Annotated in this window: 217 protein-coding genes, 1 other RNA gene, 1 pseudogene and 1 riboswitch (1 of these 220 running past the window's edge); of the genes and pseudogenes, 125 read left to right on the plus strand and 94 right to left on the minus strand. The window is 60.6% G+C overall.

Features of this window, described 5'->3' with window-relative positions:
• Positions 1-269, plus strand: a 269-nt coding sequence (locus tag E4O97_RS10805; RefSeq protein WP_248130667.1) for a hypothetical protein, incomplete at its 5' end; no start/stop codon positions are given.
• Here E4O97_RS10805 and E4O97_RS10810 read toward each other — a convergent pair.
• Positions 266-730 (minus strand): TIGR02444 family protein, encoded by a 465-nt coding sequence (locus E4O97_RS10810; protein ID WP_216090469.1) that lies wholly within the window; start codon positions 728-730, stop codon positions 266-268. The genes E4O97_RS10805 and E4O97_RS10810 overlap by 4 nt on opposite strands.
• Before the next feature lie 50 nt (positions 731-780).
• Between E4O97_RS10810 and E4O97_RS10815 the strand changes: the two genes are divergently transcribed.
• The 5 genes from E4O97_RS10815 to E4O97_RS10835 all read left to right on the plus strand — a co-directional run bounded on the left by E4O97_RS10815 (position 781) and on the right by E4O97_RS10835 (position 6477).
• Positions 781-2691: an ATP-binding cassette domain-containing protein gene (locus tag E4O97_RS10815; RefSeq protein ID WP_078822612.1), complete on the plus strand. Its 1911-nt coding sequence runs from the start codon at positions 781-783 to the stop codon at positions 2689-2691.
• Positions 2691-3263: a mechanosensitive ion channel family protein gene (locus E4O97_RS10820; protein ID WP_005792426.1), complete on the plus strand. Its 573-nt coding sequence runs from the start codon at positions 2691-2693 to the stop codon at positions 3261-3263. Before E4O97_RS10815 ends, E4O97_RS10820 begins: the two co-directional genes overlap by 1 nt.
• An 88-nt stretch (positions 3264-3351) precedes the next feature.
• A complete protein-coding gene (locus tag E4O97_RS10825; protein ID WP_248161358.1) occupies positions 3352-3984 on the plus strand; it encodes a LysE family transporter in 633 nt (210 codons plus the stop codon).
• Positions 3985-4124: 140 nt separating this feature from the next.
• Positions 4125-6020, plus strand: a complete 1896-nt coding sequence (locus tag E4O97_RS10830; RefSeq protein ID WP_223017770.1) for an FTR1 family protein — start codon at positions 4125-4127, stop codon at positions 6018-6020.
• 1 nt (position 6021) lies between these two features.
• A complete protein-coding gene (locus E4O97_RS10835) occupies positions 6022-6477 on the plus strand; it encodes a YaiI/YqxD family protein (RefSeq protein ID WP_078822610.1) in 456 nt (151 codons plus the stop codon).
• 44 nt (positions 6478-6521) lie between these two features.
• Here E4O97_RS10835 and elbB read toward each other — a convergent pair whose 3' ends face one another.
• Positions 6522-7187 (minus strand): isoprenoid biosynthesis glyoxalase ElbB, encoded by a 666-nt coding sequence (gene elbB / locus E4O97_RS10840; protein ID WP_005792422.1) that lies wholly within the window; start codon positions 7185-7187, stop codon positions 6522-6524.
• A gap of 115 nt (positions 7188-7302) precedes the next feature.
• Here elbB and E4O97_RS10845 point away from each other — a divergent pair, with 115 nt between their 5' ends.
• On the plus strand, positions 7303-8538 hold the full coding sequence (locus E4O97_RS10845; RefSeq protein ID WP_032878799.1) for a sterol desaturase family protein: 1236 nt from the start codon (positions 7303-7305) through the stop codon (positions 8536-8538).
• Here the strand turns inward: E4O97_RS10845 and E4O97_RS10850 are convergent.
• The gene (locus E4O97_RS10850) at positions 8519-9154 is read right to left on the minus strand and encodes a DedA family protein (RefSeq protein ID WP_032881179.1); all 636 of its coding nucleotides are present in this window, start codon (positions 9152-9154) and stop codon (positions 8519-8521) included. The genes E4O97_RS10845 and E4O97_RS10850 overlap by 20 nt on opposite strands.
• 208 nt (positions 9155-9362) lie before the next feature.
• Between E4O97_RS10850 and hemB the strand changes: the two genes are divergently transcribed.
• Together hemB and ppk1 are read left to right on the plus strand one after the other, a co-directional pair.
• A complete protein-coding gene (hemB, locus tag E4O97_RS10855; protein WP_216090465.1) occupies positions 9363-10376 on the plus strand; it encodes a porphobilinogen synthase in 1014 nt (337 codons plus the stop codon).
• 18 nt (positions 10377-10394) lie between these two features.
• Positions 10395-12617 (plus strand): polyphosphate kinase 1, encoded by a 2223-nt coding sequence (gene ppk1, locus E4O97_RS10860; RefSeq protein WP_005792418.1) that lies wholly within the window; start codon positions 10395-10397, stop codon positions 12615-12617.
• Between the two features lie 73 nt (positions 12618-12690).
• Here the strand turns inward: ppk1 and ppx are convergent, their stop codons facing one another.
• Positions 12691-14193, minus strand: a complete 1503-nt coding sequence (gene ppx, locus E4O97_RS10865) for an exopolyphosphatase (protein ID WP_005792416.1) — start codon at positions 14191-14193, stop codon at positions 12691-12693.
• 479 nt (positions 14194-14672) lie between these two features.
• Between ppx and E4O97_RS10870 the strand changes: the two genes are divergently transcribed.
• The 4 genes from E4O97_RS10870 (at position 14673) to E4O97_RS10885 (ending at position 19181) form a co-directional block, all read left to right on the plus strand.
• Complete coding sequence (locus E4O97_RS10870; protein WP_078822608.1) at positions 14673-15320, plus strand: DUF1120 domain-containing protein; 648 nt, start codon at positions 14673-14675, stop codon at positions 15318-15320.
• 121 nt (positions 15321-15441) lie between these two features.
• A complete protein-coding gene (locus tag E4O97_RS10875) occupies positions 15442-16128 on the plus strand; it encodes a fimbria/pilus chaperone family protein (RefSeq protein ID WP_256584575.1) in 687 nt (228 codons plus the stop codon).
• Between the two features lie 103 nt (positions 16129-16231).
• Positions 16232-18637, plus strand: a complete 2406-nt coding sequence (locus tag E4O97_RS10880; RefSeq protein WP_248161359.1) for a fimbria/pilus outer membrane usher protein — start codon at positions 16232-16234, stop codon at positions 18635-18637.
• Positions 18603-19181, plus strand: coding sequence for a hypothetical protein (locus E4O97_RS10885; RefSeq protein WP_216090463.1), 579 nt, complete (start codon positions 18603-18605; stop codon positions 19179-19181). Before E4O97_RS10880 ends, E4O97_RS10885 begins: the two co-directional genes overlap by 35 nt.
• Here the strand turns inward: E4O97_RS10885 and E4O97_RS10890 are convergent.
• Genes E4O97_RS10890 through E4O97_RS10905 form a run of 4 tightly spaced genes read right to left on the minus strand, consistent with a single transcriptional unit; the run spans position 19153 to position 21992 of the window.
• Positions 19153-19890: an amino acid ABC transporter ATP-binding protein gene (locus E4O97_RS10890; RefSeq protein ID WP_032878805.1), complete on the minus strand. Its 738-nt coding sequence runs from the start codon at positions 19888-19890 to the stop codon at positions 19153-19155. The genes E4O97_RS10885 and E4O97_RS10890 overlap by 29 nt on opposite strands.
• Positions 19877-20527, minus strand: a complete 651-nt coding sequence (locus E4O97_RS10895; RefSeq protein ID WP_032878807.1) for an amino acid ABC transporter permease — start codon at positions 20525-20527, stop codon at positions 19877-19879. Before E4O97_RS10895 ends, E4O97_RS10890 begins: the two co-directional genes overlap by 14 nt.
• Positions 20524-21192 (minus strand): amino acid ABC transporter permease, encoded by a 669-nt coding sequence (locus E4O97_RS10900; protein ID WP_005792409.1) that lies wholly within the window; start codon positions 21190-21192, stop codon positions 20524-20526. Before E4O97_RS10900 ends, E4O97_RS10895 begins: the two co-directional genes overlap by 4 nt.
• Positions 21193-21206: 14 nt before the next feature.
• Positions 21207-21992 carry a transporter substrate-binding domain-containing protein gene (locus tag E4O97_RS10905; protein WP_103734179.1) on the minus strand — a complete coding sequence of 262 codons (786 nt, stop codon included), beginning with the start codon at positions 21990-21992 and terminating at the stop codon, positions 21207-21209.
• A gap of 255 nt (positions 21993-22247) precedes the next feature.
• Between E4O97_RS10905 and E4O97_RS10910 the strand changes: the two genes are divergently transcribed.
• From E4O97_RS10910 to E4O97_RS10935, 6 genes are all read left to right on the plus strand, one after another.
• A complete protein-coding gene (locus E4O97_RS10910; protein WP_032878811.1) occupies positions 22248-22943 on the plus strand; it encodes an FCD domain-containing protein in 696 nt (231 codons plus the stop codon).
• A gap of 120 nt (positions 22944-23063) precedes the next feature.
• A complete protein-coding gene (trxA, locus tag E4O97_RS10915; protein ID WP_032881181.1) occupies positions 23064-23393 on the plus strand; it encodes a thioredoxin TrxA in 330 nt (109 codons plus the stop codon).
• Between the two features lie 234 nt (positions 23394-23627).
• A complete protein-coding gene (gene rho, locus E4O97_RS10920; protein WP_003176825.1) occupies positions 23628-24887 on the plus strand; it encodes a transcription termination factor Rho in 1260 nt (419 codons plus the stop codon).
• Between the two features lie 156 nt (positions 24888-25043).
• A complete protein-coding gene (locus tag E4O97_RS10925; protein WP_032878812.1) occupies positions 25044-27026 on the plus strand; it encodes an acyltransferase family protein in 1983 nt (660 codons plus the stop codon).
• A 59-nt stretch (positions 27027-27085) separates the two neighbouring features.
• Complete coding sequence (gene ubiD / locus E4O97_RS10930) at positions 27086-28552, plus strand: 4-hydroxy-3-polyprenylbenzoate decarboxylase (protein WP_003195329.1); 1467 nt, start codon at positions 27086-27088, stop codon at positions 28550-28552.
• Positions 28552-29520, plus strand: coding sequence for a CDP-6-deoxy-delta-3,4-glucoseen reductase (locus E4O97_RS10935; RefSeq protein WP_078822604.1), 969 nt, complete (start codon positions 28552-28554; stop codon positions 29518-29520). The genes ubiD and E4O97_RS10935 overlap by 1 nt, the downstream gene beginning before the upstream one ends.
• A gap of 121 nt (positions 29521-29641) precedes the next feature.
• On the opposite strand, the gene E4O97_RS10940 is transcribed toward E4O97_RS10935, so the two are convergent.
• Entirely contained in the window at positions 29642-30124 is a 483-nt protein-coding gene (locus E4O97_RS10940; protein WP_005792403.1) for a hypothetical protein, read from the minus strand.
• Positions 30125-30450: 326 nt separating this feature from the next.
• Between E4O97_RS10940 and E4O97_RS10945 the strand changes: the two genes are divergently transcribed.
• Both E4O97_RS10945 and E4O97_RS10950 read left to right on the plus strand, forming a co-directional pair.
• Positions 30451-32838 (plus strand): TonB-dependent receptor, encoded by a 2388-nt coding sequence (locus E4O97_RS10945; RefSeq protein ID WP_248161360.1) that lies wholly within the window; start codon positions 30451-30453, stop codon positions 32836-32838.
• Positions 32839-32865: 27 nt separating this feature from the next.
• Positions 32866-33519 carry a gamma-glutamylcyclotransferase gene (locus E4O97_RS10950; protein WP_032878816.1) on the plus strand — a complete coding sequence of 218 codons (654 nt, stop codon included), beginning with the start codon at positions 32866-32868 and terminating at the stop codon, positions 33517-33519.
• Here the strand turns inward: E4O97_RS10950 and glpT are convergent.
• Positions 33516-34853, minus strand: coding sequence for a glycerol-3-phosphate transporter (gene glpT, locus E4O97_RS10955; protein WP_032878817.1), 1338 nt, complete (start codon positions 34851-34853; stop codon positions 33516-33518). The genes E4O97_RS10950 and glpT overlap by 4 nt on opposite strands.
• A 292-nt stretch (positions 34854-35145) precedes the next feature.
• The gene (locus E4O97_RS10960) at positions 35146-36123 is read right to left on the minus strand and encodes an NADPH:quinone oxidoreductase family protein (RefSeq protein WP_248161362.1); all 978 of its coding nucleotides are present in this window, start codon (positions 36121-36123) and stop codon (positions 35146-35148) included.
• Between the two features lie 150 nt (positions 36124-36273).
• Here E4O97_RS10960 and E4O97_RS10965 point away from each other — a divergent pair, with 150 nt between their 5' ends.
• Positions 36274-36681 (plus strand): flagellar basal body-associated protein FliL, encoded by a 408-nt coding sequence (locus E4O97_RS10965; RefSeq protein WP_216090459.1) that lies wholly within the window; start codon positions 36274-36276, stop codon positions 36679-36681.
• Between the two features lie 41 nt (positions 36682-36722).
• Here the strand turns inward: E4O97_RS10965 and E4O97_RS10970 are convergent, their stop codons facing one another.
• The 4 genes from E4O97_RS10970 to E4O97_RS10985 all read right to left on the minus strand — a co-directional run bounded on the left by E4O97_RS10970 (position 36723) and on the right by E4O97_RS10985 (position 42038).
• Entirely contained in the window at positions 36723-37841 is a 1119-nt protein-coding gene (locus E4O97_RS10970; protein WP_103734187.1) for an ABC transporter permease, read from the minus strand.
• Positions 37841-40558: a ribosome-associated ATPase/putative transporter RbbA gene (rbbA, locus tag E4O97_RS10975; protein WP_216090457.1), complete on the minus strand. Its 2718-nt coding sequence runs from the start codon at positions 40556-40558 to the stop codon at positions 37841-37843. Before rbbA ends, E4O97_RS10970 begins: the two co-directional genes overlap by 1 nt.
• Complete coding sequence (locus E4O97_RS10980) at positions 40555-41520, minus strand: biotin/lipoyl-binding protein (protein WP_032878823.1); 966 nt, start codon at positions 41518-41520, stop codon at positions 40555-40557. The genes rbbA and E4O97_RS10980 overlap by 4 nt, the downstream gene beginning before the upstream one ends.
• Before the next feature lie 68 nt (positions 41521-41588).
• The gene (locus E4O97_RS10985; protein WP_032878824.1) at positions 41589-42038 is read right to left on the minus strand and encodes an EVE domain-containing protein; all 450 of its coding nucleotides are present in this window, start codon (positions 42036-42038) and stop codon (positions 41589-41591) included.
• Between the two features lie 194 nt (positions 42039-42232).
• Between E4O97_RS10985 and E4O97_RS10990 the strand changes: the two genes are divergently transcribed.
• The gene (locus E4O97_RS10990) at positions 42233-42379 is read left to right on the plus strand and encodes a hypothetical protein (RefSeq protein ID WP_005792392.1); all 147 of its coding nucleotides are present in this window, start codon (positions 42233-42235) and stop codon (positions 42377-42379) included.
• 7 nt (positions 42380-42386) lie between these two features.
• On the opposite strand, the gene E4O97_RS10995 is transcribed toward E4O97_RS10990, so the two are convergent.
• The 4 genes from E4O97_RS10995 to E4O97_RS11010 all read right to left on the minus strand — a co-directional run bounded on the left by E4O97_RS10995 (position 42387) and on the right by E4O97_RS11010 (position 43807).
• On the minus strand, positions 42387-43016 hold the full coding sequence (locus E4O97_RS10995; protein WP_032878825.1) for a 5-formyltetrahydrofolate cyclo-ligase: 630 nt from the start codon (positions 43014-43016) through the stop codon (positions 42387-42389).
• A 58-nt stretch (positions 43017-43074) separates the two neighbouring features.
• Positions 43075-43253, minus strand: a non-coding RNA gene (ssrS, locus tag E4O97_RS11000) — 6S RNA.
• A gap of 30 nt (positions 43254-43283) precedes the next feature.
• A complete protein-coding gene (locus E4O97_RS11005) occupies positions 43284-43601 on the minus strand; it encodes a cell division protein ZapA (RefSeq protein WP_005792389.1) in 318 nt (105 codons plus the stop codon).
• Positions 43598-43807, minus strand: coding sequence for a TIGR02449 family protein (locus E4O97_RS11010; RefSeq protein WP_003177365.1), 210 nt, complete (start codon positions 43805-43807; stop codon positions 43598-43600). Before E4O97_RS11010 ends, E4O97_RS11005 begins: the two co-directional genes overlap by 4 nt.
• A gap of 138 nt (positions 43808-43945) precedes the next feature.
• On the opposite strand from E4O97_RS11010, the gene E4O97_RS11015 reads away from it, so the two are divergent.
• The 8 genes from E4O97_RS11015 to gcvH all read left to right on the plus strand — a co-directional run bounded on the left by E4O97_RS11015 (position 43946) and on the right by gcvH (position 52929).
• Complete coding sequence (locus E4O97_RS11015; protein ID WP_078822597.1) at positions 43946-44503, plus strand: YecA family protein; 558 nt, start codon at positions 43946-43948, stop codon at positions 44501-44503.
• A gap of 20 nt (positions 44504-44523) precedes the next feature.
• The gene (gene pepP / locus E4O97_RS11020; protein WP_032878828.1) at positions 44524-45846 is read left to right on the plus strand and encodes a Xaa-Pro aminopeptidase; all 1323 of its coding nucleotides are present in this window, start codon (positions 44524-44526) and stop codon (positions 45844-45846) included.
• The gene (gene ubiH / locus E4O97_RS11025) at positions 45843-47030 is read left to right on the plus strand and encodes a 2-octaprenyl-6-methoxyphenyl hydroxylase (RefSeq protein WP_078822596.1); all 1188 of its coding nucleotides are present in this window, start codon (positions 45843-45845) and stop codon (positions 47028-47030) included. Before pepP ends, ubiH begins: the two co-directional genes overlap by 4 nt.
• Positions 47031-47091: 61 nt before the next feature.
• The gene (locus E4O97_RS11030) at positions 47092-48309 is read left to right on the plus strand and encodes a 2-octaprenyl-3-methyl-6-methoxy-1,4-benzoquinol hydroxylase (RefSeq protein WP_248161436.1); all 1218 of its coding nucleotides are present in this window, start codon (positions 47092-47094) and stop codon (positions 48307-48309) included.
• Between the two features lie 160 nt (positions 48310-48469).
• On the plus strand, positions 48470-49474 hold the full coding sequence (locus E4O97_RS11035) for an extracellular solute-binding protein (protein WP_078822595.1): 1005 nt from the start codon (positions 48470-48472) through the stop codon (positions 49472-49474).
• A 162-nt stretch (positions 49475-49636) separates the two neighbouring features.
• Complete coding sequence (locus tag E4O97_RS11040; protein ID WP_078822594.1) at positions 49637-51253, plus strand: iron ABC transporter permease; 1617 nt, start codon at positions 49637-49639, stop codon at positions 51251-51253.
• Positions 51254-51409: 156 nt separating this feature from the next.
• On the plus strand, positions 51410-52492 hold the full coding sequence (gcvT, locus tag E4O97_RS11045; protein ID WP_248161364.1) for a glycine cleavage system aminomethyltransferase GcvT: 1083 nt from the start codon (positions 51410-51412) through the stop codon (positions 52490-52492).
• A gap of 53 nt (positions 52493-52545) precedes the next feature.
• On the plus strand, positions 52546-52929 hold the full coding sequence (gene gcvH, locus E4O97_RS11050) for a glycine cleavage system protein GcvH (RefSeq protein ID WP_032878840.1): 384 nt from the start codon (positions 52546-52548) through the stop codon (positions 52927-52929).
• A gap of 143 nt (positions 52930-53072) precedes the next feature.
• On the opposite strand, the gene E4O97_RS11055 is transcribed toward gcvH, so the two are convergent.
• The 6 genes from E4O97_RS11055 to E4O97_RS11080 all read right to left on the minus strand — a co-directional run bounded on the left by E4O97_RS11055 (position 53073) and on the right by E4O97_RS11080 (position 58332).
• A complete protein-coding gene (locus tag E4O97_RS11055) occupies positions 53073-54215 on the minus strand; it encodes a DegT/DnrJ/EryC1/StrS aminotransferase family protein (protein WP_032878841.1) in 1143 nt (380 codons plus the stop codon).
• Between the two features lie 164 nt (positions 54216-54379).
• Positions 54380-54694 carry a DUF2388 domain-containing protein gene (locus E4O97_RS11060; protein ID WP_003176799.1) on the minus strand — a complete coding sequence of 105 codons (315 nt, stop codon included), beginning with the start codon at positions 54692-54694 and terminating at the stop codon, positions 54380-54382.
• A gap of 68 nt (positions 54695-54762) precedes the next feature.
• Positions 54763-55209, minus strand: coding sequence for an NfeD family protein (locus E4O97_RS11065; protein WP_005792377.1), 447 nt, complete (start codon positions 55207-55209; stop codon positions 54763-54765).
• A gap of 10 nt (positions 55210-55219) precedes the next feature.
• The gene (locus E4O97_RS11070) at positions 55220-56140 is read right to left on the minus strand and encodes an SPFH domain-containing protein (RefSeq protein WP_003195285.1); all 921 of its coding nucleotides are present in this window, start codon (positions 56138-56140) and stop codon (positions 55220-55222) included.
• A 76-nt stretch (positions 56141-56216) separates the two neighbouring features.
• Entirely contained in the window at positions 56217-57911 is a 1695-nt protein-coding gene (locus E4O97_RS11075) for a GspE/PulE family protein (RefSeq protein ID WP_078822593.1), read from the minus strand.
• An 82-nt stretch (positions 57912-57993) separates the two neighbouring features.
• Positions 57994-58332 (minus strand): hypothetical protein, encoded by a 339-nt coding sequence (locus E4O97_RS11080; protein ID WP_032878844.1) that lies wholly within the window; start codon positions 58330-58332, stop codon positions 57994-57996.
• A 127-nt stretch (positions 58333-58459) separates the two neighbouring features.
• Here E4O97_RS11080 and E4O97_RS11085 point away from each other — a divergent pair, with 127 nt between their 5' ends.
• A complete protein-coding gene (locus E4O97_RS11085; RefSeq protein WP_005792372.1) occupies positions 58460-58930 on the plus strand; it encodes an Lrp/AsnC family transcriptional regulator in 471 nt (156 codons plus the stop codon).
• Positions 58931-59000: 70 nt separating this feature from the next.
• Here the strand turns inward: E4O97_RS11085 and E4O97_RS11090 are convergent, their stop codons facing one another.
• Positions 59001-60368: a CYTH domain-containing protein gene (locus tag E4O97_RS11090; protein WP_005792371.1), complete on the minus strand. Its 1368-nt coding sequence runs from the start codon at positions 60366-60368 to the stop codon at positions 59001-59003.
• 158 nt (positions 60369-60526) lie between these two features.
• On the opposite strand from E4O97_RS11090, the gene argE reads away from it, so the two are divergent.
• Together argE and argA are read left to right on the plus strand one after the other, a co-directional pair.
• Positions 60527-61675 (plus strand): acetylornithine deacetylase, encoded by a 1149-nt coding sequence (gene argE, locus E4O97_RS11095; RefSeq protein WP_005792369.1) that lies wholly within the window; start codon positions 60527-60529, stop codon positions 61673-61675.
• 133 nt (positions 61676-61808) lie between these two features.
• Entirely contained in the window at positions 61809-63107 is a 1299-nt protein-coding gene (gene argA / locus E4O97_RS11100) for an amino-acid N-acetyltransferase (RefSeq protein ID WP_005792368.1), read from the plus strand.
• Positions 63108-63220: 113 nt separating this feature from the next.
• Here the strand turns inward: argA and tauA are convergent, their stop codons facing one another.
• Positions 63221-64207 carry a taurine ABC transporter substrate-binding protein gene (gene tauA / locus E4O97_RS11105; RefSeq protein WP_216090452.1) on the minus strand — a complete coding sequence of 329 codons (987 nt, stop codon included), beginning with the start codon at positions 64205-64207 and terminating at the stop codon, positions 63221-63223.
• Positions 64208-64577: 370 nt separating this feature from the next.
• On the opposite strand from tauA, the gene E4O97_RS11110 reads away from it, so the two are divergent.
• From E4O97_RS11110 to E4O97_RS11145, 8 genes are all read left to right on the plus strand, one after another.
• Positions 64578-65918, plus strand: coding sequence for an OprD family porin (locus tag E4O97_RS11110; protein WP_032878849.1), 1341 nt, complete (start codon positions 64578-64580; stop codon positions 65916-65918).
• A 273-nt stretch (positions 65919-66191) separates the two neighbouring features.
• Complete coding sequence (locus tag E4O97_RS11115; protein ID WP_003195267.1) at positions 66192-66830, plus strand: peroxiredoxin; 639 nt, start codon at positions 66192-66194, stop codon at positions 66828-66830.
• A gap of 317 nt (positions 66831-67147) precedes the next feature.
• Positions 67148-67741: an NADPH-dependent FMN reductase gene (gene ssuE, locus E4O97_RS11120; RefSeq protein WP_078822590.1), complete on the plus strand. Its 594-nt coding sequence runs from the start codon at positions 67148-67150 to the stop codon at positions 67739-67741.
• A 96-nt stretch (positions 67742-67837) separates the two neighbouring features.
• Positions 67838-68806: a sulfonate ABC transporter substrate-binding protein gene (locus E4O97_RS11125; protein WP_032878852.1), complete on the plus strand. Its 969-nt coding sequence runs from the start codon at positions 67838-67840 to the stop codon at positions 68804-68806.
• A 25-nt stretch (positions 68807-68831) separates the two neighbouring features.
• Positions 68832-69980 carry an FMNH2-dependent alkanesulfonate monooxygenase gene (gene ssuD, locus E4O97_RS11130; protein WP_005792361.1) on the plus strand — a complete coding sequence of 383 codons (1149 nt, stop codon included), beginning with the start codon at positions 68832-68834 and terminating at the stop codon, positions 69978-69980.
• A gap of 9 nt (positions 69981-69989) precedes the next feature.
• Positions 69990-70775, plus strand: a complete 786-nt coding sequence (gene ssuC, locus E4O97_RS11135) for an aliphatic sulfonate ABC transporter permease SsuC (RefSeq protein WP_032878854.1) — start codon at positions 69990-69992, stop codon at positions 70773-70775.
• Positions 70772-71578 (plus strand): aliphatic sulfonates ABC transporter ATP-binding protein, encoded by an 807-nt coding sequence (gene ssuB / locus E4O97_RS11140; RefSeq protein WP_248161366.1) that lies wholly within the window; start codon positions 70772-70774, stop codon positions 71576-71578. Before ssuC ends, ssuB begins: the two co-directional genes overlap by 4 nt.
• Positions 71579-71597: 19 nt before the next feature.
• Entirely contained in the window at positions 71598-71813 is a 216-nt protein-coding gene (locus tag E4O97_RS11145) for a TOBE domain-containing protein (RefSeq protein WP_003176783.1), read from the plus strand.
• Positions 71814-71878: 65 nt separating this feature from the next.
• Here E4O97_RS11145 and E4O97_RS11150 read toward each other — a convergent pair whose 3' ends face one another.
• Together E4O97_RS11150 and E4O97_RS11155 are read right to left on the minus strand one after the other, a co-directional pair.
• A complete protein-coding gene (locus E4O97_RS11150; protein WP_216090449.1) occupies positions 71879-72541 on the minus strand; it encodes a TetR/AcrR family transcriptional regulator in 663 nt (220 codons plus the stop codon).
• Positions 72542-72764: 223 nt separating this feature from the next.
• Positions 72765-74141: a glutamine synthetase family protein gene (locus tag E4O97_RS11155; protein ID WP_003213894.1), complete on the minus strand. Its 1377-nt coding sequence runs from the start codon at positions 74139-74141 to the stop codon at positions 72765-72767.
• Between the two features lie 597 nt (positions 74142-74738).
• Here E4O97_RS11155 and E4O97_RS11160 point away from each other — a divergent pair.
• From E4O97_RS11160 to E4O97_RS11190, 7 genes are all read left to right on the plus strand, one after another.
• Positions 74739-76097, plus strand: coding sequence for a glutamine synthetase family protein (locus tag E4O97_RS11160; RefSeq protein WP_003195249.1), 1359 nt, complete (start codon positions 74739-74741; stop codon positions 76095-76097).
• Positions 76098-76155: 58 nt separating this feature from the next.
• A complete protein-coding gene (locus E4O97_RS11165) occupies positions 76156-77520 on the plus strand; it encodes an aspartate aminotransferase family protein (protein ID WP_216090448.1) in 1365 nt (454 codons plus the stop codon).
• 149 nt (positions 77521-77669) lie between these two features.
• Entirely contained in the window at positions 77670-78764 is a 1095-nt protein-coding gene (locus E4O97_RS11170; protein WP_032803992.1) for a polyamine ABC transporter substrate-binding protein, read from the plus strand.
• 149 nt (positions 78765-78913) lie between these two features.
• Positions 78914-80008 (plus strand): polyamine ABC transporter substrate-binding protein, encoded by a 1095-nt coding sequence (locus E4O97_RS11175; protein WP_005792355.1) that lies wholly within the window; start codon positions 78914-78916, stop codon positions 80006-80008.
• A gap of 65 nt (positions 80009-80073) precedes the next feature.
• The gene (gene potA, locus E4O97_RS11180) at positions 80074-81216 is read left to right on the plus strand and encodes a polyamine ABC transporter ATP-binding protein (protein WP_003195240.1); all 1143 of its coding nucleotides are present in this window, start codon (positions 80074-80076) and stop codon (positions 81214-81216) included.
• A 35-nt stretch (positions 81217-81251) separates the two neighbouring features.
• Positions 81252-82133 carry an ABC transporter permease subunit gene (locus E4O97_RS11185; protein WP_231989070.1) on the plus strand — a complete coding sequence of 294 codons (882 nt, stop codon included), beginning with the start codon at positions 81252-81254 and terminating at the stop codon, positions 82131-82133.
• Positions 82130-83014 carry an ABC transporter permease subunit gene (locus E4O97_RS11190; protein ID WP_003195236.1) on the plus strand — a complete coding sequence of 295 codons (885 nt, stop codon included), beginning with the start codon at positions 82130-82132 and terminating at the stop codon, positions 83012-83014. The genes E4O97_RS11185 and E4O97_RS11190 overlap by 4 nt, the downstream gene beginning before the upstream one ends.
• A 67-nt stretch (positions 83015-83081) precedes the next feature.
• Here the strand turns inward: E4O97_RS11190 and E4O97_RS11195 are convergent, their stop codons facing one another.
• The gene (locus tag E4O97_RS11195; RefSeq protein WP_032878860.1) at positions 83082-83723 is read right to left on the minus strand and encodes an HD domain-containing protein; all 642 of its coding nucleotides are present in this window, start codon (positions 83721-83723) and stop codon (positions 83082-83084) included.
• A 240-nt stretch (positions 83724-83963) separates the two neighbouring features.
• Between E4O97_RS11195 and E4O97_RS11200 the strand changes: the two genes are divergently transcribed.
• Complete coding sequence (locus tag E4O97_RS11200; protein WP_103734203.1) at positions 83964-84929, plus strand: GlxA family transcriptional regulator; 966 nt, start codon at positions 83964-83966, stop codon at positions 84927-84929.
• Between the two features lie 10 nt (positions 84930-84939).
• On the opposite strand, the gene E4O97_RS11205 is transcribed toward E4O97_RS11200, so the two are convergent.
• Positions 84940-87294 (minus strand): penicillin acylase family protein, encoded by a 2355-nt coding sequence (locus E4O97_RS11205; protein ID WP_248130649.1) that lies wholly within the window; start codon positions 87292-87294, stop codon positions 84940-84942.
• Positions 87295-87320: 26 nt separating this feature from the next.
• Positions 87321-87896, minus strand: coding sequence for a DUF6436 domain-containing protein (locus tag E4O97_RS11210; RefSeq protein WP_103734205.1), 576 nt, complete (start codon positions 87894-87896; stop codon positions 87321-87323).
• Between the two features lie 99 nt (positions 87897-87995).
• On the opposite strand from E4O97_RS11210, the gene E4O97_RS11215 reads away from it, so the two are divergent.
• Entirely contained in the window at positions 87996-88937 is a 942-nt protein-coding gene (locus E4O97_RS11215) for an alpha/beta hydrolase (protein ID WP_248130670.1), read from the plus strand.
• A gap of 101 nt (positions 88938-89038) precedes the next feature.
• On the opposite strand, the gene E4O97_RS11220 is transcribed toward E4O97_RS11215, so the two are convergent.
• A complete protein-coding gene (locus tag E4O97_RS11220) occupies positions 89039-89791 on the minus strand; it encodes a DUF2059 domain-containing protein (protein ID WP_032878866.1) in 753 nt (250 codons plus the stop codon).
• 132 nt (positions 89792-89923) lie between these two features.
• Between E4O97_RS11220 and E4O97_RS11225 the strand changes: the two genes are divergently transcribed.
• On the plus strand, positions 89924-90556 hold the full coding sequence (locus E4O97_RS11225; protein ID WP_005792345.1) for a 2OG-Fe(II) oxygenase: 633 nt from the start codon (positions 89924-89926) through the stop codon (positions 90554-90556).
• A 133-nt stretch (positions 90557-90689) separates the two neighbouring features.
• On the opposite strand, the gene E4O97_RS11230 is transcribed toward E4O97_RS11225, so the two are convergent.
• Positions 90690-91184, minus strand: coding sequence for a transporter substrate-binding domain-containing protein (locus E4O97_RS11230; RefSeq protein WP_103734206.1), 495 nt, complete (start codon positions 91182-91184; stop codon positions 90690-90692).
• Between the two features lie 134 nt (positions 91185-91318).
• On the opposite strand from E4O97_RS11230, the gene E4O97_RS11235 reads away from it, so the two are divergent.
• On the plus strand, positions 91319-91759 hold the full coding sequence (locus E4O97_RS11235; protein WP_248136120.1) for a DUF4399 domain-containing protein: 441 nt from the start codon (positions 91319-91321) through the stop codon (positions 91757-91759).
• Between the two features lie 64 nt (positions 91760-91823).
• On the opposite strand, the gene serA is transcribed toward E4O97_RS11235, so the two are convergent.
• A complete protein-coding gene (serA, locus tag E4O97_RS11240; protein WP_005792342.1) occupies positions 91824-93053 on the minus strand; it encodes a phosphoglycerate dehydrogenase in 1230 nt (409 codons plus the stop codon).
• A gap of 205 nt (positions 93054-93258) precedes the next feature.
• Here serA and E4O97_RS11245 point away from each other — a divergent pair, with 205 nt between their 5' ends.
• The 4 genes from E4O97_RS11245 to E4O97_RS11260 all read left to right on the plus strand — a co-directional run bounded on the left by E4O97_RS11245 (position 93259) and on the right by E4O97_RS11260 (position 97545).
• Entirely contained in the window at positions 93259-94653 is a 1395-nt protein-coding gene (locus E4O97_RS11245) for an FAD-binding oxidoreductase (RefSeq protein ID WP_005792341.1), read from the plus strand.
• 22 nt (positions 94654-94675) lie between these two features.
• Positions 94676-95341 (plus strand): fumarylacetoacetate hydrolase family protein, encoded by a 666-nt coding sequence (locus E4O97_RS11250; RefSeq protein ID WP_032878871.1) that lies wholly within the window; start codon positions 94676-94678, stop codon positions 95339-95341.
• A 250-nt stretch (positions 95342-95591) separates the two neighbouring features.
• Complete coding sequence (locus tag E4O97_RS11255) at positions 95592-96515, plus strand: SdiA-regulated domain-containing protein (protein WP_248161368.1); 924 nt, start codon at positions 95592-95594, stop codon at positions 96513-96515.
• A 121-nt stretch (positions 96516-96636) separates the two neighbouring features.
• On the plus strand, positions 96637-97545 hold the full coding sequence (locus E4O97_RS11260) for an SdiA-regulated domain-containing protein (protein WP_032878873.1): 909 nt from the start codon (positions 96637-96639) through the stop codon (positions 97543-97545).
• Here E4O97_RS11260 and E4O97_RS11265 read toward each other — a convergent pair whose 3' ends face one another.
• Together E4O97_RS11265 and rpiA are read right to left on the minus strand one after the other, a co-directional pair.
• On the minus strand, positions 97546-99492 hold the full coding sequence (locus E4O97_RS11265; RefSeq protein ID WP_216090445.1) for an autotransporter domain-containing protein: 1947 nt from the start codon (positions 99490-99492) through the stop codon (positions 97546-97548).
• Between the two features lie 317 nt (positions 99493-99809).
• Complete coding sequence (gene rpiA, locus E4O97_RS11270) at positions 99810-100481, minus strand: ribose-5-phosphate isomerase RpiA (RefSeq protein WP_032878877.1); 672 nt, start codon at positions 100479-100481, stop codon at positions 99810-99812.
• Positions 100482-100619: 138 nt separating this feature from the next.
• Here rpiA and ilvA point away from each other — a divergent pair, with 138 nt between their 5' ends.
• Complete coding sequence (ilvA, locus tag E4O97_RS11275; protein ID WP_032878878.1) at positions 100620-102134, plus strand: threonine ammonia-lyase, biosynthetic; 1515 nt, start codon at positions 100620-100622, stop codon at positions 102132-102134.
• A 40-nt stretch (positions 102135-102174) separates the two neighbouring features.
• Positions 102175-102588 (plus strand): DUF2269 family protein, encoded by a 414-nt coding sequence (locus E4O97_RS11280; RefSeq protein ID WP_078822576.1) that lies wholly within the window; start codon positions 102175-102177, stop codon positions 102586-102588.
• Between the two features lie 94 nt (positions 102589-102682).
• Here E4O97_RS11280 and E4O97_RS11285 read toward each other — a convergent pair whose 3' ends face one another.
• Positions 102683-103339 (minus strand): HAD family hydrolase, encoded by a 657-nt coding sequence (locus E4O97_RS11285; protein ID WP_032878883.1) that lies wholly within the window; start codon positions 103337-103339, stop codon positions 102683-102685.
• 143 nt (positions 103340-103482) lie between these two features.
• Between E4O97_RS11285 and E4O97_RS11290 the strand changes: the two genes are divergently transcribed.
• Complete coding sequence (locus tag E4O97_RS11290; protein WP_003176750.1) at positions 103483-103962, plus strand: RNA pyrophosphohydrolase; 480 nt, start codon at positions 103483-103485, stop codon at positions 103960-103962.
• A gap of 22 nt (positions 103963-103984) precedes the next feature.
• A complete protein-coding gene (gene ptsP / locus E4O97_RS11295; protein ID WP_005792331.1) occupies positions 103985-106264 on the plus strand; it encodes a phosphoenolpyruvate--protein phosphotransferase in 2280 nt (759 codons plus the stop codon).
• A gap of 98 nt (positions 106265-106362) precedes the next feature.
• Here ptsP and E4O97_RS11300 read toward each other — a convergent pair whose 3' ends face one another.
• On the minus strand, positions 106363-107109 hold the full coding sequence (locus tag E4O97_RS11300; protein ID WP_248161370.1) for an NRDE family protein: 747 nt from the start codon (positions 107107-107109) through the stop codon (positions 106363-106365).
• 216 nt (positions 107110-107325) lie between these two features.
• Between E4O97_RS11300 and lgt the strand changes: the two genes are divergently transcribed.
• On the plus strand, positions 107326-108138 hold the full coding sequence (lgt, locus tag E4O97_RS11305) for a prolipoprotein diacylglyceryl transferase (protein WP_005792329.1): 813 nt from the start codon (positions 107326-107328) through the stop codon (positions 108136-108138).
• Positions 108139-108189: 51 nt separating this feature from the next.
• Positions 108190-109023 carry a thymidylate synthase gene (locus tag E4O97_RS11310; protein WP_005792328.1) on the plus strand — a complete coding sequence of 278 codons (834 nt, stop codon included), beginning with the start codon at positions 108190-108192 and terminating at the stop codon, positions 109021-109023.
• Between the two features lie 132 nt (positions 109024-109155).
• Here E4O97_RS11310 and cadR read toward each other — a convergent pair whose 3' ends face one another.
• A complete protein-coding gene (cadR, locus tag E4O97_RS11315) occupies positions 109156-109596 on the minus strand; it encodes a Cd(II)/Pb(II)-responsive transcriptional regulator (RefSeq protein ID WP_005792326.1) in 441 nt (146 codons plus the stop codon).
• Between the two features lie 85 nt (positions 109597-109681).
• Between cadR and E4O97_RS11320 the strand changes: the two genes are divergently transcribed.
• The 7 genes from E4O97_RS11320 (at position 109682) to E4O97_RS11350 (ending at position 118869) form a co-directional block, all read left to right on the plus strand.
• A complete protein-coding gene (locus E4O97_RS11320) occupies positions 109682-111988 on the plus strand; it encodes a heavy metal translocating P-type ATPase (protein ID WP_248161372.1) in 2307 nt (768 codons plus the stop codon).
• 16 nt (positions 111989-112004) lie between these two features.
• Positions 112005-112868 (plus strand): LysR family transcriptional regulator, encoded by an 864-nt coding sequence (locus tag E4O97_RS11325; RefSeq protein WP_248161373.1) that lies wholly within the window; start codon positions 112005-112007, stop codon positions 112866-112868.
• Positions 112869-113115: 247 nt separating this feature from the next.
• Positions 113116-114180 (plus strand): putative 2-aminoethylphosphonate ABC transporter ATP-binding protein, encoded by a 1065-nt coding sequence (locus E4O97_RS11330; protein ID WP_078822573.1) that lies wholly within the window; start codon positions 113116-113118, stop codon positions 114178-114180.
• A 1-nt stretch (position 114181) separates the two neighbouring features.
• Positions 114182-115894 carry a putative 2-aminoethylphosphonate ABC transporter permease subunit gene (locus E4O97_RS11335; RefSeq protein WP_032878889.1) on the plus strand — a complete coding sequence of 571 codons (1713 nt, stop codon included), beginning with the start codon at positions 114182-114184 and terminating at the stop codon, positions 115892-115894.
• Positions 115895-115917: 23 nt separating this feature from the next.
• Entirely contained in the window at positions 115918-116940 is a 1023-nt protein-coding gene (locus E4O97_RS11340; RefSeq protein WP_228309091.1) for a putative 2-aminoethylphosphonate ABC transporter substrate-binding protein, read from the plus strand.
• A gap of 125 nt (positions 116941-117065) precedes the next feature.
• On the plus strand, positions 117066-118199 hold the full coding sequence (locus E4O97_RS11345) for a TIGR03364 family FAD-dependent oxidoreductase (RefSeq protein ID WP_248161374.1): 1134 nt from the start codon (positions 117066-117068) through the stop codon (positions 118197-118199).
• 154 nt (positions 118200-118353) lie between these two features.
• The gene (locus E4O97_RS11350) at positions 118354-118869 is read left to right on the plus strand and encodes a hypothetical protein (protein ID WP_248161375.1); all 516 of its coding nucleotides are present in this window, start codon (positions 118354-118356) and stop codon (positions 118867-118869) included.
• 14 nt (positions 118870-118883) lie between these two features.
• Here the strand turns inward: E4O97_RS11350 and E4O97_RS11355 are convergent, their stop codons facing one another.
• Together E4O97_RS11355 and E4O97_RS11360 are read right to left on the minus strand one after the other, a co-directional pair.
• Complete coding sequence (locus E4O97_RS11355) at positions 118884-120251, minus strand: DUF3482 domain-containing protein (protein ID WP_032878894.1); 1368 nt, start codon at positions 120249-120251, stop codon at positions 118884-118886.
• The gene (locus E4O97_RS11360; RefSeq protein WP_078822569.1) at positions 120244-121623 is read right to left on the minus strand and encodes a DUF2868 domain-containing protein; all 1380 of its coding nucleotides are present in this window, start codon (positions 121621-121623) and stop codon (positions 120244-120246) included. Before E4O97_RS11360 ends, E4O97_RS11355 begins: the two co-directional genes overlap by 8 nt.
• Positions 121624-121692: 69 nt before the next feature.
• Between E4O97_RS11360 and E4O97_RS11365 the strand changes: the two genes are divergently transcribed.
• The gene (locus tag E4O97_RS11365; RefSeq protein ID WP_005792310.1) at positions 121693-122205 is read left to right on the plus strand and encodes a dihydrofolate reductase; all 513 of its coding nucleotides are present in this window, start codon (positions 121693-121695) and stop codon (positions 122203-122205) included.
• 85 nt (positions 122206-122290) lie between these two features.
• Here the strand turns inward: E4O97_RS11365 and E4O97_RS11370 are convergent, their stop codons facing one another.
• Positions 122291-123682, minus strand: coding sequence for an L-cystine transporter (locus E4O97_RS11370; RefSeq protein WP_216090440.1), 1392 nt, complete (start codon positions 123680-123682; stop codon positions 122291-122293).
• A 242-nt stretch (positions 123683-123924) separates the two neighbouring features.
• Here E4O97_RS11370 and E4O97_RS11375 point away from each other — a divergent pair, with 242 nt between their 5' ends.
• On the plus strand, positions 123925-124986 hold the full coding sequence (locus tag E4O97_RS11375; RefSeq protein WP_032878898.1) for a hypothetical protein: 1062 nt from the start codon (positions 123925-123927) through the stop codon (positions 124984-124986).
• 189 nt (positions 124987-125175) lie between these two features.
• Here the strand turns inward: E4O97_RS11375 and ilvD are convergent, their stop codons facing one another.
• From ilvD to E4O97_RS11390, 3 genes are all read right to left on the minus strand, one after another.
• The gene (ilvD, locus tag E4O97_RS11380) at positions 125176-127017 is read right to left on the minus strand and encodes a dihydroxy-acid dehydratase (RefSeq protein ID WP_005792304.1); all 1842 of its coding nucleotides are present in this window, start codon (positions 127015-127017) and stop codon (positions 125176-125178) included.
• 238 nt (positions 127018-127255) lie between these two features.
• Positions 127256-128446 carry an MFS transporter gene (locus E4O97_RS11385; protein ID WP_216090439.1) on the minus strand — a complete coding sequence of 397 codons (1191 nt, stop codon included), beginning with the start codon at positions 128444-128446 and terminating at the stop codon, positions 127256-127258.
• A gap of 142 nt (positions 128447-128588) precedes the next feature.
• Positions 128589-129785 (minus strand): class I SAM-dependent rRNA methyltransferase, encoded by a 1197-nt coding sequence (locus E4O97_RS11390; RefSeq protein ID WP_005792302.1) that lies wholly within the window; start codon positions 129783-129785, stop codon positions 128589-128591.
• A 278-nt stretch (positions 129786-130063) separates the two neighbouring features.
• On the opposite strand from E4O97_RS11390, the gene E4O97_RS11395 reads away from it, so the two are divergent.
• Positions 130064-130876 carry an HDOD domain-containing protein gene (locus E4O97_RS11395; RefSeq protein ID WP_216092206.1) on the plus strand — a complete coding sequence of 271 codons (813 nt, stop codon included), beginning with the start codon at positions 130064-130066 and terminating at the stop codon, positions 130874-130876.
• A 21-nt stretch (positions 130877-130897) separates the two neighbouring features.
• Positions 130898-131710 carry a bifunctional DNA-formamidopyrimidine glycosylase/DNA-(apurinic or apyrimidinic site) lyase gene (mutM, locus tag E4O97_RS11400; protein WP_005792299.1) on the plus strand — a complete coding sequence of 271 codons (813 nt, stop codon included), beginning with the start codon at positions 130898-130900 and terminating at the stop codon, positions 131708-131710.
• A gap of 123 nt (positions 131711-131833) precedes the next feature.
• On the opposite strand, the gene E4O97_RS11405 is transcribed toward mutM, so the two are convergent.
• From E4O97_RS11405 to E4O97_RS11425, 5 genes are all read right to left on the minus strand, one after another.
• A complete protein-coding gene (locus E4O97_RS11405; RefSeq protein ID WP_003195146.1) occupies positions 131834-132085 on the minus strand; it encodes a YfhL family 4Fe-4S dicluster ferredoxin in 252 nt (83 codons plus the stop codon).
• 102 nt (positions 132086-132187) lie between these two features.
• Positions 132188-132667: a pantetheine-phosphate adenylyltransferase gene (coaD, locus tag E4O97_RS11410; protein ID WP_003195136.1), complete on the minus strand. Its 480-nt coding sequence runs from the start codon at positions 132665-132667 to the stop codon at positions 132188-132190.
• 103 nt (positions 132668-132770) lie between these two features.
• Positions 132771-134366 carry a GMC family oxidoreductase gene (locus E4O97_RS11415; RefSeq protein ID WP_148853840.1) on the minus strand — a complete coding sequence of 532 codons (1596 nt, stop codon included), beginning with the start codon at positions 134364-134366 and terminating at the stop codon, positions 132771-132773.
• A gap of 37 nt (positions 134367-134403) precedes the next feature.
• Positions 134404-134949: a hypothetical protein gene (locus E4O97_RS11420; RefSeq protein ID WP_005792296.1), complete on the minus strand. Its 546-nt coding sequence runs from the start codon at positions 134947-134949 to the stop codon at positions 134404-134406.
• 29 nt (positions 134950-134978) lie between these two features.
• A complete protein-coding gene (locus E4O97_RS11425) occupies positions 134979-136406 on the minus strand; it encodes a coniferyl aldehyde dehydrogenase (RefSeq protein WP_078822565.1) in 1428 nt (475 codons plus the stop codon).
• Between the two features lie 146 nt (positions 136407-136552).
• On the opposite strand from E4O97_RS11425, the gene E4O97_RS11430 reads away from it, so the two are divergent.
• Positions 136553-137224 (plus strand): TetR/AcrR family transcriptional regulator, encoded by a 672-nt coding sequence (locus tag E4O97_RS11430; protein WP_216090438.1) that lies wholly within the window; start codon positions 136553-136555, stop codon positions 137222-137224.
• A gap of 33 nt (positions 137225-137257) precedes the next feature.
• On the plus strand, positions 137258-138112 hold the full coding sequence (locus E4O97_RS11435; RefSeq protein ID WP_148853842.1) for a sulfurtransferase: 855 nt from the start codon (positions 137258-137260) through the stop codon (positions 138110-138112).
• Between the two features lie 135 nt (positions 138113-138247).
• Here E4O97_RS11435 and E4O97_RS11440 read toward each other — a convergent pair whose 3' ends face one another.
• The 4 genes from E4O97_RS11440 to E4O97_RS11455 are packed head-to-tail and all read right to left on the minus strand — an operon-like array spanning position 138248 to position 142750.
• Complete coding sequence (locus E4O97_RS11440) at positions 138248-139243, minus strand: hydrolase (protein WP_216090437.1); 996 nt, start codon at positions 139241-139243, stop codon at positions 138248-138250.
• A 51-nt stretch (positions 139244-139294) separates the two neighbouring features.
• Positions 139295-139912: a 16S rRNA (guanine(966)-N(2))-methyltransferase RsmD gene (rsmD, locus tag E4O97_RS11445; RefSeq protein WP_216090436.1), complete on the minus strand. Its 618-nt coding sequence runs from the start codon at positions 139910-139912 to the stop codon at positions 139295-139297.
• Positions 139912-141402 carry a pitrilysin family protein gene (locus tag E4O97_RS11450; RefSeq protein ID WP_078822563.1) on the minus strand — a complete coding sequence of 497 codons (1491 nt, stop codon included), beginning with the start codon at positions 141400-141402 and terminating at the stop codon, positions 139912-139914. Before E4O97_RS11450 ends, rsmD begins: the two co-directional genes overlap by 1 nt.
• Positions 141395-142750, minus strand: coding sequence for a pitrilysin family protein (locus E4O97_RS11455; RefSeq protein WP_005792289.1), 1356 nt, complete (start codon positions 142748-142750; stop codon positions 141395-141397). Before E4O97_RS11455 ends, E4O97_RS11450 begins: the two co-directional genes overlap by 8 nt.
• 338 nt (positions 142751-143088) lie before the next feature.
• On the opposite strand from E4O97_RS11455, the gene ftsY reads away from it, so the two are divergent.
• From ftsY to rpoH, 4 genes are all read left to right on the plus strand, one after another.
• A complete protein-coding gene (gene ftsY / locus E4O97_RS11460; RefSeq protein ID WP_005792288.1) occupies positions 143089-144483 on the plus strand; it encodes a signal recognition particle-docking protein FtsY in 1395 nt (464 codons plus the stop codon).
• Positions 144480-145151, plus strand: a complete 672-nt coding sequence (gene ftsE, locus E4O97_RS11465) for a cell division ATP-binding protein FtsE (protein ID WP_003213784.1) — start codon at positions 144480-144482, stop codon at positions 145149-145151. The genes ftsY and ftsE overlap by 4 nt, the downstream gene beginning before the upstream one ends.
• Entirely contained in the window at positions 145148-146170 is a 1023-nt protein-coding gene (gene ftsX, locus E4O97_RS11470; RefSeq protein ID WP_032878914.1) for a permease-like cell division protein FtsX, read from the plus strand. The genes ftsE and ftsX overlap by 4 nt, the downstream gene beginning before the upstream one ends.
• Positions 146171-146300: 130 nt before the next feature.
• Positions 146301-147155, plus strand: coding sequence for an RNA polymerase sigma factor RpoH (gene rpoH, locus E4O97_RS11475; RefSeq protein WP_003176698.1), 855 nt, complete (start codon positions 146301-146303; stop codon positions 147153-147155).
• Between the two features lie 131 nt (positions 147156-147286).
• On the opposite strand, the gene mtgA is transcribed toward rpoH, so the two are convergent.
• Positions 147287-148009 carry a monofunctional biosynthetic peptidoglycan transglycosylase gene (gene mtgA / locus E4O97_RS11480; RefSeq protein ID WP_248161376.1) on the minus strand — a complete coding sequence of 241 codons (723 nt, stop codon included), beginning with the start codon at positions 148007-148009 and terminating at the stop codon, positions 147287-147289.
• 74 nt (positions 148010-148083) lie between these two features.
• Here mtgA and E4O97_RS11485 point away from each other — a divergent pair, with 74 nt between their 5' ends.
• The 4 genes from E4O97_RS11485 (at position 148084) to trmB (ending at position 150322) form a co-directional block, all read left to right on the plus strand.
• Positions 148084-148458 (plus strand): DUF423 domain-containing protein, encoded by a 375-nt coding sequence (locus E4O97_RS11485; RefSeq protein ID WP_032878916.1) that lies wholly within the window; start codon positions 148084-148086, stop codon positions 148456-148458.
• 79 nt (positions 148459-148537) lie between these two features.
• Positions 148538-148738: a sulfur carrier protein ThiS gene (gene thiS / locus E4O97_RS11490; RefSeq protein ID WP_032878918.1), complete on the plus strand. Its 201-nt coding sequence runs from the start codon at positions 148538-148540 to the stop codon at positions 148736-148738.
• A gap of 54 nt (positions 148739-148792) precedes the next feature.
• On the plus strand, positions 148793-149587 hold the full coding sequence (locus E4O97_RS11495; RefSeq protein WP_032878919.1) for a thiazole synthase: 795 nt from the start codon (positions 148793-148795) through the stop codon (positions 149585-149587).
• A 9-nt stretch (positions 149588-149596) separates the two neighbouring features.
• Complete coding sequence (gene trmB, locus E4O97_RS11500) at positions 149597-150322, plus strand: tRNA (guanosine(46)-N7)-methyltransferase TrmB (RefSeq protein ID WP_032878921.1); 726 nt, start codon at positions 149597-149599, stop codon at positions 150320-150322.
• Positions 150323-150463: 141 nt separating this feature from the next.
• On the opposite strand, the gene E4O97_RS11505 is transcribed toward trmB, so the two are convergent.
• The 9 genes from E4O97_RS11505 to E4O97_RS11545 form a co-directional block, all read right to left on the minus strand.
• Positions 150464-150787, minus strand: a complete 324-nt coding sequence (locus E4O97_RS11505) for a DUF3392 domain-containing protein (protein WP_043046299.1) — start codon at positions 150785-150787, stop codon at positions 150464-150466.
• A 19-nt stretch (positions 150788-150806) separates the two neighbouring features.
• Positions 150807-152009, minus strand: a complete 1203-nt coding sequence (hemW, locus tag E4O97_RS11510) for a radical SAM family heme chaperone HemW (protein WP_248129941.1) — start codon at positions 152007-152009, stop codon at positions 150807-150809.
• On the minus strand, positions 152006-152602 hold the full coding sequence (gene rdgB / locus E4O97_RS11515) for an RdgB/HAM1 family non-canonical purine NTP pyrophosphatase (RefSeq protein WP_078822558.1): 597 nt from the start codon (positions 152600-152602) through the stop codon (positions 152006-152008). The genes hemW and rdgB overlap by 4 nt, the downstream gene beginning before the upstream one ends.
• The gene (locus E4O97_RS11520; protein WP_078822557.1) at positions 152599-153033 is read right to left on the minus strand and encodes a DUF4426 domain-containing protein; all 435 of its coding nucleotides are present in this window, start codon (positions 153031-153033) and stop codon (positions 152599-152601) included. The genes rdgB and E4O97_RS11520 overlap by 4 nt, the downstream gene beginning before the upstream one ends.
• 21 nt (positions 153034-153054) lie before the next feature.
• Entirely contained in the window at positions 153055-153675 is a 621-nt protein-coding gene (metW, locus tag E4O97_RS11525; RefSeq protein ID WP_248161377.1) for a methionine biosynthesis protein MetW, read from the minus strand.
• A gap of 7 nt (positions 153676-153682) precedes the next feature.
• Positions 153683-154822 (minus strand): homoserine O-acetyltransferase, encoded by a 1140-nt coding sequence (locus tag E4O97_RS11530; protein WP_005792271.1) that lies wholly within the window; start codon positions 154820-154822, stop codon positions 153683-153685.
• Positions 154823-155043: 221 nt separating this feature from the next.
• Positions 155044-155631, minus strand: coding sequence for a YggT family protein (locus tag E4O97_RS11535; RefSeq protein WP_003195087.1), 588 nt, complete (start codon positions 155629-155631; stop codon positions 155044-155046).
• A gap of 25 nt (positions 155632-155656) precedes the next feature.
• Entirely contained in the window at positions 155657-156475 is an 819-nt protein-coding gene (proC, locus tag E4O97_RS11540; RefSeq protein ID WP_216090434.1) for a pyrroline-5-carboxylate reductase, read from the minus strand.
• A 25-nt stretch (positions 156476-156500) separates the two neighbouring features.
• A complete protein-coding gene (locus E4O97_RS11545) occupies positions 156501-157196 on the minus strand; it encodes a YggS family pyridoxal phosphate-dependent enzyme (RefSeq protein WP_005792267.1) in 696 nt (231 codons plus the stop codon).
• Between the two features lie 57 nt (positions 157197-157253).
• On the opposite strand from E4O97_RS11545, the gene E4O97_RS11550 reads away from it, so the two are divergent.
• Complete coding sequence (locus tag E4O97_RS11550; protein ID WP_032878931.1) at positions 157254-158288, plus strand: type IV pilus twitching motility protein PilT; 1035 nt, start codon at positions 157254-157256, stop codon at positions 158286-158288.
• Between the two features lie 147 nt (positions 158289-158435).
• Here the strand turns inward: E4O97_RS11550 and E4O97_RS11555 are convergent, their stop codons facing one another.
• Positions 158436-159074, minus strand: coding sequence for a C40 family peptidase (locus E4O97_RS11555; RefSeq protein WP_005792265.1), 639 nt, complete (start codon positions 159072-159074; stop codon positions 158436-158438).
• Between the two features lie 249 nt (positions 159075-159323).
• Here E4O97_RS11555 and E4O97_RS11560 point away from each other — a divergent pair, with 249 nt between their 5' ends.
• Positions 159324-159752 (plus strand): TM2 domain-containing protein, encoded by a 429-nt coding sequence (locus E4O97_RS11560; protein ID WP_032878933.1) that lies wholly within the window; start codon positions 159324-159326, stop codon positions 159750-159752.
• 82 nt (positions 159753-159834) lie between these two features.
• On the opposite strand, the gene E4O97_RS11565 is transcribed toward E4O97_RS11560, so the two are convergent.
• From E4O97_RS11565 to gshB, 7 genes are all read right to left on the minus strand, one after another.
• Complete coding sequence (locus tag E4O97_RS11565; protein WP_148854564.1) at positions 159835-161106, minus strand: dihydroorotase; 1272 nt, start codon at positions 161104-161106, stop codon at positions 159835-159837.
• Positions 161103-162107, minus strand: coding sequence for an aspartate carbamoyltransferase catalytic subunit (locus E4O97_RS11570; RefSeq protein ID WP_032878936.1), 1005 nt, complete (start codon positions 162105-162107; stop codon positions 161103-161105). Before E4O97_RS11570 ends, E4O97_RS11565 begins: the two co-directional genes overlap by 4 nt.
• A gap of 24 nt (positions 162108-162131) precedes the next feature.
• Positions 162132-162638 carry a bifunctional pyr operon transcriptional regulator/uracil phosphoribosyltransferase PyrR gene (gene pyrR, locus E4O97_RS11575; protein ID WP_005792260.1) on the minus strand — a complete coding sequence of 169 codons (507 nt, stop codon included), beginning with the start codon at positions 162636-162638 and terminating at the stop codon, positions 162132-162134.
• Between the two features lie 132 nt (positions 162639-162770).
• Positions 162771-163208, minus strand: a complete 438-nt coding sequence (ruvX, locus tag E4O97_RS11580; protein ID WP_005792259.1) for a Holliday junction resolvase RuvX — start codon at positions 163206-163208, stop codon at positions 162771-162773.
• Positions 163208-163777, minus strand: coding sequence for a YqgE/AlgH family protein (locus E4O97_RS11585; RefSeq protein WP_005792257.1), 570 nt, complete (start codon positions 163775-163777; stop codon positions 163208-163210). Before E4O97_RS11585 ends, ruvX begins: the two co-directional genes overlap by 1 nt.
• Before the next feature lie 50 nt (positions 163778-163827).
• The gene (locus E4O97_RS11590; RefSeq protein ID WP_032878937.1) at positions 163828-164733 is read right to left on the minus strand and encodes an energy transducer TonB; all 906 of its coding nucleotides are present in this window, start codon (positions 164731-164733) and stop codon (positions 163828-163830) included.
• A gap of 77 nt (positions 164734-164810) precedes the next feature.
• Positions 164811-165764: a glutathione synthase gene (gene gshB, locus E4O97_RS11595; RefSeq protein ID WP_005792255.1), complete on the minus strand. Its 954-nt coding sequence runs from the start codon at positions 165762-165764 to the stop codon at positions 164811-164813.
• A 239-nt stretch (positions 165765-166003) separates the two neighbouring features.
• Here gshB and pilG point away from each other — a divergent pair, with 239 nt between their 5' ends.
• The 6 genes from pilG (at position 166004) to E4O97_RS11625 (ending at position 175851) form a co-directional block, all read left to right on the plus strand.
• Positions 166004-166411 carry a twitching motility response regulator PilG gene (pilG, locus tag E4O97_RS11600; RefSeq protein WP_005792254.1) on the plus strand — a complete coding sequence of 136 codons (408 nt, stop codon included), beginning with the start codon at positions 166004-166006 and terminating at the stop codon, positions 166409-166411.
• A gap of 46 nt (positions 166412-166457) precedes the next feature.
• A complete protein-coding gene (pilH, locus tag E4O97_RS11605) occupies positions 166458-166823 on the plus strand; it encodes a twitching motility response regulator PilH (protein ID WP_003234583.1) in 366 nt (121 codons plus the stop codon).
• A 12-nt stretch (positions 166824-166835) separates the two neighbouring features.
• Positions 166836-167360, plus strand: a complete 525-nt coding sequence (locus E4O97_RS11610; protein ID WP_032878938.1) for a chemotaxis protein CheW — start codon at positions 166836-166838, stop codon at positions 167358-167360.
• Positions 167357-169408, plus strand: coding sequence for a methyl-accepting chemotaxis protein (locus tag E4O97_RS11615; RefSeq protein WP_248161379.1), 2052 nt, complete (start codon positions 167357-167359; stop codon positions 169406-169408). The genes E4O97_RS11610 and E4O97_RS11615 overlap by 4 nt, the downstream gene beginning before the upstream one ends.
• Before the next feature lie 175 nt (positions 169409-169583).
• A complete protein-coding gene (locus tag E4O97_RS11620) occupies positions 169584-175403 on the plus strand; it encodes an Hpt domain-containing protein (protein WP_248161381.1) in 5820 nt (1939 codons plus the stop codon).
• On the plus strand, positions 175396-175851 hold the full coding sequence (locus tag E4O97_RS11625) for a chemotaxis protein CheW (protein WP_078822552.1): 456 nt from the start codon (positions 175396-175398) through the stop codon (positions 175849-175851). Before E4O97_RS11620 ends, E4O97_RS11625 begins: the two co-directional genes overlap by 8 nt.
• Positions 175852-175987: 136 nt before the next feature.
• On the opposite strand, the gene E4O97_RS11630 is transcribed toward E4O97_RS11625, so the two are convergent.
• On the minus strand, positions 175988-176275 hold the full coding sequence (locus E4O97_RS11630; RefSeq protein WP_103734238.1) for a HigA family addiction module antitoxin: 288 nt from the start codon (positions 176273-176275) through the stop codon (positions 175988-175990).
• Positions 176276-176708: 433 nt separating this feature from the next.
• Between E4O97_RS11630 and E4O97_RS11635 the strand changes: the two genes are divergently transcribed.
• From E4O97_RS11635 to madM, 10 genes are all read left to right on the plus strand, one after another.
• Positions 176709-176963 carry a DUF6124 family protein gene (locus E4O97_RS11635; protein WP_103734239.1) on the plus strand — a complete coding sequence of 85 codons (255 nt, stop codon included), beginning with the start codon at positions 176709-176711 and terminating at the stop codon, positions 176961-176963.
• Positions 176964-177215: 252 nt separating this feature from the next.
• Positions 177216-178886: a malonate decarboxylase subunit alpha gene (gene mdcA / locus E4O97_RS11640; RefSeq protein WP_216090430.1), complete on the plus strand. Its 1671-nt coding sequence runs from the start codon at positions 177216-177218 to the stop codon at positions 178884-178886.
• A complete protein-coding gene (locus tag E4O97_RS11645) occupies positions 178887-179720 on the plus strand; it encodes a triphosphoribosyl-dephospho-CoA synthase (protein WP_248161383.1) in 834 nt (277 codons plus the stop codon).
• The gene (locus E4O97_RS11650) at positions 179720-180019 is read left to right on the plus strand and encodes a malonate decarboxylase subunit delta (protein WP_025857695.1); all 300 of its coding nucleotides are present in this window, start codon (positions 179720-179722) and stop codon (positions 180017-180019) included. The genes E4O97_RS11645 and E4O97_RS11650 overlap by 1 nt, the downstream gene beginning before the upstream one ends.
• Complete coding sequence (locus E4O97_RS11655) at positions 180012-180854, plus strand: biotin-independent malonate decarboxylase subunit beta (protein ID WP_248161384.1); 843 nt, start codon at positions 180012-180014, stop codon at positions 180852-180854. The genes E4O97_RS11650 and E4O97_RS11655 overlap by 8 nt, the downstream gene beginning before the upstream one ends.
• Entirely contained in the window at positions 180851-181621 is a 771-nt protein-coding gene (gene mdcE / locus E4O97_RS11660) for a biotin-independent malonate decarboxylase subunit gamma (protein ID WP_248130629.1), read from the plus strand. Before E4O97_RS11655 ends, mdcE begins: the two co-directional genes overlap by 4 nt.
• Positions 181615-182211: a malonate decarboxylase holo-ACP synthase gene (locus E4O97_RS11665; protein ID WP_248161385.1), complete on the plus strand. Its 597-nt coding sequence runs from the start codon at positions 181615-181617 to the stop codon at positions 182209-182211. The genes mdcE and E4O97_RS11665 overlap by 7 nt, the downstream gene beginning before the upstream one ends.
• On the plus strand, positions 182208-183107 hold the full coding sequence (gene mdcH / locus E4O97_RS11670; RefSeq protein ID WP_032878955.1) for a malonate decarboxylase subunit epsilon: 900 nt from the start codon (positions 182208-182210) through the stop codon (positions 183105-183107). The genes E4O97_RS11665 and mdcH overlap by 4 nt, the downstream gene beginning before the upstream one ends.
• A gap of 67 nt (positions 183108-183174) precedes the next feature.
• Entirely contained in the window at positions 183175-183567 is a 393-nt protein-coding gene (madL, locus tag E4O97_RS11675) for a malonate transporter subunit MadL (protein ID WP_032878957.1), read from the plus strand.
• Positions 183568-183572: 5 nt separating this feature from the next.
• Positions 183573-184337 (plus strand): malonate transporter subunit MadM, encoded by a 765-nt coding sequence (gene madM / locus E4O97_RS11680; protein ID WP_032881185.1) that lies wholly within the window; start codon positions 183573-183575, stop codon positions 184335-184337.
• A gap of 44 nt (positions 184338-184381) precedes the next feature.
• On the opposite strand, the gene E4O97_RS11685 is transcribed toward madM, so the two are convergent.
• Complete coding sequence (locus E4O97_RS11685) at positions 184382-185296, minus strand: LysR substrate-binding domain-containing protein (protein WP_032878959.1); 915 nt, start codon at positions 185294-185296, stop codon at positions 184382-184384.
• A 144-nt stretch (positions 185297-185440) separates the two neighbouring features.
• Here E4O97_RS11685 and E4O97_RS11690 point away from each other — a divergent pair, with 144 nt between their 5' ends.
• Positions 185441-186058 carry a hemolysin III family protein gene (locus tag E4O97_RS11690; protein WP_005792233.1) on the plus strand — a complete coding sequence of 206 codons (618 nt, stop codon included), beginning with the start codon at positions 185441-185443 and terminating at the stop codon, positions 186056-186058.
• A gap of 24 nt (positions 186059-186082) precedes the next feature.
• On the opposite strand, the gene E4O97_RS11695 is transcribed toward E4O97_RS11690, so the two are convergent.
• On the minus strand, positions 186083-186985 hold the full coding sequence (locus E4O97_RS11695) for a LysR family transcriptional regulator (protein WP_032878961.1): 903 nt from the start codon (positions 186983-186985) through the stop codon (positions 186083-186085).
• Positions 186986-187093: 108 nt separating this feature from the next.
• On the opposite strand from E4O97_RS11695, the gene E4O97_RS11700 reads away from it, so the two are divergent.
• Genes E4O97_RS11700 through E4O97_RS11710 form a run of 3 tightly spaced genes read left to right on the plus strand, consistent with a single transcriptional unit; the run spans position 187094 to position 189623 of the window.
• A complete protein-coding gene (locus E4O97_RS11700; protein WP_228309071.1) occupies positions 187094-188335 on the plus strand; it encodes a D-amino acid dehydrogenase in 1242 nt (413 codons plus the stop codon).
• A gap of 10 nt (positions 188336-188345) precedes the next feature.
• Positions 188346-188696, plus strand: a complete 351-nt coding sequence (locus E4O97_RS11705) for a RidA family protein (protein WP_248161386.1) — start codon at positions 188346-188348, stop codon at positions 188694-188696.
• A gap of 24 nt (positions 188697-188720) precedes the next feature.
• Positions 188721-189623 (plus strand): transporter substrate-binding domain-containing protein, encoded by a 903-nt coding sequence (locus E4O97_RS11710; protein WP_078822546.1) that lies wholly within the window; start codon positions 188721-188723, stop codon positions 189621-189623.
• Between the two features lie 9 nt (positions 189624-189632).
• On the opposite strand, the gene E4O97_RS11715 is transcribed toward E4O97_RS11710, so the two are convergent.
• Positions 189633-190352, minus strand: coding sequence for a 16S rRNA (uracil(1498)-N(3))-methyltransferase (locus tag E4O97_RS11715; RefSeq protein ID WP_032878968.1), 720 nt, complete (start codon positions 190350-190352; stop codon positions 189633-189635).
• Between the two features lie 70 nt (positions 190353-190422).
• The gene (locus E4O97_RS11720) at positions 190423-191829 is read right to left on the minus strand and encodes an adenosylmethionine--8-amino-7-oxononanoate transaminase (RefSeq protein WP_216090424.1); all 1407 of its coding nucleotides are present in this window, start codon (positions 191827-191829) and stop codon (positions 190423-190425) included.
• Positions 191830-192101: 272 nt separating this feature from the next.
• Between E4O97_RS11720 and E4O97_RS11725 the strand changes: the two genes are divergently transcribed.
• Both E4O97_RS11725 and E4O97_RS11730 read left to right on the plus strand, forming a co-directional pair.
• A complete protein-coding gene (locus tag E4O97_RS11725) occupies positions 192102-192653 on the plus strand; it encodes a cytochrome b (protein ID WP_032878972.1) in 552 nt (183 codons plus the stop codon).
• Between the two features lie 32 nt (positions 192654-192685).
• A complete protein-coding gene (locus E4O97_RS11730) occupies positions 192686-193285 on the plus strand; it encodes a YceI family protein (RefSeq protein ID WP_014720298.1) in 600 nt (199 codons plus the stop codon).
• 185 nt (positions 193286-193470) lie between these two features.
• On the opposite strand, the gene E4O97_RS11735 is transcribed toward E4O97_RS11730, so the two are convergent.
• From E4O97_RS11735 to ahcY, 5 genes are all read right to left on the minus strand, one after another.
• The gene (locus tag E4O97_RS11735; protein WP_032878973.1) at positions 193471-195354 is read right to left on the minus strand and encodes a DEAD/DEAH box helicase; all 1884 of its coding nucleotides are present in this window, start codon (positions 195352-195354) and stop codon (positions 193471-193473) included.
• A 222-nt stretch (positions 195355-195576) separates the two neighbouring features.
• Positions 195577-196380: a transporter substrate-binding domain-containing protein gene (locus tag E4O97_RS11740; protein ID WP_032878974.1), complete on the minus strand. Its 804-nt coding sequence runs from the start codon at positions 196378-196380 to the stop codon at positions 195577-195579.
• 63 nt (positions 196381-196443) lie between these two features.
• Positions 196444-197526, minus strand: coding sequence for a hypothetical protein (locus E4O97_RS11745; protein WP_032878976.1), 1083 nt, complete (start codon positions 197524-197526; stop codon positions 196444-196446).
• 75 nt (positions 197527-197601) lie between these two features.
• Positions 197602-198447, minus strand: a complete 846-nt coding sequence (gene metF, locus E4O97_RS11750; RefSeq protein WP_005792219.1) for a methylenetetrahydrofolate reductase [NAD(P)H] — start codon at positions 198445-198447, stop codon at positions 197602-197604.
• A gap of 179 nt (positions 198448-198626) precedes the next feature.
• Entirely contained in the window at positions 198627-200036 is a 1410-nt protein-coding gene (gene ahcY / locus E4O97_RS11755; RefSeq protein WP_005792218.1) for an adenosylhomocysteinase, read from the minus strand.
• Positions 200037-200057: 21 nt separating this feature from the next.
• Positions 200058-200164: riboswitch (S-adenosyl-L-homocysteine riboswitch) on the minus strand.
• Between the two features lie 198 nt (positions 200165-200362).
• Here ahcY and E4O97_RS11760 point away from each other — a divergent pair.
• The 3 genes from E4O97_RS11760 to E4O97_RS11770 all read left to right on the plus strand — a co-directional run bounded on the left by E4O97_RS11760 (position 200363) and on the right by E4O97_RS11770 (position 203746).
• Positions 200363-200767 carry a hotdog domain-containing protein gene (locus E4O97_RS11760; RefSeq protein WP_032878978.1) on the plus strand — a complete coding sequence of 135 codons (405 nt, stop codon included), beginning with the start codon at positions 200363-200365 and terminating at the stop codon, positions 200765-200767.
• Positions 200768-200867: 100 nt separating this feature from the next.
• Positions 200868-202787: a patatin-like phospholipase family protein gene (locus E4O97_RS11765; protein ID WP_078822543.1), complete on the plus strand. Its 1920-nt coding sequence runs from the start codon at positions 200868-200870 to the stop codon at positions 202785-202787.
• A gap of 71 nt (positions 202788-202858) precedes the next feature.
• Positions 202859-203746: a formate/nitrite transporter family protein gene (locus E4O97_RS11770; protein WP_005792214.1), complete on the plus strand. Its 888-nt coding sequence runs from the start codon at positions 202859-202861 to the stop codon at positions 203744-203746.
• Here E4O97_RS11770 and E4O97_RS11775 read toward each other — a convergent pair.
• Positions 203740-204999, minus strand: a complete 1260-nt coding sequence (locus E4O97_RS11775; protein ID WP_248161387.1) for a sodium:proton antiporter — start codon at positions 204997-204999, stop codon at positions 203740-203742. The genes E4O97_RS11770 and E4O97_RS11775 overlap by 7 nt on opposite strands.
• 125 nt (positions 205000-205124) lie before the next feature.
• Here E4O97_RS11775 and E4O97_RS11780 point away from each other — a divergent pair.
• Both E4O97_RS11780 and E4O97_RS11785 read left to right on the plus strand, forming a co-directional pair.
• Positions 205125-205460 (plus strand): annotated as a pseudogene (locus E4O97_RS11780) (EamA family transporter); the annotation flags it as partial.
• 31 nt (positions 205461-205491) lie between these two features.
• Positions 205492-205878 carry an MAPEG family protein gene (locus tag E4O97_RS11785; protein WP_032878985.1) on the plus strand — a complete coding sequence of 129 codons (387 nt, stop codon included), beginning with the start codon at positions 205492-205494 and terminating at the stop codon, positions 205876-205878.
• Positions 205879-205958: 80 nt separating this feature from the next.
• Here the strand turns inward: E4O97_RS11785 and E4O97_RS11790 are convergent, their stop codons facing one another.
• Positions 205959-207152 (minus strand): MltA domain-containing protein, encoded by a 1194-nt coding sequence (locus E4O97_RS11790; protein WP_248161388.1) that lies wholly within the window; start codon positions 207150-207152, stop codon positions 205959-205961.
• Positions 207153-207280: 128 nt separating this feature from the next.
• Between E4O97_RS11790 and E4O97_RS11795 the strand changes: the two genes are divergently transcribed.
• Positions 207281-207730, plus strand: a complete 450-nt coding sequence (locus E4O97_RS11795; protein ID WP_032878990.1) for a cytochrome c — start codon at positions 207281-207283, stop codon at positions 207728-207730.
• 6 nt (positions 207731-207736) lie between these two features.
• On the opposite strand, the gene E4O97_RS11800 is transcribed toward E4O97_RS11795, so the two are convergent.
• The 4 genes from E4O97_RS11800 to E4O97_RS11815 all read right to left on the minus strand — a co-directional run bounded on the left by E4O97_RS11800 (position 207737) and on the right by E4O97_RS11815 (position 212154).
• Positions 207737-208132, minus strand: a complete 396-nt coding sequence (locus E4O97_RS11800; protein WP_078822540.1) for a DUF1090 domain-containing protein — start codon at positions 208130-208132, stop codon at positions 207737-207739.
• A 41-nt stretch (positions 208133-208173) separates the two neighbouring features.
• Positions 208174-209838: an NAD-dependent DNA ligase LigB gene (ligB, locus tag E4O97_RS11805; protein WP_248161389.1), complete on the minus strand. Its 1665-nt coding sequence runs from the start codon at positions 209836-209838 to the stop codon at positions 208174-208176.
• Positions 209839-209948: 110 nt separating this feature from the next.
• Positions 209949-211139 (minus strand): methionine adenosyltransferase, encoded by a 1191-nt coding sequence (gene metK, locus E4O97_RS11810; protein ID WP_032878996.1) that lies wholly within the window; start codon positions 211137-211139, stop codon positions 209949-209951.
• Between the two features lie 19 nt (positions 211140-211158).
• The gene (locus E4O97_RS11815) at positions 211159-212154 is read right to left on the minus strand and encodes a metalloregulator ArsR/SmtB family transcription factor (RefSeq protein ID WP_078822538.1); all 996 of its coding nucleotides are present in this window, start codon (positions 212152-212154) and stop codon (positions 211159-211161) included.
• Between the two features lie 260 nt (positions 212155-212414).
• On the opposite strand from E4O97_RS11815, the gene tkt reads away from it, so the two are divergent.
• The 6 genes from tkt to fba all read left to right on the plus strand — a co-directional run bounded on the left by tkt (position 212415) and on the right by fba (position 218631).
• Positions 212415-214412: a transketolase gene (gene tkt, locus E4O97_RS11820; RefSeq protein ID WP_005792201.1), complete on the plus strand. Its 1998-nt coding sequence runs from the start codon at positions 212415-212417 to the stop codon at positions 214410-214412.
• A gap of 138 nt (positions 214413-214550) precedes the next feature.
• On the plus strand, positions 214551-215606 hold the full coding sequence (gene epd / locus E4O97_RS11825; RefSeq protein WP_248161391.1) for an erythrose-4-phosphate dehydrogenase: 1056 nt from the start codon (positions 214551-214553) through the stop codon (positions 215604-215606).
• Between the two features lie 17 nt (positions 215607-215623).
• Positions 215624-216787: a phosphoglycerate kinase gene (locus E4O97_RS11830; protein ID WP_032879003.1), complete on the plus strand. Its 1164-nt coding sequence runs from the start codon at positions 215624-215626 to the stop codon at positions 216785-216787.
• Between the two features lie 31 nt (positions 216788-216818).
• Positions 216819-217046 carry a hypothetical protein gene (locus E4O97_RS11835; protein ID WP_248161392.1) on the plus strand — a complete coding sequence of 76 codons (228 nt, stop codon included), beginning with the start codon at positions 216819-216821 and terminating at the stop codon, positions 217044-217046.
• Between the two features lie 60 nt (positions 217047-217106).
• Entirely contained in the window at positions 217107-217442 is a 336-nt protein-coding gene (locus E4O97_RS11840; RefSeq protein ID WP_248161393.1) for an MliC family protein, read from the plus strand.
• A 124-nt stretch (positions 217443-217566) separates the two neighbouring features.
• The gene (gene fba / locus E4O97_RS11845) at positions 217567-218631 is read left to right on the plus strand and encodes a class II fructose-bisphosphate aldolase (protein ID WP_003177554.1); all 1065 of its coding nucleotides are present in this window, start codon (positions 217567-217569) and stop codon (positions 218629-218631) included.
• Positions 218632-218767: 136 nt separating this feature from the next.
• On the opposite strand, the gene E4O97_RS11850 is transcribed toward fba, so the two are convergent.
• The gene (locus tag E4O97_RS11850) at positions 218768-219043 is read right to left on the minus strand and encodes a hypothetical protein (protein WP_216090417.1); all 276 of its coding nucleotides are present in this window, start codon (positions 219041-219043) and stop codon (positions 218768-218770) included.
• Positions 219044-219137: 94 nt separating this feature from the next.
• On the opposite strand from E4O97_RS11850, the gene E4O97_RS11855 reads away from it, so the two are divergent.
• A complete protein-coding gene (locus E4O97_RS11855) occupies positions 219138-219698 on the plus strand; it encodes a DUF3757 domain-containing protein (protein WP_248161394.1) in 561 nt (186 codons plus the stop codon).
• A 104-nt stretch (positions 219699-219802) separates the two neighbouring features.
• Here E4O97_RS11855 and E4O97_RS11860 read toward each other — a convergent pair whose 3' ends face one another.
• Positions 219803-220096 (minus strand): fructose-bisphosphate aldolase, encoded by a 294-nt coding sequence (locus E4O97_RS11860; protein WP_216090416.1) that lies wholly within the window; start codon positions 220094-220096, stop codon positions 219803-219805.
• Positions 220097-220588: 492 nt separating this feature from the next.
• Complete coding sequence (locus E4O97_RS11865) at positions 220589-221254, minus strand: polysaccharide lyase family 7 protein (protein WP_216090415.1); 666 nt, start codon at positions 221252-221254, stop codon at positions 220589-220591.
• Between the two features lie 310 nt (positions 221255-221564).
• Between E4O97_RS11865 and E4O97_RS11870 the strand changes: the two genes are divergently transcribed.
• The 3 genes from E4O97_RS11870 to E4O97_RS11880 are packed head-to-tail and all read left to right on the plus strand — an operon-like array spanning position 221565 to position 224527.
• Entirely contained in the window at positions 221565-223670 is a 2106-nt protein-coding gene (locus E4O97_RS11870; protein ID WP_248161395.1) for an EAL domain-containing protein, read from the plus strand.
• 42 nt (positions 223671-223712) lie between these two features.
• Positions 223713-224213, plus strand: coding sequence for a M48 family metallopeptidase (locus E4O97_RS11875; protein ID WP_032879017.1), 501 nt, complete (start codon positions 223713-223715; stop codon positions 224211-224213).
• A gap of 17 nt (positions 224214-224230) precedes the next feature.
• A complete protein-coding gene (locus tag E4O97_RS11880) occupies positions 224231-224527 on the plus strand; it encodes a winged helix-turn-helix domain-containing protein (RefSeq protein WP_057710268.1) in 297 nt (98 codons plus the stop codon).
• 97 nt (positions 224528-224624) lie between these two features.
• Here E4O97_RS11880 and E4O97_RS11885 read toward each other — a convergent pair whose 3' ends face one another.
• Positions 224625-225077 carry a GNAT family N-acetyltransferase gene (locus E4O97_RS11885; RefSeq protein ID WP_078822536.1) on the minus strand — a complete coding sequence of 151 codons (453 nt, stop codon included), beginning with the start codon at positions 225075-225077 and terminating at the stop codon, positions 224625-224627.
• 197 nt (positions 225078-225274) lie between these two features.
• Between E4O97_RS11885 and E4O97_RS11890 the strand changes: the two genes are divergently transcribed.
• Entirely contained in the window at positions 225275-226012 is a 738-nt protein-coding gene (locus tag E4O97_RS11890; RefSeq protein WP_032879022.1) for a transporter substrate-binding domain-containing protein, read from the plus strand.
• 109 nt (positions 226013-226121) lie between these two features.
• On the opposite strand, the gene yccS is transcribed toward E4O97_RS11890, so the two are convergent.
• Positions 226122-228293 carry the 3' portion of a YccS family putative transporter gene (gene yccS / locus E4O97_RS11895; RefSeq protein WP_078822535.1) on the minus strand. Its footprint extends 12 nt past the window's final position, so the window shows 2172 of its 2184 coding nt (coding positions 13-2184); its start codon lies beyond the right edge, outside the window — the gene reads right to left on this strand; its stop codon occupies positions 226122-226124.

The raw sequence follows: 228293 nt of genomic DNA on the forward strand, positions 1-228293 counted from the left end.
CCAAGCCAGCCGCTAAAACTGCAGCCGCGAAACCAGCAGCCAAGCCAGCCGCCAAACCTGCTGCCGTCAAACCAGCAGCCAAGCCAGCCGCCAAACCTGCAGCCGCGAAACCAGCAGCCAAGCCAGCCGCTAAACCTGCTGCTGCCAAACCAGCAGTCGCCAAGCCAGCCACTCCAGCGGCACCGGCAGCATCCACCGCTCCAACCGCATCGGCCAGCACCACGCCTGCACCGGTAGCGCCAAGCACCACCCCAGCCAGCGCTTCCTAAGCGTCGGTGGCCGCGACGCGCAGCGCCTGCAGCGCGTCGTGGTCAAGGTTGGCGGCTTCGGTCGCCAGGCCTTCAAGCCATTCGTACTGACCCACCACCTCATTGATCGGCCATGCCTGCGCCAAGGTTTCCAGGCGCGCCAGCAGTGTTCGTTCAGCCTCCAGCTCCAGGGCTTTGACCCGCTCGCGCAACGATGCCAGCTGCGTATCCTGCTGCGCCAGGGCTCGCCATTGCACGCGCAGGTATCGCAACGGTTCGACAACCTGCACCCGCCACGGACGGGCAAGCTGTTGCAGCGCCTGCACCCGCTCAGGTGTATGTGCCACACCGCGCCGCTCCAGCCAGGCACCACACAGCAGCAGGCATACATCCGCGCCTTGTTCCTGCAAACGCAGGCAAGCGGCCTCTACACCCGAGCGAGCGTAGGTAGAAAGGGCAAAGCTCCACAGGTCAGCGCACATATTCACACCCAAGCCAGCGGCCAACGAAGCTGGTAGACTCCGCCGCCATTATGATCCGACTTCAAAGCCTAACATTACAGCGTGGCCCGCAACGTCTTCTCGAAGACGCCGAGCTGACCCTGCACGCCGGTCACAAAGCCGGCCTGATCGGTGCCAATGGCGCCGGCAAATCCACGTTGTTCGCCTTGCTGCTCGGTGAGCTGACCCCGGATTCCGGGGACTGCCTGCTGCCGGCCGACTGGCGCATCGCCCATATGCGCCAGGAGATCGACACCCTGGACCGCATCGCGATCGACTACGTGCTCGATGGCGACCTGCGCCTGCGCCAGGTGCAACACGACCTCGCCGAAGCCGAAAAAGCCCAGGACGGTGCCGCCCAGGCCCGCCTGCACGCCGAGCTGGACAGTGCCGACGGCTACACCGCCGACGCCCGTGCCCGCAAAATGCTCGCTGGCCTTGGCTTTACCAACGAACAGATGGACCGCCCGGTCGCCGACTTCTCCGGCGGCTGGCGCATGCGCCTGAATCTGGCCCAGGCACTGATGTGCCCCTCCGACCTGTTACTGCTCGACGAACCGACCAACCACCTGGACCTCGATGCGATCCTGTGGCTGGAAGATTTCCTCAAGAGCTACCAGGGCACCTTGCTGCTGATTTCCCACGACCGGGATTTCCTCGACGCCGTGGTCGACAACATCGCCCACGTCGAGCAGAAGAAAATCACCCTCTACCGTGGCGGCTACACCGCGTTCGAACGCGCACGCGCCGAACGCCTGGCCCAGCAGCAACAGGCCTTTGAAAAGCAACAGGCGCAACGTGCGCACATGGAAAGCTACATTGCCCGCTTCAAGGCCCAGGCCACCAAGGCCCGTCAGGCCCAGAGCCGCATCAAGGCGCTGGAGCGCATGGAAGAACTGTCGGCGGCCCACGTCGATTCGCCGTTCGATTTCGTGTTCCGTGAGTCGGTGAAGATCTCAAGCCCCCTGCTCGATCTGTCGGACGCTCGCTTGGGCTACGGCGACAAGACCATCCTGGAGAAGGTCAAGCTGCAGCTCACGCCGGGCGCACGCATTGGTTTGCTCGGCCCCAACGGCGCGGGCAAGTCGACGCTGATCAAGAACCTGTCGGGTGAGCTTGAGCCACTGGCTGGCCGCCTGACCCGTGGCGAGAACACGGTGGTGGGCTACTTCGCCCAGCACCAACTGGATTCGCTCGACGCCAAGGCCAGCCCGCTGTTGCACCTGCAACGCCTGGCGCCCACCGAGCGCGAGCAAACCCTGCGCGACTTCCTCGGCGGTTTCGACTTCCGGGGGGCGCGTATCGACGAGCCAGTGCTGAATTTCTCCGGGGGCGAAAAAGCCCGACTGGCCCTGGCCCTGATCGCCTGGGACCGTCCAAACCTGCTGCTGCTCGACGAACCGACCAACCACCTGGACCTGGAGATGCGCCTGGCACTGACCATGGCCCTGCAGGAGTTCAGCGGTGCGGTACTGGTGGTGTCTCACGATCGCCACCTGCTCAAGAGCACCACCGACAACTTCCTGCTGGTGGCCGACGGCAAGGTCGAAGAATTCGACGGCGACCTGGACGACTACGCACGCTGGCTGACCGATTACCGCCTGCGCAATGCGCCGGCCAGCAACACCCCGGTCAACCCGGACAAGACCGACAAGAAAGCCCAGCGCCAGGCCGCCGCCGCGCTGCGCCAGCAGCTGGCGCCGCACAAGCGTGAGGCCGACAAGCTGGAAGCCGAGCTGGGCAAGGTGCACGAGCGCCTGGCCAAGATCGAAACCAGCCTGGGTGATAGCTCCGTGTACGAGGCGGCGCGCAAGGATGAGCTGCGTGACCTGCTGGCCGAACAGGCCAAGCTCAAGGTGCGCGAAGGGCAATTGGAGGAAACCTGGATGGAGGCCCTCGAACTGCTCGAAACCTTGCAAGCGGAGCTGGAGGCGCTGTCCTGATGGAAGCGTTGCAACTGCCGGTACCGGCGCAATGGGTCGAGCCCGTATGGATCGGCGTGCAAATCCTGCTGATCCTGCTGGCCGGCTACCTGGCCCAGCGCTTCGTCGCCAAGGGCCTGACGCGCCTGGGTGAGCGTTACCCGTTCCCGCCGCAACTGCTGATGCCCCTGCGCGGCGGCTTGCGCTGGCTGATCATGGGCAGTGCGCTGATCTTTGTGCTGGGGCGCCTGGGGGTGTCTGCCACGGTGTTGTGGACGGCGCTGTCAGGGTTTGTCGCGGTAGCGGCAGTGGCGTTCTTCGCCATGTGGTCGGTGCTGTCCAACCTGTTGTGCGCAATTCTGATCTTCACCGTCGGGCCGTTCCGCCTTGGGGATATTGTCGAGTTGGTGGACACCGTCGACAAACCCGGCGTGAAGGGCCGGGTCGTGGCGATCAACCTGCTTTACACCACATTGATCGAAGTAGAAGAAGCCGGGACCAGCAGCGCGATGGTGCAAGTGCCTAACAGCTTGTTCTTTCAGCGCTCGGTGCGCCGTTGGCCTGGCACCCATGTATTTCCGGGCGACCGCTAGCGTCTACATCTTGTAAAAAGCTATAGCCAGCCTCCGGTCGGTAGAGTTAGCTTAAGGCACAATCGCTGACTCCCTTCTGAGGTGCGCAATGGCTCTCGACACATGGCTGGCCTTTTTCCTGGCCAGTTGGATCATCTCCCTTTCTCCTGGCGCCGGTGCTATCGCCTCGATGTCCAGCGGCCTGCAATACGGTTTTGTCCGTGGCTACTGGAACGCCATTGGCCTGCAACTGGGCCTGGCGATGCAGATTGCCGTGGTCGCGGGTGGCCTGGGGGCCATTCTGGCGGCGTCGTCTACCGCGTTCTATGCGATCAAATGGTTTGGCGTGGCCTACCTGGTGTACCTGGCCATCAAGCAATGGCGCGCCCTGCCCATGGACATGACCGATGATGCCGCCGTGCGCCCGATCGGGAAGCCGATGGCGATGATGTTCCGCGGCTTTTTGGTCAACGCCAGCAACCCCAAGGCCTTGGTGTTCATGCTGGCGGTGTTGCCGCAATTCGTGAACCCGCAGGCGCCGCTGTTGATTCAGTACCTGATCCTCGGTGCGACCATGATCAGCGTCGATATGATCGTGATGGCGGGTTACACGGGGTTGGCGTCGAAAGTCTTGCGTCTGTTGCGTACGCCTAAACAACAGAGGCGCGTAAACCGCACATTCGCCGGCTTGTTTGTTGGCGCTGCCGGCTTCCTCGCCAGCCTGCATCGCGCTACTGCGTAATTGCCGAAACCGAATCGAAATGTGGAAGGGGCAAGCTCCCTCCCACATTGGATTTAGGGGTGATATGAAATAACACCTTGAGTCGAATTCATTAAAGCTCAACAATAGTGTTACTTCGTATTTCCACTTGAGATTCATTCATGACTGCCCCTTTCCGCTTTCTTGCGTGGCTGCTGTTGCCGGCGCTGATGTCGTGCAGCTTCAATCTCTTGGCCGCGACCGCCGAAGGCGCGCCACAGGCCCTGCATTTGCTGGATTACATCGGCGCCGACTACCCGCCTACGGTAGAGGCAGGCAAGGTGGTAGACGACTCGGAATACCGCGAGCAGGTGGAGTTTCTCGGAGTGCTGCAGGGTTTGGTGGCTGATCTGCCCGACAAACCCGAGCGCGCTGAGTTGATAAGCGGCGTTAATGAATTGCTGGCGGCGGTCACCGCCCATCAGGACGGCGCGAGCGTGGCCCGCCAGGCTCGTCAGTTGGGCGCCAAGCTGGCCGTGGCGTATGAAGTCAGCCAAGCACCGGCCATCACGCCGGACCCGACACGCGGCGCGCCGCTTTATGCCCAGCATTGTTCGGTGTGCCACGGCACTGTCGGCGCCGGTGATGGTCCGGCTGGCATGGGCATGACGCCGCCCCCCGCTAACCTGCGTGACGCCACGCGCCTGGATCGCTTGAGCCTGTATGCGATCTACAACACCCTCGGTCTGGGTGTCGAAGGCACTGATATGCCGTCGTTCGCTGACCAACTGGACGATCGCCAGCGCTGGGACCTGGCGACCTATATCGCCGGTTTCACCGCCGACCCGGCTGCCGCCAAAAGCGAGCAGGCGTTCAACCTCGCCGACCTGGCGCGCCAGACCCCCAATGAAGTGCTCGCCGCTGACGGCCCTGGCGCTGCGGCGACGTTCCGCGCCCAGCGTGCTCAGCCGCCACAGGTTCAACGTGGTCCCGCGCAGTTGCTCGACTACACGGCCGCCACGCTGGACAAGAGCCTCGCGGCTTTCCGCAACGGCGACCACGAGCAGGCCTATGATTTGTCCGTCGCTGCCTACCTGGAAGGCTTCGAGCTGGTGGAAAGCTCCCTGGATAACGTCGACGCCAATGTGCGCAAAGACACCGAGAAGGCCCTGATGGCCTATCGGCAATCGTTGCAGGATGGTTTGCCTATGGAGCAGGTGCAGCAGCGTCTGGACGTTGCCAAAGGCAAACTCACTGAATCCGCCGGCTTGCTGGGCGGCGATGGCCTGAGCTGGTCATTGAGCTATATCTCTGGCCTGCTGATCCTGTTGCGCGAAGGCCTGGAAGCGATTCTGGTGCTGGCGGCGATCCTCGCCTTCCTGCGTAACACCGGCCAGCAGTCGGCGGTTCGCAGCGTCAACGTCGGTTGGGGCCTGGCGCTGTTGGCAGGCTTGGCTACGTGGGCCTTGGCGGCGTATGTGATTGACGTCAGCGGGGCCCAGCGAGAACTGCTCGAAGGCTGCACGGCGCTGTTCGCCAGCGTGATGGTGCTATGGCTCGGCGTGTGGATGCACGACCGGCGTCACGCGGCGGCCTGGCAGGATTACATCAAGAGCAGCCTGGTGGGCGGCGGCGGCCGTTTCGGTTTTGCCGTGCTGGCGTTCTTCTCGGTTTATCGCGAGCTGTTCGAAGTGATCCTGTTCTACGAAACCCTGTGGCTGCAGGCCGGCCCTGCCGGGCACAACGCGGTGCTGGCCGGTGGTGCCACTGCGCTGGTGCTGCTGGTGGGCCTGGCCTGGGTGATCCTGCGTGGCTCGGCGAAGTTGCCGTTGGCGCTGTTCTTCGGCATCAACGCTGCGTTGCTGTGCGCACTGTCGGTGGTGTTCGCCGGGCACGGTGTCAAGGCCTTGCAGGAGGCGGGCATCTTCGGCACGCGGCCGGTGGCGTTTTTTGACTTCGACTGGCTGGGCATCCATGCCGATGCGTATTCGTTGGGCGCGCAGGCTGTGGCGATCCTGGCGATTGTGGTGCTGTATGGCCGCAGCCGGCTGACCGAGAAGCGCCGGGCGGCGGCGTAGCATGCGGGTATGGATCGACGCCGACGCCTGCCCTCGGGCGGCCAAGGACCAGGTAGTGAAGTTTGCCCTCAAGCGCCAGTTCGAGGTGGTGCTGGTGGCCGGGCAGAGCCAGATCAAGCCGAGCTTTTCCTGTGTGAAGCTGATCGTGGTGCCCAGTGGCCCCGACGCGGCCGATGATTACCTGGTTGAGCACGCCGTACCCGGCGAACTGGTGATTTGCAGTGACGTGCCCTTGGCCGATCGGCTGGTGAAGAAGGGCGTCACGGCCCTCGATCCGCGAGGTAAGGAGTTCAGCCCTGCGAACATGAGTGAGCGCCTGGCGGTGCGCAACCTGTTCACCGACCTGCGTGAGCAAGGTCAGATGGGCGGCGGACCACCGCCCCATGGCGAGAAGGATAAGCAGGCGTTTGCCAATGCCCTGGACCGAATCCTTACACGTCTTATGCGCCCAGCCTGACCTGTGGCGAGGGAGCAAGCTCCCTCGCCACAGGCGCCTACCCGTCAGTCGTTCTCGTGGGTCAACTCCAGCACCCGATCCACCAACTTGTTGATCCCTGACGCCACTTCACTGATGTTCTTGCCGAGCATATACGCCGGCGTACTGACCAGCTTGCGCGCCTTGTCCTCGACGATATCTTCCACCGTGCATTCGTGGTGCGTGGCGCCCATCTTGTCCAGGGCAGCCGCTGTGTCGGCATCGTTACCGATGGTGCAGGTCACGCCAGGGCCGTAGATCTTCGCGGCCAGGGCCGGAGAGATGCAGATCAACCCCACCGGCTTGCCTGCTTCGGCAAACGCTTCAGCCAGTTCCAGCACCTGCGGGTTGACGCTGCAGCCGGCGCCCTCCACGGCGAAGTTCGACAGGTTCTTCGCTGCGCCAAACCCGCCCGGCACGATCAGGGCGTCGAAGTCGGCGGCATTGGCTTGGCCAATATCCTTCACTGCGCCCCGGGCGATACGCGCAGACTCCACCAGCACATTGCGCGACTCGGGCATTTCTTCGCCGGTGAGATGGTTGATCACGTGCAATTGCGCAATATCGGGTGCAAAGCATTCCACTTGAGCGCCGCGCTGGTCCAGGCGCAGCAACGTGATCACGCTCTCGTGAATCTCTGCGCCGTCGTATACGCCACAGCCGGAAAGGATCACTGCAATCTTTTTGCTCATGGGCATTTCTCCTGATTCATGGCGTTAAATGTCTACTAATTTGTAACCTGTTGCCAATGGGATCTCACGTCGCTGCACCTAATCTTGATGTAACAAAAATAGACCGGACTAGCCCATGGACTTTGTGCCTTACGCAGTACCGTTTTTTATCGCCCTGATCGTCGTGGAGCTGCTGGCCGACCGTTGGCGCGGTGCACGCAACTACCGAGTAGCGGACGCCATCAACAGCCTCAGCACCGGTGTGCTGTCCACCACGACCGGTTTGCTGACCAAGGGCGTGGGCCTGTTGACCTACGCGTTCGCCCTCAAGCACCTGGCGCTCATCGAGTTGTCGGCCCAGAGTGCCTGGACCTGGGTGTTCGCCTTTGTGTTCTATGACTTCTGTTATTACTGGCTGCATCGCATGGGCCATGAGCGCAATATCCTGTGGGCCGCGCATTCGGTGCATCACCAGAGCGAGGACTACAACCTCACCACCGCCTTGCGCCAGACCAGCACCGGTTTTCTGCTGAGCTGGATCTTCTACCTGCCTCTGGCTGTGGTCGGCGTGCCGCTGGTGGTGTTTATCAGCGTGGCTTCGCTCAACCTGTTGTATCAATTCTGGGTCCATACCCGCCACGTTCCCAAGCTGGGCTGGTTTGAGTGGTTCTTCGTGACGCCGTCCAATCATCGGGCCCACCACGCACAGAATGCTCTCTACATGGATCGTAACTACGGCGGGGTGTTCATTATTTGGGACCGGCTGTTCGGTACTTTTCAAGAGGAAGACGACAACGAGCCGGTGATCTTTGGGGTAACCACACCCCTGGCCAGTTGGAACCCGCTGTGGGCCAACCTGCAGTTTTATGCGCAATTATGGAGTGACGCCCGGCGCACCGAGAGCTGGTGGGACAAGTTGCGCATCTGGTTCATGCGCACCGGCTGGCGCCCGGCGGACGTCAAAGCCAAATACCCGATAGCCAAGCCGGACCTGAGCCAGTTTCGCAAGTTCGAAGTGCCTTTGGATGCGCGGCAGCAGGTCTACATCGCCTTGCAATTTGCTGCTTATGTGGGCTTTGGCAGTTATCTGATGAATTTCGGTGAGGGCCTGCCTACGGCGGCGTTGGTGCTCGGCTGGGGCGCGATGGCCCTGGGCCTGTTTACGTTGGGGGTGGCACTGGAGAATCGCCCATGGGCGTTGAAGGCCGAGCTGGCGCGCCTGGCGCTGAACCTGCCGTTGGTATGGCTGGCGCCGCTGGTCGGCTTGTGGCCTGCCAGCCCTCTCGCCTGGCTGGGCCTGGCGAGCTACAGCCTGCTCAGCGTGATTGGTCTCTACTGTTGCAGAGGCCGTTTTACTCGGTTGGCGTCTTAGGCGTTTCGACCGAGGCTTGCTCGACAGCCTGTCGCGCCTTGGCCTCGGCACACGCTTGGCGGGCGATGCGAGCATTCTTGAAGCGACGTCGCAGCCACAGGCCAAAACCCAGCACCAGCAAGGCGCCCAGTACCCATAGCTCGTACTTCTTGACGCTGCCGAGCATACCTTCCAGCACCGCACCGAAATGATAGGCCGCAGCCCCCAGTGCAGCGGCCCAGATCGCCGCACCAATACCGTTGAGGATCAGGTAGCGCATCGGCGGGTAACCGGACAGGCCGATCGCCACGGGCATCACCGTGCGCAACCCGTAGACAAAGCGAAAGCTCAGTACCCAGATATCCGGGTGCTTGCGGATATGCTCCAGTGCCTTGTCGCCCATCAACTGCCAGCGCGGCTTGCGTGCCAGCAGCTTGCGGCCGTGCTTGCGCCCCATGTAGTACCAAAGCTGGTCGCCGGCATAGCTGCCAAAAAAGGCAACGACCACCACCAGGTTGATATCCATGTAGCCACGAAACGCCAGGAAGCCTGCGAGTACGAGGATGGTCTCGCCTTCGAAAAATGTGCCGAGAAAGAGGGCAAAGTAGCCGAAGTCATGCAGAAATTGTTGAAGCATGGTCTGGGGTGCTGGCGAAATGAACGCGCAGCCTACGCCTTCACGAAGATTCATGAAAGTATCGAGATGTGTCACGAAGTGAACAATTCCTACATAAATGACGAATGCGACTACAGGTCGCATCGATAAGCACAACTGTCATTCCTTCGTCATAATGGCCGCTTATAACTGCAACGCTCGCCCGTAAACGCGGGCTCAGGAGTCTGTCGTGAGCTTTACCCCTGCCAATCGCCTGTTCCCCGCCACTCGTCTGCGTCGCAATCGTCGTGATGATTTTTCTCGCCGCCTGGTACGTGAAAATGTACTGACGACGAACGATCTCATCCTGCCGGTCTTTGTGCTCGACGGTGAAAATCGTCGGGAAGCAGTCGCCTCGATGCCGGGTGTGGAGCGTTTGACCATTGATCAGTTGCTGATTGAGGCGGCCGGTTGGGTCGAACTGGGGATCCCGGCACTGGCGCTGTTTCCGGTGACCCCACCGCAGCTCAAGTCTCTGGACGCCGCCGAAGCCTGGAACCCGCAAGGGATCGCGCAGCGCGCCACCCGTGCCCTGCGCGAGCGCTTCCCGGAGCTTGGGGTGATCACTGACGTGGCGTTGGACCCGTTCACCACGCACGGCCAGGATGGCATTCTTGACGAAGAGGGTTATGTTCAGAACGACAGCACCGTCGATGCACTGGTCAAGCAGGCTTTGTCGCACGCAGCGGCGGGCGCCCAGGTGGTTGCGCCGTCGGACATGATGGACGGGCGTATCCAGGCGATTCGCGAAGCCCTTGAGCTGGCCGGTCACGTCAATGTACGAATCATGGCCTACTCGGCCAAATACGCCAGCGCCTATTACGGCCCCTTTCGCGATGCGGTGGGGTCGGCGCTGAACCTGGGCAAGGCCAACAAGGCTTCGTACCAGATGGACCCGGCCAATAGCCAGGAAGCGCTGCACGAAGTGGCGGCCGACCTGGCCGAAGGCGCAGATATGGTGATGGTCAAGCCCGGGATGCCGTACCTGGACATCCTTTATCGGGTCAAAGAGGAATTCAAAGTGCCGACCTTTGTCTATCAGGTCAGCGGTGAATACGCCATGCATATGGCGGCGATCCAGAATGGTTGGTTGAGTGAAGGGGTGATCCTCGAATCCCTGACTGCCTTTAAACGTGCCGGCGCTGATGGCATTCTGACCTACTTCGCCGCCCGCGCTGCCCAATTGCTTAGAGAGCAACAATAGCCCTCACAGGAACACTCGATGAATACCGAAGGACTCTCCGAAGTTGCCGTAAAAGACGCTCACCCGGTGGTTGAACAAGTTTCCCAGACCCCGCCGGAGCTGGAGCCTGCCCCGCCAGCGGTGGTTGCCGAAGCACCTGCGCCGGCACCGGTGGCCGTGGTCACCAACCTGGATGACAGCAGCCTGTACATCCATCGCGAGTTGTCACAACTGCAATTCAACATCCGCGTGCTGGAGCAGGCGCTGGATGAGTCCTACCCGTTGCTGGAGCGGCTGAAATTCCTGCTGATCTTCTCCAGCAACCTGGATGAGTTCTTCGAGATTCGCGTTGCCGGCCTCAAGAAGCAGATCACCTTCGCCCGTGAACAAGCCGGGGCCGACGGCCTGCAACCGCACCAGGCGTTGGCGCGCATCAGTGAGCTGGTACATGGTCATGTGGACCGCCAGTACGCAATCCTCAACGACATCCTGCTGCCGGAACTGGAAAAGCATCAGGTCCGCTTCATTCGTCGTCGTCACTGGACCGCCAAGATCAAGACCTGGGTGCGCCGTTACTTCCGGGACGAGATTTCGCCGATCATTACCCCCATCGGCCTGGACCCTACGCACCCGTTCCCACTGCTGGTGAACAAGAGCCTCAACTTCATCGTCGAGCTTGAAGGTATCGATGCCTTCGGTCGCGATTCGGGTCTGGCGATTATCCCGGCCCCGCGTCTGTTGCCACGCATCATCAAGGTACCGGAAGAGGTAGGGGGCGCTGGCGACAACTATGTATTCCTGTCGTCGATGATCCATGCTCACGCCGATGACCTGTTCCAGGGCATGAAGGTCAAGGGCTGCTACCAGTTCCGCTTGACCCGTAACGCCGACCTGGCACTGGATTCCGAAGACGTCGAAGACTTGGCTCGCGCCCTGCGTGGCGAGCTGTTCTCGCGGCGTTATGGCGATGCGGTGCGTCTGGAAGTGGCGGATACCTGCCCTAAACACCTGTCGGACTACCTGCTCAAGCAGTTCAACCTCGCCGAATCCGAGTTGTATCAGGTCAACGGCCCGGTGAACCTGACGCGCCTGTTCAGCATTACCGGCCTGGACAGCCATCCGGAGCTGCAATACAAGCCGTTCACGCCACAGATCCCGAAACTGCTGCAAAACAGCGAGAACATCTTCAGTGTTGTGAGCAAGCAGGACATTCTATTGCTGCACCCCTTCGAGTCGTTCACCCCAGTGGTCGACCTGCTGCGCCAGGCCGCCAAGGACCCGCATGTTCTGGCCGTGCGCCAGACCCTCTACCGCAGTGGCGCCAACTCGGAAATCGTCGATGCGTTGGTGGATGCTGCGCGTAACGGCAAGGAAGTCACCGCGGTGATCGAGTTGCGTGCGCGTTTCGACGAAGAGTCCAACCTGCAACTGGCCAGCCGTCTGCAAGCGGCCGGTGCGGTGGTGATCTACGGCGTGGTCGGCTTCAAGACCCACGCCAAGATGATGCTGATCCTGCGCCGTGAAGCCGGTGAGATCGTGCGCTACGCCCACTTGGGTACCGGCAACTATCACGCCGGCAACGCCAAGCTCTACACCGACTACAGCTTGCTGACGTCCGACGACGCGCTGTGCGAAGACGTCGGTAAGTTGTTCAGCCAGTTGATCGGCATGGGCAAGACCCTGCGCATGAAGAAACTGCTGCACGCCCCATTCACGCTCAAGAAGGGCATGCTCGACATGATTGCCCGCGAGACCCAGTTTGCCCTCGACGGCAAACCGGCGCACATCATCGCCAAGTTCAACTCGCTGACCGATCCGAAGATCATCCGCGCGCTGTACAAGGCCAGCCAGTCGGGCGTGCGCATTGATTTGGTGGTGCGTGGCATGTGCTGCCTGCGCCCGGGTATTGTCGGCGTGTCGCATAACATCCACGTGCGCTCGATCATCGGCCGCTTCCTGGAGCACACCCGCGTGTTCTACTTCCTCAACGGCGGTGAAGAGCAGATGTTCCTCTCCAGCGCCGACTGGATGGAACGCAACCTCGATAAACGTGTGGAGACCTGCTTCCCGGTAGAAGGCAAGAAGCTGATCATGCGGGTCAAGAAGGAGCTGGAAAGCTACCTTACCGACAACACCCACAGCTGGAGCCTGCAGTCGGACGGGCGTTATGTACGCAACACCCCGACCGGCAACCAGAACCCGCGCAGCGCGCAGGCGACGTTGCTGGAGAAGTTGGGTAGCCCGATTCTTGCGGTGAACTAAAACCCAGCACCAGCAAGGTCTAAAAAATGTGGGAGGGGGCTTGCTCCCTCCCACATTTGTTTTGCAGTGTGCTTTAGCGCAGGTTCAGGCTGAACCCCACCCGCGTCAGCCATTCCGCTTCCTGGGCGAAGTCCGCCTGGGTCAGCTGGTTTTCATCCAGCCAGCCCTTGGGGAAGATCACTTCCAGGCTGTCATCAGCAGCGCGCAGTTTTACCTGGGGCATTTCCTGGGTGCCACGAATGTGGTGGAACAGGATTGCAAAGCGCAACAGCGCGCACAGGCGAATCAGCTTGATGCCGTCTTTGCCGAATTCGGCAAATTTGTCCTTGGGAATATTGCGGCGATGGCCGCGCACCAGCAGCGCGAGCATCTGTTGGTCTTCGCGGGAGAACCCAGCCAGGTCCGAGTGCTCGATCAGGTAGGCGCCGTGCTTGTGGTAATGGTAGTGGGCGATGTCCAGGCCCACTTCATGCACCTTGGCGGCCCAGCCCAGCAGCTCGCGCCAGACGCCGTCTTCCAGGTCCCAATCGGCGGCCACCTGGTCGAAAGCGTGCAAGGCTTTACGCTCCACGCGGGCGGCTTGTTCCAGATCGACGTGGTAGCGCTCCATCAGCGAGCTGAGGGTGCGCTCGCGCACGTCTTCGTGGTGATGACGGCCCAGCAGGTCATAGAGCACGCCTTCGCGCAGGGCGCCGTCACAGTGGTCCATGCGTTGCAGTTCGAGGGCGTCGAAGATGGCTTCGAGAATCGCCAGGCCCGCAGGGAAAATGGCGCGTCGATCAGGTTTGATGCCGTCGAAGTCGATTTTCTCCGCATCCCCCAGCTTGAACAGCTTGCGCTTGAGCCACGCCAGACCTTCGGCATTCACCTCGCCAGTGCCATGGCCGCCAGCCTTCAAGGCCAGGCCGATGGCGCGGATGGTGCCGGACGAGCCGATGGCTTCATCCCAGGTCAGGCGGTGCAGGGCATGTTCAATGCTCATGATCTCCAGCCGCGCCGCCGTGTAAGCCTGGGCATAGCGCGCCGGCGTGATCTTGCCGTCCTTGAAGTAACGTTGAGTGAAACTCACGCATCCCATCTGCAGGCTTTCACGCAGCAGTGGCTCGAAACGCTGGCCGATGATGAACTCGGTACTGCCGCCACCAATGTCCGCCACCAGGCGTTTGCCGGGCGTGTCGGCCAGTGTGTGGGACACACCGAGGTAGATCAGGCGCGCCTCTTCACGGCCAGAGATAACTTCCACCGGGTGCCCGAGGATTTCCTCGGCACGATGGATAAACTCATTGCGGTTTCGGGCTTCGCGCAACGCGTTGGTGCCGACGATGCGTACGGCGCCAGGCGGCATGCCATTGATCAATTGCGCAAATCGCTTGAGGCAGTCGAGCCCGCGCTGCATGGATTCTTCATTGAGCTTGCGCTCGTCGTCGATCCCGGCGGCCAGTTGCACTTTTTCGCCGAGCCGCTCAAGGATGCGGATCTCACCGTTCTGGGCCTTGGCCACGACCATGTGAAAGCTGTTGGAGCCCAGGTCGATGGCGGCGATCAAGGACAGATTCTTGGCTTGGGATTGCGGCATGGTTTGGGGATCTCGGTCGATAACCTTGCCATCGTGCCACGATCGACCGCTGGAGCCAACGCGTTGTGCTTCGGTAATTTTCCCGATGTGGTCTGTAGGAAAATTTTGGAAAGTTCAGGGCTGGTTCGCAAGTTTCCAGCAAACAAACTTTCCGACGATGTAAGACGTTTTAACCGGATGCAGTTGTAAGTATTTAGATAATTTCTCCTACAGTGAGTGGGACTAGATGTTGTTCTATATCTTGCTCAAGACTACAAGGTCGATAGGTTAAAGTGATTTTTATGCTGGCTGGAGCCTACAATAAATACCGTGCTGTCTGATTTTTTATCCGGGCATCTACGCGCCAGACTGTCACTCGGCAATTCTGCCGGGGTGTTATTTATTTATAGTTTTTGTATCAGGGACAATAAGCTGTTGGGCGACGGAGTCGCCAAAACCAAAATAAAGAGCGCCTGCTAACTTCAAGTGACAGGACGAACATGAAAAAAATAATTGGATTGACTTTCGGCATCGCATGTCTGGCTGCGACCCTGCAGGTTCAGGCAAACACGAGCGCCCAGTTAGTCGTCAGGGGGACGATCACGCCTGCGGCGTGCAACCTCAGCCTGGCGGGCAGTGGCATCATCGACTACGGCACTATTCGCTCCGGCGAATTGTCTCGCACGGCATTCAACCCCCGTGAAGAGAGGACCACGTCTCTGGTTATCAACTGCGGCACTACGCCTGCCAGGTTCGGGCTCACCTTTACCGATCTGCAAGCGGGGAGCAAGGTGGCAGGCATCTTGGGGGCGGGCTTTTCCGAAGCGCAGAATTTCGGTCTGGGGATGGCAGCGTCCCGGCGCACTGGTGGCTATTCGGTCACCCTCAGGGACCTCCGCTCTACCGGAACAACGTTGTTTCCGATCATGCGCACCGGGCTCGGTGCCTGGCAGAACAGCGACGGCAGGGTTGCCCAATCGCCCAGCCAGTACTCCTGGCGTAATAGCGTGACCGTCACCCCTGCCGCTATTAGCCAGCTGACCGCCACGGTGGCGGTGAAAGCAGTGATCAACAAGGCCCAGGACTTGGACCTGAGCCGCGACATCTCCATAGATGGGCGCGCCACGCTTGTATTGAGTTACATCTAAACAACCGAAAGCAGCCGATCAAGAAAGCCAACCCTTTCTTGTTGGCTGTTTTTCTTTGGGCGTTGGATGGCCAAACGTCAACTTCATAAGTTGTGGGGAATATTGAGTGCGTGTTTTTTTAATAAGTCTTACGTGGCTATGGAGTGTGTTTTTCAGTGTGGTTGCTACGGCGGACGGGATGTTGCCGGAAACAACTGTGGTCGTGCTTTACGAAGAAGTTGGCGAAGCCTCGATCAATATCAAGAACACCGATGCAGGGCCGGCGTTGCTTCATTCTGTTATTGAAAACGTGCCTGAAGATCTGGAGCCGCTACTGATTGTCACGCCTCCCATTACCCGTGTGGAAGCGGGGGATACGCAACTGGTGCGTTTCATCAGCACGTTGAAGCAGCCGCTCAAGACCCAACGGCTCAAGCGCGTATCTTTTGAGGGCATTCCCCAGGCGCGTGCCGCGGACGGTGCGACCATCGGTATCACTCTTCGGCAGAATCTGCCGTTGATCCTGCATCCCAAAGACTTGCCACGCCACCAAACGCCGTGGGAGCTGCTGAGGTGGGAACGGGTCGCAGAGCGACTCACCGTCCACAACGACAGCGCTTACGTCGTACGCCTGGCGCCGCATGTGCAGCTGCTTCCACAAGGCGTTCAAGCCACACTGCCGCGCACCTATGTCTTGCCGGGTGAGGCATTGGCGTTGAAGGTTGACGGTGCTTTGAGCGATGTGGCGCAGGTTGAGATTCAACCCGCCACGGTCTATGGATTTTCGGTAGATAGCTACCGTGCACCGGTCAACACAGATGCGCGTTGATCGGTTCATGATCGTTTCTTCGGCGCGCGGTATTGCTGGCCCGTTCCGGCCCTGCAAATCCAGATTGTTCATTGGGCTCACGGCGCTATGGGGTTTGCCTGGCATGACGGCTGCGCTGGAGCTTGGTGAGGGATTTGACCTGGCTGCGCTGACGACCCACGGCATAGACCCCCAGGTCTCTGATTACTTTCGCAGTGCGGCGCGCTTTCGTGAAGGTATTCAAGTGGTGGGATTGCGCGTCAATGGCAACCCCCTTGGGCTGGTTGATGCTCGGTTCGATTCGCAGGGAGGGCTGTGTTTCACTCCCGGATTGCTGGAGAAGGCGGGGTTGGTAAAGCCTCGGGAGATCATTCGAGAAGGCGCCACGCCCGATCAGGCGTGTCATGACTTCCTCGGTGCGTTCCCGGCGACCATGGTGCGCTTGCGCCCCGGTACTGACGAAGTGGCGCTGGTGGTGCCGACCCAGGCTTTGCGTGAACCCGAATGGGAGAGCGGGCGTTCTTCCCGGGGCGGCGCGGCCGCGTTGTTCAACTATGACGTACTGGGTTATGACAGCCACTCGCGTAGCGGCCCGACCCGGTTCGTGTCGGCCTATACCGAAGCGGGCTTCAACCTGGATGACTGGATTGTTCGCAGTCGCCAGTTCTATGTGTCCGACAACGGCCATACCCGTACCGAGCACCTGCATGCCTATGCCCAACGGGATATCGCCGCGTTGCAGTCGACCTTCCAGGTGGGCCAGCTCTCCAGTAATAACCCGCTGTTTGGCGGGATCCAGCTGTCCGGCTTGCAGTTCTCCCCTGATGGGCAGTCCAGGGCCCCGGCGGGCGGCAATAATGCGGTGGTCGAAGGCTTGGCCCAAAGCCAGTCGCGAGTTGAAGTGCGCCAGTCCGGGGTGTTGATCCACAGTACATTGGTGCCCGAAGGGCCGTTTCGGTTGACGGGGGTACCGCTGCTCAATGGCACCAGTGACCTTGATGTCAGTGTGATTGACGTGCGTGGCGCCAGGCGCAGTTTTGTCGTGCCGGCGGCTTCGTTGGCGGGTGCTGCCCCATCGGCGCCGGGCTATTACTTTTCGATTGGCCAGCTGCGCAAAACTGCAGGTGAAGAGGGGCCATCACCGGTGGTCGCCATGGGCAGTGGCACCTGGGGGCTGGGGCGCGATGCGTCTGCGGGTTTTGGCTTGTTGAGTACCGATGACTATTGGGCCGCAGGTGGCACTCTGAGCAGTGTATTTTTCCAGCGGGTCTCTGTGAGCGCACGACATAACCTGTCCCGAGACAGCCACAACGCGGTGTCCGGGTCACGCAGCAGCGTCTCCGTGAGTAGCCCACTGGTTGCCGATCTAGATGTCAACTTAAGTGCAACCACCCAGACGCGCGGTTATCGCGAGGTCACTGAGGCAGGTCGGTCGCTCAGGGGCGATGAGCTGAACTCGCACTTCAAGAACCAATACACCGCGGGCATGAGCTGGGCCGACCCCACACTGGGCATATTTTCGCTGAACTACACTCGCAGTGCTCAATTTGGCGGGCAGACGAGCGAGCACGTATTCGCCTCCTGGAATAAGTCGTTCGGTCGCGTCGATGTCGCATTTATCGCGGACTCGCAAGTGGGCGGTACGCGGGCCCGCCGAGACGCCCCACTGGATGGCAGCCGGCGTGACAGTGCCTTGGATCACGACTTGTCCTTGCGGTTGCAGGTCAGCGTGCCGCTGGGCGGGGATCGGCGTGTGAGCAGCTTCACGAGCCGCCGTGGGGACCACTTCACTGCGGGTACCGCGCTCAGCGAAAGGGTCAACGAGTATGTGAATTACGAAGTCGGCATCGAGCGTGACATGCGGGCCCGGGAGCAGTCAGTGCGCGGGCGGGTGGACCTGTTGCCGCACTATACCCAAGTGGGCCTGGGCGTCAGCCGCGATTCCCTGGGCACCAGCTATACCGGGCAGTTGCGGGGCGGTGCAGTGGCGCATGAAGGCGGGGTGACCTTGTCGCCTTATAGCGTGCAAGACACGTTCGGCATCGTCTCGGTCGGCGATATCGGCTCCGCAAAAATCCAGACGCCGCAAGGCCCTGTCTGGACCGACTTCAAAGGCCAAGCGGTGATCGCGGGCTTGCCGGCCTACACCAACAGCCGAGTCGAAGTGCAGACTCAATCCTTGCCCAAACGAGTGGACCTGAAAAACGGCACCCAAGTGCTTACGGCGGGCCGAGGTTCGTTCAATACCGTGGATTTTGACGTAGTGAAAGTACGCCGAATGCTGGTGACTGCGAGCGATCAGCACGGCCGACCGTTACCTCAGGGCGCCTCGGTATTGGGCAAGGGCAACCGCTTTCTCACCAGCGTAGTAGGCGAGGGCATGATTTTCCTCAACGACGTTACGGAGTCGCAAAGCTTGCGGGTTTCATTGCCGGACTCTTCCACTTGCCTACTGCACATTGACCCTGAGGCCAAGCCTGACAATGACAAATTTTATGAAGCCGCATCGGCGGTATGCCGAGGTGATTAAAAAGGCCCTGAGCCCGCCCTTGGCGCTGTTTTGCACACTGCTGGCGCCGCTTGATGCGATGGCTGAAAACTGCCACCTGTCGCTGGGCCAGCCGCGTATCGACTATGGCCAGATACGCAGGGATGGCCTGGTTGAAACCACTACCGTGGTACTGGCAACCCGCTCGTTGAGTGTCAATGTACTCTGCGCCGAGCCTGCGGCCATGGCGTTGCGTTTTGTTGGCGCGGCAGCCGATGGGCAGGGATTTCGGTTCGGTCGCGAGGGGCATTTGCGGCTGAGTATCAAGCATGCCCAGGTAGATGGGCGTACCGTCGGGTGGTCGGCCGCCCACGTGCCAGGTGAGGCGGACGGAGGCCAGTTGTTGCCCGGCCAGGTTTTGGTGGCTCGAGCAGCAGGGATGCCGGTGGTAGGGCGGCGACTCACCGCCCAGGTCGATATCGATACCCAATTGCCCTTCGATGCCTTGTCGGTGCGCAGGGAGACGCACCTGGAGGCACGGGGCATTTTTGAACTGGTCAGCCCGGCTGTTCAACCGAGCCAATGAAGTTGGCGAGCTCTACGGTACCAGGGTTGGCAAACAACACCTTCGGGTCGCCGGTTTCATGCACTTTGCCTTGGTGCATGAACACCACTTTGTCGCCAACTTCCCGGGCAAAGCGCATTTCATGGGTGACCATGATCAGCGTCATGCCGTCCTGGGCCAGTTGACGCACCACGCTGAGCACCTCATTGACCAACTCCGGGTCCAGGGCCGAGGTAATCTCATCGCACAACAGCACCTTGGGTGACATGGCCAGCGCGCGGGCAATGGCGACCCGTTGCTGCTGACCACCGGACAGCCGATCGGGGAAGGCGTCGAACTTCTCGCCCAGCCCAACGCGTTCGAGCATTTGCCTGGCCAACTGTACCGCTTTGGCCTTGGGCACTTTTTGCACCACTTGCGGTGCCAGCATCACGTTTTCGCCGACGCTCAGGTGCGGGAACAGGTTGAACTGCTGGAACACCATGCCGACTTTCTGCCTCAGGCTGCGCAGGTCGGCGCGGGCGGCATCAAGGTATTCGCCATCGACTTCGATCACACCGTCATTGATCGACTCCAGGCCATTGAGGGTACGCAGCAAGGTGGACTTGCCCGAGCCGCTGCGGCCGATGATCGCCACAACCTGGCCTTCTTCCACCGTCAGGTCGATGCCCTTGAGGACGTGATGATCGCCGTAATACTTATGCAGGGCGGAAATTCTAAGCAGAGGCATGCAGTCTCCTTTCCAGGTAGCGCGCACTGAGGGACAAGGGGTAGCAGAGCAGGAAATAACCGAGGGCCACCAAGCCGTAGACCATAAACGGCTCGAAGGTGGCGTTGGCGAGCATGCCGCCGGTCTTGGTCAGTTCGGTGAAGCCGATGATCGAGGTCACGGCGGTGCCTTTGACCACCTGCACCGAGAAACCCACCGTTGGCGCGACGGCAATGCGCAGCGCTTGGGGCAGGATCACAAAACGCAGTTGCTCAAAAGGGTTCAGGGCCAGACTGGCCGAGGCTTCCCATTGGCCATGGGCGATGGAGTCCACGCAACCGCGCCAGATTTCGGCCAGGTAAGCGCTGGTGAACAGGGTCAATGCGATTGCAGCTGCCAGCCAGGGCGATATGTCCACGCCAAGCAGGGCAACGCCGAAAAACACCAGGAACAACTGCATCAGCAAGGGCGTGCCCTGGAACAGTTCGATATAGGTGCGGGCAATATTGCGTGGGAAAGCTTTGCGGCTGATGCGCATCGTCATCACCAGCAGGCCGATCAGGCCACCGCCCACAAATGCTACCAGTGACAGCAGCAGGGTCCACTGCAGGCCAGTGAGCAGGTTGCGCACGATGTCCCAGAGGGTGAACTCACTCATCGACTGTTCCTCATCACAAACCGCCGGCCGATCCAGTTGAGCAGTTGGCGAATCATCAGCGCCATGCACAGGTACACCAGGGTGGTCAGGGCATAGGTTTCAAAGGCGCGGAAATTACGCGACTGGATAAAGTTGGCGGCAAAGCTCAATTCTTCGGTGGCGATCTGCGAACACACCGCCGAACCGAGCATCACAATGATGATCTGGCTGCTCAGGGCCGGCCACACCTTGCCCAGCGCCGGTAGCAGTACCACGTGACGGAACGCTTCGAAGCGCGTCATCGCCAGCGCGGCGGCGGCTTCCAATTGCCCGCGCGGGATGGCCTGGATCCCGGCGCGGATGATCTCGGTGGAGTACGCCCCCAGGTTGATCACCATTGCCAGCACAGCGGCTTGCCACTCGGTGATTTTCAACCCCAGGGACGGCAGGCCGAAGAAAATAAAGAACAACTGCACCAGAAACGGCGTGTTGCGGATCAATTCGACATACACACCAAAGATCCATGCAAACGGCTGGATCTTCCAGGCCCGCACCACTGCACCGACGGTGCCCAGTGCAACCCCAAGGAGGGCGCCGATGGCCGTCAGTTCAAGGGTAAACAACGCGCCGCGCAGCAGCAGGTCGGTATTGGCCAGCACCGGCACAAAGTCGAATTGATAGGCCATCGTTCAACTCCGCTTCAGAGGTCAGCAGGCAGCGGTTCTTTGAGCCACTGCAGCGCGTTTTTTTCCAGGCTGCCGTCCGCCTTGGCCGCAACCAGGATCTGGTTGACCTTCTCCAGCAGCGCCGGCTCGTTCTTGTTCACGCCTACGTACACCGGCGAATCCTTGAGCTTGACCTTCAGCGCGGGGACGCGTTTGGGGTTGCGCTCGCTGATTGCGACCATGACCACGTTGCCGCTGGCGATCAGGTCGACCTGGCCGGCCAGGTAAGCGGCGATGGTTGAGTTGTTGTCCTCAAAGCGCTTGATCGTGGCTTCCTTGGGCGCCACGGCGGTCAGTTCGATATCTTCGATGGCGCCGCGGGTTACGCTGATGGTCTTGCCCTTGAGGTCGTCGATCGTGCTGATTGCCGCCTCGGGTGGGCCGAACACCGCGAGGTAGAACGGCGCGTAAGCCTTGGAGAAATCAATGACCTTTTCGCGTTCGGGGTTTTTGCCCAGGCTGGAGATCACAAGGTCCACCTTGCCGGTGGTAAGGAACGGAATGCGGTTGGTGCTGTTGACCGGGGTCAGTTCCAGCTTGACCTTGAGCTGGTCGGCCAGCAGCTTGGCGGTGTCGATGTCCAGGCCACGTGGCTGCATGTTGGGGCCGACCGAACCAAACGGCGGGAAGTCCTGGGGCACGGCGACCTTGAGGGTGCCACGGGCGACGATATCGTCCAGACCATTAGCCTGGGCAGGTGCCTGGCTCAGCATCAGGCTGGCAAACAGGGCAGTGAGCAGGGCGCTGTAGCGCTTGGTCATGGCAACTCTCCGAAAAAGGCGAAGGAATTTTCTGAGTTTGCTCAGTGCACAGCCCATGCCAGCTCTCTCGGAATGGTCTGTAAGGCACGGATTCGTTGAAGTGTCATGGTCTTACTGGTCTGAACAGTTGCGAGATTTTTCGCACCCTTTTCGAGCGCCGTAAAAAACGCACGGGCCCCTTTGGGGCGTGGCTTGCCGACAGACTTCAATAGCTTTACAACTAGCTCTTCAGCTGACGGGAACCTTGAGTTTTTTATGAATTCCATTGCCCAAGCCGTACCGGAAGCGGCCTTGCAAGCCATCCGCAAACTGATCAAGGAGCAGGGCTTTGGGCCGGGCGAGGCATTGCCTTCGCAACGCGATTTGGCGATGCGGTTGGGCGTGAGCCGGGCGTCGTTGCGCGAGGCCTTATCGTCCTTGAGCGCATTGGGTGTGGTCAGTGTACAGCCGGGCAAGGGCGTGTTCGTGCTGGCGCCGGACCCGCCATCCGAGCTCGCCTGGCCGTTTGCGGCGCAGGCCACACCGCTGGACATCTTCCAGCTGCGTTACGCGCTTGAAGGGTTCGCTGCGGGTTTGGCGGCAGTCACATTGACCACGAACGAGCTCGACAGCCTGGAAGACAATGTCGAGGCGATGCGCAAGGTCCTCAAAGCGGGTGACTTCGAAGCCGCCGCCCGGCTGGACTTTGAATTTCACCAGCGCATCCTGTTGGCCAGCGGCAACCAGGCCATGGTGAGTATTCTCAGTGCCAGCGCCGAGGTGTTTCTGGAGAGCCAGAAACTACCGTTCATCCGGCCGGAGCGAGCCATGGAGACCTGGCAGGAGCATCGCAAAATCCTGCGCGCCTTGGCCCGGCGCAGCAGTGCGGCAGCGCAGAAAACCATGCAGGAACACGTTCGCAATGCGGCGTTGCGAACAGGCATCGTGTTTGTGACTGCCGTGACGCCATGAGTTGGCTATATCCCCACTCATGCAACGCCATAGCAAGACTCAATCAGAGGCGGCTTCCTGAACGAGGGAAGGGCAGCTATGATGGGCAACGTTTTTTTTGCTTACAATCCGGAGACATCCATGAGCAACGATCTTATCAAGCACGTCACCGACGCGACCTTTGAGGCCGAAGTACTCAAGGCTGCTGGCCCGGTGCTGGTTGACTACTGGGCTGAATGGTGCGGCCCTTGCAAAATGATCGCTCCGGTTCTGGACGACATTGCAACTACCTACGAAGGCAAACTGACCATTGCCAAACTGAACATCGACGAAAACCAGGAAACCCCGGCCAAGCACGGCGTGCGTGGTATTCCGACCCTGATGCTGTTCAAGAACGGCAACGTCGAGGCCACCAAGGTTGGCGCGCTGTCCAAGTCGCAACTGGCTGCATTCCTCGACGCGAACATCTAAGCGTCGTCAAAAAAGCCCCGAAAATCTCGGGGCTTTTTCGTAAAGCAGGGCTAGACGCTCCGAAACTCAGGTGGTACATTCGGCCCCGCACTGGTTTCTCCACTGCCCCCTGCAAGCCGTCGCCGACGCATTCCTTTTCGATTAGTACGCGATCCTGTCGCCTTCTCTGCGGCGCGGCCTCATTAAGCCAAAAGCTTAATTTCCCCCCTCCATAAATGATTACGTCATTCCTATATGAATCTGACTGAACTCAAGCAAAAGCCGATTACCGACCTGCTCCAACTGGCCGAAGAAATGGGCATAGAAAATATGGCCCGTTCGCGCAAGCAGGACGTGATTTTCTCCCTGCTCAAGAAGCACGCGAAAAGCGGCGAGGAAATCTCCGGTGATGGCGTGCTGGAGATTCTCCAGGACGGCTTCGGCTTCCTCCGCTCCGCAGACGCTTCCTATCTCGCCGGCCCAGACGATATCTATGTCTCGCCGAGCCAGATCCGTCGCTTCAACTTGCGCACCGGTGACACCATCGTTGGCAAGATCCGTCCTCCGAAGGAGGGCGAGCGGTATTTCGCCCTGCTCAAGGTCGACACGATCAACTTCGATCGCCCCGAGAACGCGAAAAACAAGATTCTCTTCGAGAACCTGACCCCGCTGTTCCCGACCGTGCGCATGAAGATGGAAGCCGGTAACGGTTCCACCGAAGACTTGACCGGTCGTGTGATCGACCTGTGCGCCCCGATCGGCAAAGGCCAGCGTGGCCTGATCGTCGCACCGCCGAAAGCCGGTAAAACGATCATGCTGCAGAACATTGCAGCGAACATCGCCCGTAACAATCCTGAAGTTCACCTGATCGTACTGTTGATCGATGAGCGTCCGGAAGAAGTGACCGAGATGCAGCGCACCGTGCGCGGCGAAGTGGTTGCCTCGACGTTCGATGAGCCGCCAACCCGCCACGTGCAGGTAGCCGAAATGGTGATCGAAAAGGCCAAGCGCCTGGTCGAACACAAGAAGGACGTGGTGATCCTGCTCGACTCCATCACCCGTCTGGCCCGTGCCTACAACACTGTGATCCCGAGCTCCGGCAAGGTATTGACCGGTGGTGTCGATGCCCACGCCCTGGAGAAACCGAAACGTTTCTTCGGCGCCGCGCGCAACATCGAAGAAGGCGGCTCGCTGACCATTATCGCCACCGCGCTGGTTGAAACCGGCTCGAAGATGGACGAAGTGATCTACGAAGAGTTCAAGGGTACCGGCAACATGGAGCTGCCCCTGGACCGTCGCATTGCTGAAAAGCGTGTGTTCCCGGCGATCAACATCAACCGCTCCGGCACTCGCCGCGAAGAGTTGCTGACCGCTGACGACGAGCTGCAGCGTATGTGGATCCTGCGCAAGCTGCTGCATCCGATGGACGAAGTGGCTGCCATCGAGTTTCTGATCGACAAGCTGAAAACCACCAAGACCAACGACGAGTTCTTCCTGTCGATGAAACGCAAGTAATACAGCGTTTCAGGTCCAAAAAAATGGCGCCCTTAATGGGGCGCCATTTTTTTTGCGTCGAGATTCTGCGATTTTTGTGGCATAAGTATCCGTTAAGTAACAAAAATTGACGCGTGACTTCGCTCATCCCTTTCGTCGCAGACTGACCACATTCTTATGACCACCCTTGCTTACCGCAGAGACATCGATGGCCTGCGTGCCATCGCTGTCCTTGCAGTCGTGTTGTTCCACTTTGGTGTCCCTGGCATTACTGGCGGTTTTGTTGGCGTTGACGTCTTCTTCGTCATCTCGGGCTTTCTAATCACGTCAATTATCTGGCGAGAGCGTCAAGCTGGACGCTTCAGTTTCATCGACTTCTGGGCTCGCCGTGCCCGACGTATCTTGCCCGCGCTGTTTGTGATGATCGCCGCGACACTGGCAGTGGGTTGGTTTCTGTTGGCGCCCAAGGACTATGAAGAGTTGGGGCGGTCTGCGCATTATCAGGTGACCTTTACCTCGAACCTGTTGTTCTCGCGCCAGCACGGCTATTTCGATGCCTCATCGGACATCAAGCCCTTGCTGCATACCTGGTCATTGGCGGTAGAAGAGCAGTTCTATATTTTCTTCCCATTGCTGCTGACCTTGCTTTCCAGCCGTTTGAAGCACTGGCGCCTGGCATTGTTCGCGGTGCTGCTGGCGTCGTTTGGCATGAGCGTCTGGGCGGTTCAGCATGAGCCACAGAAAGCTTTCTTCCTGTTGCATCTGCGGGCCTGGGAGCTACTGGCCGGTGCGATGCTGGCGGTGCAGCCCAAGCGTGAATGGCGCGCCTCGCCGGCCTTGGCGCAAGGAATCAGCCTGGCTTCCCTGGCATTGATCCTCATCGCTGTATTGGGTTACGACGCGAAAACGCCGTTCCCAGGCGCGACTGCGTTGTTGCCTGTGCTGGGTGTGGTCGGGTTGATCTGGGCCAACGGCCAGCAACAGACTTGGGTCGCTCGCCTGTTGGGCACGCGGATCATGGTGGGTATCGGGCTGATCTCTTATTCCTGGTACCTCTGGCACTGGCCGGTATTCGTGTACGCCAACTACGCCGCGGTGGATGGCTTGAGCGCGCTGGAACTGGCGGGGCTGATGCTGCTTTCGCTGGTGCTGGGCTATCTGTCCTGGCGCTTCGTGGAAACGCCGTTCCGGGAAAAACGTTTGCTGGCTTCGCGTAAGGCGATTCTGGCGTCAGCCATGGTCGGCATTCTGGGGCTGGGCTTCACTGGCCTTGCGATACGCGAAGCTGACGGCGTGCCTTCGCGCTTGTCCGAGCAGGCGTTGCGCTTTGCCCAAGCCAAGAAGTGGAGCCCGGACCTGCTGGCGTGCATGGCCGACAAAGATACGCCCGATGAACGCTTGTTCTGCCATTTCGGCCCCAAAGACCAATCGGTTTCAGCGTTGGTATGGGGTGACAGTCACGCTACCGCGCTGATACCGGCACTCAAAGAGGGCGCTGATCGTCACGATATCAGCCTGGTCGAAGCCAGTTTTGCCGGCTGTATTCCCCTCGATGGCCTGGAGAATATTGCCCGCTGCGCGCATTTCAACCGTCGCGTCGAGAAGGCCATGGCTGAGCAGACATTCAGCGATGTGGTGTTGGCCGCCCGCTGGAGCCTGTATGTGTATGGGCAAATGTCGGGTGACAAGGAGCATGCGCTCAAAGACCCCGGCACTGGCCAGTATGTGCGTGCCGTCGCCGAGCAACGCTTCGCCCAAGGCTTGCGTGAACGCATCCAGGGTTTGCGTGCTGCCGGCCATAAGGTCTGGCTGGTCAAGGAAGTGCCGCTGCAGGAAATCATCGTGCCTTACCGTCTCAGCCGGTTGGCGATGATGAACCGGCCCGTGAGTGGTGAAGGGCTGGCCGTGGCCGAGCATGTGAAGCGCCAGGCGTTCATCACGCAATTGTTTGACGAACTGGCGGCTGCCGACAGTGGTGTCGCGGTGCTGGACCCTGCGCCCCTGCTGTGCGGCGCCGATGGTTTGTGCCGGGTCGAACTCAATGGTCGCGCGCTGTATACCGACGATAACCATCTGTCAGACGTGGGGGCGCGACACATTGAAGCCTTCCTTGAGCCATTGTTCAGTTCGTTGCAATCACGCAGCTTGACGGCCAATTAAGCTGCCAGCCGCCCTCAGAGCAGGTAGGATGTACGCCTATTTTACGGGTGGCATGGTTAATGAAATTCAAGGATCTTCGGGATTTCGTGCAGCAACTTGAGCAGCGCGGAGAGTTGAAACGTATCCAGATGCCGATTTCTCCGGTACTGGAAATGACTGAGATTTGCGACCGCACCTTGCGCAACAAGGGCCCGGCGCTGCTGTTCGAAAACCCGACCGGCTTTGATATCCCGGTGCTGGGCAACCTGTTCGGTACGCCCGAGCGCGTAGCCTTCGGCATGGGTGCCGAGTCGGTCAGCGAGCTGCGCGAGATCGGCAAGTTGCTGGCGTTTCTCAAGGAGCCCGAGCCGCCCAAGGGCTTGAAGGACGCCTGGTCGAAGCTGCCGATCTTCCGCAAGATCATTGCCATGGCGCCCAAGGTGGTCAAGGACGCGGTGTGCCAGGAAGTGGTCATCGAAGGCGATGATGTCGATTTGGCCATGCTCCCGGTCCAGACGTGCTGGCCGGGCGATGTCGGCCCGCTGATCACGTGGGGCCTGACTGTCACCAAAGGCCCGAACAAGGATCGCCAGAACCTCGGCATCTACCGTCAGCAAGTCATTGGCCGCAACAAGGTGATCATGCGTTGGCTGAGCCACCGTGGCGGCGCACTCGACTTCAGAGAGTGGTGTGAAAAACACCCGGGCAAGCCGTTCCCGGTGTCCGTGGCCCTGGGGGCCGACCCGGCGACCATTCTCGGCGCCGTGACACCTGTGCCCGATAGCTTGTCCGAATACGCCTTCGCCGGCCTGTTGCGCGGTAATCGCACCGAATTGGTCAAGTGCCGCGGTAACGACTTGCAGGTGCCGGCTACCGCCGAAATTATCCTCGAGGGCGTGATTCACCCGGGTGAGATGGCCGATGAAGGCCCTTACGGCGACCACACCGGCTATTACAACGAAGTCGACAGCTTCCCGGTGTTCACCGTCGAGCGCATCACCCATCGGGTCAAACCGATCTACCACAGTACCTACACGGGGCGTCCACCCGATGAGCCGGCGATTCTCGGAGTGGCGCTCAACGAAGTGTTCGTACCGATCCTGCAGAAGCAATTTCCGGAAATCACCGACTTCTACCTGCCGCCCGAGGGCTGTTCGTACCGCATGGCCATCGTGACCATGAAGAAGTCGTATCCGGGCCATGCCAAGCGCGTCATGTTGGGTGTGTGGTCGTTTTTGCGACAGTTCATGTACACCAAGTTCGTTATCGTGACCGACGACGACATCAATGCGCGGGACTGGAACGATGTGATCTGGGCCATCACCACGCGCATGGACCCCAAGCGCGATACCGTGATGATCGATAACACGCCGATCGACTACCTCGACTTTGCCTCGCCGGTATCGGGCCTGGGTTCGAAAATGGGCCTGGATGCCACCCACAAGTGGCCGGGTGAGACCACTCGCGAGTGGGGCCGGGTGATCGTCAAGGATGAAGCCGTCACCGCGCGTGTCGATGCGATCTGGAAAGAATTGGGAATAGATTGATGCGTGTAACCCTGCAACCTTCCGGCGCTGTACTGGAGCTGGTCCCTGGCGAACGAATCCTCGAAGGTGCACGCCGCCTGGGGTACGAATGCCCCCAGGCCTGCCGCAATGGCGTGTGCCATGTGTGTGCGGCGTTGCTGGTGGAGGGCCGGGTAAGCCAAGCTGGTGAAGTGCGCGACCATGGCGAGTTCTATACCTGCATCGCCGAGCCGCTGGAAGACTGCATTGTGTTGTGGGATGGCGTACTCGCGCCAGGAGAGTTGCCGTTGCGCAAATTGTCATGCCAATTGATCGAGTGCGTGGAAGTCGGCGGCGATGTCTGGCGTGTGCGCCTGCGCGCCCCGGCCGGTAAAGCGGTGCGTTACCACGCCGGGCAATACTTGATGCTCGAACGGGAGAACGGCGAGAAGTCGGCGTTTTCCCTGGCTTCTGCACCCCATGCCGGGCGTGAGTTGGAGCTGCATGTGCTGGTGCGCGAGGACAGTGCGCGCAACCTTATCAAACAATTGCAGCGCAACCAGATGGCCCGTGTGGAACTGCCGTTCGGTGACACCCACCTGGCCGAGTTGCCGGACGGACCGCTGGTGCTGATGGCCGCCGGTACCGGTATGGCGCAGATGCACAGTCTGATCGAGCACTGCCGCGCTTCGGGCTTCAAGCACCCGGTGCACCTGTACTGGGGCGTACGGCGCCCGGAAGATTTCTACCAGATCGAGCACTGGGATCAGTGGCTGCAACTGCCCAATCTGTTCCTGCACAAAGTGGTCAGCGACCTCTGTGGCTGGGAAGGGCGCTGCGGTTTGCTGCACGAGGTGGTGTGCGAGGACATTGCCGATCTCAATAGCGTGCATGTCTACGCCAGTGGTTCGCCAGCAATGATCTACGGCACCCTGGATGCATTGGTCGACGCCGGTATGGATGCGCACCGTATGCGCGCTGACGTGTTTGCCTACGCCCCACGGCCCTGAAGTGTTGCGCTGAATAATGTGGGAGCTGGCTTGCCTGCGATAGCGGTGGGTCAGTGTCTCATTTGCCGACTGGCGCACCGCTATCGCAGGCAAGCCAGCTCCCACAGGGGACAGTGTCGTGTCAGAAGCGTAAGCCAGTCGTCACCATCGCTGCATTGAACCCCAGCAATACCAGCTCTGCCGCGACCGGCCCGTAATGGGTACCCACGGACGGAATGATCACTGGCGCTACGCCAAAACGATTCAACGGGATCTTGTCGCGATACTCGCCGCGATAGCCCTGGATCAACCCACCGGTCAACTTCGCATACACCGGGTAGTCGGCCATGTCATAGCGCTTGCCCGCATAGGCGTAGTACGAGCGTTGGCGGAACGAGTTGCGAAAGGTCACCCCGCCATACACCAGGCCCGACGCCTCATTGCGCTCCAGGCCGATCAGGTCCTGTTTGTTGTTGTGTTGCGGGTCGGGTGCAAAGTGCCGGGTGTAGACGCTTGTCTGGGCGTACCAGAAGCCTTTGTCGTCAGTCGCCGTTGGCGTTTCGCTAGCCAGTGCAGTGGTGGCCTGGGCAAGCAATAACAGGCCAGGCAATCGGAATTTTTTCATGGCGACCTCGGTAGTCGATTTGATGAACGGCTAAGTGGGTCGTTACAGGCGCGCCAGTTTGACGGCTTGGCACGCGCCCAGGCTGAACCGGGGCTGAAATTACCGGGATTAGACGCGTGGATCCTGACGAATGGGCGAGCGTGCTTATGCTTTTGCTTATTCTTTTAAGGTATTTATTCTGGATGATGAATATCTTTAAGCTATATAGCAACGGACTACCGACTTCACCGACCATAACCAGATACTGACCGCCACCGCCCGCCAGCCGGATCGATCGTACGAACTTCGCGTATTGCAGTTCTATTTTTGATTCAAAGGGGAGCGGTATGGGGAGCTACAGAAAACACGCGCTATACACGGCGATTTTGTCGGCCAATTTGCTGACCGTTGTGGGATTCAATCCAGTTCTGGCAGACGAAACTTCTGCGGTTGATGCACCTAAACTCGACACTGTGATCGTCACCGGCACCCGCGCCCAAGAGCGCACCGCCAGTGCATCGCTGTCGCCAATCGACGTAATCTCCGGTGAAAACCTGCGCAGTACCGGCTCCGATGAGCTGGGTGCCGTATTGGCGCGGCTGATACCGTCGATCAACTTCCCCCGGCCAAGCCTGGTGGACGGGGCCGAACTGGTGCGTCCGGCGCAGTTGCGCGGTTTGTCGCCGGACCAGGTGTTGGTACTGGTCAACGGCAAGCGTCGACATACCAGTGCCTTCGTCAACCTGGGCGGTGCGGTTGGGCGCGGTTCGGCCCCGGCAGACTTGAATGCTATCCCGCTGTCGGCGGTGGACCATATCGAGGTGCTGCGCGACGGCGCTTCTGCCCGTTACGGCTCCGATGCGATCGCCGGGGTGATCAACGTGATCCTCAAGCACGCCGACCATGGCGGCTCGGTGTCCAGCAAGTTTGGCGAGTACAAAAAGGGTGACGGCATCCAGCGTAATGTCAGTGGTAATACGGGCCTGGCATTGGGCGACAATGGCTTTATCAACCTGTCTGCCGAAGGCGCCGACAACGATTACACCAACCGCGCCGGTAACGACTACCGCCCCGGCAGTATTGGCTCCACCACCTACGGCCAGCGTGTGTTCCGCCAAGGTGAGCCGGCCACCAATGAAGGCAAATTCCAGTTCAACTCGGAATATTCCTTCAGTGATGCAGCCGAGTTCTACACCTTCGGTGGCTACAGCAAGCGCCGCGGTGAGACGGCGGCCTTCTACCGTGCGAGCAACGCATCCAACAACATCAAGGCGCTAAACCCCAACGGCTACCTGCCACTGATCAAAGGCAACCTGGAAGACACCTCGCTGGTGGTGGGCCTGCGCGGCCTGCTGGCCTACGACTGGCATTACGACTTGTCGGCCAACTACGGCAAGAATCAGTACGAACTGGGCACCGAAACCATCAACACCTCCCTGGGCCTGGCAACGCCGCGCAAGTTCAACAACGGCACCCTGAGCAACGATCAAAAGCAAGTCAGCCTGGACCTGTCCCGTGAGTTCGATGTGGGCTTTCTTCCGTATCCGGTCTCCGTGGCGTTCGGCGGTGAATACCTGCATCAGGGCTATGAAATCGAGGCGGGCGAGCCAGCGTCCTATTACCAGACCGGCAGTTCCGGCCTGGGAGGCTTCCGTGATGCCGACGCCGGCACCAGCACACGCCATAATTGGGCGCAGTACCTGGACCTGGAAACCAACTTCACCGAAAAACTCAGCGCCTCGGCCGCCGTGCGCCATGAGGATTACAGTGACTTTGGCTCCAACGTCAGCGGCTCGCTGTCGGCCCGCTACGACTTCACCCCCCAGGTGGCCTTGCGCGGCAGCATCTCCAACGGTTTCCGTGCGCCGTCCCTGGCCCAGCAGAATTTTGCCTACACCTCATCGCAGTTGATCGGCAGCACCATCCAGGAAGCCGGCACCTTCCCGGCCAACAGCCAGGTGGCGCGGCTGCTCGGTGCCGAAGACCTCAAGGCGGAAAAGTCGCGCAACTACAGCCTCGGCCTGGTGCTGGAGCCGGCCGATGACCTGACCGTCACGCTCGATGTGTACCGCATCGACATCCGCGACCGCATCAGCCTGTCGTCTAACCTCAATCTCAACCCGGCCACGGTGGCTTACCTGCAAGCCAATGGCGTCGGCAATATCAACTACACCACGGCCCGGTACTTCACCAACGCCACGGACACCAGCACCGATGGGGTCGACCTGGTGGCCAATTATCGCTACCAGTTCGATAACGGCATTCGCTGGAACAGTACCGTGGGCTACAACTACAACCACACCAAAGTCACCGACGTGAAAGCCAACCCCGCGATTCTCGATAGTCTGGGGGCCAATCTGGTGAGGGTGGACCGTCGCGAGCGTATCGGTTTGCTGGGCGATACCACGCCCCAGCACAAGCTGAGCCTGGGCAACGACTTCACCTTCGGTAATTGGGCGCTGCACACTAACCTGGTGCGCTATGGTGAGTTCACCAGTTATCAGGCGGACAAGGTCAACGACCAGACCTTCAAAGCCGCCTGGGTGCTGGACCTGTCGGCGGATTACAAGCTCAAGAACTGGACCTTTACCCTGGGCGGCGACAACGTCACCGATAAGTACCCGGAGAAGGTTAACGCCTTCGCCAGCAGCGGCGGCAATCTCGCCTACAGCACTTTTTCGCCGTACGGTTACAGCGGCGCGTTCTATTACGGTAAAGTCGCTTACAACTGGTAACACACAGGAGGCGCACCGCTTTTCGCCATGACCGCCATTGAAACCGATCTTCTGCAATTGGCTTACCCTCCGCGGCTCGATCTGGGGCCGCAACTCACTCACGAACAATTGATGAGCTCGATGCAAGCCACCATGGCTCGGCACAAGGGTGGGCCGGTGTGGCTGTTTGCGTATGGTTCGCTGATCTGGCGCCCTGAGTGCTCGTCGACCGAGCGGGTGCGGGCTCGGGTTCACGGTTATCACCGGGGCCTGTATTTGTGGTCCCACGAACATCGGGGTACGCCGGAGTTGCCGGGGTTGGTGTTCGGGCTGGATCGCGGAGGTTCCTGCAGCGGGTTTGCCTACCGCTTGCCGGAGGACCAGTTGGAAGCCTCGCTATACGCCCTTTGGCAGCGCGAGATGCCTTACCCCTCGTACCGGCCGCACTGGCTCAGTTGCCGATTGGAAGATGGCAGCACCGTGCAGGCGTTGGGGTTTGTTCTGGAGCGGCACTTGCCCAGCTATGCCGGCAACTTGCCCGATATTGTGCTTAATCATGTGCTGCAAAGCGCTTGCGGGCGTTACGGCACCACTCGCGATTATGTCGAGCAGACCGTGAACGCCCTGCGTAGCCACGCCATGCCAGATAAAAACCTGGAGGCGCGGCTCAAGCGTTGTGCCAAAGATTGCTCTGCCGATTAACGCGCCGAGCTGACGCTGTTGGTGTGCCACAGCGTGGGGATCAGGAACGCGATCGCCAGTACACAGGCACCAATCAGCAGTACGAACCCACCGTCCCAGCCGAAATGGTCAACCGTGTAGCCCATGGCCGCACTGGCTGCTACCGAACCGCCCAGGTAACCGAACAAGCCGGTGAAACCCGCGGCAGTGCCGGCGGCTTTTTTCGGTGCCAGCTCCAGCGCCTGCAGGCCGATCAGCATGACCGGGCCGTAGATCAGGAAGCCGATCGAGAACAGCGCAATCATGTCGATCATCGGGTTGCCCGGCGGGTTGAGCCAGTAAACCAGGGTCGCCACGGTGACCAGCGCCATGAACACGATGCCGGTCAGGCCGCGATTGCCACGGAAGATTTTGTCCGACATCCAGCCGCACAGCAGCGTGCCCGGGATGCCTGCCCACTCGTAGAAGAAATACGCCCAGGACGACTTGTCGACCGTGAAGTGTTTGGCTTCTTTCAAATAGGTCGGCGCCCAGTCCAGGACGCCGTAGCGCAGCAGATAGACAAACACGTTGGCGAAGGCGATGTACCACAGCATTTTGTTGCGCAGCACGTACTTGACGAAGATTTCCTTGGCGCTGAATTCGTCTTCGTGGCTGGCGTCGTAGCCTTCCGGGTAATCGTTCTTGTACTTCTCGATAGGCGGCAAGCCCACCGATTGCGGGGTGTCGCGCATGGTGATGAAGGCAAACGCCGCGACCGCCAGGGCCACGGTGGCCGGCACGTAGAAGGCAGCATGCCAGTCGTTGAACCACGCCATGCCCAGCAGGAACAGCGGGCCGATCAAGCCACCGCCGACGTTATGCGCCACGTTCCACACGGACACCACGCCGCCGCGTTCTTTCTGCGACCACCAGTGCACCATTGTCCGCCCACTCGGCGGCCACCCCATGCCCTGAGCCCAGCCGTTGATGAACAGCAAAATGAACATCATGGTCACGCTGGACGTTGCCCAAGGTGCGAAACCGAAAATGAACATCACCCCCGCTGAAACCAGCAGGCCGAACGGCAGGAAGTAACGTGGGTTGGAGCGGTCGGACACCAGCCCCATGAGGAACTTGGATAAACCGTAGGCAATCGCAATCGCCGACATCGCCAGGCCCAGTTCACCACGGGTGTAACCCTCGTCGATCAAGTAGGGCATGGCCAGGGAGAAGTTTTTGCGCAGCAGATAGTAGCCAGCGTAACCGAAGAAAATACCCGCGAAGATCTGCCAGCGCAGCCGTCGGTAGGTACTGTCTATTTTTTCTTCAGGCAGAGGCGCCTGGTGTGCGGCAGGTCGAAAGAAAGCAAACATTCAAGAGCTCCAAATTTCTTGTTTTGACTGCGGATGCGAATGTTACAGTTTCGTTACCGAAAATAGCATCGCCTCTTATCTGCAAACACAGGAAACGAGAGCAATTGCATGTTCTTTTACGAACATGTCGTAAATAGATAAGTTGTGGTCGTAATCCGTTCTCTTGAACACCGAGGATCAAAATGTGGGAGGGGGCTTGCTCCCGATAGCGGTGGTTCAGTCACTCATGTACTCACTGACCGACTCCTATCGGGGGCAAGCCCCCTCCCACAAGGACCGCATTTCAGATCAATCAGCGTGTCTGGACGACGACCTTACCCACTGCCTTGCGCTGCCCCAGGTCATTAATCGCCTGGGCAGCCTGCTCCAGCGGATACACCTGCGACACCAACGGCTTCAACTTGCCCTCGGCATACCACGTGAACAACTGCTGAAAATTCGCCGCGTTATCCTGCGGCTGGCGCTGGGCAAACGAGCCCCAGAACACCCCAACTACCGCCGCGCCCTTGAGCAATGCCAGGTTCACCGGCAATTCGGGAATGCGCCCGCTGGCAAACCCCACTACCAGCAGGCGGCCGTTCCAGGCGATGGCGCGGACGGCCTGGTCAAACAGGTCGCCGCCCACCGGGTCGTAGATCACATCCGCGCCATTGCCGTCGGTGAGGCGTTTGATCTCGTCCTTGAGGCTGGTTTCGCTGTAGTTGATCAACTCATCAGCCCCGGCCGCCTTGGCCACCGCGAGTTTGTCGGCGCTGCTGGCGGCGGCGATCACGCGTGCGCCCATGGCCTTGCCGATTTCCACCGCGGCCAGGCCCACACCGCCGGAGGCGCCTAGCACCAGCAGGGTCTCACCGGGTTGCAGGTTGGCGCGCTGTTTAAGCGCGTGCATCGAGGTGCCGTAGGTCATGCTGAAGGCGGCGGCGATGTTGAAGTCCATGCTCGGCGGAATCGGCAGCACGTTATAGCCAGGCACCGCGACCTGCTCGGCAAAGCTGCCCCAACCGGTCAACGCCATTACGCGGTCACCGACCTTCAAGTGGCTGATTTTCTCACCCACCTCGCTGACCACGCCCGCCGCTTCGCCACCGGGTGAGAATGGAAAGGGCGGCTTGAACTGGTACTTGCCCTCGATGATCAGGGTATCCGGGAAGTTCACCCCGGCCGCGTGCACGTCCAGCAGGATTTCGTTCTTCTTGATCGCAGGGCTGGCGATCTCTTCCAGCACCAGGGTTTCGGCGGGGCCGAAGGCTTTGCACAGCACAGCTTTCATCGGACTATTCCTTTTGGCATCGTGGCCGATAAGTGTAGGAGGGTGCGCCCGTGGGTCAACGAGCATACCCGCGCCTGATAAGCCCCCATAAGCTTGTGCTCAGCCTTGCTAGCGTTATGCTACCGGGCAAACGAATTCGAGGAATGAACTGTGAAAGCGTGGATCCTGTTGATGCTGGCCCTGACGTTGCCGATGGCTGTCCAGGCCGAAGAGGCCAAGGAAGGCGAGGCGCCGAAGGTCAGCTATATCAGCCTGACGCCGCCATTCGTAGGCAACTATGGCCTGGATGGCACGGCGAAGCTCAAGGTATACAAAGCCGACATCGCCCTGCGCGTGACCGGCACCGAAGCCGCCGCGGCGGTCAAAGCCAACGATCCGTTGATCCGCAACCAGCTGGTGGGGCTGTTTACCCAGCAGACCAGCGAGGCCATGAGTACGGTCGAAGGCAAGGAAAAGCTGCGTCAGGAAGCCCTGAAACAAACCCAGCAAGTGATGAATGACGAGACCGGCAAGCCGATGGTGGAAGATTTGCTCTTCAACAATCTGATCATCCAGTAAAACCGGCGCTTAGCGCTATTCGCGAGGTCCTGCCAGGCGTCTCAGGAAGCCAGGCTCTTGCGAAACCGCGCCAACGCCACCGCAAAAAATACCAAGCCAATTCCCGTCAGGGCCAGCAAGTCTGGCCAGACCACGCTCAACCCCGCGTCCCTGAATAGAATCGCGGCACTCAAGCTTACAAAATGCGTCGATGGCGAGCCCTGCATCACCCACTGCAACCATTCGGGCATGCTATCCAGCGGCGTACTGCCGCCAGAGAGCAACAGCATGGGAATGATCACCGGGATCGCCAGCAGGCCGAACTGCGGCGTCGAGCGGGCGAGAGTGGCGAGGAAGATCCCCAACGCAGTACTCGCAAATAAATACAGCGCCGTCACCAGCAGGAACAGGCCCAATGACCCGGCCAGCGGCACGCCGAGCAAGCCTTTGACCACCAGTTCCAGGGACAGCCACGTACACAACACCACCACCAGCATGTTGCTCCAGATTTTTGCCAGCATGATCTCCAGCGCGGTCAGGGGCAGCACCAGCAGGTGGTCGAGGGTGCCGTGCTCGCGTTCGCGCAGCAGGGCGGTGCCGGTCAGCACGATGGCGAGGATGGTGATGTTGTTGACGATCTGGATCACCGCCAGGAACCAGCCACCTTCCAGGTTGGTATTGAACAACGCCCGGGTGGTCAGCAGGGCCGGAGCTTTGCCGGCAGCGTCGGCCTGGCCGCTGTAAGTCAGCAGTTCGCGTTGGAAAATCCGCCCGATGTAACCCGCGCCCATGAATGCCTGGCTCATCGCCGTAGCATCAACGTTCACCTGCACCCCTGGCTGGCGCCCCGCCAACAGGTCGGCCTGGAAATTCGCCGGTACATTGACGACGAAGGTGTATTGGCCGCTGTCCATGACCCTGTCCAGCTGGTCGTAGGCCAGTGGCGCCGGCGCCTGGAATTCCGGTGGTTGCAGGGCCTCGGCCATTTGCCGCGAGAGCGCGCTGTGATCTTCATCGACAAAGGCCACGCTGGCGTTGTGCACGCCAATCACTGAACCGGCAGCGGGCATGTAGATCGCCACGGTGAAGGCGTAGGCCAGAAACAGCAGCAACACGCTGTCGTGGCGCAGGCTGGTGAGTTCCTTGAGCCCCAGGCGCAGGATATGGGCGAGCTTGTGCATCAGGCCTCCTGCTTCTTGAGCATCACCAGGCTCAGCCCGGTAAAACCGACGAAAAATCCGAACAAGGCCAGGCATTGTGGCCACAACTGGCGCAGGTCCAGGGCCTTGGTGAAGGTGCCCACCGCAATATCCAGAAAGTGCCCGGCCGGAAACAGCATGCCCATCAGCGCTGCCGCACCTTCCAGGGACGAGCGCGGCACGATCAGCCCGGAAAACTGGATGGTCGGCAGGCTGGTGATGATCATGGTGCCGAGGATCGCCGCGATCTGGGTGCGGGTGAACGCCGAGATCAGCAGGCCCATGCTCGTGGTCGCCAGCACGTACAACAGGCCACCGAAAGCCAGGGTCAGGCCGCTGCCTTTGAACGGTACACCGAACAACCAGCGGTTCATCGCCACCAACAGTGCCAGGTTGACCAGGCTGACGACCAGATAGGGCGCCTGTTTACCCAACAGGAACTCCAGGCGCGTCAGTGGTGTGGCATAGAAGTTGGTGATCGACCCCAGCTCCTTCTCGCGCACAATGCCGAGGGCGGTGAGCATGGCCGGAATGAACGCCAGGATCAGCGCCATCACGCCAGGGCCAATGGCATTCACGCTGACCACGTCCTGGTTGTAGCGAAAGCGTGTTTCAAGCTTGACGGCGGCCCGGTTGTTCAAGGGTAAGCTACTGAGTTCAGCCAGTTGCGCAAGGTTGCCCTGGTGCACGGCCTCCACGTAGTTGCGGCTTGTTTCAGCGCGAAACGGCATGCCGCCGTCGAGCCAGGCCGCGACGGTGGGCTGGCGGCCGGCGTAGAGGTCACGGCCAAAGCCGGGTGGGATCTCCAGGGCCAGCTTGATTTCCGAACGTTGCAGGCGCCGGTGCAATTCGTTGGCGTCGCGAATGGGTGCTTGCTCGGCGAAATAGCGCGAACTGCGAAATGCCTCTAGATAGGCGCGGCTTTGCGGGGTCTGGTCCTGGTCGTAGACGGCGAAGGCGAGGTTTTCCACGTCCAGGGAAATCCCGTAGCCGAAGATCACCATCATGAACATCGCCCCGAGCAGGGCGAAGGCCATGCGTACCTTGTCGCGCAGCAGCTCCTTGCCTTCGCGGCTGGCCACGGCTAACCACCGCGCCAGGCTGAAGCCGTGTTTGCTCGCGGGCGGCGCGTGGGCATCGTTGACCGTTGCACGGGGCGCGCTGGATTCGGGTTCGCCCTGGGCCTGCTCCAGGCAGGTGACGAAAGCCGCCTCCAGGGTATCGCCGTGGAACTGCTGTTGCAGCGCCTCGGGCGTGTCGCAGGCCAACACCTTGCCGGCATGCATCAAGGAGATGCGGTCGCAGCGCTGGGCTTCGTTCATAAAGTGGGTGGACAGGAAGATGGTCACGCCTTGTTGGCGCGACAACTCGATCAGCAACCGCCAGAAATCATCCCGTGCCGCCGGGTCGACACCCGAGGTGGGCTCATCGAGGATCAGCACTTCCGGGCGATGCAGCACCGCAACCGCCAAGGACAAACGCTGGCGCAGGCCAAGGGGTAACTCGCCGGAGGGCTGTTCGGCCACTTCACCCAGGTCGAAACGTTGGATCAGTTCATCAATGCGCGGACCGCTGTCGGCCTTGGGCAAGTCGAACAGTTGCGCATGCAGCACCAGGTTCTGGCGCACGCTCAGTTCGCCATACAGCGAGAAGCTCTGCGACATGAAACCTACGCGCTTGCGGGTCGCCAGGTCCTTGGCGTCCACCGGCTTGCCCAGCAGGATTGCACTGCCCTCGGTGGCCGGCATCAGCCCGGTCAGCACTTTCATGGTGGTGGTCTTGCCGCAACCGTTGGAACCGAGGAAGCCGAAGATCTCGCCGCGGCCAATGGCAAAGCTGACGTTGTTCACCGCGGTGAAATCGCCAAAGCGCAGGGTCAGGTCGTGGGCTTGGATAGCGATATCGGCGTTGCCGCCTGTGCGCGGTGGAATTACCAGCGGCTGGCTGTCGTGAGCACTGTCGCCCTGGAAGTGGGTGAAGGCCTCATCCAGCTTGCCGCTGGGCGTTATCGCCGCCAGTTCGCGGCTCAGTCCATCGGCGATCAACCTGCCACGGTCGAGCATCAGGCAATGCTCGAATTGCTCGGCCTCTTCCATGTAGGCGGTGGCCACCAGCAGTGTCAGTTGCGGGCGCTCACTGCGTACGCTATCTACCAGCTCCCAGAAACGCCGGCGGGACAGCGGGTCGACGCCGGTGGTGGGCTCGTCGAGGATCAACAGGTCCGGATCATGGATCAGCGCGCAGCACAGGCCGAGCTTCTGTTTCATACCGCCGGAGAGCTTGCCTGCCGGGCGCTCGGCAAAGCGTGCGAGGTCGGTGGCGAGCAGCAGGTTGTGCATGCGCTGGTCGCAATCGGTTTTCGACAGGCCGAACAAGGTGGCGAAGAAACGGATGTTCTCGCTGATGGACAGCTCGGGGTACAGATTGCCGCCCAGGCCCTGGGGCATAAAGGCAATGCGCGCGTACAGGCTATTGCGGTGGCGACGGTCTTGGATGGAACCGCCGAGCACCTGCAACTGGCCCTCCTGCAGCTTTTTAACCCCGGCGATCAGACCCAGCAGGCTCGACTTGCCGGCGCCGTCCGGACCTATCAACCCGCAGCGGGTACCGGCTGGCAAGCTGAAGGCAACGTCGAGCAGTGCCTGTTGCTTGCCGTAGCGGTGGTTGATCCCCGTGGCGTGCAGCGCCAGGCCGCTCATTGCAGGTTGGCCGGCCAGTCGACATCGGCCGTGCGTACATAGCCCGCGCCGGGCATGCCCGGTTTGGCTTGTGGCACGGCGCTGGGCTGAGTCAGGCGCAATTTGACGCGGAACACCAGTTTTTGCCGCTCATCGCGGGTTTCGACTTCCTTGGGAGTGAACTGGGATTTGGCCGCGACAAAACTGATTTTGGCCGGCAGCGCTTGCTGGGGCAGGGCGTCGAGCAGGATGCGTGCTTCACTGCCGACGGTCAGGCGGCCGGTGACGGAGGCGGGCAGGTAGAGATTCATGTACTGGTCATTGGGGTCAATCAGCAGCAACACGCGCCCACCCGCGCCGAGCACTTCGCCCGGCTCGGCCAGGCGCAATTGGATGATGCCGTCGATGGGCGCACGCAGGCTGCTGTCGTCGATTTCGCTGGTGAGTTGGGCCACCTGGGCCTGGGCTGCGCCGATGGCGGCCTTCACCGCGTTGACCTGGGCTTGGGCGGCGATCACTGCCGCGTTACCGGTGTTCTGGCGCGCCTGCTGCTGGTCGATCAATTGGCTGCTGGCGAAGCCGCGCCGGTACAGCTCTTGGGTGCGCTTGAGTTCCTGGCTGGCCAGCAGTTGCTCGCTTTGGCGCAACTGCACGTTGGCTTCAGCAGAGGCGAAGTTTTCCCTGGCGCGTAACACCTCTGCTTCGGCCTGGGCGCGCTGGGCTTGCAGGGTGCGGGTGTCCATGCGTGCCAGCAACTGGCCCTTGAGCACTTTGTCGCCTTCATCCACGTGCACTTCGGCCAGGCGCCCGGGGATCTTGGCGGCGATTTGCACTTCGGTGGACTCCAGGCGCCCATTGCCCATGCTCAAGCCCTCGGGCAGGCGGTCCTGGGTCGAACGCCAGTAGCCAAAGGCCCCCGCCCCCAGCAAGAGGACGATCAGGGCGATGGCGAACAGACGGGACGTATGGTGGTTCGTAGACATGGCTGCATCCTGCGGCGTTAGCGTCCAGTGTGATGGGTTTGGCCCGTGAGGGTCTTGATATCGGTCAGTTAAAGCAGCTGAAGGATGGCCGTCCATTGTTCAGGCGTGACCGCCATGACCGAAAGCCGGCTACCTTTCTGCACCAGCGGCATTTCGGCAAGAGCGGTTTGCTGCTTTAGATAGCCCAGGCCCAGCACCTTGGGGAAGGTGTTGACGTGGCCCACGGTGATGGCACTCCACGGATTTTTCTCCGCACTGGCCTTGGCGTCGAAGTAGTGGCTGTCCGGTTCCAGCGCTGTAGGATCCGGGTAGGCGGCCTCGACGATTTTGCCGATGCCGGCAATCCCTGGCTCCGGACAGCTGGAGTGATAGAAGAAAAACTCATCGCCCACTGCCATGGCGCGCAGAAAGTTGCGCGCCTGATAGTTGCGAACCCCATCCCAGCGCGCTTCGCCGAGCTTTTCCAGGTCCTCGATGGACAATTCGTCAGGCTCGGATTTCATCAGCCAGTAGGCCATTTTTGGGCTCCTGAAAAAGGCATTGGGCAAGTTGTCGGGCAATTGCATGACAAACCGACAGTCGGTTGGCGTCAAGGTTTGCGTGTTGGTTCACGTTACCGCAGAATGCGCGCTTTTAGGCTTGGCGCAGCTGCAACGGACTACTTTGGAACGTTGTTGTCATCGTGTACGAGGTGCCTGAAGGGGGGCAATCGATGCAACGTAAACCGGATTTACTATGGATTTTGGTTATTTTGTTTGGTCTGGGCGTTGTGACCACCGGGTATGCCCAGAGCTTGTGGTCGAACAAGGCCGACGCACCGGTTGAACTCTCGCCAGTGCAGCAACAATTCAAGCGTTAATAAGGCTTCAAGGCGTCGCTGGTTCCAGCGACGTTTGTGCAACATACCAGTGCTTATCGGTGACAGTGCCCGCCAGCGGCACGTCCCAACTTGCCTGCGCCAAGCGGTCTACCTGCTGACATTCATGGGCCAACCCCAGCAAGGTCGGCTTGCGCCAGCTTTTGCGCCTGGCCAGGTAGGCCAGGCTGCGGTCGTAGAATCCGCCACCCATGCCCAGGCGTCCGCCTTCGCTATCGAACCCCACTAACGGCAACAGCACCAGGTCGAGCGCCCAGACTTTGCGCTGCTGGTGGACATTGACCCGCGGCTCAAGAATGCCAAAGCGGTTGGGCGACAACTTATCCCCAGGCCGCACGCGCTGGAACACCATCTTGGTGCGCGGCCAGGCACTCAGTACCGGCAGATAGGTGGCCTTGCCACGGCGCTGCGCCGCGCGCAGCAGCAGGCGCGGATCGATTTCGCCGTCCGTCGGCAGGTATAAGGAAATATGTTTGGCCCGGCGAAACAGCGGGTGCTGCGCCAGTTGCCGGTACAGGCCAAGGGCGGCCTGGCGCTGCTCGCTCGGCGTGAGGGCACGGCGGGCCTTGCGCAACATGCGTCGAAGTTGCGGACGGGACAGCGGCGCAGGTTCGGTCATGGCTTATCGGCTCATAAAACAATGCCAGTCCTGGGACTGGCATTGAGTTTGGGAATTCAGGCTCCCCGACAGAGCCGCTGTCGACTTAGCCCTTGAACCCGAAAGTTCAAGGTGGAAGAAGCAGTAGGCTTTAAGGCTTTCCGTCTAGCGGACATGCACACCAGCCCAACGTGCAACTTCCAGGGTAGTGCGAATCGGCTCAGGGACATCGCCGACTGGCAAACACGCCAGGGAGTGGGGCGAGTATACCTTAAACAGACTCGGCAATCAGCCCTTGGGTGCGTCGGAATCGGTGGAAAGCACCAGATCCACGCGCTCGAGCAGGTCACGCACTTGCTCGCGGGTCGAGCCGCTGGCCTGCACGTCAGGGCGTTCCTGCTTGTGCAGCAGATCGTGGGTGATATTCAGCGCGGCCATCACGGCGATGCGGTCGGCGCCGATCACTTTGCCGCTGCTGCGGATTTCACGCATCTTGCCGTCCAGGTAACGCGCAGCGCTCACCAGATTGCTGCGTTCTTCCTGGGGGCAGATGATCGAATATTCTTTGTCGAGGATCTGCACGGTAACGCTATTGCTTGAACTCATGAGTCTTGCTCCAGGGCCTTCAGGCGCGAAATCATCGATTCGACCTTACGCCGGGCGATTTCGTTTTTTTCAATGAGGTGAGCGCGTTCCTCGCGCCAGGTCTTTTCCTGAGCTAATAGGAGTCCGTTTTGACTCTTTAGTTGCTCGACCCGATCAATTAGCAGTTCGAGTCTGGCCATCAGCGCTTGCAGGTCGGTGTCTTCCATTGGGTTCCACTGGATTTGTCTGATGAATGGCAACTGCAGGATAAACGATCTGACGCCCTCGATAGTCTTGGTGCGCCTGCCGGTGCTAGGATACAGCGCTCCATTCTAGACATTGCGCCGTCTGGCGCCTAGCTCACCATGCCCATTCAGAATTCCCCGTACGACGCTTTTTCCAAACTGCTGAGCACCAGCGGTCACCCATGCTCGCCTGCCGAACTGCACGGCGTGCTGTTGGGCCGCAGTTGCACTGGTGTGGGCTTTGATGCCGACAACTGGTTGGCCGACGTGGCCGAGCTGCTCGAAACCGAACCCAACGAAAACGTGCGCAACGCGTTGATTGGCCTGCAAGAGATGGTCAAGGGCGAGCTGACCGGTGACGACGTCACCGTGGTTCTGCTGCTGCCGACCGACGACGCCCCACTCACCGAGCGTGCTGCTGCCCTGGGCCAGTGGTGCCAGGGTTTCCTCCACGGTTTCGGCGTGAACGCCGGTGGCCTGGAGCTGAGCGACGACGCCAAGGAAGTGCTGCAGGACCTGGCAGCCATCTCCCAGGTGCAAGATGCTCTGGAAGAGTCCGAAGACGGCGAAGGCGACTACATGGAAGTGATGGAATACCTGCGCGTCGCGCCGTTGCTGCTGTTCACCGAGACCAAAAAGTCTGCTGAACCTGCTGCACCCAAGCCTTCGCTGCATTAAGAAAGGAACCCCATCTGCCCATGATTCATATCCCCAAAGCGGAATACACCCGTCGCCGCAAGGCGCTCATGGCGCAGATGGAACCCAACAGCATCGCGATCCTGCCGGCAGCCGCCGTGGCCATCCGCAACCGCGATGTCGAGCACGTGTACCGCCAGGACAGCGACTTCCAGTACCTGAGCGGTTTCCCCGAGCCCGAAGCGGTGATCGTGCTGATGCCCGGTCGCCAGCATGGCGAATACGTGTTGTTCTGCCGTGAGCGCAACGCTGAGCGCGAGCTGTGGGACGGCCTGCGCGCCGGCACTGAAGGCGCGATCCGCGACTTTGGCGCCGACGACGCATTCCCTATCACTGATATCGACGACATCCTGCCCGGCCTGATCGAAGGCCGCGACCGGGTATATTCGGCCATGGGCAGCAACGCCGAATTCGACCGGCATGTGATGGAGTGGATCAACGTGATCCGCTCCAAGGCGCACCTGGGCGCCCAGCCACCGAACGAATTCGTTGCCCTGGATCATCTGCTCCACGATATGCGCCTGTATAAATCGGCGGCAGAGGTGAGGGTGATGCGCGAAGCAGCGCGCATTTCCTGCGCGGCCCATGTGCGGGCGATGCAGGCCAGCCGTGCGGGTTTGCATGAGTTCAGCCTGGAGGCCGAGCTGGATTACGAGTTCCGCAAGGGCGGCGCGAAAATGCCGGCCTATGGCTCTATCGTCGCCGCCGGACGCAACAGCTGCATCCTGCATTACCAGCAGAATGACGCGTTGCTCAAGGATGGCGACCTGGTGCTGATCGACGCCGGTTGTGAGATCGACTGCTACGCCAGCGACATCACCCGCACCTGGCCGGTCAACGGCAAGTTTTCGCCCGAGCAAAAGGCGATCTACGAGATTGTGCTGGCCTCCCAGGAAGCCGCTTTCAAGCAGATCGCACCGAACAAGCATTGGAACCAGGCCCATGAGGCTACCGTGCAGGTCATCACCGCCGGCTTGGTGAAGTTGGGGTTGCTGCAAGGTGACGTTGACGAACTGATCGCCAGCGAAGCCTACCGCGCTTTCTACATGCACCGCGCCGGCCACTGGCTGGGCATGGATGTGCATGATGTGGGCGAGTACAAGGTCGGCGGTGAATGGCGTGTGCTGGAAGTCGGCATGGCCTTGACCGTGGAGCCGGGCATCTATATTTCCCCGGACAACCAGAACGTGGCAAAGAAATGGCGTGGCATTGGCGTACGCATCGAGGATGACGTGATAGTGACCAAGCAAGGCTGTGAAATCCTGACCGGCGCGGTGCCCAAGACCGTTGCCGAGATCGAAGCACTGATGGCGGCTGCCCGATGAGCCGGGTCAACCTGGCGATTATTGGTGGTGGCCTGGTGGGTGCCAGCCTGGCCCTGGCGTTGCAGGCCGGGGCCAAGGCACGTGGCTGGAAGATCGTGCTGATCGAACCCTTTGCCCCGGGCGACAGCTACCAGCCCAGTTACGATGCGCGTTCTTCGGCGCTGTCCTTTGGTGCCCGCCAGATTTATCAGCGTCTGGGCCTGTGGCAGGACATTGCCCGCCGCGCCGAACCGATCAAGCAGATCCACGTATCGGACCGCGGGCGTTTCTCTACCGCGCGCTTGTCCGCCATGGAAGAGGGCGTACCGGCTCTGGGCTATGTGGTGGAAAACGCCTGGCTGGGCCAATGCCTGTGGCAAGGCCTGGATAAAGACGTCGTCAGCTGGCGCTGCCCCGCGGAAGTCACGCGCATGGAGCCGCTGCCTGATGGCTATCGCCTGACCCTCAACGATGAAACCGTGCTGGAATGCGACCTCGCGGTGTTGGCCGACGGCGGCCGCTCCGGCCTGCGCGAGCAACTGGGCATTGGCGTGAAGACCCGGCCCTACAACCAGAGCGCACTGATCGCCAATATCACCCCGAGCGAAGCCCACAATGGCGAAGCGTTCGAGCGCTTTACCGATGAGGGGCCGATGGCCTTGTTGCCGCTGCCGGACAACCGCTGTGCGCTGGTCTGGACCCGCATCGGCATGGACGCCCAGCGTCTGGCCGACCTTGACGAGCGCAGCTTCCTGAGCGAGTTGCAGGGCGTATTCGGTTATCGCCTGGGCACCCTCAAGCAAGTGGGCGCCCGTCATCTGTACCCGCTGACCCTGGTGGAAGCTGAAGAGCAAGTGCGCTCGCATCTTGCGGTCCTCGGCAATGCCGCCCACAGCCTGCACCCGATTGCCGGGCAGGGGTTCAACCTGTCCCTGCGCGATGCCAATGCCTTGGCCGAAGCCTTGTTGGCCGGCCCGGCAGTGCCAGGTGACCTGGCGACGTTGCAAGGCTATCGGGATCGCCAGCGCCTGGACCAACAACTGACCGTAGGCTTTTCCGATCAGGTCACACGCTTGTTTGGCAGCGGCCAGCCGCTAATGGCGCTGGGCCGTAACCTGGGCTTGCTCGGCCTGGATCTGTTGCCGCCGGCCAAGCGCTGGTTCGCCCGCCAGGCCATGGGGCTGGGGGTGCGCTCCGATGTTTGAGCCGGCCCATCACTTTATTGGCGGCCTGTGCCGCACACGAGACAAGGCTTAAAGCATGGACATGCGCGCAGATGTGCTGATTGTCGGGGCCGGAATGGTCGGAAGCGCCCTGGCGCTGGCATTGCAGGGCAGCGGCTTGCAGGTGCTGCTGCTCGACGGCAGCCCGCTAAGCGTCAAACCGTTTGAACCGCAGGCGGCGTTTGAGCCGCGGGTGAGCGCGTTGTCCGCTGCCAGCCAACGCATCCTCGAACGCCTGGGCGTGTGGGACGGCATCGTCGAGCGTCGCGCCAGCCCTTACGGCGAGATGCAGGTGTGGGACGGCAGCGGCACCGGACAGATCCACTTCTCGGCGGCCAGCGTGCATGCCGAGGTGCTCGGGCATATCGTCGAAAACCGCGTAGTGCAGGATGCTTTGCTGGAGCGCTTGCACGACTGCGACCTCGGCCTGCTGGCCAATGCGCGCCTGGAACAGATGCGCCGCTCCGGCGATGACTGGCTGCTGACCCTGGCTGATGGGCGCAAATTGCGTGCGCCGCTGGTGGTGGCCGCCGATGGCGCCAATTCCGCAGTACGCCGCCTGACCGGCACCCCGACCCGCGAGTGGGATTACCTGCATAACGCGATCGTCACCAGCGTGCGCAGCAGCCAGCCGCACCAGCGCACGGCCTGGCAACGCTTTACCGATACCGGCCCGCTGGCGTTCCTGCCGCTGGTACGGGATGGGCAGGAAGATTGGTGTTCGATTGTCTGGTCGACCACGCCGGCTGAATCCGAGCGCCTGATGGCCCTGGATGATAAACGCTTCTGCCGGGAGCTGGAGCGCGCCTTCGAAGGGCGCCTGGGCACTGTGATCAGCGCCGACCCGCGAGTTTGCGTGCCGTTACGCCAGCGCCATGCCAAACGCTACGTGGCCGAAGGCCTGGCACTGATCGGTGATGCTGCCCACGTTATTCACCCGTTGGCGGGGCAGGGCGTGAACCTGGGCTTTCTTGATGCGGCGGTATTGGCCGAGGTGTTGTTGGCGGCCACCGAGCGCGGCGAGCGCCTGGCAGATGTTAAGGTCCTGAGTCGTTACGAGCGGCGGCGCATGCCTCACAACCTGGCGTTGATGGCGGCAATGGAAGGCTTTGAGCGCTTGTTCCAGGCGGATCAACTGCCGCTGCGCTGGCTGCGTAATGCCGGCCTGAAAATCGTCGACCAGATGCCCGAAGCCAAGGCAGTGTTTGTGCGCCAGGCGCTAGGTTTGACTGGCGATCTACCAGAACTCGCTAAACCCTGAATTGAAACACAGTCCCCTGTGGGAGGGGGCTTGCCCCCGATGAGGCCCTCAACCCTCGCGCATATTCGGGCTGTGCAACATCTGGTAACGCCTCCACCGAGCGTTACCAAATGTGAGTCCTTATCATTTGCCCTCAATTTGCAAATGAGAGACCGCACCCATGTTGGCACCCAAGCGCCTCCTGACTGCCCTGGCACTCACCCTGATCGGCAGCACCACCGTGCAGGCAGCCGACGAAGTCGTGGTCTACTCCTCGCGCATCGATGAGCTGATCAAGCCGGTATTCGATGCCTACACCAAGAAGACCGGGGTGCAGGTCAAGTTCATCACCGACAAGGAAGCGCCGCTGATGCAGCGCATCAAGGCCGAGGGCGAGAACGCCACCGCCGATCTGCTGCTCACCGTCGACGCCGGCAACCTCTGGCAGGCCGAGCAAATGGGCATCCTGCAACCGTTCACTTCCGCTGTGATCGACAAGAATATCCCGCTGCAATATCGCTCGTCGGCCCACGCCTGGACCGGCTTGAGCCTGCGTGCGCGCACTATCGCCTATTCCACCGAGCGGGTGAAACCGGGCGAACTGACCACCTACGAAGCCCTGGCAGACAAGCAATGGGAAGGCCGCCTGTGCCTGCGCACCGCGAAAAAAGTCTACAACCAGTCACTGACCGCCACGTTGATCGAAACCCATGGCGCGGCCAAGACCGAAGAGATCGTCAAGGGCTGGGTCAACAACCTGTCCACCGACGTGTTCTCCGATGACATCGCCGTGCTGGAAGCCATCAATGCCGGACAGTGCGACGTGGGTATCGTCAACACCTACTACTACGGCCGCCTGCACAAGCAGAAGCCGGATCTGGCGGTGAAACTGTTCTGGCCGAACCAGGGCGACCGTGGCGTGCATGTGAACCTGTCGGGCATCGGCCTGACCAAGCACGCGCCGCACCCGCAAGCAGCCAAGGCGCTGGTGGAGTGGATGACCACGCCTGAGGCGCAGAAAATCTTTGCCGACGTGAACCAGGAGTTCCCGGCCAACCCGGCGGTACCGCCATCGGCGGAAGTGGCGAGCTGGGGCAAGTTCGTGGCCGATACCTTACCGGTAGAAGTGGCGGGCAAGCGCCAGGCTGAAGCCATTCGCCTGATGGATCGCGCTGGCTGGAACTGAATGTGTAAATTGCCACAGATCTAAATGTGGGAGGGGGCTTGCCCCCGATAGCGGGGTATCAGTCTAATCATCATTGACTGGCACTCCGCTATCGGGAGCAAGCCCCCTCCCACATTGTTTTGTGTTTGTCTTCGAATAGTCTGTTCTATAGAGAGCTTTTCCTTGGCCCACCCCGCCCAACGCCGCTGGTACCTGCCGGTCTTCACCGTCGCCGCCCTGGTGCTGCTGCCGCTGAGCGTGCTGCTGCTGTCCTGGCAAAGCATCGACCACCAGATCTGGTCCCACCTCTGGGACACCCAGATGCCGCGCTTGCTGGGCAACACCCTGACCCTGGTACTCGGCGTCGGTATTGGTGTGACGCTGCTGGGCGTCAGCCTGGCCTGGTTGACCAGCCTCTGCGAATTCCCCGGGCGACGTTGGCTCGATTGGGCGCTGATGCTGCCCTTTGCGATCCCGGCTTATGTGCTGGCCTTCGTGTTCGTCGGTCTGCTGGACTTTGCAGGGCCCGTGCAAACCCTGCTGCGCGAATGGTTCGGCAATGGGCTGCGCTTGCCGCGAGTGCGCTCCACCAGCGGCGTGATCATCGTGTTGGTGCTGGTGTTCTATCCCTACGTTTACCTGCTGGCACGTTCTGCGTTTCTGGCCCAGGGCAAGGGTTTGATGGAAGCGGCGCGGGTATTGGGGCAATCGCCATGGCAAGCATTCTGGCGCGTGGCGTTGCCGATGGCGCGACCAGCGATTGGTGCCGGTGTGGCCCTGGCGTTGATGGAGACCCTGGCAGATTTCGGCGCCGTCTCGGTGTTCAATTTCGATACCTTCACCACGGCTATCTACAAAACCTGGTATGGCTTTTTCAGCCTTTCCAGCGCCGCGCAACTGGCCAGCCTGTTGCTGCTGGTTGTGATGTTGGTGCTGTATGGCGAGCGGCGCGCGCGTGGAGCCAGCCGACCGAGCAATGAGCGGCCACGCGGCAAGGCGTTGTACCACCTGCACGGGTTCAAGGCCGTGGCGGCCAGCGCCTGGTGCGGCCTGGTATTTGCCTGTGCGTTTGTGATCCCGATGCTGCAACTGGTGGCCTGGTTCTGGCAGCGCGGGCGCTTCGACCTGGATGAGCGCTATACGGGCCTGATCGTCCACACCCTCTACCTGGGTGGTATTGCCGCGCTGATTACCGTCAGCGTGGCGATGATCCTGGCCTTTGCCAACCGCCTGGCGCCGACCCGGGCGATTCGCTCCGGTATCAGCCTGGCCAATGTCGGTTATGCCTTGCCGGGCTCGGTGCTGGCGGTGTCGATCATGTTGGCGTTCAGCTACCTGGACCGCGAGCTGGTGGTGCCACTGTCCGGCTGGCTGGGCGGCGCGGGCAGGCCCTTGCTGTTGGGCAGCCTGTCGGCATTGGTGCTGGCTTACCTGGTACGGTTCCTGGCAGTGGCCTACGGGCCTTTGGAAAACAGCCTGGCGCGCATTCGTCCGTCATTGCCCGAAGCTGCACGCAGCCTTGGGGTGAGCGGTCCACGACTGTTTTGCAAAGTGTATCTGCCGTTGTTGTTGCCCGGCACCTTGAGCGCGGCGCTGCTGGTGTTCGTGGATGTACTCAAGGAAATGCCCGCGACATTGCTGATGCGCCCGTTTGGCTGGGACACGCTGGCGGTACGGATCTTCGAGATGACCAGTGAAGGCGAATGGGCGCGGGCTTCTTTGCCGGCGTTGACCCTGGTGCTGGTCGGGTTGTTGCCGGTCATCGGGCTGATCCGTCGCTCTGCTCGGCAAATCGGTTAGGTGCCAGTCCTACGGCATGAGGCTACAATGCGCGGCATTCGGTGCGCTCCGTCTTTCGGATCGACCTGCTGTATGTGGCTGCGGGCCTTGTAAATCAAGGTGTTCGGCACAAGTGGCAGCTCTGCGCACCTTCGCCAAGCCCGGAAGGAGAAACCCATGGGACAGCGTACGCCTTTGTATGACCTGCATCTCGCCCTCGGCGCGAAAATGGTCGATTTTGGCGGTTGGGATATGCCTTTGCATTACGGCTCGCAGGTTGAAGAACACCATCAGGTGCGGCGCGACTGTGGGGTGTTCGATGTATCTCATATGACCGTAATCGATGTCACCGGCCCTCAGGCCAAGGAATGGCTTCAGCACCTGCTGGCCAATGACGTCGATCGATTGCACGGCTGCGGCCGTGCGCTGTACAGCGCCATGCTCAACGAGCAAGGCGGAGTGGTGGACGATATGATCGTCTACCGAACCGAAACCGGGTACCGGCTGGTGGTCAATGCCGCCACCCGCGATCAGGATATGGCCTGGATGCAGGCGCAACTGGGCGCTTACCAGGTGCAGATGCATGAGCGGTCCGAATTGGCCATGCTTGCCATCCAAGGGCCTCATGCCCGGCATAAGATCGCCGAACTGGTGACTCAGTCCCGTGGCATCCTGATCCACCAGCTCAAGCCGTTCGAAGGCCATGCCGACGGCGACTGGTTTATCGCCCGTACCGGCTACACCGGCGAAGACGGCCTGGAAATTGTCCTGCCCGCCGACCAGGCACCGGGTTTTTTCAACGATCTGGTGGGGGCGGGCATTTCACCTATCGGCCTCGGCGCCCGCGATACCTTGCGCCTGGAGGCCGGCATGAACCTGTACGGCCAGGATATCCATCAGCAGGTATCGCCCCTGGCGGCCAATATGGCCTGGAGCATTGCCTGGGAACCTGCCGGGCGCAATTTTATCGGTCGTGCCGCGCTGGAAGCGGAAAAGGCGGCCGGTGTGCAGTTCAAATTGGTCGGGCTGGTGCTGGAAGAGCGTGGAGTTTTACGCGCTCACCAGGTGGTTCGTATCGCCAATGTTGGCGAAGGAGAGATCACCAGTGGTAGTTTCTCGCCTACGCTAAGCAAATCCATTGCTCTGGCGCGCGTACCGGCGGCGACTGCCGACCGGGCCGAAGTGGAAATCCGCGGCAAGTGGTACCCGGTTCGAGTGGTCAAGCCGACCTTCGTGCGCCATGGTAAAACCTTGATCTAACTATTTTCCGGCAGGCCAATGGCCGCTGACATTTCTTCTTGAGGACACAGACTATGAGCAATATCCCTGCCGACCTGCGTTTTGCCGAAAGTCACGAATGGGCCCGTCTGGAAGCTGATGGCACCGTGACTGTCGGCATCTCCGACCATGCACAGGAAGCTTTGGGTGATGTGGTGTTTGTTGAGCTGACTGAAGTGGGCAAGGTGTTTGCCGCTCAAGATCAGGCGGGTGTGGTGGAGTCGGTCAAAGCAGCTTCGGATATCTACTCGCCGATTGCCGGCGAAGTGATTGCTGTCAACGAAGAGCTGAGTGGCAGCCCTGAGCTGCTGAACTCTGACCCTTATGGCGCCTGGATCTTCAAGCTCAAGCCAAGCGACAAGGCTGAACTGGACAAACTGCTGGATGCCGCCGGCTACAAAGCCGCCATCGGCGACTAAACGCAATAGCTGCAACAGCACACATCAATGTGGGAGCTGGCTTGCCTGCGATTGGATCACCCGTGTATCACCGATACACCGAGGTGCCTGCATCGCGGCAAGCCAGCTCCCACAGTTGATTGGGGTGTGCCTGCTGGTTGTGTTCAGTCTTTCTTCAGTACCGCTTTAACCGCCGCTACAGCCCGCTCCACATCCGCCTCTGTCATTGCCGTGAACATCGGCAACGACACGATCAAACGCCCAACACGCTCCGCCACCGGGAACATGCCTTCCTTGAAACCCTGTGCCCGATACAGGCTCAGCAAGTGGATCGGCGGGTAGTGATAGCCAATGCCAACGCCGTGGGCCTGCATCTGCTCCATGAACGTTGCGCGAGCAGGCAAGCCGTCCTGGCGCTCCGGCAACACCAGTTGGAACAGGTGCCAGTTGCTGTTCTCGAAATCCGCCGGCGGCAGTTGCGCGCCATATTTCTCTTCGAAGTCACTGCCAAAGCACTGGAAGTAGTGGCGTGCCAGGTGCTGGCGGTGGGCCGTGATCTTCTCGATATGCGCAAACTGCCCCAGGCCAATGGCGGCGGCGATGTCGGTCATATTGAACTTGCCGCCCAGGACATCCACATCCAGGCCATCGAAACCGGTGCGGGTCACGCCCTGCAGGCGATACTTCTCTGCCAGGCGAGCCTCCTCGGCGTTGTTCAACACCAGGCAGCCACCCTCGGATGAGGTGATGTTCTTGTTCGCCTGAAAGCTGAACGACACGAAGTCGCCGGTTGCACCGATGCGTTCCCCGTCCCAGCTGGAGCCCAAGGCTTGCGCGGCGTCTTCGACGATACGCAGGTTGTACTTGTTGGCCAGCGCGTAAAGCATCGGCATGTCCAGGGGCAAGCCCGCCAGGTAGACCGGGATGATCGCTTTGGTACGTGGGGTGATTGCCGCCTCAACCTGGGCCAGGTCAATGTTGCGGGTAATCGGGTCGATATCGGCGAACACTGGAGTAGCGCCGACTTCGAGGATGACGTTGGCGGTGGCCACCCAGGAAATCGGTGTCGTGATGACTTCATCCCCAGGCCCGATACCGGCGATGCGCAAGGCGATCTCCATGGTGCAGGTGCCCGAGTTGAAGGTGCGCACCGGCCTCCCGCCAAAGTATTCCGACAGCTGCGCCTCGAACGCCTGCACTTTTGGCCCGCTGGTGATCCAGCCGGAACGCAGGACATCGCCGACTGCCGAAATGGTGGCTTCATCAATGGTCGGTTTGGAAAACGGCAGGAAAGGCTGTTGGCTCATGACGAAGAAGGCATCCGTTCAAGATAGGCGATGAATGTTAAACGTGTCAGTAACGCATGGTTGCACGGCAAGACTGAATATAGCCTGTCGCTTATGAACGATTCGTCATAGGGCAGGCAAAAAAATGCCGCTTGAAAAAGCGGCATTTTTTATCGGTGCGGCTGTTACTCGGTTACAGCATTCTTCGCCAGGATGGCGTTAGCCAGTTCCATGTCCGTGGCCTGAAGGCCAGGGTTGTCGGCGCGGACCTTCTGCATGGCCGCTTCCAGGTACGGGCCGCGGATGCCGCCGTCGCTGGCGACGAAGCTGCCCGCGTCGTCCTGGGCGGCGACTACCAGCTTGTGGTCCTTGAATGTCAGGTAAGTCGAGCCAGTGGTGGCGCCCGACGAGATGACATTACGCCAAAAGCTATCGGCCATGGCTGAGCCGACAGGTAGGGAAAGCACAGCGAGGGTTGCGACAGCATATTTAAGACGCATGATGGGTGACTCCGGTGGGTTATCTGTACGTTTTGATTGTAGTTAAGTCGATCCAGTTCCATCACTGACTAAACAGTTTCAACCTCTAAAATCACCCCATCCTGGCCAACCACGCGTACTTGAGCGCCTGCTGGGGCATCGGCACCGGTGACCATCCACACGCCATCGCCGACTTTAATCTTGCCCCGGCCATCCACAATCGCCTGATGCACCATGAAGGTGCGCCCGATCAATTCGGAGCCGCGCTCGTTCAATCCCGGTTGATCGCTGACCTTGGCGCTGCTGCGTTGGCGCTTCCACCAATACACGGCCGTCAGGATCGACAGCATGGCGAACAGCAGCAGTTGCCACTCCAGCCCGAGTGGCGGGACCAGGAACTTGATCACCCCCACTGCGGCCGCGGCGATACCCATCCACAGCAGGTACCCGCCGGCGCCGAACACCTCAAGAATCAACAGCACGGTGCCCAGCGCCAACCAGTCCCAGAACGACAAATGCAGCAAAAAGTCCCACATGGTGTTGGCCTCAGCCTTTCTGGTTGCCAAAAGTTGCCTTGACGATTTCGCCGATACCGCCCACGGCGCCAATCACCTGGCTGGCTTCCAGCGGCATCAGGATGACCTTGCTGTTGTTGGCCGACGCCAGCTTGCCCAAGGCATCGATGTATTTTTGCGCGACGAAGTAGTTGACCGCCTGCACATTGCCCGATGCGATGGCTTCGGACACCACTTGTGTCGCTCGAGCTTCGGCTTCGGCCTGACGCTCACGTGCTTCGGACTCCAGGAACGCGGCCTGGCGGCTACCTTCGGCTTCAAGGATCTGCGCCTGCTTCTTGCCTTCGGCCGTCAGGATCGCCGACGCACGCAGGCCCTCGGCTTCGAGGATCTGTGCACGCTTGATTCGCTCGGCTTTCATCTGGCCGGACATGGCGGCCATCAGGTCGGCGGGTGGGCTGATGTCTTTGATCTCGATACGGGTGATCTTGATGCCCCACGGCGCAGTGGCTTCGTCCACGGTGCGCAGCAGCTTCTCGTTGATGCCATCACGCTGGCTGAGCATGGCATCAAGTTCCATGGAGCCCAGGACGGTACGGATATTGGTTTGCAGCAGGTTGCGGATTGCGTGTTCGAGGTTGTTGACCTCGTAGGCCGCCTGGGCGGTGTTGACCACCTGGAAGAAGCACACGGCATCGATCTGCACGGTGGCGTTGTCGGCAGTGATGACTTCCTGGGGCGGAATATCCAGCACGCTTTCCATCACGTTGATCTTGCGACCGATGCGGTCCATGACCGGGATGATGATGTTCAGGCCGGGCTTGAGGGTGTTGGTGTAGCGGCCGAAACGTTCGACCGTCCATTGGTAGCCCTGGGGCACCACTTTGAAACCCATGAACAGGATGGCGATGGCCAAGCCCACAAAAAGAAGCAGTACGGTTCCGATCTGCATAGCGATTCCTTATCTGAAGATGTCAGTGAACGACGTTGGGCCGATTGTAGCGGTCTGGTCACCGATAAGGACGGTTTCACGGCCCAACAAATAAAGGATTTGTTTCTGAATCCCCAGGCGTGACCCGTAATATTTCCGTCATCGTGGTCACGCCGGCGTTCACTTTATCGATGCCGGCCATGCGCAAGCTGTTCATGCCCTGCGCGAGCGCCTCACGGCGTAGCGCCTGTATGTCCGTACCGGGAGTCACCAGCGCCTTGAGCGCTGGGTCCAACGGCATGATTTCATACAGCCCGGCTCGGCCTCGATAACCGCTGTCACGGCATTCCATACAACCGACGGCCTCGTAGCAGCCTATGTTCTCCACACCCGTCACACGCTTGCAGTGGGTGCACAAAACCCTCACCAGACGCTGCGCCATGACGCCTATGAGTGTGGCCTTGATCAAATAATGAGCAATGCCAAGCTCCTGCAGTCGGCTGATGGCGCTGGGCGCATCGTTGGTATGCAGGGTCGAGAACACCAGGTGCCCGGTCAGTGCGGCCTGTATGGCCATCTCGGCGGTTTCCCGGTCACGGATTTCACCGATCATGATGATGTCCGGGTCCTGGCGCAGCAGGGCGCGGACGCCGCTGGCAAAGGTGAGGTCGATATTGTGTTGGACCTGCATTTGATTGAACGCCGGCTCGACCATTTCAATCGGGTCTTCTACCGTGCACAGGTTGACCTCTCGGGTCGCCAGTTGCTTGAGGGTGGTGTAGAGGGTGCTGGTCTTGCCCGAGCCGGTCGGGCCTGTGACCAGGATGATGCCATTGGCTTGCCGAGTCATGGCGTGCCAGCGCTGCTGATCGGCGCTCGACAAGCCCAGCTGGTCGAAGTCCTTGAGCAGCACCTGAGGGTCAAAAATCCGCATCACCAGCTTTTCGCCAAACGCCGTCGGCAGGGTCGAAAGGCGCAATTCCACTTCGGCGCCTGCCGGGTTCCTGGTCTTGACGCGACCATCCTGGGGTTTGCGTTTCTCGGCCACATTCATTCGCCCAAGACTTTTCAAGCGGCTGACCACTGCGGTGGTGACCTGAGGCGGAAATTGATAGACGTCATGCAACAGCCCGTCGATGCGAAAACGCACCCGGCCCTGATCGCGACAGGGTTCGATATGAATATCGCTGGCCCGTTGGGCAAAGGCGTATTGCAACAGCCAGTCGACGATATTGACGATATGCGCGTCATTGGCATCGGGCTCCTTGTCGCTGGCGCCGAGGCTGAGCAGTTCGACGTTGCCGGGTATCGCCATTTTCTGATCGGCGCCGCTGACTGACTTGGCCAAGCGGTAAAACTCGTGGAGGCAGCGCTGGATATCGCGGGGGTTGGCCACCACGCGCTTGATGGTGCGTTTGAGCACTTGAGCGAGCCCGGCTTCCCAGGCGCTGATGTACGGCTGGGCGCTGGCGATCGTGACGCTTTGGGCATCCACGGCGACCGCAAGAATGCCGTGGCGCTGGGCGAAGGCATGGGACATCAACGGCACCACGCTCGCCACGTCGATCTTCAACGGGTCGATGCGCAGGTAAGGCTGACCTGCATGTTGTGCCAGCCATTGGGTCAGGGTCTCAAGACAAGGGCCTTGGGCTGCGATGCATTCCAGGGGATGTTGAGTGCAAGATGCTGCCTGAATGCTATGGGCCGCCTGTGCGGTAATCAGCCCTTGCTCGATCAATGCCGGCAATAATTGTTGCAGTTCCAAGGGGTGGTCGAGGGAGGCAGCGGTCATGCAGGTTTCCTGGGCGGTTTGGGGTGTAATCCCAGACTAGTCAGCCGCTGGAAATCCTCGTTCCCAGGTGTATTGCAGGTTTTTACCGCGCCGTCGCCGCCAGTGCCTGAGGCCGCTCGGCATCAGCCGGCCACAACTCCAGGTCGCAGACACTGATCAGGTTTCGAATCTTTTCACCGATGACTTGGGCACGGTGCCAGCTAAGGCCGTCGATCACGATATCGATATTCAGCAGGTCGGCGTCCCGGCTCATATTGACGTGGGCTGGCGTCAGGAACTGCAGCGCAAAGTAGTTCAGCACCCGGCACAGCACGTCGGGCTCAGCCTCGGCGACGATCCGATAGTGCGCCTGACAGTGGGCGCTGTTGACGGCCCACGCATCGACGCGGGTGACAGGGTGGGCGGTTTCGACGGCGTGCATACTGACTCTCCAAAATCGACTGGAGGAATTTTCACATTCGCCTAGGGAGATTTCTTATCTAAGATGAGCCCTATTGGCGCATTATCGAATCAATCAATTCAAAAAATACACTTTCATAGGTATTTCTATGCACAGCGAGTTGGACGTCTACGATCGCCGCATTCTGGCCCTGCTGCAAGAGGACGCCTCGCTCTCCAGCGCACAGATCGCCGAGCAGGTCGGCCTGTCGCAGTCTCCGTGCTGGCGACGCATTCAGCGGCTCAAGGAAGAGGGCGTGATCCGGGGCCAGGTCACCCTCTTGGACCGCAAGAAAATCGGGCTCAACACGCAGATTTTCGCCGAGATCAAACTCAACGCTCACGGCCGCTCCAACTTCACTGAGTTCACCGAAGCGATTCGCGGATTTGCGGAGGTGTTGGAGTGTTATGTGCTGATGGGGTCGGTGGATTTTCTGCTGCGCATCGTCACTTCGGACATCGAGGCGTATGAGCGGTTTTTCTTCGAGAAGTTATCGATGGTGCCGGGGATCCAGGAGGTCAACTCCATCGTGGCGTTGTCGGAGATCAAGTCCACTACCAGCCTGCCAGTATTGCGCTGACAGGGCGGGCCTCATCGGGAGCAAGCCCCCTCCCACACAATGTGGGAGGGGGCTTGCTCCCGATGCGATTTTACAGGCGCAGGAGGGTCTTCCAGGCCCGGTTCTGATACACCGCAATCGCCTGGTGCATACGCGCATCCAGCGATTCATCGGTGATCGGCTGGTTAGCCAACTGCGCCAGCTTGTTCAGCTCGCCGTACAAACGGTCCAGTTCAGCAATGTCTACCACATGGCGCGCATGGTGCAGCCAGGCCTGGATGCGTTCGATGCGCGGCAGTTGCTCGGCGAGGTCTTCGGGCTGTTGCTGGTAGCGCGGCAGTTGCAGGGCGACGGCGTCGTCGGCCAGCAGGCGTGGCAGCCAGTTGGTGATTTGCGCAGCACCCTGGCGGTTGCCGCGCACGTTGCGCTCGGCGGTCCAGGTACGGGCCAGCAGCCAGCGCGAGGTATTCAGTGAGAACAGGCCCCAGCGTACATCTTGCAATTCTTCGATGAACTGCTCCGGTGCGGCTTTGCGAATGTCTTCATCGTCGTCACCGGCCTGGACCAGCGGGCGCCAGTCTTCCAGCAGTGCATCCAGGGCGCTGCGCAGTTCGCTGGTGGATTGGCGCGGCGCGGCCTGGCCGAGGCTGCCGATCAGCGCGCGCAACTCACCCAGGTTCTCGACCCAGTCCTGCAGCAAGCGCCAGTGGCCGTTGAAACGGTATTGCTCGGCCAGGCGCTGGCTGCTGCCCAACAGGTGCCACATGATTGCGGCGAAAGCATCATCCAAAGGCATTTCGGCGTGGATCTGCGGTGCCGGCAGGCTCAATGAGTAGCTGCTCGCGTCATACAGGCGGTAGCCGCGCTCGGCTTTGCTGATGTCACAGGGCATCAGCGCCAGGGTCGCAGCCAGTTCGGCGGCCAGCTCCAGCAGGGCGGCGGGTTCGCCTTCGCGCAATTCCAGTTCCAGCTCGCAGATTTCTTCCTTCTGCTTGCCAACCACCACATGGCCCAGGTCCAGGGCGGCTTCGATCACCACCTTGGCCTTGCCACGGCCCCAGGCGATTTCGGCGCGTTCACGCACGAAGTCGGTGGTGAAGATCGGCTTGAGGGTCTTTTTGTCCAACTCGGCCAGTTGCTCGGGCCAGCACTCGCCGTCGAGTTTCTTCACATCGAGCTTGGCTTTGGGCAGGTCCCAGTTGTACTCGTTGCGCTCCGACAAGCCGGCAACGCTTTGGCCACGGGTCTTGAGGGTCTGAATGATGTCGTCACCGTCCTTGCGCAGGCGCAGGGCGACCTTGGCCTGCGCCAGGTCGCGCTCGGGGGTGTCGAAGTACTGATTCATCAACTCACGGCGTTCCCAGCCACTTTTGTTGCGTTTTTTCAGTAGCGGGTGCTCACGTAGCGCGGCGAGTGTTTCGCGGCTGACGCGGAGCTTGATTTCGGTTTCTTTCTGCATGGCCGGAAAATCCAGGATCGGGAGCGCAGCCGGGGAAAAGTGTGGCTGCCAAGGTCGTGCAGTGTACAGGACTGAGCCCGGCAACGTGCCGCGACGGTTTATTGTGTTGGGCAGATGCCTCTATAGTGAGGTTCATCCGGGAAGTTGGGAGACCGCGCATGCCGTTACCGTCCATGAAAGAGCAGTTCGCCGCCTTGATCGCCGCGCCGTCGGTGAGTTGCACCCAAGCGTCTCTCGACCAGACCAACCGCCCGGTGATCGATCTGCTCGCCGCGTGGCTGGGCGACCTGGGTTTCGCTATCGACATCCAGCAAGTCAGCCCTGGCAAGTTCAACCTGCTCGCCAGTTTCGGCAGCGGCCCCGGTGGCTTGGTGTTGGCGGGCCATAGCGATACGGTTCCTTATGATGCGGCACTGTGGAAGACCGATCCGCTCAAGCTGACGGAAGTCGATGGTCGTTGGGTGGGGCTGGGCAGTTGCGACATGAAAGGATTTTTTGCCCTGGCCATTGAAGCGGTGTTGCCGTTGCTCGACCAGCCGTTCAAGCAGCCGCTGCTGATCCTCGCCACCTGTGACGAGGAAAGCTCCATGTCCGGCGCGCGTGCCCTGGCCGAGGCGGGAAGGCCGCTGGGACGGGCGGCGGTGATTGGCGAGCCAACTGGGCTCAAGCCGATCCGCCTGCACAAAGGCGTGATGATGGAGCGCATCGACATCCTCGGCCGCAGCGGCCACTCGTCGGACCCAAGCCTGGGCCACAGCGCCCTCGAAGCCATGCACGATGCCATCGGCGAACTGCGCGGCCTGCGCCTGGCCTGGCAGCGCGAATACCGCAACGCGCAATTCAGCGTGCCGCAGCCGACCATGAATTTCGGCTGTATCCACGGCGGCGACAACCCTAATCGCATCTGCGGCCAGTGCTCCCTGGAGTTCGACCTGCGACCCTTGCCGGGCATGGACCCTGAAGTGCTGCGTGCGGCGATCCGGCAGAAGCTCGAACCCTTGGCCGAGCGTCATAAGGTCAAGATCGACTACGCGCCGCTATTCCCCGAAGTGCCGCCTTTCGAGCAGCCCGAAGACACCGAGTTGGTGCGGGTGGCGGAACGTTTGACCGGTCATCGTGCCGAAGCAGTAGCGTTCGGCACCGAAGCGCCTTATCTTCAGCGCCTTGGTTGTGAAACCCTGGTGCTTGGCCCCGGCGACATCGCCTGCGCCCACCAGCCGGGCGAGTACCTCGAAATGTCACGCTTGACGCCTACAGTGCGTCTATTGCGGGAATTGATCGAACATTACTGCCTGAAACCTGCATAAATTAACCTTTGCCCATTCGTACATAAGGAGAGCGAGCGTGTCGCCAAGCCTGTTCCGACGATAACCATCAGCCCGCTGTGCGTTTTTGCGACTCATCCTTTTTCGGCTGCTTTTTATTACAGGCCCAGGTGTTATGCCCGAATACGTTAATTGGCTTCGTCACGCTTCGCCCTATATCAATGCCCACCGCGACTGCACCTTTGTGGTCATGCTGCCTGGCGACGGTGTGGAACATCCCAACTTCGGCAATATCGTCCACGACCTGGTGCTGCTCCACAGCCTGGGCGTGCGGCTGGTGCTGGTGCACGGTTCGCGTCCGCAGATTGAAACCCGCCTTGAAGCACGCGGCCTGACCCCGGCTTACCACGAAGGCTTGCGCATCACCGATGCGGCGACGCTGGAGTGCGTGATCGACGCGGTCGGCCATCTGCGTATCGCCATCGAAGCGCGCCTGTCCATGGACATGGCCTCGTCGCCCATGCAGGGCTCGCGCCTGCGCGTGGCCAGCGGCAACCTGGTGACGGCGCGCCCGATTGGCGTGCTGGAGGGCGTTGACTATCACCACACCGGCGAAGTACGCCGGGTCGACCGCAAAGGCATCAACCGCCTGCTGGACGAGCGCTCTATCGTGCTGTTGTCGCCGTTGGGCTACTCGCCTACCGGTGAAATCTTCAACCTGGCCTGCGAAGATGTCGCCACCCGTGCCGCCATCGACCTGGGTGCCGACAAATTGCTGCTGTTCGGCGCCGATCCCGGCCTGATCGATGAGAACGGCCGTCTGGTACGTGAATTGCGCCCGCAGCAAGTGCCTGCGCACCTGCAACGCCTGGGCAGCAACTATCAAGCCGAGCTGCTCGACGCCGCTGCCGAAGCCTGTCGGGGTGGAGTAGGGCGCAGCCATATCGTCAGCTACGCCGAAGACGGTGCCTTGCTCACCGAGCTGTTTACCCGTGACGGCGGCGGTACGCTGGTGGCCCAGGAGCAATTCGAACTGGTGCGCGAAGCGGCGATCGAAGACGTCGGCGGTTTGCTGGACCTGATCAGCCCGCTGGAAGAGCAGGGCATTCTGGTGCGTCGTTCGCGGGAAGTGCTGGAGCGGGAAATCGAACAGTTCAGCGTGGTCGAGCGCGAAGGCATGATCATCGCGTGCGCAGCGCTGTATCAGATTGCGGATTCGGATGCGGGCGAGCTCGCGTGCCTGGCGGTTAACCCGGAGTACCGCCACGGCGCGCGCGGCGATGTGTTGCTCGAACGCATCCAGACCCGTGCACGTGCGCAGGGGTTGAAGACCTTGTTCGTGCTCACCACGCGCACGGCCCACTGGTTCCGTGAGCGCGGTTTTGTGCCGAGCAGCGTGGACCGCCTGCCGTCGGCGCGTGCGTCGCTGTACAACTATCAGCGCAACTCCAAGATCTTTGAAAAGGCCCTGTAAAAGAGTACGGCTCTGTGTGGGAGCTGGCTTGCCTGCGATAGCAGCGCCTCGGTTTATCTGAACGACCGAGTTGCTGGCATCGCAGGCAAGCCAGCTCCCACCGAAGACTGTATTTATTGTGTGATGAATTTGTCGGTCACATAGGCCGAATAGTCCGGCAACACCGTCTCCACCTTGCCTTGCTCTTTCAAGAACTTCGCCGTCTCCCCAATCGCCTTCGCCGTGCCGCCCTTGAGCAGCGCTTCGGTCTGTTGTGCCTGCGCATCGGGAAACGTCGTGCCCGCCAGCAACTCTGGAATATCGTCGGCATTGGAGCCTGTCAATTTGGCGATCTTCTGCACCGGTTCCGAATCCACCGTCCAACTGTCTTTATGCGCGGCATAGTCGGCGAATGAATCGAGGGTGACCTTGGCAAACCTGGCCACTACCTCAGGATGTTTTTCGGCGAAATCCTTGCGTGCTACCCACACTTCAAACGTCGGTGCGCCCCATTGGCCCACCTGCGCCGCATCGGTCAGGGTTTTGCCGGTCTTGCGGATTTCGCCAAGGGCCGGTGACCACACGAATGCGCCGTCGATATCGCCGCGCTTCCAGGCGGCGGCGATTTCGGCCGGTTGCAGGTTCACCACTTTGACTTGCTTAGTGTCCAGCCCCCAATGCTTCAGGGCGCCGAGCAGGCTGTAATGGGAGGTTGAGACGAAGGGTGTGGCGATGGTTTTGCCGATCAGGTCTTCGGGTTTGTCGATGCCACTGCCATTACGCACTACCAGGGCTTCAGAAGCGTTGATCTGTGCCGATACGATAAACGCGACGATGGGTAGATTGCGCGAAGCGGCTGCGGCGAGGGGGCTGGAACCGAGGTTGCCGATTTGTACATCACCCGAGGCAATGGCCGTGACCACCTCCGGGCCACTGTTGAACCGGTGCCAGGCGATTTTCTCACCAATGGTTTTTTCGTAGAGGCCGTCAGCCTGGGGGACTTTGCTGGGATCGATGCCGGTCTGGTAGCCGACCGTCAAATCGGCCGCGCTGACACCAAAAGAAAGTAATACCGATACAAAAACTGTAACAAATTGACGGGAGGATGTGCGTTTGGCCATGATGGCGTCGCCTTTTTGATCGTGAGTGACGTATGCAACCATACGGTCACACTAATCGATCTAAAAAAGCACTGGTAAATACCCTTTAGGAATTAGCTTATGGAGCGGTTCGTGTCACTCGACCCACCCGCTTCACGCATCCGCTTATTCCCGAATCGTATGAAAAAGAATGAAACAATTCTTTTTGGGTGTATGAAAAACTCATTACCCTGCAGGGACCAAATCAACTGCGATTAGACGAAGGTAGTAGACACACAAGGTTACGATTGACTTGCTAGTCACTATCTGGCGCTAATCGCGCATCTGTGGATCCAGGGCGTCAGACCCGGGGCCAAAGAAATACAAAAATTAGAAACGAGAGGAGCGGTACATGAAGAAGTCCACCTTGGCTGTGGCTGTAGCTTTGGGCGCAATCGCCCAGCAAGCAGGCGCCGCCGGTTTCATCGAAGACAGCAAGGCCACACTGGGCCTGCGTAACTTCTACATCAACACCGACAACCGTGAAGGTGCTGGTGCGAACAAGAACGAAGAGTGGGGCCAAGGCTTCGATCTGCGTTTCATCTCCGGTTACACCCAAGGCACCGTCGGCTTCGGTCTTGACGCTATCGGCCTGCTGGGTGTTCGCCTGGATTCCGGTGGCGGCACCAACGGCGCGACCGCCAGCTCGTATGGCGGCACCATCTTCCCGAGCAAGTCCAATGGCGAAGCCGTTGATAACTACTCCAGCCTGGGCCTGACCGCCAAAGCGAAGATCTCCCAGACCGAACTGAAGCTGGGTACCTTGCAGCCCAAGCTGCCGGTCATCGTCACCAACGATGGTCGTATGCTGCCGCAGACCTTCCAGGGTGGCCAGATCACCTCCAGCGACATCAAGGACCTGACCCTGGTTGCCGGCCAGATCGAAAAAGCCAAGGGCCGTAACTCCAGCAACAACGAAAGCCTGTCCATCTCCGGCGCCAACAGCCGTGGCGTGAACTGGCGTTCGAGCAACAAGTTCTACTACGCCGGTGGTGACTACAAGATCACCAAGGACCTGACCGCCCAGTACTACTACGGCAACCTGGAAGATTTCTACAAGCAACACTTCCTGGGCCTGACCCACAACTGGGCTATCGGCCCTGGCGTGCTGAAGTCTGATCTGCGTTACTTCAACAGCTCCGACGACGGTAACAACGGCAACCAGTCTGCCTACTTCTCCACAGGCAACTACGGTGGCGTCAACTCCGGTCGTGGCAAAGTCGACAACAACCTGTACAGCGGCCTGTTCCTGTACTCGGTTGCCGGCCACACCTTCGGTGGCGGTTACCAGGTCAGCAACGGCAGCAGCGACTTCCCTTGGTTGAACCAGGGTGACGGCTCGTCGGCTTACATCACCACCGACATGCAGATCCAGAAGTTCGCCCGTGCCGGCGAGCGCACTTGGCAAGCTCGCTACTCCTACGACTTCGCCAAGGTGGGCGTACCTGGCCTGACCGCTGGTGTGGTTTACCTGAAGGGTGATCATATCGACACCGTTGCCAGCAACCGTGCCGAGTTCACCGGCCAGTCCGAGTGGGAACGTGACATCACTGTTGCCTACGTCGTACCGGAAGGTCCGCTGAAAAACGTCGGCGTGGCGTGGAAAAACGCTATGTGGCGCAGCGACATCGCCAACGCACGTAACCAGGACGAAAACCGCCTGATCGTCAGCTACTCGATCCCGCTGTTGTAAGACTGTAAAGCCTTGCCCGGCGCAATGCCGGGCAAGGTGTACTGCTTTCAAGTCGGGCTCAACCCCCGCAAGCCCTTCCTGAAACCCTCTTTACTACAGCGACTCAAGGCCTTCTCGAACCTTGAAAACAATGTTGATCTTCGCCTGCGCCCAAGTCCAATGAACACATTTTTAATATTCCTTTATCGTCTAGATAAATCGATATTTATTCTTTTTAAATAACTCCAAATCCATGCACAGTGGGCTCCATAAGCACTCATCAGGAGCCGCACCATGAGCCTAAGACTGGGCGACATCGCCCCCGACTTCGAACAGGATTCCAGCGCCGGCAAGATTCGCTTCCACGAATGGCTGGGCGACAGCTGGGGTGTGTTGTTTTCCCACCCGGCAGACTTCACCCCGGTGTGCACCACCGAGCTGGGCTTCACCGCCAAGCTCAAGGACGAATTCGCAAAACGTGGCGTCAAGGCCATCGCCCTGTCGGTAGACCCGGTGGACTCGCATCACAAGTGGATCGAAGACATCAATGAGACCCAGAACACCGTGGTCAACTTCCCGATCCTGGCCGACGCCGACCGCAAGGTCTCGGACCTCTACGACCTGATCCACCCCAACGCCAGTGACACCCTCACCGTGCGCTCTTTGTTCGTGATCGACCCGAACAAGAAGATCCGTCTGACCATCACCTACCCAGCCAGCACCGGGCGCAACTTCCATGAAATCCTGCGGGTGATCGACTCGCTGCAACTGACCGACAACCACAAGGTCGCCACGCCCGCCAACTGGCAGGATGGGGATGAGGTAGTGATCGTGCCGTCGCTCAAGGACGAGGAAGAGATCAAGAAGCGCTTTCCAAAGGGCTACCGCGCGGTGAAGCCGTACCTGCGCCTCACCCCACAACCCAACCGCTGACACAGATCCCATGTGGGAGGGGGCTTGCTCCCGATGGCGGTCTGTCAGTTACCAAATACTTACCTGACCCACCGCTATCGGGAGCAAGCCCCCTCCCACATGTTAAGTGCATTTTCAAAGTAAGCATGCAGGGGTTTTCAGGCCGTTTTCACGGCCTTTTTTTTCGCCTGGCGATTGATAAACGGCTTATGTATTTATGGAATAAACAAATGAATAAATAAGATTTATAGATATATAAATCTACTGATATGGTCTGTTCCATCTTGGCGCCATCGCCGTACAGCGAACCGCCGACACTTGCTCAAGGAATCTCCTGCATGCTGGTCGTAACACTTGGAGGCAGTCCCAGCCAGCGTTCGCGCTCCGGGGTGTTGCTGGATAAAACCCGTCAATGGCTGCAACAGCAGGGCGTGGAAGTGGTGAGTTACCAGATACGCGACTTCCCGGCAGAAGACTTGCTGCACGCACGGTTCGACAGCCCCAAGGTCATCGACCTGTTGCAACAGGTGGCCAATGCCGACGGCCTGGTGATCGCCACACCGGTGTACAAGGCGTCGTTTTCCGGCGCGCTGAAAACCGTGTTGGACCTTCTGCCCGAACGCGCCCTGGCCCATAAGGTGGTATTACCGATTGCAACCGGCGGCAGCATCGCCCACATGCTGGCGGTGGACTATGCCTTGAAACCGGTGTTGTCGGCCCTGAAAGCCCAGGAATTGCTCCACGGCATTTTCGCCGAAGACAGCCAGATCGCCTATGGCGAAGGCAGCGTCCAGGCGCAACTGGTGCCGGTACTTGAACGACGCTTGCACGAAGCCCTGGAGCAGCTCTACAGCGCCATGGCCCGACGCCCCAAGCCGCTGGACCCCGATGTGTTGAATGAACGCTTGTTGAGTGCTCGCTGGAGCATCTGACCCTTACCCGAAAATCGAGAAGCACTCACCTTACTCAGCCGCCAACGGCCAAGCAGGTGCAGCCAAAACCCTAATCGCAACTGTGGAGAGAGCGCCATGCGCACTGTCATCTTGCGTCGTGGTCTGGTCGCACTGTTTGCTGCGGCTGTGTCCTTCGGCGCCATTGTTCAAGCCCAAGCCGCCGAGACCCTGCGGATCGGTTATCAGAAGTACGGCACCCTGGTGCTGCTCAAGGCCAAGGGCACGCTGGAAAAACGCCTGGCCGCCCAAGGCGTGCAGGTGCAGTGGACCGAGTTCCCCGGCGGCCCGCAGTTGCTTGAGGGCCTGAACGTCGGCTCCATCGACTTCGGCGTCACCGGTGAAACGCCACCGGTGTTTGCCCAGGCGGCCGGCGCCGACTTGCTTTACGTCGCCTACGAACCGCCCGCACCTACCAGTGAAGCGATCCTGGTGCCCAAAGACTCACCGATCAAATCGGTCGCCGAGCTCAAAGGCAAAAAGGTTGTGCTCAACAAAGGCTCCAACGTGCATTACCTGCTGGTGCGAGCCCTGGAAGATGCCGGCCTCAACTACACCGACGTGAAAACCGTATTCCTGCCACCTGCCGATGCCCGTGCCGCCTTCGAGCGCGGCAGTGTGGATGCCTGGGTGATCTGGGACCCGTACCAGGCCGCCGCCGAGAAACAACTGCAAGCCCGTACCCTGCGTGACGGCACCGGCATTGCCGACAACCATCAGTTCTACCTGGCCACCAAACCCTACGCCGAGCAACACCCTGAAGTGATCAGGGCGCTGGTGGAAGAAGTGCGCGCGGTGGGCGAGTGGTCCAAGGCCAACCCGCAGGAAGTCACCGAACAAGTCGCACCGCTGCTGGGCCTGCCCGCCGACATCACCCTGACCTCGGTGAAACGCCAGGGCTACGGTGCGCTGTTCCTGACCCCGGAAGTGGTCGCGGCCCAGCAGAAAATCGCCGACAGCTTCTACCAGCTCAAACTGATCCCCAAACCCTTGAGCATCAAGGACGTGATCTGGACGCCACCCGCCGCGGTTGCCAAAGCGCCGTAATCCGATTCCTTCAGGAGACAACTCCATGAGCCTCAATATTTTCTGGTTCCTGCCTACCCACGGCGACGGCCATTACCTTGGCACCGCCGAAGGCGCCCGCGCCGTCGATCACGGTTATTTGCAACAAGTGGCCCAGGCCGCTGACCGCCTGGGTTTCGGCGGGGTGTTGATCCCTACCGGTCGCTCCTGCGAAGACTCGTGGCTGGTGGCTGCCTCACTGATTCCAGTGACCCAGCGTTTGAAATTCCTGGTTGCTCTGCGCCCCGGGATCATTTCCCCGACGGTGGCCGCACGCCAGGCCGCCACCCTGGACCGGTTGTCCGGTGGTCGTGCGTTATTCAACCTGGTAACTGGCGGTGACCCGGAAGAGTTGGCTGGCGATGGCTTGTTCCTCAGCCACGAAGAACGCTATCAGGCATCGGTGGAGTTCACGCGCATCTGGCGCCGCGTGCTCGAAGGCGAAACCGTGGACTACGACGGCGAGCACATCAGCGTCAAAGGCGCCAAGCTGCTCTACCCACCAGTCCAGCAACCGCGCCCGCCGCTGTACTTCGGCGGTTCCTCCGAAGCGGCCCAGGACCTGGCGGCCGAGCAGGTGGAAATGGTCCTGACCTGGGGCGAGCCGCCGGCTGCTGTCGCGGAAAAAATCGCCCAGGTTCGCGCCAAGGCCGAGAAACTCGGGCGTACCCTGCGCTTCGGCATTCGCCTGCATGTGATTGTGCGCGAGACCAACGAAGAGGCCTGGAAAGCCGCCGACAAACTCATCTCCCATCTGGACGACGACACCATTGCCCGCGCCCAGGCGTCGCTGGCGCGTTTTGACTCGGTTGGCCAGCAACGCATGGCCGCTTTGCATGGCGGCAGCCGTGACAACCTGGAGGTCAGCCCCAACCTGTGGGCCGGCGTCGGCCTGGTACGTGGCGGAGCAGGCACGGCGCTGGTCGGCGATGGCCCGACGGTTGCGGCGCGGGTCAAGGAATACGCGGACCTGGGTATCGACACCTTTATCTTCTCCGGTTATCCACACCTGGAAGAGTCGTATCGAGTCGCCGAACTGTTGTTTCCGCATCTGGATATCGAACGTCCCGAGTTGCCGAAAAGCGCCGGTTACGTCAGCCCGTTTGGCGAGATGGTCGCCAACGACATCCTTCCCAAAGCTGCGTCACAGAGTTGAGGCGCCGTTATGGACTTTGAAAAATTCAGCCATCGCGTGGCGCCCTGGGTGCTGCCGATCTTGTTGCTGGCGGTGTGGCAGTTGTCGGTGTCGGCGGGGTGGTTGTCGACGCGCATTTTGCCGGCGCCCAGTGCGGTGATCGAAGCCGGAGTCAACCTGGTGGTCAGCGGCGAAATCTGGACACACCTGGCCATCAGTGGCTGGCGTGCCGGCCTGGGCTTTGTGATCGGCGGCAGCATTGGTTTGGCCCTGGGCTTTATCACCGGGTTGTCGAAGTGGGGCGAGCGCTTGCTGGACAGCTCTGTGCAGATGATTCGTAACGTGCCGCACCTGGCGCTGATTCCACTGGTGATCCTGTGGTTCGGCATTGACGAGACCGCGAAGATTTTCCTGGTGGCACTCGGCACGTTGTTCCCGATCTACCTGAACACCTATCACGGTATCCGCAACGTCGACCCGGCGCTGGTGGAAATGTCGCGCAGCTATGGCCTGTCGGGGTTCAGCCTGTTCTGGCAAGTCATCCTGCCTGGCGCGCTGCCGTCGATCCTGGTGGGCGTGCGCTTTGCCCTGGGCTTTATGTGGCTGACGCTGATCGTGGCGGAAACCATCTCGGCCAGTTCCGGCATCGGTTACCTGGCGATGAATGCCCGTGAGTTCCTGCAAACCGATGTGGTGGTGCTGGCCATCGTGATGTACGCGATCCTCGGCAAACTCGCCGACCTGGCGGCGCGTGGCCTGGAACGGGTATGGCTGCGCTGGCACCCGGCGTATCAAGTCAAAGGAGGTGCGGCATGACAGCTCAACAACCCCCGCGCCTGCTCAAGGGCATTCCCCTGGCGGTGCGCAAGTTGCGCAAATCCTTCGGCACTCGCGAAGTGCTCAAGGACATCGACCTGCATATTCCGGCCGGTCAATTCGTGGCCGTGGTAGGTCGCAGCGGCTGCGGCAAGAGTACCTTGTTGCGCTTGCTGGCGGGGCTGGACAAGGCCAGTGGCGGCGAGCTGCTGGCCGGCTCCGCGCCGCTGCACGAGGCGATTGAAGACACACGATTGATGTTCCAGGAAGCGCGTTTGCTGCCGTGGAAAAAGATCATCGACAACGTCGGCCTCGGCCTTACGGGCAACTGGCGCCCCAGGGCGCTGGAGGCCCTGGAAGCGGTGGGCCTGGCCGAGCGCGCCAATGAATGGCCGGCGGCCTTGTCCGGTGGCCAGAAGCAGCGCGTGGCCCTGGCGCGCGCGTTGATTCACCAACCGCGCCTGTTGCTGCTCGATGAGCCGCTGGGCGCACTGGACGCCCTGACCCGCATCGAGATGCAGCAACTGATCGAGAACCTCTGGCGCAAGCACGGTTTCACTGTGTTGCTGGTGACCCACGATGTCAGCGAAGCCGTGGCGATTGCCGACCGGGTGATTCTGATCGAAGACGGCGAAATCGGTCTCGACCTCGCCGTCGACCTGCCACGCCCACGGGCCCGTGGTTCACACCGCCTGGCCGCGTTGGAGGCCGAGGTGCTCAACCGCGTGCTGTCGCTGCCCGGTTCACCGCCGGAACCCGAAACTGTTTCACCGCTGCCGACGCAATTGCGTTGGGCTCAATAACCCACACAGGAAAAACATCATGACTATTAAAGCCATCAACGTGCGTAACCAGTTCAAAGGCACCATCAAGGAAATCGTGGTCGGTGACGTACTGTCGGAGATCGATGTGCAGACGGCGTCGGGCATCGTTACTTCGGTGATTACCACTCGCTCGGTGAAAGAGCTGGAGCTGGTGATTGGCAGTGAAGTGATTGCCTTTGTGAAATCGACTGAGGTGTCGATTGCCAAGTTGTGATTCGCGTCGCTCTTGAGCTCGCTATCGCAGGCAAGCCAGCTCCCACATTTGAATGTATTCACAGATCAAAAATGTGGGAGCTGGCTTGCCTGCGATGAGGCCCGTTTGGACAAATATGCGGGTAAGTAGAGCCCCACATAGGCATCAAACACTCGCATTCCTTCCTCAGCCATACGCGGCGTAATCAGCCCATGCTGATGCACTGAGCGCGCATACACGCGGTCGCTCAACTCCAGCGCCAGGGCAAATACATCCACGTCCCTGGGCAAGCTCGGCACTTCGAAGTGGCGGTTGAACACCTCCAGCATCAAGTCCCCCAGCTCCAGGTCATGCTGACGATCGGCCTGGGTCACCTCGGTCAACCCGTGCTGTGCCAGGATCAACTGGCGTGCAGCCGCGTCCTGGTCGTAAACGTTGAGCATGCGCTGTTCGACGATGCAGGACAGGTCGCGCCAATGCTTGAGTGAGTCATGTTCGATGGGCGCCTGGATGGCGGCGCGGAAGGCGGCGTGTACCTGGGCGGTCAACGCCTCCAGCAAAGCCGGCACGCTGGCGAAGAAGTGATACACCGACGACGGTGGAATCTGCGCCCGGTCGGCCACGCTGTAGATCGACAAACTCGCCACGCCTTCGGCGGCCAGCAAGGTGCGGGCGGCTTCAAGGATCGCGTCGATCCGGGCCTGGCTGCGGGCGCGGGGTTTGCGAGGCGTGGCGGGGCGGGTGGTCATGGATGTCTCCTACAAGGCAGCGGGCATTGTATGAGCAGGGAGGTGTGTTGTCTTCCAGACCGCCATCGGGAGCAAGCCCCCTCCCACATTTAGATCTGTGAATACATTCAAAATGTGGGAGGGGGGCTTGCTCCCGATGAGGCCAATTCGGTCCCCCGGAATAAGCCCATAAAAAAACGCCACAGACCCTAAGCCTGTGGCGCTTCTTCAATGCCGCAACCGCTTACACGGTATGCAGGTACCAGTTGTACTCAAGGTCGGAGATGGAGTGTTCAAACTCTTCCAGCTCACTTTCCTTACAGGCAACAAAGATATCGATGTATTTAGGATCGATGTACTTGGCCATCACCTCGCTGTCGTCCAACTCGCGCAGGGCATCGCGCAGGTTGTTCGGCAGGCTTTGCTCGTTCTGCTCGTAGCTGTTGCCTTCCACCGGAGCGCCCGGTTCGATCTTGTTGGTCAAACCGTGGTGTACACCCGCCAGGACCGAAGCCATCAGCAGATAAGGGTTGGCATCGGCACCGGCCACGCGGTGTTCGATACGCACGGCATCGGAAGAGCCGGTGGGTACGCGAATCGCTACGGTGCGGTTGTCCAGGCCCCAGCACGGCGAGTTCGGCACATAGAACTGTGCGCCGAAACGACGGTAGGAGTTGACGTTGGGGCACAGGAACGCCATTTGGGCGGGCAGGGTCTCCAGCACACCGCCGATCGCGTGACGCAATGCGGCGTTCTGCTCGGGATCCTCGCTGGCAAAGATGTTCTTGCCGTCCTTGTCCAGAATGGAGATGTGTACGTGCAACCCGTTGCCTGCCTGCCCTGGGTAAGGCTTGGCCATGAAGGTGGTGTCCATCTCATGGTCGTAGGCGATGTTCTTGATCAGGCGCTTGAGCAGTACTGCGTAGTCGCAGGCCTTGATCGGGTCGGCCACGTGGTGCAGGTTCACTTCGAACTGCGCCGGGGCACTTTCCTTGACGATGGCATCGGCCGGAATGCCTTGCTCCTTGGCACCTTCCAGAATGTCCTGGAGGCAGTCGACGTATTCGTCGAGGTCGTCGATCAGGTAGACCTGTGTCGAGTGCGGGCGTTTGCCGGAGATCGGCGAGCGGGGCGGTTGTGGGCGGCCGTTCACGTTCTCCTGGTCGATCAGGTAGAACTCAAGCTCGAAGGCGGCGCAGATGGTCAGACCGAGGTCGTCAAACTTGCTTACAACTTGGCGGAGCACTTCGCGCGGGTCGGCGAAGAAAGGTTCACCTTCAAGTTCGTGCATGGTCATCAGCAATTGCGCGGTAGGGCGCTTTTGCCAGGGTTCATTGCACAGGGTGTCGGGGATTGGATAACAGATTCGGTCAGCATCACCGATGTCCAGGCCCAGGCCGGTGCTTTCCACCGTCGAGCCATTGATATCCAGGGCAAATAAAGAGGCAGGCAGGTTAATGCCCTTCTCGTAAACCTTGTGGAGGCTGGTGCGTTCGATGCGCTTGCCGCGCACCACACCATTCATATCCGCAATTAGAAGGTCTACGTACAGAACCTCAGGATGATCCTTAAGGAACGCGTTCGCTTCGTTAAGCTGAACGGCACGCGGGGGTACCGACATGATGCAACACCTTTGTTGTTAAAAATATCAATCATTGATCTTTTCTGGTTTCAGTCAACCCGAACGGCTTGCCGAAGTCAAGCGAGGCATTTTTTGCCCTAAAAAAGCGCCATGAAGCCTTTTTTGGGGCTTTTTGGGGCGGTTTTTTGGGTTTAAAGGTCTTTGGACCTGCAGGCTTGAGCGGGCCGTGTTGTATTTTTTACGGGGGTGTTGTGTAAAAAAATGAACAAGGCTAAGCTCGATTCAAACCCATAACAGCAATAATACCGGGGTGCTTCATGTTTCACCTGCCGCCATTCGGCGTCTCTGCGTGCTTGCGCCACACATTGTGCGCAGTCCGTTCGTCCCGCGTGAATGCTCACGCACCGGCCAATATTCTTGACGGCCCGTCCGACCTCCTCTTTGCCAACGCCTGCGCCACCCACCCGCCCATATTCGCCGTGCCGATCATGATTCTGCACAACTTTGGCGTGAGGAATGCAACCCATGGGCAAATGGCAGGTAAGCTCCTACCCTGAATGAACAAGCGACGCGGATGCTGCGTCAACCAACGCCTGGCTTTTAACGGATGCCAGGAAACCCAGCCCAGAGGCATTTATGAGTAACAACCTCGACCAGCTCACCGATTGGTTGAAAGACCACAAGATCACAGAAGTCGAATGCATGATTGGCGACCTCACCGGTATTACCCGGGGCAAGATCTCGCCGACCAACAAGTTCATCGCCGAAAAAGGCATGCGCCTGCCCGAAAGCGTTCTGTTGCAGACCGTGACCGGCGACTATGTCGAAGACGACATCTATTACGAATTGCTCGACCCGGCCGACATCGACATGATCTGCCGCCCCGACCAGAACGCGGTATTCCTGGTGCCCTGGGCCATCGAGCCCACTGCTCAGGTGATCCACGACACCTACGACAAGCAAGGCAACCCGATCGAGCTGTCGCCGCGCAACGTGCTCAAGAAAGTCCTCAAACTCTACTCCGACCGCGGCTGGCAGCCCATCGTGGCGCCGGAGATGGAGTTCTACCTGACCAAGCGTTGCGAAGACCCGGACTTTCCGCTGCAACCGCCGATTGGCCGTTCCGGGCGCCCGGAGACTGGCCGCCAGTCTTTCTCTATAGAAGCAGCCAACGAATTCGACCCGCTGTTCGAAGACGTCTACGACTGGTGCGAACTGCAGGAGCTGGACCTCGACACCCTGATCCACGAAGACGGCACCGCGCAGATGGAAATCAACTTCCGTCACGGCGATGCCCTGTCCCTGGCCGACCAGATCCTGGTGTTCAAGCGCACCATGCGTGAAGCCGCGCTCAAGCACGACGTGGCTGCCACCTTTATGGCCAAGCCGATGACCGGCGAGCCCGGCAGCGCGATGCACCTGCACCAGAGCATCATCGACATCGCCACCGGCAAGAACGTCTTCTCCAATGAAGACGGGACCATGAGCCAGCTGTTTCTCAACCACATTGGTGGCCTGCAGAAGTTCATCCCTGAATTGCTGCCGCTGTTCGCCCCGAACGTGAACTCGTTCCGCCGCTTCCTGCCCGACACCTCGGCGCCGGTGAACGTGGAGTGGGGCGAAGAGAACCGCACCGTCGGCCTGCGCGTTCCAGATGCCGGCCCACAGAACCGCCGCGTGGAGAACCGCCTGCCGGGCGCCGATGCCAACCCCTACCTGGCGATTGCCGCCAGCCTGCTGTGCGGCTACATCGGCATGGTCGAAGGCCACAACCCGAGCGCGCCAGTAGTCGGCCGTGGTTACGAGCGCCGCAATCTGCGTCTGCCGTTGACCATCGAAGATGCCCTTGAGCGTATGGAAAACAGCAAGACCATCGAGAAATACCTGGGGCAAAAGTTCATCACAGGCTACGTCGCGGTCAAGCGGGCCGAGCATGAAAACTTCAAGCGCGTGATCAGTTCGTGGGAGCGGGAATTCCTGCTCTTCGCCGTCTGATGCGCCGGGCGCGTCCTTCAAACGGCGCGCCCTTCACTGAAAAGTCTAGGAGATTGGTATGTCCAGCAACAACCCGCAAACCCGTGAATGGCAAGCCTTGAGCAATGATCACCACCTGGCGCCGTTCAGCGATTTCAAGCAATTGAAAGAGAAAGGCCCAAGGATCATCACCAAAGCCCACGGTGTTTACCTGTGGGACAGCGAAGGCAACAAGATCCTCGACGGCATGGCCGGCCTGTGGTGCGTGGCGATCGGCTATGGTCGCGACGAACTGGCTGACGCCGCCGCCAAACAGATGAAAGAGCTGCCGTACTACAACCTGTTCTTCCAGACCGCACACCCGCCGGTGCTTGAACTGGCCAAAGTCATTTCCGAAGTCGCGCCCGCCGGCATGAACCATGTGTTCTTCACCGGCTCCGGCTCCGAAGGCAACGACACCATGTTGCGCATGGTCCGCCACTACTGGGCGATCAAGGGCCAGCCGAGCAAGAAAACCATCATTGCCCGCAAGAACGGCTACCACGGTTCCACCGTGGCCGGCGCCAGCCTGGGTGGCATGACTTATATGCATGAGCAGGGCGACCTGCCTATCCCGGGTATCACCCACATCGCTCAACCCTACTGGTTTGGCGAAGGCGGCGACATGAGCCCTGAAGAATTCGGGATCTGGGCCGCCAACCAGCTGGAAGAGAAGATTCTGGAGTTGGGCGTGGACAACGTCGGCGCCTTTATCGCCGAGCCGATCCAGGGAGCCGGTGGCGTGATCGTGCCACCCGCCACCTACTGGCCGCGCATCAAGGAAATTCTCGCCAAGTACGACATCCTGTTTGTCGCCGACGAAGTGATCTGCGGTTTTGGCCGTACCGGTGAGTGGTTCGGTAGCGATTTCTACGACCTCAAGCCACACATGATGACCATCGCCAAGGGGCTGACCTCAGGCTACGTGCCCATGGGCGGCCTGATCGTGCGCGACGAAGTGGTGGCGGTGCTCAACGAAGGGGGCGATTTCAACCACGGTTTTACCTACTCCGGCCACCCGGTCGCAGCGGCCGTGGCCCTGGAAAACATCCGTATCCTGCGCGATGAAAAAATCGTCAGCCGTGTACACGACGAAACGGCACCGTATTTGCAGAAGCGTCTGAGGGAGCTGGCTGACCACCCGCTGGTGGGCGAAGTGCGCGGCGTGGGTATGCTCGGTGCGATCGAGCTGGTGCAGGACAAGGTCACGCGCAAGCGTCATGAAGGCAAGGGCGCCGGCATGATCTGCCGAACCTTCTGCTTCGAGAATGGCCTGATCATGCGCGCCGTGGGCGACACCATGATCATTTCGCCGCCGCTGGTGATCAGCCAGGCAGAAATCGACGAGCTGGTGACCAAGGCCCGTCATTGCCTGGACCTGACGTTGGCGGCATTGCAGGGCTGAGTAGATAAATGCGGGGGCCGGTTGAAAGCGGGCCCCTGAACTTGCCAGACTGTCGTCCTGTTTTGTTGCCCTTTGGCTGGGCCCGAAACATAAACAATGTGCGGCCCAAAAAAGAAAAATCGGAGCATCACCCAATGAAGGCATTAGGTTTGAAAAACGCTGGCAAGACCCTCCTCGCCTTGTCCCTGATGGGCGCAATGGCGGGCGCGGCCCAGGCAGACAATAAAGTGCTGCACGTGTACAACTGGTCTGACTACATTGCACCGGACACCATCGCCAACTTTGAAAAAGAGTCGGGCATCAAGGTGGTGTACGACGTGTTCGACAGCAACGAGACCCTGGAAGCCAAGTTGCTGGCAGGCAAGTCCGGCTACGACATCGTCGTGCCGTCGAACAACTTCCTGGCCAAGCAGATCAAGGCCGGCGTGTACCAGGAGCTGGACACGTCCAAGCTGCCTAACTACAGCAACCTGAACAAATCCCTGCTCAAGGCCGTGTCGGTCAGCGACCCGGACAACAAGCACGCGTTCCCGTACATGTGGGGTTCGATCGGCATCGGCTACAACCCGGAGAAGGTCAAGGCCGCGCTGGGCGTGGACAAGATCGATTCGTGGGATGTGCTGATGAAGCCGGAAAACATCGCCAAGCTGAAAAGCTGCGGCGTGAGCTTCCTCGACTCGCCAACCGAAATGCTGCCAATCGCGCTGCATTACCTGGGCCTGCCGACCGACAGCCAGAAGAAAGCCGATCTCAAGCAGGCTGAAGACCTGTTCTTGAAGATCCGTCCTTCGATCGGTTACTTCCACTCGTCCAAGTACATTTCCGACCTCGCCAACGGCAACATCTGCGTGGCCGTGGGTTACTCGGGTGACATCCAGCAAGCCAAGTCCCGGGCGGCTGAAGCCGGTGGCAAAGTCAAAGTCGCCTACGACATTCCGAAAGAAGGCGCCGGCAGCTTCTTCGACATGGTCGCTATCCCTAAGGATGCCGAAAACGTCGAGGCCGCCTACACCTTCATGAACTACCTGCTCAAGCCCGAAGTCATGGCGTCGATCACCAACAGCGTGCGTTTCCCGAACGGTAACGAGAAAGCCACCGCACTGGTGGACAAAGACATCACCAGCGACCCGGGCATCTACCCGTCGGCGGACGTGCAGGCCAAGCTCTACGCGATTGCCGACTTGCCGGCCGCGACCCAGCGTGAAATGACCCGTAGCTGGACCAAGATCAAGTCGGGCAAGTAAGCCCTGGCAGCTGTGGGAGGGGGGTAAGCCCCTCTCCCACAAATTAGATCAAAGAAAGTTTTGCCGGATCGGTTTATCGAGGGTAAGTTGCGCGCCGGTTTTGTTGCCGGGCAACAACTTTGGGCCCAACTATTTAAGAGGACCTCCACTTGCCAATTTCTTTATTTCGCAAAGCCTTGCTGGTGGGTGCAGGTATCACGCTGGCTGTCAGCGTGCAGGCCGCATCGACGGTGCATGTTTATAACTGGTCGGACTACATCGGCCCCGACACCCTGGCCAACTTTGAAAAGGCCACCGGCATCAAGCCCGTGTATGACGTGTTTGATTCCAACGAAACCCTGGAAGGCAAGTTGCTCGCCGGGCGTACCGGCTATGACGTGGTCGTGCCGTCCAACCATTTCCTCGGCAAGCAGATCAAGGCCGGGGCGTTCCAGAAGCTCGACAAGTCACTGCTGACAAACTACGCCAACCTCGACCCGGCCCTGCTCAAGCGCCTGGAAAAGAACGACCCGGGCAACCAGTACGCGGTGCCGTACCTGTGGGGCACCAATGGCATTGGCTACAACGTCGATAAGGTCAAGGAAGTGCTGGGCGTCGACCATATCGATTCCTGGGCGGTGTTGTTCGAACCGGAAAACATGAAGAAGCTCGCCACCTGCGGTGTGTCGTTCATGGATTCGGCCGATGAAATGCTGCCGGCAGTGCTCAACTACATGGGCCTGGACCCTAACAGCACCAACCCGGCCGACTACAAGAAGGCCGAAGAGAAGCTGCTCAAAGTGCGGCCCTACGTGACTTACTTCCACTCCTCCAAATACATCTCGGACCTGGCCAACGGCAACATCTGCGTGGCTGCCGGTTTCTCCGGTGATGTGTTCCAGGCCAAGGCCCGCGCGGCCGAGGCGGGCAAGGGCGTGAACATCGCCTACGCAATTCCCAAGGAAGGCGGCAACCTCTGGTTTGACGTACTGGCGATCCCCAAGGATGCGAGCAACGTTAAAGAGGCTCATGCCTTCATCAACTATTTGCTGCAACCTGAGGTGATCGCCCAGGTCAGTGATTACGTCGGTTACGCCAACCCTAACCCCGGGGCGGACAAGCTGATGGAACAATCGATACGCACCGACGCAGCGGTTTACCCACCGCAGGCGGTTCTCGAGCGGACATTCGTCAACTTCGAGCTACCCCCGAAAGTGCAGCGTTTAATGACCCGTAGCTGGACCAAGGTCAAGACGGGCAAGTAAGGCTCAAACTATCCAAGGCTGGCCCGTATTGGGCGAGCTGCACTCTTTTTTTGGGAGTTTCGTAAATGGCAGTTGCCTCCGGCGCCTATAAGAAAGCCCTCGAGGGCGACCAGACACCGAAAAAGGTGCTGGTCAAAATCGACCGGGTCACGAAGAAGTTCGACGAGACGATTGCGGTGGACGATGTGTCCCTGGAAATCAAGAAAGGCGAGATCTTCGCCTTGCTCGGCGGTTCGGGTTCAGGCAAGTCCACCTTGCTGCGTATGCTCGCAGGTTTCGAGCGCCCAACCGAAGGCCGCATCTACCTGGACGGCGTGGACATTACCGACATGCCCCCCTACGAGCGGCCGATCAACATGATGTTCCAGTCCTATGCGCTGTTCCCGCACATGACCGTGGCGCAGAACATCGCGTTCGGCCTGCAGCAGGACAAGATCCCCAAGGCCGAAGTCGACGCCCGCGTGGCCGAGATGCTCAAGCTGGTGCAGATGAGCCAATACGCCAAGCGCAAGCCGCACCAGCTGTCCGGCGGCCAGCGCCAGCGTGTCGCCCTGGCCCGTTCCCTGGCCAAGCGCCCCAAACTCTTGCTGCTCGATGAGCCGATGGGCGCCCTGGACAAGAAGCTGCGCTCGCAGATGCAGCTTGAGCTTGTAGAGATCATCGAGCGCGTCGGCGTGACGTGCGTGATGGTAACCCACGACCAGGAAGAGGCCATGACCATGGCCGAGCGTATTGCGATCATGCACCTGGGCTGGATCGCCCAGATCGGCAGCCCGATCGACATCTACGAAACCCCTACCAGCCGCCTGGTGTGCGAGTTCATCGGCAACGTGAACATCTTCGACACCCAAGTGGTGGACGACGCCGAAGGCCATGCGGTGCTCAAGTGCCCGGACCTGGATCGCGACATCTACGTGGGCTACGGCATCGCTACTTCGGTGGAAGACAAGTCGGTGACCTACGCGATTCGCCCGGAAAAACTGCTGGTCACCACCGAAATGCCAACCTGCGAGCACAACTGGTCCAGCGGCAAGGTGCACGATATCGCCTACCTGGGCGGTCACTCGGTGTTCTATGTGGAGCTGCCGAGTGGCAAGCTGGTGCAGTCCTTCGTCGCCAACGCCGAACGCCGTGGCCAGCGCCCAACCTGGGGTGATCAGGTTTACGTGTGGTGGGAAGACGACAGCGGCGTGGTACTTCGCTCATGAACATGAAGAAATTCAAGCGGCGCTTGGATCGCATAATCCCCAATGGCAAGCAGGTGGTCATCGGGATTCCATTCCTCTGGCTGTTTCTGTTTTTCGCACTGCCGTTTTTCATCGTATTGAAAATCAGCTTTGCCGAAGCCGACGTGGCGATCCCGCCCTATACCGAGATCTACACCTACGTTGAGCAAAAGCTGCAAGTGGTGCTGAACCTGGCCAACTACAGCCTGTTGGCGGGCGACGAGTTGTACATCGCCGCCTACCTGGGCTCGTTGAAGATGGCGTTCTTCAGCACGCTGCTGTGCCTGCTGATCGGCTACCCGATGGCCTACGCCATCGCCACGGCGCGCAAAGAGATGCAGACCGTGCTGGTGCTGCTGATCATGATGCCGACCTGGACCGCGATCCTGATCCGCGTGTATGCGTGGATGGGCATCCTCAGCAACAACGGTTTGCTCAACGGCTTCCTGATGTCCATGGGGCTGATCAGTGAACCGTTGCAGATCCTCAACACCAACATCGCGGTGTATATCGGCGTGGTCTACTCGTACCTGCCGTTCATGATCCTGCCGCTGTACGCAAATCTGGTCAAACACGACCAGAGCCTGCTCGAAGCTGCCTCCGACCTCGGTTCGAGCACCTTCAACAGCTTCTGGAAAATCACCGTGCCGCTGTCCAAGAACGGCATCATCGCCGGCTGCATGTTGGTGTTTATCCCAGTGGTGGGCGAGTTCGTGATCCCGGAACTGCTCGGCGGCCCGGAAACCCTGATGATCGGTAAAGTGTTGTGGCAGGAATTCTTCAACAACCGTGACTGGCCGGTGGCTTCTGCCTTGGCCGTGGTGATGCTGGCGATCCTGATCGTGCCGATCATTCTGTTCAACCGCAGCCAGGCCAAAGAGCTGGAGGGCAAGATATGAAGCGCTTTCGTTTCTCCAGCTTCATGCTGGTCGCAGGCTTGTTGTTTATCTACCTGCCGATGTTGATCCTGGTGATCTACTCGTTCAACGAATCCAAGCTGGTGACGGTGTGGGGCGGTTGGTCGATCAAGTGGTACGTGGGCCTGCTGGACAACACCCAGTTGATGGGTTCGGTGGCCCGTTCCCTGGAAATCGCCTGCTACACGGCGGTGGCCGCGGTGGCGCTGGGCACGTTGGCGGCATTTGTGCTCACGCGTATCAGCCAGTTCAAGGGCCGTACGCTGTTCGGCGGCCTGGTGACGGCGCCGTTGGTCATGCCTGAAGTGATCACCGGCCTGTCGCTGTTGCTGCTGTTCGTGGCCATGGCGCAGATGATCGGCTGGCCCCAGGAACGTGGCATCGTCACCATCTGGATCGCGCACACGACGTTCTGTGCGGCGTATGTGGCGGTGGTGGTGTCGGCGCGCTTGCGTGAGCTGGATTTGTCGATCGAAGAAGCCGCGATGGATTTGGGCGCGCGGCCGTGGAAGGTGTTTTTCCTGATCACCATCCCGATGATCGCGCCGTCCCTGGCGGCGGGCGGCATGATGTCGTTTGCGCTGTCCCTGGATGACCTGGTACTGGCCAGCTTTGTATCGGGCCCGGGTTCCACCACCTTGCCGATGGAAGTGTTCTCGGCGGTGCGCCTTGGGGTTAAACCCGAGATCAACGCGGTGGCGAGTCTGATCCTGTTGGCGGTGTCGTTGGTGACCTTCCTGGTGTGGTTCTTCAGCCGTCGGGCCGAAGAGCATCGCAAGAAGGCCATCCAGCAAGCCATCGAAGAAGCCGCGGCTGACGGCTGGCAACAGCCGGACAAGCGCCGCGCTCCAGCCCCGGTCTAAAGCTGGGTGAGGTCCAAATGTGGGAGGGGGCTTGCTCCCTCCCACATTTGATCGCATTTCAACTCAGCTACGCCAACCACGGCGACGTGCGAATCACCTCGACAAAATTCATCGGCCTGAACCCCGGCTCCTGATCCACCAGCACATCCGTCTTCACGTTGCCAAACGTGGTCTGCGGGCGATGGCGCAAGCCGTCGGCAAACGCGCAGATGATGCACTCCTTGAACCCTTCACCGCGTGGATGCGCATGCACCACCGCTTCGCGCTGCACCGTGGAAAATGCGGCGTAGTCCATGCCCAGCACGTCCATCTCCACCCCGGCGGTCACCAGCGCCACGGTGGGGCGCAGGTGTTGCGGCACACCCGGTGTGGTGTGCAGGGCGATGGACAACCACACTTGTTCGATATCGTCATCGCTCAGCCCGTAAGGCTTGAGGAACGCGGCGGCGGCATTGGCACCGTCCACTTCGAAACGCTGGTCGTCACTGCGATGACCTTCCACCAGGCCCAGGTCGTGGAACATTGCGCCGACATACAGCAGCTCCGGGTTGTAGGCCAGTTGCTTGCGCTCTCCGCTCAAGGCGCCGAACAGAAATACCCGGCGCGAGTGGTGGTACAGCAGGTCGGATTCGATGTCGCGGATGTATTCAGTGGTGGCTTTGGCCAAGGCGCTGTCGGGGATTTTGATGCCGGCGATGGTGGTGTTCATGGTGGTGCTCCTCTGGAAAGCATCCAGTCTGTTCGCGCTTGGGCGACGCAGCTATCGAGACGAGGGCGCGTTTTCGGCCAATGTGCTGCCACATCGCGCCAAGGCTGCGCGCGATCTAATGTGGGAGTTGGCTTGCCTGCGATAGCATCACCTCGGTATACCTGATGAGCCCAGGTGTCTGCATCGCAGGCAAGCCAGCTCCCACAGGGTGTTGCGTCAGCCCAGAGATAAAGGTCTCCCATGCACAAAACCGTCGCGATCCTGATCTTCCCCGGCGTCCAGTCACTGGACGTGACCGGGCCCATGGATGTGTTCTGCGAGGCCAACCGCTTCCTGGCGCCTGACGATCACTACCGCCTGGAGGTGATCGGTTTCGGCCACGGCACTCTGGCTGCCTCCAATGGCCTGTCATTGCAGGCGCACAAGCACTACAGCGAAGCCCGGCAGCCCTACGACCTGTTGCTGGTAGCGGGCGGCCCGCAACTGCCTTTCGAAGATTTCGGCCCTCAGTTTGATGAGTGGCTGCGCGGTGCCGCTGCCAGGGCACAGCGCTTCGGCTCGATCTGCAACGGCGCCTTCATGCTGGCCCGCGCCGGTCTGCTGGACGGTAAAACTGTCACTACCCACTGGAATGACGCCGCCAGCCTGGCGCGCCTGTGCCCTTCTGCCCAGGTCGAGGCCGACCGTCTCTATGTGCAGGACGGCAACCTCTACACCTCGGCCGGGGTCACGGCGGGTATCGATCTTTCGCTGTACCTGCTGGCCCAGGATCACGGCCCGGAAGTGGCGCTGAGCGTGGCCAAGCGCCTGGTGGTGTTCACCCAACGCTCGGGCGGGCAATCGCAGTTCAGCCCGTTTCTCACTCCCCATGCCGAGGCCACTTCGGCGGTGGCGCTGGTGCAGTTGTACGTGCTGGCCAACCTGACCGGGGATTTGACCATTGCCGATTTGGCCAGGGCGGCCAATATGAGTGCGCGCAATTTCTCCCGGGTGTTCGCCCGTGAAGCGCGGATCACGCCGGCGGAATTTGTCGAGCGCGCGCGGGTGGATGCGGCGCGGGTGATGCTCGAAAGCAGCCCGGCGCCGCTCAAGACGGTGGCCTATCAATGCGGATTTCGCGACGCCCAGCACATGCGCAGCGTGTTCAATCGCCGTCTGGGCGTCACGCCGCAACAGTTCAGGCTTAACTTTGCGGCGCCGGTGTAGCGATAAACAGCTATCTGGCAGGCAACAGTTTCAAGGTGCCTCGGGTATTGGCCGTCACTTCCTCATCACTGAAATGCGCCTGCTCATACCCGCCTTCGATATAGCTTTGCGCCTGATCACCATAGTGAGCATCAAACGGTACGCCGCTTTGCCCCACTGGGTTGATGGTCAGTGCGTGGGCAGGGTCGGCGAAGTCGATCAGGCGCCGTGTCGAAGGCCCATAGGTCACCGGCCATGGCGCCGGGCCGATCGCGGCGGTCTGGTTGTTCGGCACTTCGTGGCTGCCCGGTGCGGCGAACGGGCCGACGTTGAAGAGCTTATCCAGCGGTTTCTGCAAGCCCAGCGGATGACCATGGGTCAAGGTGTGCGCCTTGCCCCACTGCCACTGCGCCGGGTCGTCGCCGAAGGTCGTCTTGAGGTGGGCCAGGCTGTTGTCCCAGGCGAGCTTGACGATATCCGCGCGCTTGCCCTCCCACCAGGGTGAGTCCGGCGAGGCTGCCAGGCGTGGCAACGCCGCGTCGATCACACGGGTGGTGATCAGGGTCTTGAACAGTGCATCGCCCAGCTTCGGGTGGAAGGTCGCGTCGGCAAGGTTGAACAGGAACTGGTTGAACAGCGTGGCGCTGGTGGAGTCCAGCGGGTAGTCGCCTTTCCAGCTTGCGAGCTGTTCCACCAGCTTGAGTTGAGCCGGGTCCTTGATCCCTTCGCGCAGCACCGGCAGCAGCGGTGCGAGCAGGCGTGGGCCGTAGGCGGTGGTGGTGCCCAGTTGCAAAGCCTGGCTGTTGCTTACATCCCACTTCACGCTGTTGTCGCTCAACTGCGCGTTCAACTGCTGGCCACGGTCCGCGAGGTTGTAGTAGCCCGGGATCTCCATGCCGGTGGGCGATGCCGGTTGGGCGTTGGCGGAGACCACATAGCCACGTGCCGGGTTCTCTTCCTGGGGGTTGGCGCTGAACGGGTAGAAGCCCAGCTTGTCGGCCTGAGCGGTGCTGCCATCGAGGATGAACGCCGGGTTGACGCCGGCCGGGCGGATCGGCAACTGCGCTGCCGCCCACCAGCCGATATCGCCCTTGGCATTGGCCCATATGATGTTCAGGCCCGGTGCCGACACCTTGGCGGCCGCGACACGTGCCTTGGCCAGGGTATCGGCGCGGTTGAGTTGGTAGAAGCCGTCGAGGATCGGGTTTTCGGTGTCCAGGAACGCCCACCACATGGCAATTGGCGTGCTGCCCGCGTTCTCGCCGAGCACGTCATTGATGATCGGGCCGTGGGGCGAACGGCGCAGCGTGAGGGTCACCGGCGCCTGGCCCTTGACCTGGATCTGTTGCTCGCTGCTGGTCATGTCGACCCATTGGCCGTGATACCAGACCTGGTTGGGGTTGTCCGGGTTGACCTTCTCGGCGACCAGATCAAGGTCGTCGTTCTGGAACATGGTCAGGCTCCAGCCGAAGTCCAGGTTGTGCCCCAGGAACGCCACCGGCACCAGCGCGTTGTGATAGCCGTACAGCTCAAAGCCTGGCGCCGACAGCTGCGCCTCGTACCACACCGATGGCACCGAGAAGCGGATATGCGGGTCACCCGCCAGCAACGGCTTGCCGCTTTTGGTATGGCTGCCGCTGACGGCCCAGGCGTTGCTGCCCTCGAACTGCGGCAGGCCGTTGTCGGCCAGGGCCTGCTCACTCAGGGCGGCGATGGCGCCGAGGGTTTGCCAGTCACTGGCCGCCAGGTTGAGCGCACCCTTGGGTTGCCAGTCGAGATCGAACACTTTCAGGTAGTCGCTGCCCAGATGGTCGCGTACGTAAGTCAGCACCGGCTCGGTACGAAAGGCGGCGGCAAAGCTGTAAGCCATGTACCCGGCGACGCTGATGCTGTCCTCGACGGTAAAGCGGCGCTTGGGGATGCCCAGCACGTCGAACTCCATGGGGCTGGCGTGGCTGTCCTGATATTGGTTGATCCCGTCCAGATAGGCTTGCAGGGCTTTGGACGACGCTGAGTCGGGGTCCATGTGCTCTGCGTAGCTCAAGGCGCGCTCACGAATGCGCAGGCTGCGAAACAGCTTGTCGGTCTCAAGCAGTTTGGGCCCCAGCACTTCGGCCAGTTCGCCACGGGCCAGGCGCCGCATGACCTCCATCTGGAACAGCCGGTCCTGGGCATGCACATAGCCCAGGGCGCGGTACAGGTCAGCCTCGTTCTCGGCACGGATATGCGGTACGCCACGGTCGTCGTAGCGCACCGTGACCGAGCTTTGCAGGTGGGCCAGCGGCACTGTGCCCTGACGCGTGGGCTGCTTGCTGTAGACATACCAACCGGCGCCGAGGGCGACCAGCGCAATCAGCACCGCGAAAATCTGCAAGACGCGCTTCATGAACATTCCTTACCAGAGTGGACGGGCTACTGATCCTTAGGCCACGAACAATAGCAGCCTACCGCGAGGGTGTGAGTGGCATTCACTTCGCGTCCGGTTCCAAGGGCCTTGAGAATGGGTTCGATAAAACTGTTGCTGGCATTGCACGTCAGCCCTTCGCTGTAGGGGCCGAAATAGGCCAGTTTGCCTGTGCGGTCCCAGATGCCCACGGCCGGGCTGGCGGGTATGCGATCGGCGCCGGGCAGGGCGTCGAGGATTTTCATGTGGCGCAGGTTGTCGGGCAGGGTGCCGTGGCTACCGGCTTTTTGCAGGGCGTAAAACTCGACCCCTTGGGGCTCGTACTGCTCGATCAGCTCACCCAGGTGTTGCTGGTTGCCGACATTGCACGGGCAGGCCGGGTCCCAGAAGTGCACCAGGCGAATCGGGCCAGGGCCGCTGAGGGCGGCGGGCAGTTGCAGCGCATCGCCGGAGAATACCGCCGTGTGCTCGCTGAAGGCGCGCAGGTAGCGGCCCTGGAACCAGTCATACGCGGCCCACAGCACGCCGGCGCAGATAACCAGGATCAGGCTGGCGAACAGGGCGTTGCGGTAAGGCGGTCGCATTCAAAGGTATCCTCGCAGGTCGCGTAGCTTGCCATGCTTGTCCTGACAGATGAATATCGCAGCTCGATATTCATCTTCACCGCCAGTCTGGAAGCCTTTATGCCCGTCACCTTTGACCCTGATCATCTGCGCGAAAGCTTGCGGCCCCTGGTGGACGCGCAACCGCTTAGCGCCGAGGCAAGGGTCTATCAACGTTTCTATGGGCTTGACCTGGCCGCTCGCAAGGTGCCGGCGGTGAGCCGGTTGGGGCGCCTGGAAGTGGACGGGTTTGAAGTGGTGGCCCAGGTATGGTGGCCGCCTGCGCCGGTGGCAACGATGTTCATGTTCCACGGTTTCTACGACCACATGGGGTTGTACCGCCATGTGGTGGATTGGGCGCTGGACCAGGGCTTTGTGGTGATCGCCTGCGACTTGCCGGGCCACGGCTTGTCCAGCGGCCCGCGCGCCAGCATCGATGAGTTTGCGGTGTACCAGAGCGTGGTGCAGGCGTTGTTCGCTGAGGCCAAGGCGCTGCAATTGCCGCAACCCTGGCACCTGTTCGGGCAAAGCACCGGCGGCGCCATTGTGGTGGATCACTTGCTCAACCACGGCGCCGACAGCCCGGCCCAGGGCAAGACCTTCCTGCTCTCACCGCTGGTGCGGCCGCGTGCCTGGGGATGGTCGAAGGTCAGCTATTACCTGCTGCGCCCGTTCGTCAAAGGCATCGCCCGACGCTTCAGCGATAACTCCAACGACCCTGCGTTCAAACCGTTCCTTGAAGCCGACCCACTGCAGCCGCGCCAATTGCCCACCGCTTGGGTAGGGGCGCTGGCGCGCTGGATCAAACGCATCGAAGCCGCACCCCGCAGCCCACGGCGGCCGGTGATCGTGCAGGGTGAGGAAGATATGACGGTGGATTGGCAACACAATTTGCAGGTGCTACGCGGTAAGTTCGACCGGCCCGAGGTGTTGATGCTGCCGCGGGGCAGGCATCACCTGGCCAATGAGATTCCAGAGATTCGTAATGAGTACTTCAAGTACCTCACCGATCACCTGAACTAACGCATTTTAAATGTGGGAGGGGGCTTGCCCCCGATTGCGGTGTGTCAGTCATATATCTGGTGACTGACACTCTGCTATCGGGAGTAAGCCCCCTCCCACAATTACTGCGTCAGGCTTGAGGTGCTTTGGCCGACAGCCAGCCCTGCGCGAATGGCTGCCAGGGCCGCCTGGTAATACGCCTTACCTTCCGGCGATTCGGCAAACGTAGCGAACTCTTCCAGCTCCGGGTCGGACAAATCCCGGTAGACGTACAACAGCGTGTTGTTCAGGTCCTTGTCGATTTGTTGCATCAACCGTTCGCGCTGCCCATTCAACATACCCTGGGCCTGACCGCCGCCAAGCAAACCGGGGATCATCTGGCTCAAGCTGTCGGCCGCTACACCGGCAATCGCCAGGCTGACTTCTGCACCGGCCTCGCGCGCGGGCAGGGCTTGGGCCAGATGGCCGATGATCAGGCTGCGGGTGGCGTCGGCCTGGATTTTCGGCAGGCCCTGAGCGTTTTTCGCCAACTGGTCGCGGCGCGTGGCCAGCAATTCTGCGGCGACGATCTTGCGGCCCAGGGGCGATTGGAAGAACGCCAGGGCCGGTTTCGGGTTGGCCAGGTGCTTGCGCAGTTGCGCCTCGGCACGCTGATCCATGGCTTGGGCGCCAAAGCGCTTATTGCTGTTGTCCACCAGCGCCTGGTACACCACCGGCGGCAGGCTATTGCGGTAGCGTTGCTGGGCGGCACTGAGGGCGTCATTGAAATGCGCACGTTGTTCGGCCCAGCCGGCAACCTTGTACAACTGGTCATGGCCGTCTGCCCAGGCGGGCAAAACGCAGAACATCAACACGGTAAAAAACAAACGACGCATATGGACTCCTGTCAGTCGGCCACTATTGTCCGTGTCGGGCGTAGGATTTGTCGAGAAGTCCTATCAGACAGCTGATTTAAAGTGCATTCGGGCGCTCGACGGCGCTGTCGGATTCTCAGGCGTATGGATACTATGCGCGCCATGCAAATATCCCTCGATGACCCGCTGCTGCAACGTATCGTTGACGACTTGGCCGAAAAAGGCTGGTCGCAGCAGAATGGCTTCCTGCCCCAGGCTCTGACCCTGGAACTGGCGGCTGAGTGCCATAAACGTGCGGCCGAAGGTGAGCTGGCACCGGCGGCAGTCGGGCGCGGGCCGGCCCAGGAGATTCGCGAGGGTATTCGCGGTGATCATATTCAGTGGCTGGAAGAGGGCGACGCGGCGGTTTGCGACACCTATATGGCCGTCATGGACAGCCTGCGCCTGGCAATGAACCGCAGCCTGTTCCTTGGGCTGGAAGATTTCGAAAGCCACTTCGCGATGTACCCACCCGGTGCGTTTTACCTCAAGCATGTGGACCGCTTTCGTGACGACGACCGGCGCATGGTCTCGGCGGTGATCTACTTGAACGACGCCTGGCTGCCCGAGCATGGCGGCCAGTTGCGCATGTACCTCAAGGGCGGCGTCGAATATGACGTGGTGCCTACCGGCGGCTGTCTGGTGGTGTTTTTGTCGGGCGAGGTGCCCCACGAGGTACTGCCGGCCACGCGCGAACGCCTGTCCCTGACCGGCTGGTTTCGCCGGCGGGGCAACGAGCCGTTTTAGGCAGGCAAAGGATTCTAAAGTCTTGCCTTGGACAAAATGTGGGAGGGGGCTTGCTCCCGATAGCGGTGGGTCAGTCAATAGATGCCGTGACTGGCACTCAGTAATCGGGAGCAAGCCCCCTCCCACATTTGACCTACTGTGTCTTGACTATCGGTGTTCGGCTCTCAAACCACTTCTGCGCCAGCGCCTTCAAGCGGCCATCCGCTTTCATCCGCTCCAGCGCCTTGTCCAGGCTGCTCTTGAACGCGGGGTTGCCCTTCTGAAACGGGATCACCAGTTCAGGTTTATCGTTATAAGCGGCGCTGACATCGAAACGATCCTTCAGCTCGGCAGTCATAGCGATATGGTTGATTGCCACATCGTACTTGCCGGTCGCCACGCCGTTCATCAGGTCGGCATCATCGGTGGTGATAAACGAGGAGCGTACGTCCATTTCTTTCGCCAGTTGCTCACCCAGTTCCACTTCAAAGCCGGTGAGCTTGTCGCCTTCCTTGAAATTGAACGGCGGGGTGTTGGCTTCCAGGGCTATACGCAGTTCGCCGCGATCATTGACGTCATCGATCAGCTCGGCATGGGCCAATGGGCTCAGAAGGGCAAGCAACAGTAACAGGCCAGGCGAAAAGCGCATGGTCACTCCTAGAGAATTCGAATGGACGAGGCGCTGTTCAGCATCGTTTTGCTATGGTGTCGGGTGCCTTGGACCGCAATTTATCGCGAAGTTGTCATAACCCTACAGATTTCACTGAAAAACTGGAGAAGCGAATGAAAGCCCTTTTGTCCCGTGCAACCCTGGCGTCCCTGCTGCTGGGTGCTTCGATGTTGGCCAGCGCTGCCGACCAGCCGCGCACACCGGCTCCTGCTGGTGCTGAAGTGTTCATTGTCTCGCCCAAAGACGGCGCTACTGTCGACAAAACCTTCACCGTCAAATTTGGCATCAAGGGCCTGGACCTGGAGCCGATCGACAAACAGGTACCGGGCGCCGGCCATCATCACCTGCTGGTAGATCAGGAAGTGGGGGCGCTCAACGCAAACGAAGCGATCCCGGCCACCGCTACCTCGATTCACTTCGGCAAGGCGCAAACCGAGACCGAGCTGACCCTCACGCCAGGCAAGCACACCTTGCAACTGGTGGCTGGCGACAACGTGCATCGCCAGTTCGAGCCTACGGTAGCCTCGAAAGTCATCACGGTTAACGTCAAGTAAGATTTGTTCAGATGCAAAAAAGGGAGCCCCGAGGGGCTCCCTTTTTCGTGGTGCGGTTGAAACCTTAGAACAACACGCGGCTACGGATAGTGCCGTTGATGTGCTGCAGCTTCTCTTGCGCCAGGTCCGAGTACTCGGCGTCGACGTCGATCACCACGTAGCCGACCTTCTCGTTGGTCTGCAGGAACTGACCGGAGATGTTGATGCCGTTTTCCGCGAAGACCTTGTTGATCTCCATCATCACGCCCGGGATGTTCTGGTGGATGTGCAGCAGGCGGTGCTTGCCCGGGTGAGCCGGCAGGGCCACTTCCGGGAAGTTGACCGACGATACCGAGGTACCGTTGTCGCTGTACTTGACCAGTTTTTCCGAGACTTCCAGGCCGATATTGGCTTGGGCTTCAGCAGTGGAGCCGCCGATGTGCGGGGTCAGGATCACGTTATCCAGGCCACGCAGCGGGCTTTCGAAGATGTCGTCGTTGGAGCGTGGCTCCACCGGGAACACGTCGATGGCGGCGCCGATCAGGTGCTTGTCCTTGATCGCGTCGGCCAGGGCATCGAGCTTGACCACAGTGCCGCGAGCGGCGTTGATCAGGATCCCGCCTTTCTTGATCGCGCGGATTTCCTTCTCGCCGATCATCCACTGAGTCTCGGCGGTTTCCGGAACGTGCAGCGTGACGATATCGGACATGCCCAGCAGTTCGGTCAGGCTGGCGACTTGAGTCGCGTTGCCCAATGGCAGCTTGGTCAGGGTGTCATAGAAGAACACCTGCATACCCAGGCCTTCGGCCAGCACCGACAGTTGAGTGCCGATCGAGCCGTAACCGACGATACCCAGCTTCTTGCCGCGGATCTCGAAGGAGTTGGCCGCGCTTTTGATCCAGCCGCCACGGTGGCAGGAGGCGTTCTTCTCTGGGATACCGCGCAGCAGCAGGATGGCCTCGGCCAATACCAGCTCCGCTACGGAACGGGTGTTGGAGTACGGGGCGTTGAACACCGCGATACCGCGTTCGCGCGCTGCGTTGAGGTCAACCTGGTTGGTGCCGATGCAGAAACAACCGACCGCCACGAGTTTCTTGGCGTGGTCGAAGATCTCTTCGGTCAGCTGAGTGCGGGAGCGAATGCCGATAAAGTGCGCGTCGGCGATCTTTTCCTTGAGCTGGGCTTCCGGCAGAGAACTGGTGATGTACTCAATGCTGGTGTACCCGGCGGCTTTCAGAACGTCGACAGCCGATGGGTGGACGCCTTCCAGAAGAAGGAACTTGATCTTGCTCTTATCGAGAGAAGTCTTGCTCATCTGCGTAAACCTGTATCCCGGAGAAAATTGGCAGGGAGTCGAGCAGCGCAAGCTGACCCGGACGGCAGGAAAGCCGTCACCGCAGAAACGCCCTTTGGGTCTGTCCTGCGGGGGCGGTATGCTAGCATACGCACCCCGCTAAACACCTATTCCTGCGACGTGAAGCGTTCTCAGGATGACCATGAATTGTTCGAGAGTTCTGTCGATGACCCATCCTGCCCTGATTGATGAGCTGAAGACCCTGGTTGAGCCCGGCAAAGTGCTGACCGATGCCGACTCCCTGGAGGCTTACGGCAAGGATTGGACCAAGCACTTCGCCCCCGCGCCCAGCGCTATCGTGTTTCCCAAGACCACTGAGCAGGTGCAGGCCATCGTCCGTTGGGCCAACGAGCACAAGGTAGCACTGGTGCCGTCCGGTGGGCGCACCGGCCTGTCGGCAGCGGCAGTCGCGGCCAATGGCGAAGTGGTGGTGTCGTTCGACTATATGAACCAGATCCTCGACGTGAACCTCACCGATCGCACCGCCGTGTGCCAGCCGGGCGTGGTCACCAAGCAATTGCAGAACGTCGCTGAAGAAAACGGCCTGTACTATCCGGTGGATTTTGCCTCGTCCGGTTCCAGCCAGATTGGCGGTAATATCGGCACCAATGCCGGCGGGATCAAGGTGATTCGCTACGGCATGACCCGCAATTGGGTGGCCGGCATGAAAGTCGTTACCGGTAAGGGCGATGTGCTGGAACTGAACCGCGACCTGATCAAAAACGCCACCGGCTACGACATGCGCCAGCTGTTTATCGGCGCTGAGGGCACCCTGGGGTTTGTGGTCGAAGCCACCATGCGCCTGGACCGTGCCCCGAAAAACCTCACCGCCATGGTACTCGGCACCACTGACTTCGACTCGATCATGCCGGTGCTGCACGCGTTCCAGAGCAAGCTGGACCTGACCGCCTTCGAATTTTTCTCCGACAAGGCCCTGGCCAAAGTCCTCGGCCGTGGCGATGTGCCGGCACCATTCGAAACCGAGTGCCCGTTCTACGCGCTGCTGGAATTCGAAGCCACCACTGAAGAAGTCGCCAACCATGCGCTGGAAACGTTCGAGCATTGCGTCGAGCAGGGCTGGGTACTGGACGGCGTGATGAGCCAGAGTGAAACCCAGTTGCACAACCTGTGGAAGCTGCGCGAGTACATCTCCGAGACCATCTCCCACTGGACACCGTACAAGAACGATATTTCGGTCACCGTCTCCAAAGTGCCGGCATTCTTGAGCGAAATTGATGCGATCGTCGGCGAACACTACCCGGATTTCGAAATCGTCTGGTTCGGTCATATCGGTGACGGTAACCTGCACTTGAACATCCTCAAGCCCGAAAACCTGAGCAAGGATGAGTTCTTCGCCAAGTGCGCCACCGTGAACAAGTGGGTGTTCGAAACCGTCGCCAAGTACAACGGCTCGATTTCCGCCGAACACGGCGTGGGCATGACCAAGCGTGATTACCTGACCTACAGCCGCTCGCCGGTTGAAATCGAGTACATGAAGGCTGTGAAGGCCGTGTTCGACCCGAACGGGATCATGAACCCTGGCAAAATCTTCGCGGTTTAACCGCACCTGAAGGAGTCGTTCCATGAGCTACCAGCACAAGTATGTCGACGGCACCAACATCCACTTCCCTGTGGGCAAACTGGTGTGCATCGGGCGTAACTACGTCGAACACGCCAAGGAGCTGGATAACCCGGTGCCCACCGAGCCTTTGCTGTTCATCAAGCCCGGTAGCTGCGTGGTGCCGTTGGAAGGTGGTTTTGCGATTCCCACCGAACGCGGTTCGGTGCATTACGAGGTGGAAATCGCGGTGTTGATCGGCAAGCCGTTGTCGAACAAGCCAAACCGCGAAGAAGTCCTCGACGCCATCTCCGGCTTCGCCCCGGCGCTGGACCTGACCCTGCGCGACAAACAGGCCGAGCTGAAATCCAAGGGCCTGCCGTGGGAAATCGCCAAGTGCTTCGACGGCGCGGCGGTGCTTGCCCCCTTCGTCGTCAGCAGTACCTTTGCGGACGTGACCGACATCGGCATACGCCTGACCATCAACGGCGAAGTGCGCCAGGATGGCAACAGCGCGCAGATGCTCAACCCGATCGTACCGATGATCCAGCACATGGCGGGCTGCTTCTCCCTGCAGGCGGGTGATGTGATTCTCACCGGCACTCCGGCAGGCGTAGGCCCGTTGAATGTGGGGGATGAGCTGGTGTTGGAGCTGGCGGGTGTGAACCGTTTCGAAAGCGTCGTGCGCTAAGTAACGGCCAAACTGTGGGAGGGGGCTTGCTCCCGATAGCGGTGGGTCAGCTACAAATAAGCTGGCGGACAGACCGCAATCGGGAGCAAGTCGAATCGTCGCACCGCCCCTCCCACATTGGTTTTGTGTATATCCCAAGTATGGGCTTTTGCATTTTTTTCACACGCCATCCGGATAATCCCAGCCTCTTGCGCGCAGGCCGTTGAATCCTGTGCTATCCCATACAGCTGACTTTCCGGAAAAGCGCTCAATGGCCGTGCCTCTACCCACTTCGAAAACCTCGCTTCGCTCGCGCTTGTCCATGCGCTGGTATTCCTGGGTATTTTTGGCCGGTGCCATTCTGTATGGCGTGGCCTGGGCCATGCACTGGGATGATCGCGGTGTGCTGTGGGTGCTGGAGCGCTTCGAGAGCCCGGCCGAACGCCACGAGAGTGTTTGGCTCCCGGACTATCAGGCGGTCATCGACGCCAAGCTGCTGCCCGGTATGGAGAAGGATGAGGCTTCCGACCTGTCCTACAACCCCCAGACCAAAACTCTGTTTTCCGTCATGGGCAAAAACCCGTTTCTCGTGGAGCTGAGCCTGCAAGGCGACGTATTGCGCAAGATGCCGCTCAATGGCTGGAACAATCCTGAGGGCGTGACGGTGATGGAAAACGGCTCGATGGCCGTGGTAGATGAACGCGATCACACCGTGACCGTGGTAAAGGTGGACGCCGGCACCACGGCGCTGAACAAAGCTGATTTCCCAAGCCATGACCTGGGCCCCTCCAAAGACCAGAACAAAGCCTTTGAAGCGATCGCGTGGGACAAGCGTAATCAGCAGCTTGTACTGGGCGAAGAGCGGCCGCCGGCTTTGTTCACGTGGAAGAGCGATGGCAACACGCTGACCGGCGACAAGCAAAAGCTGGTCAGCACCGAACTGGATGTGCGCAACCTTTCGGCCTTGTCCATTGACCCGCGCACTGGGCACTTGCTGGTGCTGTCGGCCGATTCCCACCTGTTGCTGGAACTGGACGAAACAGGCGAGCAAGTCAGCTTCATGACCTTGCTCGGTGGCTTCAACGGCCTGAAAGACACCATCCCGCGCGCCGAAGGGGTGACCCTGGATGAGAGCGGCAACCTGTACATGGTCAGTGAACCCAACTTGTTCTATCGTTTTGAAAAGCAGAAATAACTGACGAATTACGTCAGACTTTTCTTTATAAACGGCATTCGCCAGACAGTTCGGCGCGTTTAAGTTTAAATTCAGGCGACCTTGATATCTATTCGCCAGTTTTTTCACTGAGCCCGCCCCGATGCGTCGACTTGCCCGCCCCAAACCTGCTGTTTTCATCTTGCTGTTGCTTGCCCTGGTTGCCGCCGGGGTCGTTGCGCAGCAGTTTCGTCTGTTCGAGCGTGCCTGGTTCAACTGGCAGGTGTGGCGCCAGCCTGCCGATGAGCGCGCCATTGGCCTGGCAGATTACCGCGTGACCCTGGAAGGCCAGGTGATCGAAGGGCTCGACGATGATGTCTCGGCCCTCACCTACGATCCGGTGCGCAAAAGCCTGTTTACCGTCACCAATAAAAACGCTGAGCTGGTGGAGCTGTCCCTGGAGGGCAAGATCCTGCGGCGCATTCCACTGGTGGGGTTTGGCGATGCAGAGGCTGTGGAGTTTATCAGTGACAACATTTACGTCATCAGCGATGAGCGCCAGCAGCGGCTGATCAAGGTGCATGTGGACGACGACACAACCTTCCTCGACGCCGCCGACGCGGAGCAGATGACCCTCGGCGTACATATCGGCAGCAACAAGGGGTTCGAGGGCCTGGCCTATGATTCGGTGGGCAAGCGTCTGTTCGTCGCCAAGGAGCGCGACCCGATGCTGATCTATGAAGTGCATGGCTTCCCGCATTTCAAGGCGGAAAAAACCTACTCGGTGCACGTGATCAACAACCCCAAGCGCGATGCCGGACTGTTTGTGCGCGACCTGTCGAGCCTGCAATACGACGAGCGCAGCGGCCATCTGCTGGCGCTGTCGGATGAATCGTTCCTGGTTTTGGAGCTGGACATCGACGGTCGCCCCTTAAGCAGTTTGTCGTTGCTTAAAGGGCGCCATGGCCTGAGCAAGCGCGTGCCTCAGGCCGAAGGGATTGCCATGGATGACGAGGGCACGCTGTATATGGTCAGCGAGCCGAACCTGTTTTACGTGTTCAAAAAAACCTGATCAGAACATCCATTGCACGCCCAGCGTATAGCCGGTCTGGCTGCCTTCGGCATGACCCAGGCGGCCATTGACCTCGGCATACACCCCCAACTGCGGGGTGATCGCCAATTGGCTGCCGATTTGTGCGCGACCAAAGCTCTTGTCTGCTGAGCCGAGCCGAGCGGTGCGCGCCTGGCCATCGGCGCGGGCTGTCAGTTGCAGGTCATCCAAGCGGCCATCGGCCATTTCCTTGACCCAAGCGATGTCTGCATACGGCATCAGGCTCAGGCTGTAGGGCAGGGCGACAGCGCCACGCACGCGCCAGCCGAGGCTGGCTTGCAGGGAGTCGAAAGACTGCTCTTCATACTGCAGGGCGGTGCGCAGGTTCTGTTTTTCGTGGAACGTGTCGATGCGGTAGTGGCTGTAGTCCAGGCCGGCGAAAGGCCCGCTCTTGAGCGCACCGAAGTCAAAGTCGTAGCCGCCCAGCACCCGCGCGCCCAACGCCAGGGCATCAGTCTCGCCCGTCAGTTGCTGATTGAGCAGAATCGGCCCGCCATTGGCCTGGATGATCAGGTTGCGTTTGGAATCAAAACGCGTGTGGCCGATGCTCAGGTCACCGGCCAGCCAGCTTGGCCCGCCATCATTGAGCAGCGCATAGACGGCTGCCTGCCAGGTGTCGCTGTCCAGTTTGCCGCGATGCTCCAGTTTGTCGCGCCCGTTGAGGTAGCTCAGGCTGGCACCGATATTCAGGCTTGGGGTCAGTTGATAATCGCCAAGGGCGTGCAGGCCCAGGCGTCGGGCTTCGGGGTTGGGGGCCGTGTCGAAACCGCTGTCCGGGCTGTATTCGCCGTCCACGCCGATCTCGCCATCAAAGCTGCCCACCTCGCGGCTGGCCGCCTGCAGGGTCAGCCAGCGGCGATCGTGCAGGCGCACCATGGCTTGATGCTGACGTTGCAGGTTGTCCTGCATGTTGCGTGCGACGGCACCGCCGGACGCCGTCGAGGCCATCAGGTCGGCGTTGGTCAGTTCCAGCACCAGGCGGCTGAGCAAGCGTGAATAGTCACGCAGGCGCTGGTCGATGCGCGCCTGGCCGAAGGCGTCGGTGAGTACGCCTTTGTTGTCTTCGCTCGGGTCGTGCCAGGTCGAGCCGCCTGGGATTTTCGGGTTGTCGGTCTGGGTATAACCGTCCAGATCGCCCAGTTCCCAGTTGGTGGCTTCTACATAAAGGATCGGGATATTCAGCGGCTCGAAAGGTTCACCATCACTGCAGCAGCCTGTGCCTTTGGGGTATTGCGGGTCCAGGCCGGGGTTGGTGAATAGCGGGATATTCAACTCCTTGGCGATCTGAAACGTGTGCTCGCGCAATGACGCCAGGGCCGGGTTGTCGGTGCTGTTCTGGCCGGCGTGGGCATACATCATGTCGCCGGTGATCAGGCTGTCGAGATTGATCATCGCAAGCATATTGGCGCGCTGGCTGGCGCTCAGCGAGTCAACAAAGGCCCGGGAGCCGCGCAAACCTTCTTCTTCCGCGCCGAATCCGACGATTTGCAGGCCATTTTCCAATGACAGGCCGCCGAGGTTCTTCGCCACCTCGGTCAGCACGCTGGCACCGGAGCCATTGTCATCCAGGCCTTGCAGGGTCGGGCGGCCGAAGTAGGTGTCGAAATGCGCGCCAATCACCACGTACTGCGGCTTGGTGCCGGCGGCGTAGGCCACCACGTTTTGCGCAGCACGGCTGCCGCTGCTCCAGGTGAAGTCCTGGCGGCTGATGGAATAGGCCGCGCCCATCTGGCTCTGCATCCAATCAGCAGCGCCGGCAAAATTGGCCGTGCCGCGATAACGACCGGGGTAGTCATTGATCAGTTTTTCCAGGGTGGTGTTGGCGTGCTGGCCGTACTCGTAAGCTTGGGCTTGCGCGGACAGCAGGGCAGCGGCAACGCTGATGGCGAGGGCTAGGGGCTTTATCACAAGGTCTTCCTTGAGGTGATGGGAATGTTCAAAGCCCAGACCCTTTGCACAATGCGCGCCTCATTCCGTGGGCGGCTGCAAATTGGCGCATTGTTAAACGCGTGGGTCGCGTGGCTGTAATTTGTATCCGATTGGATACCAGGCGGGGCAGGGGATGCCGTGACAGAGCGCACGGTTTTGGATAGGAGTGCTGCAAATGTGGGAGGGGGCTTGCTCCCGATTGGGTGTATCAGTACCAGATATTCTGACTGACACACTGCTATCGGGAGCAAGTCGAATCGTCGCACCGCCCCTCCCACATTGGAGTTGTGGTGTCGTTAAGCCTTGAGGGTTTTCACGCCTTCCGGGGTGCCCAGCAGCAGCACATCCGCCGGGCGTGCGGCGAACAGGCCGTTGGTGACCACACCGACGATGGCATTGATCTGCGTCTCCAGCTCCACCGGATTGGTGATCTGCATATTGAACACATCAATGATGATGTTGCCGTTGTCGGTCAATACACCTTCGCGGTACACCGGGTCGCCGCCCAGTTTCACCAGTTCGCGGGCTACGTGGCTGCGGGCCATGGGGATAACTTCCACCGGCAGCGGGAACGCACCGAGCACAGGCACCAGCTTGCTCGCGTCGGCGATGCAGATGAAGGTCTTGGCCACGGCCGCGACGATTTTCTCGCGGGTCAGGGCTGCGCCGCCGCCCTTGATCAGGTTCAGGTGTTCGTCGCTTTCATCGGCGCCGTCCACGTAGAACTCCAGGTCGCTCACGGTGTTGAGCTCGTACACTGGAATGCCATGGCCTTTAAGGCGGGCGGCGGTGGCTTCGGAACTCGCCACGGCGCCGTCGAACGCGCCCTTGTGCTGGGCCAGCGCGTCGATAAAGCAGTTGGCAGTGGAGCCGGTGCCGACACCGACGATGCTCTTGTCGTCGAGTTTGGGAAGGATTAAATCGACGGCGGCCTGGGCCACTGCCTGTTTGAGTTGATCCTGGGTCATGCGGGCTCCGGAACGGGCGGGGAGTTATCGAGGGGCGCGAGTATAACCCAACAAAACCTCCGGATTCGTGTGGTCGCCCGCCCAAACGCTGGGTTAGACTCCTTGGCCCTGCCCAACTCGTGAAGTAGATGCCTGCCGATGCTTGAAGACTACGTCAAAAAGATCCTCACCTCGCGCGTGTATGACATCGCCGTGGAAACTCCCTTGCAGACTGCCCGCCAGCTCTCCGAGCGGTTGGGCAACAAGGTCTGGCTCAAGCGCGAAGACTTGCAGCCGGTGTTCTCGTTCAAGATTCGCGGCGCCTACAACAAGCTGACCCAATTGAGCAGCGAGGAACGCGCCCGTGGCGTGGTCACGGCATCGGCGGGCAACCATGCCCAGGGCCTGGCCCTGGCGGCCAAGGTGCTGGGGGTCAAGGCCACCATCGTGATGCCCAAGACCACCCCGGAGATCAAGGTCGAAGGCGTGCGCTCGCGGGGCGGCAAAGTGGTGCTACACGGTGATTCCTTCCCGGAAGCCCTGGCCTACTCGCTCAAGCTGGTCGATGAAAAAGGCTACGTCTACATTCACCCCTACGATGATCCACACACCATTGCCGGGCAGGGCACCGTGGCGATGGAAATCCTGCGCCAGCACCCGGGGCCGCTGGACGCGATTTTCGTACCGGTGGGCGGCGGCGGGCTGATCGCCGGTATTGCGGCGTATGTGAAATACCTGCGTCCGGAAATCAAGATCATCGGCGTCGAGCCGGACGACTCCAACTGCCTGCAAGCCGCCATGGCGGCAGGCGAGCGCGTGGTGCTGCCGACCGTGGGAATCTTTGCCGATGGCGTGGCGGTGGCGCAGATCGGTCAACACACCTTCGACATCTGCAAGGATCATGTGGATGAAGTGATCACCGTCAGCACCGATGAAATCTGCGCGGCGATCAAGGATATCTACGACGACACGCGCTCCATCACCGAGCCGGCAGGCGCGTTGGGCGTGGCCGGGATCAAGAAGTACGTCGAGACTCGCGGCGTCAGCGGCCAGACCTTTGTCGCCATCGACTCTGGCGCCAACGTCAACTTCGATCGCCTGCGCCATGTGGCCGAGCGTGCCGAGCTGGGTGAAGGCCGCGAAGCCATCATCGCGGTAACCATCCCCGAGCAGCCGGGCAGTTTCAAGGCGTTCTGCGAGGCCGTGGGCAAGCGCCAGATCACCGAATTCAATTACCGCTACCACTCCGGCAGCGAAGCGCACATCTTCGTCGGCGTGCAGACCCACCCGGAAAACGATCCGCGCAGCGCACTGATCGCCAGCCTGACCAGCCAGGGTTTCCCCGTGCTGGACCTGACCGAAAACGAACTGGCCAAGTTGCACATTCGCCATATGGTGGGCGGCCATGCGGCCAAAGTCAGCGATGAGGTGGTGTTTCGCTTCGAATTTCCGGAGCGTCCGGGCGCCTTGTTCAACTTCTTGCACAAGCTGGGCGGGCGCTGGAACATTTCGATGTTCCACTATCGCAACCACGGTGCAGCGGACGGGCGTGTGGTCGCCGGGCTGCAAGTGCCGGCGGACGAGCGCCACCTGGTGCCGGCAGCCCTGGCTGAAATCGGCTACCCGTACTGGGATGAAAGCGAAAACCCGGCCTACCAGTTGTTCCTCGGTTGAGCGACTACGCTGACTGAGCGGCCTTTAAGGAATCGAGACCATGGAAACACTGACCACCCTCAAGGTTATCCACATCACCGCCACCGTGTTGCTGCTGCTCAGCGGCCTCGGCCTGGCCGTACTGGCCTGGCGTAAACGCAGTGCCGGCCCGGCGGTCATCGTGCAACGCCCATGGGCGTTCGTGTGGCTGCTGATGGGCATTTGCCTGGTCAGTATGCCGTTCACCGGTTGGTGGCTGGTGCACCTGATCGGCTGGCCCCTGGGGCAAACCTGGATTTTAGGCTCCAGCATCCTCTACACCGTGGCGGCGCTGGCGTGGTTCTGGCTGGTGGCGCGCCTTAATCGCCTGCGCAAGGGTGAGGGCGGCAGCCTGAATTTTACCCTGGTGCTGGCGGTGGTCAGCCTGGTGGGGTTTGTGGCGATTGCAGGGCTGATGGGCGCCAAGCCGGTTTAAAGCGTTAGATCGCGTCGCCTTCATCGCAGGCAAGCCAGCTCCCACAGGGGAATGCATTCCAAATGTGGGAGCTGGCTTGCCTGCGATAGCGTCATCAGCTGCGCAGAGTGATCACCGGCCAGCCCCGCTTCTGCGCTTCAGCGCGCAAATTCGGATCCGGATCCACCGCCACCGGATGCGTCACCTGCTCCAGCAACGGCAAATCATTCATCGAGTCGCTATAGAAGTAGCTGTCTTCCAGGCTGTACCCAGTCTCTTCCAGCCAGCGATTCAAGCGCGTCACTTTGCCTTCTCGAAAGCACGGCACATCAGTGCTGCGCCCGGTGTAGCGGCCGTTTTCCATCTCGCATTCGGTGGCGATCAGGGTGTCAACGCCTAGCCGTGCGGCAATTGGCGCAGTGACGAAGCGGTTGGTGGCGGTGATGATCACCAGCTTGTCGCCGGCGGCGTGGTGCTGGGCCAGCAGTTCCACCGCCTTGGGCAGCACGATCGGCTCGATGCAGTCGCGCATATAGTCGTTGTGCCACTCGTCCAGTTGGGCCATCTCGGTGCGGCCGAGGATTTCCAGGCAGAAGTTCAGGTAAGCGGCGTTATCCAGCTTGCCGGCCAGATAGTCCTGGTAGAACTCGTCGTTGCGGGCCTTGTAGGCCACCGGGTCGAGAATCCCACGCTCACACAGGTAATCGCCCCAGGCGTGATCGCTGTCACCGCCGAGAAGGGTGTTGTCCAAGTCGAATAAAGCCAGGCGCATTGCAGTTACTCGCTGAAAAGTCTGTAAAAAGGCGTCCAGAATACGGTCTTTTCACAAGAGTGCACATAAGGTAAGAAGCCTCGTTGCCGCTGGAACAATCTTTGTGGAACAATGCGGCGACATGCGTTTGCGAGGTTGTTGCCGTGATCGACCCCGATGGTTTCCGTCCTAATGTCGGGATTATTCTTACGAATGATGCCGGACAGGTGCTATGGGCTCGCCGAATCAACCAAGATGCCTGGCAGTTTCCTCAAGGTGGGATAAACCCCGACGAAACCCCTGAAGACGCCTTGTACCGTGAGTTGAACGAAGAAGTCGGCCTTGAGCGTGAAGATGTGCAGATTCTGGCCTGTACCCGTGGCTGGTTGCGCTATCGTTTGCCGCAACGCCTGGTGCGTACCCACAGCCAACCGCTGTGCATCGGCCAGAAGCAGAAATGGTTTCTTTTGCGCCTGATCTCCAACGAGCAGCGGGTGCGGATGGATTTGACCGGTAAACCGGAGTTCGATGGCTGGCGCTGGGTCAGCTATTGGTACCCGTTGGGCCAGGTGGTGACATTCAAGCGCGAGGTTTACCGCCGCGCTCTCAAAGAGCTTGCCCCGCGCCTTTTAGCGCGCGACTGACGACGGAGTTCGACCCCGAGCCATGCTCAATACGCTGCGCAAGATCGTCCAGGAAGTTAACTCCGCCAAGGATCTCAAGGCGGCGTTGGGGATTATTGTGTTGCGCGTCAAGGAAGCCATGGGCAGCCAGGTCTGCTCGGTTTACCTGCTGGACCCCGAGACCAACCGTTTTGTGCTGATGGCCACGGAGGGCTTGAACAAGCGCTCCATCGGCAAGGTCAGCATGGCGCCCAATGAAGGTCTGGTGGGCCTGGTGGGGACGCGTGAAGAACCCCTGAACCTCGAACATGCGGCCGACCACCCGCGTTATCGCTACTTCGCCGAAACCGGTGAAGAGCGCTACGCCTCGTTCCTGGGGGCGCCGATCATCCACCACCGCCGTGTTGTCGGCGTGTTGGTCATCCAGCAAAAAGAACGTCGCCAGTTCGATGAAGGTGAAGAAGCCTTCCTGGTGACCATGAGCGCGCAGTTGGCCGGGGTTATCGCCCACGCCGAAGCCACCGGCTCGATCCGCGGCCTGGGGCGCCAGGGCAAGGGCATCCAGGAAGCCAAGTTCGTCGGCGTGCCCGGTTCGCCGGGTGCTGCGGTGGGTACGGCGGTGGTCATGCTGCCGCCGGCCGACCTCGATGTGGTGCCGGACAAGACCGTCCACGACATCGAAGCCGAAATCAAACTGTTCAAGACCGCCCTGGAAGGCGTGCGCGCCGACATGCGCAACCTGTCGAACAAGCTGGCAACCCAGCTGCGCCCCGAAGAGCGTGCGCTGTTCGACGTGTACCAGATGATGCTCGATGACGCGTCCCTGGGTAACGAAGTCAAAACCGTGATCAAGACCGGCCAGTGGGCCCAGGGCGCGTTGCGCCAGGTGGTCACCGATCACGTCAACCGTTTCGAAATGATGGACGACGCCTACCTGCGTGAGCGGGCTTCGGATGTGCGCGACCTGGGTCGCCGCCTGCTGGCGTACCTGCAGGAAGACCGCAGCACCAACATGGTCTTCCCCGATAACACCATCCTGGTCAGCGAAGAGCTGACGGCCACTCAGCTCGGCGAAGTGCCTGAGGGCAAGCTGGTGGGCCTGGTCTCGGTATTGGGCTCGGGTAACTCCCACGTCGCGATCCTGGCCCGGGCCATGGGTATCCCGACGGTGATGGGCCTGGTGGACCTGCCGTACTCCAAGGTCGACGGCATCGACATGATCGTCGATGGGCATCGCGGCGAGGTATTTACCAACCCCAGCGACGTGCTGCGCAAGCAATACGCCGAAGTGGTGGAAGAAGAGAAGCAACTGGCCCAGGGCCTCGATTCGTTGCGCGAGCTGCCGTGCGTCACCCTCGACGGCCACCGCGTGCCGCTGCTGGTCAACACCGGCCTGCTGGCGGATGTGGCCCGCGCGCAACAACGCGGCGCCGAAGGGGTGGGGCTGTACCGCACCGAAGTGCCGTTCATGATCAACCAGCGTTTTCCGAGCGAGAAGGAGCAGCTGGCGATTTATCGCGAGCAACTGCAGGCCTTCCACCCGCTACCGGTGACGATGCGCAGCCTGGACATTGGCGGCGACAAGTCACTGTCGTATTTCCCCATCAAGGAAGACAACCCCTTCCTTGGCTGGCGTGGCATTCGCGTTACCCTCGACCATCCTGAAATCTTCCTCGTCCAGACCCGCGCCATGCTCAAGGCCAGCGAGGGGTTGAACAACCTGCGTATCCTGCTGCCGATGATCTCCGGCACCCATGAGCTGGAAGAAGCCCTGCACCTGATCCACCGCGCCTGGGGCGAAGTACGCGACGAAGGCGCCGACGTACCGATGCCGCCGATTGGCGTGATGATCGAAATTCCCGCAGCGGTATACCAGGCCAAGGAGTTGGCGCGGCAGGTGGACTTCCTCTCGGTGGGCTCCAACGACCTGACCCAGTACCTGCTGGCGGTGGACCGTAACAACCCACGGGTGGCCGACCTCTACGACTACCTGCACCCGGCGGTGTTGCAAGCGTTGCAACACGTGGTGCGCGACGCCCATGCCGAAGGCAAGCCGGTGAGTATCTGCGGTGAGATGGCTGGCGACCCGGCCGCTGCGGTGTTGCTGATGGCGATGGGCTTTGACAGCCTGTCGATGAACGCCACCAACTTGCCGAAGGTGAAGTGGATGTTGCGCCAGGTTGACCTGGGCATGGCCAAGGATTTGCTCGCGCAGTTGATGACCATCGACAACCCGCAAGTTATCCACAGCTCGTTGCAGTTGGCGCTGAAGAACCTCGGGCTGACCCGGATGATCAACCCGGCCTCGGCGAAAACCCTCTAGACCGAGGCGCCTTCATCGCAGGCAAGCCAGCTCCCACAGGGAACTGCATTCCAAATGTGGGAGCTGGCTTGCCTGCGATGACGTCAGTCCAAGCGCCGTCAGATTTCCAGTTCGACCTCGCCCAGCCGCCCGCCGTGCGGGCCAAAGCTACGCTCCAGCATCCTGCGCGTCCCATCGGCATTCACAATCAGCGCCGTGCTGGCCCGTGTCCCATAACTGGGGCTGGCGATAAACACGCTCGATAGCAGGTTTTCGGTCGCCAGGCCTACGCCGGTGTCCGGCAGTTCAGCGAACGGGGCAGTCTGCGGATCGCTCAAAATTCCCAGCAAGGCTTCCGGCTGTGGGTCTTCCAATAACGCGCTGAGCGCAGCCTTGGCTTTGAGCAACTTCGGCCACGGCGTATCCAGCCCGGCATTGGACAGCCCATAGACTCCCGCTGCCAGCAACGTCGGCTCGGTATCATTGGCGTTGTAATGCCACAGCTCATCCCGTGTGCCAACCAGCAGGTTAAACCCGGCATATTCAATCGAGCGTCCGTTAACGTCGGCTAAATAGTCATCAATGGGCAGCGATCCACTTAGAAAGCGCGCCACCAGCTCGCCCCGCGACTTGCGTGCCGGTGGCTGGTGCGGGTCGCGGATATTGGTCAGCGCAGCAAAACGCCCATCCGCGTTTACACCCAACCAAGTGCCCCCGGCCTCCTGATCGCGGCCAGCATAGACCTGCGGCGCATCCAGCCACTGGGCCAGCGGCAGGCTGGGGCGGGCATAGAACTCATCGCGGTTGGCCGCGACGATCAGCGGTTGGGCATGGCCTGGTCGCCAGGCGAAAACAATCAGGCACATCGGGTGACCCCTTTTGTGTTTTTGCCACTCTACCCACAGATGTGCAGGCGTTCCATCGTAACGAAGTTGGGCCGTTCACCTTCCATCCGTTAACATGCCGGGCTATTTGGCGTGTATGTGAACTTCTTAATTTGATCTCGCCGCTGTAACGCAGGCTTAATCGCACATCGGCATGGTCCGGTGCGTCATGACTAAATGTTTTAACGAGGAGTCGCAATGCTGCCTTACCCGCAGATCGACCCGGTGGCCCTGGCCATTGGTCCGCTGAAAATCCATTGGTACGGGTTGATGTACCTGATCGGCATCGGCGGTGCCTGGCTGTTGGCTTCCCGGCGCCTGAACCGTTTCGACCCGACCTGGACCAAGGAGAAGCTCTCCGACATGGTGTTCTGGATGTCGATGGGGGTGATCGTCGGCGGGCGCCTGGGGTATGTGCTGTTCTACGACCTGTCTGCGTATATCGCCAACCCGACGCTGATTTTCGAAGTGTGGAAGGGCGGCATGGCATTCCACGGCGGGTTTGTCGGCGTGATGATCGCTGCGTGGTGGTTCGGGCGCCGCAACGGCAAGTCGTTCTTCCAGTTGATGGATTTTGTGGCGCCGTTCGTGCCGATCGGCCTGGGTGCCGGGCGCATTGGCAACTTTATCAACGCCGAGTTGTGGGGCAAGCCGACCGACGTGCCGTGGGCCATGGTGTTCCCGCCGTTCAGCGACCCGGCGCAACTGCCGCGCCACCCGTCGCAGCTGTATCAGTTCGCGTTGGAAGGTGTGGCGCTGTTCCTTATTCTTTACCTCTTCTCGCGCAAGCCACGCCCTACCATGGCCGTGTCGGGTATGTTCGCGCTGTTCTACGGGATTTTCCGCTTTATCGTCGAGTTCGTTCGGGTGCCGGATGCGCAGTTGGGCTACCTGGCGTGGGGCTGGCTGACCATGGGTCAGGTGCTCAGCCTGCCGATGATCCTGGCGGGCCTGGGCATGTTGTGGTGGGCTTACAACCGCCCGCAGCCGCTGAAGAACGCCGCGCTTTAAATTCGAACGCCGAGGTTTGCCCGCCTCGGCTTCAACGATACAGGTACTCACATGAAGCAATATCTCGAACTGCTGCACGACGTCGTGACCAATGGCCTGACCAAGGGCGACCGCACCGGCACCGGCACCAAGGCCGTGTTCGCCCGTCAGTATCGGCATAACCTGGCCGACGGCTTCCCGCTGCTGACCACCAAGAAACTGCACTTCAAAAGCATCGCCAACGAGCTGATCTGGATGTTGAGCGGCAACACCAACATCAAATGGCTCAACGAAAATGGCGTGAAGATCTGGGATGAGTGGGCCACCGAAGACGGTGACCTGGGCCCGGTGTACGGCGAGCAGTGGACCGCCTGGCCTACCAAGGACGGCGGCACGATCAACCAGATCGACTACATGGTGCACACGCTCAAGACCAACCCCAACAGCCGCCGCATCCTGTTCCACGGCTGGAACGTCGAGTACCTGCCGGACGAAACCCAGAGCCCGCAGGAAAACGCGCGCAACGGCAAGCAAGCCCTGCCGCCGTGCCACTTGCTGTATCAGGCGTTCGTGCATGACGGCCATCTGTCGATGCAGCTGTATATCCGCAGCTCTGACGTATTCCTGGGGCTGCCGTATAACACCGCCGCGCTGGCGTTGCTGACCCATATGCTGGCCCAGCAATGCGACCTGATCCCTCACGAGATCATTGTCACCACTGGCGACACCCACGCTTACAGCAACCACATGGAACAGATCCAGACCCAGTTGGCGCGCACGCCGAAAAAGCTGCCGGAGCTGGTGATCAAGCGCAAGCCTGCTTCGATCTACGACTACAAGTTCGAAGACTTCGAGATCGTGGGCTACGACGCGGACCCAAGCATCAAGGCCGACGTGGCTATCTAACGGCCCATCGCGGTAAAAAACTGTGGGAGCTGGCTTGCCTGCGATAGCGGAGTGTCAGGCGACATCAATGTCGCGGGCCCACCGCTATCGCAGGCAAGCCAGCTCCCACATGGGTTGCGTGTTCGCTTGAGTTTAGTGGCCGTGGCTTCTGCCCACATGCGAAGGCTCTGCCTCACTGGCCGCAATCCCGCCGCTGACTTCCAACTGCTGCAAGATCCCGCACTGGTTCCCACCGCCGCAACGTTGGCGCAGGTCCAGCAGTTGTTCCTGCAAGGCCAGCAATCCGTCGATCCGCGCTTTCACGTGGTGGATATGTTCGTCGATCAACGCATTCACGCTTTCGCACTGGTCCTGGGGGCTGTCGCGCAGCCCTAACAGGCTGCGGATTTCTTCGAGGGTCATGTCCAGGCTGCGGCAGTTGCGAATAAAGATCAGCCGCTCGGTGTGCGCCTGGGTATAGACCCGGTAGTTGCCCTCAGTGCGCGCAGGCGGTGGCAGCAGGCTTTCCTTCTCGTAATAACGGATGGTTTCCACCGGGCAGTCGGTGAGTTTGGCCAGTTCGCCGATCTTCATCGCAGCAATCTCCAAATGGGTGCTTGACCCTATAGTGGCTACAGGGTCTTTACTTGGCAACAGGCACCTTTACGGACGCGACCTGATGAGCCACTCCATTCACACCCCGCACAAGCACGACCACAAGCACGATCATGACCATGCTCATGACCACCCGCACGATCATGGTCACGATCACCCACATGATCACGCCCCGGCAAAACTCACGCCGGTGGATAGCCACGGCCACTCAGGCTCCTGCTGTTCCGGCGCTGCCGGGCCTGCCGTGGTGACCCTGAGCGAAGCGCCCACCGCGGGCTCGCGCCTGAGCACTTTCCGCATCGAAGCCATGGACTGCCCCACCGAGCAGACGCTGATCCAGAACAAACTGGGCAAGCTCGCCGGCGTGCAGCAACTGGAATTCAACCTGATCAACCGCATCCTCGGTGTCACCCATGACCTGCCGAGCACGGCGCCGATCATTGCGGCGATCAAGTCCATCGGTATGCAGGCCGACCCTATCGAGGAAGGCAGCCCCACCGCCGCGCCGCCGGCCAAGAAGCATTGGTGGCCATTGGCAGTGTCGGGCGTGGGCGCCCTGGGTGCCGAAGTGCTGCACTTCACCGGTGTGGCACCGACTTGGGTGATCGCACTGGTGGCGCTGGTGTCGATCCTCAGCGGCGGCTTGACCACCTACAAAAAGGGCTGGATTGCCCTGAAAAACCTCAACCTGAACATCAACGCGCTGATGAGCATCGCGGTGACCGGCGCCATCCTGATTGGTCAGTGGCCGGAAGCGGCGATGGTGATGTTCCTGTTTACCGTGGCCGAGTTGATTGAAGCCAAGTCCCTGGACCGGGCGCGCAATGCCATCAGCGGCTTGATGCAGATGACCCCGGAGCAGGCCACCGTGCGCCAGGCTGACGGTTCATGGATGGAACAAGAGGTCAAAAGCATTGAGCTTGGTGCGATCGTTCGAGTAAAACCCGGCGAGCGTATCGGCCTGGACGGTGAAGTCACTGCCGGTCAATCCACCATCGATCAGGCACCTATCACCGGGGAAAGCCTGCCGATTGAAAAGACCATCGGCGATAAAGTCTTCGCCGGCACCATCAACCAGGCCGGTTCCCTGGAGTACAAAGTCACTGCGGCGGCCAACAACTCGACCCTGGCGCGAATCATCCACGCCGTGGAACAAGCCCAAGGCGCACGGGCGCCGACCCAGCGCTTTGTCGACAGTTTTTCCAAGGTCTACACCCCGGCGGTGTTCCTGTTTGCCCTGGGTGTGGCGGTGATTCCGCCGCTGTTCATGGCGGGCGTGTGGTTCGACTGGATCTATCGCGCCCTCGTGCTGCTGGTGGTGGCATGCCCGTGTGCCTTGGTGATCTCCACACCGGTGACCATCGTCAGCGGCCTGGCCGCCGCAGCGCGCAAAGGCATCCTGATCAAGGGCGGCGTGTACCTGGAGGGCGGTTACAAGCTCGACTACCTGGCTCTCGACAAGACCGGCACCATCACCCACGGCAAACCGGTGCAAACCGATTACCTGCCGCTGTTCCCGAATCTTGAAGGCAGCGCCCCGGCCCTGGCCGCCAGTTTGGCCGGGCGTTCCGACCACCCGGTGTCCCTGGCGATCGCCAACGCAGCTGTGGATAAAAACCTGGCGCTTCACGTTGTGGATAACTTCGAGGCCCTGGCCGGGCGCGGTGTGCGCGGCGACATCAACGGCCAGACCTATCACTTGGGCAACCACCGCCTGGTGGAAGACCTCGGCCTGTGCTCAGAGGCGCTGGAAGAAAAACTCTTCGCCCTGGAAAAACAAGGCAAGTCCGTCGTGCTACTGCTGGACAAGTCCGGCCCCCTGGCGCTGTTTGCCGTGGCCGACACGGTCAAGGACAGTAGCCGCGAAGCCATCCAGCAACTTCACGACCTGGGCATCAAAACCCTGATGCTTACCGGCGACAACACCCACACCGCCCAGGCGATTGCGACCCAAGTCGGCATCGACCAGGCCCAGGGTGACCTGTTGCCCACCGACAAGCTGCAAGCCATCGAAACCCTCTACGGCCAAGGCCATCGGGTGGGCATGGTCGGCGATGGCATCAACGATGCTCCAGCCCTGGCGCGGGCCGAGATCGGCTTTGCCATGGCAGCGGCGGGCACTGACACGGCTATCGAGACTGCTGACGTGGCGCTGATGGATGATGATCTGCGCAAGATTCCGGCTTTCATTCGGCTGTCGCGGCAAACGTCGAGTATCCTCAAGCAGAACATCGCCCTGGCACTGGTGATCAAGGCGATTTTCCTGGCCGTGACCTTCATGGGCATGGCGACCATGTGGATGGCGGTCTTCGCCGACATGGGCGTGAGTTTGCTGGTGGTGTTCAATGGCCTGCGCCTGTTGCGCAAATAGAGGATGAGAGGGTGGTGTGCTGAGTGCTGAGTTAAAGGCGTTTTTCATGGTCGCCCGCCTGGGCAGTATCACCCAGGCGGCGAAAAAACTCGGCCTGAGCCAGCCCACGGTGACCACCCAGATTCGCAATCTGGAAAGCCAATACGGCGTTGAGCTGTTCTATCGCGGCGGCCGTCGCCTGACGGTCAGCGACGAAGGTGCGCGGCTGTTGCCGATGGTCAAAACGCTGTTGCAGCAGGAAGCGGATATCGAGTTTTTCCTGCGCAACAATGGTCAGGTCCAGGGCGCGCTGCGGATTGCCGCGACGGCGCCGTATTACATTCTCGACCTGGTCAAAGCCTTTCGTGAACGCCTGCCGCACGTGGAAGTGTCGGTGGAAATCGGCAACTCCCAGCAGGTGCTCGAAGCGCTGGATGATTACCGCGTCGACGTTGCGGCCTCTTCGCAATTGCTGGAAGACCCGCGCCTGATCCGCCGCGTGCTGGGCACCGACCCGCTGGTGCTGGCGGTACATCGCAATCACCCGTTGGCCAAGCTTGAGCATGTGTCGTTGAGCGCGCTGGCCGGGCATACGCTGTTGATGCGTGAAGCCGGCTCCACCACCCGCAGGCTGACCGAAGAGCTGTTGAAAAGCGGCGGCGTGGGGTATGGGCCGTTGCTGGAGATTGGCAGCCGTGAGTCGATTCGCGAGGCGGTGCTGCGCAATATCGGCATCAGCATCATCGCTCGCCAGGAAGTGCCCCATGATCCGCAATTGCGTGTGCTGACCATCGAGAATGCACCGCAGATTCCGGAGTATCTGTATTGCCTCAAGGAGCGTAAAGGTGCGCGGCTGCCGGCAGCGTTCCTTGGCCTGGCTCAGGAAATGTCGCCAATTTAAGTTCTGCGGCTGGCTTGAGGGCCAATCGGGAGCAAGCCCCCTCCCACATTTTGACCGCATTCTCATGTTGGAACCCGGTCAACTGTGGGAGGGGGCTTGCTCCCGATAGCGGTAGGCCAGGCAACTCATCTCCATGAGTCCTACACAAATCCACCAATACCACTATCACCTCCTTTTGCCTTTCTGCCACACCAACTACGCATTGCCTCCCTAGCATGGCCTTCATCCGTTCGATGAGGTGCCTTGCATGAACACAGCCCTGACCCAACCCGGCGCGCCCATGAAGGTGCGCGGGATCCAGAAACGCTTTGGCGCTTTCACCGCGCTGGACAACGTGTCCCTGGACGTCGCCGCCGGCGAGCTGGTGTGCCTGCTGGGCCCGTCCGGCTGCGGCAAGACCACGTTGCTGCGCTGCATCGCCGGCCTGGAGCGTCAGGATAGCGGTGAGCTTTACCTGGGCGAGCGGGACGTTTCCCTGCTGCCGCCCCAGGCGCGAGACTACGGCATCCTGTTTCAGTCCTACGCGTTGTTCCCCAATCTCACGGTTGAAGCAAACATTGGCTACGGCCTCACAGGCAGCGGCCGCGATGAAGTGCGCAAGCGCGTCGGGCAGATGCTTGAACTGGTCGGTTTGGTCGGCAGCGAAAAGAAATACCCCGGCCAACTCTCCGGCGGCCAGCAGCAGCGCGTCGCTCTGGCCCGTGCATTGGCGCCGGCCCCTTCGTTATTACTGCTGGATGAACCGATGTCGGCCCTCGACGCCCGTGTGCGCGAGCATTTGTGCACCGAGCTGCGCCAATTGCAGCGGCGCCTGGGTATTACCACCTTGATGGTGACCCACAACCAGGACGAAGCCATGTTGATGGCCGACCGCATTGCCGTGATGAATAACGGTAAGGTTGAGCAGTACGCCACGCCCCAGGAGATCTACGACCGCCCGGCCACGCCGTTCGTGGCCGAGTTTGTCGGCCAGGGCAACTGGTTGCCGTTCAGCCGTAGCAGCGCCAGCCATGCCCAGGTCGGCGGAATGAATATGCGCCTGGCCGACGATGCCGGTGTGGCCCGGTCCGGCCGCCTGTTCTGTCGCCCGGAAGCGATCAGCGTCAACCCGACGGTGCATGAAGAGAACCTGTTCCCGGCCAAGGTTCGCGAAATTACCTTCCTCGGCAACCGCTGCCGCATGAGCTTTGAGCTGGAACAGTTGCCGGGTCATCCGTTGCTGGCCGAACTGGCACCCGAAGCCATGCCGCGCCTGGGTGCCCAGGACATCTGGGTGGCCTTGCCGCCGCGCAGCCTGCAGGTGTTTGCCTGAGATGGCCGCCGTCATGACATTGCCGGTACCGCGTCAGGTGTCCCGCGCCGAGTGGGGCGACCGTCTCTTTGTGGTCGGCGGCAAATGGCTCTGGCTCGGCCTGTTGGTGGTGGCGGTCCTGCTGCCGTTGCTGGCGATCTTCTGGCGCGGCTTCAGCAGCGAAGCCGGGCAGGGCGGTGGCCTGGTGGCAGCGCGGGAACTGTTGACCAGCGCCAACTTCCACTGGTTGCTGGGCAATAGCCTGAAAGTTTCCCTCAGTGTGGCGGCCATCGTCGTACCGCTGGCTTACCTGTTTGCCTACGCCCTGCAACGCACGTTGATTCCCGGCAAGACCGTCTGGCGCGGTTTGTCATTGCTGCCCTTGATGGCGCCGTCGATGCTGCCGGGCATTGCCTTGGTCTATCTGTTCGGCAACCAGGGCATGTTGCGCGGTTTGCTCTCGGACAATATCTACGGCTTCTGGGGCATTGTGCTCGGTGAAGTGATCTACACCTTTCCCCATGCCTTGATGATCTTGCTCTCGGCGCTGTCCCTGGCGGATGCACGCTTGTTCGATGCGGCGTCGAGCATGGGCGCCAGCCCGGCCCGGGCGTTTCGCAGCATCACCTGGCCGGCCACGCGCCAGGCGGTGTTCGCCGCGTTCTGCCTGGTGTTTACCCTGACCATCACCGACTTCGGTGTGCCGGTGGTGGTGGGCGGTGATTACCAGGTGTTGGCGCTGGAAGCCTACAAGGCGGTGGTCGGTCAGCAACAGTTCGGGCGCGGCGCGTTGATCGGCATGGTGTTGCTGCTGCCGGCACTGTTTAGCTTCGGCGTGGATGCCTGGTTGCGCCGTCGGCATGGCGACTCGATGAGCGGTCGCGCCCAGGTGTTTCTGCCCGCGCCATCGCGGCTGCGCGACGGTTGCTACCTGGCCATCGTGTTGCTGATTTGCGCGGTGTTGCTGCTGGTGTTCGGCATGGCGGTGTATTCGTCGCTGGTGAAGTTCTGGCCGTACAACCTGTCGCTATCGCTCAACCACTACCAGTTCGAAGACACCGCCGGCGGCGGCTGGCTGGCCTACCGCAACAGCCTGACCATGGCGCTGTGCACGGCGTTGATCGGCAGTGTGTTGATCTTCACCGGTGCGTACCTGATGGAGAAGACCAAGGGCCAGAAGGGCCTGAACCTGGCGCTGCGCATGCTCAGCTTCGTACCGATGGCGGTGCCGGGGCTGGTGCTCGGCTTGGGCTACGTGTTCTTTTTCAACCTCAACGGCAACCCGCTGCACGTGTTCTACGGGAGCATGGCGTTGCTGGTGGTGTGCACCATTGCGCACTACCTGACCACCGCGCAGATGACCGCGACCACCGCCCTGCGCCAGCTGGACGCCGAGTTCGAAGCGGCGGCGTTGTCGCTCAAGGCGCCGTTGTACCGCCACTATTGGCGCGTCACGGTGCCGATCTGCCTGCCGGCGCTGCTGGATATCCTGCGCTACCTGTTTGTGTCGGCGATGACCACCGTGTCCGCCGCGATCTTTCTCTACAGCCCCGACACCATCCTCGCCGCCGTCGCCGTGCTGAACATGGACGACGCCGGCAACGTGGGCGGCGCGGCGGCCATGTCGACCCTGATCCTGTTCACCTCAGTCGGCGTCTCGCTGTTGCTGGCGTGGGCCTCACGTGGCGCGCTGCGTCGCTCCCAAGCCTGGCGCCAGACCGCGCCCGGCCAATAAAACATCCCTGAAGGAGGTGCTCCATGTTCAAGCCCCTGGCGCTGGTCGCTGCGGTACTCACGGCATTCAGCCTGAATGCCTTCGCCAAGACCGAGTTGACCGTGTACACGGCCCTCGAAGCCGAGCAATTGAAGACCTACAAAAAAGCCTTCGAGCAGGCCAACCCCGACATCGAGATCAAGTGGGTACGCGATTCCACCGGCATTATCACCGCCAAGCTGCTGGCTGAAAAAGACCGCCCGCAGGCTGACGTGGTGTGGGGCCTGGCCGCCTCCAGCCTGGCGATCCTCGACCAGCAGGGGATGCTGGACAACTACGCGCCCAAGGACCTGGACAAGATCGGCAAAAACTACCGCGACGCCGCCAACCCGCCGGCCTGGGTGGGCATGGACGTGTGGGCCGCGACCATCTGCTTCAACACCATCGAAGCCGAAAAGCTGGGTCTGACCAAACCGGTGAGCTGGCAGGACCTGACCAAGCCTGAATACAAGGGCAAGATCGTGATGCCCAATCCGGCGTCCTCCGGCACCGGCTTCCTGGATGTCAGCGCCTGGTTGCAGACCTTCGGCGAGAAGCAAGGCTGGCAATACATGGACGACCTGCACCAGAACATCGGCCAGTACGTTCACTCCGGCTCCAAGCCGTGCAAGTTGGCGGCGTCCGGTGAGTTCCCGATCGGGATTTCCTTTGAATACCCGGCGATTCAACTTAAACGCCAGGGTGCGCCGCTGGACATCATCCTGCCGAAAGAGGGCCTGGGCTGGGAGATCGAAGCCACCGCCGTAGTCAAGGGCAGTGCACACGCCGATGCGGCAAAAAAACTCGCTGACTTTTCCGCCAGCCCAGCGGCGATGGAGCTGTACAAGGCTAACTTCGCCATCCTCGCCCAGCCGGGTATCGCCAAGCCGCAGACCGAATTGCCGGCCGACTACGAGCAGCGCCTGATCAAGAACGACTTTGCCTGGGCCTCGAAAAACCGCGACAGCATCCTGACTGAATGGCGCAAGCGCTATGACGGTAAGTCGGAGAAGGTGGCGGGTCAGTAAGGTTTTCGTTAGGGCTTATGGCCCCTTCGCAGGCAAGCCAGCTCCCACATTTGAAGGTATTCACACATCAAAATGTGGGAGCTGGCTTGCCTGCGATAGCGGCTTCGAATTCAGGACATCACTCCATGACACACCACAGCGACCTGCTGATCATCGGCGCCGGCATCCTCGGCCTGTCCCACGCTTATGCCGCCGCCAAGCGCGGCCTCAAGGTCAAGGTGTTCGAGCGCAGCGCCACGCCATTGGGCGCTTCTGTGCGTAACTTCGGCCAAGCCCTGGTCACTGGCCAGCCGCCGGGGCCGATGCTGGACCTGGCCCGCCAGAGCCGCGAGATCTGGGGCCAATGGGCGCAAACGGCGGGCCTTGCGCTCAAGCGCAATGGTTCTTACCTGTTTGCCCGCACGGAAGCTGAAGAACATCTGCTCGAAGCCTTCTGCGCCGGGCGTGCCCGCGAACACGGCTACAACGTCGAGCTGCTGCAAGGCGCTGCGATGAAGGACCTGTATGCCGGCCAGTTCCGCCACCACCGCGCGGCGCTGCACGGCAAGGACGATCAGCAACTGTATTCCCGCGAGGCGATCCCGGCGCTGATCCATTACCTGAGCCAGCACCTGAACGTGGAGTTTCATTTCTCCACGCTGGTACGCGACGTCGAACCGGGCCAATTGCACAGCACGGCCGGCAGCTTTCGCGGCGAGCAGATCATCGTCTGCTCCGGCCACGACTATCAGACCCTGTTGGCCGAATCCATCGCCCCGCTCAACCCGCAAACCTGCCGCCTGCAAATGCTGCGCGCCCGGCCGGTGGTCAACCTGAACCTGCAACACGCCCTGCTCACCGGCCTGAGCTGCGTGCACTACGGCGCCTTCGCCGACCTGCCGGAGGCTGCCGCAGTGCAGGCGCAGATCCTGCGCGAAACACCGTACCTGCAGGAGCACGGCATTCACCTGTTGATCAGCCCTACACCCCATGGCGAACTGATCATTGGCGACTCCCACCATTACGACAGCGACCCGTCGCCCTTCAATGCCGAGCGGGTAGATGACTGGATGATCGAGCTGGCCGAACAGACCCTGGGCTGCAAAATCCAGGTGGTCGAACGCTGGCAAGGCGTCTACGGCGCTCGCGGGCCCGGGCCGTTCTCGTTTGTGCAGGCAGCACCCGGTGTCAGCGCTGCGTTGATGCACACCGGCGTGGGCATGAGCGTGGGGCCGGCGATGGCCGAGCGAAATATCAGTACCTTGTGGGGAGAGACGTGATGAGCCCGGTGCTCGAACTTGATGTACTCAAGGCCAAGGCGGCGAGGCTACTGGCAGCGAAGATGGGCCTTACACAATAAGCCGATACGCCGCCTGGAGCCCTTGTTGTTACCTCACTAAGGTGCTTGCTTCACCCATTAAGAGAGCAACACTGATGCACTATTTGAAAGCCATCGCCCAAGACCTGCAAGGCAACGGTCATGCCGATACGGTCATTTTGCATTTCTATCAGCAACGGCCGGGTCGTCCCGATGAGCTGATCCACGATATCGTCGGACAGGAAATGACCTCGAATGCAAAATGGGGAGGGCATAGTAAACCCGGTTCGCTGGACCTGGATAAGCGCCGGATCGCGACTTTCGCCGACAGCTTCGTGAAACTCAATTGGTTTAACCCGGCAAGCCATTGGCAGTGTGCGCTCGTCATCTATGTGGATGATTTCAGCGACGCGGGACGGCCGGATTCGGTGAGGCTGGAGTTCCGTGAGAGCAAGGTGTCCGAGGGGAAAACATTACTGGTCTCCAGAACCATGGACTATGACGTCGACAGCGACAGCGTGTTGGAAACCGCTACCACCAATAGTGATGTCGACCGCAACGGGGTAGCTGAAAACGCTGATAAAGAACTGGTTCGCTCGCTATGCAAGGCGTTCCTGGGGTTGAATTGGTGAGCGCTTTAAGCGCGTCACGCTTCGTTGAGCTGTTCAGCCAATGTTTCGACCTGTTCCTGACGCTCGGCCTGGCTCAGCTTGGCGTGGGGGTTGAGGGATGACCATTGCGGATAGGCGCGGGCCTTGTGCAGCGCGTCGGGCAGCTTGCCCTCGCGCCAGGTTTTGTCCTGGGGCGTGTCGACCTTGATGCTATGCATCGCCGCATGCCCGCGCAGACTAAGGGCCTTGAGCAACTGACGTTGGCGCAAGGCGAGCAGGCGCAGCACGCTGTCGTCGACGGTCAGCTCGCGTTGGCCTTTGATCTTGCCCAGCAGGCGGCTGCCGTAGCTGCGTGCGGTTTGCAGGGCGCCACCGGCGATAGCGCCGGCCAGTGCCGCAGCGCCAAGGGTCAGGCCGCCGACCAGGAGGTCCACGCCAGCACCGGCAGCGGCACCGGCGGCGATTCCGCCACCGACCCGTACGCCAAGTTGCTTGAGGGTTTCGGGGTTGAACAAGTCATCGCCCCAGCGACCGTCGAGCAATGGCAGGTCGCTGGCGGCGGCATCTTGTGGGCGAAAGCCGAACAGTTTGAGCAGGGCTTCAACACACTTTTGTTCCCGTTGGCGCACCGCTTTGCGCAGATCGCCGATGGCTTGCTGTTCATCTTCGGTGACGACGCTGCGACGGCAGGCCGCGCAGTCGATCAGCAGTTCGGCGATCAAGCGTGCGGCGCTTTGCTGGCGGGCCTGGCGTTGGGCCTCTTGATCGAGGATCAGGCGTTCCAACTGCGGGCGGGAGTTTTCCAGCAGCAGGGCCAGGCTTTCATACAGGCGACGTTCACCGTCTTCCGGCGGCGCCACGCTGTCGAAGCGCACCAGCGCGTGCAGGCCGAGGCGGGCCAGGGCTTCGCGCCAGTCCGGCTCGCGCTGGTCGCTGCTGGTGACGAAGTTGAGCACCGGCAACAAGGGTTTGCCGCAACTGGCCAGCACTTGCAGCTCATCGCGGTACTTGGCCAGCACCGGCTCGCGGGCGTCGATCACATACAGGCCGGCGTCCGAGGCCAGCAATTGGCGTAACACCTTGGCTTCCTGTTCGAAACGCTGGCGCGCTTCGCTGCCCTCCAGAAAACGCGCCAGGCGAGCGGGACCGTCCAGGCGTTCACCGGGGCGATCCAGGCGCTCCAGATAGTCGAGCAGGGCGATGGCGTCTTCCAGGCCGGGCGTGTCGTACAGCTCCAGCAAGGCTTCGCCATCCACCGACAAGCGCGCGCCTTCGACATGCCGCGTGGTGCTGGGGCGATGGGAGACTTCGCCGAAGCCCACGTCACGGGTGAGGGTGCGCAGCAGTGAGGTCTTGCCGACATTGGTGTGGCCGACCACGGCGAGTTTCAGCGGTTTAGTCATGCCCGGTCTCCAGCCAGTTCAGCGGTGCGCAATCGGCAAACGGCAGCTCAAGTTGTTGCAGTGCGGTGTGCCAGTCACCCAGGCGTTCGGCGTCCAGCGCCTGGCCGGGCGGCGCTTGCAGCAGCCATACACGGGTGGCGGTGGCGCTGCGCGCCAGTTCGGCGATCAACGCCAGGCTGCCACGGTCCGGCGAGCGGCGCGGGTCGCAGACGATGACCAGACGTGCGGGCGGGAAACGGCTGAGTTGTTCCAGCAGCTTGTTCCGCGATTCACGGCTGTCGAGGATGCCGGCGTTTTTAACGTTGCTGGGCAGTTTGGGTGGCCACGGGTGGTGATCGTCGAGTTCGATGGCCACCAGCAAGGCGCCGTCGCTGTCCATCTCGCTGACGCCGCCGCTGACGTGGTGCAGCTGTTCGGGCGCGGCATCGTTGACCCCAAGCCGTTCGCTGCTAGGCATCAGGCGTTCGCGCAGTTGGGCGTAGCCTTGCAGGTTGAGGTCCAGGCGCAACGCCGCACGCCCGATTTTCCAGCGCCACAGGCAGAACAGGGCGAGGATCAATCGGGGCAGCAGGCCGTAGACCAGCAACACGCCCACCAGCCAGGCGGCCCAGGCTTGGCGGGCGTTTTCGATATTCAGGGCTGAATCACCGCTGGCGCGGATCATGTCGACGGTTGGCACATTGAAACCCAGCAAAGCGGGCAGGCTGCCGAGGGCCTGGGTCACGGCGACAAACGTGTCGGCGCCGAGAATGGTGGTTTCCCACACAAAGCCGTAACGACGGGTGGCGAGCAGGGTCAGCAGGATCACCATGGCGCTGAGCAACGCCAGCAGCCACAGGCTGTTGACCAACACACCCACCGCCCAGCGATTGAGTTTTTGCCGTTGCAACAACAGCAGCAACGCTGGCGCCAATTGTGCGGCTTTGGCGTCACGCGCCAGTTTCTCGCTGAGCCATAACCACAGGCGCCCAAGGCTGGCGCTGTGTTCGCCAGCAAACAGCAGCCCCAGGGCCCAACTGACCAGCAGGATCAGGTTCAACCCGAGCAGGCTGCCCAGGGCCCAGAACACGTTCACCGGCGTCAGGCCATTGCCCAGCGCAGCGAATGCCAGGCCGGCGCCACTGATCACGGCCACGACCGCCAGTAAGATCAGCGCCAGGCGCGCGCCTTGCAGCCAGCGCGTGAGGGCACCGGTCAGGCCATCGCGCTCGGCCAGGTGCAAGGCGCGTTGGGTAATACGCGTCGACAGGTCGCCCCCGGCCGTGCGGGCCAGGCGGTTGGCTTCCAGGTCTTCCAGGGGGCCGGCGTGTTCTTCACGCAGGCGCACGGCTTCTGTCAGCCAGAGTGTGTGCAGAGGAGTCAGTGCAGTCACGCGCCATCCTGTTGTTTCAGTGAAGGTGGAGCATAACCGCTGACTCGCGGCTCTGGTATTCTCGTCGCCATGAAAAAAACTCTCCCTTTAAGCCTGATCGCAGCCCTCGGTGAAAACCGCGTGATCGGCGTCGACAACAGCATGCCCTGGCATTTGCCGGGGGATTTCAAGTATTTCAAGGCCACCACGCTCGGCAAGCCGATCATCATGGGGCGCAAGACCTGGGATTCCCTGGGTCGACCGCTGCCAGGGCGCTTGAACATAGTGGTCAGCCGTCAGACCGATCTGACGCTTGAAGGTGCGCAAGTTTTTCCGTCATTGGAAGCAGCGGTGGAGCGTGCCGAGGAGTGGGCCAAGGCCCAAGGCGTGGACGAGCTGATGTTGATCGGCGGTGCGCAGTTGTATGCGCAGGGACTGCAGCAGGCCGATCGCCTGTACCTGACGCGGGTGGCGCTGAGCCCGGAAGGGGATGCGTGGTTTCCAGAGTTTGATAGGAACCAGTGGAAGCTGGTGTCGAATGTCGAGAATCCGGCCGAAGGTGATAAACCGGCCTACAACTTCGAAGTGTGGGAAAAAGCCTAAAAGCATCGCAGGCAAGCCAGCTCCCACATTTTGATGTGTGAATACATTCAAATGTGGGAGCTGGCTTGCCTGCGATAGCGGTCTATCAGACCTGCGCTAACTCGGCATGCTCATCGGCATCCAGCAACGCTTTATCCGTCTGCCCCATGATCTGGCTGGTAATCGCCCCCGCCGTCATCGAACCATTCACGTTCAACGCTGTACGGCCCATGTCGATCAGTGGTTCCACCGAAATCAGCAACGCCACCAGTGACACCGGCAAGCCCATGGCCGGCAGTACGATCAGCGCGGCAAAGGTCGCACCACCGCCCACACCGGCGACGCCCGCCGAACTCAAGGTCACAATCGCCACCAGGGTCGCGATCCACAGTGGATCCAACGGGTTGATGCCTACGGTCGGTGCGACCATCACCGCCAACATCGCCGGGTAAAGACCGGCGCAACCGTTCTGGCCGATGGTCGCGCCAAACGAAGCGGCGAAACCGGCGATCGACTGGGGGATACCCAGGCGGCGGGTCTGCGCTTCAATACTCAAGGGGATCGAGGCGGCGCTGGAGCGGCTGGTGAAGGCAAAGGTCAGTACCGGCCACACCTTGCGGAAAAAGCGCAGCGGGTTGATCCCGGCCAACGACAGCAGCAGGCCGTGCACCACAAACATCAGGCCCAGGGCCAGGTACGACACCACCACGAAACTGCCCAGCTTGATGATGTCTTGCAGGTTGGAACCGGCGACCACCTTGGTCATCAGCGCCAACACGCCGTACGGGGTCAGCTTCATCACCAGGCGCACCAGGCGCATCACCCAGGCTTGCAGGGTGTCGATGGCGTTGATGACCTTCTGGCCCTTTTCCACATCATCCTTGAGCAGTTGCAGCGCGGCTACCCCGAGGAACGCGGCAAAAATCACCACGCTGATGATCGACGTCGGCTTGGCCCGGGCCAGGTCGGCGAACGGGTTGGCCGGCACGAACGACAGCAGCAACTGCGGGATATTCAGGTCGGCGACCTTGCCTGCGTAATCACTCTGGATCACTTGCAGGCGCGCCATTTCCTGGGTGCCGGCCACCAGGCCCTCGGCGGTGAGGCCGAACAGGTTGGTCAGGCCGATGCCGATCAGCGCCGCGATGGCCGTGGTAAACAACAGCGTGCCGATGGTCAGGAAGCTGATCTTGCCCAGGGACGAGGCGTTATGCAGGCGCGCCACGGCACTGAGGATCGAAGCGAACACCAGCGGGATCACGATCATTTGCAGCAACTGCACATAGCCATTGCCGACCAGATCAAACCAGCCGATGGAGGCTTTGAGCACTGGATTGCCGTCGCCATAGATGGTGTGCAAGGCCGCACCGAACAGCACGCCCAGAACCAAAGCGAACAGGACCTTCTTGGCCAGGCTCCAGTTAGTCCGACGGGTTTGTGCCAGGCCCAGCAAGAGGGCCACGAACACCAATAAATTGAGAATCAGGGGCAGATTCATTGAAGCTCCGTTGAGAAGGCAGCCAATCGCGTGAGCCTGCGATTGCGAACCGGGAAGCCTAACAGCTTGAAATATATTGATTTAATACCAATATGGAATGGTGACTGTCGTTTTTGGAATAAGCGCTTGGCGCTCAGGCGTATGCCCTTGGCGCAATCACGACGTCAGCGGTCGTGCCCGGACGCTAACTGTCATACCGATTTGTTAGCGTCGATGTCTTTCACTTGAGGGAGACAACGCCTATGAAGCTCGCGCCGAAACTACTCTTATCCGCAGCCTTTTGCCTCGGACTCGCCAGCCAGGCGTTTGCCGCCACCGAGTTGAAACATTGGCCGGCACCGGCCGCCAAGCAACTCAACGAAATGATCGCCGCCAACGCCAACAAGGGTAACTATGCGGTGTTCGACATGGACAACACCAGCTACCGCTACGACCTTGAAGAGTCGCTGCTGCCGTACATGGAAAACAAGGGCCTGATCACCCGCGAAACCATGGACCCATCGCTCAAGCTTATCCCCTTCAAAGACACCGCCGACCATAAGGAAAGTCTGTTCAGCTACTACTACCGCCTGTGCGAAGTCGACGACATGGTCTGCTACCCTTGGGTTGCGCAGATTTTTTCCGGCTTCACCCTCAAGGAACTCAAGGTGCAGGTCGACGAGCTGATGGCCTCCGGCAAGCCCGTACCCGTCAGCTATTTTGAAGGCGACGTGGTGAAAAAAACCGAGATACAGCCACCGAAAGTCTTCACTGGCCAGGCCGAGCTCTACAACAAACTGATGGAAAACGGCATCGAGGTGTATGTGATGACCGCCGCGTCCGAGGAACTGGTGCGCATGGTCGCGGCCGATCCGAAGTACGGCTACAACGTAAAGCCCGAGAACGTCATCGGCGTGACCACGATGCTCAAGGACCGCAAGACCGGCGAGTTGACCACCGCACGCAAGCAGATCACCGCGGGTAAATATGACGAGAAGGCCAACCTCGGCCTGGAGCTGACGCCCTATCTGTGGACCCCGGCGACCTGGATGGCCGGCAAGCACGCGGCGATCCTCACCTACATCGACGAGTGGAAAAAGCCGGTGATCGTCGGCGGTGATACCCCGACCAGCGATGGTTACATGCTGTTCCACGATGTGGATGTGGCCAAGGGTGGCATCCATTTGTGGATCAACCGTAAAGACAAATACATGACCCAGCTTAACGGCATGATCGCCAAGCACGCGGCGGCGCAGGCCAAGGAAGGGCTGCCGGTGACTGCGGACAAGAACTGGGTGATCGTTAAGCCCGAGGACATTCAATAACAGACTGAATGCGGTCAAAAATGTGGGAGGGGGCTTGCCCCCGATAGCGGTGAGTCAGCTACAAATTGACTAACTGAAATACCGTCATCGGGGCAAGCCCCCTCCCACATTTTGACTTTCATTGTTCCTAGGGTTATCTCCAGGCAAAAAAATGCCCCGCATCTGGCGGGGCATTTTGATGCGCGGGGCTTACAGGCCGTCGAGCATTGCCTTGTTACGTACAGCACCCTTGTCGGCACTGGTGGCCAACAATGCGTAAGCCTTCAACGCAGTAGTGACTTTCCGCGGGCGTTTTTCTACCGGCTTCCAACCCTTTTTGTCCTGCTCAACCCGGCGTGCCGCCAGTTCTTCATCGCTGATCAACAGGTTGATCGAGCGGTTCGGAATGTCGATCAGCACCTTGTCACCATCCTGCACCAGGCCAATCGCGCCACCGGCAGCGGCTTCCGGGGAAGCGTGGCCGATGGACAGGCCCGAGGTGCCGCCAGAGAAACGCCCGTCGGTCAGCAGCGCGCAGGCTTTGCCCAGACCTTTGGATTTCAGGTAGGACGTGGGGTAGAGCATCTCCTGCATACCCGGGCCGCCTTTGGGGCCTTCGTAGCGGATGATTACGATGTCGCCTTCCTTGACTTCGTCAGCGAGGATGCCGCGTACCGAGCTGTCCTGGCTTTCGTAGATCTTGGCGCGGCCTTCGAAGACGTGGATGGACTCATCCACACCCGCGGTTTTCACTACGCAGCCGTCGAGGGCAATGTTGCCGTACAGCACGGCCAGGCCGCCTTCCTGGGAGTAGGCGTGCTCGACACTGCGGATACAGCCGTTTTCACGGTCGGCGTCCAGAGTGTCCCAACGGGTCGACTGGCTGAATGCGGTCTGGGTCGGGATGCCGGCCGGGCCGGCCTTGAAGAAGGTGTGCACGGCTTCGTCGTCAGTCTGGGTGATGTCCCATTTGGCGATGCCTTCGGCGATCGACTTGCTGTGCACGGTCGGCAGGTCAGTGTGCAGCAGGCCGCCACGGGCCAGGGAACCGAGGATCGAGAAGATCCCGCCGGCGCGGTGCACGTCTTCCATGTGGTACTTCTGGATGTTCGGCGCGACCTTGCACAGTTGCGGCACATGGCGGGACAGGCGGTCGATATCGCGCAGGTCGAAGTCGATCTCGGCTTCCTGGGCGGCGGCCAGCAAGTGCAGGATGGTATTGGTGGAACCGCCCATGGCGATGTCCAGGGTCATGGCGTTCTCGAACGCCTTGAAGTTGGCGATGTTGCGCGGCAGCACCGACTCATCGTTCTCGGTGTAATAGCGTTTGCACAGCTCGACGATGGTGCGGCCGGCCTGCAGGAACAGTTGCTCGCGGTCGCTGTGGGTGGCCAGTGTGGAACCGTTACCCGGCAAGGCGAGACCTAAGGCTTCTACCAGGCAGTTCATCGAGTTGGCGGTGAACATGCCGGAGCACGAACCGCAGGTCGGGCAGGCGCTGCGCTCGTATTCCGCGACCTTCTCGTCAGAAGCGCTGGAATCGGCGGCGATCACCATGGCGTCAACCAGGTCGAGTCCGTGGGACGCGAGCTTGGTCTTGCCGGCTTCCATCGGGCCGCCGGAGACGAAGATCACCGGGATGTTCAGGCGCAAGGCAGCCATCAACATGCCGGGGGTGATCTTGTCGCAGTTGGAGATGCACACGATGGCGTCGGCGCAGTGGGCGTTGACCATGTACTCCACGGAGTCGGCGATGATCTCGCGGCTCGGCAGGGAATACAGCATGCCGTCATGGCCCATGGCGATGCCGTCGTCCACGGCAATGGTGTTGAATTCCTTGGCCACGCCGCCGGCCCGTTCGATCTCGCGGGCGACCAGTTGGCCCAGGTCCTTGAGGTGGACATGGCCCGGTACGAACTGGGTAAAGGAGTTGGCAATCGCGATGATCGGCTTCTTGAAGTCGTCATCCTTCATCCCCGTGGCACGCCACAGTGCGCGGGCGCCGGCCATGTTGCGGCCGTGGGTGGATGTTTTCGAGCGGTAATCTGGCATGGAGCACTCCGGGCGGCTAATCACTTATTAATCAGGTGCAAAGGGGAGTGAGCTTCTAATTGACGACTGGAACACCCGAAAAATGGCCGTGTGTCCGGAAGTTGCCACTCGCATCGCGGGATCGCCGCTTGCTTGGGCCTCGAGCTCATAAACCCGCCGGGGGATGACTGGCGATGAATAGGGCCGATTCTACACCGCTGGCGGCTGGAGGGAATGGCCGTAACCTTGAAGATAGCCGCTACAGGACATGTGGGCGCTGCTTGATCTGCGCATTCAGGGCGAGCCCGGCGGCACTCAGGGTTAGAAAGCACAGGGCTAGCGCGGTGGTCAGGTTGGCGGTGGCCAGGTTGATCACCAGGCTGATCAGGCCGCCGCACATGAAAATCAGCAAGCTACCGGCAGAGGTCGCCGTGCCAGCCAGTTGCGGGTAGAGGCTCATGGCCTTGGAGTTGGCGATGGGTCGACAGATGGTGGTGCCGGCTGTGCAGATCAACATCGGGATCAGCACCGTGGCGGCCGACAGGCCGAACTGCCAGGCCAGCCAGAGCATGACCAGACCTGAAACAGTGATCAGCAACAGGCCAGTGTTGATTTGCCGGTCGGCGTCCATTTTGCGATGCAGGATACTGGCAATCACTCCGCCGCAGACGTAGGCCGTGCCATATAGCAGCAATGCCCAGGCGAATTGATACGTCGACAGGTTCAAGCGCTCCATGAAGATCAGGGGCGACATCACGATAAACGAGAAATGGCAGGCAAAGGCCAGGGCGGAAATCAACCAATAGCTGACGAAACGGAGGTCGGAAAACAGCAGCCAATAGCCGTTGAAGAACTGTAGCGGTGAAGGGCGATGGCTGCTGCGCGAGTCGTGCAGCAGGCGTGCGGACCAGAGCCACACCACTGTGGCTAACACGATAAACACGTAAAAACTCGCCTGCCATCCGCCATAAATTTGCAGCCAGGTGCCCATCAGTGGCGAGCTTGAGATGAACACTCCGCCGGCGGTGGTCATCCAGATTCGAATTCGTTGCAGCTCCCGTCCTGTAAACAAGTCCTGGATAAGCGCCTGCGACAGGGCAAACGCCCCGCACCCTACGGCCTGAACCACGCGAGAGCCGATAAACCAATTGAAATCCGGGGCCAGCAAACAACCGGCTGCACCCAGCGCCGATAAGGCAATACCTGCCAGCAGCAGTTTTTTGCGGCCGAACATGTCAGACAACGGGCCTATCAGCAGTAACGAGACGGCCAGGCCAATGGCAAAAATACTGACGGACTGGGCGATTTCTGAAGGCGTGTGGCCAAAGTGATTGGAGAGGGCGGGAAAGGATGGCAGGACTACGTCGAGGGGGAAGACTGCGAGCAGGGTCATGGTCATCAACAGTACGATGAAATATGACTTGTTTGGTGTGGCTGTACTAATAGGCATCAACCGGACCGCTCTATCCTTCCTTGCTGGGGGGAGGAGAGTCGGTGTGACGGCAAGGGAAGTCAATGGAAATGGCAGTGGGAAACAGCTGAAAGGCCCGTAGGATCAGTCGTTGACTGTTCCTACGGGGAGCATCCCGCTGTCAGCTATTAGGCAGCAAGCGACAAGTAATGCTCTTGATATACCGCGTCTCGACAATCGCCGGATGCACCGGGTGGTCCGGGCCCTGGCCGCCGCGTTCGAGCATCTGGATATTGCGATCCAGGTGACGGGCGCTGGTCAGCAGGATGTTTTGCAGATCGTCTTCCGGCAGGTGCATCGAGCACGAAGCGCTGACCAGGATGCCGTCCTTGCTGAGCAGGCGCATGGCTTGCTCGTTGAGGCGGCGGTAGGCGCCTTCGCCATTCTTCATGTCTTTTTTGCGTTTGATGAAGGCCGGTGGATCGGCGACGATCACGTCGAAGCGCTCTTCGCTGGCTTTCAGTTCTTTCAACGCTTCAAAGACGTCGCCTTCGATGCAGGTCATCTTCTCGGCAAAGCCGTTCAGCGCGGCGTTGCGCTCTACGCCGTCGAGGGCGAAGGCCGAAGCGTCGACGCAGAACACTTCACTGGCGCCAAAGGCTGCAGCTTGCACGCCCCAGCCGCCGATGTAGCTGTACAGGTCGAGCACGCGCTTGCCTTTGGCATACGGGGCCAGGCGGGCGCGGTTCATGCGGTGGTCGTAGAACCAGCCGGTTTTCTGGCCCTGGATCACCGGGGCTTCGAATTTCACGCCGTTCTCTTCCAGCGCCACCCACTCCGGCACCAGGCCGAAAACCGTTTCGACGTAGCGGTTGAGGCCCTCGGCGTCGCGTGCGGCGGAGTCATTCTTGAACAGGATGCCGCTGGGCTTGAGCACCTGGGTGAGGGCCGCGATCACGTCTTCTTTATGCGCTTCCATGGTCGCCGAAGCGATCTGCACCACCAGGATGTCGCCGAAACGGTCAACCACCAGGCCCGGCAGCAGGTCGGAATCACCGTAGACCAGGCGGTAGAACGGCTTGTCGAACAGGCGATCACGCAGGGACAGCGCGACGTTGAGGCGGTGCACCAGCAGCGACTTGTCCAGCGGCAACTTGATGTCGCGCGACAGCAGGCGGGCGCAGATCAGGTTGTTCGGGCTCATGGCCACGATGCCCAGGGTCTTGCCGCCGGCTGCTTCCAGGATAGCCTGGTCGCCTGCCTGGAAGCCGTGAAGTGGGGTGGCGGCCACGTCGATTTCGTTGCTGTAGACCCACAGGTGGCCGTTGCGCAAACGACGATCGGCGTTGGCTTTGAGACGCAGGCTTGGCAGGGACATGACGTCGCTCCGGAAAAAAGAGCGGGAGTATACCCTTTGCGCACTCTTTCATGTGGGAGCTGGCTTGCCTGCGATGCGGGCGGTGCGGTGTATCAGACGTACGGTGGTGATGCTATCGCAGGCAAGCCAGCTCCCACATTTGATCGGGTTTCAGTTTGGGTTTTTGGGTGTCGGTCACGGCTGCATAAGGGGTAGAATTCGCGCCTAGTCCAGAGTGTGTATTTATGTCCCAAGAGCTTTCCGCCGAGCAGATTCAACAGGCCCTGCAAGGCATCAGCGTGCCGCCCCAACCGCAAATCATGGTGGATTTGCAGATGGAGCAGTACATGCCCGACCCGGACCTGGAAGTGATCGCACGGTTGATCTCCCAGGACCCGGGCTTGTCTGGTGCGCTGCTCAAGATCGTCAACTCGTCGTATTACGGCTTGAGCAACAAGATCGCCTCGATCCAGCGTGCAGTTAACCTGCTGGGCAGCCGGTCGGTCATCAACCTGATCAATGCCTTGTCGATCAAGGGCGAGATGAGCGACGACACCATCGTCACCCTCAACCGCTTCTGGGACACCGCCCAGGATGTGGCCATGACCTGTCTCACCCTGGCCAAGCGTACTGGTTCCCAGGCCGTCGATGAAGCGTATGCATTGGGCCTGTTCCACGATTGCGGCGTGCCGCTGATGCTCAAGCGTTTCCCCAACTATATGGCAGTGCTGGAGCAGGCTTATGCCAGCGCCGGCCCCGAGCGCCGCGTGGTCGACACCGAAAACAACGCGTTCCACACCAACCATGCAGTGGTCGGCTACTACACCGCCAAGTCCTGGCGCCTGCCGGAGCATGTCACCGATGCCATCGCCAATCACCACAACGCCCTGGCGATTTTCAGCGATGAGACGTCGCGCAATCCGCAGCTTAAAAACCTGCTGGCGATTTTGAAGATGGCTGAGCATATCTGTTCGTCCTGTCGCGTGCTGGGTAACCAGGCCGTGGACCATGAGTGGAACGCGATTGGCCATCTGGTGCTGGATTACGTGGGCCTGTCGGATTACGACTTCGAAAGCCTGAAGTTGTCGATCCGCGAACTGGGTGCGCACTGAACAGTCATTCAAGAGGTACACATGCCCGAGTTACCTGAAGTCGAAACCACCCGACGCGGCATTGCCCCGCACCTGGAAGGCCAACGCGTCAGTCGCGTGGTGGTGCGTGAGCGGCGCCTGCGCTGGCCGATCCCGGAAGACCTGGATGTGCGCCTGTCCGGGCAGCGCATCGTGCTGGTGGAACGGCGGGCCAAGTACCTGTTGATCAATGCCGAAGTGGGCACCTTGATCAGTCACTTGGGTATGTCGGGCAACCTGCGTCTGGTTGAGGTCGGTATGCCCGCGGCCAAGCATGAACATGTGGATATCGAGTTGGAGTCGGGGATGGCCCTGCGCTACACCGACCCTCGGCGTTTCGGCGCGATGCTCTGGAGCCAGGATCCGCACAACCACGAGCTGCTGCTGCGTCTGGGCCCGGAGCCGTTGACCGAGCTGTTTGATGGCGAGCGTTTGTTCCAGCTGTCACGCGGCAAGTCGATGGCGGTGAAGCCGTTCATCATGGACAACGCGGTGGTGGTGGGCGTGGGCAATATCTATGCGACGGAAGCGCTGTTTGCGGCGGGTATTGACCCGCGGCGTGCCGCCGGTGGCATTTCACGCGGGCGCTATTTGAAGCTGGCGATTGAGATCAAACGGGTGCTGGCCGCCGCTATCGAGCGGGGCGGCACCACGCTGCGCGACTTTATCGGCGGTGATGGGCAGCCGGGGTATTTCCAGCAGGAACTGTTCGTGTATGGCCGTGGCGGCGAGGCGTGCAAGGTCTGCGGGAGCGAGTTGCGCAATGTGGTGCTGGGGCAGCGGGCGAGTGTGTTTTGCCCCAAGTGTCAGAGCTGATAGCTTTGTGATGGCTGAGATTGTCATCGGGGGCAAGCCCCCTCCCACACTTTGATTTGTGAACACATTCAAAATGTGGGAGGGGGCTTGCCCCCGATGAGGCCCTCACAGGCACTAAAAAACTCAGGCCTTACCGGTAATCTTGCGGTACTTCTCCATCAACTGCTCTTCAGTCTCCGGGTGCGCTTCATCCAGCGGAATGCAATCAACCGGGCAAACCTGCTGGCACTGCGGTTCGTCGTAGTGGCCGACGCACTGGGTGCACAGGTTGGGGTCGATCACGTAGATCTCTTCGCCCTGGGAAATGGCGGCGTTCGGGCACTCGGGTTCGCAGACGTCGCAGTTGATGCAATCGTCGGTGATGATCAGGGACATGGAAACTCCTGCCAGGGCACTCTGCCAAGGCATCTGAAAACTAATGCGCGCAATTGTGCCGCATTGGCGCCCGCAGTGCGAGCAGGCACCGATTGAGCGGTCTTACTTCTTGAAGCGCAATGTCAGTGCGTCCGCCACGGCAGGATGCACGAACTTGGTGATATCTCCGCCCAAAGCAGCAATTTCACGAACTAACGTCGAGGAAATGAACGAATAACGCTCCGACGGCGTGAGGAACAGGCTTTCCACGTCCGGCGCCAGTTGGCGGTTCATGTTGGCCAGTTGGAATTCGTATTCGAAATCCGACACCGCCCGCAAGCCGCGCAAGAACACATTGGCGTTCTGCTCCTTGGCGAAATGCGCCAGCAATGTCGAAAAGCCCACTACTTCCACATTCGGCAGGTGCTTGGTGACCTCTTGCGCCAGCTCCACACGTTGTTCCAGGGGAAACAGCGGGTTTTTCTTGGGGCTGGCTGCGACCGCGATGATCACATGGTCGAACAGGCGAGAGGCGCGTTCGACCAGATCGCCATGGCCTTTGGTAATCGGGTCGAAGGTACCTGGGTACAACACTCGGTTCATCGCGTCGTCCTGGCGGAGTCCGTTGGGGAACCGGATGGTATCGCAGCCATCCCGGTCGGCCAAGTCGACTTACGTAGATAAATGCCGTGAATCGAACGGTTTTTCACGCTGTTTTCAGACGTTCGGCCAAGGCTGACGCCAGTTGGGCGCTCAATCCATACACCGACAACTGGGGATTTGCCCCGATGCTGGTAGGAAACAGCGAGCCGTCATGAATAGACAGGTTACGCAGTTGGTGGTGGCGACCGAGGCTGTCGGTTACCGCATGCTTCGGATCTTCGCCCATGGCACAGCCGCCCATCACATGGGCGCTGCCAAGGGTTGTGCGGTGCAACTCCAGGTTCAAACCGTCAATCATGCTGCGCGCTTCGGCCAGGCTGTTCACGTACCGTGCGTCGTGATGCAAAGGCTTGACCGATTTGGCCCCTGCCGCGAACTGAATCTCGGCCATGCTGTGGAAGGCCCGGCGCAGGCCGTCCCAGGCGTAGGGCGAAACCTGATAATCGAGCACGGGTGTGCCATCGCCGCGTAAATCCACGCTGCCGCCCGGGCTGTCGGGGTGAAAGCCGTCGCGCAGCAGGGCGAGCATGGCGTGGGTGTGAGGCAGTTGGTTCATGTCCAACGCGTTCTGTTTGCCGTAACCGCCAAACAAGGTGCTGGCCAATCCTGGGTGTAAGGGTGGCGCTTCGAGCTTGTAGGACATTTTGCCGGTAGTGCCGTCCTGCCATTGGAAATGGTCGGAGTAAATCGATTGCGGCGCACCGTAGAACGGGTTGATCACTTCGTCGAACAGCCCCGCCGAGAAGTTGACTAGGTGCAAGAAGGTCCGCTTGCCCAGCCGCGAATGCGGGTCGGGCGCGTCCGAGCGCATCAGCAGGGCCGGGCTATTGATACCGCCGCCCGACAGCACGTAATGCCTGGCTTTTACGGTGATCTTGCGCCCGGTCGGCGCCACGCAGCGCTCGTCCATGGCCACGCATTCCAGGCTGCTGATGGTGTCGCCGCTGTATTTGAGCTGCTCGGCGCGGGCGAGGTACAGCAGTTCGCCGCCTTTCTCCAGGGTGGAGGGGATAGTCGTCACCAGCATCGATTGTTTGGCGTTCACCGGGCAACCCATGCCGCAATAACCCAGGTTGAAGCAGCCGCGCACATTGCGCGGGATCACATGCCAGCTGTAGCCAAGCTTTTCGCAGCCTTTGCGGATCACATCGTTGTTGGCATTCGGTGGAAGCGCCCAGGGTGCGATGCCCAGGCGCTGTTCCATTTTTTCGAACCAGGGCGCCATCTCGGCGCTGCTGTGGCCCTTCACCGCGTATTCGCTGGCCCAGTGGGCGAGGGTGGCGTCGGGGGTACGAAAGCTGGAGGTCCAGTTGATCAAGGTGGTGCCGCCCACCGCCCGGCCTTGCAGGATGGTGATGGCGCCGTCCTTGCTCATGCGGCCGATGCCTTCCTGGTAGAGGCTGGCGTAGGCTTCGTCTTCGAGCAGCTTGAAGTCACTGCTGGTCTTGAGTGGGCCCTCTTCGATCAGCAACACCTTGTAGCCAGCGGCGCTGAGGATCTCTGCGGTGGTGCCACCACCGGCACCGCTGCCAATAATGGCTACATCGGCTTCCAGGGTCAGGTCGTTGTCGAGGGCGGCACCATTGTGGGTTTTCCAGCCACGGGCCAGGCCATCACGGAACAGATCGGGTACGGGCATCAGGGTCGTCTCTGGTTTTTATTGTGAGGGATGCGAATCAGATCTTCGGTGGGCCGGGATAACCGCAATGGGCCCAGGAGGCGGGCCGAAAATACCAGGCCATGATCACCAACTTGAGCAGCGAGCCCTGTCCCATGCGCAGCAGGTTCAGGTAGCTGTTTTCCCAGCGGTGCAGGAAGTTGCGGATCTGCTCGCTGCTGGCATTTTCCCAACTGCCCCAGATACCGGTCAGCGGGCCGCGGGTGATGCCCATGCCCAGCACGTCGAATAACTGCTGGGTGAGCTTGAACATCTCCGGCGACAAGTTTTGCAGGCTGTAGTCGAGTTTTTTCAGGGTGTCTTCAATGCCTGCGACCACTGTCTCGGCGCTGGCCGCACCCTCCAGCAGCACTGGGATCACCGCGCGCAAGAACGGCAAATCACTGGCGCGCAACATCGCGAAGCCGCTGGCCGGCGTACTGCTGGAGCAACCGCTGAGACTGGCGCCAAGCCCGGCGGTGGCGAGGAAAGCGCTGGCGCACAGGCCGATTTTCAAGACGCCGCGCCGAGACAGTGCGGGTGAATCGTTCAGGCTGGGGTTCATTGTTTTTATCGTCCTGAAGGTGACGGTTATCAGCGGATAAACAACTTCTGGATCAATTTCTGAATCGATTTGCCGTAAGGGGGGTAGATCAACTTCGCCGCGTTCAGGCGCTGTTTAACCAGCACGCCCTTGGCCTTGCTGAATGTCAGGAAGCCTTCATGGCCGTGGTAATGGCCCATGCCCGACGGGCCGATGCCACCAAAAGGCATGTCGTCCTGGGCAACGTGCAGCAAGGTGTCGTTCAGGCATACGCCGCCGGAATGGGTTTCGTGAAGCACACGCTCCTGCTCGTTCTTGTTGTAGCCGAAGTAGTACAGGGCCAGTGGGCGTGGACGCTGGTTGATGTAGGCAAAGGCTTGGTCAAGGCCGCGATACGGCACGATGGGCAAGAGCGGGCCGAAAATCTCGTCCTGCATGACTGTCATGTCGTCGCTGACATTCAGCAGCAGGCTGTGGGCCATACGTCGAGCCTGGCCTTGCTCGTACAGTGGGACCAGGGTGGCGCCCTTGTCGGTAGCGTCCTTGGCGTAGGCATTGAGCCGGGCCAGTTGCCGCTCGTTGATGATGGCGGTGTAGTCCGGGTTGTCGGCCAGGGTCGGATAAAACCCACGTACGGCCTTGGAATACGCCTCGACAAACCCTGCGACGCGGTCCTCCGGCACCAGCACATAGTCTGGCGCCACACAGGTTTGCCCGGCATTCAAGGCTTTGCCGAAGGCGATGCGCTCGGCGGCGTCCTTGAGCGGTACATCGGCCGAGACGATGGCTGGCGACTTGCCGCCCAGTTCCAGGGTGACCGGCGTGAGGTTTTCGGCCGCCGCACGCATCACGTGTTTACCAATGCTGGTGGCACCGGTAAACAGCAGGTGATCGAAGCGCAATTTGGAAAACGCCATGCCCACTTCGGCTTCGCCCAGCACCACGCACACCAGGTCCTCGGGAAAGATCCTGGCCAGCAGCGCCTTGAGCAGTTCGCCGGTGGCCGGTGTGGACTCGCTGAGCTTGAGCATCACCCGGTTGCCGGCGGCCAAAGCCCCGACCAACGGGCCGATAGCCAGATACAACGGGTAGTTCCACGGCACGATGACGCCGACGACGCCCAACGGTTGATAAATGACTTTGGCCGAGGCGGGCTGGAAGGCAATGCCTACAGCGCGGCGGGAGGGTTTCATCCAGCTCTTGAGGTGTTTGCTGGCATAGTGAATGCCATGCAGGCTGGGCATCAATTCGGCGAACAGGGTTTCGTCTGCGCTGCGATGGCTGAAGTCCTGGCTGATCGCAGTGATCAGCGCCTGGCGTTCGTCGCTGAGCACATCGCGCAGGGCCTTGAGCCATTGTTGGCGTTGCGCAGCCGGTGGCATCGGGTTGGCGGCGTAGGCGCGACGCTGGGCTTCGAACAGCTCCTGGAGGTGGTCCAAGGCCTGGGCATCTTGCAGGTAGGCAACGTTGGCAGACATGGCGCAGTTCCCGATTGTTATAGGTCTGCCTGGATTTTTAGAGTCATTGCTCTAAATTGTCAAATAACATTGCAGTAACATCCAGATTTAACCTGGCCGGCATAGGCCGTAAGATGCCCCATCCCGTGTTTGGAAGCTGATCCCCCATGGCACCACGAGTAAAGACCAGCGAGCGCATTGTGCAAACCAGCCTGGAGCTTTTTAACCAGCAGGGCGAGCGCAGTGTCAGCACCAACCATATCGCCGCCCATATGGAGATTTCTCCGGGCAACCTGTACTACCACTTCCCCAACAAGCAGGCGATCATCGCCGTGCTGTTTCGCGAATATGAAGCCCTGGTGGACAGTTTCCTGCGCCCGCCCCAGGGGCGCACGATGGTGGTGGAGGACAAGCGCTTTTATCTGCAAGCCGTGCTGGCGGGCATGTGGCGCTATCGTTTCCTGCACCGCGACCTCGAACATCTGCTGGAGAGCGATCCGGAACTGGCCACGGGCTATCGGCGGTTTTCCCAGCGTTGCCTGATCCAGGGCGGTGCCATTTACCAGGGGTTTGTCGATGCCGGCATTCTGAATATGGACCCGGTGCAAACCGAAGCCCTGACCCTGAATGCCTGGATCATCCTGACCTCCTGGGTGCGGTTCCTGTGCACCACCAACGAAAACTCCACCCACCTGAGCGCCGAGGCGATCAAGCGCGGGGTGTACCAGGTGCTGGTGTTGGAGGCGGGGTTTGTCACGCCCCAGGCCAAGGATGCGGTGGATGCTTTGTTCAAAGAGTTTTACGTGCCGTTGAATCAGGCACTGGAAGAAGTGAAGTAAGACCTTTCCCCTTTGTATTCACAGGAGTCAGTCATGCCGCTTGCCCAACTGATCAGCCCCCCGCAATTGGCCGAGCGCCAGAAGTCGGCAGAGCTGGTGATCCTGGATTGCCGCTTTGCCCTGGAGGACCCGGATTACGGCCTGTGCAGCTACACCGAAGGGCATATCGAGGGCGCGCAATACGCCGACCTGGAGCGCCATCTGAGTGGCCCGGTGACCAAGGGTGTGACCGGCCGCCATCCTTTGCCTGCGGCGGACACCTTCGCCAAACAGCTGCGAGCTTGGGGCATCAGCGCCGACACCGATGTGGTGCTGTATGACGATGGCCCCGGTGCCTATGCCGCCCGTGCCTGGTGGCTGCTGGCCTGGCTGGGCAAGCGTGATGGGGTGTTTATTCTCGATGGTGGCCTCAAGGCCTGGCACAGCGCCGGTTTCCCCTTGAGCCTGGATGCGCCGGTGACCGAGCCGGGCACCTTCACTGGTACGCCGGATAATCGGTTGGTGCTGGATGCCGAGCATTTGCAAAAACGCCTGGGTCAGCCCGGCCTGACCTTGATCGACGCCCGCGCCCAGCCGCGTTTTCGTGGCGAAGTAGAGCCCATAGACCCGATTGCCGGGCATATTCCCGGCGCGCAGTGCGCAGCATTCAATGAAAACCTGGGCAGTGACGGGCGCTTCCTGCCGGCCGAGCAGCTCAAGCAACGCTTTGCTGCGCAGTTGCAGGGGCGCCCGCCGCAGGAGTTGGTGGCGTACTGCGGTTCGGGGGTGACGGCATGCCATAACCTGTTTGCCCTGGCGTTGGCGGGATATCCGTTGGGCAAGTTGTATGCGGGGTCGTGGAGTGAGTGGATTACGGATCCGGCGCGGGAAATTGCAACAGGCGACTGAGCAATTGGCCCTGTAAACCCAATCAAAATGTGGGAGGGGGTTTGCCCCCGATTGCAGTGTGTCAGTCTCAGTATCTGTAACTGATCCACCGCTATCGGGGGCAAGTCGAATCGTCGCACCGCCCCTCCCACATTTTTAACTGCGTTGTGTCAGTAACCACTGTGGGATGCGGCGTTCCAAGTAATAGCCGGGACGTTTCAGTGAACCCTCCACAAAGCCCACATGCCCACCCTTTGTCAGCAATTCAAACTCGGTGCACTCCGACAGCTCACTCGCTTCCGGCAGGCTATGAGCAAACACAAACGGATCATCGGCGGCCTGGATGATCAGTATTGGTGTGCGGATATCGCCCAGGTAGTAGCGACTGGATGCGCGGCGATAGTAATCCTCAGCACTCAAGAAGCCATGCAACGGCGCAGTCACTCGCCCATCGAAGTCCCAGAACGTGCGCATCTTCTCCAGGGAGCCCAGTGCCTCCAGGGTTTTCAGTCCTTCCTCACGTCCATCTTGCAAAAACTGGCGTTGCTTTACGCGAATGTACGCCAGCATCTCGCGCATGAAATGCTTCTGGTAAATCCGCGAAAACCCCAGACCGATGCGATCAGCGCATTGGTCCAGGCGAAACGGTACCGAGACCGCCGCCGCGCCTTGCAGCCCCGAAGTCACGCCGGTTTCGCCCAAGTGCTTGAGCAACACATTGCCGCCCAGGGAATACCCCACGGCATACAGCGGTGCCAGTGGCCGTTTGGCGCGCAGATGGGCAATCGCCGCGGCCAGGTCTTCGCTGGCCCCGGAGTGATAACTGCGCGCCAGAAGGTTGGGCTCGCCCGAGCAGCCGCGCCAGTTCAACGCAACGCTGGCCCAACCTTGGCCGGCGAGGGCTTGTTGCAGGCCGGCCACATAGGGCGAATTGGACGAACCGGTCAGCCCATGCAGCACCAGTACCAACGGTGCGTGCAGGTCATGGGGACCATGCCAGTCGAGGTCGAGGAAGTCGCCGTCTTCCAGCCATAGACGTTCGCGTTGGCGTTCGATATGGGTCGTTGGGCGCAACAGCGGCCCCCACAGTGTTTGCAGGTGAGGGTTGCCGAGGCCGAAGGCGGGTTTGAACAGATCGGAAGAGGGGGTCATGAAACTCTCGGTAGCCAGTGAGCTCGCCGTGGCAAGCTCCCCTGCCACAGGTTAAGCGGCGTTTTCGACCAGGCGATGCCACAACGCGTAATACACCCGTCCGGACTTTTGCTCCCGATGCAGGCGCCAACTGCCCGGCAGGCCGAGCGTTGACGGCGCGGTCTCGCTTTCAGTGTAGATCCAGGCATCCGGTGCCAGCCACTGGCGCTCTTCGAGCAAAGCACACACAGTCGGCAGCAGGTTCTGGTTGAACGGCGGGTCGAGGAACACCACGTCGTATTCAGTCACCGCCTGGGTTTCCAGGTAGCGCAGCGCGTCGGCCGTCTGCACCTGGCCGGTGGTGCAACGCAGCGTGCCCAGGTGTTCCTTGAGGGTGGACACCGCCACATTACTGGCATCCAACGCCTGGCCCTGGGCCGCGCCACGCGACAGCGCCTCCAGGAACAGCGCGCCACTGCCGGCGAACGGGTCCAGCACCTTGGCCCCGCCGATGTATGGCGCAAGCCAGTTGAACAGGGTTTCACGCACGCGATCCGGCGTCGGGCGCAGGCCTACGACGTCGGGGAAGCTCAGCTTGCGGCTGCCCCATTCACCGCCAATGATGCGCAGTTGGCCCACACCGTTATGCACGTTGTGGACAGGTTTTTTCGGGCGAGATGAACTGGCCATTAATGCTCCGGAACCCCGAGCGGCTGCTCGGCAGGTTTATCAGTGGGGGGCGGTAGTGGCTTTTGCGCAATCGTCGGGCCGGCGGTCACGATGACCATCTTGTCGGCGCTCAAGTGTTTGTTCATTGCAGCCTTGACCTGCTCTACGGTCAGGGCCTGGGATTGTTTCATGAAATCTTCCAGATAGCTCAGCGGCAGGTTGTAAAAACCCATGGCGCCCAGTTGCCCGACAATATCGGCGTTGCTGGCGGTGGACAGCGGGAAGCTGCCGGCCAGTTCGCGCTTGGCGTCGTCCAGTTCTTTTTGCGTGGGGCCGTTCTTGAGGTAGTCAGCCAGTACATCCTCAACCAGGCGCAGGGTGCCGCCGCTCATTTCGGCGCGGGTCTGCAAGTTGATCATGAACGGGCCGCGCACCTGCATCGGCGAGAAACCGGAGTACACGCCGTAGGTCAGGCCGCGTTTCTCGCGCACTTCGCTCATCAAGCGGGTGCCGAAGCCACCGCCGCCAAGGATCTGGTTGCCCAGGGACAGAGCTGCGTAGTCCGGATCGGCGCGGTCGATGCCCAATTGCGCAAACAGCAGGTGGGTTTGCTTGGAGGGAAACTCGATACGGCTCAGGCCGGCTTTTGGCTCGGTCGGTTGAGCGATCTTGGCCATGGCGGGCCCTTTGGGCAGCGAGGCCGACACTTTGGCCGTCATGGCCTCGGCCTCAGCGCGAGTCAGGTCGCCGACCACCGCAATCACAGCATTACCCGCCGCGTAGGCTTTGGCGTGGAATGCCTTCAACTGCGCCAGGGTGATCTTCGGCACACTCTCGGGGGTGCCTTCGCTCGGGTGCGCGTAAGGGTGATCGCCGTACAGGCGTTTGAACAGTTCGATGCTCGCCAGCTTGGCGGGGTTCTGCTTCTGATACTCGAAGCCGGCCAGGATCTGGTTCTTGATCCGCGCCAGGGAGTCTGCCGGGAACGTCGGTTGGCCAATAACCTGGTCGAACAGTGCCAGGGCTGCGGTGCGCTTATCGCTGTCGCTGAGGCTGCGCAGGGTGACCAGCGCCATGTCGCGGTAGGCACCATTGCCGAAGTCGGCGCCGAGGCCCTCAAAGCCACTGGCGATCTGGCTGACATCCTTGCCCGGCACGCCTTCGTTGAGCATGGCGTTGGTCATCAGCGCCAGGCCCGGTGTGTCGCCATCCTGGCTGCTGCCGGCGGCGAACAGGATGCGCATGTCGAACATCGGCAGTTCATGGGCTTCGACAAACAGCACCTTGGCGCCTTCGGCGGTGGTCCAGGTTTGCACATCGAGCTTGCGGTTGGTTGGCGCCTTGCCGTCCAGTTCCGCCAGCGACTGCAGGGTGCTGGCCGATTGGGCCTTTTCCAGAGCCTGGCTGGCGACCGACTCGCTCGGGCGCAGGAAATACACGGCACTGGCCGCAACCAGGGTGACTGCGATCAGGCTGGGCAGGATCAGGCGGCTGCTTTTACGATCACTCATGAGCGGTCTCCTCAGGCAAAACATGGGCGACGCTCAGACGTTCGCGGGTGAAATAGGTGCGCGCGGCTTTCTGGATATCTTCTGGCGTCACGCTTTGCAGGTCGGCCAGTTCGGTGTCCATCAGCTTCCAGGACAGGCCGACGGTTTCCAGGGAGCCGATGGCCGTGGCCTGGCTGGTGATGGAGTCGCGTTGGTACACCAGGCCGGCGATGACCTGAGCACGGATGCGCTCCAGTTCTTCAGCGGTCGGCGGCTTGGCTTTCAACTCATCAAGCAGGCGCCACAGGCCGGCTTCGGCTTGGGCGACGGTCTTTTGTTTCTGCTGGTTGGGCGTGGCCGAGAGCATGAACAACGTATCGCCACGGGTATAGGCGTCGTAGTTGGTGGACGCGGCGGATACCAGCTCCTCACCACGCTCAAGTTGCTCGGAGATACGTGCACTGTAGCCGCCGTCCAGCAGGGCCGAGATCAGGCGCAAGGCTTGCACCGAGCGTTTGTCTTCGGCGGTGGCCAGGCCCGGTACGTTGAAGCCCAGGAACACGCTTGGCAGTTGGGTCTGCACCCGCAGGGTCAGCAGGCGCTCGCCGGGTTCGGCCAGCTCCAGCGGGATCTTCGCCGGTGGCACATCACGCTTGGGGATCGGGCCGAAGTAACGCTGGGCCAGGCTTTTCACCTCGTCCGGGGTCACATCGCCGACCACTACCAGGGTAGCGTTGTTGGGCACATACCAGGATTGGTACCAGTGGCGCAGTTCCTCGACCTTCATGCGCTCAAGGTCAGCCATCCAGCCGATGGTCGGCGTGTGGTAGCCGCTGGCCGGGAAGGCCATGGCCTTGAAGCGCTCGTAGGCCTTGGACATCGGGTTGTCGTCGGTGCGCAGGCGGCGTTCTTCCTTGATTACCTCGATTTCGCGGCTGAACTCGTCGGCGGGCAGGCGCAGGCTGGCCATGCGGTCGGCTTCCAGCTCAAAGGCCACGCCCAGGCGGTCGCGGGCCAGCACCTGGTAATACGCGGTGTAGTCATCGCTGGTGAACGCGTTTTCTTCGGCGCCCAGGTCACGCAGGATCAGCGAGGCTTCGCCGGGGCCGACCTTGGCGCTGCCTTTGAACATCATATGTTCAAGGGCGTGGGACAAACCGGTCTGGCCTGGGGTTTCGTAGCTTGAACCAACCTTGTACCAGACTTGGGAAACCACCACTGGCGCGCGATGGTCTTCGCGCACGACCACTTTAAGGCCGTTATCCAGAGTGAATTCATGAGTGGGTTGTGGGTCGGCAGCGAAGGCTGAAAGGGGCAGACAAACTGTGCTGAGCAGCAGGCCTGCGGCGCGGCGGGCTAGAGCATTCATTCGTTTTTTAACCTGTTGGGCTGCCCGCTTGGTCTTAGCGTCGGCGGGCGAGGAGGTGCTAGGATACTGATCCGATTTAGGGACGGCCACTGCGGTCGTCATCTAGTCCTGGGTTCAGTCGTAGGAAAGTTGGAGTAGTTGGCGTTTTTCCCCGACAATCTTCCACGTTTCGCCGATTTTATCGCTTCAGTCCCATATTGAAACGATTTGCCAAGGCACTTATTTACGCCTTACAAAATGTTGCGCATGAACAAGCGGGCGTTAAAGCAGTCTGTTCTGCATCGAATTTATTTACCGAGGCGCCCTGGCGCATCGCTACTTTGAGATAGCCGTCCTCCATGTTTGGTTCCAACGACGACAAGAAGAGCCCAGCTGCGGCTGGCGAGAAAAAAGGCCTGTTCGGATGGCTGCGCAAAAAGCCGCAGGAAACCGTCGTCGAACAGCCGCAGGTTCAAGCTGAGCCTATTCCAGAGCCTATAGTAGAAGCCGAGCCGGTTGCCGAGACGCCGGCGCCGGTGGTGTTGCCCATCGCGGAGCCGGTATTGCAGCCGGTGGTCGAGGCAGAACCCGAGCCGGAGCCCGAGCCCGAGCACAAACCGTGGCTTGCGCTACCGGTAGCCGAAGAGCCGGTGGCACTGGTTGAAGATGTGCAGGCTGAACACGTGACGCCGCCCATTCCGGTGGCGCCACCGGTAGAGGTAGTGGTCCAGACGCCGCCAGCGGTCGAAATCCCGGTTGAAGTGCCTGCTGTCGTTGCCGCGCCTGCGGTGATCGAAGAGCCTGTCGCGCCTGCCGAAACCAGCAAGAGCGGCTTTTTCGCCCGCCTCAAGCAGGGTCTGAGCAAGACCAGCGCCAGCATCGGCGAAGGTATGGCCAGCCTGTTTCTGGGCAAGAAGGTCATTGATGATGAACTGCTGGAAGACATCGAAACCCGCCTGCTCACCGCCGACGTGGGTGTCGAAGCCACTGCCGTGATCATCCAGAGCCTGACTCAGAAGGTCGCGCGCAAGCAACTGACCGACGCCGATGCGTTGTACAAATCCTTGCAGGCCGAACTGGCTGCAATGCTCAAGCCCGTGGAAGCGCCGCTGGTGATCACCCCGAACAAGCCGTTCGTGATCCTGGTGGTCGGCGTCAACGGCGCGGGCAAAACCACCACCATCGGCAAGCTGGCCAAGAAGCTGCAGGGCGAGGGCAAGAAAGTCATGCTCGCCGCCGGTGACACCTTCCGTGCCGCCGCCGTCGAGCAGTTGCAGGTATGGGGCGAGCGCAACAAGATCCCGGTGATCGCCCAGCACACCGGCGCCGACTCCGCTTCGGTGATCTTCGATGCCGTGCAGGCCGCCAAGGCGCGTAATATCGACGTGTTGATCGCCGATACCGCCGGGCGCCTGCACACCAAAGACAACCTGATGGAAGAGCTGAAGAAAGTGCGCCGTGTGATCAGCAAGCTCGACGCCGATGCGCCGCATGAAGTCTTGCTGGTGCTCGACGCCGGTACTGGTCAGAACGCCATCAGCCAGGCCAAACAATTCAACCAGACGGTGCAGCTGACCGGCCTGGCATTGACTAAGCTCGACGGCACGGCCAAGGGCGGGGTGATTTTCGCCCTGGCTAAACAGTTCGGGTTGCCGATTCGTTATATCGGTGTCGGTGAAGGTATCGACGACCTGCGCACCTTTGAAGCCGAACCCTTTGTACAGGCACTGTTTGCCGAGCGGGAGCGTTCATGATTCGATTCGAACAGGTCGGTAAACGCTATGCCAACGGGCATGTGGGCTTGCATGAGCTGAGCTTTCGAGTGCGTCGCGGCGAGTTCTTGTTTGTCACCGGTCACTCGGGCGCTGGCAAAAGCACGCTGTTGCGCCTGTTACTCGCCATGGAGCGCCCGACCACCGGCAAGTTGCTGCTGGCGGGCCAGGACCTGGCTACCATCAGCAATGCGCAAATTCCGTTTCTACGCCGCCAGATCGGCGTGGTGTTCCAGAATCACCAGCTGCTGTTCGATCGCACGGTGTTCAACAACATCGCGCTGCCGCTGCAGATTCTCGGGCTGTCCAAAGCCGAAATCGTCAAGCGCGTGGATTCGGCGCTGGAGCGCGTGGCATTGTCGGACAAAACCGACCTTTACCCGGGGGACCTGTCCACCGGCCAGCAACAGCGCGTCGGTATTGCCCGCGCCATCGTCCACCGCCCGGCCTTGCTGCTGGCGGACGAACCCACCGGTAACCTCGACCCGCGCCTGGCGGCCGAGATCATGGGGGTGTTCGAAGACATCAATCGGCTGGGCACCAGCGTATTGATCGCCAGCCACGACCTGGCCCTGATCGCCCGTATGCGCCATCGTATGTTGACCTTGCAACGTGGCCGCTTGATCGGTGATGGGGAGGCTGGCGTATGAGTGCTACCCGTAGCCCCAAAGTATCCGAACGCGTGGCACCCAAGCCTGCCGATCCGCAACCGCCGAAGAAAAAGCGTGACGAAGACGATGGCCCGGACTTCGGCACCTTGCTGCGCGCCTGGATCGAAAGCCATCGCGCCAGCCTGCTTGACAGCCTGCGTCGCCTGGGCAAACAGCCGATCGGCAGCTTTTTCACCTGCCTGGTCATGGCCGTAGCCTTGAGCCTGCCGATGGGCTTGTCGCTGCTGCTTAATAATGTGGAGCGCCTCGGCGGTTCCTGGCAGCGGGCGGCGCAGATATCGCTGTACCTGAATCTGGACACCAGCAGCAAGGACGGCGAAGCGCTACGCGACGACATCAAGAACATTCCGGGCGTAGCGGATGCCGAATACATAAGCCGCGATCAAGCCCTTGAAGAATTCCAGCAGCAGTCCGGCCTGGGCGAGGCGCTCAAGGAGCTGCCGCAGAACCCGCTGCCGGGCGTGGTGCTGGTGACGCCGAACGAGGTCGACAAGCCGGCGCTGGAGGCCCTGCGACAAAAACTCGCAGAGATGCCCAAGGTGCAACAGGCTCAACTTGATCTAGTCTGGGTAGAGCGCCTGGCCGCGATCCTCAAGCTGGGTGACCGCTTTGTGTTCGGCCTGACGGTGTTATTAGTGTCTGCATTACTTTTGGTGATAGGTAATACCATTCGTCTTCATATTGAAAACCGTCGCACCGAGATAGAAGTGATTAAACTGGTCGGCGGCACGGACAGCTATGTACGCCGTCCTTTCCTGTACATGGGCGCGCTTTATGGCCTGGGTGCCGGGGTCTTGTCCTGGGGCGTGCTGGCGTTTGGCCTGAATTGGTTGAACGACGCGGTTGTCGGGCTGGCGGGTTTGTATGGCAGTGATTTTGCCCTGGCCGGGGTGCCGGTAGCCGATGGTCTGAGTCTCTTGCTTGGCGCGGTGTTGTTGGGGTATATCGGTGCCTGGATTGCGGTAGCACGGCATTTACGCGAACTGGCGCCGAAGTAGTTAATGCCAGATTAATGTGGTTTCGTTTGTATTGACCGTATCAGTGGTTTAGGGAACTTGTCCTACGGTTCCCAGGTCAATTTTCGCAGTGCTGAACTGCACGAGTTATGTGAGTCGGAGGTTTTTTCGTATGACCACTTCTTTGCAACCTGCTTATGCCTTGGTCCCGGGTGCGAACCTGGAGGCCTATGTGCACACGGTCAACAGCATTCCATTGCTGACACCCGAGCAGGAGCGTGAACTGGCCGAGAGTCTCTACTATGAGCAGGATTTGGGGGCGGCTCGGCAGATGGTGCTCGCCCACCTGCGTTTTGTCGTACATATCGCCCGTAGCTATAGTGGCTACGGCCTGGCCCAGGCTGACCTGATTCAGGAAGGCAACGTTGGCCTGATGAAGGCTGTAAAGCGCTTCAACCCTGAAATGGGTGTGCGCCTGGTGTCGTTCGCCGTGCACTGGATCAAGGCGGAAATCCACGAGTTCATCCTGCGCAACTGGCGCATCGTGAAAGTCGCGACCACCAAGGCCCAGCGCAAACTGTTCTTCAACCTGCGCAGCCAGAAGAAACGCCTGGCGTGGCTGAACAACGAGGAAGTCCACCGCGTGGCTGAAAGCCTCGGTGTGGAGCCTCGTGAAGTGCGCGAGATGGAAAGCCGCCTGACCGGCCATGACATGGCCTTTGACCCAGCCGCCGAAGCGGATGACGACAGCGCCTTCCAATCGCCTGCCAACTACCTGGAAGACCACCGGTACGACCCGGCGCGTCAACTGGAAGACGCCGACTGGAGCGATAATTCCAACCACAACCTGCACGAAGCGCTGGAAGTGCTGGACGACCGCAGCCGTGACATTCTCTACCAGCGCTGGCTGGCAGAAGAGAAAGCCACGCTGCATGACCTGGCGCAGAAGTACAACGTGTCGGCCGAGCGGATTCGTCAGCTTGAGAAAAGCGCGATGAACAAGCTGAAGTTGTCGATCGCCGCCTAATTCAGCTGGCAATGCTAGTTTGAAAATGTGGGAGGGGGCTTGCTCCCGATAGCAGAGTGTCAGTCAACATCAAAGTGACTGATCTATCGCTATCGGGAGCAAGCCCCCTCCCACATTTGTTTTGTGTTGTGTCAGTTGGACCAGGGGGCTTTTCGAGAGTTGTTCAGCTCAGTCAGGTAGCCATCCCCACCCAACTGACTCATCTGCTGACGAATCCACGCCGCCCGCCGTGCTACATAAGCTGTCGGGTGGCTGGCACTCCACACCCGTGGATTAGGCAACACCGCCGCCAGATAACTGGCCTGTTGCCGCGAAAGCCCCTTGGCGCTCACGCCAAAATGGTGCCGCGCCGCCGCCTCTGCGCCGAATACGCCTTCATCCCATTCCACGCTGTTGAGGTACACCTCAAGAATCCGCTCCTTGGGCCACAGCACCTCGATCAACCCGGTGAACCACGCTTCCAGGCCCTTGCGCAAATAGCTGCGGCCGGCCCACAGGAACAGGTTTTTCGACACTTGCTGGCTCAGCGTACTGGCGCCGCGAATCGAGCCGCCGCGTTCGTTGTGCAGGATCGCGGCCTGGATCGCGCCAAAATCAAAGCCCCAATGTTGCGGGAAGCGCTGGTCTTCACCGGCCATCACCGCCACTTTGAGGTCATCGCTGATTTCATCCCACGGTACCCAGCTGCGTTGCAGGTCAATGGGTTCGCCGTCGATCCAGGACTCGACCTTGCGCTCCACCATCAACGCGGTAAACGGGGGCGGGACCACACGAAACAGCAGCACCAGCAACACACTGCCGATGGCGAACCATTTCACGACGTTGAGAAAGCGTTTGAAGAGGACACGCAGCATAGAGATGGCTTGGCCGAACCCGTTGAGCGGGCCATTATACAGACCCTGCCCGATGAGTCTGACTGGAGTTCCCCATGCTGCGTAGCTTTCTGATGCTGGCTGCCTTTTTCGGTTTTACCGGTGTCGCCCTGGGTGCGTTCGCCGCCCACGGCCTGAAAAACCGCCTGAGCGCCGACTACCTGGCGATCTTCCATACCGGCGTGACCTACCAACTGGTGCACGCCCTGGCGTTGTTCGGCGTGGCGTTGCTGGCGGCGCATATTCCCGGTCGATTGGTCAGTTGGGCGGGTATCTCGTTTACCGTCGGTATTCTGTTGTTCTCGGGCAGCTTGTATGCGCTGACGATGACTGGCATCAGCAAACTGGGGATCATCACGCCGTTTGGCGGGCTGGCGTTCCTGCTTGGCTGGTTCTTCCTTGGCCTGGCAGCGTGGCGCTTGCAGCTTTGACCGCTTGACGCTTGGAGCTGACCGGCAGGTCCCAATCGCGCTAGAATGCGGGCCCCTAAAAACGATGGCGGCCCGTGGCATGCGCATTCAGTTGAACGGCGAACCCTTTGAACTGCCCGACGGTGAAACCGTCGCGGCCCTGCTGACCCGCCTGGACCTGACCGGGCGTCGTGTCGCAGTGGAGCTCAACCTGGATATCGTCCCGCGTAGCCAGCACGCCGAGACCTCGCTGAAGGAAAACGACCAGGTCGAAGTGGTCCACGCCATCGGTGGCGGTTAGCCCGCCACGGCGGTAACGCATTCTGCAGAACCTCATCCAAACAGAGGATTTCCCATGAGCATCGTTCGTAACGACAAGCCTTTCGTCCTGGCCGGTCGTACCTACCAGTCCCGCTTGCTGGTCGGCACCGGCAAGTACCGCGACATGGAAGAGACCCGCCAGGCCATCGAAGCCTCGGGTGCCGAAATCGTGACGTTCGCCGTGCGCCGCACCAACCTGGGCCAGATTGAAGGCGAACCGAACCTGCTCGAAGTGCTGTCCCCAGACCGCTACACCTTCCTGCCGAACACCGCCGGTTGCTACGACGCCATCGAAGCCGTGCGCACCTGCCGCCTGGCCCGTGAGTTGCTGGACGGCCACAACCTGGTGAAGCTGGAAGTGCTGGCCGACCAGAAAACCCTGTTCCCCAATGTGATCGAAACCCTCAAGGCCGCCGAGACCCTGGTCAAGGAAGGCTTTGACGTGATGGTCTACACCAGCGATGACCCGATCATCGCCCGGCAGCTGGCAGAAATCGGCTGCATCGCGGTGATGCCACTGGCTGGCCTGATCGGTTCCGGCCTGGGCATCTGCAACCCGTACAACCTGCAGATCATCCTTGAAGAAGCCAGGATCCCGGTGCTGGTGGACGCGGGCGTGGGCACTGCCTCCGACGCGACCATCGCCATGGAACTGGGCTGCGACGCGGTGCTGATGAACTCGGCCATCGCCCACGCCCAGCAACCGATCATGATGGCCGAAGCCATGAAACACGCGATCGTCGCGGGCCGCCTGGCCTACCTCGCCGGGCGCATGCCGAAAAAACTCTATGCCAGCGCCTCTTCGCCGCTGGATGGTCTGATCAAGTAAGAGCTATTGATGACTGAATCAAACGAAACGCCGAACACCGTGGAAGCGGGCGACGAGTCCAAGCACCGCCGCATCAAGAGTTTTGTGATGCGCGCCGGCCGTATGACCGAAGGCCAGCAAAAGGGCCTGGAGCAAGGCACGCCGCTGTTCGTTTTGCCCCTGGCCGATGCGCCGGTTGATTACGACCAGGTGTTTGGCCGTTCGGCCCCACGCTCCCTGGAAATCGGTTTCGGCATGGGCCACTCCCTGCTGGAAATGGCCGCGGCCGCGCCGGAGCAGGATTTCATCGGTGTGGAAGTCCACCGTCCAGGTGTCGGCGCATTGCTCAATGGCGTGCTGACCCAGGGCCTGACCAACCTGCGAGTTTACGACTGCGACGCGATTGAAGTGCTCAACCGCTGCATCGCCGACAACAGCCTCGACCGCCTGATGCTGTTCTTCCCCGACCCGTGGCACAAAGCCCGTCACCACAAGCGTCGTATCGTCCAGGCGTCCTTTGCGGAGTTGGTGCGCAGCAAGCTGAAAGTGGGCGGTATCCTGCACATGGCGACCGACTGGGAACCGTACGCGGAATACATGCTGGAGGTGATGAACGTCGCCCCTGGCTACCGCAACCTGGCCGAAGACGGCAAATGCGTGCCACGCCCGGCCGAGCGGCCGATCACCAAGTTCGAGCGCCGCGGCGAGCGATTGGGGCATGGAGTGTGGGATTTGAAGTTCGAGAAGTTGGCTTAAACAGTCATCAGCTTGAAATGCAATCAAATGTGGGAGGGGGCTTGCTCCCGATAGCAGGGTGTCAGCCACCAAATCTTTGGCTGATACACCGCAATCGGGAGCAAGCCCCCTCCCACATTTGTATCTGTGTTGGGCCTGGGATCAGCGGCGGTCTGCCACTACCCCAATCAACACCAGCACCACGATCAACACCGGCGCCAGGCTGTAGTTATTGAATTGGCTCAGCCCCCGCACAATCCACGGCGTGGCATAGATCAGCGCTGCACCGCTGCCGATCATGCACAGCAGGGCCATCAAGGGCACGCGCAGGGCGCCGGCGATGCTGCCCAGGCGCGCTTCGACCCAGCCCTTGATATCGGCGCCGAACAGCACCAACAAGCAGCCCACGAGGGCCAGGGAGATTTCCGACAGGTTGCTACGGCTCCAGCGGGATACGGTGGCGAGCAGGTCGAGTACCAGATCCATTCGATTTCCTTAAGAGCGATCAGCTCAAAAACGTCTGCAACAGGTCATTGAGAAAGAGTTGCCCGCGGTCGGTTGCCGCCAGGCGTGACGGTTCGACCTGCATTAATCCACTTTGTTCTGCCTCGCGGCGGCCTTCATCGAGGCTGGCCAGATCAAGGCCGGTGCGTTCGGCGTAGAGCTTGGCATCGACCCCTTCGGTCAGGCGCAGAGCGTTCATCAGGAACTCGAACGGCAGTTCGTCGTTGGTCAGCTCTTTCGCTCCGGCCTGGAAGCTTTTGGCCGGGTTGAGGTAGTCCTTGGGGGCGCGGGTTTTCCAGGTGCGTACGATGCGCCCGTCCGGGTGGCTGAGCTTGCCGTGGGCGCCGGCGCCGATGCCGATAAAGTCGCCAAAGCTCCAGTAATTCAGGTTATGCCGCGCTGGCCGCCCCGGTTGGGCGTAGGCCGACACCTCGTATTGCGCGTAACCGTGTTCGGCGAGCAGCGCCTGGCCGGCTTCCTGGATATCCCACAGCGTATCGTCTTCGGGCAGCGCGGGCGGCTGGTTCCAGAAGACGGTATTGGGTTCCAGAGTCAGTTGGTACCAGGACAGGTGCGTCGGATTGAGCGCAATGGCCTGGCGCAGGTCGCTCAGGGCATCGTCGAGGGATTGATTGGGCAGGCCGTGCATCAAGTCCAGGTTGAAGTTATCGAACCCTGCCTGGCGCGCCATGCCAGCGGCGCGCACGGCTTCATCGCCATTGTGAATACGGCCCAGGGCTTCAAGCTTCTCTTGCTGGAAGCTCTGGATGCCGATGGACAGGCGATTGATCCCCAGTTTGCGGTACGCCACGAACTTCTCTTGCTCGAAGGTCCCGGGGTTGGCTTCCAGGGTGATCTCGATATCCGCGGCGAACCGAATACGGGCTTCCACGCCTTTTAACAAGCGGCCCAACGCGGCGGCGCTGAACAGGCTGGGCGTGCCGCCACCGAAGAAAATCGAACTCAGCTCCCGGCCATAAACGGCGTGCAGGTCTTGATCCAGATCCGCCAGCAATGCATCTACATACTCTTCTTCCGGCAGCACCTTGCTGGCGGTGTGGGAGTTGAAGTCGCAATACGGGCATTTGCGCACGCACCAAGGGATGTGGATGTACAGCGCCAGGGGCGGCAGGTGGGGCAGGGCCGCCCGTGGTGTTTGCGCGCCACCGTGGATCAGCGGCTGCGCAGAGGTGTTCTGGGTCATTTCAAGCCCAGGCGCTGGCGCAGCAACACCATGGCGCGGGCGCGGTGGCTGATCTGGTTCTTGTCGGCCGGGCTCAGTTCGGCGCTGGAGACATTGCGCTCCGGCACCCAGAACAAAGGGTCGTAACCGAAGCCATGCTCACCGCTGGCGGCATGCAGGATGCGCCCGTGCCACAAGCCTTCGCACAGGATCGGCAGCGGGTCATCGGCATGTCGCACCAGGGCCAGCACGCAGACGAACTGTGCACCACGTTCGGCGTCGGGCACGTCCTTGAGCGCGTCGAGCAGCTTGGCGTTATTGGCTGCGTCGCCCTTGCCATCAGCGTAACGGGCCGAATAAATGCCGGGCGCGCCGCCGAGAAAGTCCACCGCCAGGCCCGAGTCATCCGCCAGGGCCGGCAGGCCGGAGATGCGTGCTGCGTTGCGGGCCTTGAGGATGGCGTTCTCAACGAACGACAAGCCGGTTTCTTCCGGTTCGACCTGGCTGAACTCGCCAATCGAACGCAGTTGCACGGATTCGCCGAGCATGGCCTGCAGTTCTTTGAGTTTGCCGGTGTTATGGCTGGCCAGTACGAGTTGGGTAAGGTTCATCATTCGGCCGGAAACAGTTCTTGGTTGAATTGGAAACCATGGGCTTTGCCGCCGGTTTCAACGTTGATGGTAAATGTCTTGTATTCCCGCTGGGTCACCGAGTAGGGCGCGAGGTAGCTGATGCCGCCTTTCTCTTCGATTTGCTTGAACGTCAGGATCTCGCTTTTGCCGCCCAAATCCTTGATGGTGCCGGTCACCTGGGCCGCGACCGGGGCCACGCCCTTGATCACAGTCACATTGATCAAACCCTTCTCCTTGCTGCGCACTACGCCGACTTTCTGAGCGGTCTCGGGTGGCAGGAAGCTGGAGGTGAAGGTGTTGTAGTGAACGGTGATATCGCCGAAGTCTTTCTTGCGATTAGCGTCGATAGCGTCTGCAGCCATGGCGCTGGCGCCCAGGCATGCGGTCAATAGAAAAATAGCCAAACGACTCATGAACGTCCCTCTTGAAGATGATTAGACGGCAACTTTGTGGTCGGTCAGGCCAGGACTGCTGACCCGGTAAATACCGATTTCGCCCAATAGATTGGGCCATAGCTTACTCGCCCAGCCGTGGCGGTGCTGTTGATCGACGGCAAGGCGGTTGATGACCTTGGCTTCACGCTCGCCACACAACGCTTCGAAGTCTTCGAAGGTGCAGAAGTGGATGTTGGGCGTGTTGTACCACGTGTACGGCAGGAAATCCGAGACCGGCATACGGCCCTTGGTGGCCAGGTACCAGCGGCAGCGCCAGTGGCCGAAATTGGGGAAAGTGATGATGCATTGGCGGCCAACGCGCAGCATTTCGTCGAGGATGCGGTCCGGGTAGTGCACCGCTTGCAGGGCCTGGGTCATCACCACGATATCGAAGCTGTTGCTGGCGAAGTTGCCCAGGCCCTTGTCCAGGTCCTGCTCGATTACGTTGATGCCCTTGGCCACGCACTGGGCGATGTTGTCCGGGTCGTTTTCCAGGCCGTAGCCGGTGACTTGCTTGTTGTCGCGCAGCCAGCTCAGCAGTTCGCCATCGCCGCAGCCCAGGTCGAGCACGCGGCTGCCGGCGGGGGTCCAGTCTTGGATGATTTCCAGGTCGGCTCTCATGGCGTTCTCACAGTGCGATTCGGTTCATGTAGTTGCTAAAGGCCTGCAGGTAACGCGGGATCGGAATCAGGAAGGCGTCGTGGCCTTGCGGTGCATCGATCTCCAGGTAGCAGACGTCTTTCTTGGCGGCCATCAGCGCATCCACCAGCTCACGGGAGCGGGCCGGCGAGAAGCGCCAGTCGGTAGTGAATGACATCACGCAGAACTTGGCCGTGGCGTGCTCGAAGGTTTTCGCCAGGTCGTCGTCGTGGTTGGCCGCCGGGTCGAAGTAGTCCAGGGCCTTGGTCATCAACAGGTAGGTGTTGGCATCAAAACGCCCGGAGAATTCTTCACCCTGATAGCGCAGGTAGCTTTCCACCTGGAACTCGACGCTGTGGAAGTCGTAGTTGAGCTTCTCGCTCTTGAGGCCGCGACCGAATTTTTCGCCCATGGAATCATCGGACAGGTAGGTGATATGCCCCACCATCCGCGCCAGCATCAGGCCGCGCTTGGGGATCACGCCGGCTTCCTGGAACGAACCGCCGTGGAACTCGGGGTCGGTGAGGATGGCCTGGCGTGCCACTTCGTTAAACGCGATGTTCTGCGCCGACAGCTTGGGCGCCGACGCGATAGCCAGGCAGTGGCGCACGCGGTCCGGGTAGCTGATGGTCCATTGCAGCGCCTGCATACCGCCCAGGCTGCCACCAATGACTGCGGCCCACTGGTGGATGCCCAGCAGGTCGGCCAGGCGTGCCTGGCTGTGTACCCAGTCTTCTACGGTCAACACCGGGAAGTCCGCGCCGAATGGCTTGCCGGTGTCCGGATTGAGGCTGCTGGGGCCGGTGGAGCCATTGCAGCCGCCGAGGTTGTTGAGGCTGACCACGAAGAACTTGTTGGTGTCGATGGGCTTGCCGGGGCCGATGCAACTGTCCCACCAGCCGGGTTTGCGCTCGTCAACGCTGTGGAAACCGGCGGCGTGGTGGTGGCCGGACAGGGCGTGGCAGATCAGCACGGCGTTGCTCGCCGTGGCGTTCAGTTGGCCGTAGGTTTCGTAGATCAGGTCGTAGGCAGGCAACGAACGGCCGCAGGCCAGGGCCAGCGGTTCGCTGAAGTGCGCCACTTGAGGCACGACCAGTCCAACAGAATCGGGGGGGAAGGCAGCTGGCATCGACCCTGCTCTCGTTTAAATGAGGCGTAAGTCTAAAGAGCGGGGACCCTAGCGGCAAGCAATGGTCTGTACCAGTACGCAGATACAAAATGTGAGAAGGGTTGATGTGGGAGCCGGGCTTGCCCGCGATGCAGGCACCGCGGTTTTCAGACACACCGAGGTGATGCTATCGCAGGCAAGCCAGCTCCCACACAAGCCAGCTCCCATAGGGGCTACGGCATTCAGATCAGGCCGAACAGCTCTTTGGGCATGTAGGCAAAGTACGCCAGGCGTGGAATCACCCAGCTTTGCAGCAGCTGAATCACGATAAACGCAAAGATCGGCGAGATATCCAGGCCACCCAGGTTCGGGATCAGGCGACGGAAGGGTGCCAGCACCGGTTCGGTGATCTGAGCCACCAGTTCGGCACCCGGGCTACGGCTGCCGGGTGCGACCCACGACAGGATCACGCTGATGATCATCGACCAGAAAATGATCTTCAGGAACAGCGAGAAAATACCGATCAGGCCCCACGGCAACAGCAGCACGGTGAACGCCTGGTAGCCGTTGAGCATCAGGATCACCACGAACAGCAGGATCTGCAGCAGCAACGCCAGCACCAGCGACGACATGTCCAGGCCGAACAGGCTCGGGATCACCCGGCGCAGTGGCTTGAGCAGCGGTTGGGTGGCCTTGACTACGAACTGGCACAACGGGTTGTAGAAGTTCGCCCGCACCAGTTGCAGGATAAAGCGCATCAGCACGATCAGCAGGTACAGGCTGCCCAAGGTCTGAATGATGAAAATGGCAGCGTCATTGATTCCGAGCATGTTTGATTACCTTGGTAAGGGACGACTATTTGCCCAGTTGCTCAGCCATCTCGGCCGAACGATGTGCCGCGGCACCCAGTGCTTTTTCCACCAGGACCTCAAAGCCCCCGGCCTGGAACGATTCAATGGCGGCTTGCGTGGTGCCGCCCGGCGACGTTACCCGCCGGCGCAGTTCGGCGGCATCGACATCGCTGCCGACAGCCATTTTCGCGGCGCCCAGGGCCGTTTGCTCAGCCAGTTGTTCGGCAACCTCGTGGGGCAGGCCCAGCTTGACGCCAGCGGCGGTCATGGCCTCGATCAACAGGAAGAAGTAGGCCGGGCCGCTGCCGGAAACGGCGGTGACCGCATCCAGTTGCTGCTCCTGCTCCAGCCATACGGCAAGGCCCACCGCAGACAGCAACTCCTGAGCCTGGTCACGCTGCTGCGCGCTGACTTCAGCGGTGGCGTACAAACCGCTTACGCCCTGGCGCAGCAACGCTGGGGTATTGGGCATGCAACGTACGATCGGCTGGTCACCGAGCCAGGCTTTCATGCTGGCACAGGTGATGCCGGCGGCAATGGACACCACCAATTGATGCGGCTGCAGGCTTGGGCGCAGGCTTTCGCACACGGCCTTCATGGCCTGGGGCTTGACCGCCAGCACGATCACATCGACGCCGTGGATGGCTTCGGCGTTATCGGCAAAGGTTTCAATGCCGTGTTCGGCGCTGACCCGTTCGCGGGTTTCGTCACCCGGGTCGCTGGCGCGGATCTGTTCGGCGTCCAGGCCCTTGGCCCGCAGGCCACCGATCAGGCTGGCCGCCATGTTACCGGCGCCGATAAAGGCAATACGCGTGTTGCTCATGACAGGTCCTTATTTTCGAGGGAAGTCAGCCATTTTGCGGCTGGCTGTAGTCGCGGGCGCCAAACAGGGCGGTACCGATCCGCACCCAGGTGGCGCCTTGGGCGATGGCCGACTCAAGGTCATGGCTCATGCCCATGGAAAGTGTGTCCAGCGCCAGGTTCAAGCTGGCTTGCAGGTCGCGTACGCTGGCAAACGCCGCATCCTGTGCGGCCCGGTCTTCAGTCGGCTCGGGGATCGCCATCAGGCCGCGCAGCTTCAAGCGCGGCAGGGCGCTGATCGCGTTGGCCAGGGCTGGCAGGTCGGCCGGCGTACAGCCGGATTTGCTGGCCTCGCCACTGACATTGACCTGGATGCAGATATTCAGCGGCGGCAGGTCGGCCGGGCGTTGTTCGGACAGGCGTTGTGCGATTTTCAGGCGGTCCACGGAATGCACCCAAGCGAAGTTCTCGGCGATGGCGCGAGTCTTGTTCGATTGAATGGGGCCGATGAAGTGCCAACTCAAGGGCAGGTCGGTTAAATCCGCCTGTTTGCCCAAGGCTTCCTGCAGGTAGTTCTCGCCAAAATCGCGCATCCCGGCGGCATAGGCGTCGCGCACGGCTTGTGCGGGTTTGGTCTTGCTCACGGCCAGCAGGTGGATGCTGCTTGCGTCACGTTGCACGGCGTCGGCTGCGGCGCGGATGCGCTGGCTAACCAGGCCGATGTTGTCTGCTATCGTCGACATTCAAGATGCGCCCGTGGATATGGAGTCCGCGGCATTCTACTGGAAATGGAAAGCCCTATGGATATCACGCAATTGCTGACGGCCAGCGTAAGCCGTGGCGCCTGTGACCTGCATTTGTCGGCCGGCCTGGCGCCGATGGTGCGAGTCGATGGCGAGGTCTGGCCGATGGATGAGCCGGTGCTTAGCGCAGCGCAACTGGTCGATCTGGTGAGCCCTTTGTTGAATAAACACCAACAAAAGGATTTCGAAACATCTCTTGAAACGGATTTTGCCTTCGAATTGCCGGGAGTCGCACGCTTTCGGGCGAACGTGTTCCGCCAGAATCGCGGTATAGGCGCGGTGTTTCGTGCCATCCCGACCGAGGTCCAGAGCCTGGAAGACCTTGGGTTGGGCGAGGTATTCCAGCGTATGGCTCAGTTCCCCCGTGGCCTGGTGCTGGTCACCGGGCCTACGGGTTCGGGCAAGTCCACGACGCTGGCGGCGATGATCGATTATCTGAACCGGCACCGGCGCCAGCACATCCTCACGCTTGAAGACCCCATCGAATTTATCCACAGGCCGAAACTGGCCCTGATCACCCAACGCCAGGTGCACCGCGACACCCACAGCTTCTGCGTGGCCCTGCGCTCGGCCCTGAGGGAAGACCCTGATGTGATCCTGGTAGGCGAATTGCGCGACCTGGAAACCATCCGCCTGGCCTTGACGGCAGCTGAGACCGGGCACCTGGTGTTTGGCACCCTGCACACTTCATCGGCTGCAAAGACTGTAGACAGGCTGGTGGACGTCTTCCCGGCCGGGGAAAAGGCCATGGTCCGCTCGATGTTGTCGGAGTCGTTGCAGGCGGTGGTGTCTCAGGTACTGGTGAAGAAGGTCGGCGGCGGCCGTGTGGCCGCCCATGAAATCATGCTGGGCACGCCGGCGATTCGCAATCTGATCCGTGAGGACAAGGTGGCGCAGATGGTTTCGGCAATTCAGACCGGTGGCGCGTTGGGGATGAAGACCCTGGATATGAGTTTGAAGGCGTTGGTCGGCGCGGGGCTGGTCAGCCGGGAAGAAGCGCGGGAGAAGGCGAGGGTGCCTGCAGATATCTAAAACGCACAGATACTCATGTGGGAGCTGGCTTGCCTGCGATAGCGGGCTGTCAGGCGCTCTCTCTGCCAACTGACACACCGTCATCGCAGGCAAGCCAGCTCCCACATTTGATTGCATTTCAAATGGGGAGCTTCAGTGGCGCCTGGCTTAGCGCTGCACGATCCGCAGGTTGCTGTTCTGCTCTTTAGGCAGCACACGCTTGGCAATCACGTAGTTCTTGTCCCAGAACGGCTTTTTCAGCGTGTCGATGCTCACCGACTTGCCACGACGCGGCGCGTGGATAAAACGGTCGTTGCCCAAGTAGATGGCAACGTGATTGACCTGGCGGCTCTTGAGCTTGAAGAACAACAAGTCGCCGGGCTTCAGGTCTTTGCGATCAACCTTCAAGCCGTGACCAGCCGCCATGGCGTTGGAGGTGCGCGGCAAATCCACGGCTTTTACATCGTTGAATGCATATTTCACCAGGCCGCTGCAGTCGAACCCTTTACTTGGGCTGCTACCGCCCCAACGATAAGGAGTACCCAGCACGTTGACGGCACGGCTGAGGACGTTGCTGCTTTGCTTGGTGTTGACAGCCATCAGGCCGGGTGTTGCTTTACCGTGTGCCTTGCTCAGTTGAGTCGGGCGGTTGACGGTCAGCTTTACCGATTTGGCCTTGGTGGTTGTGCTGTGGACTTTAGGGGTGAAACCATTGACGTTCGGAAGTCGTTGCTCACGATTGGTGGCGTGGGCGGCCAGTGGCATTAATAGGCAGATGGTCAGCCATGTCTTGAAAAATGGTCGCATTAGGCGTGGCTCTTATGGGTTTGCGCGCAACTTTATAACAGCTTTTTGTGTCGTTCTCAGGCCGTTTGTCGACTGAACCTTGGGGTCAAATCCAGGAAAAACGCGACGAATTGCCGCAATTGTCCTACACAAGTCAGGTGGCATAAGGCTTTGAGGACAGGAAGATACCATTTGCCGTACGTCGGGCGCTCGTAAAAAAGTCACAAAGAAAATGAAAAAATTTATCTATCGAAGCAAAAGAGGTACTCCATGAACACCTATCAACAGGTTGGTCAGCAGCAAGATACCCATAGCAAGGTGATCGGTTACCTGCTGTGGATTTTCGGTTTTACCGGGGCGCATCGCTTTTATTACGGCAAACCCGTGACCGGCACGATCTGGTTTTTTACCTTCGGCCTGCTGGGCATTGGTTGGTTGATCGACGTATTCCTCATCCCGGCCATGGACCGTGAAGCCGACCTGCGTTTTACCGCCGGGCCTATCGAATACAACGTCGCGTGGATCCTGTTGGCGTTCCTGGGCCTGTTCGGTGTGCACCGTATGTACCAGGGCAAATGGATCACCGGCCTGATCTACCTGCTGACCGGCGGTTTGTTCCTGATTGGGGTGCTGTATGACTTCTGGACGTTGAATACGCAGATCTCGATCCGCAATGCCGAGCGCAATAACGGCCGCTGATCTCTCGGCCCTATAGAGAACAAAATGTGGGAGGGAGCAAGCCCCCTCCCACATTTTTTACTGCGCTCACTCTAGACCGGTTTCAGGCCTGGTAAGTGATCCGCCCATCCATCAAGGTGTACCGCACCGTCGCCGGCAGGCTGTGGCCAATGAACGGGCAGTTTTCACCCTTGGACAACCAATGCTCCCCTGCCACCGTCGAGCTGCCCAGGTCAAACAGCACCAGGTCCGCTGGCGAACCGACTTCAAGCTTGCCCGCCGGCAAGCGCAGTGCGTCGGCCGGGCCGGCGCTCAGGCGGGCCAATAGCGTCGGCAGGTCGAGCAAGCCGTCTTCCACCAAGGTCATTGCCAATGGCAACAACAACTCCACGCTACTGATACCCGGCTCGGTCGCGCCAAATGGCGCCAACTTGGCGTCACGCTCGTGAGGCTGGTGATGGCTGGAAATCGCTGACACCACCCCCGACTTCACCGCCGCACGCAAACCGTCACGGTCGGCCTTGGTACGCAGGGGAGGCTGCACGTGATACAGGCTGGAGAAGTCGATCAGCGCCTCATCCGTCAGGATCAATTGGTACAGCGCCACATCCGCCGTCACCGGCAAGCCACGGGCCTGGGCCTGGGCGATCAGGGCAACGCCGCGGGCGCTGGTCAGCTGGCTGAAGTGTGCGCGTACGCCGCTTTGCTCCACCAGCAACAGGTCACGGGCCAGGGCCACGGTTTCGGCGGTTTCCGGGATGCCCGGCAGGCCGAGGAAGCTGGCGACTGCCCCTTCATGGGCCAGGCCGCCTTCGGCCAGGTCGCGGTCCTGGGAGTGGAAGATCACCGTCAGGTCGAAGGTGGCCGCGTATTCCAGGGCACGGCACAGCGTGCGGGTGCTGCGAAAACTTTCCAGGCCGTTGCTGAAGGCCACGCAACCGGCATCGCGCAGTGCGATCAGTTCGGCCAGTTGTTCGCCATCCAGGCCTTTGCTCAAGGCGCCGACGGGAAACACCTTGCAATTGCCGGCTTCACGGGCGCGGTCCAGGATCAGCTCGGTCACCGCCGAAGTGTCCAGCACCGGCTTGGTGTTCGGCGGGCAGCACAGGCTGGTCACGCCACCGGCCGCAGCGGCCTGGGTTTCGCTGTTGATATTGCCTTTGCGGCTGTAGCCCGGCTCGCGCAGGGCGACGTTCAGGTCTACCAGCCCGGGCGCGGCCACCAGGCCCTTGGCGTCGATGCTTTCGATGGCGTTGAAGCCGGCAGGTGCGGCGCCAATGGCGATGATCTTGCCGGCATCCAGATAAAGATCGGTAACTTGGTCCAGGCCACTGGCTGGATCGATGACTCGGGCGCCGAGAATGCTGAGCTTCACTGGGCCTGCTCCTGCTCGAATTGACGTTGCGCGGTCTGCCCGCTCATGGCCATGGACAGCACGGCCATGCGTACCGCGATGCCGTAGGTCACTTGGTTCAAGATCACCGACTGCGGGCCATCGGCCACCGCCGACTCAATCTCCACCCCGCGGTTGATCGGCCCCGGGTGCATCACGATGGCATCCGGCTTGGCCCCGGCCAAACGTGCGGTGGTCAGGCCGAACAGGCGGTAGAACTCGCCTTCGCTGGGCAGCAAGCCACCAGCCATGCGCTCGCGTTGCAGGCGCAGCATGATCACCACGTCCACATCCTTGAGGCCCTCGGCCATGTCGGTGTAGACCTTCACGCCATACTGTTCGATGCCGATGGGCAGCAGGGTTTTCGGCGCGATCACGCGGATATCCGGGCAGCCCAGGGCTTTGAGGGCCAGCATGTTCGAGCGTGCTACACGGGAGTGCAGGATGTCGCCGACGATGGCCACCGAGAGGTTTTCAAAGCTGCCCTTGTGCCGACGGATGGTGAGCATGTCGAGCATGCCCTGGGTCGGGTGGGCGTGGCGGCCGTCGCCGCCGTTGATGACTGCTACCTGCGGGCACACATGCTCGGCGATGAAGTGCGCGGCGCCGGAGTCGCCGTGGCGGACCACGAACATGTCAGCAGCCATGGCTTCGAGGTTGCGCAGGGTGTCGAGCAGGGTCTCGCCCTTGCTCGCCGACGAGGTGGACACGTTCAGCGTGATCACGTCGGCCGATAGCCGCTGGGCTGCCAGTTCAAAGGTGGTGCGGGTGCGGGTGGAGTTCTCGAAGAACACATTGCAGATGGTCTTGCCGCGCAGCAGCGGGACCTTCTTCACCGCGCGGCCGCCGACTTCAAGGAACGAGTCGGCGGTGTCGAGGATTTCGGTGAGCAGTTCGCGGGGCAAACCGTCGAGGGACAAGAAATGTTGCAACTGGCCCTGAGCATTGAGCTGCAGCGGGCGCTTGGCATCTAGAGGCGTCATCGCGGGGACTCTGTACAAGGCGGTTTAAAGGGCAAGGTCTTGCAGTTCGAGTTCGAGCGGCGTGGGACCGGACAATTTTACCCGCTGCCGGGCTTGCAAAGACAGTGTTGCACCTACGACATCCGGGCTGATCGGCAATTCGCCAGCATCCAGGTCCAGCAGGCAGACCAACGTAATGCTGGCCGGGCGGCCGTAATCGAACAGTTCGTTCATGGCGGCGCGTATGGTACGGCCGCTCATCAGGACGTCATCGATCAGGATCAGGTGCTGGCCCTCAACCTCGAATGGCAGGGCCGAAGGTTGCACCTGTGGGTGCAGGCCGTTCTGGCTGAAGTCGTCGCGGTAGAAGGACACGTCCAGCGTACCCAGGGGCGAATCGCTGCCCAGTTCTTCCAGTAACGCCTGGGCTACCCAGACACCGCCGGTGCGGATGCCGATAAAGCGCGGTTCGCTGATGCCGCGGTGTTCCAGGTGCGCCTTGAGGCGTAATGCCATCTGGCTGATCAGTTCGGCGGGATTGGGCAGGCTCATGGGGGCTCCTTTTTAAGTGTGTAGGGGCAAGCTTGCTCGCGAAAAACTCATGGGTACCGCGTTCATCCAGCCTTCACGCGGTATCGTTAACGTTCTTCGCGGGCAAGCCCGCTCCCACAGGATCGCGGCGGGTCAGGATTCAAATAAAGCGGTGTTTTCATCCAGCCAACCCTGCAACAGCAAGGCGGCGGCGATGGCGTCCACGGGGTTGTCGCGGTAACTGCCCTTCTGCCCGCCGCGGTCACGGCGCTCACCCTTGGCTTCAAAGGTGGTCAGGCGCTCATCGTGGGTATAGAAGGGCAGGTTGTAGCGGCCATTGAGGCGGCGCGCGAACTTTTCGGCGCGCAGGCACATGTCGCTGGGGGTGCCATCCATGTTCAGAGGCAGGCCGACCACCACAGCGTCGGGCTTCCACTCTTTGATAAGGGCTTCAACCTGGTTCCAGTCCGGTATGCCGTTCTGGGCCTTCAAGGTGCACAGCTCGCGGGCCTGGCCGGTAATAACCTGGCCGACCGCTACGCCGATCTGTTTAGTGCCGTAGTCAAAACCCAGGATCAGACGCAAGGCCATCAGGCGTGCCCCGCCTGGCTGGTCAACAGGCTGAGGTTGACCCGCAGCTTGGCGGCGGCAGCATCAAGGCGCAGTTCGCTGGCGGTGTTGAACAGGATGTCGGCGTCGAACGGGCAGGTCAGCCAGGCATTGCTCGCCAGCTCGGCCTCCAGTTGCCCGGCTTCCCAACCGGCGTAGCCCAGGGTAATCAGGCTTTGCTCAGGGCCGACGCCATCGGCGATCGCGAACAACACGTCCTGAGACGTGGACAGTGACACGCCCTCAAGATCCACCGTGGCCTGGTATTGCGGCCCGGTGGGGTGCAACACAAAGCCGCGATCGGTCTGCACCGGCCCGCCGATATAGATCGGCACATCCTGGCAGCGGGTCGGTGGGTCGAGTTCCGGGCGCAATTGCTCAAGGATATCGGCCAGGCTCAGCTCCTGTGGACGGTTGACCACCAGCCCCATGGCACCATTGGCCGTGTGCTCGACGATGTAGGTCAAGGTCTGCGCAAAGTTCGGGTCGGCCATATGGGGCATGGCGATCAGGAATTGGTGCTTGAGGTAGGTCGGGCTGACGTTTTTCATGTCCGCTAGTGTGGCGTTGGAGGGGCGAACTGACAAGTGTAGGAGCGGTGTCAGTTGCTGGACAGCCGGTCGCCCTTGGCAAACTTCCAGGTGCGGATGATTTCCAGGCGGTCCACGTCATTCAAGTCGCCGCTGAACGGCGCAAAAGGCGCGGCCAGGCGCACGATGCGCTGGGCGGCCTGGTCCAGCAGCGGTTGGCCGGAGGACTCCAGCACCTGCACTTCATAGAGCGAACCGTCACGGTTGATCGATACCAGCAAGCGCAAGTTGCCATAAATCTGCTGACGCCGGGCTTCGTCCGGGTAATTGAGGTTGCCGATGCGCTCGACCTTCTTGCGCCACTCGTCCTTATACCAGGCGCCTTTGTCGCGCATGGTCGACGCGGCGTTCAGGCGGTAGATGCGCGGGCGCTTGGCATACAGCTGTTGTTCGTGGGCCAGTTCGGCTTCCAGGCTGGAAATTTCGTCGGACAGCGTCGAACTGTCGAAGGTTGGCGCGGGCTTCACCGGCTCGGGCTTGGGTTCAGTCCTGGTTTTTTCGCGCTGGGTCGGGGCCTTTTGCGGCTTGGGCGCAACGGTGGTCACGGCGGCCTTGGGCGTTGCCTGCTTGACCTCGGGCTTGGGCACCGGCGGCGGGGTGACCTTATTGACCTTGTTGTCCTGGAAGGGCGCTACTTCAGTGGTCTTGGGCACGGCTTTCTTGTCGAGCGTACCGCTGCCCTGCTGGTTGTCCTGGGCAAGAAAGTCGGCCTTTTCGGGCTTCTTCTCACTTTTGAACGTAGCGAGGGTGATTTCCAGGGTCTTGGTGATCTGCTTGGGCTCGACCATGGTGAAGCCCACGCCCAGCAACAAGGCGAGGTGAATCAGCGCAGCGAGAAACAGGGTAAATCCGAGCCGATCAGCCGGGCGCACGCCTCTGTGGGTGAGTTCTGGGGGCAGATCGGACGGGAGTGTCATGACAAGAAAACCAACATCGCGCGTTTCACAGGTGGCGCATGATAACGCAATGTTGGTGTGTGTCCGGCTGTTCTATGTCACTTGGCTTGTAGCTTGCGCTCAATGGCGGCCATCAGCATTTCGCCGATGTTCGTGCCAAATGCATTGTCGATCTCGCGAATACAGGTAGGGCTGGTGACGTTGATTTCCGTGAGGTTCTCACCAATTACGTCGAGTCCGACAAACAGCAGACCTTTTTCGCGCAGGGTCGGGCCAACTTGAGCGGCGATCCAGCGGTCCTTGTCCGACAACGGCCGTGCTTCACCACGACCACCGGCCGCCAGGTTGCCACGGGTCTCGCCCGCTGCCGGGATGCGCGCCAGGCAGTAGTCCACCGGCTCGCCGTCGATCATCAGGATGCGCTTGTCGCCATCCTTGATCGCCGGCAGGTAAGCCTGGCCCATGATCTGCTGGGTGCCCAGCGCAGTCAGGGTTTCGAGGATCACCGACAGGTTCGGGTCGCCAGCGCGGTGGCGGAAGATCGAAGTGCCGCCCATGCCGTCCAGCGGTTTGAGGATCACATCGCCATGCTTGGCAGCGAATTCACGCAGTACATCGGCGCGGCGGCTGACCACGGTCGGCGGCGTGCACTGCGGGAACAGGGTGGCAAACAGCTTTTCATTGCAGTCGCGCAGGCTCTGCGGCTTGTTGACGATCAACACGCCGGCGCGTTCGGCCTGCTCCAGCAAGTAGGTGGAGTACACAAACTCCATGTCGAACGGCGGATCCTTGCGCATCAGGATCACATCGAGGTCGCTCAGGGGGCTGTCGATTTCATCCGAAAGCTCGAACCATTTCTCGGGGTTGGCGAATACCTGCAACGGACGCATCCGCGCCCGCGCCTCGCCGTCGCCCTGGTACAGGTCGCGCTGTTCCATATAGAACAACGTCCAGCCGCGGGCCTGGGCGGCCAGGAGCATGGCCAGCGAGCTGTCCTTTTTATAGGAAATGCTGGCGATAGGGTCCATGACAATGCCGACGCGAACGCTCATGGGGGGTTTCCTCTAGCAAATTAGGGCGCATAAAAGTGGCGTCAGAGTGGCGCTGTGGTTGTTGTGGGTCAAGGAAAAACCACCGGGTGGGTGCCTCGATAGATTGCGCCCGGAGACTGTGCTAAAAAGACTGCCACGGCGTAGCAGCCCTTGAATTCCAAGGCTTGCGGCGCTCATCCTGTGCAACATCAGGCAGTACACACCGAAAACCGATTCGCTGTGGCGATGGTAGAGCAGATATGGAACAGCATTCCAACGCCTTGAGAGTGATGGTGATCGACGATTCGAAAACGATCCGCCGCACCGCCGAGACACTGTTGAAGAACATGGGGTGCGAGGTCATCACCGCCATCGACGGTTTCGATGCCCTGGCGCGGATTGTGGATCATCACCCGCACATTATCTTTGTCGACATCATGATGCCGCGCCTGGATGGCTACCAGACCTGCGCCCTGGTGAAGAACAACCCGGCGTTCAAGGCGATCCCGGTGATCATGTTGTCCTCCAGGGATGGCCTGTTCGACAAGGCCAAGGGGCGCATCGTGGGTGTCGATCAATTTTTGACCAAGCCTTTCAGCAAGGAAGAACTGCTGGGTGCGATCAAGGCCTATGTGCCTGCCTTCGCCGCAGTAGAACAAGCACACTGACGCCACCTCACAAGGGCCGGCGCCGACCAATGTAGTGGGGAAAACCATGGCACGTGTTCTGATCGTCGACGACTCGCCGACCGAAATGTACAAACTGACCGGCATGCTGGAAAAGCACGGCCATCAAGTCCTGAAAGCCGAAAACGGCGCGGACGGCGTAGCGCTGGCTCGTCAGGAAAAGCCCGACGCCGTGTTGATGGACATCGTGATGCCGGGCCTCAACGGCTTCCAGGCCACCCGCCAGTTGTCCAAGGAGCCGGAAACCAACGGTATTCCGATCATCATCATCACCACCAAGGACCAGGAAACCGACAAGATCTGGGGTGCACGCCAGGGCGCCAAGGATTACCTGACCAAGCCGGTGGACGAAGACACACTGATCGCCACCCTGAACAAGGTACTGGCCGGCTAAAGGCTCGCGATCATGACCGAGTCGCAAACCGCCTTCGAGCTGCTGCTGGACATCGACCGCCGTTGCCGCCTGCTGGCCGCCGACCTGCCGTCCCAGGAAACCCGCCTGCAACGCTGGAGCGGTATCGGCTTTCGCCTGGGGCCACACTGGTACGTGGCGCCCATGGGCGAGGTCGCCGAGGTGTTGCATGAACCGCGCTGCACCTTGATGCCGGGGGTCAAACCCTGGGTCAAGGGCGTGGCCAACCTGCGCGGGCGCTTGCTGCCGGTGCTGGACCTGGGCGGTTTCCTTGGCCTTGAGTTATCCAAGGCGCGCAAGCAAAGGCGGGTGCTGGTCGTGGAGTTCAATGACGTGTTTGTCGGGCTGCTGGTAGACGAAGTGGTCGGTATGCAGCACTTCCCATTGGATGCCTGGATGGCCAGCACCGCGTCCGGCGCGCCGTTTATCCAGGGCCAGTTCGACGGCGACCCGCAGTGGCAAGTCTTCAGCCCCTTCGCCCTGGCCCAGGCCCCTGGCTTCATGGATGTCGCCGCATGAGCACCGTTACTACGCCCAAACCCCAGGCCGCTTCGCGCAGCCGTTCGCAGATCATTGTGCTGTTTATCGCCTTGATCGTGTTCATCATGTTGCTGTTCGCCAACTTTGCGTACCTCAACACCCAGTCCACCTACGACAAGCAGTACATCGGCCACGCCGGTGAGCTGCGCGTGCTGTCCCAGCGCATTGCCAAGAACGCCACCGAAGCCGCCGCCGGCAAGGCCGCCGCGTTCAAGCTGCTGGGCGAGGCGCGCAACGATTTTGCCCAGCGCTGGGGCTACCTGAAAAAGGGTGATCCGCAAACCGGCTTGCCCGCCGCACCCAGCGCGGTGCGCGCCGAAATGCGTGCCGTGCAGACCGACTGGGAAGCGCTGCTGAAAAACACCGATGCGATCCTCGCCAGCGAGCAGACCGTTCTGTCCCTGCACCAGGTGGCTGCGACCCTGGCCGAAACCGTGCCGCAACTGCAAATGGAGTCGGAAAAAGTCGTCGATATCCTGCTGCAACGCGGCGCCCCGGCCAGCCAGGTGGCGTTGGCCCAGCGCCAGTCGCTGCTGGCCGAACGGATCCTGGGGGCGGTCAACACCGTGCTTGCGGGCGATGAAACCGCCGTGCAGGCCGCCGATGCCTTCGGTCGCGACGCCAACCGTTTTGGCGTGGTGCTCAACGGTATGCTCAACGGCAACCCCGGGCTGCGTATCACTCAGGTCGAAGACTCTGACGCCCGTACGCGGCTGGTGGAGATTGCCGAGCTGTTCGAGTTTGTCTCAGGCTCCGTGGATGAAATCCTCGAAACCTCGCCGCAGTTATTCCAGGTGCGGGCTTCGGCGAGCCATATCTTCAACCTGTCGCAAACCCTGCTCGATGAAGCCTCGCACCTGGCCACCGGTTTTGAAAACCTCGCCGGCGGGCGCAGTTTCGACACCATCGGCGGCTATCTGCTGGGCCTGCTGGCGCTGGCCTCGATCATCCTGATCGGCTTGGTGATGGTGCGCGAGACCAACCGCCAACTGCGTGAAACCGCCGAGAAGAACGAGCGCAATCAGAACGCGATCATGCGCCTGCTGGATGAAATCGAAGACCTGGCCGACGGCGACCTCACTGTCACCGCCTCGGTTACCGAAGACTTCACCGGCACCATCGCCGATTCGATCAACTATTCCGTGGATCAATTGCGTGACCTGGTCGCCACCATCAACCTGACGGCCGGGCAAGTCGCCGGTGCGGTGCAAGACACTCAGGCCACCGCCATGCACCTGGCCCAGGCGTCGGAACATCAAGCGCAGCAGATTGCCGAAGCGTCTACCGCGATCAACCAGATGGCGCAGTCGATCGACCAGGTATCGGCCAACGCCGCCGAGTCCTCAGCGGTGGCAGAGCGCTCGGTTGAGATCGCCAACAAAGGCAACGAGGTGGTGCACAACACCATCCATGGCATGGACAACATTCGCGAACAGATCCAGGACACCGCCAAGCGCATCAAGCGCCTGGGCGAGTCATCCCAGGAAATTGGCGACATCGTCAGCCTGATCGACGACATTGCCGACCAGACCAATATCCTCGCCCTCAACGCCGCGATCCAGGCCAGCATGGCAGGCGATGCCGGGCGCGGTTTTGCGGTGGTGGCCGATGAGGTGCAACGCCTGGCCGAGCGCTCGTCGGCGGCCACCCGGCAGATCGAAACTCTGGTGCGGGCGATCCAGGCCGACACCAACGAAGCAGTGATCTCCATGGAGCAGACCACCACCGAGGTGGTGCGCGGCGCACGCCTGGCCCAGGATGCCGGGGTCGCGCTGGAAGAGATCGAAGGCGTGTCGAAAACCCTGGCGGCGCTGATCCAGAGCATTTCCAATGCGGCGCAGCAGCAGACGTCTTCGGCCGGGCAGATTTCCCTGACCATGAATGTGATCCAGCAGATCACCACACAGACGTCGTCGGGGTCGACCGCGACCGCCGAGAGCATTGGTAACCTGGCGAAGATGGCCAGTCAGTTGCGCAGGTCGGTGTCGGGTTTCACCTTGCCGCCACCCAAGCAGGTGGACGATTGAAATACGACCTGAAGAACGCAACAGTCCAATTGTGGGAGCTGGCTTGCCTGCGATAGCGGTCTGTCAAATACAGATGTATTGCTGACCCACCGCTATCGCAGGCAAGCCAGCGCCCACATTGGATCTCCATTGTTTGTGAGATACCAGCAACCCACGAATTCTAAGCGGAGCAGTTATGGTTGATCGGCACGACTACGTGGCCCTCGAATGGGTCAAGGGCGACATTGCCGAAACCCTGAAACAGGCCCGTTCGGCGCTGGACGCTTACGTTGAAACCGGCGACGGCGACACCCTCGACAATTGCCTGGCCGGGATCCACCAGGTGCATGGCGCGCTGCAAATGGTCGAGTTCTACGGCGCGGCGCTGTTGGCCGAAGAGATCGAGGAACTGGCCCTGGCGCTCCAGACCGGTCGCGTCAGCCAGCGCGAAGAAAGCATCCGCCTGCTGCAACAAGCCCTCGGCCAGTTGCCGCTGTACCTGGACCGCGTACACAGCGCCCGCCGCGACCTGCCGCTGGTGGTACTGCCGCTGCTCAACGACCTGCGCACTGCGCGGGGTGAAAGCCTGTTGTCTGAAACCAGCCTGTTCAGCCCGCAACTGCTGTCGATCGCGCCGCTGCCTGATGAAACACTGGCCCAACGAGCAACGCCGCAGTTGCATGAGCAGTTGCGCCAATGGCACCCCTTGCTGCAACAAGCCCTCGCCGGGTTGCTGCGTGAAGACCACGGCCCGAGCAACCTGGAAGATATGGCGCGGGTGTTCGCACGCCTTGAGGCGTTGTGCCAGGGCGCGCCGTTGTTACCGCTGTGGCAGGTGGCCTCGGCACTGGTCGAGGGCATGTTGACCGGCGTGGTCGCCAACAGCCCGGCGCTGCGCAGCCTGCTCAAGGCCAGCGGCAAACAACTCAAGCGCCTGCTGGCCCAGGGCATTGACGGCATCAATCAGCCTGCGCCGGATGAGCTGCTCAAAAGCCTGTTGTTTTACGTGGCCAAAGTCACCCGACCGACGCCGCGCATGCAAAGCCTTAAAGAGCGCTATGGCCTGGATGAAGCTTTGCCCGACAGCGCCGTGGTCGACGCCGAGCGTGCGCGAATGGCCGGGCCGGACCGCAATGCCATGGGGTCGGTGCTCGGTGCCTTGTGTGAGGAACTGGTGCGGGTCAAGGAGCGCCTCGATCTGTTCGTACGCAGCGACCGCCAGCACATCGACGAACTCGACGCACTGCTGGCGCCCCTGCGGCAGATCGCCGACACCCTCGCCGTACTGGGTTTTGGCCAGCCGCGCAAAGTGATCATCGACCAGTTGGCCGTCGTGCTGAGCCTGGCCCAGGGGCAACGCGAACCCAATGACGCGGTGCTGATGGACGTGGCAGGCGCGTTGCTCTACGTCGAAGCCACGCTGGCGGGCATGATCGGCACGGTGGAGCCGCAAAGCCGCGAAGAAAGCCGGCTGCCCACCACCGACCTGACCCAGATCCATCAGTTGGTGATTGCTGAATCCTGCCAGTGCCTCAAACAAGCCAAGGAACTGGTGATCGACTGCGTCGAAGCCCATTGGGACCGCCAGCGTCTGGAATCCTTGCCGCAATTGCTGAGCCAGGTGCGTGGCGCGCTGGCGATGATCCCTTTGCCGCGTGCGGCGAGCCTGATGCGCGGCTGCACCGATTATGTCGACGAGCAGTTGATGATCAGCGACGTCGCGCCTTCGCCGGTGCAACTGGAGCAGTTCGCCGATGTGATCAGCAGCCTGGAGTATTACCTGGAACGCATGCTCCAAGACCCTGACGCCGCTGGCGAGCGTGTGCTGGAGCGGGCCACCCAAAGCCTGGCGGCGCTGGGTTATCTGCCGGCCGAAAAACCCTGGCGCCAGGCATTGGTCGCGCCCGATGGCGCACTGTCGACCGAACAGGCACCGAGCCAATCCCAATTTGACGCACTGGCAAGCCCCACGTCAGGCCTTAATCCTCCTGCCCTGCAACGCCCCGGCAGCCTGCTGCCACCGCCGGCAGGTGAAGAGCCGATTGACGATGAGCTGCGCGAAGTCTTCCTCGAAGAAACCGACGAAGTTCTCGACGTGCTGCACCGCAACCTGCCCAACAGTGCGGACAAAACCGCCCAGGGCGAAATGCGCCGCGCCTTCCATACGTTGAAGGGCAGCGGTCGCATGGTCCGTGCCCTGGTGCTGGCCGAACTGGCCTGGGCCGTGGAAAACCTGCTCAACCGTGTGTTGGAACGCAGCGTCGCCCTTGGCGCCGAGGTGCAGCAGGTGCTGGATGAGGCCGTGGCTGTGCTGCCGGAATTGATCGCCGATTTTGCCATCGACGACCAACGCCAGCGCGACGAAGTCGACGCCCTGGCCGCCCGCGCCCATGCCTTGGCCAGTGGCGCGGCAACAACCGCTGGCGAGCCCCATGATCCGATGCTGATGGAGATCTTCCGTAACGAAGCCCAGAGCCATCTGGACAGCCTCAACCACTTCCTGCACCACGCCGCCGAGCAGGTGCCGTTGCAGGTCAGTGATGAACTGCAACGCGCCCTGCATACGCTCAAGGGCAGTGCCTACATGGCCGGGGTGTCGCCCATCGCCGAACTGGCGCGCCCCCTCGACCACCTGACCCGCGAATACAAGGCCCATCGCTTGCCCCTGGACCTGGACGAAGTGGAGTTGCTGCTGGAAGCCGAAGGGCTGTTCCAGCGTGGCCTGCGCGACCTGGACAGCGATCCCCTGGCACCCATCCAGGGCGCAGCGGATCTGATCGGACGCACCCAAAGCCTGTTGGACCAGCAGCTTGCAGCGCTGCTCGAAGCCCCTGGCAGCGGCCTGCCGATCAAGCGCAATCGGCATCTGATCACCAACTTCCTGGCCCAGGGCATGGACATTCTGCTCGACGCCGACAACCTGTTGCGCCGCTGGCAGCAACATCCCGGCGAACGCCAGGAACTGACCGCCTTGCTGGATGAGCTGACCACCTTGGGGGAGGGCGCGCACATCGCCGACCTGCACGCTATCGACGCGTTGTGCGAGGCCTTGCTCGACCTGTATGGCGCTGTGGAAGAAAGCAGCCTGGCGGTCAGCGAGCGGTTTTTCCATGAGGCGGAACAGGCCCATGAGGCGCTGATCAACATGCTCGACCAACTGGCTGCCGGCCAGGAAATCAGCCCGGCACCTGCGCGGGTACAAGCCTTGCACGCGTTGCTGGATGACGCGCTGGACCCGTCCGCCACCGGCCTGATCAAAAGCGACGGCAGCCGCGCCCTGAGCATTTCGGAACTGGGTGCTGCCACTGCGCAGTTGGATCAGCAAACAGCCATGGATGATGAGATTGTCGACATCTTTCTTGAGGAGGCCGTCGATATCCTCGACAGTGCCGGGCAGTCCCTCAAGCGCTGGTTGCTGGAGCCCGAAAGCGCCGCGCCGTTGTCCTCACTGCAACGGGACCTGCACACCCTCAAGGGCGGTGCGCGCATGGCCGAAATCGACCCGGTGGGCGACTTGGCCCATGAGCTGGAGTGCCTGTACGAGGGCCTGGTGGACCGCCGCTACAGTTACACCCCCGAGCTGTCCCAGGTGCTGATGGCCAGCCACGAACGGTTGGCTTTGCAACTGGAAGAACTGCAACAGCAGCAGCCTTTGAGCGACGCTGCCGAGCTGATCGCCAAACTGCGTGAGCTGCGCCAAAACAGCGCGCCGGCGACTCCGGCTGCGGCGGCGCCGGCCTCAGGTGCAGACCCTGAATTGCTGGATATCTTCCTCGAAGAGGCCGCCGATATCCTCGACAGTTCAGGCAGCGCGTTGCTGCGCTGGCAGGCCGAGCCGGGCAACCGCCAGGAAGTCGAAACCCTGCTGCGTGACCTGCACACCCTCAAGGGCGGGGCGCGCATGGTAGAGATCGGGCCGATTGGCGATTTGGCCCATGAGCTGGAGTTTCTCTACGAGGGGCTATCCGCCGGGTTGCTGGCGCCGACCCCAGAGCTGTTTGCGCTGCTGCAAGGTTGCCATGATCGTTTGGCACAGATGGTCGACGCTGTAGCGGATGGGCTGCCGGTGGGGGCGGTGGACAAACTTATCGAGCGCATCAAAAGCCTGGTGCACCCCAGTGTAGAGCCGGTGGTGCCCGTGGCGTTGCCTGCGGGCAAGGCTGAAGCGGCGGTCGACCCCGCTGCAGACATGGTGAAAATCTCCGCCGAACTGCTCGACGACCTGGTTAACCTCGCCGGTGAAACCTCGATTTTCCGTGGCCGTATCGAGCAGCAAGTCAACGATGCGCGCATTGCATTGAATGAAGTGCAAACCACCATCGAGCGGATGCGCGATCAATTGCGCCGGCTCGACAGCGAAACCCAGGGGCGCCTGCTCAGTCGTCAGCAGGCCGAGGCCGAACGCCTGGGCTACGAAGAGTTTGACCCACTGGAAATGGATCGCCATTCGCAGTTGCAGCAGCTGTCCCGCGCGCTGTCCGAATCGGCCTCCGACCTGCTCGACCTCAAGGACACCCTGGAGCAGCGCCATCAGGATGCCCACGATTTGCTCCAGCAACAGGCGCGCATCAACACCGAATTGCAGGAGGGCCTGATGCGCACGCGCATGGTGCCTTTCGAGCGGATGCTGCCACGCCTCAAGCGCATCGTGCGCCAAGTGGCGCAAGAGCTGGGCAAGGACGTGGAGTTCATCGTCGGCAATGCCGAAGGCGAGATGGACCGCAACGTGCTCGAACGCATGGCGGCGCCACTGGAACATATGCTGCGCAATGCCGTCGACCACGGCCTGGAATCGCGCGAGGTGCGGTTGCAGGCGGGCAAGCCGGAAAAGGGGCGCATTACCCTGGACCTGACCCACGAAGGCGGCGACATCGTCTTCGACATGCGTGACGACGGCGCCGGCGTGCCCCTTGAAGCGGTGCGGCGCAAGGCGATCAAGCGCGGCCTGCTCGGCCCGGATCAAACCATCAGCGACCGCGACGTGCTGCAGTTCATCCTGCAGCCGGGCTTTTCCACGGCAGAAAAAATCACCCAGATCTCCGGGCGTGGCGTGGGCATGGACGTGGTGCACGAAGAAGTGCGTCAGCTCGGCGGCTCGATGGTGATCGACTCGACCCCAGGCGTGGGCGTGCACTTTCGTATTCGCCTGCCGTTTACCGTGTCGGTCAACCGTGCGTTGATGGTGCAATGCGCAGACGACCAGTACGCAATTCCCCTCAACACCCTTGAAGGCCTGGTGCGCGTACTGCCCCACGAACTGGCCGGGCACTACCAGCAAGACCCGCCGCATTATGAATACGCCGGCCAGCGCTACGAGTTGTTTTACCTGGGGGATCTGCTGCACACCGTCAGCCGCCCGAAACTGCTCGGCCAATACCAACCGCTGCCGGTGTTGCTGGTGCACTGCAATGAACGGCGCGTAGCGGTGCATGTGGATGCCATGGCCGGCACTCGCGAGATCGTGGTCAAGGGCCTGGGACCACAGTTTGCCGGGGTACAGGGCGTGCCCGGTGCGACCATCCTCGGTGATGGCCGCGTGGTGTTGATCATTGACCTGCTCGCGCATATCCGCGCCCGCCAACCGGCCTTGCCGGCCCAGGCAGTGGATGTGCCACTGGTCCTCAACGACCCGCTGAAAAAACGCCCGCTGCTGGTACTGGTGGTGGACGACTCGGTCACCGTGCGCAAAGTCACCAGCCGCCTGCTGGAGCGCAATGGAATGAACGTGCTTACCGCCAAGGACGGCATCGACGCCCTGGCCGTGCTCGAGGAACACACCCCCGACTTGATGCTGCTCGACATCGAAATGCCGCGCATGGACGGCTTCGAAGTGGCCATCCAGATACGCAATGACCCGCGCCTGATGCGCCTGCCGATCATCATGATCACCTCGCGCACCGGCCAGAAACACCGCGACCGCGCCATGGCCATTGGCGTCAACGACTACCTCGGCAAGCCGTACCAAGAGTCGGTGCTGCTGGAAAGCATCGCCTACTGGAGCAAGTCCCATGCTTGACCACCGCGCCAGCCAACTCACCGGCCTGCTGCTGCCCCTGGCCGACCGCCACCTGGTGCTGCCCAACGTGGCCATCGCAGAGCTGATCGACTTCCAGCGCGGCGAACCGGCCAGCGATGCACCGCCGTGGTACCTGCGGCAAGTGACCTGGCGTGATCGGCAAATCCCCTTGATCAGCTTTGAAGCCGTGTGCGGTGAAGCCAGCGTGACCGGCGAACGTTCCCGGATCGTAGTGTTGAATGCCTTGGGTGGAAGGCCGACGTTGAAGTTTATTGCGCTGGTGATCCAAGGCATTCCCCGCTCTTACAAGCTCGATAGCGAATTGAGCTATGTGGACGTGCCGCTGTGCCCACTGGAACTGGCGGCGGTGCAGGTGGGCGAGCAGGTGGCGAAGGTGCCGGATTTGATGGGGCTTGAAGCGTTGTTGGTAGAGTCCGGTCTGGACTGATCCTAAGCCTTGTGAAATTCCAATGTGGGAGCTGGCTTGCCTGCGATGGCGGCTTGTCAGTCACTGCATCAACAACTGACCCACCGCTATCGCAGGCAAGCCAGCTCCCACACTGAATTGTGATTGGCCCAAGATCTCAATCAATCCGCGCAAACCGTTCAATCACTGGCTGCTCCCGGTGCTCGGCCTGCCATAGGTCGTAGGCACTTTGCATCGACAACCATAACTGGGCTTTACTCACGCCAGCCCGTTCCAACCGAACGGCAAGGTCCGGGCTGACCGGGGCGTGGCCATGCAAGATCCTTGAAAAAGTCTCGCGGGCGAAGCCAAGACGTCGCGCCATCTCGGTAATGGTGATGCCCAAGGCTGGGATAACGTCCTCAAGTAAAATTTCACCTGGGTGAGTTGGGTTGTGCATCGGCATGTTGGTACGTCCTTCGACTATGGGCATTCAACCGCGAAGGCTAGAAGGACCAGTTCCAAGCAACAACCCCAAAACGCTGTATGAAACTTCCTGCACGCCCTTCGACATAAAAGGCTTCGGATTTTTCCTGCAAGATTTTGGGCCGCGCATGAACTTGTGGTGAGAGGTCCGCACGCCTAGTCTTTGTCCCGTCATCGCAAAAAACGGTGACACGGACGTGCAAGTCCGACGAAACTGTTTAGGCGTGCAAACGCCCAGCCATCCAACGGGCGTTTTTTGTGCTCGCTGCTTTATGGCGGCTGCGCGCAGGAGGTCTTCGGACCTGCTGGGTGTCCTAAACAGGCCCGGTCTTGCACACCTGCGCACGGTCGCCACCCTCATTCGCGTGCAAGCGAACGGTGGCGCTCCTTACTCACTGTTTAGGAGTTTCATCATGATCAAACCTACCCCCAATCCACCCCTTTTCACCGTCAACCCCCACCAAACCACCGAAACCCTGCTGGTCAACGCCAGTGAAACCCTGTCCTCCCTCAACGCACTCACCTGCAACCTGGCCTTTGACCTGGACACTTCCCAGCGCGCCATCATGCTCGGGATTCAGCAAATGGCAGAGTTTGGTCAGTTGTTGGTCGATAGGGCACTTGAGCAAATCAGCCATTCGCCGGAATTTTCAAACGGTCCCAAATAGGGACTGATCGGTCCTTGTTTGGGACCGATATCTAACAAGCAACGCTGAGCAAATGTGGGAGGGGGCTTGCTCCCGATTGCGGTGGGTCAGTAATAAGTTTGTCAACTGACACACCGCTATCGGGAGCAAGCCCCCTCCCACATTTTGAGCTTTGTTACTCCAGGCGTAACGGTCTGCCGCTGAGCTTGATTGATAGCACCTAAATTCACTCCTAAGGTACAGCCCCACGACAGCAAACCCCGTGGAGCGACCATGACAACAACCATCACCCCCGACTCGCGCTGGACGCGGCGGCGCGACGAGAAGCAGCGGCGGCTCGGGCTGGTCAAACAGTATGCAGACGGGGCGGTGTTGCCCAGCGACAGGATCGTCGAGGCCCTGGAAGCGCTGATCCTCCCCGGCGACCGCGTGGTGCTGGAGGGCAACAACCAGAAGCAGGCCGACTTTCTCTCGCGCTCCCTGGCCAAGGCTGACCCGGCCAAGCTCCACGATTTGCACATGATCATGCCCAGTGTCGGGCGCGCCGAGCACTTGGACTTGTTCGAGAAAGGCATCGCCCGCAAGCTCGACTTTTCCTTCGCCGGCACTCAATCCCTGCGCATCAGCCAGTTGCTGGAAGACGGGCTGCTGGAAATCGGCGCGATCCATACCTACATCGAACTCTATGCGCGCCTGGTGGTGGACCTGATCCCCAACGTGGTGCTCTCGGCCGGCTTCATGGCCGACCGTGCCGGCAATATCTACACCGGCGCCAGCACCGAAGACACCCCGGCGCTGATCGAACCCGCCGCGTTCAGCGATGGCATCGTCATTGTGCAGGTCAACCAGTTGGTGGACGACGTCACCGACTTGCCCCGTGTGGACATCCCCGCAAGCTGGGTGGATTTCGTGGTGGTGGCCGACAAGCCTTTCTACATCGAACCGCTGTTCACCCGCGACCCGCGCCATATCAAGCCGGTGCATGTGTTGATGGCGATGATGGCGATCCGTGGCATCTACGAAAAACACAATGTGCAGTCACTCAACCATGGCATCGGCTTCAACACCGCCGCCATCGAATTGATCCTCCCCACCTACGGCGAATCCCTGGGTCTGAAGGGCAAGATCTGCCGCAACTGGACCCTCAACCCACACCCCACGTTGATCCCGGCGATTGAAAGCGGTTGGGTCGAGAGCGTGCATTGCTTCGGCACCGAGCTGGGCATGGAAAACTACATCGCCGCCCGCCCGGATGTGTTCTTCACCGGCCGCGATGGCTCGATGCGCTCCAATCGCATGTTCTGCCAACTGGCCGGCCAGTACGCGGTGGACCTGTTTATCGGCGCCACCCTGCAAGTGGATGGCGATGGGCATTCCAGCACCGTGACCCGTGGCCGCCTTGCCGGTTTCGGTGGTGCGCCGAACATGGGCCACGACCCACGTGGTCGTCGGCACGGCACACCGGCCTGGCTGGATATGCGCCATGACGATGCGCCCCAGGCCTTGCTTGAGCGCGGCAAAAAACTTGTGGTGCAAATGGTCGAGACCTTCCAGGAGGGCGGCAAACCGACCTTTGTCGACACCCTCGACGCGGTGGAAGTGGCACGTAAAAGCGGCATGCCCCTGGCGCCGATCATGATCTACGGCGACGACGTTACCCACTTGCTCACCGAAGAAGGCATCGCCTACCTCTACAAGGCGCGCTCCCTGGAAGAGCGCCAGGCAATGATCGCTGCCGTCGCCGGGGTGACGGCAATCGGTATGCGCCATAACCCCAAGGACACCGCCCGTATGCGTCGCGAAGGCTTGATCGCCTTGCCCGAAGACTTGGGTATCCGCCGCACCGACGCCACCCGCGAGTTGCTGGCTGCCAAGAGCGTAGCCGATCTGGTGGAGTGGTCCGGTGGCTTGTACAACCCGCCCGCCAAATTCAGGAGCTGGTAAATGCGCGCTCTAAAACAGCATGAATTGAGCCTGGCCGATCGCCTGGCGGATATGGCCGTCGACGCGCTGATCGATGAAGCGGATTTGTCGCCTAAACCCGCCTTGGTTGACCGGCGCGGCAACGGCGCCCACAGCGATTTGCACCTGGGCCTGATGCACGCCTCGGCGCTGTCGTTGTGGCCGATGTTCAAGGAAATGGCCGAGGCCGCCCTTGAATTTGGTGAAGTCGGTGTACCCCTGCGTGAAGCGCTCGGCCGTATAGGTCGCGAAGGCGAACAAGCGATGCTCATCACCACCCACGGCGTAAATACCCATCGCGGTGCGATCTGGGCCCTTGGTTTGCTCACCGCAGCAGCGGCGCTGCAACCACGCGCCGTAACCCTGACCGCGGCCAAACTAGCTCTGCTCGAAGACCGCTTCGCGCCGCAACCGCTGAGCCACGGCGCACAGGTCGCCCAGCGCTACGGCGCACGCGGTGCTCGCGAAGAAGCACAGCGGGGTTTCCCCTCGGTGATGCAACGCGGCCTGCCGCAACTGCATAAAAGCCGCGGGCAAAACGCCGGTGAGCAAAATTCCCGCCTGGATGCCTTGCTCGCGATCATGACCGAGCTGGCCGACACCTGCGTGCTCTACCGCGCTGGCTACGAAGGCTTGACCACCATGCAACAGGGCGCCCAGGCCGTGCTCGACGCTGGCGGTAGCGCAACCCTCGCGGGCCGTCGCCAACTGCACGCACTGGACCAGCAACTCCTGGCCCTGAATGCCTCCCCTGGCGGCGCTGCCGACTTGCTCGCCGCCTGCCTGTTTATCGACCGCCTCGACGGAGCGTTGTGATGGAAACCTTATCCTTTGAATTCCCCGCGGGCCAGCCGCCAAAAGGCCGCGCGCTGGTGGGTTGCGTCGGTTCGGGCGACCTCGAAGTGCTGCTGGAGCCGGGCACTCCCGGCACGCTGACCATCCAAGTGCAGACCTCGGTCAACGGCGCCGAGCAACGTTGGCAGCACCTGTTCGAACGCATCTTCCAGGAGCAGACGCCACCTGCCTTGAACATCGATATCCACGATTTCGGCGCCACCCCCGGCGTGGTGCGTTTGCGCCTGGAGCAAGGTTTCGAGGAGGTCGGCCATGACTGATTTGCTCAACAAACACAGCTTCGTCGAACTCGGTGCGCGGCAGCGCGCCAAGGCGTTGTTGGATGCTGGCACTTATCGTGAACTGATCGACCCGTTCCAACGGGTCATGTCGCCGTGGCTCAGCCGCCAGGGCGTAGTGCCCCAGGCGGATGACGGTGTGGTGATTGCCAAGGGCAGCATCGGCGGTTTGCCGGTAGTGGTCGCCGCTATCGAGGGCAATTTCCAAGGCGGCAGCCTCGGTGAAGTCGGTGGCGCAAAAATCGCGGGGGCACTGGAACTGGCCGCCGAAGACAACCGCAACGCCATACCGACCCGCGCCGTGCTGCTGCTGGAGACCGGTGGGGTGCGCTTGCAGGAAGCCAACCTGGGCCTTGCCGCGATTGCCGATATTCACGCGGCGATTGTCGACCTGCGCCAGTACCAGCCGGTGGTCGGTGTGGTGGCGGGCAGTGTCGGTTGTTTTGGTGGTATGTCCATCGCGGCCGGACTGTGCAGTTACCTGGTGGTCACCCGCGAAGCGCGCCTGGGGCTGAACGGACCGCAGGTGATCGAACAGGAGGCCGGGCTGGAAGAATACGACTCCCGCGACCGCCCGTTTATCTGGAGCCTCACCGGCGGCGAACAACGTTTCAACAGTGGCTTGGCCGACCGTTACGTGGCGGACGATGTGGTGCAGATCCAGCAGACCGTGAGCGCGCTGTTGCAACACGGGGCGCCCGAACAACCCCGCAGCCGGCGCGCTGATTTCTACCTGGCGCGGCTGGCCGAACTCGACACAGCGGCGCAAATCGAGCCCGCGACGGTTCGCGCTCTGTATCAGGGAGAACGCTCATGAGAGGGTTGCAGTGGTTCAACGCATTGAGCGTCGGCGCGACACTCGTAGACGGCTTGCCGGACTCATTGAAAGTCGCAGACGGCGTATTGGGTGAACAGGCGGTGCGCTTTATCGCCGTGGTCACCGACCCGAATAACCGCTTCCCGCGTGCGCGCAATGGCGAAGTCGGGTTGCTGGAAGGTTGGGGGCTAGCCAAGGCCGTCGATGAAGCCATCGTGACGGGTGACAAACGCCCCATCATCGCCATCGTCGATGTGCCCAGCCAAGCCTATGGTCGCCGTGAAGAAGCCCTCGGCATCCACCAGGCCCTGGCCGCCGCTGCCGACAGCTACGCCCGCGCACGCCTGGCCGGCCACCCGGTGATTGCACTGCTGGTGGGCAAGGCCATGTCTGGCGCATTCCTGGCCCACGGTTACCAGGCCAATCGCTTGATCGCCCTGCGCGACCCTGGGGTGATGGTGCATGCCATGGGCAAGGCTTCGGCTGCGCGGGTGACCCTGCGTAGCGTCGAAGAATTGGAAGCCCTGGCCGCCAGTGTGCCGCCGATGGCCTATGACATCGACAGTTATGCCAGCCTGGGTTTGCTCTGGGAGACCTTGTCGGTGAGCCAGATTGAACAGCCGACAACGGACGATGTGGCGCGGGTCAGCGATTGCCTGGTGCAGGCGATCAAAGATGTCGTGCAACCCGATTTAAAAGGACGTCTCGGTGCGACTAATCGCACCGCCTCAAGCCATGTACGCCAACTGCTGCGGGAACAATGGTGAACGCCCATGACTTGCTCTGGGGCATGACCCCGGCGCACCTGCCTGCGGATGCTCCGGCCTGGGCGCGGGACGCGCTGAGCGCCGGCCATCCAGTAGTGGTGCGGCGCGCCATTACCGAAGCAGGTCAAGTGGCGGTTGGCGTACGTGGGCGTCTGCGTGAGCAGCGTTATGGGGCGGTGATGCCTGTTGCTGCGGTGCAACGGCGCGTGGCGCCCGAAGACTTGCGCCAGGTGATCTCGCCACGGGATTTACCGGCGCTGCGGGCGCTCGATCAACTGCAGCCAGTGTTGGCGCAGTATCACTGGGGCGTCAGCGGCAGCGCCGGATTTGAATTGGCGAGCGGCGTCGAAGCGTTGCATGCCATGAGTGATCTGGATTTGATCCTGCGCACCCCCGAACCGCTTGATCGCAACGCGGCGCGTGCATTGCTGGCGAAATTCGACACCGCACCGTGCGCCGTGGACCTGCAACTGCAAACCCCGTTTGGCGCTGTTGCCTTGCGCGAATGGGCCACAGGCTCACGCCGCGTACTGCTCAAAACCACTGGCGGCGCGCACCTTGTACTTGACCCCTGGCAGGCCGTGGCATGAGCAGCTTGTTGGTGTTTCCGGGGCAGGGTGCCCAGCGCGTGGGCATGCTCCAGGCGCTATCGGCCCAGGTTCTGGAAGAAGCCAGTGATGCCTTGGGTGAAGATGTTCGTCGGCTCGATTCGGCGCAAGCCTTGGCGAGCACGCGTGCGGTGCAACTGTGCCTGCTGATCGTCGGCGTTGCCCATGCCCAGCAGTTGCACCATACGCCTGACTACGTGGCGGGCCTGTCCATCGGCGCCTACCCGGCCGCCGTCATCGCCGGCGCCCTGGACTTCGCCGATGCGCTGAAACTGGTCAGCCTGCGTGGCGAGCTGATGCAACAGGCTTATCCACAAGGCTACGGCATGACCGCCCTGATCGGCCCCGATTTATCTACGGTTGAAGCCTTGCTGGCAGATATCCACAGCGCCGCAACTCCGGTGTATCTGGCCAATATCAACGCCGACAACCAGACCGTGATCGCCGGCAGCAATGAAGCGATGCAGCGTGTCGCCGAGCGCATCAAAGGCAACGGCGTCGCCAAGCGTCTGGCAGTGAGCGTGCCGTCCCACTGTGCGCTGCTGGAAGCGCCGGCCAAGGTGCTTGCCCAAGCGTTCGTCCCACTCAAGGCGCCGCGCATCACCTACCTGAGCAGCACCCGCGCGCGACCTATCCACAACCCCGAGCAACTGCGCGATGACCTGGCCTTCAACATGTGCCGCGTCGTCGACTGGCGCGGCACCGTGCAAGGCGCCTACGAGCGTGGCGTACGCCTGCAAATCGAACTGCCCCCGGGCGCGGTGCTCACTGGTCTGTCACGCCGCGTGTTCGAACAAGGCACGGTGATCGCCTGCGAAGGCGCACGCCTGGACACCTTGCAGGCCCTGCTGCAAGAGGAGGAGCGCCGCCACCGATAAAGCAACACCCAAGGCTTTCGAAGCACAACAACAACAATTTCGAACGAGCACTTTGAGGACAACAATCATGATTATCTACGGTGTGGCGTTTCTGGCGCTGTGCACGTTGGCCGGCCTGTTTGTCGGTGAACTGCTGGGCAAATGGATGGGTATCCCGGCTAACGTCGGCGGGGTGGGTATCGCCATGTTGCTGCTGATTGGCCTGGGCAGTTACCTCGGCAAGCGTGGCTTGTTTACCGGCAAGTCGGAGCAGGGCGTGAGCTTCTGGGCTGCGATTTATATCCCGATTGTGGTGGCGATGGCCGCCCAGCAAAACGTGTATGGCGCCATCAGTGGCGGGCCCATGGCGATTCTGGCCGGGACCCTCGCCGTGGTGCTCGGCTTTGCCCTGGTACCGGTGCTGGTGCGTATCGGTAACCGCGAGCCGGTTGCAGCTGTTCCGACCAAAGAAGCCGGGTGATCGCCATGTACGAATCGATGATGAAAGTGATCACCGGGTACGGATTGATCAGTGGTTTTGCCGTGATCGGCCTGACCATGTGGGTTTCCTACTGGATCTCTGACACTTTTACCAAAGGCCGCCTGCATGGCTCGGCCATTGCCATTCTGTTGGGCCTGGTGTTGTCGTATGTGGGAGGCGCTTTTACTGGCGGCTCCAAGGGCGTGGTGGATATTCCACTGTTGTCAGGCATTGGCCTGTTGGGCGGCGCGATGCTGCGGGACTTCGCTATTGTAGCCACGGCGTTTGGCGTGAGTGTCGATGAGTTGAAGCGCGCCGGATACGTCGGCGTGCTGGCTCTGTTTGTCGGTGTGGGCTCGTCGTTTGTTGCCGGGGTAGGGGTGGCAATGGCGTTTGGTTATACCGATGCGGTGAGCCTCACCACCATCGGCGCCGGTGCCGTGACCTATATCGTTGGCCCGGTTACCGGGGCGGCGATTGGGGCCAGTTCCGAGGTGATGGCGCTGTCGATTGCCGCAGGGTTGATCAAGGCTATTTTGGTGATGGTAATGACACCGTTCGTGGCCCCGCTGATCGGGCTGAACAATCCACGTAGTGCGGTGATCTTCGGTGGCTTGATGGGCACTTCCAGCGGCGTGGCGGGCGGGTTGGCGGCGACTGATCCGAAGTTGGTGCCTTATGGGTGTTTGACCGCGGCGTTCTATACAGCGCTGGGGTGTTTGTTGGGGCCGTCGTTGTTGTTTTTGGTGATGAGGGGGTTGGTGGGCTGACTGGGGATTTTCGCTGTCTGGTCTGGCGCAATCGGGGGCAAGTCTCAAGCCTGGCGATTGGCATACATCCGACACTCCGCCAACAACGCCAGCAGGTTCGGGTCACGCTCCTTGGCCTTCAAGAACACCACGCCGATCTGCTGCTGCAACCGATACCTGGGTTGCAGCGGTATCAGCTTCACGCGGTTCTCATACACCGCCGCAATCCGCCCAGGCAGCAGCGCATAACCCACCCCCGAGCTGACCATGCTCAGCAAGGTAAATATATCGTTCACCTGCATCGCCACCTTCGGTTCGAACCCCGCCTGCTTGAACACCCGGTTGCCGTCCTGGTGCGTGGCGAAGCCCTGGGTGAGGGTGATAAAGGTGGCGTCACGCACGTCGGCCAGGTCGATTTCCTGATGGCGGTCCAGGGGGGAATCGGCCGGTGTGGCAAGGAAGATGTCATCGCTGAACAGCGCGATCTGCTCACAGTCCGGATCGGTGGCGTGATCGTCCAGAGAGATGAGGATCGCATCCACCTCCATGTTCTTGAGCTTGTAGAACAGGTCGAAATTGGAGCCCAGGATCAGGTCGATATTGAGTTCGCTGCGGCGGATCTTCAGGCCCATGATCAGTTGCGGTACGGTCTTGACCGTCAGCGAGTACAGCGAGCCGAGCTTGAAGCGTTCGGCGCAGAAGCCGGCGGCTTCGCGGGTCAGGCGCACTCCCTCGACCACATCGGCTATCAGCTTTTGCGCACGCTCTTCGAGCACGTAGGCGCTTTCCAGCGGGGTGAGGTTGCGCCCTTCATGCTTGAACAGCGGGCAGCGCAAGGCACTTTCCAGGGAGTGGATGGCGCGGTGCACGCTGACGTTGCTGGTTTGCAGTTCGGCGGCGGCGCGGGCCAGGTTGCCGGTGCGCATGAACGCCAGGAAGATTTCCAGCTTCTTGAGGGTGAACTCTTCGTCGATCAGCATGGCCGTGGGCTCTTGTTCGATTGCGCTCGATTGTGCCTGCAAACGCAGCCCTCGTCGCTGGAACGTCACACGCTGCTTGCACTCTTATGCGCAAGGCTGGAGGCTTGCCGCCAGTCGTCAACGATGAGGGGAGGTTAACGATAGATGTATCACGGGGAACGGTTCAACGCCTGGAGCCATTTGCTCGGTGCAGTCGCGGCGTGTATTGGCGCCGTGTGGATGTTGGTGGTGGCGAGCCTGGACGGCAGCCCCTGGAAGATCGTCAGCGTGGCGATTTATGGCTTTACCCTGATGGTGCTGTACAGCGCGTCGACCGTTTACCACAGCGTGCGGGGGCGGCGAAAAGAGATCATGCAAAAGGTCGATCATTTTTCGATCTACCTGTTGATCGCCGGCAGCTACACACCGTTTTGCCTGGTGACTCTGCGCGGGCCCTGGGGCTGGACGCTGTTCGGGATTGTGTGGGGGCTGGCGGTGATCGGCATCCTGCAAGAGATCAAGCCGCGCTCGGAGGCGCGGATTCTGTCCATCGTGATCTACGCGGTGATGGGCTGGATCGTACTCGTGGCAGTCAAGCCGCTGATAGCGGCGCTGGGCACGGCAGGGTTTATCTGGTTGGCGTCGGGCGGCGTGTTGTACACCGTGGGCATCATCTTTTTTGCCCTGGAAGATCGCCTGCGCCATTCCCATGGGATCTGGCATTTGTTTGTGATTGGCGGCAGCCTCCTGCATTTTGTGGCGATCATGCATTACGTGCTTTGAATGTGGGAGGGGGCTTCGGTGGTATTAGAGACGTGCCAGTAGCTCACAGGCACGAATGCCGAAGATCTGCAGCAGCTTGGCGAGCATATGCGGCGGCGGTTCATCGCCACGGGTCAGGGCGTAGAGGGTGATCGGCAGGGGGGGCGTGAGGGTGCGGATGCAGGTGGTTGCCGTCGATGCGCCGAGGGCGGTAAAGGGGTCAATGACCGTCAAACCGGCGCCGGACTCCACCATCGCCCGGGCCAGGGAATAGGTTTGTACCGAGATGGTCACGCGTGGCGGTGGATCGACGTTCTCCAGGTAGCTGTCCAGCTTGGTCGCCAGCGGATCAGCACTGGAAAGCCCGATCAATGGCGCGCCCGCCAGTTCGCTCAGCGGCAATGGCTGGTTGATTTCAGCCGCCGACCAATAGCCCTTGGACGCCAATGCAACCAGCACGCCATTGGCCAGCACCTGGGTGGTCAACCCAGGATGGCCGGAAAAGTTGAGGGTCAGCGCCAGGTCGATTTCGCGCATCAGCAGCTTCTGGACCAGCTCACGGCTATGGTCGCTGGACAGCTCGCAAGCCATGTCGGGGTATTCGCGCTTCCATTCCAGAATCGCCGGAGGCAGCAGCGACAAGGCCAACGCCGGAATCGCACCAATGCGCACGCTTTGCCCTGGGGCGCGGCGCAGGCTCTTGGCTAGACGCCTTACACCTTGCAAGCTCTCGGTGACTTTCTCGACTTCGCTTTCCAGTGCCAGGGCTTCCGGCGTGGGCTGCAATTTGCCGCGCACCCGCAGAAACAGCGCAAAGCCCAGCTGCAATTCGGCGTGCTGCAACACTTTGGTCACCGCTGGTTGCGAGACGTGCAGCAACTGCGCGGCAGCACTGATCGAGCCAGTCTGGCGAATGGCCTGGAAGATTTCGATATGACGCAAGCGCATGGCAAGTCCATAACCTTTGTTTATAGGTGACCCATCTTTATTCATTGTCGGTGGCCTGTCACCTGCGCCTACGCTTGGTCTTCAGTTAATCAACGGTCGGGGGCTGGGATGGCCAGGCAGGTTTGCATCATCGGTGGTGGGGTTATCGGCTTGGCCAGTGCTTATGCTTTGGTACGGGCTGGCCATGAGGTAACGGTGATCGACGCCCGCGATACCTTGGGCAGCGAAACCAGTTTCGCCAACGGTGGGCAGTTGTCCTATCGCTATGTTGCGCCATTGGCCGACGCGGGCGTGCCGCTGCAAGCGATTGGGTGGCTGTTGCGCGGCGACTCGCCGCTGAAGCTGCGCCCACGGCTTGACCTCCAGCAATGGCGCTGGATGGCCGCGTTCATCGGTGCCTGCCGGGGCTCGGTAAACAAGCGCAACGCTGCCCACTTGCTGCGGCTGGCGAGCCTGAGTCAAGGCACCTTGCAGCAATGGCGTGTCGATGATCGCTTGGACGGCTTTGACTGGCGGCGCAACGGCAAGCTGGTGACCTTTCGCAATGCCGAGACGTTTGAGCGTGTACGCAGCAAGGTCACCGACGTCCTGCAGCAGCAGGTGCTGTCTGCGGTGGATTGTACGCACCTGGAACCGGCGTTGGCGGCAGGTGGGTTTGTCGGCGGCATCTATACCCCGAATGAGGAAGTGGCGGACTGTCATGCTTTTTGCCAACGGCTGGCAGCTCGGTTAAAGGCTTCAGGGCGTTGTACATTTTTGCTGGGTCGCAAGGTTACCGGGATTCGTCACGCCGACGGTGCGGTGCAGGCCATCGAAATGGGCCATGACGTGATGCCGGTCGAACAGTTGGTGCTGGCTGCCGGGCATCGCAGCGCCGAGTTGGCGTTGCCGCGCTTGTCGCTGCCGCTGTACCCGCTCAAGGGCTACAGCCTGAGCGTGCCGATCGGCGCTCAGCACAAGGCGCCGAACGTGAGCATCACCGACTATGACCGCAAGATCGTCTACGCGCGCATTGGTGAGCAACTGCGGATCGCGGCCATGGTGGATATTGTCGGCTTTGATGCGCGTCTTGAGCCCAAGCGCCTGGCCTTGATAAAGCGCCAGGCGCTGGAGACGTTTCCCTTGGCCGGTGACTACGCCCACGCGGTCGAGTGGGCCGGTATGCGCCCGGCAACACCGACGGGCGTGCCATTGATCGGTGCCAGCGCCTACCGCAACTTGTGGCTGAACCTGGGGCATGGCGCGCTTGGTTTTACCCTGGCCTGTGGCAGTGGCCAGCTATTGGCTGAGTTGATCAGCCAGCATGTTCCTTCCATTGATATGCAGGGCCTGGCGCCCCGCGCCGCTTGAGGATGCAGCCATGACTATCACCCGAATCAACAGCAGCGAGCGTCTTAGCGCTGCCGTGACCTTCAAGGATTTGGTGTTTCTCTCGGGCCAGGTACCGGGCGATGGCCAGGACGTAGGCAGCCAAACCCGAGAAGTGTTGGCCAGGATCGACGCGCTGTTGGCCGAGGCGGGCAGTGACAAGGATCACCTGCTCAACGCGACGATTTACCTGAAGGACATCAGTACCGGTTTTACGCCGATGAATGAAGCCTGGTCTGCATGGCTTTCGCCAGGCATGGCGCCCACGCGTACCACCCTGCAAGCAGAGCTGGCGCGACCGAGTGTACTGGTGGAAATCAGCGTGATTGCAGTACGTAAATAACCGATCTACCAACGGAGAATAACAATGAAAAAAATCCTGTTGACCGGCTGCGCTCTTGGACTTTTTTTGAGCGCAAACGCCCATGCGACCGAAGCGCCTCTGGAGGGCACCTTGAGCAAGATCGCCAGCGCCAAGGCCATCACCCTGGGGTATCGCGATGCGTCGGTGCCGTTTTCCTACATTGGGGATAACAGTGGCAAGCCGATGGGCTACTCGGTGGACCTGGCGAGCAAGATTGTCGAGCGCATCCAGCAGAAAATCGGGGTGAGTGAGCTCAAGGTGAAGTACAACCTGGTGACTTCTCAAACCCGTATTCCGCTGGTGCAGAACGGCACCGTCGACCTGGAGTGCGGCTCCACCGGCGTGACCGCCGAGCGGCAGAAGCAGGTAGCATTCTCCTACGGGTTCATCTACGTGAAGGGGCAGTTGCTAACGGCCAAGGACAGCGGGATCAAAGGCTTTGCCGACCTCAAGGGCAAGAACGTGGTGACCACTGCCGGCACCACCAATGAACGCTTTCTCAAAAGTTACAACGCTGAACACAAAGCCAATATGTTCGTGATCAGTGCCAAGGACCATGGCGAAGCGTTCAAGATGCTCGAGACCGGCCGTGCGGTAGCGTTCTATATGGATGATGCGTTGCTTTACGGCGAGCGCGCCAAGGCCAGGGACCCGCACCACTGGGTGGTGGTGGGCGAGGAGCAGTCGCGGGAGATCTACAGCTGCATGGTGCGCAAGGACGATCCGCAGTTTCTCGCCGTGGTCAACGAGACCTTGGGTGATCTGTACCGTTCGGGAGAGATCAACGGGATTTACCAGCGCTGGTTTGAGCAGCCGATCCCGCCGAAGGGCCTGAACCTGGAATTCCCGATGACCAGCGAGTTGAAGGCGATCATTGCCAAGCCGGTGAGTGATCCGGTGGAGTGATCGCTCCGTTTAGAAATCACCCCAGAGTTGCTGGGCGACCGACAGAGCCACCACGGGCGCGGTTTCGGTACGTAATACCCGTGGCCCCAACCGCGCAGCATGGAAGCCAGCGCCTTGGGCGGTGTCGACTTCGCCGTCGGTCAAGCCACCTTCCGGCCCGATCAGAAACGCCAGGCTCGAAGGCTTCGCGTGACTGATCATCGGCTCGGCGACTGGGTGCAGTACCAGTTTCAGGTCGGCTTCAGTTTGCTTCAGCCAGTCGGCCAGCAACACCGGTGCGTGAATCACCGGCACCGTTGAACGCCCACACTGCTCGCACGCGCTGATGGCAACCTGACGCCAGTGCAGCAGGCGTTTGTCGGCGCGTTCGTCCTTGAGGCGCACCTCGCAGCGCTCGCTGAAGATCGGTGTGATCGCATTGACGCCCAGTTCAGTGGCCTTCTGGATCGCCCAATCCATGCGCTCACCCCGGGACAGGCCCTGGCCGAGGTGGATATGCAGCGGCGATTCATCTTGGCCGGCAAAGCTTTGCGTCAGTTGCACGGTGACGCGTTTTTTACCGACTTCCAGCAGCGTGCCACTAAACTCCTGGCCAGAGCCGTCGAACAGCTGCACGGCATCGCCTTCACCCATGCGCAACACACGGCTGATGTAATGCGCCTGGGCTTCAGGAAGTTCGTGATCGCCGAGGCTCAGCGGGGTGTCGGTGAAAAAGCGGGACAGTCTCATTTCTGTTCTCTGAAGAGGTGTATGCAGGAGCGAGCTTGCTGTGGCAAGTCGGTTCTTACAGGGGTTGGTATCAACCCGGGTCACGAAAGCCAGGATGGAAATCTTTCGGCACAGCCACACTGACGTTGCTGTTAGTGGCGATATCAATCCCCTCGCTGGCCACTTCGGCCAGGAAGTCGATCTGCTCCGGTGTAATCACATAGGGCGGCAGGAAATACACCACGCTGCCCAGTGGCCGCAACAGCGCGCCGCGCTCCAGTGCGTGTTCGAATACCTTCAAGCCACGGCGTTCCTGCCACGGGTAGGCGGCCTTGGTGGCCTTGTCCTGCACCATCTCGATCGCCAGCACCATGCCCGTCTGGCGCACTTCCGAAACGTGAGGATGGTCCACCAGGTGCGCGGTGGCGGTCGCCATGCGCTGGGCCAGGGCCTTGTTGTTTTCGATGACGTTGTCTTCTTCAAAGATATCCAGCGTCGCCAAGGCTGCCGCGCACGCCAGCGGGTTGCCGGTGTAGCTGTGGGAGTGCAGGAAGGCGCGCAGGGTAGGGTAGTCGTCGTAGAAGGCACTGTAGACATCTTCGGTGGTGACCACGGCGGCCAGCGGCAAGTAGCCGCCGGTGAGGGCCTTGGACAGGCACAGGAAGTCCGGGCGGATGCCGGCTTGTTCACAGGCGAACATGCTGCCGGTGCGGCCGAAGCCGACGGCGATTTCGTCGTGGATCAAGTGCACGCCGTAGCGGTCGCAGGCTTCGCGCAGCAGCTTGAGGTACACCGGGTGGTACATCCTCATGCCGCCGGCGCCCTGGATCAGTGGCTCGACAATCACTGCGGCAACGGTATCGTGGTGGTCAGCCAGGGTCTGTTCCATGGCGAGGAACATGTTGCGCGAGTGTTCTTCCCAGCTCATGCCGTCGGGGCGCAGGTAGCAATCGGGGCTCGGCACTTTGATGGTGTCGAGCAGCAGCGCCTTGTAGGTCTCGGTAAACAACGGCACGTCGCCTACCGACATCGCGGCGATGGTTTCGCCGTGGTAGCTGTTGGTCAGGGTGACGAAGCGCTTCTTGTTCGGCAGGCCGCGGTTGAGCCAGTAGTGAAAGCTCATCTTCAATGCGACTTCGATACAGGATGAACCGTTATCGGCGTAGAAGCAGCGCGTCAGGCCTTCAGGCGTCATCTGCACGAGGCGCTCGGACAACTCGATCACTGGCTGGTGGCTGAAACCGGCGAGGATCACATGCTCCAACTGATCGACCTGGTCCTTGATGCGCTGGTTGATGCGCGGGTTGGCGTGGCCGAACACGTTGACCCACCAGGAGCTGACGGCGTCGAGGTAGCGTTTGCCTTCGAAGTCTTCCAGCCATACGCCTTCACCGCGCTTGATCGGGACCAGCGGAAGTTGCTGGTGGTCTTTCATCTGGGTGCAGGGATGCCACAGCACCGCGAGGTCGCGTTGCATCCACTGGTTGTTCAAGCCCATCGGTGATCTCCTCGAAGCGATCCTGCGGCGCGCGCAGGCGAAACAATCGCGCAAGCCTATGCAATGGTGGCGCGTGTCACAAGCCATTGTGGGGCAATTGGCGGTAAATGCAGGACGGTCTGTCGCGTTTCTTGGGAATAGTCTTAATCCCTTGTTAATTTATGATACCTAGCCTCTTCATCGTATTTCTCGATATTTCAAAGCGAAATTTTCCGCTTTAATTCGATAGGTAAAACGCTAGTCTTGGGCACAGTTCTTACGGGATTAAGTACATGCAGCTACGCAATTCTCCCGCCCGGTACGGCTGGGTCAGCATGGTTCTACACTGGGGCGTCGCCTTGGTGGTGTTTGGTTTATTCGCATTGGGCCTGTGGATGGTCGGCCTCGACTACTACAGCGCCTGGCGCAAAGATGCGCCCGACTTGCACAAGAGCATTGGCATCACGCTGTTTGCCATCATGCTGGTGCGTATCGTCTGGCGTCTGGTCAGCCCGCCGCCACCGCCGCTGGCCAGCTATAGCCGTATGACGCGGATCGGTGCTGCATTTGGCCATGCGTTCCTGTATCTGGGGCTGTTTGCCGTGATGATTGCCGGTTACCTGATTTCCACCGCCGACGGTGTCGGTATTCCGGTGTTTGGCCTGTTTGAAATTCCTGCCGTGGTTTCCGGTCTACCGGACCAGGCAGACACAGCCGGTTGGGTGCATCTGTACCTGGCCTGGGTGTTGGTGGTCTTCGCCGGTTTGCATGGCGTGGCTGCATTGAAACACCACTTTATCGATCGTGATGCGACCCTGACACGAATGCTGGGGCGCAAAGCCTGATGTTCAACCTCGACTCACAAGGAATAGAAAGCATGTTGAAAAAAACACTCGCTGCGCTGGCAATCGGTTCTGCTCTGCTGTCCGCAGGTTCGGCGATGGCCGCTGACTACGTGATCGACAAGGAAGGCCAGCACGCCTTCGTCGATTTCAAGATCAGCCACCTGGGCTACAGCTACATTACCGGTACCTTCAAGGACCTGGACGGCAAGTTCAGCTTTGACGCCGCCAAGCCGGAAGACGCCAAGATTGAAGTTAACGTGCGTACTGCCAGCGTGTTCTCCAACCACGCCGAGCGCGACAAGCACGTCAACAGCAAGGACTTCCTGGAGTCGGGCAAATTCCCTGATGCCAAGTTCGTCTCCACCAGCGTCAAGCCAACTGGCAAAAATGCTGATGGCAAGCTGACTGCTGATGTGACCGGCGACCTGACCTTCCACGGTGTGACCAAGCCGATCCTGGTCAAAGCCACGTTCCTGGGCGAAGGCAAGGATCCATGGGGCGGCTACCGTGCCGGCTTTGAAGGCACCACCAACATCAGCCGCAAGGAATTCAACAAAGACGGTATGGACGTAGGTCCACAGTCTGACAACGTTCAGCTGTACATCACGTTTGAAGGTGTGAAAGCGAAGTAATTTTCGCCGCGCATAAAAAATGCCCCGCATCTTTCGATGCGGGGCATTTTTTTGGCTGACGATTCGTGCCGGCCTAGCCGGCCTCATCGCAGGCAAGCCAGCTCCCACAATTGAAATGCATTCCCTTGTGGGAGTGGGCTTGCCCGCAATGGCGTTGTAACAGTCAACGCCTATGGCTTTGGAACTCAGCGGTTGCGGGTCAGCAGCGCCGGTTTCTCACCACGAGGACGGCCTGGCAGTTGGTCCAACTGCTCGGGTGTCGGGAAGCGATCAGCTTTCGACTCCTTGTGGATGATCTTCGGCGCCGGGCCACCACGCGGGTTTTGCACCGCTGGCTCGGACAGGCGTGGCTGGTCGTCACGGGCCGGGCGGCGGTTGTTGCTGCGCGAATCTTCGCGACGCGCCTGGCCGTCACGCGGTGCACCATTACGCGGGCCGCTGCGCTTGGCAGGCGGAGTACCGGTGCTGCCGCCGCTGCTGTTGCGCGGGCCGTTCTGGCGACCGCCCTGAGGCTGGCCGCCACGGGGAGCACCCGCACCGGCGCCTTGTGCCGGGGCACCTGGACGACGGCCACGGCCCTGGGCCGGCTTGGCCTGGGGCACGTAGTCGACGCGGTTACCAAAGTTATCCACATCGTCGTCGAGGAACTCGTCCGGGGCACGGTCAGCGGCGGCGCGTGGCGGCTGGCTCGGCTGGCGCTGTTCGCGGGCCGGGGTGCCTTCACGTGGCTTTTGCTCACGGGCCGGGCGTTCACCTCGGCTGCTGGTGGCGGACTTTTCCTTGCCCTTGTCCTTGCCTTTGTCGCGACGACCACCGCCACCACCGCCGCCGTTCGGGCCATCGCCCTTCGGACCGCGTGGGTTGCGCGGGTTACGCACATCCGGACGCTCGCGGGCTTCAGGTTTCTCGGCCTCCACGGCGCTGGCATCGAAGCCCATCAGGTCGCCGTCGGCGATTTTCTGCTTGGTCATGCGTTCGATGCTTTTCAGCAGTTTTTCTTCGTCCGGTGCGACCAGGGAAATGGCCTCACCCGAACGACCGGCACGGCCAGTACGGCCGATACGGTGCACATAGTCTTCATCGACGTTCGGCAGCTCGAAGTTGACTACGTGTGGCAACTGGTCGATATCCAGGCCGCGGGCGGCGATATCGGTGGCGACCAGGATGCGCACAGTGCCGGCCTTGAAGTCGGCCAGGGCTTTGGTGCGAGCGTTCTGGCTCTTGTTACCGTGGATGGCAACAGCGGTGAGGCCGTGTTTGTCCAGATACTCGGCCAGGCGGTTGGCGCCGTGCTTGGTGCGGGTGAAGACCAGCACCTGTTCCCACGCGCCGTGGGTGATCAGGTGCGCCAGCAGCGAGCGCTTGTGGCTGGCGGCGAGGCGGAATACGCGTTGCTCGATACGCTCGACCGTGGTGTTCGGTGGCGTGACTTCGATGCGCTCCGGGTTGTGCAGCAGCTTGCCGGCCAGGGCCGTGATGTCCTGGGAGAACGTTGCCGAAAACAGCAGGTTCTGACGTTTGGCCGGCAGGCGTGCGAGGACCTTTTTCACGTCATGGACAAAGCCCATGTCGAGCATACGGTCGGCTTCGTCCAGCACGAGGATTTCCACGTGGGACAAATCGACGCTGCCCTGGCCGCACAGGTCGAGCAAACGACCCGGGCAAGCGACCAGTACGTCAACGCCACGGGACATGGCCTGAACCTGTGGGTTCATGCCGACACCGCCGAAGATGCAGGCGCTGACGAACTTCAGGTCGCGGGCGTACAGCTTGAAGCTGTCGTGGACCTGGGCTGCGAGTTCGCGGGTAGGGGTCAGGACCAGTACACGCGGTTGGCGCGGGCCGTGACGCTGGGATTTGTCCGGGTGACCGTTGGGAAACAACCGCTCCAGAATCGGGAGGGCGAAACCACCGGTTTTACCGGTACCTGTCTGAGCCGCGACCATCAGGTCGCGACCTTGCAACACGGCGGGAATGGCCCGCTGTTGCACCGGAGTAGGCTCGGTATAGCCCGCTGCCTCGATGGCGCGGACTAAAGCCTCGGAGAGACCGAGGGAAGCAAAGGACATGAGTAATCCTGTTTTAGTTAGGGCTTGGCCCAAAGGGATAATCTTGCCGGGCGTGAATGGCGCTTAGGGGAGCGCAATCCCGTCCGGTCCTGCTGTGTCTGGCGGGCACTCCACCGGCTCGCGCGGGCTGCAAAGCTGCGCAGTAGCTGGGTTGGGTGCCTTTTTCAAGACCCGAGCGGCCGGGCGTAAGCCTGGCGGAAAGGCCGGAGTATAACAGAGCAATCACGGCGCGCTGCTTTCCTGCTGCTCAACGGCGTGTTCGGAGGCTGATATCGGGGAGGTTTGCGCCTGCATCCCACCATATTTGGCGCTCAAGGCGGCATAGGCCGGCTCTTGCTTGAAGCGCTTGAGCTCGGCGGCAAAGCGCTGTACCAACAGGTCCATGCCGGCTCCACGGCGCACCGCGAGAAATTGTTGTTGGCGGCTGACCACCACTGCCGCCTGGCTGACTTTGCCCTCAAGGCCCAGCGTCTTGATGATGTGCTGCCCCACTCGCCGGTCAGTCACGACCATGTCGATGCGTCCGAGCATCAGCTTGCCGAAATTGGCTTCATGGCTGGGGGCAGGCTCGCGCTCGAATGCGCTGGACCCACTGAACGTCTCGCCATAGAGGTAGCCGGGTGAGATGCCGACAGTCAGGCCACGCAGCTCATCGAGGGTTGTGGCGGGGTGAGGGCGATCATTGGCGTAGAACAGGACGAATTCGACTTCCGACAAGGGTTCACTGGGGTAGAGCAACTGGGCGTCGCGTTCATGGCTGTGGAAAATATCCAGCGCGCCATCGGCGTGACCCTGCTCGAGCATCGCCAGGCAGCGCTTCCAGGGCAGGAATTGCCATTGCACTTCCACGCCCAGACGTTGGAACACGGCCACTGTGGTTTCGTAATCCAGGCCGGCCCTGGTGCCGTTATCGTCGTAGACATAGGGCGCCCAGGGCTCGGTGACAATGCGCAGTTTCTCGCCATGAGCGACCAGGCTCAGGCAAGAAAAAAGCACGGCGGTCAGTAGCTTGAAAATGGCGGGCATACCTTGAGGTTACGACGCTCCCGACAGAAAGAGAAGCTCTACCACGCGCATTGGCGGGCGGTGTTATTTCGCCGGAGCGTCCAGCAAGTGTTCGTGGATCGCGGCGCGACGCTCGCCCAGTATCAGCCGCACCACGGGGTTGGCGAACCAGTGTTCCAGTTGGTGGGCATCCAGTGGGCGCTTCTGGCGTTCTTCCTGGTTTTGTCGTGCCTTGTCCCACCAAACCGGACCGCAGGCCTGATCGAACTCGTTTTCGTGCTCGTAGCAACCATAGAGGATTTCACGAATGAACTGTTGCTGGTGCTTGGGCAGCAGCAGGGTGATCAGCTTGTACATCAAGCGCTGCAAGCGCGGCGGGCGCGGCAGGTGCGAGGAGACCTGGCGGGTATCGGCCAGGGCCTGCGCACTGGTTGGGGCACTGGCGTGTTTGGCGATCCACGCCTTGACCTTGGCCCGGAACAGCTGTTTGCGGCTCCAGTAATGGTGGATCAGGTCCGGGCATTCGCGCACGTTGACGGTGCGGTAGGCGGCGATGGACAGGCAGAACTCTTCCAGGGTGTAGGCGCCCTGGGCGTGGGGGAACAGTTCATCCATCAATTCGATGGAGCGGTCGAGGATGTGTGCATCCTGTTGGGTCAGGCCCATGACCCCGGAATTGAGGGTCATCATGTCATCGTCGGCCACGCCCATCTCCAGCAGGCGCTGGTGCAGGGCGGTGTAGAGGATGCTTTCGTGGTTGTCGCCGTACTTGGTGTAGAAGGCGTTGCACAGCAGGGTGCCGGGCTGCACGCGCTCGAACAGGGCCATGGGCGAATGGTGGAAGAACGTGTCGGTGTCGATCAGCAGCGCCACCTCCGACTCTTCCAGTACCTGGCGCAGTACCACGTGTTTGGTGCGGAAATGATAACCGTGGGGCTCGCTCCAGCGTTTGCGAGTGGCCTCGTCCAGTGGGCGCACGCGTACCGGCAGCAAGTGATAAGGCTCTGGATTGTCGGTGAACACCTGAATGTCCACGTTCGCGTCCGGGGTGTCCTGCAGGAACGCCAGTGCGCTGGCGATGCTGAATACCGCTTCCTGGTGGTAGGTCTGGGCACCGAAGACCAGATAGACCAGTTGCGGGCGGGAAGTCGGGGACACTGTATTCATGGACTGCGGGGTTCCGTGGGTCACGTAAAACGACAAAGGCCCTCGTCTGAGGGCCTTGGTACAACCGAACAGACCTCAGCGTGGCAGCTTGAGGTTGTTCCAGACAGCAAGACTGGGTTCAGATTGGTTCAGGGTATAGAAATGCAACCCTGGCGCACCACCCTGCAACAATTGCTCACACATCTCGGTGATGACCTGTTCGCCGAAGGCCTGGATGCTTTTGACGTCGTCGCCATAGGCTTCCAGTTGCTTGCGCACCCAGCGGGGGATTTCGGCACCGCAGGCGTCGGAGAAACGTGCCAGCTTGCTGTAGTTGGTGATCGGCATGATGCCCGGCACGATCGGGATATTCACACCCATCGCTTGTACACGCTCGACGAAGTAGAAGTAGCTGTCGGCGTTGAAGAAGTACTGGGTGATTGCACTGTTGGCACCGGCATTGGCCTTGCGCACGAAGTTCTGCAAATCGTCTTCGAAATTGCGCGCCTGGGGGTGCATCTCCGGGTAAGCGGCCACTTCGATATGGAAGTGATCGCCGCTTTCTTCGCGGATGAAACTCACCAGGTCATTGGCGTAGCGCAGCTCACCGCTGGCCATGCCCATGCCGGACGGCAGGTCGCCACGCAAGGCGACGATACGCTTGATGCCGGCAGCTTTGTATTGGGTCAGCAGACCACGCAGGTCGGCCTTGCTGTCGCCCACGCACGACAAGTGCGGAGCGGCGGGAATTTTGACTTCGCTTTCCAGCTGCAACACGGTGTTGATCGTGCGGTCGCGGGTCGAACCGCCGGCGCCGTAGGTGCAGGAGAAGAAGTCGGGGTTGTAGCTGGCCAGCACCTTGGCAGTGGCCATCAGCTTTTCATGCCCAGCATCGGTCTTGGTCGGGAAAAACTCGAAGCTGTAGCGACGGTCTTGGGACATGGTAATACCCTTTGAAACCCAGAATTGCGGAGTGTGTACACCGTCGATGTGGGAGGGGGCTTGCTCCCGATGGCGGAGTGTCAGTTAATAAATATATTGACTGACCCACCGCCATCGGGAGCAAGCCCCCTCCCACATTAAAGCCCGTTCCCCCACAGGGAGAGTGGGCAGCAGGTGTATCAGTAGCGGTAAGCGTGCGGCTTGAACGGGCCCTCAACCGTCACACCGATGTAGTCGGCCTGGGTCTTGGTCAGTTGAGTCACGACGCCGCCGAAGCCGCGGACCATTTCCAGGGCCACTTCTTCGTCGAGTTTCTTGGGCAGTACTTCAACGGTCAGGCGCTCGGCTTTCTGGGCTGGCGACAGGTCGGCGTACTTCTGTTCGAACAGGAAGATCTGCGCCAGTACCTGGTTGGCGAACGAGCCGTCCATGATGCGGCTTGGGTGACCGGTGGCGTTGCCCAGGTTAACCAGGCGGCCTTCGGCCAGCAGGATCAGGTAGTCATCGTTCTGCGGGTCGAAATTGCCGGCGCCGGTACGGTGAACCTTGTGCACCTGCGGTTTCACTTCTTCCCATGCCCAGTTCTTGCGCATGAATGCGGTGTCGATCTCGTTGTCGAAGTGGCCGATGTTGCAGACAACGGCGCGCTTCTTCAGGGCCTTGAGCATGTTCGCATCGCACACATTCACGTTACCGGTGGTGGTGACGATCAGGTCGATCTTGCCCAGCAGGGCCTTGTCGATGCTTGCTTCGGTACCGTCGTTGATACCGTCGATGAACGGCGAAACCACTTCGAAACCGTCCATGCAGGCTTGCATGGCGCAGATCGGGTCAACTTCGGAGACCTTGACGATCATGCCTTCCTGACGCAGGGACTGGGACGAACCCTTGCCCACGTCACCGTAGCCGATCACCAGGGCTTGCTTGCCCGACAGCAGGTGGTCTGTGCCACGCTTGATTGCATCGTTCAGGCTGTGACGGCAGCCGTACTTGTTGTCGTTCTTGCTCTTGGTCACCGAGTCGTTGACGTTGATGGCCGGGATCTTCAGCTCGCCCTTGGCCAGCATATCCAGCAGGCGGTGCACGCCCGTGGTGGTTTCTTCGGTCACGCCGTGGACGCGGTCGAGGATCTGCGGGTACTTCTTGTGCAGCAGTTCGGTCAGGTCGCCGCCGTCGTCGAGGATCATGTTGGCATCCCATGGCGCGCCATCCTTGAGGATGGTTTGCTCCAGGCACCACTCGTACTCTTCTTCGGTTTCGCCCTTCCAGGCAAATACCGGGATACCGGCGGCAGCGATAGCGGCGGCGGCCTGGTCCTGAGTCGAGAAGATGTTGCACGAGGACCAACGCACTTCGGCACCCAGGGCAACCAGGGTTTCGATCAGTACGGCGGTCTGGATGGTCATGTGGATGCAGCCCAGAATCTTCGCGCCCTTGAGCGGCTGTTCAGCGGCGTACTTGCGACGCAGGCCCATCAGGGCCGGCATTTCGGATTCGGCGATAAAGGTTTCGCGACGGCCCCAGGCAGCGAGGGACATGTCGGCGACTTTGTAGTCGTTGAAATCTGCAGGCGTCATTACAGCGCTCATAGAGAGCCTCCATTCGTAGTGTGCGAATGGGCGCCGTTGTGCGTTTAGTATCAGGCCAGGGCAACCAGGCCGGACAACGCCCCATCCGAGCCTGACAGGTTGAACCTGCTGCAGCGCCCCTCGGACAGGTGGCGGGAGAACGGTATCAATCGAAGATGACCGTTTTGAAACGGAGGCGATTATAGCCGTGTATGTGGCACTTCCCAAGCCTTTCTGTCGGCGGCATGAAGATCGCGCATGGGGGCGATAGGCAATGGCTCATAGAGCTTGGGCCCTGGCTCTGCCATGATGTTGCCCATCATTTGGCAAGACGCTTTGGAGTGATCATGAACTTCCACACCCGCAAATGGGTAAAACCCGAAGACCTCAACCCCAACGGCACCCTGTTCGGTGGCAGCCTGCTGCGCTGGATCGATGAAGAAGCAGCCATTTACGCGATTGTCCAATTGGGCAACCAGCGCGTGGTGACCAAATACATCTCCGAAATCAACTTTGTCAGCGCCTCGCGCCAGGGCGACATCATTGAACTGGGTATCACCGCCACTGAGTTCGGCCGCACCTCCATCACTCTGACCTGTGAAGTGCGCAACAAGATCACCCGCAAAAGTATCCTGACGGTGGAAAAAATGGTCTTCGTCAACCTGGGCGAAGACGGTTTGCCGGCGCCCCATGGCCGTACCGAAATCAAGTATGTGAAGGACCAGTTCCAGGACGACGGTCTTTCTGAGTAACACCTGCGCGACGTGATTTGCGTTACCAAATCATTCCGTGTGGATCCTTCCGAGGCTCTCTCATCACTCAGGCCTACACCCTGTAGAGAGAGCCTCATGTATGAAAGTCTCCAGTTCTGTTGTAGAAAATAAGCCTCTTTCGTCTCAAACCTTCAGCCAGGACGTGAAGACGCCTTTGGTCAAGGGCGTGGGCGAGCGCAACCTGAGTATTTATCGGCATAGCGATGGCCGCGTCGAGGTGGTGCTGTCACCGCCGCCGCCCGCTCACTTGGTGCTCAGTGGCGGTGGCGCCAAGGGCATTGCCTTTCCCGGGATGGTGCAGGCGCTTGAAGACGCCGACAAACTCAAAGGCGTCAAGGTGGTGTCGGGCTCGTCTGCCGGTGCGATTTCTGCAGCGTTACTCGCCAGTGGCATGGACGCGAAGGCGTTCACGCAGTTGTCGAACAGCCTCGACTTGCCCAGCCTGCTCAATAGCAAAGATCCGATCCTGGCCTGGCTGCAGGATGCCAGTTCCAAACTTGGCAAGCTTGCGGGCAATCTACCTGGCCCGGGCGGCAATATTTCGCAACTGCTGCTGACCCTGCTGCCGCGCCTGCAAACCGAGGGGCAGCCCCTGGAAGAATTGATTCGCAACCAGTCACGTCAATCGATTCTTGCCCATATCGAGCGTATGCCCAAGGCGGACCGCCCGCCTGAAGTCACGCAAATCGCCGACCGGCTCAAAGCCGGAGCCGGGCCCACCTTTCGCGACCTGGAGGTGTTGAGCCGCCATATTCCGGCGATCAAGCAACTGAACATCACGGGCACAGGCATGTTCGACGGTCGTCCACAGTTGGTGGTGTTCAATGCCAGCCTGACGCCAGATATGGACATCGCCCGTGCTGCGCTTATTTCGGGGGCGTTGCCGGGCCTGTTCAAGAGCCCGTCCGAACAGGGCCATGGGTTTCAGGCGGATGCAGAGGTTACGGCGTTTCAAGACGGAGGGCTGCTCCTCAATACCCCTGCCCCCGGTGTCATTGAACGTTCGTTTCCGGAGAGCCCTTTGGGCAAGGACGAATCGCTGATCGTCAAGTTCGAATCCGAGCAGAGCTCACCACCGCGCCAGAGCGGTGGTTTTTTCAGCCATTTGGCTGACAAGTTCACAGGCACGCCGCATACCGCGGCTGAAACCTACCAAGATGACCGGCTCAAGGCGTTCTCGGATCAAACGGTGACATTGCCGTTGAACTCGAACAAAGGCGATTTTCGCGGCCTGCTCAACGGCACCGTCAACTTCACCATGACGCTTGAACAGAAACAGCATTTGCAGGCCCAGGCTCGCCAATCGGTGTCGAGCCACCTGCAAAAGCGTGAACTGACACGTGAGCGCCATGAGTTCGCCTCCCTGGACGATGCTGTGTTGGCGATGGATGATCAAATGCTTGCCAGCGTGCAGGGTGAATTGCGCAAGGACCCCGCCAGCGCAGACGCACTGCGGTTTCGCGATGAGGCGAAACAGGCGTTGGAGGCGTTGGACAGTGCAATTACCGAAGCCAACCAATCCGACACGTCCCTGAAGATTACTCCGAAGATTGCTACGGCCTTACGCAACCTGGACTCTCTCGCCAGCAGGCCCGAGCACATCGAGTGGTTGGGCAAACGTCTGAATACGCCGGGCCAGCGCAATTTCCAGCAGCTTTTACAGGTGGGCGCCAAGCAAAAATCGGGCAGTGTGCCAAGTATGTCCAAGGTATTGAGCAGTGCGGTCGCCGAGATGCAAAGTCGGGATATCGGGGTGAAAGCTGAAAACTTTACGCGGGAGGTCATCTACCCATCGCTGTACCGTCCTGGTCAGCCGGCATCCAACGTTGAGCTGCTGCAACGTGCGGTGCGTGACTTGAAAGAGGCGAAGACGCCACAAGACTTCAATAGCGTGCTCGATGGCATCATCAAATACTATCAAGCGCGCAATAAACCTTGGAGCAAACCCGTGAGTTCCACCACCGTGGAACAGGCCAAGGCGTGGCGCATTCCGGTTTAATTGCCGGGCCATTGAACAGCCATCGTCGCGGCATGTCGTAGCTTCAGGCACCCCTCGGACTTTGGTACATCATGGCCACTCAAGCAGACGGCAAGACCCCCAACCTGTCGCAGGAAGAGCAGCAGGACGTCGACAAGAACCAGCCGCCCCGTGCGGCGGTTCTTCACGAAATCATCCGTACCCAGGGTGACCAGGAGCTGGAGCGCAGTGTCGCCGCCTTATGGTGGTCGGCACTGGCCGCCGGACTCACCATGGGCCTGTCGTTGATGGCGATGGGTTTGCTCAATTCACGCCTGCCGGACGCCGAGGGCTTCAAGGTGATAGCCAGTTTTGGCTATTGCGCGGGGTTTCTGGCGGTGATCCTCGCACGCCAGCAACTGTTCACCGAAAACACCCTGACCGCGGTGCTGCCGGTCATGAGCAAGCCCACTCTGGGCAATGCTGCACGTCTGCTACGACTATGGACAGTCGTGCTGGTAGGTAATCTGTGCGGCACTTTGCTGGTGGCTTACGTGATGTTGCATTTACCGATTTTCGATACCAAGACCGACCTGGCCTTTCTTGAAATCGGACGCAAGATCATGGAGAACGATTCTGGCCAGATGTTTGCCAAGGGCATCGTTTCCGGCTGGATGATCGCCACCATGGTGTGGATGATCCCATCAATGGAAAGCGCAAAGATGTGGATCATTATCCTGATCACATACCTGATGGCCCTGGGCGACTTCACGCATATCGTCGTTGGTTCGGCGGAAGTGTCATACCTGGTGTTTGCCGGCGAGCTGCCGTGGAAGGATTTCTGGCTGGTGTTTGCCGGACCGACCCTGGCGGGCAATATCATCGGCGGCAGTTTTATCTTCGCCCTGATCAGCCATGCGCAGATTCGCAGTGAGAGCAGCCTGCCAGGCAAAGCTGCTGCGGACCCTCGGCATCCGCAGCCGACTAGAAAAGATCAGTGATGTTCAGGCGTGGCCTGGGGTTCGCCCCGGGTCACGTGTTTGACCAGCTTGCCGATGCTCAACCCCTGCAACAGGATCGATGACAGCACCACGATGTAGGTGATGCTCAGCAACAAGTCGCGCTCCGGACCCAAGGGCAGCGCCAAGGCCAAGGCCACCGAGACACCGCCACGCAAACCACCCCAGGTCAGGATGCGGATAGTGCCGCGCGGCACCGTGCGCCAGCGCCGCAGCAGCAAGATCGCCGGGGCCACCGTCAACAGGCGCGAGAGCAGGATCGCCACGGCGAGCAAACTGGCCGCGAATACGTGCAGCCAGTTGAATGGCAACAGCAGCAATTCCATGCCGATCAGCGCAAACAGCAAGGCGTTGAGCATGTCATCAAGCAGTTCCCAGAAACCATCCAGGTAGCGACGCGTCATGTCGTTCATCGCCAGGTTGCGTCCCAGGTTGCCGATGATCAGCCCCGCGACCACCATTGCAATCGGTGCGGACACGTGCAGTTGCGAAGCCATGGCCGAACCGCCGATCACCAGAGCAAGGGTCAGCATCACTTCGATCTGGTGCTGTTCGATACTCTTGATCATCAGGTACACGAGGTAGCCGGTCAGCCCGCCGAATAGCACGCCGCCTATGGCCTCGTGGGCAAACAGCAGGGCAGTGGCGCCCGCGGTGGGCGTCTCGCCCAACTGCGCGATACCCAACAGCACGGTAAACACCACCACGGCGGTGCCATCATTGAACAGCGACTCGCCGACAATGGTGGTCTTCAGTGGTTTCGACGCATTGGCGGTACGCAGCACGCCGAGCACCGCAATCGGGTCTGTAGGCGAAATCAGCGCGCCGAACAGCAGGCAGTAGAGGAAGCTCACGTGCCAGCCGAACAGGGCGAAGATGTAATAGGCCAGGCTGCCGATCACCACGGTGGCGATCAACACGCCAAAGGTGGCCAGCAGGCCGATGGGCCAGCGGTAACTGCGCAAGTCGTTCAAGTTGACGTGCAAGGCGCCAGCGAACAGCAGGAACGAGAGCATCCAGTTCATCAGCAAGTCGCCGAAGTCGATCTGGCCGATCAGTTGCTGGATGCGCTCCTCCAGGCCGGGATAGCCGATAAAGCTCAGGCCCTGCAGGATCAGGGAAAAAAGCAGCGCAGTGACCATTACACCGATGGTCGGCGGCAGGCCGATAAAGCGGTAGTTCACATAGGTGAGCAGGGTGGTGAGGCAAATGAAGGCGGCGACAAGTTCGAGCATCCGGGGTCCTTGGAGCAGGGAAATGTAGGCGCATGGGGGGCGCCGAGGTGGCGTTTAGTATAAACAGGTGAAGTTACATCACGAATCAATTGAGGAGGTTCTGGTGGTAGCGACAGCCCTGGTGCTGGTCGCACCCGCTGGATTACCTGGTGTGGCTGACATTGATCAGTGCCTGGCCATTTCCGTTGCTGGCGCTGGTGCGCAAGCGTGCGGCCTTCAGCCTGTTCTGGCGCACTCAATGGCGGTTGGGCCTGAGCGTGGGATTGTGCGTGTTGTTGAGCTACGCTTTGGTGCTTTGGGCCATGCAGTTGGACTCGATTGCCGAGGCGGTGGCGTTGCGGGAAGTCAGCGTGATCCTGGTGGTGCTGTTCGGCATGTGTTACTTGAAAGAACCTTTTGGCCGGCCACGGCTCATAGCTTGTGGGTTGGTGCTGATCGGCATGTTCGTGATGAAACTCTAACCGTCGGATAAATCCAAAAAAGGAATGAGTGATGACAGTCGCTTTCTGGTGTGTGTTGATCGCAATTTTTCTGCCCTATCTATGCACGGGTGTCGCCAAGTTCAGCACGGGCAAGTTCGGAGCTCGGCACAACCACGACCCGCGTGCTTTCCTCGATACCGTTGAGGGCGTCGCCAAGCGCGCCAACAATGCGCAACTCAACAGCTTTGAAGTGACCCCGGCGTTTGCCGCGGCGGTGGTCATTGCGCACATGGCCGGCAACGCCGAACTGGTGACGATCAACGTGCTGGCGGTGCTGTTTATCACCAGCCGCCTGCTGTACATCATTTGCTACCTGGCCGATTGGGCGATTTTGCGTTCGCTGGTGTGGGCCGTGGGAATGGCGTTGATTGCGAGTTTCTTCTTTGTCTCGATCTAACGCCTGATGCAAATCCTTTGTGGGAGAGGGGCAAGGCGAATCGTCGCACCGCCCCTCCCACATTTCATTATCAGCGTCTGTCAGGTGCCGGCGGGTGCATCCGGTACTTGCGGCAGCGCCGCGCCTTTGGGCCACAGCATCCAGATTTGCCCTTGTTGTTTCATATTTCCTGCCAGCTCTCCCGCCGCATCACCTGTGCCCCAGAACAAGTCTGCCCGTACTTCGCCGGTGATTGCGCCGCCGGTGTCCTGGGCCGCGACAGGTCTGGTGATCGATGAACCATCGGGTTTGGTGGTCGACAACCACAATAGGCTACCCAGCGGGATGACCTTGCGGTCCACTGCCACGCTGTAGCCGGCGGTCAATGGCACGTTCAGCGAACCGCGTGGGCCTTCGTTACTGTCGGGGCGTGCGCTGAAGAATACGTAGCTGGGGTTGCTCGCCAGCAGTTCGGGAATGCGCTGCGGATGTGCCTTGGCCCAGGCGCTGATGGCGCCCATGGTCACCTCTTCTTTTTTCAGCTCGCCTTGCTCTACCAGCCAACGGCCGATTGGGCGGTACGGGTAGCCGTTCTGGTCGCCGTAACCTACGCGCAGCTGGCGCCCTCCCGCCAGTTGGATACGCCCTGAGCCCTGGATTTGCAGGAATTGCAGGTCCATTGGGTCGGTCAGCCAGGCGATCGGCTTGGCAGTGGAGCCCTGGCTGTTGACCGTGCTGGCGTCGTCATAAGGCTTGAGTACCCGACCTTCCAGGCGTCCACGCAGGCGCTTGCCTTTAAGCTCCGGGTAGATGCTTTCGAGGTTGACGATAATCAAGTCATCCGGCACGCCGTAGACCGGCACATGGGCGGTAGCGGTTTTGGTCAGGCTGCCGGGGTAGACCGGCTCGTAATAACCGGTGATCAAACCATTGGGTGTGTTGTTGGCCGAACGCAAGCCGAAGACATCGAGGTGTTCCTTGAGAAAGCCGCGAACCGCCACGGCATCGCCCGGTACGCTGGCCGCTGCCGCGCAGGTGGTGCCCCATATCGGGTCGGCTTTGAGGCGCTGGCAGGCGCTGCGCCAGGATTCAAAACCGGCCAGCAAATCGCTGTCGGAGACCACCGGCAAGGCTTCCCAAGGTGCGCTCACATAGGTGGCGACCGCATGGGGTTTGGCTTCTTCTTTGGCGACCTCTTTGCCGGCATCTTTACCTGCATCGCAGCCGGCCAGCAGTGCGATCATTGGCAGAGCCCACGCGAGTCGGCGGCTCCAGGGTTTCGCGGTGATATTCATGTAAGCATTTCCTGAAGCGATTACCCATGCTTCATCGCATTCGGGCAACCCTTATTATTAATAGGGCTATTGGTCTTTGCGGGCGGGGCGAGGATACTGGCCGCCGTTTCCCGTGACCTGAAGCCATCATGATTCTAAAAAAACTGACCGTTGTACTGCTGGCCTGCCTGGCCTTGTCCGCCTGTGGCGGTGTTGACCCCAATTCCCCACTGGGCCAACGCAAGGCGATCTTCAAGCAGATGCTCAAGACCGGCGAAGACCTGGGCGGGATGTTGCGCGGGCGTATCCCGTTCGACGGTGCCAGGTTTGCAGAAGGCGCGGTCAAGCTGGATGCGTTGTCCCATGAGCCGTGGAAGCACTTCCCAAGCGTGCGCGAAGAAGATCACACGAGCGCCAGGGACGACGTGTGGCAGAAACAGGCGCAGTTCCAGCAACTGGCCCGCGACCTTGAGGCGGCCACCGGTGAATTGGTGATCGCCAGCCAAGTGCAACCCTACAAGGCCAGTAACCTTCAGCCAGCGGTGCAAAAAGTCGAAGACGCCTGTAGCGCCTGCCATAAACAGTTCCGCGATCACTGATCGTTTTTACTGGTCGAGTTCTTCCACCGCGTCCTGTAGTTCTTTGCGCGACTCGGCCAGTTTGTCCTTACGCTTGTTGATCTTGTCCGGATCGCCTTTTTTCATGGCCTTGTCGAGGTCGGCCTGACGGCGGGAGACTTCGTGCTTGGCGTCGAGCACCTTGTTTTCACGTTCTTTTTTCAAGGAGGCGTCGGTGCAGTTGGCGGTGACTTCGCTCAGGGCTTTTTCCAGGCCGGCCTGTTGGGCGCTGTTACCGTGGGCCTTGGCTTGTTCGATCTGGGTGCTGATGGCCTGGCGCTTGGCGGCGCAGCCGGTGAGCGGCTGCGCTTCTTCGGCGGCCAGCAGTGGCATGGTTGTGAAACTTGCGAGGGTCAGCAAGGCAAAGGGGGCGAGAAATTTCATCTATAAAGCTCCAAGGTCGCAATCAGGTGGCCGGGTGGCGTTCAAAACCCATCTATCCCGGCCTCGCGTAATGTTTCAGCCAAGGCTTGCACCTGCGGGTCGCGAAAAAACGCGCTCAGTTGCGCTGCACGACCCGGGCCGATGCCGTCTGAGGCCAGCCAGGCTTGGGTGTCTTTGGCGGCCAGCGTCTGCCAGTCGCCCTCCAGGTTGTTGCGCGCCGCTGGCGGTACGCCCAAGGCCTTGAGCCATTGTGAAAAAGGGCGTTGCCGGGCGTTGTTAAAACTGTCGAGCACTCGCTCACGAGTGCGATCACCGAAGCCCTCAATGGTAGCAAGCTGCGCCGCATCCAGGGTTAACCAATCGAGAAAGCCTGCGATTAGACCGGCCTGGATCAATATGTTCCAGGTTTCACGGCCCATATGTGGCAAGGCCAGGCCCTGTTTGCCGCTCAGCCAGGTGAGGCGGGCGAGTAATTGATCTTCGCAGCCGGGCTCCATTTGCCAGCAACTCAGGGCGTGAAAATCGCGAGGGTTGGGTAGCTGCATGTCCACACGGGTTTCGTTGCGCAGGATCACCTCGTCCAGTCGGGGAATGACCTGGCCCGCCAGGCTGATCGACACATGGTCGCCGGGGCGGATATCCAGGGCTTGCCAGCGTTTCAGGGAGCCGGCGCTGACCCGGCTGATCTGCCGATCATCCAGCCACACGGGTTCCAGTTCGAGGATGGGGGTGATGCGCCCGGTGCGACCGACCCTGAATTGCACCTTGCGCACCAGTGCCAGGGCTTTGATGGCTGGGTACTTCCAGGCGACCATCCAATAAGGCGCACTGGCTTGCCAGCGCTCGGCGGGTGCCCGTGCAGCCTGGTGCAGCACCACGCCATCGCTGGCGAAGGGCAGCGGTGCGTTGTACCAATGCGTGCGCCAATGAGTGGCATCGCTGATGTGCTCAATGGGGTGGCTATAACGCTGTGTATCGCTGAAGCCCCAGCGCGTCAGGGTGGCCAGGCGCTCGGTGAAGTCCACCGGACCGTCAGGCCAGGCCCAGACGAACAAGCCGATGCCTGCCGCCTCAGCGTCGCTCAATTGTCGCCGGTTCATCAGGCCGGCCACTTTGCTGCGCGCATTGAGCCCACCGTTTATCGCTTGCACATGGTGATCAAGGCGCCAGTAAAGTTCGCCTTGCAGCACCACATCAATCGCGTCTGGCAGCTGTTGGACGATACCGGGGATCCTGGCGGCCGAGGCCGACCAATCGTGGCCCAGCACGCCATCGCCTCGGCTGATGAGTTGCTGCAAGCGGCCCTCGCGATAGACGAGCGTCACCGCCACCCCATCGACCTTGGGTTGGATCCATACATCCTGGCGGGTGCTGAGCCACTCCTTGACTGCCGGTTCGTCCGGCAGCTTTTCCAGGCCGGTGTGCGCGACTGGGTGCCGTAACGTGCCGCGTGAACTGGCCAGCGGGTTGTCCGCTTTCGGCGTGGCTTGGCGTGTGCATTCACGCCATTGCGCCAGGCGCTGGCGGGCCTGGTCGTAGAGTTCGTCACTGATGGGGGATTGGCCCTGGCGGTGGTAACTGTCGTCCCACTGGCTGATCTGCCTGGCCAAGCTGTCGAGTTGCAGGTGAGCGTGATCGGGGCACGTTTCTGCCCACGTCCAGCTGGATAAAACACTGAGAAAAAAAGCCATGAACATATGCATCATGAGCATCCTTGCTCGAAAAGGGAGCCCAGCCTAAGTCATCCAGGCGCCCACAAAAAAGCCCCGATTGCTCGGGGCTTTTTACCGGGTGTTTCTGTATACAGCGCGAACGCTTACAGGCCTGCAGCGATACGCAGGTCGTTGGCGCGGTCGGTTTTTTCCCAGGTGAAGGTGCTGAAGGTGTCATCGCCAACAGTCTTCTGCGCAGGGGTACGGCCGAAGTGGCCGTAGGCTGCGGTTTCCTGATACATCGGGTGCAGCAGGTCGAGCATGGTGGTGATTGCGTAGGGGCGCAGGTCGAAGATTTCACGCACCAGCTTGACGATTTTCTCGTCGCTGATCTTGCCGGTGCCGAAGGTGTTCAGCGAGATCGACGTAGGCTGCGCCACGCCAATGGCGTAGGAAACCTGAATTTCGCAGCGCTCGGCCAGGCCGGCAGCCACGATGTTCTTGGCCACGTAACGACCGGCATAAGCGGCCGAACGGTCAACCTTGGACGGGTCTTTACCCGAGAACGCGCCACCGCCGTGACGGGCCATGCCGCCGTAGCTGTCGACGATGATCTTGCGACCGGTCAGGCCGCAGTCGCCCACGGGGCCGCCGATGATGAACTGTCCGGTCGGGTTGATGTGGAACTGGGTGTCCTTGGTCAGCAACTCGGCAGGCAGCACGTGCTTGACGATCAGCTCCATCACGCCTTCGCGTAGGTCGGCGTAGGACACGTCCGGGTTGTGCTGGGTCGACAGCACAACGGCGTCGATACCCACGACTTTGCCGCCTTCGTAACGGCAGGTCACCTGGGACTTGGCGTCCGGGCGCAGCCAAGGCAATACTCCGGATTTACGTGCTTCGGCCTGGCGTTGCACCAACTGGTGCGAGAAGGTGATCGGCGCCGGCATCAGCACGTCGGTTTCATTGCTGGCGTAGCCGAACATCAGGCCCTGGTCGCCGGCGCCCTGGTCTTCAGGCTTGGCACGGTCTACACCCTGGTTGATGTCAGGCGATTGCTTGCCGATGATGTTCATCACGCCGCAGGTCGCGCCGTCGAAGCCGACGTCGGAGCTGTTGTAGCCAATGTCGGTGATCACGTCACGAACGATCTGCTCCAGGTCGACCCAGGCTGTAGTGGTGACTTCGCCGGCGATGATCGCCACGCCCGTTTTCACCAGCGTCTCGCACGCCACACGGGCGAACTTGTCTTCAGCGATGATAGCGTCCAGCACCGCGTCAGAAATCTGGTCGGCGATTTTGTCCGGATGCCCTTCAGACACGGACTCGGAGGTGAAAAGGGAGTATTCGCTCATCTCGATGTTTTCCTGATATTTACCGATGGTGAGTGTCGCCAGCCGGCCGCTGAAAATGGCGGACCTGAATCTGGAAACCATTACGTAAACCTACATAGAGGCTTTCCCCGGGAACGAGTCCCGCAGCGGTGGCCCAACGGGCCAGATCGTCCTGTTCAAAACCCAGCCAGAGATCACCGCAGGCCTCCTTGGCCCAATTCTGGTTGTGGCTGCATAAATCCGTAACCAGCAGGCTACCGCCGGGGTGCAGTAACCCGGCCATTTGCTTGAGGGCGTCGGCGGGGGCGGCGAAATGGTGCAAGACCATGTTCAGCACCACGCAATCGGCCCGCAGGTTGGTGTCATTCAAGGCGTCAGCCAACTGCAGGCGCACATTGCCCAGGGCTTCGCGTTCACAGAGTTGGCGCGCCAGTTCAAGCATTGCCGGGCTGTTGTCCAGCGCCGTCACCTGCCCGAAACGCCGTGCCAGGTCCGGCAGAAAGCCGCCATCGCCAGGGCCGACTTCCACGGCCGTTGCCTCAGTACTGAAGCTCAGCTTGTCCAACAGCGCCAGTACGCTTTCGCGGTATTGGGGCAAGCCGGCGATCAGGTCCTGCTGGGCGCGAAACTTGTCGGCAACCCGGGAGAAAAAGTCCTGGCTGGCGGCGGCGCGTTGCCCGTGGACCTGGCCGATGCGCGACTGTACGTCGCTCGGCAGGCCCAGGTTATCCACTTCCTCAAGCAAGGCGGCGTGCAGTTTGCCGCCCAGCTGTTCGGTATGGGGCAGGGCGCGGCGGTAAAAAATCGCATTACCTTCGCGGCGCGTGGCGACCAGGTCGGCCTGGGCCAGCACCTTCAAGTGGTGGCTCATGCCGGATTGGCCGATGGCGAAGATCTGCGCCAGTTCCAGCACCCCGAACGAATCGTTGGCCAGTGCGCGCAATACGTTCAGGCGCAACGGATCACCTGCAGCCTTGCAAAGGGCTGCCAGTTCATCGCCGTCGTCAGGACGCAGGGAGGGCACGGGTAGGTTCATAAGGCCAGCAGTCTAGTGACGGGTGTAAATCCCTGCAAGGTCAATATCAAAAAGTTTTGATATTGATCGATAAGTGGCGGTTATAAGCCGCCGCTATAACCTTTAGACGAACCAGTTAAAGGTTTCTGCAACCTATTGCCGTCCAAACCACAGGAAAAACACCCTCAAGTGACTATCTGTCATTGCCCGCAGGCGGTGGCTGAGGGAAAATGCCGGTCCTTTTTTCCGTTTCTTTATAAGTAAACTCCAGGAGATCAGCGATGCCCAGCCGTCGTGAGCGTGCCAACGCCATTCGTGCCCTCAGCATGGATGCCGTGCAAAAAGCCAACAGCGGCCATCCCGGTGCCCCGATGGGCATGGCGGATATCGCCGAGGTACTTTGGCGTGACTACCTGAAACACAACCCGAGCAACCCGTCGTTCGCCGACCGTGACCGCTTCGTGCTGTCCAACGGCCACGGCTCGATGCTGATCTACTCGCTGCTGCACCTGACCGGCTACGACGTCACCATCGACGACCTCAAGAGCTTCCGCCAGCTGCACAGCCGCACCCCCGGCCACCCGGAATTCGGCTACACCCCAGGCGTGGAGACCACTACCGGTCCCCTGGGTCAGGGCCTGGCCAACGCTGTCGGCTTCGCGCTGGCTGAAAAAGTTCTGGGCGCGCAATTCAACCGCCCTGGCCACGACATCGTCGACCACCACACCTATGTGTTCCTGGGTGATGGCTGCATGATGGAAGGCATCTCCCACGAAGTCGCCTCCCTGGCCGGCACCCTTGGCCTGGGCAAGCTGATTGCCTTCTACGATGACAACGGCATTTCCATCGACGGCGAAGTCGAAGGCTGGTTCACCGACGACACCCCCAAGCGTTTCGAAGCCTACAACTGGCAGGTGATCCGCAACGTCGACGGCCACGATCCGGAAGAAATCAAGATCGCCATCGACACCGCTCGCAAGAGCGCGCAGCCAACCCTGATCTGCTGCAAGACCACCATCGGTTTCGGCTCGCCGAACAAGCAAGGTAAAGAAGACTGCCACGGCGCCCCACTGGGTGACGCGGAAATCGCCCTGACCCGTGAAGCGCTGAAGTGGAACCACGGCCCGTTTGAAATCCCGGCCGACATCTATGCCGAATGGGACGCCAAGGAAAAAGGCCTGGCCACCGAAGCCGAATGGGACCAGCGTTTCGCTGCCTACTCCGCCGAATTCCCGGAACTGGCCAACGAGCTGGTACGCCGTCTGGCCGGTGACCTGCCTGCCGACTTCTCGGCAAAAGCCTCGGCCTACATCGCCGAAGTCGCGGCCAAGGGCGAGACCATCGCCAGCCGTAAAGCCAGCCAGAACACCCTGAACGCCTTTGGCCCGCTGCTGCCTGAGATCCTCGGCGGTTCGGCCGACCTGGCCGGTTCCAACCTGACCCTGTGGAAAGGCTGCAAAGGTGTCTCGGCAGAAGATGCCAGCGGCAACTACATGTACTACGGCGTGCGCGAGTTCGGCATGAGCGCCATCATGAACGGCGTGTCCCTGCACGGCGGCCTGGTGCCATACGGCGCGACCTTCCTGATGTTCATGGAATACGCCCGTAACGCCGTGCGCATGGCCGCACTGATGAAGAAGCGTGTGATCCATGTGTACACCCACGACTCCATCGGCCTGGGTGAAGACGGCCCGACGCACCAGCCGGTCGAGCAACTGACCAGCCTGCGGACCACGCCGAACCTGGACTGCTGGCGCCCAGCCGACGCGGTCGAATCCGCCGTGGCCTGGAAGCACGCCATCGAGCGCAAGGACGGCCCATCGGCGCTGATCTTCTCGCGCCAGAACCTGCAACACCAGGTGCGTACCGACGCGCAGATCGCCGACATCAGCCGTGGTGGTTATGTGCTCAAGGACTGCATCGGCGAGCCGGAGCTGATCCTGATCTCCACCGGTTCCGAAGTGGGCCTGACCGTTCAGGCCTACGACAAGCTGACCGCGCAGGGCCGCAACGTTCGCGTTGTATCCATGCCATGCACCAGCGTGTTCGAAGCCCAGGACGCCGGCTACAAGCAATCGGTGTTGCCGTTGCAGGTCAGCGCGCGTATCGCCATCGAAGCGGCTCACGCTGACTACTGGTACAAGTACGTGGGCCTGGAAGGCCGCGTGATCGGCATGACCACCTATGGTGAGTCGGCGCCGGCGCCAGCGTTGTTCGAAGAGTTCGGTTTCACCCTGGAAAACATCCTGGGTCAGGCTGAAGAGTTGCTGGAAGACTAAGTCAGTCTGCGTTGTCTGCACTGGCGCTATCGCGGGCAAGCCCGCTCCCACATTTGGATCGCGGTCTAATGTGGGAGTGGGCTTGCCCGCGATGGCGTCAGAACATTCAACACCGAACTAACCTTGATCGAGAACCCCATGCCCCAACCGCGTCCCTACAAAGTTGCACTCAACGGCTACGGCCGCATTGGTCGTTGCGTCTTGCGTGCTCTGTTCGAGCGAGGGGCGGCAGCCGGGTTTGAAATTGTTGCAATCAACGATCTGGCCGACATGGCCAGCATCGAATACCTGACACGCTTTGACTCCACCCACGGGCGCTTTCCCGGCGAAGTGCGAGTCGACGGCGATTGTCTGCATATCAATGGCAACTGCGTACAAGTGTTGCGCAGTGCCACCCCCGAAGGCATCGACTGGAAAGCACTGGGCGTCGACCTGGTGCTGGAATGCTCCGGTGTCTATAACACCCGTGCCGATGGCCGGCGTTTTCTCGACGCCGGTGCGCCGCGTGTGCTGTTTTCACAGCCGATGGCCAGCGAGGCGGATGTCGACGCCACCATTGTCTATGGCATCAACCAGGATTGCCTGACCGGAGATGAGCTGCTGGTGTCCAACGCTTCGTGTACCACCAACTGCAGCGTGCCATTGTTGCGCCTGCTGGATCAGGCGATCGGCCTGGATTATGTGTCGATCACCACGATTCACTCGGCGATGAACGACCAGCCGGTGATCGACGCCTATCACCACGAAGACCTGCGCCGCACGCGTTCGGCGTTCCAGTCAGTGATTCCGGTGTCCACAGGCTTAGCTCGCGGCATCGAGCGGCTGTTGCCGGAACTTGCCGGGCGAATCCAGGCCAAAGCCGTACGGGTGCCGACGGTGAATGTGTCTTGCCTGGATATCACCATGCAAACCGTCAGCGACACTGATGCGACGGAGGTCAACCGGATACTGCGTGACGCCGCCACCAGCGGCCCGCTCAAAGGCCTGCTGGCCTACACCGAGTTGCCCCACGCCAGTTGCGATTTCAACCATGACCCGCATTCGGCGATTGTCGATGCCAGCCAGACTCGCGTTTCCGGCCCCAGGCTGGTGAATATCCTGGCCTGGTTCGACAACGAATGGGGTTTTGCCAACCGAATGCTGGATGTTGCGGAACATTATCTGCACATCGCCTCTAAACAACCTCAACAGTAATTCAGGAACTGCGACCCATGACCGTGTTGAAGATGACCGACCTCGATCTGCAAGGTAAACGCGTACTGATCCGCGAAGACCTCAACGTCCCAGTCAAGGACGGTGTTGTCACCAGCGATGCGCGAATCCTGGCCTCGCTGCCGACCATCAAGCTGGCCCTGGAAAAAGGCGCGGCCGTGATGGTCTGCTCCCACCTGGGTCGCCCGACCGAAGGTGAGTTCTCTGCCGAAAACAGCCTCAAGCCTGTCGCCGAGTACCTGAGCAAGGCCCTGGGCCGTGACGTTCCGTTGGTCGCGGATTACCTGGGCGGCGTAGATGTGAAGGCCGGCGATATCGTGCTGTTCGAAAACGTGCGCTTCAACAAGGGCGAGAAAAAGAACAGCGACGAACTGGCCCAGCAATATGCCGCCTTGTGCGATGTGTTCGTGATGGACGCTTTCGGCACTGCTCACCGCGCTGAAGGTTCGACCCACGGTGTGGCCAAGTTCGCCAAGGTTGCCGCTGCCGGCCCACTGCTGGCTGCTGAGCTGGATGCGTTGGGCAAGGCCCTGGGCGCTCCGGCCCAGCCAATGGCGGCCATCGTTGCCGGCTCCAAGGTCTCCACCAAGCTGGATGTACTCAATAGCCTCAGCCAGATCTGCAACCAGTTGATCGTCGGCGGCGGCATCGCCAACACCTTCCTGGCCGCAGCCGGCCACCCGGTGGGCAAATCCCTGTATGAGCCGGACCTGCTGGACACCGCCCGCGCCATCGCCGCCAAAGTCAGCGTGCCATTGCCGGTGGACGTGGTCGTTGCCAAAGAGTTCGCTGAAAGCGCCGAAGCCACCGTCAAGCTCATCGCTGACGTGGCCGCTGACGACATGATCCTGGACATCGGCCCGCAAACTGCGGCCAACTTCGCCGAACTGCTCAAGGCATCCCAGACTATCCTGTGGAATGGCCCGGTAGGCGTGTTCGAGTTCGACCAGTTCGGCAACGGCACCAAAGTGCTGGCCAAAGCTATTGCTGAAAGCTCGGCCTTCTCCATCGCCGGCGGCGGTGACACCTTGGCGGCCATCGATAAATATGGCGTTGCTGATCAGATCTCCTACATTTCTACCGGTGGCGGCGCCTTCCTCGAATTCGTCGAGGGCAAGGTTTTGCCAGCCGTGGAAGTGCTGGAAACCCGAGCCAAGGGCTAAGGCTCGCGTGATCAGGAAAAGGAGTGTTCCCATGATCAAGTCGTTGGCACTGGTGATCGCAGCGGGCTTGTTGGCCGGCTGCAGCGGCACACCCAGCGCGGCGCCCGAGGCGGATAACGCCAAGGCACCGTTGAGAAAAAGCTGTTACCAGGCTGACTGGCAAGCCGAGACCATGCCGGTGATCAACAAGCGCATCGGCAACGAACGGCTGGAGAAATACGACTCCGCGCCCAACGGTCAGGAACAGGGTTGCCCTTGACGGGTCTGATCCACTAACCAACAGCAACGGCGGCCCCAGGTCGCCCTGCGAGGATTGGCAATGAAAGGCGTTTTCGCCCTGGCAGCCCTGGCCCTGTTGGCCGGTTGCAGCAGCATGAACATGTTCAGCAAGGCCGCAGAGCCTGTCGACAAGTGGACCACCTGGACCTGCGACAGCAAGGCCGAGCTCAACTGGCGCTTCGCCAACCAGGCCCGTTCCGAAGTGGATGTACGCCTCGGCGGTTCGGACCAGGTTTACCGTCTCAAGCAAGAGGTAGCCGCCTCCGGCGTGCTGTATAGCGACGGCCAGTTGGCGTTTCACACCAAAGGTGAGGAAGGTCTGGTGTACTGGGTTGCCACCGATGATTTGATTGGGCGCGGCTGCAAAGCCAACTGAACCCAACAGCAATAACGATTCAGCAGTACAAGGCTCAACCCCTTGATCTGCAATAACTTGAATAGCAGCCGCCGCTACGGCAGGCTTGCACGATTAACGACCCTCGACCGGGAGAGACAACACAATGGCACTTATCAGCATGCGTCAAATGCTGGACCACGCAGCCGAGTTCGGCTACGGCGTCCCAGCCTTTAACGTCAACAACCTTGAGCAGATGCGCGCCATCATGGAAGCCGCTGACAAGACCGACTCCCCTGTGATCGTCCAGGCTTCGGCCGGTGCGCGCAAATACGCCGGTGCCCCGTTCCTGCGTCACCTGATCCTTGCGGCCATCGAAGAATTCCCACATATCCCGGTGTGCATGCACCAGGACCACGGCACCAGCCCTGACGTGTGCCAGCGCTCCATCCAGCTGGGCTTCAGCTCGGTGATGATGGATGGCTCCCTCGGCGAAGACGGCAAGACCCCAACCGACTACGAGTACAACGTACGCGTCACCCAACAAACTGTGGCCATGGCTCATGCCTGCGGCGTGTCGGTCGAAGGCGAGCTGGGCTGCCTGGGCTCGCTTGAAACCGGCATGGCCGGCGAAGAAGACGGCATCGGCGCCGAAGGCGTGCTGGATCACAGCCAGATGCTGACCGACCCGGAAGAAGCGGCCGACTTCGTCAAGAAGACCCAGGTCGACGCCTTGGCCATCGCCATCGGCACCAGCCACGGCGCCTACAAGTTCACCAAGCCACCTACCGGCGACGTGCTGGCTATCGACCGCATCAAGGAAATCCACAAGCGCATCCCCAACACCCACCTGGTGATGCACGGCTCTTCCTCGGTCCCGCAAGAGTGGCTGGCGATCATCAACCAGTACGGCGGCGACATCAAAGAAACCTACGGCGTACCGGTTGAAGAAATCGTCGAAGGCATCAAGTACGGCGTGCGCAAGGTCAACATCGACACCGACCTGCGCCTGGCCTCCACTGGCGCAATGCGTCGCCTGATGGCCACCAACCCGAGCGAGTTCGACCCACGTAAATTCTTCGGTGCCACCGTGACCGCAATGCGCGACGTGTGTATTGCTCGCTACGAAGCGTTTGGTACTGCGGGTAATGCTTCGAAGATCAAGCCGATCTCGTTGGAAGCGATGTACCAGCGGTATTTGAAGGGTGAGTTGAACGCTAAGGTCAATTAAGTCCGGGCGTTTATAAAAAACCCGCAGCAATGCGGGTTTTTTATTTATATTTATTGTCTTAATAATTCAACATGACCTTAAAAGGTTAACTGTATCCAGCATCTATGCCGATAACTTCTAATTTGAGTTTGGCGAGTTAAGAGATCGTCACGGGACTGGTGAGGCTCCAGTCCGAATAGGTGCTATTGTCCTTAGTCTCTCTTACTTGTACGTTAATGGTTTGTTTGCTGTAGTTTTTCAGAATCGCTTCTTGGGTGGTAAAGGAGTACGTGCCGTTTGAGCCAACAAGCCCGCTTCCTAGAAGCGCTCCCGTGCCGGCTTGATGCAAGTAAACCCGATAACCAGGCGTGCCCCTCCCTGAAACCGCAATTTGAGCGGCTCCGCCTTTGGCGCTATCAATATAGGCAGCCATGATAAATTAAAGTAGGCTGGACATGTGTGTTCGGCCAATCTCGATTGTTTATTTGGTGCTCTGAGAGAATAATTATTTAGCTATTTAAATTGCTATGTTTATTCCTAATATTTATTTAAAGCTATCAATGTTGACAGTATTTTTCGTTAATGAATTTGCGCATGCTGCAGAGGATTACTCCAATAAGGGAATACAGGCTATGTCACAGGTGCATTTATTAAAAACGCTTCAATGCTTTACTGCTATTGGGGGATTAGCGCTGATGGGTAATGCCTATGCAGCCCCGCTGTCTTGTCCAGACGTCTCAAGTATTAAGGCAGTGAGTATTCACTTCTCAGGCGGGGTGCAGGAGTGGAGTGGTGAGCAGCTTGTCGAGGATAGCTCGATGGTTGAGGGGTTCAGCTTTTCAGGCGCGGCGATCAAGCAGGGAACAGACAGCGAGACGAAGTTGCCTTATAACTATGTGACCTGCGATTACGTGGGAAAAGGCAAGAGCGACTATTTAAGGCTGTCCAAGCGTTTTACCTTGCCTCCAGTGGCTAAAGGCAGTGCTTGGAACGAGCACAAGGAATGTAAAAATAACACTGTCACAGACTGTACTTTTGAGCTAATGAACTCAAAGGGCCCTGCGAAATTGACATTGCCTCCTCAGTAGAAAGGCGAAGCCATCAGGTGCTGGGGCTGACCTGACGGCACAAATCTAATTAAGTCCACTTTATGAAAAACCCGCAGGAGTGCGGGTTTTTTGCTGGAGTTTGATTAGACGGCGCTGGGTGTATCGAACCCTTGCTGTTCAATCACCCGGAACACGTCGCTCACGTCCTGAACCAAAATGCGTGCGGTATTGGCGATGTTGTTCAGGTCGCGTTCTGTGAAATCCGGCAGGCTGGAACAGGCCATCAGGTTGAGGTGTTCAATGGCCGCGTTGAGGCGTTCGCGCAGGCAGGCGTGGAGGTCGAGCAGTGGGGCGTCGCTGTCGATGAGAAGCACGGGGTAGTCGGTGGCGGTTTCGGTGCAGGGGGTGAAACGGCGGGGTGGAAGCTGTTGGGTCATGGCAAATATCCTCGTATCTGAAAAGGACTACCGCCATTCGCTGCGAAACGAAGTGGGTGGTAGCTGTGCGCGGGTTCGCAGACCGAGGATACGAGGAACCCGGCAGACCCGGAGGTCTCCCACACACAGCCACCATAAAACAGACGACGGGCGCCGAAGCGCTCATCGTTGTATTCATGATGCTTGGTTACACACGTATCGTTAGGGCTGCGAAACCCTATCGCTGATCAACGCCAGCGACGGGGCGAACTATAAGCGGCGAGTTGGCTGACCGCAACGGTCCTGTAGGACGAACACCAGGCCCTCAGGCCAAACAGGCCAAATGTGGGAGGGGGCTTGCTCCCGATTGCGGTGGGTCAGTCACAGCTATTTGAGCTGACACACCGCTATCGGGAGCAAGCCCCCTCCCACAGGGAGTTTAATCGTCTGGATTTATCGGGGAATGATCCTTGGGCTTGTCGGACGTTGCCTACTCGAAATAGGCTAATCCATTCACTCGTGATCAATATCCAACTTCGCAAACGTCACCCGCGCGCCTTCCTTGCTGTCCCCACTGTTGTCCTGCACATACACCCCCGCCTTGAAGTACAACGGCTTGTCGCCCCAGGCAGCGCCAATGCGTTCATTCCACTCGCTGTCGGCCGCGTACACGCTGAGCAGCCCGGCTTTATTGAGATTGATAACGTAGGTGAAGCTCTTCTCCAGTGGCACGTTGGAGGCGACGATGATGACCTGGCTCTCGGCCTCATCCGGGCGCATGCGCACCTTGGCGACGATGTTGCCGGTCTGGAGTTTCTCCTTGAACTGGTACTCCAGCTTGATCAGTGGTTTCTGGCTGTCATAGGCGTGGATCTGGCCGATGACGACTTTGCCGGAGGTGGGTACCTGGTTGACCGTGAGGGTGGCGCGCAGGAAGTTGTCGGCCTCGGGGTAGGTCCAGTTGCGCAGGCGCCCGTCGGCGTAGGTTTCGCGCAGTTCGCTGCGTGGGTAAATGGCGTTTTCGGTGCGGGTGCCGGTCACGGGGGTCCAGAACTGCACATCGCTGCCTTCGGCCTGGAAGTATTGATCGTTGAAGCCACTCAGCAGCCTTGGGGTGTCGATGGTCGTGGGCGGGGAGCCGACCGGAATGCTCAGGTTCCAGGTGGAGAGGTCGATCATGGTGTTGGCCTTTTACAGAGGGTGAAAACGTTGGCCCAGAGGCCTTACCGGTTCTTTATAGGCGGTGCTGGTGCAATTGTTAAACAATCGCTGGCAATTAATTGGCGTCAGAGGAATGCCAAAAAGCCATGTTGCCCATGAGCCGCGGGCTGCAGGGCCTTACCGTTAGTCGGCTTCCTGGCTTTTGTTTCAATGAGGGCATCCACGTCACTTCTGCTTTTTTGGAACCGAGGCTAGAGTGAGCCCTCAGTATTTATCCGGGTTTGGTAACAGAACTGACCGGTGCAGCTCCCCAAGGAAGAGACGTAGCATGGATTGCGCTCCACACCCAGGCGATGCCAGTTCGGTCCTTTTGGTGGTCGATGACTACCCGGAAAATCTCGTCAGCATGCGTGCGCTATTGCAGTGTGAAGACTGGCGGGTAATGACCGCCGCTTCCGGCCTGGAAGCCTTGGAATTGCTGCTGGCCCACGACGTCGACCTGGTGTTGCTGGACGTGCGCATGCCCGGTATGGATGGCTTCGAGGTGGCACGTCTGATGCGTGGCAGCCAACGCACGCGCATGACGCCGATTATCTTCCTGACAGCCACTGCCCATTCACCCGATGCGGTACTTGAAGGGTATGCCAGCGGTGCGATCGACTACCTGTTCAAGCCGTTTGACCCACTTATCCTCAAGCCCAAGGTGCAGGCGTTGCTGGATCACCAGCGTAATCGCCGCGCTTTGCAGCGCCTGAGCCATGACCTGGAACTGGCCCGCGCCTTTAATGCCTCGGTGCTGGATAACGCCGCCGAGGGCATTCTGGTGGTGGGCGACACCAGTGTGATCGAGTACGCCAACCCGGCCATTTCGCGGCTGCTCAATGCCACGATGGCCGAGTTGCAGGGGGAGAGTTTCCTCAGTTTTCTGCAAAAACCTCATGTGCCCACTTGGCTGGGCTTCCCGATGTACGAGGCGTATCGCAAGGGCCAGACGTGGCGCCAGCACGATGCCATTTTGCGTACGGGTCGCGGGCAGCAGGTGCCGGTGGCGTTATCCTGCGCGCCCTTGCCTGCCGAGCAGCAGGCGATGGTGGTGACAGTGCTGGACATGTCTGAAGTGCGCCACCTGCACCAGCAGCTGGAGTTCCAGGCCGTGACCGACCCGTTGACCGGGCTGCTGAACCGGCGGGGTTTTCATCAGGCGGTGGAGAATACGTTGCTGCGCGGCGAACGCAGTGAGCAGGCGCTGGTATTGCTGTACCTGGACCTTGATGGCTTCAAGCGAGTCAACGATACGTTGGGCCACGACGCCGGTGATCGCGTGCTGCGTTGGGTTTCTGAACAAATGCAGGCATGTCTGCGTTCCTACGACATTCTCGGACGCATTGGCGGGGACGAGTTCACCGCCTTGCTGGAGCTTGAGTTCCCCGAACAGGCTGCGAAGATCGCGGAAAAGCTGATCGAGCGAGTGTCTGTGTGCCAGCAGGTCGACGGTCTGGATGTGATGCTCGGCGTCAGTATTGGCATTGCGACGTTTCCGGATTGCGGCTCGGACCTGAGCGGTCTGTTACGGGCAGCAGATATCGCTATGTACGAAGCCAAGCGCGCCGGACGTCAGCAGTATCGTTACTACGACCAGGAAATGAACGGCCGCGCCCGTTCGCGGCTGATGCTCGAAGACAGCGTACGCACAGCCATTGCGAACAAGGATTTCACCTTGGTGTACCAACCCCAGATGTGCCTGGAGGATGGGCGTCTGCGCGGTGTCGAAGCACTGTTGCGCTGGCAGCATCCGAGTGTCGGCGATGTGCCACCAGGTTTGTTTTTGCCGTTGTTGGAAGAGGCGCGCTTGATCAGCCAGTTGAGCACCTGGATCTACCAGCAAGTCGCTGCCCAGCGCCAGGCCTGGCAAGCTACCTTCGACCCTGAGCTGGTGCTGAGCGTGAGCCTGAGCAGCAGCCAGTTCAATATGCCCAACCTGGCCAACCAACTGCAGCAGGTACTGGAGCGACATGGGCTGCGTGGGCGGCAGTTGGAGGTGGAAATCGGTGAAGACTGCCTGATGAATAATCTTGAGGAGTCGACCAAACAGTTGCAGTTACTGCGCCGCATTGGCGTGCGTATAGCCCTGGATGACTTTGGTGCTGGCCACTGCTCCCTGGCCCATTTGCGCGATCTTGCGTTCGACACCCTCAAGCTTGACCCGCAGTTGGTGGCGCGCCTGCCAGGCTCGTCGCGGGATGCCGCAATGGCCCGCAGCATCATCCAGTTGTGTGGGCATTTTGATGTGTTGGTAATCGCTGAAGGCGTAGAGACCCTTGAGCAAACAGAATGGCTCAAGGCCAATGGCTGCACGTATATCCAGGGACCGTGGGCGGCGTTGCCGTTGATGGCCGAGGACGTTGCAGGCTGGTCGTACCCTCGCGTGCGTTGAATTCGCTACACTGGCGCCCGTCCCATTTGCGTTGCACACCCCATGACTGCGTTGAAATACCTCCAGGCCTATCCCGCTGCGCTTCAGGAGCAAGTGCGTCAACTGATCGCCAAGGATCAGTTGGGTGCCTATCTGGAGCAGCGTTACCCCGAACGCCACGCCGTGCAGAGCGACAAGGCGCTGTATGCCTACGCGCTGGCCTTGAAGCAGGAACACCTGCGCAACGCGCCGTCCATCGACAAGGTGCTGTTCGATAACCGGCTGGACCTGACCCATCGCGCCTTGGGTTTGCACACCACGATTTCCCGGGTACAGGGCGGTAATCTCAAGTCCAAGAAAGAGATTCGCATCGCTTCGCTGTTCAAGGAGGCCGCCCCGCAGTTTCTACGCATGATCGTGGTGCATGAACTGGCGCACTTCAAGGAATCGGACCACAACAAGGCGTTCTACAAACTCTGCCAATACATGATGCCGGACTACCATCAGGTGGAATTCGACCTGCGGGTGTACCTTACCTGGCGAGATTTGCAGGGCAAGCCCTAACCACAAGGCGACAGACCATGGATGTGAGCAAGACCAAAAGCAGCTTCTATCGCCGCCTGTATGTGGCGTATTTGATCGACAGCCAGTTGGCCAGCAGCGTCCCGGCGCTGACCGAGGCCACTGGCATGCCACGGCGCACGGCCCAGGACACGATTGCGGCGTTGGCCGACCTGGATATTGTGTGTGAGTTCGAGCAGGAGGATGGTGCGCGTAACCATGCGGGGCGTTATCGGATTCGGGATTGGGGCGCGATTGATCGGGGGTGGATCGAGGCCAATCTGGCGTCGATCAAGCAGGTGTTGGGCTACCCCTGAGTTCAGCAGTGGCTGGACTGACGCTATCGCGGGCAAGCCCGGCTCCCACAGTTGAATGCGTTCCAATGTGGGAGCTGGCTTGCCTGCGATGGCGCCCTCAGATGCGCCGCATACCAATATGTGGAATATCGTCCTCCAGGTATTCCTCACCCGCCACCACAAACCCATACCGCCCGTAATACCCCTGCAAGTGCGCCTGGGCCGAGAGAAAAATCGGCGTTTGCGGCCAGATATCCTCAATACGCTCAAGTGCCTTTTCCAGCATTTGATGCCCCAGCCCGGTGCCCCTTGCCGCTGGCGAAACGATAACGCGGCCAATCACCACATCGCCGCCCTGAGACTCCGGGTCTAGCAGACGCAAGTAAGCCACCAGTTCATTGTCGTCCCAGGCCATCAGGTGATGGGTGTCTCCGGCCAGGTCCTGCCCATCGATGTCCTGATACGCGCATTTCTGCTCGACGACAAATACCTCGCTGCGCAAACGCAGGACGGCATATAGCTGGTCCTTGCCCAAGTCGTCGTGATGTTTGCAAACCCAATCAACCGTCATGATGTGTGCTCTGATAAAGACGTGCCTGGATAGTAAGCGTGGCGGGCGGCGCTGTCTAAAATTGGCAAATGTGTGAATGGCGTCAATTTGCCATCATTGAGTGCGTGCGCCGTTGGCTTCTTTGTGTAATCTGCAATGCAAGCTCATTGATGAGCTACTGTTATCAGGCCACTGCCTGCCCGCCAAGGACTTTGAGCATGCCGCGATTGACTCGTGCCGTTGCTTTGATCGCCGTGTTGTTACTGGCCCAACCGGTGTTGGCACAACGCCTGCGCCTGGTGGCGGATAGCTGGCCGCCGTTTACCGATGCCACCCTGATCAATGGCGGCCTGGCCACGGATATCGTCAGCACGGCCCTGGCCCGTGCGGGGTATGCCAGTGATTTTGACCAGGTGCCTTGGGCTCGCGCCTTGAAAGGGGTGGGGGACGGACGCTACGACGTGCTGATCAACGCCTGGTACGACGAGGCCCGTACGCAGTTGGGGCAATTTTCCGGCGAGTATTTGCTTAACCGTGTGCGCTTTCTCAAGCGTAGCGACGATCCCATTGCTTATCGCAACCTGACAGAACTGCACGACGAGACGATCGCCGTGGTGCGCGGTTACGCCTACTCGGCAGCGTTTGACCAAGACACGCTGTTGCAGAAAGTGCCGGTGCACAACTTTGCCATGGCCGTGCGCATGTTGGCGGCCCGGCGCGTGCGGTTGACGCTGGAGGATGAATACGTAGCGCGTTACTACCTGGCGCGGGAATCGCCGCGGGTGCGCAATGCCGTGGCATTTGTGGGCGAGCCCTTGAGCCAGAACAGCTTGCATATCCTGGTCAGCCTGAAGAACCCCGAACACGCGCAGATTGTTGCCGGTTTTGATCGGGAGATTGCGCGGATGAAGGCGGATGGCAGTTATGCGCGGTTGATGAAGGCGCATGGGATGTAGCGTCTGTGCGGGCCTCATCGGGGGCAAGCCCCCTCCCACAATGGACCGGCATACACCAATCGAATGTGGGAGGGGCGGTGCGACGATTCGACTTGCCCCCGATAGCGGCCTAAGCCGCGCTGGTGTCTTTGATCAAGTGCGCGGCCAACGTGCGCAACGGCCCCAACTGCCGACAAATCAACGCCAACTGCGTTTGCACCAGCCGCTGCGCCTCATCGATCTCGTCCGGCATTTGCTCCAACTCTGCCGCCAACCCTTCCTCGGCATCACTCTGGATCGCAATCGGCTGTTTGTTGGCCAGGCCGCTGGCGATCTCATCAATGCTTGCCGCCAGGCTGTTGCCTGCGCCTTCGATCAAATGCTCACGCACGTCGGCCGGTAGCTGGGTTTCGCGGTGCGCACCCAAACCCGACAAATAGCTGAGCAAGGTGTGGGACAGCACCAGAAAGCGAAAGCCTACGTCGGCCTCCTTACGAAAGTGCCCAGGCTCCATCAGCATATTCGCCAGCGTAGTGGATAGCGCGGCATCGGCGTTATGCGCGTTGCGCCGGGCCAGGCGGTAGGCCAGGTCGTCGCTCTTGCCGGCGGCGTATTGCTGCATGATCTGGCGCAGGTAGATGCTGTTGCAGGTCAGGGTATTGGCCAGCACTTTGTTCAGGCGCCGGCCTTGCCAGTCCGGCAGGAACAGGAATACCGCCAGCCCCGCGATCAGGCTGCCAAGCAGGGTATCGAACAGGCGAGGCAGAAACAGCCCGTAGCCATCGCCCACCTGGTTGAAGCAGAACAGCACCATCAGGGTGATCGCTGCAGTCGCCAGGGTGTAGCGCGTGGTGCGGTTGATAAAGAACACCAGGCCCGCAGCGATGGCGAACATCGATTGCACGACCGGGTTGGGGAACAAGTCGAACAGCGCCCAGGCCACGGTCAGGCCGATGGCGGTGCCGATGATCCGCTGGCCGAGTTTGCGGCGGGTGGCGCCGTAGCTCGGCTGGCAGACGAACAGGGTGGTGAGGATGATCCAGTAACCTTGGGACGCGTGGATGGCGTGCAGGGTGCCATAGCCGATGGTCAATGCCAGTGACAGGCGCAAGGCGTGCCGAAACAGCAATGACGTCGGCGTGAGTTGGGTGCGCAGGCGCGTCCACATTTCCTTGAAGTTGCGCGGGGCGCGGTCCAACAGGTTGCTGTCGGTGGCGTCTGCCAGGGCATCGGGGTTGCTGGCGTCGCCCAGCAGGCGGTCAAGGGTGGACAGGTTGGCGGCCAAGGCGCGCAACGAGCGCAACAGGCCACGCCAGGCGGGGTTGCTCTGGATGCGCAGGTGCTCCAGGGAGGCGTTCAGGTCGCCCAGGGCCTCGGCGAAGCTGTCGTCATAGATGAACGGTTGGCGCAGTTGGATCGATTCGGCCAGGGTCTGGCAGGCTTTGCCTTGCTGGCGCAGCAGGCGCTGGCAGCGAAACAGCACATCGCTGTGGAAAAAGGCATCGGTCAGGGCGTTGTACGGGTAGTGAGACGAACTGGCGCGTTCGTGGATGTCCTGGGCCAGGAAATACAGCTTCAGGTAGCGGCTGACCTTCGAGCCCGGTCGACCATTGCCGACACGGTGCAGAATGATTTCCTTGGCCGCATTCAGCGCGGCGACCACCCGGCCATTTTGCTGGGCCAGTTCCAGGCGCCGGGCTTCCACATCCAGTTGGCGGATCGGCTCGAACAAGGATGACTTGAGCTTGAGATAGCGCCCCAGCTCACGGAACAACCGCGCCAGGCTCTGCTGCACCGGCTGGTTGGAAAACAGCGCCTGCCACACCACCGACAGCACGCCGTACCAGGCGGCGCCGGCCACCAGCAGCAGCGGCTCATGCCAGAAGTCGGTGACGGCGCCGCCGCGCTGGTCCACGCCGATCATGGTGTAGACCGACAGAATCAGGGTGGCCGAGGCAATCGCGCCATAGCGTTCGCCCAGCGCACCGAGCATGGTCAGGGAGAAACTGGCCAGGGCCAGGGCGATGGCAAAGATCCAGGGGTAGGGGAACAGCAATTCCACCGACAGCGCGGCGATGCTGAAACACACCAGTGTCACCGCCAGGGCGTTGAGGCGGCCCTGCCAACTGTCATCAGTCTCGGCCAGGGCACTGGCGATAATCCCCAGGAACAGCGGGATCAACAGCGTCATTTCATCCTGGTACCAACACAGCGCCATGCTGCCGGTGAGGGCGATGAACACCCGTACGCTGTAGCTGAATTTATCCAGCGCCCACAGGCGCCGCATGGACTGCTTGAACGA

This window comes from Pseudomonas sp. W15Feb34 (assembly GCF_023127765.1).
Classification (GTDB): Bacteria; Pseudomonadota; Gammaproteobacteria; order Pseudomonadales; family Pseudomonadaceae; genus Aquipseudomonas; species Aquipseudomonas synxantha_A.

Coding starts and splice junctions, on each gene's coding strand:
- E4O97_RS10885 (WP_216090463.1), top strand. CDS start 18,603: ATGAAGCCGCATCGGCGGTATGCCGAGGTGATTAAAAAGGCCCTGAGC.
- E4O97_RS11150 (WP_216090449.1), bottom strand. CDS start 72,541: ATGACCACCCGCCCCGCCACGCCTCGCAAACCCCGCGCCCGCAGCCAG.
- E4O97_RS10995 (WP_032878825.1), bottom strand. CDS start 43,016: ATGACCGAACCTGCGCCGCTGTCCCGTCCGCAACTTCGACGCATGTTG.
- E4O97_RS11160 (WP_003195249.1), top strand. CDS start 74,739: ATGAGTAACAACCTCGACCAGCTCACCGATTGGTTGAAAGACCACAAG.
- E4O97_RS11635 (WP_103734239.1), top strand. CDS start 176,709: ATGATCAAACCTACCCCCAATCCACCCCTTTTCACCGTCAACCCCCAC.
- E4O97_RS11030 (WP_248161436.1), top strand. CDS start 47,092: ATGCGCGCAGATGTGCTGATTGTCGGGGCCGGAATGGTCGGAAGCGCC.
- E4O97_RS10900 (WP_005792409.1), bottom strand. CDS start 21,192: ATGGCCTATCAATTCGACTTTGTGCCGGTGCTGGCCAATACCGACCTG.
- E4O97_RS11795 (WP_032878990.1), top strand. CDS start 207,281: ATGATTCTAAAAAAACTGACCGTTGTACTGCTGGCCTGCCTGGCCTTG.
- E4O97_RS11590 (WP_032878937.1), bottom strand. CDS start 164,733: ATGACACTCCCGTCCGATCTGCCCCCAGAACTCACCCACAGAGGCGTG.
- E4O97_RS11655 (WP_248161384.1), top strand. CDS start 180,012: ATGACTGATTTGCTCAACAAACACAGCTTCGTCGAACTCGGTGCGCGG.
- E4O97_RS11715 (WP_032878968.1), bottom strand. CDS start 190,352: ATGAGACTGTCCCGCTTTTTCACCGACACCCCGCTGAGCCTCGGCGAT.
- E4O97_RS11230 (WP_103734206.1), bottom strand. CDS start 91,184: ATGCGCTTTTCGCCTGGCCTGTTACTGTTGCTTGCCCTTCTGAGCCCA.
- E4O97_RS10935 (WP_078822604.1), top strand. CDS start 28,552: ATGCGTGTAACCCTGCAACCTTCCGGCGCTGTACTGGAGCTGGTCCCT.
- E4O97_RS11745 (WP_032878976.1), bottom strand. CDS start 197,526: ATGAATACAGTGTCCCCGACTTCCCGCCCGCAACTGGTCTATCTGGTC.
- E4O97_RS10815 (WP_078822612.1), top strand. CDS start 781: ATGATCCGACTTCAAAGCCTAACATTACAGCGTGGCCCGCAACGTCTT.
- E4O97_RS11650 (WP_025857695.1), top strand. CDS start 179,720: ATGGAAACCTTATCCTTTGAATTCCCCGCGGGCCAGCCGCCAAAAGGC.
- metK (WP_032878996.1), bottom strand. CDS start 211,139: ATGAGCGAATACTCCCTTTTCACCTCCGAGTCCGTGTCTGAAGGGCAT.
- E4O97_RS11685 (WP_032878959.1), bottom strand. CDS start 185,296: ATGCTGATCGACGAAGAGTTCACCCTCAAGAAGCTGGAAATCTTCCTG.
- E4O97_RS11260 (WP_032878873.1), top strand. CDS start 96,637: ATGCGTCGACTTGCCCGCCCCAAACCTGCTGTTTTCATCTTGCTGTTG.
- E4O97_RS11710 (WP_078822546.1), top strand. CDS start 188,721: ATGAAAAAAATCCTGTTGACCGGCTGCGCTCTTGGACTTTTTTTGAGC.
- gshB (WP_005792255.1), bottom strand. CDS start 165,764: ATGAGCGTTCGCGTCGGCATTGTCATGGACCCTATCGCCAGCATTTCC.
- E4O97_RS11855 (WP_248161394.1), top strand. CDS start 219,138: ATGTTTATTCCTAATATTTATTTAAAGCTATCAATGTTGACAGTATTT.
- E4O97_RS11335 (WP_032878889.1), top strand. CDS start 114,182: ATGGCCGCCGTCATGACATTGCCGGTACCGCGTCAGGTGTCCCGCGCC.
- E4O97_RS11665 (WP_248161385.1), top strand. CDS start 181,615: ATGGTGAACGCCCATGACTTGCTCTGGGGCATGACCCCGGCGCACCTG.
- E4O97_RS11760 (WP_032878978.1), top strand. CDS start 200,363: ATGAACTTCCACACCCGCAAATGGGTAAAACCCGAAGACCTCAACCCC.
- E4O97_RS10845 (WP_032878799.1), top strand. CDS start 7,303: ATGGACTTTGTGCCTTACGCAGTACCGTTTTTTATCGCCCTGATCGTC.
- E4O97_RS11555 (WP_005792265.1), bottom strand. CDS start 159,074: ATGCGACCATTTTTCAAGACATGGCTGACCATCTGCCTATTAATGCCA.
- rho (WP_003176825.1), top strand. CDS start 23,628: ATGAATCTGACTGAACTCAAGCAAAAGCCGATTACCGACCTGCTCCAA.
- E4O97_RS11110 (WP_032878849.1), top strand. CDS start 64,578: ATGAAGAAGTCCACCTTGGCTGTGGCTGTAGCTTTGGGCGCAATCGCC.
- E4O97_RS11330 (WP_078822573.1), top strand. CDS start 113,116: ATGAACACAGCCCTGACCCAACCCGGCGCGCCCATGAAGGTGCGCGGG.
- gcvT (WP_248161364.1), top strand. CDS start 51,410: ATGGGACAGCGTACGCCTTTGTATGACCTGCATCTCGCCCTCGGCGCG.
- E4O97_RS11785 (WP_032878985.1), top strand. CDS start 205,492: ATGACAGTCGCTTTCTGGTGTGTGTTGATCGCAATTTTTCTGCCCTAT.
- E4O97_RS11815 (WP_078822538.1), bottom strand. CDS start 212,154: ATGAACCTACCCGTGCCCTCCCTGCGTCCTGACGACGGCGATGAACTG.
- E4O97_RS10990 (WP_005792392.1), top strand. CDS start 42,233: ATGCAACGTAAACCGGATTTACTATGGATTTTGGTTATTTTGTTTGGT.
- E4O97_RS10820 (WP_005792426.1), top strand. CDS start 2,691: ATGGAAGCGTTGCAACTGCCGGTACCGGCGCAATGGGTCGAGCCCGTA.
- E4O97_RS11860 (WP_216090416.1), bottom strand. CDS start 220,096: ATGACCCAACAGCTTCCACCCCGCCGTTTCACCCCCTGCACCGAAACC.
- metF (WP_005792219.1), bottom strand. CDS start 198,447: ATGTCCCAAGACCGTCGCTACAGCTTCGAGTTTTTCCCGACCAAGACC.
- E4O97_RS11800 (WP_078822540.1), bottom strand. CDS start 208,132: ATGAAATTTCTCGCCCCCTTTGCCTTGCTGACCCTCGCAAGTTTCACA.
- E4O97_RS11255 (WP_248161368.1), top strand. CDS start 95,592: ATGGCCGTGCCTCTACCCACTTCGAAAACCTCGCTTCGCTCGCGCTTG.
- E4O97_RS11690 (WP_005792233.1), top strand. CDS start 185,441: ATGTATCACGGGGAACGGTTCAACGCCTGGAGCCATTTGCTCGGTGCA.
- E4O97_RS11385 (WP_216090439.1), bottom strand. CDS start 128,446: ATGCCTATTAGTACAGCCACACCAAACAAGTCATATTTCATCGTACTG.
- E4O97_RS11505 (WP_043046299.1), bottom strand. CDS start 150,787: ATGGATCTGGTACTCGACCTGCTCGCCACCGTATCCCGCTGGAGCCGT.
- ptsP (WP_005792331.1), top strand. CDS start 103,985: ATGCTCAATACGCTGCGCAAGATCGTCCAGGAAGTTAACTCCGCCAAG.
- tkt (WP_005792201.1), top strand. CDS start 212,415: ATGCCCAGCCGTCGTGAGCGTGCCAACGCCATTCGTGCCCTCAGCATG.
- E4O97_RS11115 (WP_003195267.1), top strand. CDS start 66,192: ATGAGCCTAAGACTGGGCGACATCGCCCCCGACTTCGAACAGGATTCC.
- thiS (WP_032878918.1), top strand. CDS start 148,538: ATGCGCATTCAGTTGAACGGCGAACCCTTTGAACTGCCCGACGGTGAA.
- madL (WP_032878957.1), top strand. CDS start 183,175: ATGATTATCTACGGTGTGGCGTTTCTGGCGCTGTGCACGTTGGCCGGC.
- serA (WP_005792342.1), bottom strand. CDS start 93,053: ATGAGCAAGACTTCTCTCGATAAGAGCAAGATCAAGTTCCTTCTTCTG.
- E4O97_RS11430 (WP_216090438.1), top strand. CDS start 136,553: ATGGCACCACGAGTAAAGACCAGCGAGCGCATTGTGCAAACCAGCCTG.
- lgt (WP_005792329.1), top strand. CDS start 107,326: ATGCTGCCTTACCCGCAGATCGACCCGGTGGCCCTGGCCATTGGTCCG.
- E4O97_RS11225 (WP_005792345.1), top strand. CDS start 89,924: ATGCGCGCCATGCAAATATCCCTCGATGACCCGCTGCTGCAACGTATC.
- E4O97_RS11370 (WP_216090440.1), bottom strand. CDS start 123,682: ATGAATCTGCCCCTGATTCTCAATTTATTGGTGTTCGTGGCCCTCTTG.
- E4O97_RS11775 (WP_248161387.1), bottom strand. CDS start 204,999: ATGCTCGAACTTGTCGCCGCCTTCATTTGCCTCACCACCCTGCTCACC.
- E4O97_RS10905 (WP_103734179.1), bottom strand. CDS start 21,992: ATGACCAAGCGCTACAGCGCCCTGCTCACTGCCCTGTTTGCCAGCCTG.
- E4O97_RS11735 (WP_032878973.1), bottom strand. CDS start 195,354: ATGTCCTTTGCTTCCCTCGGTCTCTCCGAGGCTTTAGTCCGCGCCATC.
- E4O97_RS10870 (WP_078822608.1), top strand. CDS start 14,673: ATGAAAAAAATAATTGGATTGACTTTCGGCATCGCATGTCTGGCTGCG.
- E4O97_RS10880 (WP_248161359.1), top strand. CDS start 16,232: ATGACGGCTGCGCTGGAGCTTGGTGAGGGATTTGACCTGGCTGCGCTG.
- proC (WP_216090434.1), bottom strand. CDS start 156,475: ATGAGCAACACGCGTATTGCCTTTATCGGCGCCGGTAACATGGCGGCC.
- rpiA (WP_032878877.1), bottom strand. CDS start 100,481: ATGACCCAGGATCAACTCAAACAGGCAGTGGCCCAGGCCGCCGTCGAT.
- E4O97_RS11205 (WP_248130649.1), bottom strand. CDS start 87,294: ATGAAGCGCGTCTTGCAGATTTTCGCGGTGCTGATTGCGCTGGTCGCC.
- E4O97_RS11615 (WP_248161379.1), top strand. CDS start 167,357: ATGAGCACCGTTACTACGCCCAAACCCCAGGCCGCTTCGCGCAGCCGT.
- E4O97_RS11835 (WP_248161392.1), top strand. CDS start 216,819: ATGATCAAGTCGTTGGCACTGGTGATCGCAGCGGGCTTGTTGGCCGGC.
- mdcA (WP_216090430.1), top strand. CDS start 177,216: ATGACAACAACCATCACCCCCGACTCGCGCTGGACGCGGCGGCGCGAC.
- rdgB (WP_078822558.1), bottom strand. CDS start 152,602: ATGATGAACCTTACCCAACTCGTACTGGCCAGCCATAACACCGGCAAA.
- rpoH (WP_003176698.1), top strand. CDS start 146,301: ATGACCACTTCTTTGCAACCTGCTTATGCCTTGGTCCCGGGTGCGAAC.
- E4O97_RS11765 (WP_078822543.1), top strand. CDS start 200,868: ATGAAAGTCTCCAGTTCTGTTGTAGAAAATAAGCCTCTTTCGTCTCAA.
- ligB (WP_248161389.1), bottom strand. CDS start 209,838: ATGATGCATATGTTCATGGCTTTTTTTCTCAGTGTTTTATCCAGCTGG.
- E4O97_RS10960 (WP_248161362.1), bottom strand. CDS start 36,123: ATGAAAGCTGTGCTGTGCAAAGCCTTCGGCCCCGCCGAAACCCTGGTG.
- E4O97_RS11625 (WP_078822552.1), top strand. CDS start 175,396: ATGCTTGACCACCGCGCCAGCCAACTCACCGGCCTGCTGCTGCCCCTG.
- glpT (WP_032878817.1), bottom strand. CDS start 34,853: ATGTTTGCTTTCTTTCGACCTGCCGCACACCAGGCGCCTCTGCCTGAA.
- E4O97_RS11375 (WP_032878898.1), top strand. CDS start 123,925: ATGAAGCTCGCGCCGAAACTACTCTTATCCGCAGCCTTTTGCCTCGGA.
- E4O97_RS11405 (WP_003195146.1), bottom strand. CDS start 132,085: ATGTCCCTGATCATCACCGACGATTGCATCAACTGCGACGTCTGCGAA.
- ssuB (WP_248161366.1), top strand. CDS start 70,772: ATGACAGCTCAACAACCCCCGCGCCTGCTCAAGGGCATTCCCCTGGCG.
- E4O97_RS11770 (WP_005792214.1), top strand. CDS start 202,859: ATGGCCACTCAAGCAGACGGCAAGACCCCCAACCTGTCGCAGGAAGAG.
- E4O97_RS11285 (WP_032878883.1), bottom strand. CDS start 103,339: ATGCGCCTGGCTTTATTCGACTTGGACAACACCCTTCTCGGCGGTGAC.
- metW (WP_248161377.1), bottom strand. CDS start 153,675: ATGAGAGCCGACCTGGAAATCATCCAAGACTGGACCCCCGCCGGCAGC.
- potA (WP_003195240.1), top strand. CDS start 80,074: ATGGCAGTTGCCTCCGGCGCCTATAAGAAAGCCCTCGAGGGCGACCAG.
- elbB (WP_005792422.1), bottom strand. CDS start 7,187: ATGAGCAAAAAGATTGCAGTGATCCTTTCCGGCTGTGGCGTATACGAC.
- E4O97_RS11880 (WP_057710268.1), top strand. CDS start 224,231: ATGGATGTGAGCAAGACCAAAAGCAGCTTCTATCGCCGCCTGTATGTG.
- ubiH (WP_078822596.1), top strand. CDS start 45,843: ATGAGCCGGGTCAACCTGGCGATTATTGGTGGTGGCCTGGTGGGTGCC.
- E4O97_RS11830 (WP_032879003.1), top strand. CDS start 215,624: ATGACCGTGTTGAAGATGACCGACCTCGATCTGCAAGGTAAACGCGTA.
- E4O97_RS11340 (WP_228309091.1), top strand. CDS start 115,918: ATGTTCAAGCCCCTGGCGCTGGTCGCTGCGGTACTCACGGCATTCAGC.
- E4O97_RS11350 (WP_248161375.1), top strand. CDS start 118,354: ATGCACTATTTGAAAGCCATCGCCCAAGACCTGCAAGGCAACGGTCAT.
- E4O97_RS11245 (WP_005792341.1), top strand. CDS start 93,259: ATGACCCATCCTGCCCTGATTGATGAGCTGAAGACCCTGGTTGAGCCC.
- E4O97_RS10925 (WP_032878812.1), top strand. CDS start 25,044: ATGACCACCCTTGCTTACCGCAGAGACATCGATGGCCTGCGTGCCATC.
- E4O97_RS11320 (WP_248161372.1), top strand. CDS start 109,682: ATGAGCCACTCCATTCACACCCCGCACAAGCACGACCACAAGCACGAT.
- E4O97_RS11550 (WP_032878931.1), top strand. CDS start 157,254: ATGGATATCACGCAATTGCTGACGGCCAGCGTAAGCCGTGGCGCCTGT.
- E4O97_RS11065 (WP_005792377.1), bottom strand. CDS start 55,209: ATGTGGGACTTTTTGCTGCATTTGTCGTTCTGGGACTGGTTGGCGCTG.
- E4O97_RS11355 (WP_032878894.1), bottom strand. CDS start 120,251: ATGACTAAACCGCTGAAACTCGCCGTGGTCGGCCACACCAATGTCGGC.
- E4O97_RS11310 (WP_005792328.1), top strand. CDS start 108,190: ATGAAGCAATATCTCGAACTGCTGCACGACGTCGTGACCAATGGCCTG.
- E4O97_RS11730 (WP_014720298.1), top strand. CDS start 192,686: ATGTTGAAAAAAACACTCGCTGCGCTGGCAATCGGTTCTGCTCTGCTG.
- E4O97_RS11365 (WP_005792310.1), top strand. CDS start 121,693: ATGAAAAAAACTCTCCCTTTAAGCCTGATCGCAGCCCTCGGTGAAAAC.
- fba (WP_003177554.1), top strand. CDS start 217,567: ATGGCACTTATCAGCATGCGTCAAATGCTGGACCACGCAGCCGAGTTC.
- E4O97_RS11695 (WP_032878961.1), bottom strand. CDS start 186,985: ATGCGCTTGCGTCATATCGAAATCTTCCAGGCCATTCGCCAGACTGGC.
- rsmD (WP_216090436.1), bottom strand. CDS start 139,912: ATGGCCAGTTCATCTCGCCCGAAAAAACCTGTCCACAACGTGCATAAC.
- E4O97_RS11725 (WP_032878972.1), top strand. CDS start 192,102: ATGCAGCTACGCAATTCTCCCGCCCGGTACGGCTGGGTCAGCATGGTT.
- ssuE (WP_078822590.1), top strand. CDS start 67,148: ATGCTGGTCGTAACACTTGGAGGCAGTCCCAGCCAGCGTTCGCGCTCC.
- gcvH (WP_032878840.1), top strand. CDS start 52,546: ATGAGCAATATCCCTGCCGACCTGCGTTTTGCCGAAAGTCACGAATGG.
- E4O97_RS10940 (WP_005792403.1), bottom strand. CDS start 30,124: ATGAAAAAATTCCGATTGCCTGGCCTGTTATTGCTTGCCCAGGCCACC.
- E4O97_RS11720 (WP_216090424.1), bottom strand. CDS start 191,829: ATGGGCTTGAACAACCAGTGGATGCAACGCGACCTCGCGGTGCTGTGG.
- ftsY (WP_005792288.1), top strand. CDS start 143,089: ATGTTTGGTTCCAACGACGACAAGAAGAGCCCAGCTGCGGCTGGCGAG.
- mdcH (WP_032878955.1), top strand. CDS start 182,208: ATGAGCAGCTTGTTGGTGTTTCCGGGGCAGGGTGCCCAGCGCGTGGGC.
- E4O97_RS11075 (WP_078822593.1), bottom strand. CDS start 57,911: ATGACCGCTGCCTCCCTCGACCACCCCTTGGAACTGCAACAATTATTG.
- E4O97_RS10890 (WP_032878805.1), bottom strand. CDS start 19,890: ATGCCTCTGCTTAGAATTTCCGCCCTGCATAAGTATTACGGCGATCAT.
- E4O97_RS10810 (WP_216090469.1), bottom strand. CDS start 730: ATGTGCGCTGACCTGTGGAGCTTTGCCCTTTCTACCTACGCTCGCTCG.
- E4O97_RS11090 (WP_005792371.1), bottom strand. CDS start 60,368: ATGCAGAAAGAAACCGAAATCAAGCTCCGCGTCAGCCGCGAAACACTC.
- E4O97_RS11125 (WP_032878852.1), top strand. CDS start 67,838: ATGCGCACTGTCATCTTGCGTCGTGGTCTGGTCGCACTGTTTGCTGCG.
- ssuD (WP_005792361.1), top strand. CDS start 68,832: ATGAGCCTCAATATTTTCTGGTTCCTGCCTACCCACGGCGACGGCCAT.
- E4O97_RS11620 (WP_248161381.1), top strand. CDS start 169,584: ATGGTTGATCGGCACGACTACGTGGCCCTCGAATGGGTCAAGGGCGAC.
- E4O97_RS10850 (WP_032881179.1), bottom strand. CDS start 9,154: ATGCTTCAACAATTTCTGCATGACTTCGGCTACTTTGCCCTCTTTCTC.
- epd (WP_248161391.1), top strand. CDS start 214,551: ATGCCCCAACCGCGTCCCTACAAAGTTGCACTCAACGGCTACGGCCGC.
- ilvA (WP_032878878.1), top strand. CDS start 100,620: ATGCTTGAAGACTACGTCAAAAAGATCCTCACCTCGCGCGTGTATGAC.
- E4O97_RS11870 (WP_248161395.1), top strand. CDS start 221,565: ATGGATTGCGCTCCACACCCAGGCGATGCCAGTTCGGTCCTTTTGGTG.
- pilH (WP_003234583.1), top strand. CDS start 166,458: ATGGCACGTGTTCTGATCGTCGACGACTCGCCGACCGAAATGTACAAA.
- E4O97_RS11545 (WP_005792267.1), bottom strand. CDS start 157,196: ATGTCGACGATAGCAGACAACATCGGCCTGGTTAGCCAGCGCATCCGC.
- E4O97_RS11435 (WP_148853842.1), top strand. CDS start 137,258: ATGCCGCTTGCCCAACTGATCAGCCCCCCGCAATTGGCCGAGCGCCAG.
- E4O97_RS10950 (WP_032878816.1), top strand. CDS start 32,866: ATGACCGCCATTGAAACCGATCTTCTGCAATTGGCTTACCCTCCGCGG.
- E4O97_RS11740 (WP_032878974.1), bottom strand. CDS start 196,380: ATGCCCGCCATTTTCAAGCTACTGACCGCCGTGCTTTTTTCTTGCCTG.
- pepP (WP_032878828.1), top strand. CDS start 44,524: ATGATTCATATCCCCAAAGCGGAATACACCCGTCGCCGCAAGGCGCTC.
- E4O97_RS11450 (WP_078822563.1), bottom strand. CDS start 141,402: ATGAGTGATCGTAAAAGCAGCCGCCTGATCCTGCCCAGCCTGATCGCA.
- E4O97_RS11085 (WP_005792372.1), top strand. CDS start 58,460: ATGCACAGCGAGTTGGACGTCTACGATCGCCGCATTCTGGCCCTGCTG.
- E4O97_RS11520 (WP_078822557.1), bottom strand. CDS start 153,033: ATGAGTCGTTTGGCTATTTTTCTATTGACCGCATGCCTGGGCGCCAGC.
- E4O97_RS11630 (WP_103734238.1), bottom strand. CDS start 176,275: ATGCCGATGCACAACCCAACTCACCCAGGTGAAATTTTACTTGAGGAC.
- E4O97_RS11875 (WP_032879017.1), top strand. CDS start 223,713: ATGACTGCGTTGAAATACCTCCAGGCCTATCCCGCTGCGCTTCAGGAG.
- E4O97_RS11280 (WP_078822576.1), top strand. CDS start 102,175: ATGGAAACACTGACCACCCTCAAGGTTATCCACATCACCGCCACCGTG.
- E4O97_RS11220 (WP_032878866.1), bottom strand. CDS start 89,791: ATGCGTCGTTTGTTTTTTACCGTGTTGATGTTCTGCGTTTTGCCCGCC.
- ssuC (WP_032878854.1), top strand. CDS start 69,990: ATGGACTTTGAAAAATTCAGCCATCGCGTGGCGCCCTGGGTGCTGCCG.
- mdcE (WP_248130629.1), top strand. CDS start 180,851: ATGAGAGGGTTGCAGTGGTTCAACGCATTGAGCGTCGGCGCGACACTC.
- ftsE (WP_003213784.1), top strand. CDS start 144,480: ATGATTCGATTCGAACAGGTCGGTAAACGCTATGCCAACGGGCATGTG.
- E4O97_RS11425 (WP_078822565.1), bottom strand. CDS start 136,406: ATGTCTGCCAACGTTGCCTACCTGCAAGATGCCCAGGCCTTGGACCAC.
- E4O97_RS11850 (WP_216090417.1), bottom strand. CDS start 219,043: ATGGCTGCCTATATTGATAGCGCCAAAGGCGGAGCCGCTCAAATTGCG.
- E4O97_RS11700 (WP_228309071.1), top strand. CDS start 187,094: ATGGCCAGGCAGGTTTGCATCATCGGTGGTGGGGTTATCGGCTTGGCC.
- E4O97_RS11250 (WP_032878871.1), top strand. CDS start 94,676: ATGAGCTACCAGCACAAGTATGTCGACGGCACCAACATCCACTTCCCT.
- E4O97_RS11010 (WP_003177365.1), bottom strand. CDS start 43,807: ATGGAAGACACCGACCTGCAAGCGCTGATGGCCAGACTCGAACTGCTA.
- E4O97_RS11300 (WP_248161370.1), bottom strand. CDS start 107,109: ATGTGCCTGATTGTTTTCGCCTGGCGACCAGGCCATGCCCAACCGCTG.
- E4O97_RS11885 (WP_078822536.1), bottom strand. CDS start 225,077: ATGACGGTTGATTGGGTTTGCAAACATCACGACGACTTGGGCAAGGAC.
- E4O97_RS11420 (WP_005792296.1), bottom strand. CDS start 134,949: ATGAACCCCAGCCTGAACGATTCACCCGCACTGTCTCGGCGCGGCGTC.
- E4O97_RS11060 (WP_003176799.1), bottom strand. CDS start 54,694: ATGCGTCTTAAATATGCTGTCGCAACCCTCGCTGTGCTTTCCCTACCT.
- ppx (WP_005792416.1), bottom strand. CDS start 14,193: ATGCCGCAATCCCAAGCCAAGAATCTGTCCTTGATCGCCGCCATCGAC.
- E4O97_RS11485 (WP_032878916.1), top strand. CDS start 148,084: ATGCTGCGTAGCTTTCTGATGCTGGCTGCCTTTTTCGGTTTTACCGGT.
- E4O97_RS10830 (WP_223017770.1), top strand. CDS start 4,125: ATGACTGCCCCTTTCCGCTTTCTTGCGTGGCTGCTGTTGCCGGCGCTG.
- tauA (WP_216090452.1), bottom strand. CDS start 64,207: ATGGCCAAACGCACATCCTCCCGTCAATTTGTTACAGTTTTTGTATCG.
- E4O97_RS11190 (WP_003195236.1), top strand. CDS start 82,130: ATGAAGCGCTTTCGTTTCTCCAGCTTCATGCTGGTCGCAGGCTTGTTG.
- E4O97_RS11455 (WP_005792289.1), bottom strand. CDS start 142,750: ATGAATGCTCTAGCCCGCCGCGCCGCAGGCCTGCTGCTCAGCACAGTT.
- E4O97_RS10910 (WP_032878811.1), top strand. CDS start 22,248: ATGAATTCCATTGCCCAAGCCGTACCGGAAGCGGCCTTGCAAGCCATC.
- ftsX (WP_032878914.1), top strand. CDS start 145,148: ATGAGTGCTACCCGTAGCCCCAAAGTATCCGAACGCGTGGCACCCAAG.
- E4O97_RS11015 (WP_078822597.1), top strand. CDS start 43,946: ATGCCCATTCAGAATTCCCCGTACGACGCTTTTTCCAAACTGCTGAGC.
- pilG (WP_005792254.1), top strand. CDS start 166,004: ATGGAACAGCATTCCAACGCCTTGAGAGTGATGGTGATCGACGATTCG.
- hemW (WP_248129941.1), bottom strand. CDS start 152,009: ATGACCCAGAACACCTCTGCGCAGCCGCTGATCCACGGTGGCGCGCAA.
- E4O97_RS10970 (WP_103734187.1), bottom strand. CDS start 37,841: ATGCACAAGCTCGCCCATATCCTGCGCCTGGGGCTCAAGGAACTCACC.
- ruvX (WP_005792259.1), bottom strand. CDS start 163,208: ATGGCCTTGCGTCTGATCCTGGGTTTTGACTACGGCACTAAACAGATC.
- E4O97_RS11210 (WP_103734205.1), bottom strand. CDS start 87,896: ATGCGACCGCCTTACCGCAACGCCCTGTTCGCCAGCCTGATCCTGGTT.
- rbbA (WP_216090457.1), bottom strand. CDS start 40,558: ATGAGCGGCCTGGCGCTGCACGCCACGGGGATCAACCACCGCTACGGC.
- trmB (WP_032878921.1), top strand. CDS start 149,597: ATGACTGAATCAAACGAAACGCCGAACACCGTGGAAGCGGGCGACGAG.
- E4O97_RS11865 (WP_216090415.1), bottom strand. CDS start 221,254: ATGATCGACCTCTCCACCTGGAACCTGAGCATTCCGGTCGGCTCCCCG.
- E4O97_RS11215 (WP_248130670.1), top strand. CDS start 87,996: ATGCCCGTCACCTTTGACCCTGATCATCTGCGCGAAAGCTTGCGGCCC.
- E4O97_RS11005 (WP_005792389.1), bottom strand. CDS start 43,601: ATGAGTTCAAGCAATAGCGTTACCGTGCAGATCCTCGACAAAGAATAT.
- E4O97_RS11155 (WP_003213894.1), bottom strand. CDS start 74,141: ATGTCGGTACCCCCGCGTGCCGTTCAGCTTAACGAAGCGAACGCGTTC.
- E4O97_RS11390 (WP_005792302.1), bottom strand. CDS start 129,785: ATGTCCCTGCCAAGCCTGCGTCTCAAAGCCAACGCCGATCGTCGTTTG.
- mutM (WP_005792299.1), top strand. CDS start 130,898: ATGCCCGAGTTACCTGAAGTCGAAACCACCCGACGCGGCATTGCCCCG.
- E4O97_RS11165 (WP_216090448.1), top strand. CDS start 76,156: ATGTCCAGCAACAACCCGCAAACCCGTGAATGGCAAGCCTTGAGCAAT.
- madM (WP_032881185.1), top strand. CDS start 183,573: ATGTACGAATCGATGATGAAAGTGATCACCGGGTACGGATTGATCAGT.
- pyrR (WP_005792260.1), bottom strand. CDS start 162,638: ATGAGCCTGCCCAATCCCGCCGAACTGATCAGCCAGATGGCATTACGC.
- E4O97_RS11200 (WP_103734203.1), top strand. CDS start 83,964: ATGCACAAAACCGTCGCGATCCTGATCTTCCCCGGCGTCCAGTCACTG.
- E4O97_RS11035 (WP_078822595.1), top strand. CDS start 48,470: ATGTTGGCACCCAAGCGCCTCCTGACTGCCCTGGCACTCACCCTGATC.
- E4O97_RS11645 (WP_248161383.1), top strand. CDS start 178,887: ATGCGCGCTCTAAAACAGCATGAATTGAGCCTGGCCGATCGCCTGGCG.
- argA (WP_005792368.1), top strand. CDS start 61,809: ATGCCCGAATACGTTAATTGGCTTCGTCACGCTTCGCCCTATATCAAT.
- E4O97_RS11235 (WP_248136120.1), top strand. CDS start 91,319: ATGAAAGCCCTTTTGTCCCGTGCAACCCTGGCGTCCCTGCTGCTGGGT.
- ppk1 (WP_005792418.1), top strand. CDS start 10,395: ATGAATACCGAAGGACTCTCCGAAGTTGCCGTAAAAGACGCTCACCCG.
- E4O97_RS11495 (WP_032878919.1), top strand. CDS start 148,793: ATGAGCATCGTTCGTAACGACAAGCCTTTCGTCCTGGCCGGTCGTACC.
- E4O97_RS11530 (WP_005792271.1), bottom strand. CDS start 154,822: ATGCCAGCTGCCTTCCCCCCCGATTCTGTTGGACTGGTCGTGCCTCAA.
- E4O97_RS11840 (WP_248161393.1), top strand. CDS start 217,107: ATGAAAGGCGTTTTCGCCCTGGCAGCCCTGGCCCTGTTGGCCGGTTGC.
- E4O97_RS10985 (WP_032878824.1), bottom strand. CDS start 42,038: ATGGCCTACTGGCTGATGAAATCCGAGCCTGACGAATTGTCCATCGAG.
- E4O97_RS11345 (WP_248161374.1), top strand. CDS start 117,066: ATGACACACCACAGCGACCTGCTGATCATCGGCGCCGGCATCCTCGGC.
- E4O97_RS11195 (WP_032878860.1), bottom strand. CDS start 83,723: ATGAACACCACCATCGCCGGCATCAAAATCCCCGACAGCGCCTTGGCC.
- ubiD (WP_003195329.1), top strand. CDS start 27,086: ATGAAATTCAAGGATCTTCGGGATTTCGTGCAGCAACTTGAGCAGCGC.
- E4O97_RS11890 (WP_032879022.1), top strand. CDS start 225,275: ATGCCGCGATTGACTCGTGCCGTTGCTTTGATCGCCGTGTTGTTACTG.
- E4O97_RS10895 (WP_032878807.1), bottom strand. CDS start 20,527: ATGAGTGAGTTCACCCTCTGGGACATCGTGCGCAACCTGCTCACTGGC.
- cadR (WP_005792326.1), bottom strand. CDS start 109,596: ATGAAGATCGGCGAACTGGCCAAACTCACCGACTGCCCGGTGGAAACC.
- E4O97_RS11070 (WP_003195285.1), bottom strand. CDS start 56,140: ATGCAGATCGGAACCGTACTGCTTCTTTTTGTGGGCTTGGCCATCGCC.
- E4O97_RS10835 (WP_078822610.1), top strand. CDS start 6,022: ATGCGGGTATGGATCGACGCCGACGCCTGCCCTCGGGCGGCCAAGGAC.
- E4O97_RS11055 (WP_032878841.1), bottom strand. CDS start 54,215: ATGAGCCAACAGCCTTTCCTGCCGTTTTCCAAACCGACCATTGATGAA.
- trxA (WP_032881181.1), top strand. CDS start 23,064: ATGAGCAACGATCTTATCAAGCACGTCACCGACGCGACCTTTGAGGCC.
- E4O97_RS11560 (WP_032878933.1), top strand. CDS start 159,324: ATGAACACCTATCAACAGGTTGGTCAGCAGCAAGATACCCATAGCAAG.
- mtgA (WP_248161376.1), bottom strand. CDS start 148,009: ATGCTGCGTGTCCTCTTCAAACGCTTTCTCAACGTCGTGAAATGGTTC.
- ahcY (WP_005792218.1), bottom strand. CDS start 200,036: ATGAGCGCTGTAATGACGCCTGCAGATTTCAACGACTACAAAGTCGCC.
- E4O97_RS11535 (WP_003195087.1), bottom strand. CDS start 155,631: ATGCTCGGAATCAATGACGCTGCCATTTTCATCATTCAGACCTTGGGC.
- E4O97_RS11080 (WP_032878844.1), bottom strand. CDS start 58,332: ATGCACGCCGTCGAAACCGCCCACCCTGTCACCCGCGTCGATGCGTGG.
- E4O97_RS11145 (WP_003176783.1), top strand. CDS start 71,598: ATGACTATTAAAGCCATCAACGTGCGTAACCAGTTCAAAGGCACCATC.
- E4O97_RS11705 (WP_248161386.1), top strand. CDS start 188,346: ATGACTATCACCCGAATCAACAGCAGCGAGCGTCTTAGCGCTGCCGTG.
- ilvD (WP_005792304.1), bottom strand. CDS start 127,017: ATGCCAGATTACCGCTCGAAAACATCCACCCACGGCCGCAACATGGCC.
- argE (WP_005792369.1), top strand. CDS start 60,527: ATGCCGTTACCGTCCATGAAAGAGCAGTTCGCCGCCTTGATCGCCGCG.
- E4O97_RS10825 (WP_248161358.1), top strand. CDS start 3,352: ATGGCTCTCGACACATGGCTGGCCTTTTTCCTGGCCAGTTGGATCATC.
- E4O97_RS11570 (WP_032878936.1), bottom strand. CDS start 162,107: ATGACGCCTCTAGATGCCAAGCGCCCGCTGCAGCTCAATGCTCAGGGC.
- E4O97_RS11440 (WP_216090437.1), bottom strand. CDS start 139,243: ATGACCCCCTCTTCCGATCTGTTCAAACCCGCCTTCGGCCTCGGCAAC.
- E4O97_RS11610 (WP_032878938.1), top strand. CDS start 166,836: ATGACCGAGTCGCAAACCGCCTTCGAGCTGCTGCTGGACATCGACCGC.
- coaD (WP_003195136.1), bottom strand. CDS start 132,667: ATGAACCGAGTGTTGTACCCAGGTACCTTCGACCCGATTACCAAAGGC.
- E4O97_RS11790 (WP_248161388.1), bottom strand. CDS start 207,152: ATGAATATCACCGCGAAACCCTGGAGCCGCCGACTCGCGTGGGCTCTG.
- E4O97_RS11585 (WP_005792257.1), bottom strand. CDS start 163,777: ATGAAAAACGTCAGCCCGACCTACCTCAAGCACCAATTCCTGATCGCC.
- E4O97_RS10945 (WP_248161360.1), top strand. CDS start 30,451: ATGGGGAGCTACAGAAAACACGCGCTATACACGGCGATTTTGTCGGCC.
- E4O97_RS10980 (WP_032878823.1), bottom strand. CDS start 41,520: ATGTCTACGAACCACCATACGTCCCGTCTGTTCGCCATCGCCCTGATC.
- E4O97_RS11415 (WP_148853840.1), bottom strand. CDS start 134,366: ATGCCCGTACCCGATCTGTTCCGTGATGGCCTGGCCCGTGGCTGGAAA.